This window comes from Hymenobacter qilianensis, assembly GCF_014489555.1.
GTDB lineage: Bacteria > Bacteroidota > Bacteroidia > Cytophagales > Hymenobacteraceae > Hymenobacter > Hymenobacter qilianensis.
Window position 1 is genome coordinate 2696340 of the sequence record NZ_CP060784.1, and the last position, 230686, is coordinate 2927025.

Below are 230686 nucleotides of genomic sequence, written 5' to 3' on the forward strand. Positions count from 1 at the left end.
CGTAGCCAATCAGCAGCAATTTCATTTTGTTGAGCGGGTAGTAGACTTCAAATTTAAACTAAGATTGATGCCGGCTGTGGGCTGCGCCGTGGGCATGTAGAGCATCGTGGGCTCCAAGCGCAGACTTAGATCGTCACTGACGTCGAAGTCGCGTAAGTGGGCATCCACGAGGGCATCAACCACGCCGATTGCGTAAGCCACGGCTGAAAAAGCAATCCACTTGTCGCGGTTACGACGGTAGATAATCAAACCGCGGTCGATGGTCGCATTGTCCTCGATCGTACTGGAAAGCGGGCCGGTATCAATGGTCAAAGGGTCGTTATCATTGCGGGCTGCTTTTGCTTCCCGAAACTCTTTAAAGCGACTTTGAAAGTGAAATTCCACCGTAAGAGCCGTACCTAACACGCCGTACACAATCGGTAGCTTCCAGTATTTGCGGTTGTAGATCTGGCCGGCACCGGGCACCAGCGCCGACAGCATGGCAGCCTTGCCTGGCCGCGTCAGGTGAAGCCCGAATAGCCTCTCGGTGCGCCGCGTGGTATCAGCTACCGCTGGGGTGCTGACCTGAGTCGAATCGGAACCTGCAGTAACTACCTGGGCTTGCGCCGACTGGGCCAGTGGGGCTCCCACTAAGCATAACAAAATCGCCGCTTTCCAATGCCCAGTCATCTGCCGTTGCTACCTACTAAGACGGTTGAAGAATATGAAGAATGCGCTGCATGTCTTCCACCGAGTCAAACGCAATTCTGATCTCGCCATTGCCCTGCGGATTTGGCTTCACCTGCACCCGGCTGCCGAAGCGGTCGGAGAGGTGACGCTCCGTGCGGCGCAACTCGGCTACGGGAACTGGCTGTGGGGCGTTTTCGGGAGCTTTCTGACCAGGCGTAGTGGCCGGAGCACTGGCCGCACCGCCACCACGTACAATCTGTTCTACACGACGCACCGACAGGTCTTCGGCCACAATGCGACGATATAGCATCAGCTGCTGCTCGGCATCCTCAATGTTGATGAGGGCGCGAGCATGACCCATCGAAATTTCGGCGTCGCGCAAGCCGATCTGGATGTCGGGGGGCAATTTCAGCAGCCGCAGGTAGTTAGTTACCGTTGAGCGGTTTTTGCCCACCCGGTCGCCGAGTTCTTCCTGCTTTAGGCTGCACTCGCTTACCAGTCGCTGGTAGCTCAGGGCAATTTCTATCGCGTTAAGATTCTCGCGCTGAATATTCTCAATCAGGGCCATTTCCAGCATTTGCTGGTCATCGGCCTTGCGGATATACGCCGGAATTGTGTCCAGGCCGGCCAGCTTGGAAGCCTGCAAACGCCGCTCGCCGCTGATGAGCTGATAAGAATTGGTGCCCAACTGGCGCACGGTTACGGGCTGAATAATGCCCTGAATCCGAATAGACTCAGCCAATTCCTGCAATGCCTGCTGGTCGAAGTGCGTACGCGGCTGGTACGGGTTAGCCTCGATATGATTCACCGAAATGAAGCCCACCGAATTAACCGGATGCGGCACCAGCCGTTCACCTTTTTTCTCGTAGCTGCCTTCAATAAGGGCATTTAGCCCGCGACCTAAGCCGCCAATTTTGCGCTTCGGAACTGATGCGGGAGTTTTTTCTTCGTTCTTCTCTGACATACCTACTAACAGCCTGAGCCCAGTACCGGGCCAAAGCGGGATTCAAAAATACACAAACGCCGGGGAAGGACCTGAAATTTTACCTCCCGCTGCTTTCATTGCCCTAAAACGAAAGCTGGCAGATGGAACACCACCTGCCAGCTTTCGTTTTTTCATCGGTTAATCAGACCTTAAGCTGCTTCATCCTCAGCTGCTTCCGGGTCGGCAGCTACCGAGTTCTTCTCCACAATCTCGCGGGCTAAGTTCAGGTAGCTAATTGAGCCTTTGCTGTCCGCATCGTGCAGAATGACCGGAATACCGAAGCTCGGCGACTCGCTCAGCTTTACGTTGCGCGGAATGATGGTATCGAAGACGAGTTGCTGAAAGTGGAGCTTTACTTCCTCTACCACTTGATTAGAGAGGCGCAGGCGCACATCGTACATCGTCAGCAGAATTCCCTCAATTTCCAGCTCCGGGTTAAGGCGGCTCTGAATGATTTTGATGGTATTCAGCAATTTGCCCAAGCCTTCCAACGCGAAGTACTCGCACTGCACCGGAATAATAACGGAGTGCGCCGCCGTAAGGGCGTTCACCGTTATTAAACCTAAGCTCGGCGAGCAGTCAATAATGATGAAGTCATACTGATCAGCCAGTGGCCGCAGCGCCTCTTTCATCTTCTCTTCCCGGTTAGGCAGATTGATCATCTCCACTTCCGCTCCCACCAAATCGATGTGGGAAGGCATAAGGTCGAGGTGAGGCAAGATGTTGGTTTGCAGAATGATATCCTGAGCATTGATGCCATCTACCATGCACTCATAGATGCTGTTCTGAATATCCTTGGGGTCGAAGCCAACACCGGAAGTAGCGTTGGCCTGTGGGTCGGCGTCAACGAGCAGAGTACGGTATTCCAAAGCCGCCAAGCTAGCTGCAAGGTTGATGGATGACGTGGTCTTTCCCACTCCACCCTTCTGATTGGCTACCGCGATAATTTTTCCCATGTGGGTTTATTCTTACTTGTTTAATAGCTGATATTCTAAATAGTAAAAGGCTGATTGCTGATGTTATAAATCAATCGTTCAGCCTTTTAACTAGTTGAATTACAACTCCATTGTCGACCCGATGGCCATCAACACTAATTCTTTTCCGGCTTGCGTGGCCTGTTCGCGGGCCGCGTCGTGGTCGATTTTAATAGGCGGGAAAGTATCGTAATGCATGCCGATAAATTGGCGGACCCCTACCCAGTTGGCCGCTTCGATTGCATCGTCAACGCCCATGGTGAAGTTATCACCAATGGGCAGAATAGCAAAATCCAGTTCATGCCGCTCATTAATGAGCTTCATGTCGTAGGTGAGGGCGGTATCGCCGGCGAAGTAAAAGTTTTTCTCGGTGGTTTCAATTACAAAGCCAGCCGCTAAGCCCCCGTAGGAGCCATCAGGCATAGAACTAGAGTGAGCAGCGGGCACTAGCTTCACAGTACCGAAGGGCAGCTTTATTTTGCCCCCAGGTTCATTTTGTAGTTGGCTTTCAAGCCTTTCGCTTCAAACCAGCTGAGCACTTCAAACATCCCCACCAACTCAGCACCCGTGCGCTTACCTATCTCTTCTGCATCGGCTACGTGGTCGCCGTGGCCGTGGCTGAGCAAGATAAAATCAGCCTCAATTTTCTCGACGTCAATGTTCTTCGCTAACTCATTAGGACGAATAAAGGGGTCGAAGAGCACTTTGGTGCCGCCAATCTCAGCCAGGAAGCAGGAGTGGCCGTAATAGGTCAATTTCATAAATAAAGCGAAGCGGAAAGGAGCGGTCAGACGCCAATTTAGCGTTACACTTGCACCGAACTTAGCACAAATATACACTGTTTCGCCTTTCTCATGTTTCCGTTTTTGCGTCGTTTTGCTGGTTTTGCCCTTCCGTTGCTCACGGCATTAGCTAGCTGCGGTGGCCCAAGTAGCCCTACCGACGAGCGCCGCGTTTTCCGTTATAACCAGCCAGAAGCCCTCAGTTCGCTTGACCCTGCTTTTGCCCGCAATCAGGCTAATACATGGGCCGTGACGCAGTTATATAATGGCTTGGTAGAGCTCGACGACCAACTAAAACCCGGCCCCGCTCTGGCCCGGCACTACGATATTTCGTCTGATGGCCGCCGCTATACATTCACGCTTAGGCCTAATGTATACTTCCACGACAGCGAGGTATTTCCGGGGGGCAAAGGTCGGCGCGTAACGGCTCAGGATTTTGTGTACAGTTTTCGTCGGCTGCTCGATCCTGTTACGGCCAGCACTGGCGGCTGGATTTTCAGGGGCAAAGTGCTGGAAAACGCCGCGGGCGAGCCTTCGGATACGGCCTTTGTGGCAGTGAACGATAGCACTGTGCGAATATATTTGCAGGAGCCGTTTATTCCCTTTCTGAGCATTCTGACGATGCCTTACGCCTACGTGGTGCCCCGCGAGGCAGTGCAGCGCTATGGCAAGGACTTCCGGGAGCACCCGGTAGGTACGGGGCCGTTTCAGTTTAAGGATTGGGACGAAGGCAATGCGATTGTTTACCACCGCAATCCACGCTACTGGCGCAAGGATGCGCAGGGTCAGCCGCTGCCGTACCTGGATGCCGTCCAAATATCCTTTATCCAGGATCGCAAAACCGAGTTTCTAACGTTTCAGCAGGGTAAGCTTGACTTTGTGAGCGGCATCAGGGCCGGCTCGCGCGACTTGATTTTGCACCCCGATGGCACTGTCCGCGAAGATTTTGAGGGCAAGTTCCGCTTTGAGAAAGTGCCATATCTGAACACGGAATATCTTGGAATTCAGCAGGATCCTACTAATCTGCGGGGGAGGCGGCGAATCCTGCGCTGCGCGATAAACGGGTGCGCCAGGCCTTAAGCTACGCGCTCAATAAGCCTGAATTGATTGCTTATTTCCTCAATAATGTGGGCCGGCCCGGCAACTCAGGGTTTGTGCCGGCTTCTTTGCCGTCGTTTAGCGAGAAGCTGGTTCCCGGCTACACCTATCAGCCCGAAAAGGCCCGCGAGCTACTGAAGGCCGCTGGCTATGGGGTTGGCAAAGCACTGCGCCTGCGCCTGGGTACGGTGGCTGAAACCAAGGAAATAACAGAGTATCTGCAGAAGAAATGGGCGGAAGTGGGCGTGCAGGTGACCATCGATGTGAGTCAGGGGGCGGCTCATCAGGAGAATGTGGATAACGGACGTGCGGCTTTTTTTACTAAGTCCTGGCTGGGCGATTATCCGGATGCGGAAAACTATCTGGCGCTGTTTTACAGCAAGAACTTTTCGCCCGCCGGCCCCAATAAAACGCACTTTAAAAATGCCGCTTATGACCGCCTCTATGAACTCGCCCAACTGGAGCAGGATACGGAGAAGCGCTACGATCTATACCGCCAGATGGACCGCATTATAGTGGAAGAAAGCCCCGTTATTCCGCTGTATTACGATGAGGTAGTGCGACTTACGCAAAACAACGTGCAGGGCCTGAAGCCAAACCCAATGAATCAGCTGGTACTGGAGCGGGTGCGGAAACTATAAAGCAACCGCTAGTTTGAGCCGCCCTTGGGATGTAGCGCGAAGCGGAAGCTTCGCGCTATATGTGCCTAAGCAATGACCCGGACGATTCGCCAAGCCAAACTACAAATCAGCCTTCACAAAAAAGCCCCCAGAACTATTCTGGGGGCTTTTTATATAATGCTATAGCTTACTTTACTTGTTCTTCGACTTTGCTGGACCCTGCTTGCGGGCTTCGGCTTCGCGCTCCTGAGCGGTTTTCATGGCTTCGGCGAGGCGGGCCTGGAAGCCGCCGGGCTTTTTGTCCTTGTTCTTCACCTTGTTGGCTTCAAGCTGAGCCCGCAGCTTGGTTTCGTCCACGAAGCGGCGGGTAAGGGCTTGCTGGCCAAAGGTGATGACGTTGGAAACGAAGTAGTACCAAGTGAGGCCGGCCGCGAAGCTGTTCAACACGAACAGGAAAATCAGCGGCATCAGGTAGCTATAGAACTTCATGGGGCCCTGCATGGCGGTGTTGAGCTGGTTGCTTTGCCAGGTCATCAGCAGGGTGGAAGCTGTCATCAATAGCGTAAACATACTGATGTGGCTGCCATAATAAGGAATGGCGAAGGGCAACGTCGCAAATACGTCATAGCTACTCAGGTCTTTGGCCCACAAAAACGCCTCTTGCCGCAGCTCAATTGAGTTTGGGAAGAAGTTGAACATGGCAAACAGAATGGGCAGCGTGAGCAGAGTGGGAATGCAGCCGCTGAGCGGGCTCACGCCCATAGACGTGTAGAGCTTCATGGTTTCGCTCTGCACTTTGGCCTGGTCGTCGCCGTACTTCTCCTTAATCTCGTCCAGCTCCGGCTTCAGCACCTTCATGCGCGCCTGCGACACGTAGGTTTTGTACGTCAATGGCCAGGTAACCAGCTTAATAAGCAGCACCAACAGCGCAATGATAATACCGTAGCTGCTGATAAACTGCTCCAGGAAATGGAACACTGGAATCACGATGAAGCGGTTCATCCAGCGGAAAATACCCCAGCCCAGGTACACGTTGCGGTCAAAGCCGGGCGCCACTTCCTTCAGAATCTGGAAGGAGTTAGGGCCAAAATAGTAGCGGAACTGACCTTTGCCCCCAGCACATCGGCGGCCGGAATCGTAAGCGTAGTGCTTAACGTTTTGATGAACTTGTTGGTCGAATCGGCAGCGGCGGGCACCGTCGAGTTGAATTTGCCGGTGCTGAACTGGTTTTCGGCAATCAGGCCCGCCACGAAGAAATCGTGCTTATGCGCGGCCCACTTCACGGGCTCGTTGATAACGATTTCCTCAGGGTCTTCGCTGGCCTCGGCCAGCGAGCCATCGTCGTCGTTAGCCAAGTAATGGTTGATGGTGGTGTGGTTGCGGTTCTGGGCGCGGTCTTGCTCCGTCTGGCGGACGCGGTCCAGGAAGGTGAGCGTGATCGGCTCCTGGGCAATGACGTTGCCCAGGCCCGTGAAGCGCATCTCGTAGGCCAGCTGATAGTTGTCGTTATACAGCGTGTATATCTGCTCAATTTGCCCCCAGCCACAGCGGCGGTGAAGGTTAGACGCTGGCCTGGGCGGTTGGCATCGGCAGTAGGCTGAGGTGCGCTTGGCTGAAAGTACAGGTCTGAAAAGCGTACTGTGCGGCCGTCGGTAATTCGAAAGCGGGTATCAATCTTAGCGCTTTCCTTATCCAGCAAATCGAAGGGCTGACCGAAGAAGGTCTTGTACTTGTTCAGGCGTACGGCTTGCACCTGCCCGCCTTTGGTCGAAAAAGTTACTGACAAGTCTTCGTTGCTCAACTGCACATCCTGGGCGGTGCCTTGTGCTGCGGTGGCGAAAGCGCCGAATGCCTGCGCCTGCGCGGCCGAGTCGAGGGGAGCAGGTGTAGCGGCGGCCGCTGTATCTGCCGACTGAGCCGGGGCGGTAGCAGCGGCAGTGGTGGGCTTAGCGGGGGCTTTTTCCGGCTCCGACTTCGGCGCGAAGAAAAACAGATAGATGAGGAGCAAGGCCGAAATCAAAAACAGGCCGGTTGCTGAGTTCTTGTCCATTGAAGGGGAAATAAATGCGAAGGTGTTCGGTACTAAGGAAATAGCCGGGAAAAATGCCCCCAGCGCGCGACGCTTGTGAGCAATAATTCGGCAACGCTGCTGCAAAGGTCGGTAGTGGCAGCTTATTTTATGCAGAAGTAGAAAAATCGGACGAGGTGACAGGGAAACTGCCCTGTTGTTACAAGCAAGGAGAGGAACCTGGCTGAGTAGTAACATGAACTCAACCAAATTCCTCTCCTTGTTCTTAATCAATTAGTTACAGCTCATTCTTGTGGTGCTGAATGGCAGCCCGCACGAAGCGCACAAATAAAGGATGCGGGTTCTCAACGGTGCTTTTCAGCTCGGGGTGAAATTGCCCGGCCACAAACCACGGGTGGCCGTTCAGCTCTATCACTTCCACCAAGCCAGTGCCGGGATTAACGCCGGAAGCCACCATGCCAGCAGCTTCAAATTGCTGTAGATACTCGTTGTTGAACTCGTAGCGGTGCCGGTGGCGCTCACTGATGTGGTTACGACCATAGGCTTTGGCTGCTTTGGAGCCGCGGCGCAGGTCGCAGTCGTAGGCGCCGAGGCGCATGGTACCGCCTTTCTGCGTGATATTCTTTTGCTCCTCCATCATGGCAATGACGGGAGTGGGCGTCAAGGGGTCCATTTCGGTAGAGTTGGCGTTGGGCAGGTTCAGCACGTGGCGCGCAAACTCTACCATGGCCACCTGCATACCCAGGCAGATACCGAAGAAAGGAATGTTGTTCTCGCGGACGTAGCGCACCGCGCACACTTTGCCCTCAAAGCCCCGCTCGCCGAAGCCTGGCGCTACCAGCACGCCATCGACGCCTTGCAAGAGCTGCCCAACGTTTTCGGGCGTAATATGCTCCGACTGAATGCTGCGCAGGGTCACTTTGCACTCGTTTTGAGCACCAGCGTGCACGAATGACTCGTTAATAGACTTGTAGGCGTCGGGCAACTCTACGTATTTGCCAACCAAGGCAATGGTCACTTCCTCGGTTGGGTTTTTTAGTCGGCCCAAAAAGTCCTTCCACACTTCCAAATCGGGCTGCTGGGCGCCGCCTGTAAGCTTTAGGCGTTTAATTACTCGCTCATCGAGTTGCTCCTTGCGCATGAGCAGGGGCACGGAGTAAATGCTATCGGCGTCTAGGCTTTCAATAACCGAGTTGATTTGGACATTACAGAAGAGCGCTATTTTGCGACGCATCTCCAGCGGAATCGGGTGCTCAGAGCGGCACACCAGAATATCAGGCTGCAAGCCGGCCTCGCGCAAATCGCGCACTGAGTGCTGCGTAGGCTTGGTTTTTAGCTCACCGGCCGCCTTCAGATAGGGCAGCAGCGTGAGGTGAATTACCAGCGAATCATTGGGGGGCAATTCCCAACGCAACTGGCGTACGGCCTCCACAAATGGCAGGCTTTCAATGTCACCAATGCAGCCCCCGATTTCGGTGATGATGACGTCAAATTCGTCGCCTTGGCCCAGCAGCAGCATGCGCCGCTTAATCTCGTCGGTGATGTGGGGCACCACCTGCACGGTTTTGCCCAGGTAAGCACCCTCGCGCTCCTTGCTGATTACATGGTTGTAGATGCGGCCCGTGGTCACGTTGTTGGCCTGCGACGTGGGCGTGTTCAGGAAGCGCTCGTAGTGACCCAGGTCGAGGTCGGTTTCGGCCCCATCATCCGTCACAAAGCATTCGCCGTGCTCATAAGGGTTGAGCGTGCCGGGGTCGATGTTGATGTAGGGGTCGAACTTCTGGATGGTGACGCGGAAGCCGCGGGCCTGCAGGAGCTTGGCGAGGGAGGCAGAAATGATGCCCTTGCCCAGGGAGGAGGTCACCCCGCCGGTGACAAAGATGTACTTGGCCGTTGCAGTCGGGGAGGAGGTATTTCGGTCTGGCATAACGGGAAACAAAGTTAGCGGGAATATCCGGGGCCACGAAGCTTTTTTGCGCTAAGCCCGTCAGATGCTCAGCAAATCGTTGTTTGTAGGGCCAAGCTTGGCTCTGCCGTCCTTGGGTTCGCGCTACACTCCTGCAACTCTTCAAGCCTGGAATAAAGTGCAGAATCATTGCGAAAAAGCCCCTAGCGCTTCATTTACGGCATTATTTTGTGCATATTGCGGTAATAACTCTCTAGCAATGCTGCCGTACTCCCGTTTGCTCGCCTTCTTGATTTTGCTGCTGCTGCCTCTAAGCGCCGCCGCGCCGCGCTACGGGGTTTCGAGCGACGATGAGGAGGCCGAGATGAGTTCTAACCGCGGCAAAGGGCCGCGCTGGCTGAATAAAATGATTGCCGAATCGGTGGTGCTGCGCCAGCATCAGGTGGGTATTTCGATTACCGAAGTCGCCTCGGGCGAAAAGCTGTACGAGCTGAATGCTGACCGCTATTTCACTCCGGCCAGCAACATGAAGCTCTTCAGCTTTTATGCTGGTCTGCACCTGTTGGGCGATTCTCTGCCCAGCCTGCGCTACGTTGTGCGCGGCGACTCCCTGCTGTTCTGGGGTACCGGCGACCCCACGCTACTGCACGGCGATGTGCCCTCGCGGAAAGCGTTTGACTTTCTGCAAAACCGGCCCGAGAAGCTTTTCTATCGGGAAATTCCGATGACCGAGGCCGCCTTTGGGCCCGGCTGGAGCTGGGACGATTACAACTACTACTACCAGCCCGAGCGCTCGGCATTTCCGGTATATGGCAATGTGATTCGCTTCTATGCTGGCCCAAACCGGCGGCCGTCCGTGCGGCCTCGTTTTTTCAATCCGGTAGTGAAAGAAGCCCCGGCCGGTTTTCCGCATCCCGCCGACGACCATGTGCGCCGTGAGCTAACCGACAACCGCTTCGTTTACTTCACTTCGCCCAAGAAATGGATAGACGAAACACCGTTTCGCCCAAGCTCGCAGCTGGTGCTTCAGCTGTTGCAGGACACCTTGCGCCGGCCCGTGCTAAATGCCTCCTGGCGACCTGTGCGCCCGCAGGAAGCCGTACGTACGCTAGCGGGCTTGCCCGTTGATTCGCTGTACCGGCGGATGCTGCAAGTCAGCGACAATCTTTTGGCGGAGCAGCTGCTGCTTATGTGCTCCGCGCGCCTGCGCGCCGATTCTTTGAGCACCCAAAGTGTTATCAAGGCTGTCAGCACACAGTATTTGCAAGATCTGCCCGACGCCCCACACTGGGTAGATGGCTCTGGCCTTTCCCGCAAAAACCTGATTACGCCCCGCACGCTATCAGCTTTGCTGCTCAAGCTGCACCAGGAAGTGCCGGAGCCCCGCTTAATGAGCCTGCTGGCGGCTGGTGGTGGCCACGGTACGCTGCGCCGCGTGTACCGCGACAAGGCCGGGCCGTGGTTTTGGGGCAAGACCGGCACGCTCAGCAACAACCACAACGTATGTGGCTACCTCAAAACGAGGAAAGGTAAGCTGTTGGCTGTCAGTTTTATGAACAATAACCACGTGGCAGAGACGACTGTGGTGCGCCATGAAATGGAGCGGGTATTGAAAGAAGTGCGCGAGCGGATGTAGGAGCGCGTTGCAACGCGCTCACCAGCCTGGCCGGGTGGTACCACTATCGTTGAACAAGACGGCTGGGGCGCTTTTTTACTGAAACCGCAGCCGCTATTTCAACTTCCGCTACGCAAGCAACGTCTGCAACGATAGTGGTGCCACGACAAAAAAGGTGTGGCCCCACGCCGTTCTACAGGTATTATATATTTTTACCTCTATGCAGCCCATTATCAAAACCCGCAGCAAGGCCGAGGCGGAGGAAGCCCAGCGCCGCTATTTCTGGTCGCTGACGCCATACGAGCGAGTGGCGCTGGCCGTAAAGCTGAACCGGCAGGCGCGGGCTATTTACGCGGCCAATCCGGCCAATTCGTCGCTTGATTTTGCCCCCCACCAACATGGAAGACGAGTACTTAAATCTACTACGCCTATTCCAAGAGATCGGCGTTGAGTACGTGGTAGTGGGGGGCTACGCCGTCATTGCCCACGGTTTTCCGCGCACCACCGGCGATCTGGACATATTGGTGCGGCCTTCAACTGCCAATGCCCGCCGGGTTGTTCAGGCCCTTGAGCGTTTTGGCTATACTGACGGCGAGTTTGAGGAAACGGATTTTACGACGGTTCCTAACTTCATTTCCTTTGCTTCCAATGGCGTGTGGATTGATCTGATGACACAACTGTTGGGAGTAAGTTTAGAGGATTGCCTTAATGGAAGCCTGGAATTAACTTTCGCTGGTGTGCCAGTACAGCATATCAGCCTAGCTGCTCTGCGGCAAACCAAGCGGGCCACCGGGCGCCCCCAGGATCTGCGAGACTTAGAGAATCTGCCTGAGTAGTAGCTGAAGTTGGCTATGTTACTTTAATACAGCACCCGAAACTTAATCGTGTGCTCCACCTTGCGCAAGGCTCCAATTACCTCCGGCGCATATTCCTTGTCAATATCAGTAATCACGTAGCCGATGTGCTCGTTGGTTTTGAGGTATTGACCGAGAATATTGACCTGATGATCCGCCAATAGATTGTTGATGCTGGCCAGTACGCCGGGCACGTTGGCGTGCAGGTGAATAAGACGATGCGCCTGTTGCACAGGCAGTTGTATATTAGGCAGATTCACGCTTTGTTGGGTGTTGCCAGTATTCACGTAGCCCATGATGCGCTCGGGCACAAACTCGGCGATGTTGCGCTGCGCTTCGGCCGTACTGCCGCCGATGTGGGGCGTGAGCAGCACGTTGGGCAAGCCGCGCAGCTCGCTTTCGAAGATTTCGTGGTTGGTTTTGGGCTCGTAAGGAAACACGTCGATGCTGGCGCCGCCCAGGTGGCCGCTGCGGACGGCGTCGGCCAGGGCCGGAATATCCACGATGTGGCCGCGGCTGAGGTTGAGAAAAATGGCCCCCGGCTTCATCAAAGCGAATTCCTCGGCGCCAATGAGGTTCTTGTTCTCGGCGCGGCCATCTACGTGCAGCGTCACAACGTCGGCTTGCTGCAAAAGCTCCTGCAAGGTGCGGCACTTGACGGCGTTTCCGAGCTGAAGCTTTTCGGCTATGTCATAATAAAGCACCTGCATGCCCACCGCTTCGGCCACCACCGAAAGCTGGCTGCCGATGTTGCCGTAGCCCACAATACCCAGCTTTTTGCCCCGAATCTCGAAGCTGCCGCGGGCCGATTTGTCCCACTCGCCCTGGTGCATCTTTGGGTTCTTGTCAGGAATACGGCGGGCCAGCACGATGATTTCGCCCAAAGCCAGCTCCACAACGGAGCGGGTGTTAGAGAAAGGGGCGTTGAACACAGCCACGCCCTTTTTCATGCAGCCTACTAAGTCAATTTGGTTGGTGCCGATGCAAAATGCCCCCACGGCAATCAGGCGGTTGGCGGCTTCCAGCACGCGGGGCGTAACCTGCGTTTTGGACCGGATTCCGAGGATGCTGACGCCGGCAATGCGCTCTACCAGTTCATCTTCGTCGAGGCCGCCGGGCACGCTTTCCACCTGGTAGCCTTCCTGGCGGAACAGCTCGGCGGCGCGGGCGTCGGGGTTTTCGAGCAGGAGTACGCTGATGCGGTTTTTGGGGTAGCTGAGCGTCATGGGAAGCTTATTTTGGTAGAGAAACTCGTCGAAGGACGGGATGACTTCGTCGGCCTGGGCTACTACGGCGGCGCGGGCCACGTTTTCGGTGAAAGCGTAGAATCGGTTGGCGAGGCCGGCTTCGCGCATCTGATAATCGGTGTAGCCGTCGCCGAGCACGTACACATCGCCGGCCAGATCGAGCTGCCGGAGCTGCTCGATTTTGCCCCCGTCGCGGCTGAGCACGTTATCGGGGTCGAAGCCTGTAATTTGCCCCCCAGCGTCGTAAGTGAAGGTATTGGCCAGCACGAATTCGGGCGCGATGTCGAAATCGGCTACTACGGGCTCAATAAACTCGCGAAAGCCGCTGCTCACAATGTATATGCGGCCCCGAAACCGCTCAAAAAAGCTGCGGTTGCGCACGATGCTGTCCGAAACTTTGGTTTTGAGCTGGGCCACCAGCAAGGGCAGATGCTCGCGCCGCGCCTCCAGCAGCGCCAGGCGCTGCTTTAGCGACTCCGAGAAGTTCAGTTCCCCACTCATCCCCCGATCCGTAAGGGCCCGAATCTGCCCCACGATTTTTTCGCGTTCGGGATGATGCTGGAGGGCAATATCCGCCAGCTCATCCAGCCCTTCGACCTGGGTAAAGGTGCTGTCGAAGTCGATGATAAGGTAGGGCAGAGGCTGGGTTACGCTGGACATATTGGGGGGCAAATTAGCGCTGTAGATGTAACTAAATGGCGCTTAAAGCCAAGTTGAGGACTGGCCACAGCAATCTATAATTTCTAAGAATAGACAAAGCCAATGACTACAGCAGCTTGACTGTGACGCCGCAATAATACCACATGAAGTAAAGGGAGCCGCAAAAACTTCTTATGCAATCCGGCGCGTGGCGCAAGCGGGCACCCAGGCGTCGTGCTGGCAGACGATACACTTGGTTGCTTCGCCACGGGCCAACTCCTGCACATGAGCACACTGGGCGCAGGCATGAAAACCGGCTTCTTGGGCCCGGCGGCGCGTGTCGGCTACTCGCTCGGGCCAGATGGGCAAGCCGGGCCGCACGTCTTGGTCTTCATAAAAGTAGAGGCTAATGTCGCCGGTGGCTTCAATGTAAGCGCGCCGAACCTGGCCCAGATGCTCGACCTGGAGTTGGCGCATTTCGCCGAAAAGCTCTTTCTGGGTTAGATTCTGCTTGTTGAAATTCTCTAAGCGAATTTCACCATTTTCCACCAAGAGCACAGGAGCGCCTTCCAGCCAGTCGCTAAAGCCAGGATACCGCTCGGTCAGACGGTTGAAGAACAGATAAAGGCCCGACACCACCAAGAATACCACGAGCACGTGCAGAATGGGCACATCTTCGTAGAACATGGCATCGCCGGCGGCCGAACCCAGCGCCAGAATAATGCTCAGCTCAAAGAGGGAAAGCTGCCGTACGCCGCGCCGACCCGTAACGCGCAGAGCGCCAATAATGAATAGGTAAGTAAGTACGCAGCGAAAGGCTATTTCTAGCAAAAAGAGAGGCGGCGCGTCCTCGGACAAAAAAATACGGTTCCAGTCGAAGGGCTCAACAGGGGCAGCAAGAAATAGCATAGAGGCAGATAAAGGCTTCTGCGCTAACGAAGTAGTGCAACTTATTGTTGAGCTACAGGTGCCGCCCACCTGACTTTTTCTCGCTTCTTTTAATGAAACGGGCGCTTTTTGACCATGCCACCTTCCGCATCATCTATATGGTGCTGAACAACAAAGGCTTGCGGGTCGAGGCGACGTATCTCGGCGCGGAGAGCAGGAAGCTCAAGGCGCGTGACCACGGTAAACAGGATATCCATTTCCAGGTCTGTACTCCCCGATTACCGAAGCCGCGCTTGCCCTGATAGATGGTTACGCCCCGCCCCAGATTGGTAGTAACGGCCTGCCGGATGGCTTCACTTTGGGCCGAAATAATGGTAACGCCTGTGTATTGCTCTATGCCATTGAGCACAAAATCAAGCGCCTTGGAAGCTGATACATAGGTTAGAATAGAGTACAGCGCCACCTGCACGCCCAGAATAAAAGCGGCAATGCCAAAAATTACGATGTTGAGCAGCAGAATAACGTCGCTGACCTTGAGCAGGGAGCTGCGCTTGCTGATGAGGAGCGCAGCCACCTCCGTGCCATCGAGCACCGCCCCGCCGCGCATGGCCAGGCCAATGCCCGCGCCAATAAACACTCCCCCAAATACCGAAGTCAGGAAGAAATCGGGGGTGACATCGGGGTAGGGCACCACGGCCAGGCACAACGCCAGTCCAGCAATAGCTATGGCGCTTTTAATCGCGAATGCTACCCCTATCTGGCGGTAGCCCAGCAGCAGAAACGGAATGTTTATGATGATGAGCAGCCAGGATAGCGGAATGCCCAAAGTGGATGAGAGCAGCATAGAAACCCCCGTGACGCCGCCATCGATGAAATGACTGGAAAGCAAAAAACCCTTTAGCCCAAAGCCGGCAGACAGAATACCAACCAGTACTAAGCCTGTATTTTTGATTCGGCGACTCATTGACAACGCTGGGATGTCGAGGGAGGCGGTGGAGGAAGCAGATCCAGACATAAAAGGGGATTGAAACAGGATAATGGCTGAGAAGCCCCCCAGAGGGCAAGCTCTACTGTAATGGTAGGGGCGTGGTCTGCCATACGGGAGCGTTTTGCAAACGCTATATAGCAAAGCTTACTCCCGTACCGCCGCCAGTATCCGCTTGATCAGCTCATCGGGTTTGCCATCGTGCCAGCGCCATACAACGACGATATCATGCTCAGGGTCAATCCAGATGGTGTTGGAGCCGGCCCCGAGAGCGGCGTAGCTAGTGGCTGGGGCGCTCGGCCAGGCTTTCTGCTCCGTATTCAGCCACCACAAATAGCCATAGTCGGGGCCGACGGGGCCGCGGGTAGTGGCCTGCTTTATCCAGCTGGCCGGCACGAGCTGTTTTGCCCCCCAGCGACCCTGGCGCAGCATGAGGTAGCCAAAGCGGGCCTCGTCGCGGGTGCTGATCCAGAGGCCGCCCCCCAGCGCGTGCCGCCGCTCACGGAAGGCATCACCTTACCATCAATTTCGACGATAGAATTGCGATAAGGAACCCATTTCCAGGTGTCGGATGCCCCGATAGGAGTCATGATTTCATCCCGAAATACGTCCGGCAGCGGCTTGCGCCAAAGCTGCAACAAGGACAGCGCCATGCGATTGATGCGCACATCGTTGTACTCGTAGTATGTGCCGGGCGGCTGGAGGGCGCGGGGCTTCCGTTCGCCTTGTCCAAAGGCTTCCTTGCCAATAAAATTGACGTTTTTGCCCCACAGCGCGCCGGCCCACTCGCTGGTCTGGCGCAGGTGATGCTCCCAGGTAATGGACCGGTTCTGCTCGGAGGCGTAGCTGCCGTCTTTGATGTAATTGGCCACCGGGTCGCGCACATCTTTGATAATGCCCTTCTCTACTGAAAGCCCCACAATAGTCGATAGCACGCTTTTGGCCACGCTGTAAGTGGGGTCAGCGGCTTTGGTATCGCCCCACTCCGCCACGATGTAGCCATGACGCAGAATAAGGCCATTGGTGGCGGCCCGGCTGGGGGGCAATGGGCCAAGAGGCTCGCCAAAAATCTCCTTTTGGGTGGAGAAGTCGGGCTTCATCTGGGTGGTTTCCTGCTGCTTGGCAAAGGCTACAGCCTGTTCCAGCAAGGCCGCATCCATGCCTGCCTGTGCGGCTTCTTTGCGCTGCCAGGCGTCGCCGGCGGCGGGGAAGTAGAGGTCGGTTTGGGTCTGGGTGGTTTGCTGCGCGGTTTGGGAAGGCGTTTTGGCGCAGCCCAAAAAGGTGAGAAGAACGAAGAGATAGTAGGGGGTGTGGCGCATGGGGGGCTTTTTCAGGACAGCCAAAGATGCTTAACTTTCCCCATGTAGTGTATGATTTGATATCGTAAAATATAGGTGAGTACAACTAATCAGTATGCCCATGCACACGATCCTACGACTATGGAAGCTGCTGCTCGCCTTTACGCTGGTGCTACCGATGGCTCCGGCCGCTCAGGCTCAGAAAGCTACTATTGAGCGGCTTGATGGTAGTCGTATATCCGTGCCGGAAATAGAGCGATTGGTGCTCGCACTCATGGATTCGGCTCAGGTGCCGGGCTTGGCATTGGCTGTTCTGGAAGATAATAAGGTGCAATACGTGAAAACGTTCGGCTATCGCAACGTGCAGAAGCGTTTGCCTTTGGAACCGCAGACGGCCATGTATGCCGCGTCTTTCAGTAAAGCTGTGTTTGCCTACCTGGTAATGCAACTGGTGCAGGAAGGTGCCCTGGATCTGGATAAGCCACTGTATCAATATCTTGGCAAGCTCCTGCCCGAAATAAAAGGTTATCAGGACCTCGCTACTGATGAGCGCTGGAAGCAAATTACCGCGCGTATGGCCCTCACCCACACCACCGGCTTCCCCAACTGGCGCTGGTTTGAACCCGATGAGAAGCTGCGGTTTAAGTTTGCGCCCGGCACCAAATACTGGTACTCCGGCGAAGGCATCCAACTACTGCAAGTGGTGGTGGAGAAAATTACTCGAAAGGGCCTGCTTCAGCTAAGCGAGGAGCGAGTGTTTAAGCCTCTTAAGATGACGCGCACCAGCTATATCTGGCAGCCGGCTTTCGAGCTGAGCCACGCCATTGGCTATATGGAGGATGGCAAGGCGGTGCCCAAGGAAAAGCGCGATGAAGCACAAGCGGCCGGCTCCATGGAAACAACCATCACCGACTACGCAACCTTTATGGCCGCCGTGATGCAAGGCAAAGACCTCACTCCCAAGGCGAAGCAGGAGATGGTGCGGGCGCAGGTAGCTATTCCGTTCAAGGCGCAGTTTGGCCCGCTAGCCACCGTAGCCACCGACGAGAACAAGGCGATTAAGCTGGCTTATGGGCTGGGCTGGGGCGTGTTTGAGTCGCCGTATGGTCCTGCTTATTTCAAGGAAGGCCACGACGACGGATGGGAAAACCACAGCGTAGCGTTTAGTGACCAGAAGAAGGGCCTGGTTATCATGAGCAACAGCTCCAACGCGGATAAGCTGTTCAAGGAGCTGCTGGAAAAGATACTCGGCGATACCGCCACGCCCTGGCGCTGGGAGAATTATGTGCCCTACAATTACTCAGGTAAGTAAAAGTTGCCTGCTCATAAAAAAGCCCCCCAGTACACCTTTATACAGGTTTCTGGGGGCTTTTTTTATCGATACATCCGAAGAGCAAGCCGGATTCTGCTGCTGGAGCTAGGCTGCTACGCTGGCATCTTGCAGCTGCTCCAGCGCCTCTGCATCAAGCTGTAGATCGGTGGCTTTCAGCAGCTCTTCTACTTGCGTTACGCTGGTGGCGCTGGCAATAGGCGCGGTGAGGCCGGGCTGGGCCATAATCCAGGCCAGGGCTACTTGGGCGGGCGTCGCGTGCAGGCGGGCGCTGGCCGCATCAAGAGCTGCCAGAATAGATAGGCCTTTCTCGTTCAGATACTTCTGGCCAACGCCACCACCGCGGGCGCTTTTCTTGAGGTCAGTTTCCGAGCGGTATTTGCCCGTCAGGAACCCTGAGGCAAGGCCGTAATACGGAATGACGCCTACGTTGTGCTCTCGGCACAACGGCAGCAGCTCCTGCTCAAACTCGGTGCGGTCGTAGAGGTTGTAAAGAGGCTGCAACGACTCGTAGCGGGGGAAGCCGTGCTGCTTGCTGGCCTGCAACGATTCGCGCAGCCGTGCCGCCGAAAAGTTGGAGGCACCAATCACGCGCACCTTGCCTTCCTTCACCAGTTGAGCATAGGCTTCCAGCGTTTCCTCTACCGGCACGGTCAGGTCGTCTTTGTGCGACTGATATAGGTCGATGTAATCAGTTTGGAGGCGTTTGAGCGAGCCTTCCACGGCCCGCAGAATATAGTTCTTGGCCAAGCCTTTGTTCTCCGCATTCACTTCCCAGCCTACTTTGGTGGCAATAACCACGTCGTCGCGGCGGCCGCGCTGCTTCAGCCATTTACCAATAATAGTTTCGGATTCGCCCCCCACATGGCCGGGCACCCACACGGAGTAGCCGTCGGCGGTGTCAATGGCATTGCCGCCCCCGCCACAAAGGCGTCGAGCACGGCGAAAGAAGTAGCCTCGTCAGCGGTCCAGCCGAATACGTTGCCGCCTAATACGAGAGGAGCTATAGAGAGCGAAGAGTTACCTAGTTGACGCTTGTTCATGATAATAGATGGTGTTTTGCTTAAATAAGCCAGGTTAGAAATGCTTTCGGTTTACGTTGGAAAGCGAGTAGGGTAGGAAAAGCAAGAAACCAGAAGGCTAAAAGTCAGTGAGGCAGTTGTCCCAGCACCAAGTGTTAGTCGGGGCGCACCAGCACCAAGCGCTGATGCTGACCTAGCATTTCGGCCGTATACACGCCGCTGGGCAGGGAACGACCGTTTTGGTCTTCAGCATTCCAGGGCAGCTCGTGAGGACCCATTTCGGTGGATGACTGGAAAGTGCGCACTACCTGGCCTTGGGCATCGCGGATGCGCAATGTGTGCTGGCCGGGCGTGTGCAGCGTATAGTGGAGGGTAGTGCGGCCGCCAAACACCCGGTCGCTGGGGGCCGTCAGCGTTAACGTTTCGGGAGCGGCGGCAGTAGAAGCACTGTTCAGGCGAAGGCCCTGAATAGCAACGGTAAGCGGCTGATTTTGAAAGCGAACACGCACATGCAAAGCTTGTTCGGTAGTATCGTAGCGCCAGGTATCGGCGGGGCGGGCTGTCCGGCTACGAGCACAGCGGTAGGGGCGGCAGCTACGCGCGGAATCAGAAGCTCGATAACGCGGCTGGGGGGCATTTTGGCGTAGCCCTGGCCACTGGCACTTACCTGAATCTCGGTTTGGTTGGCGGCCGTTGTGCCCGCAAAAGAAAGTAGCTGAAATTGCCCCCCATCCATTGCCTGCGCTGATTTTCCGTCATCTTCATAAAGCGTAAAGCTGGATTCAGGAACGCCGTAATCAGCATAAAAGCGCACGCGCAGGGTATCGGTGTGGTAGCGGGCCGTGGTGTTGACGTAGGGTGCCAGCGGCAGAAAAGCACCGGCCTTCACCAGAAGTGGCACCCGCTCCAACGGGGCACTACGCCCTGCTATTTTCCCCCCAGCCAGGGTTTCATGGGAGTGAAAATCAATCCAGTTGCCGACGGGCAGCAGCACGTTGCGGCGGCGCTGCCCTGGCTGCACTACGGGCGCCACCAACAGGTTTGGCCCAAGCAAATACTGGTCGTTCACGTTGCCCAGCTGCTCATTATCCAGCCCCGGAGCTGCCTCGTAGTTCATCGGGCGGGCGAGCGGCGCGCCGGTCTGGGCATTCTGCCAGGCCAGAGTGTAGAGATAGGGAAGCAGCTCGTAGCGCTGGCGGGCGGCATTGCGCACGATGCTTTTGTAGGGCTCCGGGTAATAGTAAGGCTCGGGCGGAACGCCTTCGCCGTGGGGGCGCATGATCGGGCAAAGCGAGGCCATTTGCAGCCAGCGGGTGTACAGTTCCGGGTCGATGGGCCCCACGCAGAAGCCGCCGGCATCGGAATGCATGTAGCCCACGCCGCCCATGCTCACGCCTAGCATAATGGGAATCTGGGCCTGGAAGCCCGACCACGACCGGTTGATATCGCCCGACCAGGGAAACACGCTATTGCGCTGCATGCCCGCCCACCCGGAGCGCGCCAGGTTGAATAATCGCTCCTGTGGATATTCCTGGGCGTATTTCTCGGCAAGAATGCTGGCCCACGCCTGCCCATAAGCATTATGCACCTGGCGCGTGGGGCCGGTGACGTGGTGCATCTCCACGGGGTGATTTTCGGGCTCGCCTAAGTCACTCCACCAGCCGCCCACGCCTTCGGTTTTGCGCTTTTTGTAGTACGACCACAGCCACTGGCGGGCGCTGGGCTTAAACATATCGAGCAACGACGCCGGCCCGGCCCAGAAGGAAGCCACCGTGAACGGACGCCCCACCGAGTCGGTGCCAACCAGGCCCTGGGTGCGCACAACGGAGTCGTTGCGGGAAGCGCGCATCACGTACGGCTCCGAAATCAGGATGGTCTTGACGCCCACCGAATCCAGATTGCGCATCATTGCGGCGGGCTTCGGGAATTTCGGGTAGTTCCAATCGAGGTTGCCCTGGTCTTTGGTAGTGCCAAACCAGTACAGGTCCAGCACCAACGCATCCAGCGGAAACCCTTCGCGGCGCATGCGTTGGGCCACGGCTTCGGTTTCGGCCTGGGAGCGGTAGCCAAAGCGACTCTGAATCAGGCCCAATGCCCAGCGCGGAGGCAGCGGCTGACGGCCGGTAAGCGCCGTGTAGCGGTCCAGAATAGTGGCGTATGAGTCGCCGGTTACGAGGAAGTAGCCCAGGTTGCGCAGGCCTTCGCCACCGTATTCCAGCACGCTCTTATTGGTTGCGCCCAGATCGAGGTAGCCAGCCGTGTGGTTGTCAATGAACACCGCATAGCCCCGGCTCGACACCACAACTGGCAGCGTTAAATTGAGGTTTTCGGTACCGTTCTGATAGGCGTAGCGGGCTTGGTTGTACAGCTCCAGGCGGCGGCCCCGGCGGTCAAGCGGCAAGGCCCGGGCACCGGTGCCATAAAGCTGCTCGCCGGGCCGCAGCCGGAAGCTCACGCCTGTTTCATTTGAGGATGAGGTAGTTGCGCCGCGCTGAAAAGCCCCCAGGCCTCCGTCGCCACCGTATCGGGGCCTCGCAGCAGGTGCACCCGCAGCGGACTCTTGCTGACTGCCACCCGCAGGTTTTCGGCTAACCCGACCTCCAGACTTCGGCTGGTTTCACGAACACCCGTTGCCAGACCAGCGCTTGGCTGCGTGACCACACTCACCGACGCATCGGGCTGCACGGGGCTGCCAGCAGGGAAGTACTCTATGCGCACCACACCCGTCGCCCACGGGCGCACCCGCAGCGTCGCCCCATCGGTAGCCCTGATGCTGAGCTGGCCGGCCGTGTACTGATGCGAGCGGTACGCCGCAATAGGGCGCGCCGGGGCGGCAGGCTTCTGGAATGGGTCCTGGGTAGGTGGCCCTTCACCTTCGCGCTGCCCGAAGCCCGGCAGGCTCAGCGTGGTTGAAAGAAAGAGCAGGAGAAGGCAATGGCTTAACAGCAGGGGCATAGCGTAGGGACTTTGCGGGGCAAGATACTGGATGTAGCCGCGGGCAAGCTCCTTCCCAAAGCAACGGTGTGAAATAGCCTCCGGCGTATCGTCATGGGCTATTAGCCGAAGCAAGAAAAAGAGTCGGCTACTCTAGGAAGAAGCAACCGACTCTTTTTACGGGTTCGAAGGATTTTAACGTCAGCTGATTGTTAGTTCCAAGCTATGGTCATTGAGCCGCATAATGTGCCCTGTGGTGCTTGTTTTTGCAACAGAAGGCTTGAAGCTTTAAGAGTATAGTAGAGTGGCCCTTAAGACTGCCTGGAATTCATAATACAGCAACTGAGGAAGAATTATTGCGGCTCGTTTCGGTGCTTAACAAGCAAGCTTAATATTAGTTTTAAGTATCTGATAATGAGTATTTTGGACATAATTTTGCACTATCTAAAACTCAACTGTACTAAACCTGTCTCGTAAGCCCATCTATCCACCTACCAAACCCCAATCGTTATGCAAGAAGAAAGCAAATTCACCGGTACTGCCCAACTCGACGCTACTATTCAAGCTCTGCAAGGCGGCAACCTTGCCGGATTAGCCCCCAGGCTAGCTCTAATATTCAAAACTGGATCAGCACGTTGCAGAACTCCAATAACGGCCAGCTCTCCGGTATTGCCTCCGAGTTGGAGCGTCTCAACGACGCGCTATCGGGCAGCTCGCCCGATACTTTGCAGGTACAGCAGTCATTAAAAACGTTGGGCGAACATACCATGCGGGCCGCCGAATCGGCCGATCCAGGCTCACAAGAAAAAGTGCGCCAGCTAGGTCAGGCACTGAGCTCGGCCGCCAGCCAGATTCATTAAGCGCTCATTTTGCCCCCCAGAAATCGGATTGTTGCTGTATGGCATGGTCCGATTTTCTTTATCCTTATTCTCTGCTCTTTTTCAAAGCCTTTCTCTGCTATGTCAACATCCCCAAATAACCTCGCCCACCTCGATTCGACCCTCAATTCGCTTAATGGAGGCCTGCACGAAGCTCGTCACGGTGCTACTCGTAGCATCAACAGCTGGATCGATACCCTAAAGGTGAGCGCCGATACTAAATTAAACGGTGTAGCCCACGAGCTGGAAAATCTCAAAGACCTGCTCGATTTACCCATGCCGGATACTTCCCAGCTTAGCCAGTCGCTCACTAAACTGGGCGAGCATACCATCAAAGCCGCCGCTGGTGCCGACGGCGCCACCGCCGATAAGCTACAGCAGTTAGGCCAAATGCTCAGCAGTGCGGCCGGCCAGTTAAAGTAATTCTCATTTAGAAGAACAAGAAGGGGGTTGATTAGATGCTGGTTTATAGCATGTAATCAACCTCCTGCTTTGGTTATAAATCAGCTTATGCTTGTAAGAACGTCATGCAGAGCGGAGCGAAGCATCTCGCGTGTTTGGTTGATTTACTATCACAACATCAGCACGCGAGATGCTTCGCTGCCGCTCTGCATGACGTTCTTTTAGTGTATGATCTACTAAGTATTAGTCGCCTTAATAACCCATCGCCTTATCGTCGCCCCTTGGATCGGCGCCGCCTTCCAGGTGGCCGTCGGGTAGCACACGGATGGCATCTACGCGGCCCCAGGCACTACGCGGATTGATTTTGTAACCACGCCGTTGCAACGTGTCGCGGGCGGCGGGGAGGAGGGCGTTTTCTTCCGCGTCAATCTGGTCGGGGAGCCATTGATGATGCAGGCGCGGTGCGGATACCGCTTGCTGCATAGTCATGCCATAATCGAGCACGTGGATGATGGTTTGAAGCACACTGGTGATAATAGTACTGCCGCCGGGCGTACCCACCACCATAAACAGTTTGCCGCCCTGCGTAACGATTGTCGGCGTCATAGACGAAAGCATGCGCTTACCGGGCTCAATAGCGTTGGCAGTGCCGCCGACCAGGCCATAATAGTTGGGCGCGCCAGCTTTCACCGAGAAGTCGTCCATTTCATTATTCAGCAAAAAGCCCGCGCCAGCCACTACCACTTTGCTGCCGTAGCTACCGTTGAGCGTAGTAGTGCACGATACCGCGTTGCCCATAGCATCCACGATGTTGTAGTGAGTGGTTTGGTCGCTTTCGTACACGGGCAGGCCCGCGCCAGCCTGCACCTCAGACGACGGCGTGGCCCGGCCGTTATTTTCCAGCGTACTCATCCTATTCTTAACATAAGTCGGATCGGTGAGTTGGGCTACGGGCACTTTACCGAAGTCCGGGTCGCCGAGGTAGGTGGCGCGGTCGGCATACACCCGGCGCTCAGCCTCCGTTATATAATGCACGGCCAGCGGCGAGTGCCAGCCGGCGGCGCGCAAATCGTAGGGCTCCAGCATTTGCAGCATTTGCAACAAAGCCACGCCACCGCTGCTTGGTGGGGGCATTGCAATCAAATCGTAGCCCCGGTAGCTACCGCGCAACGGAGCGCGCCACTTGGGTTGGTACCTCAGCAAATCCTGCTCGGTAATAATGCCGCCGCCCCGCTGCATCTCAGCCACGATGAGCTTGGCCGTTTGACCCTGATAAAAGCCCGCCCAGCCCTTGTCACGAATGCGTTCTAGGGTGCGCGCCAGGTCGGGGTAGCGAATGGTGTCGCTGGCCTGCCAGGGGCGCGTATCGCCATCGGGCCGCACGTAGGCGGGCGTATGCTTGGGGTTATACTTAATGAAATCCGGCCGGGTGCGGTTGAGGCCAGCGGCTTCTTTGCTCGTGAGCACCACGCCGCGGCGAGCCAGCTCTACGGCGGGCTGCACCAGCTCGGTCCAGGGGAGCTTGCCCAGCTTTTGGTGCACGGTTATCATGCCGGCTACTGTGCCCGGAACCCCCGACGCCAGGTGGCCCGCCGTGCTCAGATCCGTAATGACATTGCCTTGCTTGTCCAGGTACATATCGCGGCTGGCGGCGCTGGGGGCCATTTCCCGAAAATCCAGGGCGCCTATGCTGCCCTCATTCCCCCGATACAGAAAGAAGCCGCCGCCGCCAAGGTTGCCGGCCGTTGGTAAAGCCACTGCCAGCGCAAACTGTACCGCTACGGCTGCGTCATAAGCATTGCCGCCCTTTTGCAATACTTCCAGACCAATGCGCGACGCCTCCGGGTGAGCCGATACTACCATGGCCTGCGCCGTAATCAGGCTCGGCTCGGAATCTGGCAACGGCGCTGCCAGCGTGTTGGCGGGAGTAACAGAAGCGGTTGGCGTGCTGGTGGTGCACGCCAGCAGCGCCAACAGGACGAAGGAGTAAAAGCGGGACTTCATGCAAGTAAGATAAGGCTTACAGCCGTTACCAAGCTTTGTGCCCCTTTTAATAATATAGCCTTGGTAAAATATATTTTTTAAAACGACCCCAAATTTGCCCCCCAGCACGGCATGTTACGCTGAGAAGATAAAAATAAGGCAGCTTTGAGTAGCTTAAGAACCGAACTGCCTCACTAACACCGCCTCCGCAAGAAGAGCCGGTGATAATCCGACGGTAATGATAGTTTTGCCTAAACTCTAGTTGCGCTATGAAAACTCCTGACCTCACTGTTGCCCCCACCGCTAGCCTGCCCATCGTGCAGCAGGACCCCTGGCTCGAACCTTACGAACCTGTGCTGCTGGCGCGGCAAGAGCGCCTGCGACAGCGTTTGCAGGAAATTGAGCAGTCGCATGGCTCGCTGAGCAAATTTGCCACCGCTCATCAGCAATTGGGCCTTAACTATGACTCCCGCCGCCGCGGCTACTGGTTTCGGGAGTGGGCGCCGGCGGCCGAAGGGCTGTTTCTGGTGGGCGATTTTAATGGCTGGGACCGCGCCGCCACTCCTCTGAAAAAAGGTGAAAATGGCGTGTGGGAGGTGTTTCTGTCCGATAAAGACTACAAGGAAAGGCTCACGCACCACAGCCGCTATAAAGTGCATGTAGTCACCCAGAAGGGGGCAAAAGACCGCCTGCCGGCCACGCTGCGCCGGGCCGTACAGGACCCCGAGACCAAAGATTATACAGGTCAGGTGTGGCGCCCTGAAGCGCCCTTTATCTGGACTGACCAGAAGTTTCGCATCAATAATTATGTGCGCGAGCCCTTCATTTATGAGTGCCACGTAGGCATGGCTACGGAAGAAGGGAAGGTAGGCAGCTACCTAGAGTTTGCCGAAAAAGTGCTGCCCCGCGTGCAGGCTTTAGGCTATAACTGCTTGCAGCTTATGGCCGTGATGGAGCACCCATATTACGGCTCCTTTGGCTACCATGTGGCTAATTTCTTCGCGGTCTCGTCACGGTTTGGCACACCCGAAGAGCTGAAGCATCTGATAAACGAAGCTCATAACAGGGGCATCGCGGTGCTGCTGGATGTGGTGCATTCGCATGCGGTGAAAAATGAGGCTGAGGGACTAGCCGATTTTGATGGCTCTGGGGGCAATATTTCCACGCTGGGCCCCGTGGCAACCATCCCGGCTGGGACTCCAAGCTCTTCAACTACGGGCAGCCGGAGGTGCAGCAGTTTTTGCTGTCCAACCTGCGCTACTGGCTGGAAGAGTTTCACTTCGATGGCTTTCGCTTCGATGGGGTGACTTCCATGCTCTACCATCATCACGGCGAGGGCGTGGCGTTCAGTACCTATGCGCAGTATTTTGGCCCCGAGGCCGATGAAGATGCTATTTTGTATCTGCAACTGGCCTCCACGCTGGTGCAGGAACTAAAGCGCGGCGCCTTGCTTATTGCCGAGGATATGAGCGGCTTGCCGGGCTTGTGCCGGCCCATCAGCGAGGGCGGCGTCGGCTTCAACTACCGCCTGGGCATGGGCATTCCTGATTACTGGATTAAGTTGCTCAAGCACCGCCGCGACGAAGACTGGAATCTGGGCGAACTATGGTACACGCTCACCAACCGCCGCGTGGGCGAGAAAACCGTGGCCTACGCCGAGTCGCACGACCAGGCGCTAGTAGGGGATAAAACCCTGGCGCACTGGCTTATGGATGCGGCCATCTACTCGCACATGAGCAAAAATGACCCCGACCCGGTTGTAGCCCGTGGCATGGCGCTGCACAAGATGATTCGCCTTATCACGCTGGCATTGGGTGGAGAAGCCTATCTCACCTTCATCGGCAACGAGTTTGGGCATCCTGAGTGGGTCGATTTTCCGCGGCAGGGCAACGACTGGAGCTACCACTACGCCCGTCGGCAGTGGTCGTTGGCCGATAACCCCGACCTTAAATATCAGTACTTACTGGCCTTCGATAAGGCAATGATAGGCATGGCCAGATCGCGCCGCCTGCTGGCCGCCGGTCATGCGCAACTGCTCAACAATGACCCCGAAAACCAGGTCCTTATTTTCGAGCGTGGGGGGCTGATATTCGTGTTCAATTTCCATGTTGAGCGCAGTGTGCCAGACTACCGATTCTTCGTGCCCAATCCTGGTCGCTACCGTGTCATCCTTTCTTCCGATTCGCCTCAGTTCGATGGCTTCAACCGCGTAGATGACGCCCTGATTTATGAGACTTTCAGGGAAGATGATGTTGACAAATTGAGCCTGTACGTAACGAGCCGCACGGCGTTGGTGCTGGCGCGGGTGTAAGCTTTTATCAGGGCAAATGAGTCAAATTGTGAGAGGTAAACACGGCTGAAAAATATGTCGCAAATACCCCCTTACATTGTCGCATTCACACAGTTTCGCTCTTATGGGGGGCTAATATCTTTGTTGTGTACTCTTTAAAACAACAACGTTATGGCAACTCAGATTTTCGTAAACCTGCCCGTAAAAGACCTCTTCAGGTCGGTGGAGTTTTTTACAAAACTCGGCTACCGCTTCAATCAGCAATTCACGGATGAGAACGCCACGTGCATGATTGTAGGCGAGAACATATACGTTATGCTTTTGGTAGAGCCATTCTTTCAAACTCTCACCAAAAAAGAAATCGTGGATGCTACCAAAAGTACGGAGGCCATTATCTGTCTTTCGGCGGATAGCCGCGAGCAGGTAGATGAGATGATCAGCAAAGCGGTAAATGCTGGTGGTACCATAACCAGAGAGCCTGAGGACCACGGCTATATGTACGGGCATGGGTATCAGGATTTAGATGGCCATCTGTGGGAAGTCATGTACATGGACCCATCCACCGTCATGCCAGAGCAGCCCGTAGCTGAAGCTAGCATCCGATAACAAGACAACACAGCCAGAAAAACGGCTGGCAACTACAAGCGAAACCGCCCTACCAAGCTGTAATAGCTTGGTAGGGCGGTTTCGCTTGTAGGCTGATTTCTTACCGAAAGCGGCGGCCAATTTTAATCCGCTCAATTGCTTCCGCTACCCGCTCGGCGCGCTTCTCGTATTTCTTGGCGCGGGTTATCCACTGCGCGTACTCTTTGCGCTGAGCGTAGGAAAGCTGCTCAAACTTGGCGAGCAGATCGTTTTGAGCCAGCGCATTCGTCAGCTCCGCTGGAATTTCCAGAACGCTTTCTTCAGTGTCGGGGGTCAGCACAACATGCACCGTTTCGCCCCATGTCTTATCAATCGTGTTGCGAATCTGCTTGTGCACGGTCAATATGTGCTCGCCCTCGGGGGTGGGCGTCAGGGGCAAACGAAACGGGAAGCCATCGATGGTGCCGCGCACGTGTAAGGTGCCGCGCTGTCCGTACACTTCGTCCACATTGAAAGGAATGGTCAGGAATACGCCGCCATCGGAGCGGTGTAGCTCAAGCTGGGCGTCGAAGGTTTGCTCAGAGGCGGTAGGGGAGGGAGTCGTCATCAGTCAATTTTTTGACAAAGAAACAACGCTGCCAACTACTACTAGTTCCGGTTGATGGATTGCAGCGCTACTGTTAAGGCTTCCTCGTCGTGAGCCGCAACCACTTTAATACGGTCGGCGGCCACAGAATAAGCGCTTTGCAGGCGCTCCGCCAAGATTTCAGACGCGGCCAGAACCAATGTAGCCCGACGAAGCGCCAACCGCTCCAGCTCCAGAATCCAGCCCCGGTCGTTAAGCGAATCGCGGTCCAGCGCCAGCGAATGCACGTGTAACACCAACGGCCGGCCGGTAAGCTGCCGGATTTCGAGGCCCGCCAACCACACATGCCACTCGGGCGCGTAGATCACGCCGAACTGTTCGCGCAAAGCCAAGCGCGTAGCGAAGCGCGTGTACTGAATTATCTGAAAATTAAGGTCGCCGGGAGATTCTGGCAATGCCGTTAACAGATTGCGTAGCGTAGCCCGCTCAGCCGTAAACTCGATGGGGGGCAAATATTCTGGCTGAACAGTCACGGCTGGCTTGTCCAGGGTCAGATTATCGCCGGGGTGGTCCAGGTCGTGGGCCTCATCTGCTCCGGGCTCCGACGCTTCCACTGCCTGCTCATCGGTCAGGAGAAGGTCTGGGGGCTATTTTGTGTTAGATAATCCTTCTCATCGGGCGCCGTTTGGCTGAGGCCTGCACTCTCTGCCTTATCCTGCGTTGCGCCTATATACGGCGCGGCCGGCGCTTGCCAGGAGCTAATATCACGCACTGGCTGCAGCTCGTCCAGGTCCGCTAGGGTTAGCGTGTCGAGGCTTGTAATGCGCGCGTTAGAAAGTTGGCCCGTAGGCAGATGCGGCAAAATAGCCGTCAGGGCAGTGCGAGAAGCTAAGGCTTGCAACAGCGGCAGCGAGTCGGGCTGATCCGAGTCGTTGACCTGCGTTGTCTCATCCCAGCCTAACAACAATACCTTGAGATTGGGATTTTCCATGGGAACGGGACGATGACAGGAAAAAAATGGGCAACAAAAAAGCCCTGTAGAAGCTCTACAGTCGTGTTTAACGGATTCTGCTCCTAAGGTTAGGCAATTTTCGCGGTAATCAGTTTTACCTTGCAGACTTATGTGAAAAAACTTTCCGGCGCTGCCGGTATTTTTTTGCCCATCTCAACTGCTGCTTACGCTCATGGCTGATATCATTCAGGAAAATAATTACATGGTGAACGACCTGGCTACCAAGGGGAAGCAAGAGCTTTCGCCCGGCCAGATTGTATCATGCCAGCAAATAGATAACGACTTTCTGTTCACCTGCGACAACGGCGTACAGCTGTGCTTGCAGGTAATCACGGATAAAATACTCCGTTTTCGCTACGCTACGGAAGTTGGCTTCGCGCCCGACTTCAGCTATGCCGTACCCGCCGATCTGCCTCGCGCCGCCCTGGATTTTTTGGAGTTTCGGGAAAAGACTGATCACTACCGTATCACTACCGACCGGCTTATCTGCACCATTGCCAAGGAAAACCTGACCACCCGCGTGCTTGACCGCTCCGGTACGGTGCTTTCGGCCGATGAAAAAGGCTTTCACTGGGAGCACGACGATGACACTGGCAACGACATCGTGAAGATGAGCAAGCACGTGCAGAGCGGCGTGCACTACTATGGCCTCGGCGACAAGCCCGACAATATGAACCTGCGCGGCAAGCGCTTTACCAACTGGGGCACCGACACCTACGGCTACGTAAAAGGCTCTGACCCGCTGTACAAGAACATCCCGTTTTATCTGGAGCTGCACCAGAAAATTGCCCACGGCATTTTCTTCGACAACACGTTCAAAGCCAGCTTCGACTTTGCCGCCGAGCGTGCTGACGTAACCAGCTTCTGGGCCCAAGGTGGCGAGATGAACTATTACTTCCTCTACGGCCCCACGCTTACCGAAGTCACGCAGGAGTACACCCGCCTCACTTGCCCGCCCGAAATGCCCCCCATGTGGGCCCTGGGCTACCATCAGTGCAAGTGGAGCTATTACCCCGAAAGTACATTCAAGGCGATTGGCGCGGGTTTTAGGGAGCGGCAAATTCCCTGCGATGCCCTGTATCTGGACATCGACTACATGGATGGCTACCGGTGCTTTACCTGGAGCCCCACACACTTTCCCGACCCCAAAATCATGGTGCGGGAACTGGCCGCCGATGGCTTCAAAACCATTGTCATCATCGACCCCGGCATCAAGATCGACCCCGAATATTCGGTTTACACCGAAGGCCTAGCCAATGACTACTTCTGCCGTCGCGCCGATGGGCCACTCATGCGCGGCTCGGTGTGGCCGGGCCTGTGCAACTTCCCCGATTTCACCCGCCCCGATGTGCGCGAGTGGTGGGCGGGGCTGTTTAAAGGTCTGATTCAGGAAGATGGCGTGCGCGGCGTATGGAATGACATGAACGAGCCCGCCGTGTTCGAGAAAGGTACCTTCCCCGATGATGTGCGCTTCAACTATGACGGCAACCCCGCCTCGCACAAAAAAGCGCACAACATCTACGGAATGCAGATGGCGCGGGCCACGGCTGCGGGCGTAAAGCAGTTCACGTATCCCAATCGGCCGTTCACCATCACGCGCAGCACTTACGCTGGCGGTCAGCGCTACTCCTCGGCCTGGACCGGCGACAATATTGCCTCCTGGGATCACCTGTGGCTGGCTAATATTCAGTGCCAGCGTCTGAGTATCAGCGGCTTCTCTTTCGTGGGTAGTGATGTGGGGGGCTTTGTGGAAACGCCCGACGGCGAGCTGTATGCCCGCTGGATTGCGCTGGCGGCTTTCCATCCGTTCTTCCGCACCCACTCCAGCGGCGACCACGGCGACCAGGAGCCCTGGTCTTTTGGCGAAGAAGTAACCGATCTGGCGCGCAAGTTTATCAGCCTGCGCTACCAACTGCTGCCTTACGTGTACACTACGTTTTGGCAGTATGTGCAGCAGGGTACACCCATGCTGCGCCCCCTGGCTTTCCTTGACCAGACCGACACGGACACGTATCTGCGCATGGCTGAGTTCAGCCTCGGCGACCACCTGCTCGTGTGCCCCATCACCACCGCCGGCGCCGATGGCCGCTGGATGTATCTGCCCAAAGGCCAGTGGTACTACTGGTGGACGGATGAGGAACGTACTGGTGGCGCCGAAGTGTGGGCAAGTGCCAACCTTGACCGTATACCGCTCTTTGTGAAAGCTGGCGCTGTTATTCCGCTTTATCCGATCTTGCAGTACGTGGGCGAGAAGGTAGTGGAAGAAGTAACCCTGCATGTGTACTACAAAAACGGCACGGAGTACAGCGTCCTTTACGATGATGGGGGCGAAGGCTACGGCTACCAGGAAGGGCACGCCACCACGCGCCGCTTCACGGTAATCGGCACCGACACCAGTCTCACGCTCCGTCAGGAAATTGAAGGCGACTATCAGCCTAGCTTCACCACGTATCGGGTAGTGTTTCACGGTCTGCCTTTCGCGCCGCTGAAGGCTACTACCGACAGCAAATCATCTGCATTGGCGGAAACTACGACTGAGACAGATGCAGTGCTGCCCGAAGTTATCGTGCATGCAGGTTTTGCGGAGGTTGTAATTAAATAACAGCACTTGCTTAGTAAGAATTACTTATGAAAAAGCCCCCAGAATGTTTCTGGGGGCTTTTTTGCGCGGAGAAGCCAGTTACACATGTGCCCGCAGATACTGATACACCTCGGGGTTGCTGAGCAGCCCGATATGGCTTTGCTGAGCAAATACGCTGGTAGTCACTATGGTGCCGGCTGGTAGCGCCGGGTCGCCGAAGGTGCGGCCGATGGCGCTGCCGCCACCCACTAGGCCGTCGCCGAAGTAATGGTCGAGGGCTGAGCCCATCGTTTTGAGCAAGGAGCCAACCAGCACATGATAATGCACGCCGGGCAGGGGCGGAACCACGGTGCGGGGGGCAAAAATGTCGTTGGCGCGCGGGTTTTGCCAGTCCTCATCCACCAGCCAGGCATGCCGCAGGTCCTTGATGCCGTTGCTGCGCTGATCCATGGCTTTGCTGAGAAAGCGCGTGGGGGCCACATTTATCTTGCGCAGCAGCACCGACGTTAAGTGGCTGTTTTGCTCCAGAAAAGAGCCGTCGTTGGGTACGCCCAGCATGAATACGGACTTCAGGTGCTTCACCCACGGCGCTTGCTCCTGACCTTTACGAGTACCATAATAGCCTGCACTGCGAATGACTAAGCCGCCCATGGAATGGCCCACCAGCACCAGTTCGCCGATAGCAGCGGCGTGAATCTTGAATAATTTGGTCAGTAACGTGTTGAGCAGCTGGCCATTCTCCGAAATATGCAGGCCGCTATTGTAGCGCACATACAGCGACCGCACACCGGCCTCCTTTTGCAGCAGCGGTCCGTAGCGCGGTGTATCGGCCGCACCCGATTGCCAGATCATCTCATCGCCCATCAGGCCATGCAAAAACACAACGGTTTTTTGCGGCTCACTGCTCAGGCGTAAATCAGCGACGTCGACATCAGCGCCGTGTTGGCGAAAGCTCATCTGAATGGCCCGGCGGTCCTGGCGCTCGGCTAGCTGGTCGCCGATGGCGCCGTTGAGCACCGGTAGGGTAAAATGACGGTACGCCTGACCCGTGCGATACAGAAAATCAAGGCCCGTGACGGGCAAAGCGGCTGCCCGGCGCATAGCCGCTCTGGCCCGCTGCCACCGCGACGACGGCTCTTGGTCTGGCGGTGGGCTATCAGCGTCGGGGTTGGGTACAGAGCTCTCGGGGGGTAATTTTTCGGTCACTGAATCAATAGTTTGCGCGTCAGCGTGCCTTCCGGCGTGCTCAGGCGCAGTAAATAAACGCCCGCAGGTTGGCCCCGCAGACTGATAAGCCGGCCATTGGCGGCGCTGATGGGCGCCGCGCCCTGTCGCTGTACTATCCGGCCAGCGGCATCCGAGATGGTGAAAGGAGCAGTGGCTACACCGGGTTTTTGTAAAGAAGCCAGCGAGAAGTCACCATTGGAGCTGGGATTGGGATAAACAACTAAAGCAGCGTCCAGTTGTGGGTTTCGGTTGGCAGTGACCGTGAGGGCAGGGTCACGTCATCCACAAACAAAGCGGCAGTAGGAGAAGGTGTTGCACCGGTGCCGGCCACAAAGAAAATGCGCAGCGTATCGGGTGCTGTGGTAGCGGTGTAGGTGATAGGGAGATTGATTTGCCGATAATCGGGTACGCCACCCGTAAGCTGAATCGAGGTTTGTCCGATGATTTGGCCGCTTTTCGACAATACCAAGCCTACTTGGCCCGTCTCGGTTGAGGCTCCGGTGTATTTAAACCAAAACTGCATAGAAGTCGGGCGGGCCGTAAACGGAATGCCGCCGGGCCGCAGCCGCAGGATATCCTCCTGCGTGCGAGGAAGATTATTGGGGTTGATGAGCGGCGTTTCGGTACCGAGTAGCAGTACTGCCGGCACCGGAATAGTACCTACCAGCGGGATGCTTAAGCTCTTAAACATCAGGCGGGCGGCAAACTGTCCGGCATGCGCTTCCGTCGATTTCGATACCCCGTTTATGGCTAAGGGCAAGATTGCCGCTCCAATCTCGTCGGAGGTAATCCATTGTGTGGGCGCTTCTACGTTGCTTGCCGTGACCCAGGCTTCAAAAGTGCCATTCGCTAACGTGCTTTGGGCCGCGGCCGTGCCCGACCACCATAAACCACTGAGTACTAAAAGAGAAAGTAAGGAAGCCTTCATGCAGGTGTCAGATTGAGGTAGGATAAAAGAAGAGCAAAGCAGCGGCCCGCTCAGCTGTAAGATACGGGTACACTACGTTGCTGATTAGCTATTTGGTTGTTTGTTCGAAGCTAATTCGAGCAACAAAAAGAACGCCGCTGCGCTTTTGTAAGAAAATGCAAAAAATCAGGAGGTTCCAGTAGTGCCCGGTAGCCGCGTCCGGCCGAGTATTGCCCCAACCAGTAAGCCGGTAAATAAGCCCCCCAGATGCGCCGCGTGGTCAATATTGCCCCCCAGCCCGCCTACCAGTCCGTTGAGCATAAAATAGAAAACAAACCACAGCATGGTTCGGCGCTGAGAGCGGCCGAAGGGCACTGCACGCGTCAGAAGCAAAGCGAGCAAAAGCCCATACAACCCAAAAATGGCCCCCGAGGCACCCACCGAGTTTACGCCCGCGGTATTCCACCACAAGCTGGCCAAGCTACCCCCGATGCCGCACACCAAAAAGCCCCCCAGCAAGCGCCAACGGCCCAGCAGCGGCTCCAACAACGATCCTAAAAACAACAATCCCAGCCCGTTGAGTAGCAAATGCGCCACGCCGCCGTGCAGAAAACAGCTGGTAAGCAGGCGCCAGGGCTGACCATGCAGGGTGAGAGGCGAAAAATTAGACCCCCACATTACCAGCTCCTCGCCGCCCGGCGCGAGCGGATCGGCGGCCGTTAGCGCTAGGAGCGCATAAATAAGCAAGTTCAGGTCGAGCAGCAGGGGCGTGACGAAGAACGACCCGGCCGGCCACAGCATCGCCCGCAAGCTCCGCAGCAACAGGCGGCCGGTGCTTTCGTCGGGGAGCGGTGGGGGCGGAGGAGGGGGCGGCGCGGGGCCTCGGCTGGCACAAGGCCGCGCCGCTGCAACTCGCGTACGGCCGCTTGGACCACCGCGGGCGGAAAGCGCTGCGCCTGCCGAGCTAGAAAGAAAAGCTCAGCATCGGTTTTCTGGGCGAATAGATCGAGGGGTTCGTCGGGGTCCATAAGGACAGTAGCCTGATTCTCAGCGCGCCACCGTCAGATCGATGTGATGGGTGGGCTGCTTACCGCCGCGCAGCTCATACAGCATATCCTCCACCGGTGCCAGGGTCTTGAGTACTTCGCTATTCATTGGTGGGCGACCCAGAGAATAGTTTTCGCGCATTTGCTGCAACGACTGCATGCGCCGGTTGGCTACGTCATGCATCATGTTTATGCGCTGCTGCATTACCGGCCGTAGATTATGGTTATACACCAATACGCGCGTTAGCTCGCGCCATTGATCATACACCAGGGAGGCTTTGCCCGGAAACGTCGAGTCTATTTTGGCTATGGCTACCTGGTCGGCCAGAAATTCAGCTTGCTTTTCAGCCTTCCAGAAACGACCCGCCAAGATCAGGTATTTGCCCAAGGGCTTTTTGTCGGTGCGCTCTTTAGCTGGTAAAAGACTCGGCTCCGTTTTTACCTGGGCGGCGGTTTCAACTTCAAAGGTCGGTAGCACATTCAGCTCCACTGACTGTAGCTCTGTGGGAGCTTTCGGCACGACACCTAATGCAGGCGAGGGCTTATGGAACTGGCTATACAGCACGCATCCAACTGCCAGCAGGGCCGCGCCAATAGCGGGCGCCAGCCAGCGCCGCTCAACGGGCTCATTATCATAGTCGTCAGTTGCAAAGTCTTCAGATTCAATAAGGTGAGGGCGGGTCGCTGCTTCGCGCCGATGCAGCTCCTGCTGTGCTGCTGCTACCACATCAGCGTGATACAGGTCTGGATTCTCAAGGTAATAATGAAGCTCGGTATCGGTTTTCTGGGTAAATAAATCAAGTGGAGTAGTTGAGTCTGATGACATGCGTAAGCCGGATAGAAAGTGAGAGATAGGGAGGATAATAAACTCCCCAAGTTGGCAAAAAAGCACGGCAATGCCACCCCTTTTAAGCTGAACCCGCGTATAGTTTAGCAAGTACTTTTTCGCACTAACTACTTCTGCTATGGCAAACGATCAAAACCAACCCGAACAAGAACCCACCGATGGCCGCGCTATCCAGCAGGGCACCGTTTCTCAATCGGATCAGCGCCAGCCCGAAGGCCGCCAGGCGTCCGGTGCCGGCAGAGATTCGTTGCGCGGCCTCAACGCCGATGACAACTCCGGCAGCGGCGGCACCGAAGGCGGCCAGGAAATAAAAGGCAAAAACGTAAGCACCAGCACTACCTACGACACACCCGGCAACGCCGCCGAAGGCGACGTAGGCGGCAGCACAACCAGCAGTGGCACGGGCGTATCGGGTGGTGAAACAGGCCGGGTAAATCTTTAGGCCCCCACCGTACTAGTTTCTTATATCCTTCTTAACCCACCCTAGCTATGGCAAATGACAAAGCAAATCAGGCAACGGCCAACGATGGCTCGAACACGCCGCGCCCCGAAAACCAGCGCGGCGTAGCAGCACAGCAGCAAGGTCAGAAACAGCAAACCGGCCCGGCTGACACCAACGACGGCGACCATGGCGGCAACCGGGGCGGTAATCAGCAAAGCAGCCCCGACGCCAAAGGCAGCAGCAACCGCGGCGACCAGCCCGGCGCTGCTCAGCGCAACCAAGGCGGCGGCTCTGATAAAGAGAAGTCCAACCAAACCAAGAATACCACGGCCGATAAATCGGACTACGGCACCGGCAACGCTGCCAGCAGTGCCGCCAACGACGGTGGTACCATCGACGACGAAAACAACAGTTAATTCAATTTACCCACCCAAACCTACTCTTTAATATCATGGCAAATCATCCCCAAAATACCGACACAACTTCCGAAGACAGCGGCTCAGGCCGCGTAAGCACCACCAATAGCGGTCAGGACGGCACCTCCATTAATAAAGCCTTCTCGGCAGCCAAGAAAGCTGACCAAAAGGAAGAGCAGCAAAGCGGTCAAAACCCCAAAACCACCAGCACTCAGGGCAACATGGGCGATGGCGCCGGCATCCGCGGCGACTACGGCGACAGCGACCAGACCAACGGCATGGAAGGCGAAGATGGCGCCGATATGCGCCGCTCTGCTGAGGCAGGTGGCGAAAGCGAAAACTCCGGCAAATAACGAATAAGCGCCTTTCAGGCGTGAGTATGCAACGGTCCAACGGCTTCGAAGCTGTCGGACCGTTGTCGTTTTAGGGCCACTGATCCGTAAGAGTAAAAGACAGCCGAAATTTGCCCCCCAGCCGCTTTTATTTTGATTTGAGCAAATGCCTGCGGCATGAAGCAACCGCTCCGCTGTATCTTTTCCGCTATGAAAATCTGCAAACGGTGGCGGCCCAACTCGTGGGGGCTTTTTATGGCTTGGTGGTCGGGCTTAGTCAGCTTAGCAGCACCAACACTGAGGCGCAATCTGGCAATCCTTTGCCGCGCCTTTTGCATGCTGATACGGCCCGTTTTGGCCGAGTGCTGCGCGCCCCGGAGCAGTATCGCGTCCAGATTATCTATACCCAGATAAACCGCGACGCGCAGAACCGGCCGCACTTTCGCTCCTACACCTATGGGGGGCAAAATTTGCGGCGCTACTTCTATCCGGCCAGTACCGTGAAACTGCCGGCCGCCGTGCTGGCGCTCGAAAAGTTGCAAAACCTGCGCGTCCAATATCCGGGGCTAACCCGCGAGTCACCCCTGCGGATCGACTCGGCTTTTGCCGGCCAAACCCGCGTCGACTGGGATTCTACCAATGCCACGCTCCGGCCCAGCATTGGCAATTACATTCGGAAAGTGCTGCTGGTGAGCGATAACGACGCCTACAACCGGCTATATGAGTTTATGGGGCCCGGCCCGCTGAACGCGGCCTTGCAGGCGCGCGGCTACCGGCGGGTGCGCCTGATGCATCGCCTTTCGGTGGGCGACCAAGAACCCGGCTCTCGCCATACCAACCCCATGGTATTTTTTGCCGATTCGTCGTTGCAAATGCCAGTGTATCAGCAGAGAGCTGGACTTTTTGCTGGTGCTTGGCCCCAACTTAAGCTCCAGGGCGAAAAGATCGGTCGGGGCTATATGCAAGGCGATGAGCTAATACAAGAGCCCCTCGACTTCAGCACCAAGAACTACATTTCCCTGGCCGATTTGCAAGGTGTGCTCCGAGCCATCATGTTTCCCGAAAGCCTGCCAGCAAAACGACGCTTTCAGCTCGCCGCTGCTGATTATCAGTTTCTGCAGCGCTACCTGTCCATGCTGCCCCGGCAGAGCCGCGCCCCGCGCTACGACTCGCTGGAATACCCCGACAACTACGCCAAGTTTTTGCTGGCGGGCGGACCGGCCGGTCCTTTGCCCCCCGGCGTGCGCATCTTCAACAAAATAGGGCAGGCCTACGGCTTTCTGATCGATAACGCCTACATCATGGATGAGGCGCGAGGCGTGGAGTTTCTACTATCGGCCGTGATCTATACCAATGCCGATGGCATTCTCAACGACGACCAATATGAGTATGATGCAATTGGCTTTCCATTCATGCGCGATTTAGGCCAGGCCGTGTATCAGTATGAACTAAAGCGCCCCCGCCGCAACAGGCCCGATTTAAGTCAATTCAAAGAAGTGCAACTGAAGTAATTTAGTAAATCACGTAACCTTTTATGACTAAGTGAATCCACCGTAAAAGTCTGTTTTCAAGTATTTTAAATGAATAACTGGGTGTTAAAGCTCAACTGTTAAATATCTTTTGAAGCTGACCAGCAACTAATAGTTGAATGAAGAGTAAACACCAGTACTCGGAACTCAGCTATGTATTCGTCAGGCCTTTTTGGCGCTTGTCGGCTGCGTGAAAAGTGGCCGCTATATTGCATGAGTACCAAGCCTGCCTTCACCTATAGGCAAGCTACTGAGAACAAAAAATGCCCCCCAGCGAGCTAATTTCCCCCAATATGCATGGCCTACGGGTCGTCACAACGCCGGACTATTACCACCGGCAGGTGCGGGAAACCCCAGATAGTGAGCTGGTTAATCTCGCAGAATTTATTCCCAGCATCATACTGGACATCCGCTACGCCACTGCTGCCAATTTATTAGGCCGGCCTTTGTACCAAGCGCCCAAAGCCTTTCTGCGCCGCCCGGCTGCAGCCGCCCTGCGGGCTGTTCAGGAGGAGTTGGCTACTGTCGGAATTGGACTAAAGGTGTTTGACGCGTATCGGCCATATAGTGCTACTGTGGCCTTCTATGATCATGTGCGTGATGAAACCTACGCTGCTCCTCCGTGGCGAGGCTCGCGTCATAATCGGGGCTGCGCCGTGGATGTAACGCTGGTGAGCTTAAGTACGGGCGAGGAACTTGTCATGCCCACCGACTTCGATGACTTAACCCCTGCTGCCCACGCTGATTTTTCGGAAGTTCCGGCGCTGGCTCAGCTAAATAGGGCGGTTCTGCGGGCTGTTATGAGCCGCCACTGCTTTGAGCAATACCCTGGTGAGTGGTGGCATTTCGATCATAAGTGCTGGGAAAATCAAGACTTAATGGACCTGGAGTTCGCTGATTTACAGGCGTAGCCCAGATCGGGTACTGGCCCACAGGTTGGCCGATACCTCAGATAAATAGCGGTAAATGTGCGTTTTGTGTCGGCTACGAGCGTTGAGCTATGTAATTTGCAGGCGTCTTACCCGTTTATGTGCCGATGCCCCCATTGCTTTCCACTGATTTCCGTGCTTTCTTTTTCCTATTAACGTTGTGCGGGCTACTATGTGGCCCCGCTGCTCGTAGCCAAAATGCTCCCCCGAAACGGGAAATGCGTGGTGTTTGGATTGCCAGCGTCGAGAATATTGATTGGCCCAGCCGCCGTTCGCTCACGCCCGACCAGCAGCGCCGCGAGTATACCCAGATGCTCGACACGCAGAAAAAGAATGGCATTAATGCCGTATTTGTGCAGATTCGGCCCGCTGCCGATGCTTTCTATCAAAGCGACCTGGAGCCCTGGAGTAAGTGGCTGACCGGCCAGCAGGGCAAAGCCCCCAGCCCCGCCTACGACCCGCTTCCTTTCCTGATCGATGAAGCCCACGCCCGCGGCATGGAGTTTCATGCGTGGTTCAACCCGTATCGCGCTTCCCTCGATTCGGTGACGAGTAAGCTGGCCGCAAATCATCCGTATCGGCAGCATCCTGAGTGGTTTTTGCGCTATTCCGGCAAGCTGCTCTTCAATCCGGGCTTGCCCGAAGTGCGGAACTATATCAACAAAGTCATCCTGGACGTGGTGCGCCGCTACGATATTGATGGGGTGCATTTCGATGACTATTTCTATCCCTATCCCGAAGCCGGCCAGGTTATTCGCGACGAGGCAGCCTTCCAGCAGCACAACCCCGATCAGCTGAAACTGGCCGACTGGCGCCGTCAGAACGTGAACACGCTGGTGCGGGATCTGCACACCAATATTCAAAGTACCAAGCGCTGGGTGAAGTTCGGGATTTCGCCGTTTGGCGTCTGGATGAATCAAACCAGCAATCCGGAAGGCTCAAACTCGGCTGCATTCGAGGGCTACTCAGGCCTTTATGCCGATGCTCGCCTGTGGATGCAGCAGGGCTGGGTCGACTATATTTTGCCCCAGCTTTATTGGAGCACTACGTTCAAAGTGGCCTCTTACCCTGTGCTGCTGGACTGGTGGGCGCGCAACCGCTTCGACCGTCATTTGTATATCGGGCAGGGGGCGTATCGTATTTTCGAAACCAGCAAGCGTGACCCATCATGGCGCGACCCCACGGAGCTGCCCCGCCAGATTCGTCTCAACCGCTCGTATCCGACGCAGGTGGGCGGCAGCGTATTTTTCAGCTCCAAGTCATTGGTAGCCAACCCGCTGCACGTAGCCGATACCCTGCGCCAAAACTTATTCCGCTACCCGGCCTTGGTGCCCACCATGCCCTGGATGGATGCCGTGCCACCTCGTCCGGCTCAAAACCTGGTCCTGACGCGCACTGGTCGGGCCGTAACCTTATTTTGGCAACCCGGTCCTGCTGCCACCGACGGCGATGTGGCCCGCTACTTTGTGGTTTACCGCTTCGGTCCCGGCGAAACGCCCGCCCCCGACGACCCACGCCACATCGTGGCCCTCGTGCCGCGGCCCGCTAACAACCAGCCCGCTCTGGTAGATACCACCGCCCGCCCCGGCGTGGAGTATGCGTATTATATCACCGCCGTCGACCGCCTTCACAATGAAAGCCCGCCCGTGCGCGCCAGCACCGGAGCCGGCTCACCAGTGCTGGTGGCGCAGGCTCCGCCGGTAGTGCCCACGCCGGCACCCGCTGCTCCGCCTGTAGCCTCTACGCCGCCGGTCCGGTCCGGCCCACCCGTTGCGCCCCGCCCTACCATCAGCCGACCCGCACCGAACACCACCAGCAAAACTAAAGTGAAGATGAAAAAGCGCAAGCGTGGAGGTTTGCTGGAACGCGTATTCGGCCGGTAACTGGCATCAGTAATCTAAATAGTAAGCTTAACACCACAAAAAAGCCCCCAGATACACGTCTGGGGGCTTTTTTGTGGTGTTAAGTCGACAATAGCTCAATATATAATGCGTACAAGCTGCTACGCAGCCCTACCGACGCAGCTTTTGGTTCTTCACGGTAAGTATCTATGGCGTGCGTCTGTAGGGCTATTTACATTATCTATAATAGGTATAGTTTTATTTTAAATGGTATTTATACCATATATTGATAGCGTTGACACTACTCCTTTTTCACTTTAATTCTTCCTTTTATGCGTAACACTTACCCATTGAGGCTGGTCCTGCCATTAGGCTGGCTTCTCATGTGCGTGCTATTGACTACGCAGCTGGCGGCGCAGCCCGGTGGCACACGCCAGCCCTACACCTTGCAGGGGCGCGTCGTGGATGAGCGCGGGCAGGCGCTGCCTGGTGCTACGGTCTTGCTGGGGGGCACTACATTCGGCACGGCCACCAGCGCCGATGGCTCCTACAGCCTGCCGGTGCAGGTGACGCCCGGTGCTTATACACTTTCGGTTTCCATTATCGGCTTTCGGTCTCAGTTCAAACCTATCAATCTGGGCAGTACCCCAACCGTAACTACCGACGTCACGCTCACAGAAGCGGTCCAGACCTTGGATGATGTGGTAGTGACAGGCTCCACGATAAGTGTGAACAAGCGGGAGCTAGGCAACGCTATCAACACGGTGACGGCCCGCGACCTGGAGCAGACCGGCACGGGCGGGGCGCTCAATGCTTTGCAGGGCAAATTGCCCGGCGCGCAAATCGTGCAGAACTCCGGCGACCCTTCGGGCTCTATGTCGGTGCGACTACGGGGCATTCACTCGCTGCGGGGCTCTTCCGATCCTTTGTATGTAATTGATGGCGTAATTGTGAGTAATAACAGCGCGAACGTGTCGCAGCTGGCGGCGGGACCGGACATTGGAACTGCGAATGCCGGCCAGAACCGCCTCGCCGACCTCAACCCCAATGACATTGCCAGTATCAACGTCATCAACGGTGCGGCAGCGGCGGCGCAGTATGGCTCGCGGGCCTCAAATGGGGTAGTACTTATTACCACCAAACGCGGCAAGACAGGTGCGGCGCGGGTATCCGCTTACGCTAGCTTTAATATAAATGAGCTGCGCAAATCAGTGCCCGTGAACACCTTTGGTCAGCAGTTTGGCTTCGAGGGTCTACGCCTGTACACGATTGGTGCTCCCACACCTGCGCAGATAGCTGCCAACCCCGGCGTCACAACCATCGGCATCACACGGGCCGGAGCTACCACCCAATTGGCCACCAACCTGGTAGAAACACCGCGCTACGACTATTTCAACGATATTTTCCGGACGGGCTATGGTACTGATAATGGTGTTTCCATCTCAGGCGGGGCCGAGCGGACGCAGTATCTGGTTTCGGTTGGCTATCTGAAAAATCAGGGTATCATTGATGGGACCGAATTTACGCGCTACAACGTGCGGGCCCGCGTTGACCAGCGCCTGGCCAGCTGGATTCGGGCTTCGGCCGGGGTAGCTTATAACAATAGCTTTTCGGATGAAAAGGCCAACGGCAACGTGTTCTATAGCCCTATCAACTCAATAAACATCACCAACAACATCTACGACATAAACCGGCGCGACCCCAATGGCAATCTGCTGGCCGTAGAGCCTACCCGCGTTAACCCCCTGTCCACCATCGAGGACATGAAGTTTACGCAGCGTATCAACCGCACCATCACCGACCTACAGGTGAATCTGACGCCGTTTAGAGGATTTTCGGTGGATTATATTCTGGGGTAGACACGTACGCGCAAGTGGGCGAGAACTACATTCGACCCTACCCATATCAGGCCGCGGCCGGCCTGCCATTACAGCGCTATCCATCGGGTTTCGCAGCCAATGCCAATAATAACGTGCTTCAGCTCAACTCCGATGTGAACGTGGGCTACGACCGGCAGCTCACCGAAGATTTCAAGGTTACGCTGCTGGCCGGTTATAGCTACCAGTACCTGCGCGGAGAGTTGGTGCGCACGCAGGGGCAAAACCTGGCGCCGTTTATCACCACCGTTAGTGGGGCGGCCAGCAACACCGTAGCTTCCAACGCTGATCTGGACCAATTCGATTTGAGTGGCATTTTCGGGCAGGCCACTTTTGGATTTCGCAACCTGGCTTTCCTCACGGGCGCTATTCGCCGCGACCGGTCGTCGAAATTCTCATCCTCCGAAACCAACCAATACTACCCTAAGGTGAGCGGCTCGCTGGTGCTCTCCGATCTGGGCTTCTGGAAGGATGCGGCGTACGCCAAGACCTTCAATTCGCTGAAGCTGCGCGCCAGCTACGGTGAGGCCGGCAACCTGAACGGCATTGGCTCCTACGACCGGTTTTACCAGTTTACTCCCATTGGCTTTCAAGGCCGCAATACTTTCCTACCCAACGCGCGGCTAGCAAACCCCCGGGTGCGGCCAGAGCGCGTGGCGGAGATGGAAGTAGGAGCCGACCTGGGCTTTTTCAACGACCGCCTGGGCTTGGGCGTAACAGTGTACAATCAGAAAACCACGGATCTGGTGGTAGACCGGCCACTGGCGCCGTCGCGGGGCGGCTCATCCATCGTTGAGAACGTGGCCCGGCTTAATAACAAAGGCGTGGAAGTGCAGCTGAGCGCTGTGCCGGTGCGAACTGCCGATTTCAGCTGGGACTTCACGGCCATCTTCAGCCGCAACCGCAATAAGATTGTGGATCTGGTGGGTTCGTCGGCTATACTCGTCGATAACGTAGCTGGCGCGCCGGTATATCTTATTAATGGACAGCCAGCGGGCGTGTTTTATGGCTCGGCTTATGCCCGCAACCCCGATGGTTCGCTGCTGCTGACTCCGCAGGGCTTTCCGCAGGACGAGCGCACCACGGGCCAAGGCGTTGGCTCGATTGATTTTACGCCTGCCCGTAACGGCGAAGGTCAGCCCAGCTATGCACCGGGCACTACCATTGCCAACGTAGTTATCGGCAACCCCAACCCGGACTGGACCGGGTCGTTCAGCACCAGCTTCACTTACAAGAAACTCTCCTTGCGGGTGCTGCTCGATGCCGTGCAGGGCGTGGACGTATTTAATGCCGACTACCGTACCCGCCAGGGCGTGGGCCTGGGCGACTTGGCCGAGCAGGAACTGCGGGGTGAGCTGCCGCGCGGCTACATCTTCGCCGTGTATAACACCCAGGAATTCCGCATTGACGATGGCTCGTTTGTGAAGCTCCGCGAGGCGGCTCTGACGTACACCCTGCCTGCCATCAGTAAGTTTATCAGCGACCTTAATGTGTCGCTCATTGGTCGCAACCTGTACTCGTGGGATGACTACAAGGGCTTCGACCCCGAAACCAGCGCGGGTGGCGCTTCCGACTTGTTTCGGGCAGTGGACTTTGGCAATGTGCCCATTCCGCGCACTTACCAGCTCCGGTTGTCGGCCACATTCTAATGAGGTCTCCTGTTCTCCAAACTCGCCATTTCATGAAAAAGATACTGATACTGCTGGCTGTGCTGTCGATGGCGACGAGCAGCTGCGACAAAGAATACCTGAACCCCAGCACCGCCAGCGACGTGCAGGTGCTGACCAACGCCGACGGCCTGATTACGGTGTGCAACGGCTTGCAGGCGCGCTTCACGACGGGCGGGGCGCTGAGCCCGCTGTATAATACCGTGGCCGCTGGTGGCCTGAGCACCCGTGAGTTGAGGATTATAAACGTCGGCAACATCGAGGAGTTTAACGTCAGCCTCGGGGCCGGCAACGTGACGAATCTCAACGGCGTAGTGCGCAACCTCTGGACGCAGTCGCAACTGGTGCGCGCCAATGCCGACCTCGTGCTCGCCAATGCCAACAACGCTGCTGACCCAGGCACCCGAAGCGGCATTGTGGCGTACGCCAGTGTCTTCCGGGCCCTGGCAATTGGTACTCTGGCGCAGAATTTCGAGCAGATCTCTATTGTAACCCAAGCCAACGCTCCCTTCGTGAGCCGCGTGCAGGCGCTACAATCGGCCGTGGAGCAGCTAGAGGCCGCCGCTGCGCAACTGAATACCGCGCCTGTATCAGCGGATTTCAACAGTAAAATTATTGGGGCATTAACCTGCCCAACACCGTGCAGGCCCTCATTGCCCGCTACAGCCTGATGGCCGGGGACTACGACAAAGCCATAGCAGCCGCGGGGCGGGTAGATCTGGCAAGCCGTTCGGTATTCAGTTTCGACGAGCTGGCCCGCAATCCAATATTCGAGGTTGCTTTCGGCAACCGCAACGTGTTTGAGCCCACTGACGCGAATCTGGGCCTGACAGGAGCGCTAGCGCCCGAAGCCGGCGACCGGCGAATCCCGTTTTATACCCGCGCCAACGCCACCTCCACACAAAATCTGGGCACCGGCTTTTATAGCGCCAGCGCGGCACCTGTTCCGGTGTATGTGCCCGGCGAGATGCTGCTTATCCGGGCCGAAGCCTACGCCCGCAAAAACGATCTGGCCAACGCCGTTCTGGAGCTGAACCGGGTGCGCACCAGCACCGCTGCTGCCACTACGACGGGTGCTTTTCCTACGGCGCCTCCCGGTGCCGGTCTGGCACCGTACGCCGGTCCGCTTACGCAGCAGGCGCTACTGTTGGATATTCTGCGCAACCGCTTTGTGGAGCTTGCTTTCCAGGGTTTCCGGCTGGAGGACAGCCGGCGCTTCAACCGCCCCGGTCCGGGCGCGGCGGGCTCCGAGCGCAACCGTAACTTCTATCCATACCCGCGCACGGAGCGCGAGAACAACCCCGTCACCCCCGATGACCCTGCGGCGTAGTGTCAACTAAAAATTAAACGCACAAAAAAGCCCCCAGAAGTTCTGGGGGCTTTTTTGATGAATGCAAAAATGCTGGGCTACAGCGCCTTCACATCCAAGATCAAACTCGCGCCAGTAGCTGTCCGGTTCAGGCCAGTTACCGTGAAGATTACATACTGGTCGCCGCCCCGCACGCGGGCCACATACACGTCGCCTACCAGTACGTTGGCTACGCTGGCTACCTGATTAGCAGCGGTGGCCGTGAGATAAGTCTGACGGATGCTGTTCAACGTAGCAGCATTGTATACTGCGGCCGTCGTTTTAACCAAGCGGGTAGTGTTCAGGGCATCCAGCTTTACTTGGTTGGTGGCAATGCTGGTGATGGCAATATCCTTCACCGTAGCCGCGTCGGCAGCCGTGGCCGCACTGAAGGTGGCGAAGTTGAACGCTGCCTGGTCGCCGCCGGTGGTGCCGGTGTAGCTGAGCGTGATGGGGCGCACCGCCGCCAGTGCCGTAGCTGCCGCAGGCGTGATTGGAGCCGAAGAAACCGAAGCCGTACGAGCCGGCGTGCGCACTTTCGCCTCAAAGCGGAAGGTAACAGCCTGCCCGGCCGAGTTGGCTGGCACCGGGGCGTCAACGTTCAGGGTAGTAGCGGCGCCGGTTTGGGCCCCAACAGCGGGCAAGCGCTGGCGCAGCAGGCGCCGCTCGGCAGTTGTGCCTACGCGCACGTAGGTAATCAGGCTGTCGAGGTCTTTGTAGAGAATGCTGGTGGCCGGCGTGGTAGCCGTGGCCGACGTCACGCCGTTCACGTTCAGCGTCAGGTTGTAACGTACCACGTCGCCGGACACTACGGGGCCAGCGGTGGGCGCGGTTACGTTCGAGACACTGTTGATGCGAATAGTTGGCGTGGGCTCAGCCACCCGGAAAGCAGCCGAGCGGGTTTTGGATTGACCATTTTGGCTAACCACGCGCACATCTACCCGAATGATTGCTTTATTGGCCGCCTGGGGCACCACGTAGCGCACTACCAATGTATCGGCCCGCTTGATACGCGAATAAGCCGGCTGATACGGAATGGTTTGTACTACCACGGAGTCGCGGCTGGGCTCTACTTTTTGCAGCACCAACACTTCCCGGATTGGCTCGCCCTGAGAGGCGAAGTTTATCTCCAATGGTACTGTTTCCCCCACGGCATACTTGGTGTCGGGGGTAAAGCTGGTGTTGGCCAGAACCGTCGGGAGTTGCGGCCCGACCTCGGTGTAGTTTTCGTCCAGCTCATCATCGCAGCTGGTGATGAGGCCCGAAAGCGTCAGCAGCAGGAGGGGAGCGTAGCGTTTTAAAATATGCTTCATATGCAGCGTTGCGGAAGAAAGTCAGAGAAAAGTAGGCTGGGGGCAAATCGGGCCTTACGGCTGATCCCACCATACCGGCATAGCTATATAATCGGGGGCGTTGGCTCCCATGCGCGCAATCTCGTTCGGGTTGTAGAGCACTTCCGTGGCACCGGGCAGCAGGCGGCGAGGGAAACGGATGCTCGCCGGAGTGGTTGGCGTTGCGGCCGTTACCAAAGCCGTGTTTACTCCGCTTGGCACCCGAAAATTCACGTAGATGGCCGGGCTGAAATCAAAGCGGCGTAGGTCAGACCACGATTCCGGGTTCAGGAACATGGCGATGTACTTCTGCTCCATAATGCTCTTCAGCGTCAGATCGGCGGCGCTTTGGGGCACGGCCGAGCTAGCCAGATAAGCCGTAATCTGAGCCTCGGTGATGGTCGGATAAGTCAAAGGCGGCGTGCTGGTGCTTGTGCCGCCTACCCCAATTTTGCGCATGTGCGCCCGAATACCTTCCTGAAAAGCCGTGAATGCCCGCGCCCGGTTGTTACCCCGGAAAGCAGCTTCAGCCTCGATGAATTTCAGCTCGTGGTAGGTAATCAATTCAAAGTAACCCAGCTCGCGGGCGTACCAGCTGGCGTAAAAATCCGTCTGAACCGTAGTAGGCTGCGGGCCGCCACCCAGGCCAGGATCGGCGCCGGTGCTGGTGGCCGTAGCCATAATGGGCAAGCGCGGATCGACAACGCCAAACGTGCGTCCGTCCAAGTACTTGATAAAGTTGGCCGAGAAAGTAGACGTCGCGAAGTTATTGCGGGTCGTGCCGAAGATATTGGTGGTGCTTACCAAAGGCGCCACAGCTACCTGAAACTGAAGCTGGGCATCATCCGCAGTAGCCTTGAAGCCCTGATCAACCAGCGCCAGAATAGCATTGGGGTCGTAGGAGGCTTTCTTGGTGAGGTGATGGTTCTGCCGGGCCTTCAGCGAGTAAGCCAGCTTAATCCACTTCGTCACGTCGCCGCGGTATAGAATATCGCCGCTGATGCTGGGCGAGGTCACGTAGAGCGGGCGGAAGTTGGCCGAAGCCGGCTTGCTCATTTCCACGATGCCCTCATCCAGCAACCGATTAATCGTGGCATAAATCTCTTCCTGCGAATCGTACTTGGGCGTGTAGTTCCGAGCGCCCAGGAAAGCTTCTGAGTAAGGAATATCGCCGAATATATCGGTGGCGTGGCTCAGAATCAGGGCCATCATGATTTTGCCCGCGCCCACGTAATACACTGAGCCTTCTGCCTCGGCAGCGGCAATCATCGGCGGAATATTGCCCCCGAGTAGAAGTAGGTGTAGTTGAAGGAGTTGGTGCTCTGTGCGTTGGTGTAGAAGTAGTTATCTACTGTATTGCCGCCGGTGCGGGCCACCAGGTACTGGGTAATAAAGGGCGTACGCAGGGCCGTGAACATCTGCGTCTGTGCGCCGTTGGAAATGATGTTCGGGAGCAGGAAGTTAGGCGTGGCCGTGGTAGGGTTGTTCGGATCGGTGTTCACGTCGAGGAAATCGTCGCAGGAAGTGAACATACCGCCGCCCAGCACCAGGCCCAGCAGGAGAATGAGTTTTTTCATATAGAAAGCTGAATTGTCAAATGGTTGGAGGCTAAATGGCTGAATGGTCAAATGGTTAATTGTTCCTCTGTTTTATTGAACGACAAGCCATTTAACCCAAGGCCATTCGGCCATTTAAAAAGTAACGCGCACGCCCATATCCACGCCGCGCGTAGCCGGAACGCTGCCGTAGTCGAAGCCATTAGAGCCGCCGCCGCGTACGCCGGCACCAGCCGCCGAAGTTTCTGGGTCAGCGCCGGTATAGTTGGTGAGCAGCAGCAGGTTGCGGCCCGTTACGCTCAGCTCAACGCCTTTAATGAATGACTGCCCAAACGCGGTAGAGGGAATATTGTAGCTCAGCGTAGCATAGCGCAGGCGGGCCCACGATACATCCTCGATAAAGGCAGAACCTACCGTGCCCAGGGTGTTCTGGTAGTAGCCTTGGGTCAGCTCTACGGGACGGGTGTTTTGAGTGTAGGTAGTCGAGCCATCGGTATTTGGCGTGGCAATTACTCCGTCAAACACCACCTCTTTATACCTGTCTAGGGTCCGCTCGCTCAGGCCGCTGGTGCGGGTAGCATACCAGTCGTTGCCGTTCACCACTTTGCCCCCTTGCGGAAATCGAACAGGAAAGTGAACTGCAAGCCTTTGTATGTAAGCGTATTGGTAAGCTGAGTGGTGAAGTCGGGAGCCCGGTCGCCCTGGTAAGTGAAGTTGGCATTTACCAAGGGATAACCCGTAGTGGGGCTGATCAGCACGCGACCATCGGGGCACGCAGCCAGTCGCTGGCGCCAATACCCGTAATTGGCTTGCCGGGATAAGCACCACCCTGGGCAAAGTCGATAATGAACGCGTCCGACTGGTTTACTACCGTGAGTACGCTAGGCAGCTCCACCGTGCGGTTTTCGTTGCGGTAGAAGTTGGCCAGCACATCCCAGGTGAAATTGTTGGTTTTCACCGGCGAGCCATTCAGGGAGATTTCGATGCCCTTGTTCTCTACAGTGCCACCGTTGATGTATTGCAGAATAAAGCCCGTTGCCTGACTTACGCGGGGGGCAATTAGCTGGTCGGTGGTGCGGGTGCGGTACACGTTGGCGTCCAAGCCGAGGCGGTTTTGCAGAAAGCGCAACTCCACGCCCAACTCATACGAGCGGCTGCGCTCAGGGATAAGCAGGCTGTTGGAGCCGAAGAAACCATTGCGGAAGCCCCCACCGATGTAGGTGTTGGCGGCCAGCGGCGACTCCACGCGGTAAGGACCCGTGTCTTTGCCCACCTCGGCAATAGAGCCCCGAATCTTGCCGTAGTTCAGAACAGGATTCTGCTCCAGGCCCAGCGTGCGGGTAAACTCATAGCCTGCCCCGATGGAGCCATAGCCGAAGCCTTTACCATAGATCTTGTTCTTGTCGGGGCGGGGCAGTGTAGACGAGATGTCGTAGCGTCCGCTCAGCTCCAGGAACAGCTGGTCCCAGAACACCATGCTCAACTGCGCAAAATTGCCCACCAGGCGGCGCTTTACGTTGCTGGTCAGCGCGTTGCGGTTTACGGTGTTATTGATGCTGATGAAGTTTGGATTCTGGAAAATCAGGCCGATAACGTTCGTTGTCTCGTTCTGATTCTGCTCCACCGTGTTGCCCAGCGTCAGCGTACCGCTGAAGTTCTCGCTGAACTGATGGTTCAGCGTGGCCAGGAAGTTCGAGTTCAGAATGCGGTTGGCATTGGTAGTTTCGGCAATGCCGCCGTCCTGGTTGTTCACCAAGGAAGTACCCACGGCCCGTACCGAGCGCACGCGCTCCTGGTAAAAGTCGGTGCCCAGGGTGTAGCTGAAGTTCAACCACTTATAGGCCGCAAAATTCAAGGTTGCGTTGCCGATAAAGCGGTTGGTGCGGTCGGTTTGCGGGTTGCGGTTTACGGTGAAGTACGGGTTGTCGGCATCGTTGGCGCTGGTAGAGGCACCGGTGAGGCGGCGGCGGCTGCCGTCGGGGTTGAGGTAGTTGCGCGCATCATCGTTGCGAGGCCAGTTTAGCAAGCTGATCAAATAGCCCCCGAGCCGCCAAACAAACCAGGGCCTTGCACGGGCCGCTCACCACCTGAGTTCAGGTAGTTGGCCGAGGCGTTGGCGCTGAACTTGGGCGAAATCTGCACCGTGCCCGCCAGGCGTACAGAGGCTTTGTCGTACTTGCTTTCGGGCGTAATGCCTTTCGAGTCGAGGTGCTGAACGGAGAGCAGGAAGCTGGCTTTTTCGGTGCCGCCCGTCATGTTCAGGTAGTTCTGGAAAGAAGTGCCTTTCTGATAAAAGTCCTCGAGGTTGTTGTATATGGTCTCGCCGGGCGCAAAGCGTGGCCCCAAGATTGGCGGGTGCCCGGATCGAAAATGCCTAACGAGCCCTGCTTGTACTGATCCTGTAGCTTGGGCAGGCGGTTTACCTGATCCACGGAAAACTGGGTGCGATAATTCAGCGTAACCCGACCTGCGGTGCCGCTCTTGGTCTTGATAATTACGGCGCCGTTGGCCGCGCGCAGACCGTAGAGTACGGCCGCCGCGGGGCCTTTCAGCACCGTCATGCTCTCAATGTCTTCGGGGTTAATGTCGGAGGCGCGGTTGGTGGTGCCCACCGAGCGACCCAGAATACCATTGAAGGCTGAGCCACCGCCCGGTGCCGTCGATTCGGCGAAAGAGGAGTTGTCCATAATCACGCCGTCGATAACGAACAGCGGCTGGTTGTCGCCATCAAGCGAAGTACCACCCCGGATTACGATGGCAGCGCCTTCGCCAGGACCACCACCCGAGCTGGTGATGTTTACACCCGCGATTTTACCCTGCAAGGCATTCACGATGTTGGGCTGGCGCGAGTTGACTAACTCGGTGCCCTGCACTGACTGCACGCTGGTTACAATACTGCGGCCTTCTTTTTCGATACCAAACGCGGTCGTTACTAATACCTCTCCCAGATTAGTGGTGCTGGAAGCCAGAGCAGCATCAACAGTAGCACCTGTAGCGGGGCGCTCTTGAGCGGTGTAGCCAATAAAGCTGAAAACGAGCATGCCGCCCTCGGCAACATTGTTGAGAGTATAGCGGCCTTCAGCGTCGGTTTGAACGCCATTGGTGGTGCCTTTGACAATCACGTTCACACCCGGCAGGGGCGAGCGGTCATCGGCGGCCGTCACAACGCCGGTTACGGTTCGGGTGGTTTGGGCAAGGGCCGGAGGGGCTAGCAGCCACCCCAGCGCCAGGAAAAACCATAGAAGTTTTTTCATTGAAAGGAGAGAATGGTGAAAGGGAAGGAAAGGAGCATGAAAAGAAAAGACCGGAACCCGAGTGCTCAAAGCAGTTGGATTCCGGTCGACAAAGCGTCCGAACTTATTGGGGGACAATACACAAACAGGTACAGGTGCCCATAGGGGAGTAGCTAAACTGAACTGCAAAGTATAAACTACTCAGCAGCTATTCATCGATTCAGCGCACAGAAACGCGGAAAAAAGGATTTAAAGCTAAAGCTGAAGATTAAGCTGCACAACTATATATGGAATTTTATTAGTGGCGCTTGAACTCTGAAAAGGCAAGTGACAACCTACCAGCGTTTCCTGAAACGTATTTTTTACCTTAGAGCGCCTCAACCTACTTCCTATGCAATCTACTACCCAGGCCGCCATTGAAACTACGCACACCGTGCCACTTGCGGAAGCCAGCGGACCGGGCCGGCTGGTGTCGCTCGACGTATTTCGGGGTATCACCGTCATGGCGATGATACTGGTGAACAACCCCGGCAGCTGGGGTCACATCTACGGGCCGCTGGAGCACGCCAAGTGGCACGGCTGCACGCCCACCGACCTTATATTTCCGTTTTTCCTGTTCATTGTGGGCGTCAGCATTGTGTATGCGCTCGACTCGGCTAAGCAGGACTCTAGCCGCCATTCGCAGCTGCTGCTCCGCATTGTGAAGCGCTCGGCTATCCTGTTTGGGCTGGGACTGTTTTCGGCGCTGTTTCCCAGCTTTGTGTTCGAAACGGTGCGAATTCCGGGCGTATTGGCGCGCATTGCTGTCGTGTTCTTGGTGTGCGGAACGGTATTCGTCAAAACCGGCTGGCGCACGCAGGCGTGGCTGCTGGGGGCATTTTGGTGCTGTATAATATCCTGATGCAAGTGGTGCCGGTGCCCGGCTTCGGCCCAGCTAATCTGGAGCCCGCCACCAACCTCGGCGCCTGGCTCGACCGGCTTATACTGGGTGAAAATCACCTCTGGAAATCCAGCAAAACCTGGGACCCGGAAGGTTTGCTGAGCACTTTGCCGGCCATCGGTACGGGCCTCGCCGGTATGCTGGCGGGCCAGTGGCTGCGCTGCCGTACGCTGGAGCCGGCTACGAAAGTGGCGTGGCTGTTTGTGGCTGGCGGAGCGGCTATTGTGCTGGGAATGATCTGGAATGGTTGGTTTCCCATCAATAAAAGCCTCTGGACCAGCTCCTATGTGCTGTACACTGCCGGTATTGCGTTAGCCATGTTAGCGGCCCTCTATTGGCTCTGCGACGTGCACGGCTACCGCGCCTGGACCAAGCCTTTTCTGGTATATGGCGTCAACGCCATCACCGTGTTTTTCCTGTCGGGACTGGTGCCGCGCCTGCTGCAAATGATTAAAGTGGCTGGGGCAAATGGCGAACCTGTGGGCCTGCGCACCTGGCTTTACGACACGTTTTTCGTGCCTTATTTCACCCCCATCAATGCCTCGCTGGCGGGCGCTATCGTGTGCGTTCTTATTTGGCTGGGCATTTTGTGGGTGATGTACAATCGGCGTATTATTATTAAGGTCTGATGAGCTGAAGTGAACAGGTTTTGAGCCTATTCATTCTTTAGGGCGTCATGCAGAGCGCAGCGAAGCATCTCGCGTGTCGTCATTGAGTTACCATTGCAACATCAGCACGCGAGATGCTTCGCTGCGCTCTGCATGACGGGGTAGAGTTTTATTTCAGAAAGTGTAATCAGCGAAATCCTGACGCAGCTTGGTTTTGAGCAGCTTGCCGGTAGCCGTGTGCGGCAGTTGGTCCACAAACTCCACGGCCTCAGGCGTCCACCAGCGAGCAATTTTGCCCTCGAAGAATTGCAGCAGCTCTTCTTTGGTGACTTCAGCGCCGGGTTTGAGCACTATCACCAGCAATGGGCGCTCGCTCCACTTTGGGTGAGGCACGCCGATAACGGCCGCCTCAGCTACGGCTGGGTGCGCAATGGCGTGGTTTTCCAGATCGATGGACGAAATCCACTCACCGCCCGACTTGATAACGTCCTTGGAGCGGTCGGTGATTTGCATGAAGCCATCGGGGTCGATGGTGGCTACGTCGCCGGTTTTAAACCAGCCGCTTTGCGTTAGCTGGCCCGGCTCGCCGGCCCGGAAATAGTCGCCCACGATGAAAGGGCCACGTACGAGCAGGTCGCCGAAGGCGACGCCGTCGTGGGGTAGTTCCTGGCCGGCATCGTCCACGATTTTCATGTCTACCCCGAAGATGGCCCGGCCTTGCTTGGTTTGAATGGCGAATTGCTCATCGGGGGAGAGCAGCAGGTGTTTGGCTTTGGGCGTGCAGGCGGTGCCGAGCGGGCTGGTTTCGGTCATACCCCAGGCGTGCCGGATTTCAATGTTCAGCTCTTCGTCAAAGGCTTTCAGCAACGCCGGCGGGCAGGACGATCCGCCGACAATCATGCGCTTGAGAGTAGTGAATTGCAGCTTTTTTTCGCGCATAAACGTCAACAGGCCAAACCAAATAGTGGGCACGCCAGCCGTAAACGTGACTTTTTCCTGCTCATACAGTTCGTACAAGCTGGCCGCATCGAGGCCGGGGCCGGGCATCACTAGCTTGCAGCCGTTCATGGGCGCCACGTACGGAATGCCCCAGGCGTTGACGTGAAACATAGGCACTACGGGCAACACCGTGTCGCGGGCGGAGCAGTTGAAGCAGTCGGGGAGGGAAGCGGCGTAGCTGTGCAGCAGGGTGGAGCGGTGGGAGTAGAGCACGCCCTTGGGCTCGTCGGTGGTGCCGGACGTGTAGCAGAGGGAAGAAGCGGTATTTTCGTCGAAAACGGGCCACTCAAAGTCGGCGGTTTGTGCGGCCAACAGTTCTTCGTAGCACAGCAACTCGCCGGGCAGAGAGGAGTCGGCGGGCATGTGGGCACGGTCGGTGAGCAGGACCCAGCCGGCTACTTTTTGGCATTGGGGGGCTAATTTCTCAGCCAGCGGCAGAAAGGTGAGGTCCAGAAAAATATAGCTGTCCTCGGCGTGATTGATAATGAAAATCAGCTGCTCGGCAAACAGACGCGGGTTGATGGTGTGGCAAATCGCCCCAAGTCCCGACACGCCATAATACAGCTCGAAGTGGCGGTGGTTATTCCAGGCCAGCGTCCCGATTCGATCGCCCATGCCGATACCCAAGCTCTTGAGCGCGTTGGCTAGCTGCTTGCTGCGCTGGTGGGCATCGTGGTAGGTGTAGCGGTGGATGCCGCCTTCCGTTAGGCGCGACACAATTTCGGTGTCGGCATGCCATTTGGCCGCGTGTTCGAGAAGCCCCGCGATGCGCAGGGGCTGGTTCATCATCAAGCCGAGCATAGAAAAACAGGTTGGGTGGGAAACGGACGATACCGTTTTCTAAGCTAAGAAAAAACAACGAGGGTCTCACTTCTGGGCCACGAATGGCCTCACCCCCCGACCCCCGGTCTGCTTTATGCGCAGAGCCTAGGGGAGAGGGGGAGCCAGCCGACTGTTTCTACGCGGCTACGTCGGCTGCCGCCTCCGCAACCGCTACCGGGGCCTTTGTAGAAAGCAAAAAAGCCCCCAGATATTTTCCGGGGGCTTTTTTACAACTCTTTACTTCCTAGCGAAAGCAGTAGCCGTACTGTAGGCGCGAGCCGAAAGTGCGGCGTAGAACGATTAGCGTCAGGCTCCCCCTCTCCCTTTGGAGAGGGGGCCGGGGGGTGAGGCCCTCGTTGAAGCCTCTTAATTCTCCTTCAGCACCGGCGATTCCGTAGGAGTGCTTTTGCCTTGCTGCACGGCTTCGATGGCAACCTGCAATAAGTGACTGCGCACACTCAGGTCGCTGATCTTATTGTTGTTGCGGGTGGGGTTTACGCGGTTAGAGAGGAAGATTACCATGAGGTCGTACTGCGGGTCGACCCAGAAATAGGTGCCGGTGTAGCCGGTGTGGCCGTAGCTGCTTTGGCTGGCGTTTTTGGCCGAGTTTACTGAAGGATTGGCGGCGGGGCGGTCGAAGCCCAGGGCGCGGCGGTTGTCGGGGCAGAACTGGCAGCGCGTGTACTCAGCTATGGTTTCGGGCTTGATGAGCTGCTGCCCGCCGTATTTGCCATTCCAGGCATACATCTGCACTACTTTCGCCAGGTCATTGGCATTGCCGAACAGGCCCGCGTGGCCAGAAACGCCCCCAGCAGGGCTGCGCCTTCATCGTGTACGGTGCCGTGCAATTGGCCGTGGCGAAACAGGGAATCGTACTCGGTGGGCGCAATGCGGCTGAGTGGGAAGCGGCGGGTGGGATTGTAGCCCATTGTCGTAGCACCCAACGGCTTATAAATCTCATCGACCACAAACTGATTGAGTGGCTTGCCCGCGGCTGAGCGCACAAACTGCGGGTACATAATAAACGACAAATCGGAGTACACGTAGCCGGGCTTCTCATTCAGCGGCGACTCGGCAATGGCTTCGCGAATACGCTCAGGGAAATCTTTGCGGGCCCACAGGTTGGTAGCAGCCTGGTACGGAAAACGAGCCGATGAATCGGCGCGGAAGAAGCGACGGTTTAGCTCCGATGGTTTGGTAGCTGATACGTCGGCTGCATCGGGACTTTTGCCAAACAGCTTATTGAAAATGCCGCGGGGCTTGGTGTAATCTTTCCAGAATGGGATCCAGGCCTTGAGGCGGGCTTGGTGGGTGAGCACATCGCGCAGCTTCAGGTCCTGTTTGTTGGTGCCCACAAACTCAGGGTACAACTGCCCCATGGTCATGTCAGGGTTGAACTTTCCTTGATCCTGAAGGCGCATGAGTGCCGGCAGCGCCGCCGATACTTTCGTGACCGAAGCCAAGTCGTAGATGTCGGTGTTCTGCACTGGGCGCGGCTTTTTGCCCCCAGGCGTGGATTGTCGGCGTAGTCGTGGGTGCCGTAGCTTTTGCGCAACACCACCGTGCCTTTTCGGGCAATCAGCACCTCACCACCGGGAAATGCTTTGGCCGCTAGAGCTTGCTGCATCATGGAATCCACGCGGGCTTCGAGGTTATTATTCATGCCCACCGCTTCGGGGTAGCTGTAGCTCAGGCGCATGCCGCCTTGCGTGCTAAGGCCAAAGCCGCGCTGGTACTGATCGGAGATAGTAACGGGGAGTTTGCCCTGAGCACCGATGCCGCCAAAAATCATTTGGGCAGTTAAGTCCTGGATATTTTTGCTTTCCTGGTAAGCCAGCACCACGGCGTCGGCGCGGGCCAGGTCGCGGACTTTGGCCACGGCGTAGGCATTGCCAAACATGGTGACCACAATGCGCTGTTTGGCCGTAGCCAGCTCCCGCAGAAGCACGTTGGTTTCGGGCGTCACGCCAAAGTTGGTAGCTGGCAAGCGACCCAGGTTATTAAGACCAACGAGCAGCGTATTATATCCTTTGAGCGCTTCCCGAATCTTGACCAACTCATCCAGCGTAGGCGTGGCCGACAACCAAAAATGGTCAGCGGGGGCGTAGTCCGTCACCATGCGCTGAAAGTCGGTGGTGTCTTTGGTACCGATGGTCACGGTAGCAATGCGCAGGGTATCAAGGCGCTGTAAAGGCAGGATGCTTTTCTCGTTGCGCAGTAAAGTCAAAGAAAGCTCACTCAAGCGCTGGCTCAGATAATTAGCGTGCGGGGTGTTGAGGTCTTGGTACAGGTTTTTGAGGTCAATGGGCTGATACTTATTCAGCCCCGACCACTCCTTCAGCGCTAGCACCTTGCGGCAGCGGCGGTCAATTTCTTCCTGCGTGATTTCACCCCGGTTAATGGCCTCTCGAACCATCGTCAGGGCCAGCGGAATGTTCTTGGAGAACTCTAGAATGTCGTTGCCGGCCAGCAGAGCGCGCACGTCGCCTTCGCCGGGGGGAACATGTTGGTGAGGCCCTTCATGTTCATGGCATCCGTGAAAATGATGCCTTCAAAACCCATTTTCTCCTTCACCATACCCGTCACGATGGGCTTGGAAAGGGTAGAGGGGATACCAGTGCTGTCGAGGGCCGGAATGTTGAGGTGGGCAATCATAATGCCCCCCAGGCCACGCCGCATCAGGTCGCGGAAGGGAAACAGCTCCAGCGTATCAATGCGGCGCTTGTCTACCCGAATGAGGGGCAGGGCGAGGTGAGAATCGGTGTCGGTGTCCCCGTGGCCGGGGAAGTGCTTGGCTACGGCCAGAATGCCGTTGTCCTGCATGCCACGCATGTACTGGTAGCTTTTGGCGGTTACGTCCTCGCGGCTGTCGCCCCAAGAGCGAAAGCCGATAACGGGGTTCGCGGCGTTGTTATTCACATCGACTACCGGCGCAAAATTGACATGCATGCCAGTGCGCTTGAACTGGCGGGCAATCTCGGCGCCCATCTCGTACAGCAAGGCGGTATCCTGCACGCCACCCATACTCATTTGATACGGAAAACGCGTGGTGCTATCCAGGCGCATACCGATGCCCCACTCTGCATCCATGGCCACGAGCAACGGCACTTTTGCCTGTGCTTGGTAGCGGTTGAGCAATTTGCTTTGGCGCACGGGTCCGCCCTGGAAGAAAATAAGCCCCCCAACGCCGTACTGCTGCACCAACTGCGACACGGAGTCTTCATCAATGCGCTTGCGGTTGGAATAAGCCGCCACCATAAAGAGCTGCGCTACCCGCTGGTCGGGCGTGAGCGTGGCCATCACCGAGTCAACCCAGCGCGACTCCGCCATCTGGGGGCAAAAGGCACCGGCGCGTTCATGGAGCGCGGCTTGATGGTGGCAACCGCAGTTTTAGGTTTAGCGGGTTTCTTCCGTCGCTGCTGGGCCGAAGTGGCGAACGGCAGGAACAACAGAAGCAGGATGAAGAGCGAGAAATTCCGGGGCGTGAGCAAGGGCGCAGGGTTCGGGTGGAAGTCAGCCGTAAAAATACGGCAACCCACGAAGTTATGCGACAATAGCTGAGAAGTGGATTGCAAATAGCAGAGCAAGGAGCTGCAGTTGTACTATATAATTTCTATTAGACCGTCATACAGAGCGCAGCGAAGCATCTCGCGTGTTTAGTAAGTGTGTAATACAATTCAGAAGAACGTCATGCTGAGCTTGCCGAAGCATCTCTACACGAGTAGGAATCTCAACGAAGCGGGAGAGATGCTTCGGCAAGCTCAGCATGACAGTTAGCGTGGCAACGACTGCACGCGAGATGCTTCGCTGCCGCTCTGCATGACGTTCTATGTAGATGTTGTCAGGTTCTTTGAATCGTAGATTACTGTCGCACAAAAAAGAGCTGGAGATATCTCCAGCTCTTTTTTGTGCGCTAAGGAAAGTTTCAACTACTGAATGACCGTTTTCTCTGTGTGAAAAACCTCTCCATTTTCACCCTTCAACTCCATCGTTGCCTGTAGCTTTTTGCCTTTTTGGCGAAGGCGGAACAGGGCATAATGCTTCTCATTTACCAGCGGGCCAACGCGGTATTTATTTGGTTCACCGGTATTGTTGGTAGCAGGGTGCGTGAGGCCGCTTGATGTGACTTCATACACTGGATACTGTACGCCAGATATGGTCATTTTGGCCATTTCGCCAATGTGGCGGTCACCACTCATGAGTAGTACGCCTTTTGCTTTCGTGCTGGCCAATAAGGCTAAAAAGCGCTGGCGGGCAACCGGGAAATTGGCCCACTTCTCATACCGATGCTCTTCGGCCAGAAACTGAATGCCGGAGCCGATAATATGGGCATCGGCGTCGCTGTTGGTGAGTTGTTCCTCCAGCCATTTCCACTGTTCTTCGCCCAGAATGTCGCCCGTAGGATTGGGCTGATACACCTTGTTAGCATCCCGAAAGAGTGTATCCTGGTGGTAGCGGTCATCGAGCAGAATTACCTTCACTCGCTTCCTGCCAACATTGTAATTATAGGCAGCATAAATACCTTCCTGCTGCCGGCGCGGACTGCTGGCGGGCTCTTGTAAAAAGTCGAGGGCCAACTGCTGACTTTCTTTTTTCGGCCCAAACGATTTGTCGCCGTCGTTGCGTCCGTAGTCGTGGTCGTCCCAGGTGCCGATGACGGGGACCTGCGTACGGAAGGCTTTGTAGTCGGCCTGATTGAACTGCTGGTCGTACTTAGCTTTGAGCACGGCCATGTCGTCGGAGTCGCCGTAGATGTTGTCGCCGAGCCAGATCCAGAGGTCGGGTTTATCCTTCGAAATTGCCCCCAGATGGTCTGGGGAAGGTCTTGGCGGTCGCAGGAGCCGAAAGCAATGGTCATCGCTTTTTTGTGCTGAGCCACGGCCGCCGGGCTGCCCAGATACAATAGCAAACTCAAGAGCAGGAGAAGGTTCTTCATGCTGCAAATATGAAAAATAGAGCAGAAGGAGCGACGCGCTTTGTGTGAAGTAACTGTTACAAAAAGCCCCCCAGCCGTCAAGAGCATCTGCCGACGGTCTAATTTTTGTGAGTCGGGCACACGCCACGCCGCCGCTGCGCGTTATTTGTGCTACTTCCCTTGAAAACTAAACGACTTTTGCCCTTGAATACGCTCCTGATTCTTATTGCTTTTCTTCGTTCACGCCTAGCTGCCGGTAAGCTGGCTGCCCGCCTGGGTGTCGTGTTTCTGTTGGTTGGCGGCCTAAGTCACGGTGCCTATGCTCAGTACCCGGTGCGGGGCATTGTTCGGGATAAAGAAACCAAGGAACCGCTGCCCTTCGTGGGCATTGGCGTGAAAGGCACGACCATGGGCACGGCCAGCAACGAGAACGGCGAGTTTACCCTAAGCTTGCCTTCCGTGCCGCAAACGCTGATTTTCTCGGAGCTGGCCCACATCAAGGATACGGTGCAGGTTACGCAGGCGGGCCAAGCGTTGGAGATAGAGCTGGCGCCGGCCACGGTGGTGCTGTCGGAGGTGAAAGTGGCCAGCTACGCCTACCAGCTGGTGGACCGCGCGTATCAGCAGTTAAAGAAAAACTACAGCCGCAAATTCTACGGCAAAGCCTACTACCGCCAGATCACGCGCATCGACAACGACCCCACGGAGCTGCTGGAAATGGTGTGGAATGCCAAGTCCAACATCGCCCGCATTGAGGGCACGAGCATAGCACAGGGGCGCTATGCTGCCAAGCAAGCCCTGATCAGTGACAAGAACTTTTCGCTGTACACCAAATCGTTCGGCCTCTACGATGATAAAGCCGACACGACCAAAGCGCTGGGCCTGTTCAGCCCCAACGTGGTGGCAAACTATCTGCTGGAAATTAAAGGTGTGCTGGAGAAAGGAGAGACCGGCGGTGTGGCCGAAATTGCTTTCGAGACGCGCCCCGAGCAAACCAAGTACCGCTCGAAAGGCACCGTCTGGATTGATGTGGATACCTACCAGGTAATTCGCTACAAAATGACCACGCCCCAGCTTACCCGCAAAGCCAATAACCCGACGTTCTCCTTCAAAAACACGGAGCTAGAGCTGGATATGGTGTTTCAAAACGATACGACTGCCGTGAATCCGCTGGAGCACATCAAAGCAGACATGACCTATGATTTGGTACGGCCTGGTTTGCCACCAGCCAAAATGAAAGTGTCGGCTTTCACCTTCTTCTACGACACCAGTCGCAAGCCTACTAGCCTGACGTACAACAAAGTAACCAGCAACGAGCGCGACCTGGAAACCATTAGAAAGGTGAAATACGACCCCGAGTTTTGGGCCAATAATCCGGTGGTAAAACGTACTCCGCTGGAAGATGAAGTAGCTAAGTCGTTTGAGCAGAAAGGTGCCTTCGGAACGATGGTAAAAAAGCCCGAGCCTAAGGCCGATGTGCGCATTCGCAATGGCCGGATAGAATAGCACGCTGGGGGGCTTTTCGCTAGTCCAACACAATACCTTTTCAACACCACGCCCCAACTTCTACACGGAGTTGGGGCGTGGTGTTTTTGGTGAAGGTGGCGCTTACTTGTGCTGCTCCCACTCAGCCAGTTTGAGTCGGTGCTCTTGATAAATTCGGTTAAGAATAGCCGTGTCGGGATTGGTGCCGAGCGCAATGGTAGTGCCTTGTTCGCGGGCGTAACTGTTCTCAATTTTGCCCCGACGCTGGTAGCTGGAAAAATGCCCCCCAAAGTCCTCAGAGTCATCTGTGACCAGAAGTATGTGCCGGTACGGCTGGGCCGGGCGCGTTGGAAACCAATACAAATAGCTGCCATTGAAACTATGCGCCGCTGGCATATCTCGCCCCCGATTATAGTAATTCAAAGCTCCGGCCTGACCGTAATTATCGCACAGCACGAGGGTGCGGCTGCGCGAAGAATCGGGCAGACTTTGGTAGGCTTGCCAGGCTTTGTCGGCTAGTTCCTGCCAGCCCAGCATATCGGCGAAATCCTGGGGTAAGAGATGAATTTTACCGTCTTCCCAGCGGTTGGCACCAGTGCTGCGGTAGGCTTCGCCAATCTTCTGCATTTGGGCCGGCGGATACAGGGCGTAAGCATAGGGAAACAGCGGAACGGCCAGCACCAGCAACAGGGCCGGCAGTATGGGTCGCGCTAGCTTGCTCAGTCGCGGAAAGCTCACCAACCGATGTTCCAGCCACGACGCACCCGCCGCGAAAAGAATAGGGTAGTAGCCCAAGGCATAATAGCTCTTTCCGTGCAGTACAGTCAGCAATAAAAGCCCCCCAACGAAGAGTAAGCCCACGCTGCGGTACGGCCGAAACGGTTGGTAGAACAAGAGGGCCAGCAGCCCCGTCACCCACACCCACAAAGCCGGAAAACACATGAGCAGTTGGTCTTGCCAAAAGTCCGCGGCCGACACATTCACTAGCTGCGACTCGTGCAGCAAAGCCATATGGTGAAAAAATGGAATGCCGTGCCTTAGCTGCCAGATCAGGTTGGGTAAAAACAGCGCCAAGGCAATGCCGGCCGCAATCCACCCGGCTTTGGTAATCAGAATACGGCGTTGCTCAGTCAGGAGTAAGGCGGTAATCAGGGCCCCGATGAAAAAGAAAGTGGTGTACTTATTCAGCAGGCTCAGGCCCAGCACCACGCCAATGCCATACAGATAGCGCGGCTTTGGCTGCTGGATGTAAGCAATTAGCCAGTAGCAGCTCAGCGTAAAGGCAAAGACTTCGAACGAGTTGGGTTGAAACAGAAAGTTGAGGCGGGAATAAGCACAGACGATATAGCTCAAACACGCCAGCACTTGTGCCCACCTGCTGCCCCCAAGCCGCTGGGCCGCTCGACCTACCACGTACACGGTGCCCGCGCCCCACAGCAAGGGCCAGAATTTTACCCAAAAATACCCCCACCCAGGGCCAGCGTGAGCCAGCTTTGCACGGCCATCAGGGGCGGCACTTCCAGGTAGCCCCAGGCCAAATGCTGGCCATAGTTGAGGTACAGATATTCGTCGCGATGCAGTTCATACACCCGACTGGCCAGCACAAAGCCAAGCACAAACTTAAGACCGGCAAAGATCAGCGGAATATGACGTTTCATGTCGGAATATATTTGATTCCTAATAAATGCCACGTCCACATTATTTCTGGCTGAGCGGTGCAGCCTTTTTAGACTAGAACGATCTTATGCACGGGAGTAAAACACTGCGCTAGTTGGTCGGAATGCTACCCCAATCTTGCTTCCGCCTGCAACTTTAGCCTTACTGTGTAACTGACTAGCTATATTGCTCCCCACTCAAACCCTCCTCATCTCTCACCCCTTTCCTCATGAAAAAACTAGCCCTTACCGGGTTGCTGGTTGGCTCGCTGCTAACCGCTTGTAATCAGCAAAAAAACACGGCCGATGGCGGCAGCGACACTGCAGCTACCGGCACCGCCGAAGTGAAAGACCTATCGACGCTGTTTGCAAACTATTGGGAAGAAAACCTCAAGCTGTTCCCGCTCGACGCCACCACCCAGGGCGATAAGCGCTACAATGACCGGCTGCCCAATGACCAGACCCAGGCCTTCCGCGACACGCTCCAGACGACGTACCAAAACTACCTCAGCCAACTACAGAAGTTTGACCGCGAAAAGCTGTCGGACAATGACAAAATCAGCTACGATATTTTTAAGTACGACCTAGAGAATAAGCTGGCTGGTCTGAAGCTAAACACTTGGATGATACCGTTTCAGCAGTTCTGGGGCCTGCCCATTACGCTGGGTCAGTTTGGCTCGGGCTCGGGCATTCAGCCCTTCAAAACGGTGAAGGACTACGACGACTGGATAGGCCGCGCCAAAGGCTTTGCCGCCTGGGGCGACTCGGCCATTGGCAACTTCCGCAAGGGCATGGCCGCCGGCGTGGTATTGCCGCGTCCGCTGGTAGAGAAGATGATTCCGCAGATGCAGGATTTGGTCGTCACTGACCCAACGAAAAGCTTATTCTATGGCCCGGTAGCGAAGTTTCCGGATGGCTTTTCGGACGCAGATAAGCAGCGCCTCACCGCCGCCTACAAAGATGTTATTCTGCAGGACCTAGTGCCAACGTACAAGAAGCTGGGGGCCTTTTTGAAGAACGAATACCTGCCCAAAGCCCGCACCACGACTGGCATTTCGGCCATTCCTGGCGGTCCGGAAATCTACCGCTACTATGTTAAGAGCTGGACCACCACTGACAAGTCGCCCGAAGAGATTTACCAGACCGGTCAGGCCGAGGTAAAACGTATTCGCTCGGAAATGGAGCGCGTGAAAAACGAAGTTGGCTTTAAAGGCGACCTGCCCGCTTTCTTCACCTATCTGAAAACGGACAAGAAATTCACGCCTTACCAGACGCCGGAAGATGTGTTGGGAGCATTCCGCGCCATTCAGGCTAAGATTGATCCGAACCTGAAAAAGATGTTTGGTCGCACGCCCAAAACGCCATTTGAGATTCGGCAGACTGAGGCGTTCCGCGCCGCTTCGGCCTCAGCCGAGTACAACCAGGGCAACCCCGACGGCTCGCGGCCGGGCGTTTTCTACATCCCGATTCTGAATGCCAAGGAATTCAACACCACTTCAGGTATGGAGTCGTTGTTTTTGCACGAAGCCATTCCGGGCCATCACTACCAGATTTCGTTGCAGCAGGAAAATGAAAACCTGCCCAAATTCCGCCGCTTTGCCTGGTACGGCGCCATGGGCGAAGGCTGGGCCCTCTACACGGAGAGCCTCGGCAGGGAGCTAGGCCTCTACACCGATCCGTACCAATACATGGGTGCGCTGGGCGACGAAATTCACCGCGCGATTCGCCTGGTGGTGGACGTGGGCATGCACACCAAAAACATGACCCGCGAGCAAGCCATCAAGTACATGATGGACAACGAGGCCATCAGCGAGCAGGGCGCCACCGCCGAGATTGAGCGCTACATGGCCATTCCGGGTCAGGCGCTGAGCTATAAAATCGGGGCGCTCAAGATTCGCGAGCTGCGCCAGAAGTACGAGAAGCAGCTGGGGGGCAAATTCAAGCTCAGCGCCTTCCACGACGAGCTGTTGAAAGACGGCGTGATGCCATTGGCCGTATTGGAGCGCAAAATGGATGCCTGGGCCGCCACGCATAAGTAAGCCCAACGCGTGCCGTTCATCAACTAAAAAGGGCAGCCACTTGGCTGCCTTTTTTTATGCTCGGCTGGTGGCTGCTACCAGCGGCTTCCCGTTTAAGGTACTATCCTTTATTCTATTAACGATCAATTCGATGTCTAAGCAACTTCAACAAACGCTCGCCCTCGGCGCGATAGCTGGTATGCGCAGCATGTCGGCGCCCGCCACCATCAGTCACGTCCTCAGCAACCATAAATCGAAGGCTATCGGCCGGTCGCCGCTGCGATTTTTGCAGTCGCCCACCACGGCCAAGGTCCTGAAAGGGATAGCCGTGTCTGAAATGGCGGCCGACAAGCTGCCCGGCATGCCCAACCGCACCGCGCCACCAGTACTGCTGGGTCGTATTCTGGCGGGCGGACTAGCGGGCGCGGCAGCCTATAAAGCGCAGAAAGACAGTGTGGTAAAGGGCGCGCTTATTGGCGGCGCCGTAGCGGTGGCCGCCAGCTACGGGGCCCTGTATCTGCGCAAAGCGCTGGGTTCAAGCACCGGTTTGCCTGATAAGGTGTGGGCGATAGCGGAAGATAGCTTGGTGCTTAAAAGCGCCCTTGCCGTGGCGCACGATGCCCGCCGCAGCACCAATAATAAGCTGTATTAGCTTCGTGTTTGCATAAAAAAAAGCCCCCCAGATAGATTCTGGGGGCTTTTTTTTATGCAAACACGAATAACAGCTTGCTAGCGGATTCAGCTGGCTGTTATTGCTGGGTGGTTTGGCCACCGCCACTACCTGACGTTGTGCCGCCTGCGGTAGTACCGCCATTGCCACTCTGGTCAGTGCCTGACGCTTTGGATGGAGCCTGCTTCGCGTTCTGGCTGTTGCCATCCTGCGCTTTATCTTGCTGAGGAGCTGGCTGGCCCGAAGCCGTTTGCGGCGAAGTAGCTGTGTTGCCGCTAGGAGCCGAGTTCATCGCCTTGTCAACAGACTGCTGCTGATCAGCGGCCGAGCCTTCGCCTAGCGGGGGCTGGACGTTCTGTACACGGTTTACGCTGTCGCGGGCAACCTCATTGCTGGTAGGCTCTTTGGCTGCTTCCGTGTTGAAATTTTTATCGAATTGGGTGTCTTTGCCGGGGCCCTTTTCGTAATCGCAGGAGGCTAGCGGGGCCGTAGCGACCAGCAGAATAGCCAGCGCGTAACGCTGTTGGAGTTTCATAAAAAGTGTTTTGAGTTGAAAGACTAGATTGGAAGCCCTGTATACGACAAGCGGGCGTCAATAGCCGAAGCAAAATCAGCAAGAAGGTTTAGTGCGACCAATTTTGCCAAATCGCCCGTTTGCCCGCTGCCCGATACCTTTGCCGGATGCCCATTTCAGCCCTTATGAACTGGAGTGGGGGCAAAGACTCAGCCCTCGCCCTTCACCACGCCCTGCTTGACCCCAGCTACCAGGTGACCCACCTGCTCACCAGCATCAACGCCCGCTACCAGCGCGTATCCATGCACGGCGTGCGGGTGGCGCTGCTCGAAGCGCAGGCCCAGCGCATCGGGCTGCCGCTGGTGCAGCTGGCCCTGCCCGAGTCGCCCGGCATGGAGGAGTATGAGCAGCTTATGCACAAGGCGTTAGCTCCATTGCAGGCTCAGGGTGTGAGTCAGGCAATTTTCGGGGATATCTATCTGGAAGATCTTCGGGCCTACCGCGAGCAGCAGCTGGCGCGGGTGGGGCTGGGGGCATTTTTCCGCTTTGGAAGCGCCCCGCAGCCGATTTGCTGCGCGAGTTTCTCGATCTGGGCTTTCAGGCCGTAGTAGTGTGCGTAAATGAGCAGCACCTCGACGCCAGCTTCTGCGGCCGCCTTCTCAACGCCGATTTTCTACGCGATTTGCCCCCCGGCGTAGACCCCTGCGGCGAAAATGGCGAGTACCACAGCTTCGTGTTCGACGCCCCGTTTTTCAGCAGCCCGATTCCTTTTGTGCGCGGCGAGCTGGTGCGCCGCACCTATCCGGCTCCCGTGCCCGGCGCGCCCGAAGCCGGCTTTTGGTATTGCGATTTGATCTGAACCACGGATTAGCGCGGATTTTTCGGATTCCACGGATTTCATTCCGTAGACGACGCGTCATCGGCCTATGTTGATTATGGGAGTGCGCGGGACCAGCCCTGATGTGGCTATACTTGAAAAAAATTTGTTGAATTTTAATCATCCACGAAATCCGAAAAATCCGCGCTAATCCGTGGTTCAGACAACTATGAGCCAGCCCTATATCATCCCCGCAACTACCCGCATCGGGCACGTGCACCTGAAAGTGGCCGACCTAGACCGCGCCATCAGCTTTTACTGCGGCCTGCTGGGCTTTGAAATAACGCAGCGCTACGGCTCGCAGGCTGTATTTATCTCGGCGGGTGGCTACCATCATCATATTGGCCTGAACACGTGGCATAGCCTGGGCGGGCCGCCCGCGCCGCGCAACACGGCCGGCCTCTATCATATAGCCATTCTGTACGCCACGCGCCCGGAGCTGGCTGTAGCCCTGAAGCGGCTGCTGGATGCCAACTACCCCGTCACCGGCGCCGCCGATCATGGCGTGTCGGAAGCTATTTACCTGAATGACCCCGACGGCAACGGCGTAGAGCTGTACTACGACCGGCCGCAGGAAGAGTGGCCCCGCTCTGCCGCCGGCGAAATCAACATGGTCACGGATCCGCTGGATATTCCGGCACTACTGGCGCTGGCTAAATAAGTATAAGAACAAAAAAAGCCCCCCGGAAATGCATCTGGGGGCTTTTTTGATTATAGGCAATGCTCATTGGCCTGAGCTCCTTCGCGCAGAATCCAATTGCCGGGCCGGTTAAGCCAGTGCAGCTTTTCATCGGGCGCTACGCCGCGCGCAAAGTTGAGCGAGCATACATCAATGGTCTCGGTCTCGACGCGATTCACCGACAAGTGCTCCACGTATTGAAGTACCAGCTTTTGCTCATCAATGCAGCGCGGATGCAACGCCAGGTTGTGCGAAGGGCTGGGCATGGCCGCCGACGGGTACAGGAGGCCGTCGAACTGCTCGCCTAGCCCTAGCGCCTCCGTGAGGGCAATGGATAAGCGGTAGCGGTGTTCCTCGCCGGGCCCGATGGGCTGCGTAAAGCAATCTATCATAAACTCAGTCAGGTGCTGCTCCGTTTCCGGTAGCTGCTTCAGGGACTCCTGTAATGCCTTTTCACGGTCGGAGTGTGGGTCGTCGGCGCACAGATCGGCGTAGCCAAAGCCCGCGATGCGCAGGGGCTCCCGCGCCTGCCAGCGGCTGATGATGATCTGTTCGCCTTTTTTTACACCGGCCTCAAAAAATGGTGGGTGCCAGGTAGCACTGCAATAAAACATGGGTATGCCCGCCCGATTGGCGCGCTGATCGTTTTTTACCCGCTCAGCCGGCGCATACGATACATCGGCGAAGCGGTGCGGAAGCTTTTCGCAGGGCGTACCCCGAAACAGCAGCAGACCGGCATCGAAATCGAGGCAGCGTAGCGCGTGGCCCGTTAGCAGCTCGCGCATCAGCGGCACCAGATCATCAACGGATTGCTCGCGAAGGTCGAGCTTATGAATAGCGGCTATTTTCTCTTTGATTTCCTTCGCAGCCGATTTATGGGTGTTGGGTTGGGAGGAACGCATGGGTGGGAGAGAGGGATGGTAAACACAGATGAGCTTGGATGGTATATTACCTAATGAGACCTCACCCCAGCCCTTTTAAAAAGGGGCGGAGTGAGGTCTCACGGGGGAAACGAGAGTAGTTTACGGCAAAAACTAGCGTCGGTAACGCTTTTTGCCCTTTTTGTTATTCACTAATACTAAAGCGACAGTTGCGGCCAGGCCCAGGCCCAGCGCCCATTTAGAAAAAGCAGTACTCACAGCTGGCGGCACCGAGGTTACGCCGGTTTCGTCGGCAGTAGCTGGCTGGGGTACGTAGCGGCCGTGCTTCGGGATGGCTACCTCATCGAAGTGCTCCACAAGCGCCTGGAGCTGCTGTAGAAGCTGCGTGCCGTGCATCGGAATGCCATGGCCGGTAGCAGCAATTTGGGGCTTCAAATCGGCCAGCAGCGCCACCGATTGACGGGCTTGGGGCCAGTTAGGCGTAAAATAAGCGGGTGGGCCGTGCACTTCCTGGCGTTGCTCCCACACCGCCGAGCCCGATTCCTGCTTCACGGTCACGAAGGCGTCGCCGGCAAGTAATACGCGGTCATGCTCGCGGAAAAACGCCACGTGGCCGGGTGTGTGGCCGGGCGTATGGTACCAGCGCCAGCCGGGCAAGTGCGGCACCGAGCCATCGGTGGGCAGCGCTTGCACCCGGCTGCCTAGGTCGATGGGCTTCTTTGGGTAGAGAAAAGACATGGCCGCCATGGCGCCACCGCCTACCGTTGGGTCTGGTGGTGGGTAAGACGAGCGGCCCGTGAGGTATGGCAGCTCCAGAGGGTGCGCGTACACGGGCACATCCCATTCGTTGGCTAGGGTAACTAGCGCCCCCACATGGTCGAAGTGGCCGTGGGTGAGGATAATGGCGGCCGGCCGCGCCTCCGAACCGAAGATTTCGGCCGCGTGGCGACGAATAGTGCCAGCTGAGCCCGGCAGGCCCGCATCCACTAAGACCCAGTCAGAGGTTGGCGCTTCCGGCTCACGCACATAGTATAGGTTGGTAAATACATTACGCAGACCCCAGATACCCGGCGCAACGGCCTGGAGTTGAGGTGTACTAGCTCGATTAGCCATACAGAAGTGTTTTGGTTAGAGATAGTGAAGTAGGTAGCAAGTGATACGCCGGGGGGCTTTTTCTGGTTGGAATCAACCAAAAAAAGCCCCCCGGCAAAACCAGCGACACCATATTGGCCACCGGAGTAGCTCTAGAATCAAAGAGGCCGCTTACTTAGCGGGCAGCGCGGTTTCGCAGCTACAGAGCACTTCTCGGGTAGGCTTAACCACCCGGTAGTTGGGCTGCGAAACTTCCTTCATATAAATGACGTCGAGACGCTGCACGGGGGCATTGCCGGCGTCTTCATTCCATACGCGCAACAGGTAGTTGCAGTAGTACGGGCGCAGATAAGCGTTGGAAACGAACAGGTAATTCTCGGAGTACTTACGCCAACGGTCGTTTTTAAATAACGATACCACCGACTTCGGCTTGGCCAACGTGACAGGTTTTCCTTGCCGGTTCAGGTCAATGTGCTGGCCCTTGCGCGTGGTAGCGTCCAGGATATACCAGCCGTCATCTTTGAAAACAGCCGGCGCAAACATGCCCCAGTGCTGATCGATGCGAAACAGATACCCAAACCAGCGCAGGGGCTCCGACATGGTGAGCGAAGGCTTGGCAATGGAATCGAGGTTCCACCAACATATATACGCGAGTAGTAAGGTAACCACAGCGTTGCGCAGGCCGTGCAGTAGTCGAATGGTCTTGGGGGGCAAATTCAGGCTCGATTCCACGTTTACCCGCACCGGGCTGCGCCAGCTATTCAGACGAGCCAAATGGGGCTGCAAGCGCTGCGTGCGCGTCCGCACGTGCCGATCTATCCAGTCCATGGCCGGTGTCGGCAGCAAGCCCAGCACGGAGGCCATGTTGATCAGGAAGAATAAGCCCACAAACAAAGTCAGGCTGATGCCGAGATGGAAGCCATACATCACCACCACAAACAGCACCCGCCAGAACGGCACGCCCACCGGAATAAACAGCACAAACGGCAGCAGCAGCTCGGTGTAATAAACCGCGAACGTGAGAAAGCGCATCACCTCCGGAAACTGATACAGAATCCGGCCGCCCGGCATGAGCACCTGGTCGAGGCTGAGGGCGTAGTAGATGGCGGTGCCTTCGGTGGTCCATTCGGGGGCATTTTTGAGCAAGGCCGTACACCAGTATACCAAGGCCAGCTGCACCACATATGCCACCGTGGCCGCGCTGAAGTACGAATACGAGGCTGGCTTGGGCTCAGTGCGGCCCGCATCGGCGGAATACATACGGCCCCAGGGTAGAAAAATCCCCCAGAAGAGGAGCATTCGCAGCAAATCGTCGCCGCCCTGCCCGATGATGGGATTCCTGTTCTGCAACGACACCAGCAGCAGCCACGATACTACCGTCGCTAAGCGGGTTTTGTAGCCCAGCAGCAGCATGATGGCAAACCCGGCTGCTATCAGAAACAGGAGCGCCTGTATTTGCCACAAACCACTGATGTTGTGCAGACTAACCTGGTAAGCGTTCCAGTTGCGCTCGTACAGCACATGCAGCGGCAGCACGCCCATGTTGGCATAATGCGCCTCCAAATCGGTGCTGCGGATGGCAAGGTCGGTCAGAACAACGGCTGCCGTGGCCATGCGCAGTAAGGCTAACGCGCGCAGATCGAGAATGAAAGGACGGCGCAGAAAATCGAGGACACGGGTCATAGGAGCCGCGCTGGGGGGCAAAATGGAAGATAAAAAGAAAGCGAAAAGGTACGCCACCTAGTTGGATGGTTAACCTTTTCGCTTTCAAAAAGAGCGACCGACCTGAAGGCCGGAGTCAGAAATTAGTTGGTAGTGGTACCTGTAGTGGTGCTACCGCCGGTAGTGCCGGTTGTAGTGCTACCGCTGGTAGTGCGCGTAGTAGTACTTCCCGACGTGGTGCCAGTGGTAGTACGGCCCGAAGTAGTACCGGTTGTAGCGCCAGTAGTAGTACGACCTGACTTGGTGCCTGACGTAGTACCTGTAGTGGTACGGCTAGTAGTAGTGCTACCCGATGTGGTACGCGTGTTCGCGCGGCCCGAAGTAGTACCAGTAGTAGCGGTGCGGGTAGACTGAGTAGCCGTAGTGCGGCCACTGGTGGTACCAGCAGTAGTACCAGCTGTTGAGCCAGCGGTGCTGCCGGCTGTTGTACCCGCCGTTGAGCCAGCGGTGATAGTACCAGCTGTTGTGCTGCCGGCCGTCATTGTGCCCGTGGTAGATCCGGTGGTCATGGTGCCGGCGGTGCTGCCTGTTGTCATGGTGCCGGCGGTAGTTCCTGCAGTAGTACCAGTTGTGGTAGAACCTGCGGTTACGCTCCCGGTAGTGGCACCGGCAGTGGTGCCATAGGTTGTGCCTGTGGTAGCACTAGTAGTGGAGCCAGCGGTAGTGCTGCCGGTGCCACTACCGGTAGTAGAGCCTGCGGTCGTTTGGGCGGTAGCACCAGCCGAAACAAATACTGCTGCCAAAAGAGCAGCAAACGATACAAAAGATGACTTTTTCATAGCTTTTTGAAAACAAGTGATATGGAAATGAACAGTAGCATAACAGAAACCATAGGCGGTAACTTGTAAGCTGGTGAGCAACGTAAGAGTAGCCCCGCGCTCAGAGACTGACCGCAGAAGCCAGCTTCTAAAAAAAACAAGAGGGATAATTACTCAGCAGTAAGTATCCCTCTTGTTTTAAATTAAGTGTTCAAATGAATGAACGTAACCCTAGCGGGTGGTTGTGCCCGTAGTGGTGCTGCCGCTGGTGGTACCAGTGGTAGTGCTGCCAGTAGTAGTACCCGTAGTGGTGCTGCCGCTGGTGCTACCTGACGTGCTGCCCATGGTAGTGGTACCGGTAGTGCCGGTGGTGGTTGAACCAGTTGTGGTTCCGGTGGTAGTAGAGCCAGTAGTGGTACCGCTGGTGCTGCCCATATCGGAAGTGGTGCTGCCGCTGGTGCTGCCCGAAGTGGTGGCAGTAGTGCTACCCGAAGTAGAGCCGCTAGTGCTGCCGCCAGTCATTGAGTCGCTGGTGGTTCCGGTAGTGCTACCGCTAGTGGTAGTACCATCCGTGCCAGTAGAAGCGCAAGATGACATGAGTGAGGCTGATACAAACATACCAGCGAAGGCGAGGGTCGATACGAAAATCCGTGACTTTTTCATTGGAAGGATTAGTTGGTGAATGGGTTAAACCAGAGCGGGATATAATTCAAGGAGCCCCTTCTACGTGCAAACCGAAAGAAATAGTTACTGATAGGTTGATTTATTTTTGTTGGCTTATCCAAATAATAGACAATAAATCAATGATTTATTTATAAGAATGTCCTCGTAGCTATCAATTTGAACGATACTGAGGTCATAATTATGATTCTATAATAACCTGTGTTGATGCTTAAATAGCTAGATAAAATAGACGCAGGAGCCGCTTTTTACTAATAATTAGCGAGTCGTTGAGCCGCTACCTGTTCCCGTTCCCGTTGCTGCACCAGTGCCACCGCCTGTAGTGCCCGTGCCACCAGCCGTTGAGCCAGCTCCGGCGGTAGAGCCACCAGCGGTAGAGCCACCAGCGGTTGAACCCATGCCACCAGCTGTGCTACCAGCCGTCGAACCACTGGTACTGGTGGTTGTCGAGCCTTCCATCGTGCCTCCAGCCGAATCAGTAGACATCATATCAGTATCTGACGATGTGCCTGTGCTGCTTTCTGTGGAAGTGCCGCCTGTGCCTTCCGTACCACCTTTGTTGCCGCTTTCGCAAGCGCCCAAGGAAAGAGTTGCAGTAATAAATAGGGCAGTTAAAATGTTGATTCGTAGCTTTTTCATAATGAAAGAAAGAAAGGATGTTGGTTGTGGATCAGAAACAGAAATTAAAATTGTATTCAGCAGCTATACGGGTACAACAGACCGTGCAGCTATAAAGTAGACCTTGAAGAAATACCTGTTTTTTGGGAGACAAACCACAGGCAGCAAATACGTATTCAAAATTCCGTTCCGTATTTATTACCTGTCAAACAGCTGGTTGCGCATATTCTGGTTAGCCCTGTAACACAGTATCTTATGCCACTGGGCAAACTGGTTTGGCAGGGCTTCGTATGGCTGATAAAAGATACTTTCCCGCTTAGCTGGTTATAGCTGGAAATACAGCTACTACCTATGGTACCTCAGCCCGCCGTTATCTTGTTTGATGGAGTTTGTAACCTCTGCAACGGTTTCGTGCAGTTCGTTATTAATCACGACTCTGGGGGGCATTTTCGGTTTACTTCGCTGCAATCGGAGGCGGGTCAGAAGCTGCTGGCTCAATACGGCACCACCGTAGCCGCCACTCCCGAAACGGTAATACTAATTGAGCAGGGCCAATTATTTACCCACTCCACGGCCGTATTGCGCATTCTGCGTGGGTTAGGTGGAGCCTGGCAAGTGCTGTATGTAGCCATGATTCTGCCGCGCGCGCTGCGCGACTCGTTGTATCGATTTGTGGCGCGGCACCGCTACCAGTGGTTTGGCCAGCAGGAATCATGTATGCTGCCCACGCCTGAGCTGGCGCAGCGCTTTCTGTAAACTGAGCCGCCTTTGCAGCAAGCGGGTTTGCTGCGTTAAGTCAGAAGACCTGATGTCACAAACCTGCCTATATAGGAGACACCTCGGTGATGGCGGGCAACAGGGTTTTTAGCTGCTTAAGCACGGCGGCATCAGCACCCAGAGAAGCAAAAAAACGATTCTCAAATTCCTCTACGGCCCACGCGGCCTGTACAGCCGTCCGCACGCCCACTGGAGTAAGGCTTATGGCTTTGGCGCGGGTATCGGTGGCATGTTCGGCGCGCAGCAATAGCCCTTTAGCTTCCAGCGTGCGCAATAGCTTGCTGGTCATCATCTTATCGATGCGGGCATGGGCTGCTAAGTCCGTCTGTGTAATGTTGCCCTGCTGCCCCAGCCAGTAGGCCGCCGCCAGCACCACAAACTGTGCATGCGTAAGCCCAAATTGCTCCAGGGCCTTCTTTATCTCACGCTGCCAATGATTGCTCACCTGCCAAAGCAAAAAGCCAGGGCTGTCATCCGGACTTTCAAAGGAAAAAAGCGATTGGGCAACCATCAATTATGAGTAGTGAAAACGAGGTGAACTGAATCTGTTGCCTCATCATACGGACAGGGGAATATTGGCGCTAAAAAAGCCCCCCAGCAATTTTATAAGCGCTGTTTGAACTCTCAACAGAAGTAGTACTTTCGGACTGTCGTCTTGCGCGAGCCGCCAGATTGTAGCGCCCAGCCAGCACAGCGTGGCTAACTACGGCGCCTTTGCTCAACTATGAAGTAGGCCGCATACAAGCCAATCAGAGCATATTTCGGGGGTATTGCGGGTAGTAATTATGGTTATAGTAAATACGATTACTATAACCATGTATGCGTTTTTTGCTTTCTAGCCGTACTAAAGGATATTCTTTCACTTACCATATCTCCATGCAGGTTTTACAACTCGATGGTATTAACCAACCGCTTGTTCTTCAGGAAGTACCTACCCCTATGCCCGCGGCTGGCGAAGTGCTGGTAGAGATTCGGGCCGCTGCCTTTAACCACCGCGACGTCTGGATTCAGAAGGGTCAATATGGCGGCTTAAAATTCCCGTGTATTCTGGGCTCTGATGGCTCCGGCGTAGTAGTCGCGGTGGGAGAGGGTGTCGATGAGTCATTGCTGGAAAAAGCCGTCGTTATTAATCCGGGCCATAACTGGGGCGACAACCCGAAGGCGCAGGCCAAAAACTTCAAGATTCTGGGCTTGCCGGATCAAGGTACGTTTGGCGAGTTTTTGAGTGTGCCCGCTCAGTACGTGCGGGCCATGCCAGCTCATTTGAGCTTCGAGCAAGCGGCTGCGCTGCCGCTTGGCGGGCTTACTGCTTACCGTGCTGCCTTCACACGGGCGGGTTTGCAGGCCGGCGAGCGGGTGCTCATCACGGGTATTGGTGGAGGCGTAGCAGTGTTGGCCTTGCAAATGGCGGTAGCCCGCGGCGCGGAGGTGTGGGTTACCTCCAGTTCGGTCGAAAAGCTGGCTCGCGCTCAGGAGCTGGGCGCTAAAGGAGGAGCCAACTATAACGATGAAAACTGGGTTGCCGACCTTACAAAGGAGGCTGGGGGGCTTTTTGACGTGATTATAGACAGTGCTGCCGGTCCCAGCTTCAATGCGCTGCTCGATGCGGCCACGCCTGGTGGTCGTATCGTATTCTTTGGCGGCACGCTGGGCGCTATTCCGCAGGTGCCGCCGGCAAAGGTTTTCTGGAAGCAGCTCACCATCCTGGGCTCCACGATGGGGACGGAGCAGGATTTTGCCGATATGGTGAGCCTGATAGAGGAAAAACAGATTGTTCCCGTTGTCGATCAGGTTTTCCCCTTCGCCGACGGAGAAGCCGCCATTCGTCGTCTGGCCGACGGCGCACAGTTCGGTAAAGTTGTCCTCAAGATAAAGGAGTAAGGCCAGTATTTTGGGGCTTTAAACAAGCCTGAGATAGAGAAGATTAGGTAAAAAATGCAGCTTGTATTTTACGGAAAAATACAAGCTGATAATAGGCGGATCAGGGAATGAAAACTGCGCTAAGGCTGTTGTATTTTCGACTGCTTTTCTGACGTATATCTTACTGCTCTAGCTATGAAATCACCTGCTGAATACCTCACTGGCCCAGTTTTCCAACTGACTTATCCTACGGGCGAAGTCGCCGAATCGGTACCGGTTGTCACCTACGACGATGCGTTGCTGGCGCTGGAAGAAGCGTTAGCCGACGCGGAAGAGTACAAGTACCTGTTACTGCGCGCTATTCGTCGCAATGCCCCCGAAACAGTTGCTCCTGAAGCCACTACCATCACCGCTGAAACTGCCGTAGTTCCTATGTATGCCGAAGCTGCTTAGGCTGATAATAAAGACAAAAAAGGGCGCCACTAGTGGCGCCCTTTTTTGTTGCTGACTGGTTTGGCCAGCGTTTGTTTATAGCTGGCTAAGAATATGCTGAGCCAGCGCCGCCGCCTGCTCCCGTAGTTCCGGCACCGCCGTCGACTCGAAATACGCCGGGCGGCGGCTGGGGCCTAGGGTGAAAAACAGCGAAGAGGCCAGGCCATCAGCATTCAAGAGCGCACCGTGTTCGTCGGTCTGAATGCCTAAGCGCAAAGGGTCGGGGAGGAGGTAACGCGCTTCCCGGAGGCTTTTTACCAGCGGGTCTTGTACGCGGCTGTAGTCGAGTAGAGGGCCGGTACAGGCAATAACATGACGAGCGGCAAGGTGCGTTCGATGGCTGCCGTGGGTTACCTCAACACCTAAATCAGCACCCTGGGGGGCAATTTGGCGCACACGGCCCAGGTGGGTTTGGAGTTGCCCGCGGCTCCGCAGCTGCTCTAGCACGGCCACATTCTGCTCCGGACTACGGTGCCGCACCACTGACCACATAGACGCTACATGCCGCAGAAAACGCTCTTGCTCCAGCAAAGGCCAGCCAGACCATATCCGACCCAAATCAGGACGAAGCGAATCCAGTACATCGCGCCAGTCGTAGCCCGCAGCTTGGGCGGCGCGGATGTGCTGGCGCACCACGCGCACTACATCTCCTACATTCGTGAGGTGAGCTAAATCGGAAGCGTAAAAGCTGGGGTATTGCGCGTGTTGCGCTGGTCCGTGCACCGTTGGCCACCAGCCATGCCGCGAAACGGCCATAATTGGTCCCTGGTGCCCATCAGCGTGCAGCGCCATCAGTACATCAACGGAGGTCAGGCCAGTGCCAATAAGCAGAACTGAATCGTGGGGGGCAATTCCGGCCAGTGCGCCAGGCGTCCACGGATTGGGATGATAGTTTGGCGGAAAATTGCCCCCCAGCCCGGCGCCAGCAAGCCCCAATGGCGGAAAATTGCCCAGCGCCAACACTACGCGGTCACTGCGCAACACGTGGCCATCTGTAAGCTCTACCAGCGCTGTATTATCTGTCTTATGGATGGTGGCGGCTACGGCGGCCTGCGAATGCCATTGAATCTGCATCCCATTTTCGGCATGACCCAGGATCTGACCTACGCACTCCTGAATGTACTGCCCGTACGTCTGGCGTGGGCAAAATTCAGCCTCGTCGGCAGGCAAGCCTTTCTCGCGCAGCCATTCCACAAAATGCCGGGGCTTATCAGGAAAGGCGCTGATGCGACCGGCGCGCACATTCAGCAGGTATTCTAGTCGCGGTGCCGAATAAGCTAAACCTTGCCCGGGAGCGGGGCGAGGGTCTACCAGATGTACATCGTAGGGGTAGTTGCCGCTGGCATGGGCAAGCTGCACAGCCAACATAGAACCCGAAAACCCCGCGCCTATTATCGTAATGGTACGTCGTTGGGGCATGCAGGTGGGGAAGAACGGGTGGAAGGTAGGCCTTAAAACGGACAGCCTGACCAAGGGTTTACCAAGGTCAGGCTGTTTTTGTTTAACCAGAGAAATGAGGCTGCTTTATAAATAAGCGCCGCTCACCAAGTAGTTCTGCACATAGTCCTGAATGCCGTCTTCCAGACGAGTGAAGGGCCGATCGTAGCCAATGCTGCGCAGCTTCTGCATTTCGGCCTGCGTGAAGTATTGGTAGGTGTCGCGAATGTCTTCGGGTGTGTCTTTAAACCGAATATCCGCCGTCTGGTTGAGGGCCGCGAACGTGTTGAGCGCCAAATCCAGGAAGGTGCGCGCCTCGCCGCTGCCCAGGTTATAAATGCCCGAATTTTTGCGGTGGTGCATCAAAAAATAGCACACCTCACACACGTCCTTCACATACACAAAGTCACGCTTCTGCTCGCCATCGGCATACTCAGGGTTGTGGGAGCGAAACAGCTCCATGGAGCCCGTACGCCGAATTTGCTCGTAGGCGTGAAAAATCACCGAAGCCATACGGCCCTTGTGGTATTCGTTGGGTCCGTACACGTTGAAAAACTTAAGTCCGGCCCAGAAAAACGGCTTTTCCTCCTGCGCCACGGCCCAGTTGTCGAAGTCATTTTTTGATTCTCCATACGGGTTGAGCGGGCGCAGCAACGGCAGCAGCGCATCTTCATCGGCGTAGCCCAGCGTGCCCGAGCCATACGTGGCCGCCGACGAGGCATACACCAACGGCAACTGGTACTGACAGCAAGCATGCCACACCTTTTTGGAGTACTCCAGATTCAGCAAATCCAGAATTTCGCGACTTTTCTCCGTCGTGTCGGTGCGGGCACCGAGGTGAAAGATAAATTCCACCTGCTCGTGGTTTTTGTCGAGCCATTCAAAAAAGTCGTTGCGGTCCACGTATTCGCGCAGGCGCTTGCCTTTCAGGTTGGCGAGCTTGCGCTCCACGGTGAAGTTATCGACCACCACAATATCATTGAAGTTGGCGGCATTCAGGCGGGTGACAAGGCAGCTGGCGATAAAGCCGGCGGCCCCAGTGACAACGATCATAGGGCTAATTTTGCCTTAAAAGTAGGCAAAAGCCGTGGAGTAGACTCTAGCTTGTGTTTCCATACTAACTCGTCATGCAGAGCGGCAGCGACGCATCTCGCTCGCGGTCTTTGGAGTTACCGCTGCAACATCAGCACGCGAGATGCGTCGCTGCGCTCTGCATGACGGAGTGGTGTTGCATGACGTTGGCTCAAACTGGTGTTGCATGACGTTTTCTCAAATAGCTATGAGGCAAGCTAAATCACCATCTTTGCAGCATGCTTCGTTTTTCGCGTCTACTTCTGACTTGCATTTCGCTCAGCGCTTCAGTGGCAGCATGTAATTCCGATCAAAAAGCCCCTCAGACATCGACACCGGCAGAAAATGCCCCCAGCAGTTGCGCGACGACTTAGGGCGCTCCGTCACAATACCGGCTCACCCGCGGCGCATTATGTCCCTGGCCGCATCCATGACCGAAATGCTTTACGCCGTGGCTGATACTGCTACCATTATCGGCCGTACCCAGGTGTGCGACTACCCGAAAGCAGTGCTGAGCAAGCCCGTTGTGAATAGCTACCCGCTGGATATGGAGCGCTTGGTGGCCTTGCAGCCCGATATCGTGTTTACCGTGGAAGGCATCACCTCCCTCGACGACGCCACGCGCCTGCAACAGCTCGGCGTGCAGGTGTATTACCAGCGTTATACCACGGTGCCCGACGTGCTGCGCGGCTTGCGCGATATTGGTCGTATTCTGCACCGTGAACCCCAAGCCCGCCGCCTCACCGATTCGTTGGCCGCGGAGCTGAAGCAACTGGAACAGCAAACGCCAACCGGCTCACGTCCCAAGGTGCTGGCCATTACCTGGCAAGACCCCATTTACGTGTACGGTCAGAATACCCTGTTTACCGACAAAATCCGGCGGGCTGGGGGGCAAAATGCTGTGATAGAGAAGTTTTCGCAGCCTTATCCGGCCCTTACGCGCGAGTACATTCTGCAGCTGAATCCGGATGTGCTGCTGGGGGGCAGTTTTGGAAAGCTCGACAGCACCTTCTTCAAAAGTTATCCGGAACTGCGCCGCATTCGGGCTTACCAAACGCGCCGGATTTACGCTATCAATGGCAACCTGATGGAGCGACCCGGCCCGCGCGTAGTGGAGTCGGTGCGGGAACTACAGCAGTTGCTGCGCCAAAGCCCGGCCCAGCTATGAGCCGCCGCGTCGGGCCCTGGCTGCTGGCCAGCCTGTTTGTTACGTTTTTACTCTTGGTCGCGGGGCTCCGAGTGGGCAGCTTCGACACAGATTATGCCACCATCTGGCGTGCCTTAAGTCATTATGACTCCACCGATCCGGTGCAGCTGGTGCTGGTACAATTGCGTCTGCCGCGCCTTTTGTTGGCCCTGCTGGCCGGTGCGGGACTGGCGTTTAGTGGTTATCTGATGCAGGCAATGGTCAATAATGCCCTGGCCGATCCATACTTGCTTGGTACGGCCTCGGGCGCGTCGCTGGGGGCCATTTTGTGCTTTGCTTTTCTGGATACCTTGGTGCTGGGGGGCTTTTATCTGCCGCCTTTGGCTGCCCTGGCCGGTGCCCTGTTCACCACCATCGTTGTAGTGGCGCTCGGGACTCAGCAGGGCCAACTCCGGCCCGCCCAACTATTGCTGGCCGGCGTAGCCGTGGGTGCGCTTACGGCCGCAGTTGGCAGTCTGGTTACTTTTCTGGCCGCCACCGACGCCAAGCTGAGTACCGTTATTTTCTGGGCTATGGGCAGTTTCGAGCGGGCCGGCTGGAATCTGCTGCCGTATCCGGCCGTGGCGGTCGGTGGGGCTTTATTGCTGTTTACTTTTCTGCAAAAAGACTTGAACGTGCTGCTGCTAGGGGAGGAGCGCGCCCAAGCGTTGGGCCTGAATGTGACCCGCCTGCGCTGGATACTTATCCTCACCGCTTCCGGCCTGACGGGCTGTGTTGTAGCGCTTTGTGGCCCCATCGGGTTTGTCGGGCTCATGATTCCTCACCTCACGCGCTGGCTGCTGGGCGTTACGGGTAGGGCTAATTTATTGTTCTGCGCCCTGCTGGGGGCAATTTTATGCTTGCCTGCGACTTGCTGGCCCGTCTGCTTTATCCGCCGGCAGGCCTTCCCGTGGGCTTGGTCACCGCCCTTTTCGGCGTACCGTTCTTTGTATATTTGCTGCGGAAAAAGCGCGTCGCGCTTTAATGGGCTGCTAAGTTGATGCGCTATTGTGCTGATTGGTTGAAAGGCTGATTCGTCGCGCTGTTAGTCATTTCATCAAGCACTGCCCCATCTCATTCCATACCGAATATTATCTTACTAGCACCGCAACAAATGATTTACGTCAGCCGCCAGGAGCATTTCAATGCCGCGCACAAGCTGCACAACCCCAACTGGTCCGACGAGCGCAACCGCGAAGTATTTGGCCCCTGCGCCAATACCAACTGGCACGGCCACAATTACGACCTTATCGTAACCGTAAAAGGTCAGCCCGACCCGGACACCGGCTTCGTAATCGACCTCAAACAGCTCAGCAACCTCATTCGCGAGCACATTACCGATCAGGTAGACCACAAAAATCTTAACCTCGATGTGCCTTTCATGCAGGGCAAAATGGCCAGCACTGAGAATTTGGTAGTGGCCTTCTGGGAAATCCTGACGCGTGAGTTAGGCTCCATTTCCTCCGCTCAGCTGCACTGCATCAAACTCTACGAAACGCCCCGGAATTTCGTGGAATATTATGGGGAATAAATAGCTAAATGGCTGAAGGTTAAATGGTTGTTTGCTTAGTAAGGCACAGAAACAATCAGTCGTTTAACCTTCATACATTCATTCATTTAACCCTCACCCATTTAGCCGTTTATTCTCTTGAAATATTACTTGATTGCCGGCGAGCGTTCCGGAGATTTTCATGCCGCCAACCTGATGCGTGCCCTACGCACAGAAGACGCTGCGGCCGAGTTCCGGGGCTGGGGCGGTGATATGATGGAGGCCGCGGGGGGAAAATTGGTGCATCATTACCAGGAGATGGCCATTATGGGTTTCCTGGAAGCGGCCACCAGTATCCTGAAATTTCGTGGTTTCCTGAAGGAGTGTCAGCGCGATCTGCTGGCGTATAAGCCGGACGTTTTGATTCTGGTCGATTACGCGGGCTTCAATCTACGGGTCGCCAAGTTTGCCAAGCAGCACGGCATCAAGGTGTTTTACTACATATCGCCCAAAATCTGGGCCTGGAACCAGGGCCGCGTGCACACCGTGAAAGCCGTGGTTGACAAGATGTTTGTCATCCTGCCTTTCGAGCGGGAGTTCTACCAGCGTTTCGGCTACGATGTAGACTACATCGGCAACCCTACCGTAGACGCCGTAGCTGAGCACGAAGCATCCACTGACTTCCGCGAACGAAACCGGATTCCGGCCAACAAGCCGATTATTGCCGTGCTGCCCGGCTCGCGCAAACAGGAAATCGAGAGCATGCTCTACGTCATGCTTTCCGTGTTGCCGCCGTTTCTGAATTATCAGTTCGTCATTGCTGCCGTTTCCAACCTTGACCGCAACTATTACCAGAATTTTCAGCGCAGCGAAAACATCACCATCGTCTCCGATCAAACCTACGACTTGCTTCGCCACGCCGACGGCGCCATGGTCACGTCCGGCACCGCCACCCTCGAAACCGCCCTCTTCGACGTGCCGCAAGTAGTTTGCTACAGCACTAGCGCTATTTCCTACACCATTGCCAAGGCATTGATAAAAGTGCCTTATATCTCCCTGGTGAATTTGGTGGCGGGAAAAGAAGTGGTGAAAGAATTAATTCAGGGCGAATTCAACTCTCGCAACCTCGTGCAGGAGTTGAAAAATATTCTGGAGAATCCAGAGTATATCGCTCGCCAAAAATCGGATTACGCCGAGCTACGGGAGAAGCTTGGTCGTAGCAATGCTGCCCAGAAGGCGGCTAAGCTGATGATTGGGTATTTACAGTAATGGGTATTTACAGTAATAGACTTAGAGCGTATATAATGGAATGTGCTTAACATTGTTACTTACAAAAGGAAAGGCCAGCAGAGATATCTCCGCTGGCCTTTCCTTTTGTAAGTAACAATGTTAAGCAGCCCGCAACTGCTTCAATGGTGACTTCTCAAACTTGCTTTGAGCATAATCCAAGTCAATAACGAGTTCCTGAACGTCAGTCTCAGAAGGCATATCGAACATCGCATCTGTCATGATGCTTTCGCAGATTGAGCGCAGACCGCGAGCGCCAAGACGATATTCGTCGGCTTTTATAACAATGTACTCCATGGCTGCCTCAGAGAAGGAAAGCTTGATGTTTTCCATCTCAAATAAGCGCTGATACTGCTTCACGATAGAGTTCTTAGGCTCCGTCAGAATCTTGCGCAGCGTAGCGTGGTCGAGCGGGTTGAGGTGCGTAAGTACGGGCAAACGGCCGATCAACTCGGGAATAAGCCCAAACTGTTTCAAATCTACGGCCGTCACGTAGCGCAGGAAGTTTTGGGTATCTACCTTTTCCTCCAGCATCGTTTTGGAGAAGCCCATGGGCTTGGTGTTCAGGCGGCTCTTAATGATGCGCTCGATGCCAACAAAAGCCCCCCGCAGATGAACAAGATGTTTTCGGTGTTCACCGTAATCATCTTCTGCTCAGGGTGCTTGCGGCCACCATGGGGCGGCACGTTTACTGTAGTGCCTTCCAGCAATTTCAGCATTGCCTGCTGTACCCCCTCGCCGCTCACGTCGCGCGTGATGCTGGGGTTGTCGCTCTTGCGGGCAATCTTATCTATTTCGTCAATATAAACGATGCCGCGCTCGGCTGCTTCCACGTTGTAGTCAGCGGATTGCAACAAGCGAGTCAGGATGCTTTCCACATCTTCGCCCACGTAGCCGGCCTCAGTAAGCACAGTGGCGTCGGCAATACAGAAAGGCACTTGCAGAATGTTGGCCAGCATACGAGCCAAGAAGGTTTTGCCCGTTCCGGTTTCACCCACCATGATGATGTTGGATTTCTCAATCACCACATCATCCTTAGTGCTAGGCTTCTGCATAAGGCGCTTGTAGTGGTTGTACACTGCCACCGACATTACCTTTTTTGCTTCATCCTGGCCTACTACGTACTGATCCAGGTACTCCTTCATCTCGCGCGGCTTCACGAGGTTAAACTTTGGCGTCTTGCTGTTTGAGCGAATCTTGTTCTCTTCGTTCAAAATCTGCTGGGCCTGACCTACGCACCGCTCGCAAATGTGCGCGTTGATGCCGGAAATCATTACCGAGACGTCTTTTTTGCTCTTGCCGCAGAAGGAGCACGTAATATCTGCCATTGCCTGGATTATCAGAATAGGATAGGTAATCTCCGCTCACGCCGGAGCGGCATCAAAGGTACAAAAGGCTAACGCCCTGCGTACAAAAAAAAGTTGCCCCATCGTAGGGCTTCTATTTAAAAGTAAAAATCCCATTTCCGGTTTTCAATCCAGAAATGGGATTTCAATTTGTGTTAGATCGTCATGCAGACCGACCAATAAAGGTAGCTTAAGCTACTTTACGCTCAAGCACCTCATCAATCAGACCATATTCTTTGGCCTCGTCAGCACGCATCCAGTAGTCACGGTCAGAGTTGTCATGAATTTCCTGATATGTCTTGCCAGTGTGCTGCGCCAGAATGTCGTACAGCTCTTTTTTGAGCTTTAGAATCTCACGAGCCGTGATTTCAATGTCAGAAGACTGACCTTGAGCACCGCCGGAAGGCTGGTGAATCATCACGCGAGCGTGGGGGAGAGCCGAACGCTTGTCTTTGGCACCACCAGCCAGCAATACGGCACCCATGGAAGCCGCCAGACCTGTGCAGATAGTAGCTACATCAGGACCTACATACTGCATGGTGTCATATATGCCTAAGCCTGCATACACGGAGCCGCCGGGCGAGTTGATGTAAAGCAAAATATCCTTCTTGGCATCGGCCGACTCCAAGAACAGCAGTTGAGCGGTGATGATGTTGGCAATATAATCGTCAACGGCTGTGCCTAGGAACACGATGCGGTCCATGATTAGGCGCGAGAACACGTCAATCTCAGCAAAGCGCGTGGGGCGCTCCTCAATCACGGAGCGGGTCATGCCCGTAACGGAATGGCGCATCTGGCCTTCCATGTGGTGCAGGTATTGATCGACACCCAAGCCGCTCAGACCTTGGCCTTTAACAGCAAACTTGCGGAATTCTTGTTTATTCAGCATGGCAAATAATAATGGGAGAAGAAGTGTAAAAGCGAAGCCGTCGGGCAACAAAAAAGCCCTAACGGCAAGTAAGGGCTTTTTTGTGGGTTAGAAAACCGGCAGACTAGCGTTGGCTAGCTGCCTGATTCCGGAAGTCCTCAGCCGAAATCGGCTTATCAGTAACAACAACTTTGCCGCGCAGGTTTTCAAGTACTTTCTCTGCCAGAATGGCCTCATACTCGTCTACGTAGTTTTTGCCGTTCTCCTGCTTCAGGTAATTGTCAGCGAAGCTACGGATGGACTCTTGCAACTCTGGCGTCATTTCCATGTTGAATTGACCCAGAATCTTCTGCATGGTGCGCTCCACGATTTCGTCGTTCGATACCTTCAGACCCTGCTCTTCTACTACCTTATTGCGAATCATCGACCACTTCAATTCGCGCTCGTAGTCGTCGTAGTGCTCTTCTACCTGCTCCTCGGTAAGTTTGCCTTTGTTGGCGCGCACCAACCATTTCTTGAAGAACTCTTTGGGTACTTCGATGGTCGTGTTATTTACCATCTGGTCCACGATTTGGCGGTTGAGCAATCCATCAGACTCACGGTCGTAGTTCTCCTGTACCGTAGTACGCACTTTCTCATCAAATTCTTCGCGAGAAGTAATGATGTCTTTGCCGAATACTTTGTCAAACAACTCCTGATCTAGCTCAGGCTTGGTCGTGCGGTTGATTTTCTCAACATTCAGTACATACTCGCCGCTCGCGTTGGCCGCCTCATCTTTCGAAAGACCGGAGAAGTTGGCAATGGCAGAAGCGTCGCCATCGAAAGCATCCTTCAGATCGAACGTTACCGAATCGTTGGCCTTTACACCGATAAATTTATCGACGTTGTTCTTTACCTTATTAATAGGCAGCAATACCGTGCGGCCTTCGCCTTCCTCATCCGCTTTCTTGAGCTTACCATAGAGGTAGTCAGAAGCTTCCGAAGCCTCAGGGTTGGTGCTCTCACCATACTGGCGAGAAATCTGGTCGTAGGTTTCCTGTAGCGTAGCCTCGTCAACACCTATCTGGTGGCGCTCCACATTCAGTGTTTGGTCGGCAGGTAACTCAAAATCAGGTAGTAAGCCTAGCTCAAACTTAAAATCGAAATCCTTCTGGGTGTCAAAGTCAATGTCGCTGGCCACGGGCAGGGGCTCGCCCAGAATGCGCACGTTGTTCTCCTTAATGTAGTTATCAACCGCTTTGCCTAGCAAGCCATTGATTTCTTCCACCAGAATGCTCTTCCCGTACATCTTACGAACCAAGCCCACGGGTACTTTGCCCGGCCGGAACCCTTTGATTTGCGCTCTCTTGCTGTAGTCCTTGAGCTTGTTATCAACCGTGGCAGCATAATCGGCCTCAGTCAGGTGTACTGTCAGGATGGCACTAAGCTGGTCGTCGTTTTTATCGAGGGTAATATCCAAAACAGGTGGTCGGTTAAAGGGTAATGGAAAAGAAATGGGCCGGCAGCCGGTGAAAAAGAAACCCCCAACGGTTGGGTTGAGGGTTTGGGCATTCTTTAAACTACTAAGTGCGGATGGAGGGACTCGAACCCACACGCCTTGCGGCACCAGATCCTAAGTCTGGCACGTCTACCAATTTCGCCACATCCGCCGCAAGGCCAACTGCCTCGGGGCCGCAAAGCTACACAACGAGTCGGGAAATTCAAACCAACTCCGCAATGAGTAGAGAATGATTATAGTAATCCTGCGAAAATTTGCCCCCCAAGCACTTTATTTGATGAAATTCAGCACGGCCAGGTTTCCTTTTGAAGACCACTACGTTCCTTCAAAACCTGATTTTGCCCCCCAGCTATTGAGTCGCACCTTTTTAAGCTGCAGTATTGTTGTAAACACGACTCGTCCGCTAATCATACGCTGAGTTCGTACTTTCGCAGATAACCACGGGGCTTTGGCTCCGCCCGCGTACATGGCTACCCTTATTGATCCTGAAGTAGAGCGCAACGAAATTCTGCGGCATTATCGCCGCTTACTTCGTACTGCTAAGCCTTATTTGCACGGCAACGACGCTAAGCTTATTAAAAAAGCCTTCAATACTTCCTTGGAGGCTCATAAGAATATGCGTCGCAAATCCGGGGAGCCATACATCCTGCATCCGTTGGCGGTAGCGCAGATTGCGGTGGAGGAAATTGGGTTGGGTACCACGAGTATTGTTTCGGCCCTGCTGCACGACGTGGTAGAGGATACGCCGATGGAAATATCGGATGTCGAACGTGAGTTTGGGCCCAAAGTGGCGCGCATCATTGATGGGCTGACCAAGATTTCGGGCGTATTCGACTATGGTACCAGCGAGCAGGCCGAGAACTTCCGCAAGATGCTGCTTACGCTTTCCGAGGATGTACGCGTCATTCTGATCAAGCTTGCCGACCGCTTGCATAATATGCGGACGCTGGAGTCGATGCCCCGGCATAAGCAGCTCAAAATAGCCTCCGAAACTATTTACTTATACGCTCCGCTGGCGCATAGATTGGGATTATACGCCATCAAAACCGAGCTGGAGGACCTTTACTTAAAGTACACCGACACCGAAGTATATAACGACTTGGTGACGAAAGTGCGCCAGAGCCGTAGCGCACGTAATCGCTTTATTAAGGAGTTCGTCACGCCTATCGACGAGGAATTGAAGGCCCAAGGCTTTGATTTTGAGATAAAAGGCCGCCCCAAATCAATTTACTCCATCCTGCGCAAAATGCGCAAGCAGAACGTGACCTTCGATGAGGTGTATGATTTGTTTGCCATTCGCGTTATTCTGGACGTGCCGCCGGAGCAGGAAAAAGCCGCCTGCTGGCAGGTATACTCCATCGTCACTGACTTTTACCAGCCCAATCCCGATCGTCTGCGCGATTGGGTAAGTACACCCAAAGCCAATGGCTACGAGAGTCTGCATACCACCGTTATGTCGCGCACAGGGCAGTGGGTGGAGGTCCAGATTCGCTCCAAGCGCATGGACGATATTGCCGAAAAAGGCTACGCAGCCCACTGGAAATACAAAGATACCGGCACCGTACAGCCTGAATCGACGCTGGAATCGTGGATTGCAAAGGTGCGGGAGATGCTTGAGACCAATAATTCCAGCGCGCTGGAGTTTATGGATGAGTTTCGGCAGAACCTCTTCGTCAAGGAAGTGTATGCTTTTACGCCCAAAGGCAAGCTGGTTATTCTGCCAGACAAGGCAACGGCGCTGGATTTTGCCTTCGACATTCACTCTCAAATTGGCTTGCAGTGCCTGGGGGCCAAAGTCAATCAGAAGCTGCAGCCCTTGAGCTACCAGCTCCGCAACGGTGATCAGGTCGAAATCCTGACCTCTCATAAGCAACGACCTACGGAGGAATGGCTACAGTACGTAATTACATCAAAAGCCCGCTCAAAGATCAAAGAGTATTTGCGGGATGATAAGCGCTCCAAAGCGGAGGATGGGCGCTATCTGGTAGAGAAGCGATTAGAACTACTTGGTGTTGAGAATAATCAGGAAAATCTGAACCGCTTGCTTGCTCATTTCAACCTTTACAACGCGCAGGATTTCTTTTATCGCTTGGCAATCGGCCAGCTCGATGGGCGGGAGATTAAGGTGGAATTGTTCGATCCAACGATTGAGTCGCCTCAATTACCTTCTTCCTTAGACCCTAGATCCTTCGATCAGGAGGTGCAGAAGATTCGGGGGGTGAATGCTAATATGCTCGTCATTGGTGAGCATACCGACAAGTTCGACTATCATATTGCCCCCTGCTGCAATCCGATTCCGGGTGACGATGTGTTTGGTTTTGAAACCGAAACCGAAGGAATTATAATTCACCGCACGTCGTGTCCGCAGGCGGTTAAGCTTATGTCGAACTACGGTAGCCGCATTGTGCGCGCCAAGTGGACCGATCAGCTGGAACTTGCTTTCCTTGCCGGCATTCGCATCAAGGGCTCCGACCGGGTTGGGTTGGTGAACGACGTGACTCGTATTATCTCCAACAGCCTGAAAGTCAATATGCGCTCCATCACCATCGATTCCAATGATGGGATGTTTGAGGGTCAGATAATGGTCTTTGTCAACGATACGGACCACTTACACAAGATGATTCAGCGCCTGAGCAAAGTAAATGGCGTACTGTTGGTGGAACGATTCGCTACTTAAGTTCTTAATAGTCTTAGTGAGCCCTAGTTAGTATAAAAGAATAGGCTGGAGGCTTTTTGTCGGTCTGCAATTGGGTCAACAGTTATTCTATCGAGCAAAAAAGCCCCCAGCGCTGGATAAAAATTTGGTGATTTAAGCTATCGTCTGAAAGTTGAGCCCGCTAACTCACTTTGCCCGCTTACCTTTGTTACTCCTTATATATAAGGTTGCAGAATGCTTGATAGAGATAAATTTGAGGAAGTGAAGAAAATTTTCACTGCCTATTTAGAGAATAAAGGATTGCGCAAGACCTCTGAGCGCTACGCTATCTTGGAGGAAATATACTCTCGTACTGGCCATTTTGATGTTGAGGAGCTGTATACCGGCATGAAAGCGCAAGGCTTACAAGTGAGCCGAGCCACTGTATACAATACGCTTGACTTGCTAGTAGAGCACGGATTGGTAAGCAAGCATCAATTCGGGCGTAATTTGGCTCAGTATGAGAAGTCCTATGGCTATCGTCAGCACGACCACGTCATCTGTACGGAGTGCCACAAAGTGGTCGAATTCTGCGACCCTCGTATTCACGGCATCCAGACCATGGTCGGGGAACTTTTGAATTTCCATATCTTGCACCACTCTTTGAATCTGTACGGCGTTTGTGGTGATTGTCGCGCCAAAGCCGCCCGCTTACTTTCTGAATGAAAACTGAATCCGCCGTTCAAGACGGTATCCTCTTCGTTCGCCTCTCTGGCGACCTCATCGGCAGCCCCGATTCCCAACCTCTGCTCCAACTTGTCAACGACCACCTTGGTGAGGGGTTAAGTTATTGTGCGATTGACTTGTCTAACGTGCGCTTTATTAATAGCACGGGCATTGGGGTACTAGTCTCTATTCTGACAAAATTCCGCAATCAGGGCGGCGAGCTAGTGCTTATCAATCCTTCTGACCTTGTCCGTAAGCTTTTGGTCATTACCAAGCTCGACGCCATCTTTAATATTGCGGCTGATGATGCATCAGCTGCCGAACAATTGAAAGCTACAACCTAATGCCAGTTGACGTACTTGTTGGATTACAGTGGGGAGATGAAGGGAAAGGTAAAATTGTAGACGTGTTAGCCCCCACGTACGATGTGGTAGCCCGTTTTCAGGGTGGCCCCAACGCTGGCCACACGCTTACCTTCGATGGTTTGAAACATGTACTACACCAAGTACCATCCGGTATTTTTCACCCGCATATTATTAATGTAGTTGGTAATGGCGTCGTACTCGACCCCGTAGTATTCCGGGGAGAGCTACAAAAGCTAACTGACCGAGGAGTAAGCTGGGGGGCAAATCTCTACATCTCCAAAAAGGCGCAACTCATCCTGCCATCTCATCGTGCTCTCGATCGTATTTCGGAAGAGATACGTGGGGGGGGCAAAATTGGCTCAACACTTAAAGGCATAGGGCCCACTTACCAGGACAAGATTGGTCGTACTGGGCTGCGAGTAGGTGATGTACTACTTCCAACCTTTCAAGCCCGTTATGCTGAGGCAGTAGCCCGACACGCGCAGTTTGCTTCCTTTCACGGTCGGGATCTTGAAATTGAAGCGTTAGAAGAGGATTTTTTCTCAGCTGTCGAATTCCTGCGTACCCTTCAGCTTACCGATACAGAGTATTTGCTTAATGATTTGTTGCGCCAAGGAAAGCGTATTCTTGCTGAAGGAGCTCAAGGCTCTTTGCTCGACATTGACTTTGGTACTTATCCTTTTGTTACCTCATCTAATACCGTCGTTGCAGGGGCTTGCACTGGCCTAGGTATTGCTCCTCGTCACATTGATCAGGTATATGGTATCACCAAAGCTTACTGTACTCGTGTAGGTAGCGGCCCTTTCCCCACTGAGCTACATGATGAGGTAGGGGAGAGGATTCGGCAGGCTGGACGTGAATTCGGCTCTACTACTGGTCGGCCACGTCGTTGTGGTTGGATTGACTTGCCATCTCTGCGCTACAGTATCATGCTTAATGGGGTAACAGAACTCCACCTGATGAAGGCCGATGTACTGGATGAGTTCACCGAAATACAGGTATGCACTCATTACAAGACGTCCGATGGTAACGATACAGACCTCTTACCGGATTATGAAGCATTACAGGCATTAACTCCTGTTTATACCACATTACCCGGGTGGCGCACCGATTTGCAAAATATTTCAACAGCTAATGATCTACCTGTCGAGCTTCAATCGTATCTGCAATTCCTTGAGCGTCATTTAGAAGTACCTATCCGTATTGTTAGTGTTGGCCCAGACCGAGTAAGTACTCTTCACCTAAACTAGGTAAAAAGGTACGGTGGGCCTTGACTTATTCAATACTCGCCGTACCTTTGTCATCCTGTTCAAGCAATCGGCTTACAGTACTATTTATTTGAGAATTTCAGCTGTTTCTCTTGGAATAAAGGCTAAAAGCATATTATCTTTGTAGCCCTTTCGCTCAAACGGAGCTTTGTCTAGGATGTTCTGCTTTTCAATACTTACTATATTGAAAATGGAAAGGATTTGAACTTAAAATAATGGTAAGAAGTCAATAGGTCATTATGATCGTTAGCTAATATAGCTTGGTCATATTGGAGCGAAAATAAATCTTGTTCTGTCCTTGACAATTGGTTTTGAATTATAGTATCTTTGCAGCCCGCTTCAATAGGAAGGGGCTTAGTAAGTTGAAAAGTAAAGAAGATTTAATTTCTCTCTCTTTAACTTGCAAATAGAAAAAAGTATTTTACCTTTGCATCCCCTAACGAAAAGACGTTTAGGATTGCAGTAAGGAGAGAGCTACGGGAGTAGCGGCAAGGTTAGCTCAACAGGAGCTAGCGCACGTTCTTTGAATGATTGGAAAAGACAAATTGGTAAGGCTGCCGGCGGTAGGCAACTACCCACGGTAGCAAGCGTAACAAACGAGTTCAACACAAAGAGTTGGATCAAGCACTCGACAGCAGCTTAGGTTCGCCTAAGTGAAGAGAATTTATACAATGGAGAGTTTGATCCTGGCTCAGGATGAACGCTAGCGGCAGGCCTAATACATGCAAGTCGAACGGTGGTAGCAATACCATAGTGGCGCACGGGTGCGTAACGCGTAACCAACCTACCTGGATCTGGGGGATAGCCCGCCGAAAGGCGGATTAATACCGCATAAGACTACAGTGTGGCATCACAGAGTAGTTAAAGATTTATTGGATTCAGATGGGGTTGCGTAGCATTAGCTAGATGGCGGGGTAACGGCCCACCATGGCGACGATGCTTAGGGGACCTGAGAGGGTGATCCCCCACACTGGCACTGAGATACGGGCCAGACTCCTACGGGAGGCAGCAGTAGGGAATATTGGGCAATGGGCGAGAGCCTGACCCAGCCATGCCGCGTGCCGGATGAAGGCCTTCTGGGTTGTAAACGGCTTTTCTCAGGGAAGAAAAAGAGGATGCGTCCTAAACTGACGGTACCTGAGGAATAAGCACCGGCTAACTCCGTGCCAGCAGCCGCGGTAATACGGAGGGTGCAAGCGTTGTCCGGATTTATTGGGTTTAAAGGGTGCGTAGGTGGCCCGTTAAGTCCGGGGTGAAAGCCCACAGCTCAACTGTGGAACTGCCCTGGATACTGGCGGGCTTGAGAGTCGTCGAGGGTGGCGGAATGGACGGTGTAGCGGTGAAATGCATAGATACCGTCCAGAACCCCAATTGCGTAGGCAGCTGCCTAGGCGACATCTGACACTGAGGCACGAAAGCGTGGGGAGCGAACAGGATTAGATACCCTGGTAGTCCACGCCGTAAACGATGGATACTCGTTGCCAGCGATAGACTGTTGGTGACTTAGCGAAAGCGTTAAGTATCCCACCTGGGGAGTACGCTCGCAAGAGTGAAACTCAAAGGAATTGACGGGGGCCCGCACAAGTGGTGGAGCATGTGGTTTAATTCGATGATACGCGAGGAACCTTACCTAGGCTAGAATGCGCGTGACCGCTTGAGAGATCAAGCTTTCCTTCGGGACACAAAGCAAGGTGCTGCATGGCCGTCGTCAGCTCGTGCCGTGAGGTGTTGGGTTAAGTCCCGCAACGAGCGCAACCCCTACTTTTAGTTGCCAGCATGTAATGATGGGGACTCTAGAAGGACTGCCTGCGCAAGCAGTGAGGAAGGCGGGGACGACGTCAGGTCATCATGGCCCTTACGCCTAGGGCTACACACGTGCTACAATGGCCGGTACAGAGGGTCGCTACTGCGCGAGCAGACGCCAATCTCACAAAACCGGTCTCAGTTCGGATCGGAGTCTGCAACTCGACTCCGTGAAGCTGGAATCACTAGTAATCGCGTATCAGCAATGACGCGGTGAATACGTTCCCGGGCCTTGTACACACCGCCCGTCAAGCCATGGAAGTCTGGTAGACCTGAAGCTGGTGCTCGTCACAGAAGCCAGTTAGGGTAGAACAGGTAACTGGGGCTAAGTCGTAACAAGGTAGCCGTACCGGAAGGTGCGGCTGGATCACCTCCTTTCTGGAGCTGATCCACCTCTAGAACTCTAGTCGTTACACGACAACCCTACCAATACGTCTTTTCCTCTCATTCAAATAATTTTTCGGATTCGATTCTAAATCGAAACCCGGGCTAGTAGCTCAGGTGGTTAGAGCGCGACACTGATAATGTCGAGGTCCGTGGTTCGAGTCCACGCTGGCCCACAGGGGAAGGCGGAGAAGGCAGAACACACGGGGGATTAGCTCAGCTGGCTAGAGCACCTGCCTTGCACGCAGGGGGTCAACGGTTCGAATCCGTTATTCTCCACGCAGAATTACTCACAAATGGTGAGTGAACTCGGAGAGTACAGAGTATATACTAATAAGCGAGGCAACTCCTTATTAGTCCACTGTCTTCAACAGGAAGACACACGTTCTTTGACGTAGGATAACGAGTAAGAAGAAAAAGAAAGAAGCGAGGATTACTTCAATGTAGTTTCTTGTTACGAGCCCCCTGCCTTCGGGCGGGGACAGGTAAGTAAGCAAGGGCACACGGGGGATGCCTAGGCTCTCAGAGGCGAGGAAGGACGTGATAAGCTGCGAAAAGCCGCGGGGATTGGCACATACGAGGTGATCCGCGGGTATCCGAATGGGGCAACCCACCTGTGTGAAGCACAGGGGCCACTACTTTTAGTAGTAGTGGGGCAAACCCGGGGAACTGAAACATCTAAGTACCCGGAGGAACAGAAAATAACAATGATTCCCTAAGTAGTGGCGAGCGAACGGGGACGAGCCCAAACCGCGCTGGTTACGGCCAGCACGGGGTTGTAGGACCTCAACATCTGATTGTTTGATTTTAGCTGAACGACGTGGGAAAGTCGACCAGAGACGGTGAGAGTCCGGTAAGCGAGCAAGTCAAGCACGGTAGAGGATTCCTGAGTAGGGGGGGACCGGAGAAATCCCCTCTGAATCCAGCGGCACCATCCGCTAAGGCTACATACTCCTGAGAGACCGATAGTGAACCAGTACCGTGAGGGAAAGGTGAAAAGAACCTCGAATAGAGGAGTGAAAAGAACCTGAAACCGTGTGCTTACAAGCGGTCGGAGCCTTCTAGTGGGGTGACGGCGTGCCTTTTGCATAATGAGCCTACGAGTTACTCCTCCCTGGCAAGGTTAAATGACTCAAGTCATGGAGCCGCAGCGAAAGCGAGTCTGAATAGGGCGCAGAGTCAGGGGGGGTAGACGCGAAACTTTGTGATCTACCCATGACCAGGGTGAAGGTTGGGTAAAACCAACTGGAGGCCCGAACCAGTTTCCGTTGAAAAGGATTTGGATGAGTTGTGGGTAGGGGTGAAAGGCCAATCAAACTGAGAAATAGCTCGTACTCCCCGAAATGTATTTAGGTACAGCGTCGGCGTTGAGTTACGTGGAGGTAGAGCTACCGATTGGACTAGGGGGTGTCAAAGCCTACCGAATCCAGACGAACTCCGAATGCCACGTAATATAGCCGGCAGTGAGGCGTGGGGTGCTAAGGTCCCATGCCGAGAGGGAAAGAACCCAGACCATCCGCTAAGGTCCCTAAATTCGGACTAAGTTGAACAAAGGAGGTCCACTTGCCTTGACAGCCAGGATGTTGGCTTGGAAGCAGCCATTCATTTAAAGAGTGCGTAACAGCTCACTGGTCGAGCGAGAGGGCATCGATAATACGCGGGCATCAAGTCCGGTACCGAAGCGATGGATTTGCATTATATGCAAGTGGTAGGGGAGCATTCTAGCAGCGGTGAAGGTATCCTGTCAGGGGTGCTGGAGCGGCTAGAAAAGCAAATGTAGGCATGAGTAACGATAAGGCGGGTGAGAAACCCGCCCCCGATAGACTAAGGTTTCCTGCTCAACGCTAATCGGAGCAGGGTTAGTCGGGACCTAAGGCTACGCCGAGAGGCTACGTCGATGGACAGCTGGTTGATATTCCAGCACTTACAATGAGAAGTGATGCAGTGACGCAGAAGTGAAAGCAACGCGGGCGGACGGAAGTGCCCGTTGAAGCGCGTAGGTATAGAGACAGTAGGTAAATCCGCTGACTTTGCTGAAACGTGATAGTACCCTACGGCCTCGGCCACGGGGATAGTTTGCCTAATCAGACTGCCAAGAAAACCTGCTAAGCGTTTTAATCTTGTTGTAACCCGTACCGCAAACCGACACAGGTAGTCAAGGAGAGTATCCTGAGGGGCTCGAGTGAATCACGGCCAAGGAACTCGGCAAAATGGACCTGTAACTTCGGGAGAAGGGTCGCTTCCTCTGCGCAAGCAGAGAAGCCGCAGTGAAAAGGCCCAGGCGACTGTTTAACAAAAACACATGACTTTGCGAACGCGTAAGCGGAAGTATAAGGTCTGACACCTGCCCGGTGCCGGAAGGTTAAGAGGGGAACTTAGTCGCAAGGCGAAGGTTTGAATCGAAGCCCCGGTAAACGGCGGCCGTAACTATAACGGTCCTAAGGTAGCGAAATTCCTTGTCGGGTAAGTTCCGACCTGCACGAATGGTGTAACGATCTGGGCGCTGTCTCAGCCGTGAGCTCGGTGAAATTGTAGTCTCGGTGAAGATGCCGAGTACCCGCCACGGGACGGAAAGACCCCGTGCACCTTTACTATAGCTTGACATTGACGCTGGGTAACACATGTGTAGGATAGGTGGGAGGCTATGAGCCGGGGGCGCCAGCTCTCGGGGAGCCAACGTTGAAATACCACCCTTGTGTTACTCGGTGCCTAATCTCCGAGACGGGGAAACAGTGTCTGGTGGGTAGTTTGACTGGGGTGGTCGCCTCCAAAAGAGTATCGGAGGCTTTCAAAGGTCCGCTCAGTACGCTTGGTAACCGTACGCAGAGCGCAATAGCAGAAGCGGGCTTGACTGTGAGGCCTACAAGCCGAGCAGGGTCGAAAGACGGATATAGTGATCCGGTGGTTCCGCATGGAAGGGCCATCGCTCAAAGGATAAAAGGTACGCCGGGGATAACAGGCTGATCTCCCCCAAGAGCTCATATCGACGGGGAGGTTTGGCACCTCGATGTCGGCTCGTCACGTCCTGGGGCTGGAGAAGGTCCCAAGGGTTCGGCTGTTCGCCGATTAAAGTGGCACGCGAGCTGGGTTCAGAACGTCGTGAGACAGTTCGGTCCCTATCTGTGGTGGGCGTTAGAGATTTGCGAGGACCTGTCCTTAGTACGAGAGGACCGGGATGGACCAGCCGCTAGTGCACCGGTTGTGGCGCCAGCTGCAGCGCCGGGTAGCTACGCTGGGATGAGATAAGCGCTGAAAGCATCTAAGTGCGAAACTCACCTCAAGATGAGATCTCTTATATAGGAAGAGTCGTGGGAGACGACCACGTGGATAGGCTATAGGTGGAAGGTCCGAAATGGCCGAGCCGAGTAGTACTAATGACTCGAACACTTACCCAATACAGCTCTTTTTCTCCTTTCTTCTTACCCGTTACCTGCGTCAACGTTATTTGTTGTGTCCGCGAACAGGACACGACCGCCAGTAATGGTGGCTTTAGCCCGGGTGTTCACCTCTTCCCATTCCGAACAGAGCAGTTAAGCCCCGGAGCGCCTATGGTACTACCTTCACCGGTGGGAGAGTCGGTCGCCGCCAACCTTACTTTGCCGCAGCCCCCCAGCGTCCCCATACCGGATGCGGGGGGCTGCCCTCGTTTATAGCCCCCCACACCTCGAGATGCTAGCACCTGAGTGCTAGCTAGATTTAACCCTATTATAATAATATAAGTAACATATTAGAATACGGATTTGATGATTGATGATCTTTTGTAAAATGCATTTTTGACAATGGCGCTACTATTTCCGTGGTTTTTATTGGGCCTATTTGCTGTATCAATTCCTATCGCTATTCACTTTTTTGAGTTACGTAAACCGCAACTCGTTCACTTTACTAATGTCGGATTCATTAGAGAAGTGAAGTTGGTTACGGCGCGCCAAAGGAAGTTAAAGCATTTACTTGTTTTGTTAGCACGGATTGGGTTCGTTCTATTTCTAGTATTAATGTTTTGTCAACCGTTTATACCTGCTGCAAAGAATGATGTAAAACAAGGTGAGTTCGTCTCAATGATTATTGACACATCACCAAGTATGCAAGCTCAAGGTAATGATCAATCTTTGTTAGATAAAGCTGTAGAAGAGGCTAACGGTCTCGTGAATATATATCCAGCAACAACGCAGTTTAAGCTTTCTCCAGCAGCTAATTCCTTAAATAAATCCGCTTTCCAAGCTGCTACAGAACAGCTTACCGTATCAGGACAAGCTGCAGGGTTAAGCGCATTGATAGCTAAAGGAAAGGGGCAAATCAGCAGAGATGAGAATGGACAAACTTTCATTTTTTCTGATTTTCAAAAGAATGATTTTTCTCCGAAGTCTTTAGCTCAGATTGACTCTGCGGAAAGTGTATTTTTGGTGCCCATAACTCAGAATGTAGCCACTCAAAATGTCTATGTTGATAGTGTATTGCTAGATGATGCCTTCGTGCGGCGTGGAACTGATATCCTACTGCGGATTCGATTGCGCAATGGTGGACAAGAATCAGTGGATAACTGTCAGGTAAAATTATTTATTGGCGATAAACAGGCGGCAGTATACCGTGCGTCCATTGGAACGGGAAGTTCGACAACAACTTCAGTAAGAGTTCGCATTGATAACAATGAGCTGCAACGCTGTAGGGTGGAAATTGAGGATTTCCCCGTAACCTTTGATAATACTTATTATTTTACGCTGCAGCCTTCACCTCAAATACGCATTGTTGATTTGGCTGCAGGCGAACCAGCTACGCAGCGTTTGTATGCAAACGAGTCCCTATTCTCCTATAGCAAAAGCACTCCAAAGGCTATAAGCTATTCCAAAATAGAAGGTGCTAACCTTGTTTTGGTGCAGCAACCACGTGTGGATGCCGGCTTGCGCGAAAGTATAAAGAGGTTGGTTGATAAGGGCGGGTCGGTAGTTATTGTGCCACCCGCAATTACCGCAGGTCGTACGTCTTACACTCAGTTATTTAAGGATTTGGGAATAGGCTCAGTACAGTGGGAGCCAGCGCCTAATGGCGCGCCAAACTTAAGGGATGTAGCTACTCCAAGCCCACAAAACCCTTTCTTCAAAGACGTATTCGCAGCCCGTAATCGGCAGGCAGTGATGCCAAAAGTCTCGCCCGTATTACGATGGTCAAGATCGGAGACAGACATTTTGCGTCTACAAGATGGCGATGGCTACTTAGCCAGCTTCAACAGCGGACGTGGTACTGTGTTTTTATTCTCTGCGCCTTTCGAGACTGAGTATTCAGACTTTACTAATCATGCTCTATTTGTGCCGGTTATGTATCGTTTGGCAATGGAAAGCTTCCGCAATGATCAAGATCCAGCTTATCGCTTGAATCAAAAGACGGTAGTAGTGGCAGTGCCAGAGGCGACGGACAATACTGAACAGGTATTTAAGCTGACAAAAGACAGCTTGACCTTCATTCCGGTGCAGCGACTACAGGCTGGAGAGCTACGTTTTGATGTTCCGCCCGGAATGCAGATTCCTGGCTTTTATCAACTCATTCGTAATGGTCGTACTGTTAAAACTTTAGCATTCAACGTTGACAAGAAAGAATCAAATTTGGCGCGTTACTCAGCGGAAGAACTACGTACCTTGATTGGCAAAGATTATCCGAATATTCAGGTTTACGATGCGTCTGGGGGCAAACTGTGGCAGCGCAATATAGTGCCGAGCGTATAGGCACACCGCTATGGCAGTATTGCCTATGGGCTGCTCTGGCCTGTTTATTAGCTGAAGTATTGTTGCTTCGTTTTATGACGAGGCGTAAAACAGTGGAACCAATGGCTGTGGCTGCCTAAGAGCCATCTTAGGCGCCCGTCTATTATCTTGCTGCATCACCTTTCAAATCCCGTGAACCCAGCCACAGAATCTAAGCGACTTATTGTACGTCATGCTCTCCGCTACGGAGTTGGGGCTGGAATCATCTGTATTATTTGGGTAATTGTTCTCTACCTGACCGATAATAACCCCTATGGACCAAAGCGACTGCTGAGTGTTTTTGTCCCGCCATTAGCTGCCTTATTATGTCAATGGGTAGTCCGGCGCTCCTTTTTACCTGACGGGCCGGGCTTCCGACGTGTATTGATGGCCGGGATTCTGACGACAGTGTTGGCTGCTGTCACATCGGCGACTGGCGTATATGGATTCGCTCGAGCTACCGGACAAGCACCAATTGATCGGCATTTATCAGAGATGAAAGCTCTTCTGGAGGCTAGTAAGGACGAATTTATAAAGCAGGCAGGAGGCCAAGAACAATACGAGCGTGCCCAGCAAAGCCTCGCTCATACGCCGCAGGCGTTGGCATCTGATGATTTTGAGAAGAAATTACTGTTTGGATTGATCTTAAGCTTTCCTGGAGCCGTTTTTTTTAGAAAATAACTACGTTCTTGTTGCTAGTTGTTCTTCTTACTCTCATTCTTCTAACTCCATGGAAAATACTTCTACTCCGGTTTCCACAACCTCTGTTGGCTTGCGCTACGGGCTGCTGACGGGTATTGTATCCATTATTTATTCCTTTATTCTGCTGGCAGCTAATCTGGAGCAGAACACTGCGCTTTCCCTTTTAGGGATTGTCATCTTGATTGGTGGTATTTTCTTAGCGCACAAAAATTATAAGGAGAATAATGGCGGCTTTATGTCTTATGGCCAGGGCCTTGGAATTGGAGTCATATTGAGCTTGGTCTCTGGTCTTCTGGGGGCATTTTTCGCTATGTTTACATGGAGTTTATTGATCCGTCAGCAGCCCAGCGCGCGATTGAGCAAACGCGTGCCAAGATGGAAGAAGCGGGTAATATGAGCGACGCTCAGATTGATCAGGCTATCCAGATGTCGCAGCGTTTCGCTACTGGCCCAATTGGCATTGCAGTGGCCATCCTTGGATCAGCTTTAATAGGCTTTCTGCTTACACTTATTATAGCTGCTATCACGAAACATAATCGTCCTGAATTTGAGTAAGCGTTTGCCGCAGCATTTTCCTGTTGAAATATCAGTCGTAATCCCGCTGCTCAACGAAGCAGAATCATTACCAGAGCTAACACGTTGGATTCATCGGGTATTGGCTCAGCATGGGCTCACGTATGAAGTCATTTTGATAGATGACGGCAGCACAGATGACTCGTGGGAGGTAATTGAGGAGTTGGCGCAAGCTGATACCCATTTGCGCGGCATCCGCTTCAATCGTAATTATGGTAAGTCGGCGGCTCTCAACGTAGGCTTTCGGGCGGCGGTTGGCCGCGTGGTGTGCACCATGGATGCCGACTTGCAGGATTCGCCGGAGGAGCTGCCCGAGCTCTACCGCATGATTACGGAAGATCACTATGACCTGGTGAGCGGCTGGAAGAAGAAGCGTTTCGACCCACTGAGTAAGACCATTCCAACCAAGCTTTTTAACGGCGTTACGCGCTGGATATCAGGCATTCAACTGCACGATTTCAACTGCGGACTCAAAGCCTATGACCAGCGCGTGGTGAAAGGCATTGAGGTGTACGGGGAGATGCATCGGTACATCCCGGTTATTGCCAAGTGGAACGGCTTTGCCCGCATTGGGGAGAAGCCGGTACAGCATCAGGAGCGCAAGTACGGCGTTACGAAGTTTGGCCTGGAGCGCTTCGTCTACGGCTTTCTGGACTTGCTAAGCATCACCTTCGTGAGTCGGTTTCGGCGTCGGCCCATGCACTTCTTTGGTACGATGGGCACCTTATCATTTCTGCTCGGAATGATCATCACTTTATGGCTTGGGGGCAAAAAGTGTATTTGGCGCTGAACAACTTAAAAGCCCGCGACGTAACAGCCCAGCCGTTGTTCTTTCTGGCCTTGGTAGCGGTAATAGTAGGAGTTCAGTTGTTTTTAGCGGGTTTTTTAGCCGAGATGATTTCTTTGAGCGGAGCCCGCCGAAACGACTACTTAGTACGCGAGAAACTGAATATTAAATAGCGCAGTAGCCCGTGGTTGGTAAGCGTCAGAACTTGCTGAGCACGGGCTACTTTTTTATCTATTCACGGCTAAGTTGAATCTATGCGCGTCGTCATTATCGGGCCTGCGTATCCGTTACGGGGTGGATTGGCTACCTACAACGAGCGACTGGCCCGGGCTTTCCGCGACGCTGGCGATGAGGTAAGGCTGGTGACGTTTAGCTTACAATATCCTAGCTTCCTGTTTCCGGGGCAGACTCAGTTTAGCACCGAAAAAGCCCCCCAGGACTTGCAGATTGAGGTTAGTATTAATTCAGTGAGTCCGGTATCGTGGTGGCGCGTGGGTAATCGGTTGCGCCGCGAGAAGCCAGATCTGGTTGTTTTTCGTTTCTGGTTGCCGTTTATGGGGCCGGCGCTGGGCACCATTGCCCGCCTTATTTCCCGCAACCGGCACACGCGGCTAGTTGCCATCACCGACAATGTGATTCCGCACGAAAAACGCCCCGGTGATCGGCCCCTGACGCGCTATTTCCTGTCGGCTTGCCACGGGTTTGTGACGATGTCGCGCTCCGTGCTGGCCGATCTGCGCCGCTTGCATTTCAACCAGCCCGCCCGTTATCAGCCGCATCCGCTTTACGATAATTTCGGCCCTTTAAAGCCAAAAGCGGAGGCACTGAAGGCTTTAAATCTGAGCGCGGATTTTCAGTACATTCTTTTTTTTGGCTTTATCCGAGCCTACAAAGGCCTTGATTTGTTGCTCGAAGCCTTTGCTGATGCGCGCCTTGCTGCCTTACCAGTTAAGCTTATTATAGCCGGCGAATTTTACGAGCCCGCCGTACCGTACGAGGCTCTTATTCAGCAATATAAATTAGCGGAACGCTTGGTGCGGGCCACCGACTTTATCCCCAATGAGCGCGTGGCCGACTACTTCTGCGCCGCCGACTTGGTGGTTCAGCCGTACAAAAACGCGACTCAGAGTGGCGTGTCACAGATTGCCTACCATTTTGAGCGCCCAATGCTGGTGACTGATGTAGGCGGCTTATCAGAACTGATACCCGACGGCGAGGTGGGCTACGTGACCAAAGCGCAGCCCAAAGCCATTGCCGACGCCTTGGTTGATTTTTACCAAAACCAGCGGGAGCAGCAGTTTACGGCAGGCGTGCAGGAGCAAAAAAAGCAATTCTCCTGGGGAGAGATGATTACAGCGCTGAAAGCCGTGGCAAACTAGAAGTCGGTAATGATGCCTGCACGGCCGCAAAAACCTTGCTGGGGGCAAATCTTCCATGCAACTCGTGCCTAGCTTGCAAGTGCCACGGTAAAAGCAGACGCACTCCCGGTCGGGCTGCACGATCTGGCCGCGGCCGTACAGGTCGAATTCGTGGGGATTGAAGATGTTATTCATCAGCACCGTTGGCTTGCCCAGCGCAATGCTAATATGCATGGCCATCGTAACCTGGGTCACGACTAAGTCCATCTGCTGCATCAGGTTGATAAACTGCTCCAACGGAAACGTGCCCAGATATGCGGCCCCAGTAGCTAGGTGCAGGCGCTGGTTTCGCTCGTCCTCAGCGGCTCCTCCGAGCAGAACAGGCGTGTAGCCGGCTTGCTGAAGTTCGGTAATCAATGCAATCCAGTGCGAGTCAGACCATAAGCGCGTGGTCCAGCGGTCGCCGCAACCCGTATTGAGGCCGATGCGCGGACGACTCGTCGGCAAGTTGTCCCAGCGATACCCTTTATCGTCGTGATTTTCGAAAACGTACTCCTCGCCCCGAAATTCGTAGCCACACAGCTCAAAAATCTCCTGCACATACGGCTTCTGATTTTGTAAGCTCAGCTCATCGAATACACCCGTTAGAAACTTGTGATTGGCCAGCGAATTACCAGGCCAAGGCACACCGTTGGGGAGCAGCGTATAGCCGAACTTTTGAACTGCCCGAATGGTGTCGTGCAGGGCGCAGGCCTCTTTGTCTTTATCCAGATTGATCACAATCTCAAACTCGCGGGCTTGTAGATGCAACACAGCAGTCATGTCCAGCTTCAGAATCTCATCGACGGCGCTGGGGGGCAAAATAGCGGGCGTATGCGTGAGCCACGTGATTTTAGCAGCCGGGTATTCCTCGCGAAGCCGGCGCAGGAGCGGCGTCGTCCGAATTACGTCGCCGATAGCACCCAGCTTGATAATGAGAATCCTTTCCTGGGTAGGCGCATACACAGGGCAGCCAGCGCACTGGTAGCCCTGTTCTTTATTAGGCCGACAAGGCACATCGCCGCGGAAATGGCGGCAGTCAGGATGAACGAGGATGCCGTTGAGTTCGGGCATTGAAGACTGAAATTATCTTTTGTTGTTCTGCAATCTGGCGAATGGAGCTGTTACTCCAAGCATATTCATCACCAATCAACGACTATTAGATACCCACATAATTCATGGGCGAGATAGCACGCAATTCGACTTTCACTTCGTCGCTTACCGTCAATGTCTCGATGAACTCCCGAATTGTTTGCTCAGTAATGGGGCCGTGGGTGCGGGTGAGCGCCTTGAGCGCATTGTAAGGATCGGGGTAGTTTTCGCGGCGCAAAATGGTTTGGATGGCCTCCGCTACTACGGGCCAGTTGGCGTCAAGGTCGCGGCGCAGAGCTTCTTCATCGAGGGCCAGCTTGCTTAAGCCGCGTTGTAAGGAGTTCAGCGCCAACAGTGTGTGGCCAAGTGGCACGCCCAGGTTACGGAGTACCGTGGAGTCGGTGAGGTCGCGCTGGAGGCGGGAAATAGGCAGCTTGGCCGCTAAGTGCTCCAGCAAAGCATTCGCCACTCCCAGATTGCCCTCAGCATTTTCAAAGTCAATAGGATTGACCTTGTGTGGCATGGCTGAAGAGCCTACTTCTCCGGCCTTGATGGTCTGCCGGAAATATCCCAAAGAGATGTATTGCCACACGTCGCGGGCAAAGTCGATAAGAATGGTGTTCAGCCGCTTTAAGCCGTCGCAGGTAGCCGCTAAGTGGTCGTAATGCTCAATCTGGGTAGTTGGATGGCTACGATGCAAGCCTAAAGTGTTATTCACGAACTGGTTAGCGAACTGCTTCCAGTCTACTGTGGGGTAAGCCACATGATGCGCATTGAAGTTGCCAGTAGCTCCTCCAAACTTAGCACCGAATGGAACCTGGGCCAGTAGCGCCAACTGTGCTGTTAGCCGGGCGGCAAACACTTCGATTTCTTTGCCCAGCCGGGTGGGCGAAGCAGGCTGACCGTGGGTGCGCGCCAGCATCGGAATTGCCCCCCAGGTTTGGGAAAGTGTTTGCAAATGTTGTTGCAGGCCAGTGTATTGCGGCAAAATTACTTCCATCAGCGCCTCGCGCAAGCTGAGAGGAATAGCGGTATTGTTGATGTCCTGGGAGGTAAGGCCAAAGTGAATAAACTCCAGATAATCGCCTAACCCTAGTGAGGAGAACTGGTCGCGCAGGAAATATTCAACTGCTTTTACGTCGTGGTTCGTCACGCGCTCGTGAGCTTTTACGGCCTCGGCTTCCGTTACAGAAAACGTTTCATAAATGGCACGTAAAGGCTTAACAAGGGCAGAATCAACGCCGGATAATTGGGGCAATGGCAACTCGCAAAGCGCAATAAAGTACTCTACTTCCACCCGAACCCGGTATCTAATCAGCGCCAGCTCGGAGAAATAAGGTGCTAACGGAGCCGTCTGGCGGTGGTAGCGGCCATCGAGGGGGGAGAGAGCCGTGAGCGGTGAAAGGGTAGTATCAGGTGCAGACATGAGGCGCAGAAAAAGTCAGAAGGACCAAAGGTAGCGAATGCGCTCGCGCTACCATAAACGCCACATGCGGCTTTTCGCTACCTTTGTGGCTCGTGCGGCCGTGGGTTCGGCGCGAATTTCGCAGAGCCTGGTCGCGATATCCTCTCCCTGATTATTCGCGTGACTCCTGCTACTAAGAAAAAAATCGCCCTAGGCTTCGGCGTTCTCGTGCTGCTGTTGGCCGGCGCCGTTGGCATGTTCTTCCTGAAGCGCCAGCAACTTCTGGACTATGCTCTCGCCCAAGTCAAAACGCGGGTAGAGCGGAAGTATCCCGCGCAGCTTACCCTCGGGCCGGCGAAGTTTACCGACTTCAACACAGTGCGTATTGAGGGCGTTTCTTTCGTGCCTACGGGCAGAGACACGTTGTTGCGGGCCCATAGCATTAATGCTTCACTCAGCGCCCGCTCCTTATTCGCGGGTCGGCCGGTGTTTAGTAATCTGCAGATTGATAATGCTCGACTGACGGCACTCAAAACGGCTACTACCGATAATTTTTCTTTCCTCTACAAAACAAAAAAACGCAAGACCACCGTGGCCCGAGATACCACGCAAGGCACCAATTATGGTCTGCTGCTGAACCAGCTAATCGAGGCCGGGTTCGATAATATCCCCGCTGAGGCTGATTTTAAGAACTTTCTTGTTACGTATCGTAGCCCTGGGCATGCGGCAACTATTGCTATGCCCAGCCTCACCATTGAGGATGGCAATATCGCGGGCCAACTGACGGCGACTTTCGATTCCGTCGAGAATAAAGTAGGTATTCAGGGGCGCGTAGAACCCCGCGACTATGCGGTGCAGGCCAAGGTATACGGCTTGAATAAGCGGCCCGTAGTATTCCCTTATTTACAGCAGCGCTATAAGGCGCGCGTACAGTTTGATACGTTGCGCTTTAGCCTGACCGATAAGGAATTAGATGACAATGAGCTGACGCTGCGTGGTACAGCCGCTGCCAATAACTTCGCTGTTTATCAGGCCAAGCTTTCTGATCGGGATATTGTGGTGCGCAACGGAGGCATGGATTTCGTGGCTACGCTGGGCCAGGGGGCTTTTTCGCTGGATGAGGGCACAAAGGTTACGCTGAATAAGATGGTGTTTTACCCCGCCATCAGTTTGCGCAAGCTGCCCGTTCAGCAGCGTCGTATTGGTAAAAAGCTGAACGGACTGACCTCCCGCAAAGACTTGCTGGCCGGATTGCAGTTCAGCGCCGATATAAAGTCAACTGAGACGACGGCCAACGACTTTTTCGCTTCGCTGCCAGAAGGCATGTTTGAAACCCTGGAGGGTACGAAGGGGGAAGGCACGCTCACATACAGCCTCAAGGCAGCGCTGGACATGAATAAGCTCGATAGCCTGGAGTTTAATTCAACCCTGAAGAGCAAAAACTTTCGGATTACCCGCTGGGGTAATGAAGACCTAAGCAAGCTCAACCGCGCTTTTGCCTACACGGCATACAATGATAAAGGCGACTCCATTCGCACTTTCCCCGTGGGGCCGCCCAATCGGGATTTCACGCCCTTCAACCGAATTTCAAACCATCTTAAGAACGCCATTCTGACGGCCGAAGACCCGCGTTTTTTTACGCATAAAGGGTTTATGGAAAAGGCTTTTGTGAAGTCGGCTATCCAAAACATCAAGGAGAAACGCTTTGCACGGGGTGGTAGCACTATTTCGATGCAGCTGGTCAAGAACGTGTTTCTGACGCGCAAAAAGACGGTAGCTCGAAAAGCGGAAGAAACCCTCATTGTGTGGATTATTGAAAATACGCGGCTGGCATCGAAGGAACGCATGTTTGAGGTTTACCTCAACATCATTGAGTGGGGGCCAAAAGTGTACGGCGTGACGGATGCGGCGCGTTTTTACTTCGATAAATCACCCAGTGAGCTGAATCTATCCGAGAGCTTGTACTTAGCCAGCATTGTGCCCAAGCCTAAGTTCTACCGCTACTCCTTCGACAGCTACGGCAACCTGCGGGGTAGTGCGCGCTATTTTTACCGGCTGATTGCGGGTATTATGGCCAAACGGGGCATGATCTCCCAAAGCGCTTATGATGATTTATCGCTAGGAGTGGCGCTCAATGGTCCGGCCCGCAAGTACATCGTTACGGCCGTAGATACGGTACGAGCCTTCGCGCCCGCCGACTCCGCGCAGTTTGAGCCTCTGAATCTGATTGACTTGCTTGGCGGCAATACAACGCCCGATGAGGGCGTAAATACCACCCCGCCGGATCAGGATAATAACCCTGCTCCAACCCCAAAACAGCCATAAGCTGCTTGTTCTCTCTAGTCTAAGCGAGGGGAACAGTGTATCTGTCCGCTATTCAGTTAGCTAAAGGTGAGTGTTAAAAGCTGCGTTCCTGATAAAGGAACATACGCCCACAAAAAAGCCCCCAGAAATAGTCTGGGGGGCTTTTTTGTGGGTATTCTATTACTTATGCAATGGCAGCGTATCCTCCTTTTCCTTCTTGGGCAACATCAGAGATAGAATAACCGATATCACCAGAATAAAGCCTACCACTCCCAAAGAAATGGCCATAGGAATGTGGAAGTAATCGGTAATTAAAAGCTTGAAACCGATGAATATCAGAATCAGGGATAAGCCGTAGTGCAGGTAGTGGAAAAGCCGCATCAGGCCTTCCAAAGCAAAATACAAAGCCCGCAAGCCAAGTAGTGCAAACACATTAGAAGTGTACACGATAAACGTGTCGCGGGAGACGGCGAGGATAGCGGGAATGGAATCAGCAGCAAACACCACGTCGGTGGTTTCGACCATCACCAACACTACAAACAGGGGAGTGGCGAAGAGCAGGTTTTCCTTGCGCACGAAAAAGCGCCCATCCTCTATCTTGCTGGTAATGGGCATGTAGCGGCTCAAGAACTTGACCACTGGATTGTTATCCGGATCTATTTCGGGCTCACTACCACTGGTGGCCATCTTTATGCCGGTATAAATCAGGAAGGCGCCCAGCACGTAGAGCAGGAAGTGAAATTTAGCCAGCAAGGCTGCTCCCACCAGAATAAATATTGCCCGCAGCACCAAGGCCCCGATAATACCCCAAAACAGAATCTTATGCTGATACTGCTGCGGAACCTTGAAGTAGCTGAAAATGAGCAGGAACACGAATAAATTGTCCACGCTCAGGGACTTCTCGATCAGGTAGCCGGTAAGGAACTCTAGTCCGGCCTGCTGCCCCATCGTGCGGTACACGAGGTAATTGAAACAAAGAGAAAGTGCAATCCAGAAGGCGCTCCATCCCAGGGCTTCGCGCATCTTTACCACGTGGGCCTTGCGGTTGAACACCAGCAAATCCAGCATTAGCATTGCCAATACAAAGATGTTGAAGCCAACCCAAAAGGCGGGGGTATTTTCCATTCGTTGTTAGTAGGTAGATACTGGACCGCTGCCCGGCAGCAACTCCGCCGTAGGTGCCTTACCTCGTTTAGCGGGCCGGGGTTGCGGTCGTAACGGAAATAGCGTCGGAACTGGCAACTGAAGTCCGATCGAAGCGACGAAACCAGCTGGCTACTTTCATCTGCACGACGCCAAAAAAAGCTTCTTTAAAAATACCCTTCGACATTTTGGAGGTGCCGCGGGTACGATCAGTAAAGATGATCGGGACTTCTTTTATGCGAAAGCCATACTTGTAAGCCAGCCATTTCATCTCAATCTGGAAGGCGTAGCCCACAAAACGGATTCGGTCGAGCTCAATAGTACGCAATACTTCTGCCGAATAGCATTTGAAGCCCGCCGTAGCATCGGCAATAGGCATACCCGTAATGAAGCGAACATAAGCCGAGGCGAACCATGACATCAAAACCCGGCCCATAGGCCAGTTGACCACATTCACGCCCTGGCAGTAGCGGCTACCGATGGCCATGTCGTAGCCTTCTACTGCGCAGGCTTCATAAAGGCGAGAGAGGTCGTCGGGGTTATGCGAGAAATCGGCGTCCATCTCAAAAATATAGCTGTAGCCGTGCTTCAGAGCCCAGCCAAAACCATGAATATAGGCCGTGCCTAGGCCCAGCTTGCCGCGCCGCTCTTCCAGAAACAGGCGGCCAGGAAACTCGTTTTGCAGCTCCCGCACAACCTGAGCGGTACCGTCAGGCGAGCCATCGTCGATGATGAGCACGTCGAAGGCTTTAGGCAACGAGAATACCTTGCGAATAATCAACTCTGCGTTTTCGCGCTCGTTGTACGTCGGAATTAGGACCAGCCCATCATTCATTGGATCAAAGATAGAAATATAGGCACTCAAGCTGCACTCTTAGCGATTTTTTCTGCCATCTGACGAGCGTAGCGCACACAGTCGGGCACGCCAACACCAGCCCGCCAATTGGCCACAGACTCTATTCCCTGCGTTGCCAGTTCATCGGCTGCGGCATGAGCCGCTACGATATTTGCATCAAATTGCGGAATAGCCTTGGCCCAGTAGTATTGGTGCTGCCACAGCGGGGCGCTCTTAATTCCGTAGAAGCGGCTTAACTCCGTGTGTACGGCCGCCTTTTGCGCATCGGCCGGCTGCCCGGCATGAGCCCTGTATTGGCTGCCACCCACAAAGGTGGTAAACAGCACCTGATCGGCAGGGGCTCGGTCAGGAAAGATAGAACTGGTCCAGATGCTGCCAGCCGCATAGGGCTGCTCTACCTTCGGGTGAAGGGCGCCAAAGCCATCAAGCGCGTGGGTTACATCGGTGCGGCGGTAGGCGGTGAATACGGCCGCCATAGGCGGGTAATTCACGGAGGCCAGGGCCGAAGCTGCTTCCGGAAAAAGCGGTTTGAGCAGCGGCGCGGCGGCGTAGGCGGGCAGGGCCAAAGCAACTACATCGTAGGAGGTATCCGAAAAAGCCCCCCGAGCCGTCTGAACCAGATATTTACCTGCCGCATCACGCGTCAGGCCCGTAACGGGCTGGCTGGTGTGGCGGTTGGTGAGGTGATGGGTAAGGGCTATGGCCAGCGTTTGGAGGCCGCCGCGCAGCGAAAAAATCTTGCGCCGTCCGCCGGCACCGCCCGATTTGGCCAAGCCGCGCAGCACCGATCCGTGCGTTTGCTCCAGGGCCGCGAGTTTCGGGAAAGTTTTGTGCAGCAGCAGCTGTTCCGGGTCGCCGGCGTAAATACCGGAGATGAATGGATTGAGGGCATAATCCACGACTTCAGACCCAAAGCGCCGCCGAAAAAAGCCCCCAGCGTCTCCTGCGTATTGATTGGGGCAGCCGGACGTACGAATTCGCGCAGCAGATTCAGCTTGGCTTTGAAGCCGAAAAAGCCACTGGTGAGCAAAGCCGGCGGCGAGGCCGGCAAGCGATGGTAGCGCCCATCGCGGAGTATATAGCGGTTGGCGCTGACGGCGGCCGTTTCCTGAATTTCGGTAGTAAGGTTCAGATCGGTGAGCAAGTCGCGCAGCTCGTCGCTGAGCTGCAGGGAGTTGGGGCCGGTTTCGAGCAGGTAGCTACCGCGGCGCTCGGTACGCAAATTGCCCCCCAGCACCTCATCAGCCTCAAATAAATCGTACGCAATGCCCGCTTTTTGCAAGTAAAAAGCAAGCGTAAGCCCCGAAATTCCTCCCCCAGAATAGCGACTTTCATAGTCAGCGAAAAATAAATGCCGCTAAGTTGTGCGAGCTGAACAGTGACCCACGAGCGACACTTTCATCAACACAACCTGCCGCTAATAAATGCCCTTGATCAGCAGTGGCGTCAAAGGTAAGGCCGCTAATTTGCCCCCCAGCCAGAATCAGTAGCTTTATGCCAATGAATAACCCGCAAACTGCTACTTCCTCCCGCGCCAAAGCCATATTTCTGGACCGCGATGGGGTTTTGAATAAAGAAATCGGCGAATACGTCTGGCGCTTGGAGGACTTTGAGATACTGGAAGGCGTGCCCGACAGCCTGGCCCGCCTCAAAGCGGCTGGCTATCATCTGATTGTGGTGACCAACCAAGCTGGCATTGCCAAGGGCTTGTACACGGCTGCCGAGGTAAAGGCCTGCTATGCCAAGCTACAAGCAGCCTGCAATGATGTGCTGGATGCGCTTTACTTCGCGCCGGGGCATCCTTCGGTAAGCGAGTCGCTGCTGCGCAAACCGGATTCGCTGATGGTGGAGAAAGGCCTGGCCCGCTTTCATCTCGATCCGGCTCAGTGCTGGATAATCGGCGACCGGCTCCGCGACCTGGAAGCGGGTGCCCGCGCCGGCGTGCGCGGCATCTTGGTAGGCGACACTACGACTCATTCCAACCTCGTGCAAGCCAATGATTTAGTAGAAGCCACCGACTTCATACTCAGAAATAGCTAACCCGTTGCTGGCCTCTCTACACGCATCAAAGCCGGCCTCCCAGTGAAGGAAAGCCGGCTTTGATGCGTGTAGCAAAACCTTGGCAACTTACTGCCGCGCGGCCGAAGTTTGTTCTGCGCTAGCCGTAATGGAAGACGAAACCTGGGTAGCAGGCTTGGTAGTGGAGTAAGCCGGGCACTTGGTGCGGCATGAGCCCAGGCCGGCCAGTCCGACAACGGCTACTAGAAGCAGTTTTTTCATGATAAAATACAAGTTGAGAGGAAATTCGGACGCTGATAATGCATTCCTCAAATGTTATGCCCGATAACGGTCAGGCGCAATTTAAATTGTCTGTGAGGCTAGGAATTAGGTGGAGCCTACGCAAAATCAGTGCGTCAGCGTACATCCTGTCCTCTAATATACTTCAGTCTTGTCCAATGTTCAATTGTAGGTAGTGTTAAGAACACTTTCCTGCGCGGAAAAACATCTGCGGATTGCTGCTGCCAGCTATTTATATTCTACAGTACTAAAAAAGCCCCCAAAGCGAACGTGGGGGCTTTTTTAGTACTGTAATGGCTTTGTAGCCTCAGGTTTGTCTATAAACAAAGACTCTACTGCTGATAGCCCAGAATACGCATCATGCTGTCACTGTCCTGCTCATCGGCAAATACCCAATTGCGCAGCGTGCCGTCGGCGTCGCGGTCGAGGATGACGTGCTTGGGCGCCGGGATAAGGCAGTGCTTGAGGCCGCCGTAGCCCGAAAGGCTTTCCTGATAAGCGCCGGTATGGAAAAATCCAACGTAGAGCGGCTTGGCATCGGTGGGCTTGCGCTCGGGCAGGAACACCTGATAAATGTGCTTCTCGGCGTTGTAGTAGTCCTGCGAGTCGCAGGTGAGGCCGCCCAGCTGAATCTTCTTGTAAGACTTCTCCCAGCCATTCAGCGCCAGCATAATAAAGCGCTGATTCAGGGCCCAGGTATCAGGCAGGTTGGTGATGAAAGAGCCGTCGATCATATACCACAACTCCTTGTCATTCTGAAGCTTCTCATCCAGAATAGAGTAGATAGTAGCGCCGCTTTCGCCCACTGTGAAAATGCCGAACTCCGTGAAAATATGCGGCTCCGGCACACCTTCCTCCTTACAGATACGCTTGATGGTGCGCAGAATTTCTTCTACCATGTACTGATAGTCATATTCGGGCTGAATGCTGGTTTGAATGGGCAAGCCGCCGCCGATATCAATAGTGGTAAGGGTAGGGCACACGCGGCGCAGCTCGCAGTATTTATGCACAAAGCGTGACAGTTCCGACCAATAGTAGCTGGTATCCTTTATGCCCGTATTGATGAAGTAATGCAGCATGGTGAGCTGAAAGCGCGGGTCTTCCTTGATTTTCTGCTCGTATAGCGGCACTGCATCGGCGTAACGAATGCCGAGGCGAGAAGTATAAAACTGGAAACGAGGCTCCTCGTCGGAAGCCAGGCGCATACCTATGTTGCACTTCTCGGTTACGTGATCGTGGTAATAATCTATCTCGGCGAGGTTGTCCAGAATAGGCATGCAGTTCACGAAACCCTCATTTATCAGCTCCGTGAGGTGCCGCCGATACCGCTCGCGCTTGAAGCCGTTGGCAATGATATAGCTCTGCTTATTGAGCTTACCGCGCCGATACAGCTCGCGCACAATGTGAATATCGAAGCCCGAAGAAGTCTCGATATGAATGTCGTTTTTGAGCGCTTCCTCTAGCACAAAGCTGAAGTGCGACGACTTGGTGCAGTAGCAGTACGTGTAGGTGCCTTGGTAATCGGTTTTCTCGATAGCGTCCGCAAACCATTTTTTAGCCCGCTGAATCTGGGAGCTTATTTTAGGTAGATACGTGAGCCGCAGCGGGGTGCCATGCTCTTTCACGATATCCATGAGCGGAATATCGTGGAAGCGAAGCTCGTTGTCCTGAACGGTGAAGTCGACAGTTGGGAAATCGAAGGTTTGGGAAATCAGGTCGTGGTAGGTATCCATTAGGGGAAGTAAGGAACTGAATGGGTAGAATTAGGGGACGAAGTGGTCAGGTGATAAATCACTAACTGCCTTTTCCGCCAGTTAACAACAGATTGGCCTTTTGCGGGCTTTTCCGCACCTTTGTGGGCCGGCAAAGATAGGCGGTAGGTGGGTACTCCGATATGGGGCGCCCAGGGCGAGAGCGGTGAGACGTGGTCCTGCTCTCTGGTATTCGGCCAAGGCCCTTAGCCGTCCGTTCCTGTCGGCGCATCGTTCTTTTATGAAACGTATTAAGCTCATCGAAGTCCGCTCCGAGCTAGGAGCCGGGACTCGCGGGGCCAGTCTGGGCGTAGATGCGCTACGGATTGCCTGTTTAAACAAAGGTTCTGATTATTTCCGCCGGTTCAATTCCGTGGCTGTGCCGGATCTGAATCATGTGCTGTTCGATAAAAACCACTTCCCTTACGCCAAGCACATCGACTCAGTTTATACGGTTCAGAAAAACATTGCCAATACGGTTGAACAAACATTACGCCTCGGCGAATTCCCACTAGTGCTAGCCGGCGACCATTCTAACGCCGCCGCAACCCTAGCGGGCATTAAAACAGCTTATCCGCACAAAACGTTGGGCGTAGTATGGATAGACGCTCACGCCGATATTCACTCTCCTTACACCACGCCTTCGGGTAATATTCATGGCATGCCCATCGCCATGGCGCTGAACGAGGATAACCTGGAGTGTCAGCGGAATGTGCCGGAGCCGGAAACCGAATTCTTCTGGCATCGCCTCAAAAACCTGGGCGAGCCGGGTCCCAAGCTCAAGCCCGAACACCTAGTGTATGTAGTGGTGCGCGATACGGAGCACGAGGAAAATGAAGTAATCAGGCGCTACAACATCAAGAATTTCGGCTTGGCCGAATTCAAAGAAAAGGGTCCGAAGCAGGTAGCCCGTGAGATTTATGAGCGCCTCCGCTACTGCGACTTGGTGTACGTGTCGTTCGACGTTGACTCTCTGGACTCGCGCTTCAGCAAAGGCACGGGCACACCCGTAAAAGAAGGCCTGAATGTAGAAGAAGCCATTGCTTTGTGCCAGGCGCTACTGGATAACGACCGGATAGTCTGCTTCGAGATGGTAGAAATAAACCCGACGCTCGACTCGGAAAACACGATGGCCAGAAACGCTTTCGACATTCTGGAAGCGGCCACCGATACCATCCAGAATCATTTGCAGCACGCCGATGCTACCTCGCGCCAAAGCCGCGCCACTACGTAGTCTGCTAAGTTTAACGAGAACACAAGCAATACAGGATGCTGGGGGCTTTTTTCGCGGCCTGTGGTGCCTGATTCCGATTATCACTGCTAAAGCTGCGGTGGCTTCCTTATATTCAATTCAAGTTCAGACTAAAACTCCAGTCCTATGAAGCTCAGTAACGCGCGGTTGGGAATAATGGCTTTGGCGCTAAGTGCCTGCTCTGTATCGCCCCAAAAGCGCGGCCCTGAGGGCGATGTGCCCGGCCAGACCGTAAGCGCCGCCGTTACGGGCACCGTAAGCTACCGCGAGCGAATTGCACTGCCGCCCACGGCCATAGTGAAGCTGCAGCTTCTGGACGTAAGCTTCGCCGATGTGGCCGCCACCGTGCTCGACTCCCTGACCCTGCGCCCTCGGAGGGCAAGCAGGTGCCCTACGAGTTTTTGCTGCGCTACGATCCGGCCCAAATCAACGCGCAGAGTACCTACGCCGTGCAGGCCCGCATTCTGGCAGATGGCAAATTGCTATTCACTACTACCCAAGCCTACCCCGTTATCACCCACGGCAACCCCTCGACGTGAACATTGTGCTTCAGCAAGTGAATGCTAAATAAGCGCTTGGGGGGCTTTTTCGTAACCTAAGCCGTAGCTTGCACTACTTTTGTGCCGCTTAACTTCCTAATTCTCCGCACCCCGTGCAACAACTCGAACAAGACATCAAAGCTGCGCTAAGCGCAGCTATTCAGCAGGTATTTGGCGCTACGGTTACAACGGAGCAGCTTGTTATTCAGCCCACCCGCAAGGAATTCGCCGGCACGTTTACGCTCGTAACGTTTTCGCTGACGAAAAGTCTGGGCAAAGGTCCGGAGCAGATAGGCCAGGCGCTGGGCGAATGGCTGGCCGCCAATGAGCCCCGCGTGAGTGGGTTCAACGTAGTGAAAGGCTTTCTGAACCTGGAAATAGGTGACAGTGAGTGGCTGCGCCAATTTGCTGAGATGCTGGCCCGGCCCGATAACGCTCCGGTGCCTTCAAATGGCCCCCAGCGGGTAGTAGTGGAGTATTCATCGCCCAATACCAACAAGCCGCTGCATCTGGGCCACCTGCGCAATATTTTTCTGGGCTACTCCGTGGCCGAGATTGTAAAAGCCACTGGCGCCACCGTTACCAAGGCCAACCTCATCAACGACCGCGGCATCCACATCTGCAAGTCGATGCTGGCCTACCAGCGCTTCGGGCACGGCGAAACACCCCAAAGCTCCGGTATCAAAGGCGACCACCTGATCGGGAAATACTACGTGCTGTTTGAGCGCCATTACAAGGAAGAAATCCGGCAGCTGGAAGCGGAGGGCGTCCTGCCGGATGTGGCCAAGCGCCAGGCTCCCCTGATGACCGAAGCCCAATACATGCTACAGCAGTGGGAGCAGGGCGACGAGGAAGTGCTTGCTCTGTGGAAGCAGATGAATGGCTGGGTGTACGAAGGCTTCGACGAAACCTACCGCACCATCGGCGTCGATTTCGATAAGTATTACTACGAGTCCGAAACCTACCTGCTGGGCAAAGAGCGCGTGGAAGAAGGCCTCCAAAAAGGCGTCTTCTTCCGCAAAGACGACGGCTCCGTGTGGGTTGATCTGAAGGAAGAAGGCCTCGACGAAAAGCTCTTGCTCCGCGCCGACGGTACGAGCGTCTACATCACCCAGGACCTGGGCACGGCCGAGCTCAAATACCAGGATTTCAACTACGATTCGTCGGTCTACGTGATTGCCGACGAGCAGAACTACCACATGCAGGTGCTACAGGCGGTGTTGCACAAGCTGGGCAAGCCCTACGCCGAAGCCATTCATCACCTCAGCTACGGCATGGTCGATTTGCCTTCGGGCCGCATGAAATCCCGCGAGGGAACGGTAGTCGACGCCGACGAGCTGGTGCAGGAAATGATAGACACGGCCCGCCGCACTACCCAGGAGCTGGGCAAAATTGAAGGACTCAGCACCGAGGAAGCCGAGCAGCTCTACCACACGCTGGCTTTGGGCGCGCTCAAGTATTTTCTGCTGAAGGTTGACCCTAAAAAGCGCATGCTCTTCAACCCCGAGGAAAGCATCAACTTCCAGGGCAATACCGGTCCGTTTGTGCAGTATACGCACGCCCGCATTGCGGCCATTATGCGCAAAGCCACCGAGCTGGGCCTGACTGGGGGGCAAATTGACGCTCCCGAAAGCCTGCACGAAACCGAGCGCGACGCCGTACAGTTGCTGGCCGGCTACCCTGGGGTAGTGGCGGAGGCTGCTCGTCTTATGGCGCCTTCCATCCTGGTGCAGTACGTGTACGAAGTGGCGAAAGCATACAATCGCTTTTACACGGAAGTACCTGTGTTTGGCGAGCCCGACGAAACGAAGCGTCGCTTCCGCGTGGCTCTTTCGGCCCAAACCGGCCGTACCATCAAAGCCGGTATGCGCCTGCTAGGTATCACCGTGCCCGAGCGAATGTAAAAGTTAAGCTGCCTTCACTTAAATAATAAGGCAGGCAGTTTTCTAAGTAGTCAAAGCCGAAATACGCTCCTATGTGTTTCGACGAATACCTTCCTGTATGAAAAGTGTAGCAGTATACTGCGGTGCCAATGCCGGCCTCAATGATATCTACCGCCAGCAGGCGGAAGTAATGGGGCAAACCCTGGCCGAGCGTAATATGATGCTGGTTTATGGTGGTGGTCGGGTAGGCCTCATGGGTGCTGTGGCCGACAGCGTGCTACGCCATGGTGGCCGGGCCATTGGTGTCATCCCCGATTTTCTGGTGGAGAAGGAAGTAGAGCACCGCGGTTTGACCGAGTTGCACATCGTGAAGTCAATGCACGAGCGAAAGCTGCTGATGGCTGATTTGGCGGAAGGCTTTGTGGCTATGCCCGGGGGCTACGGCACATTGGAAGAGCTATTTGAAGTGCTGACCTGGGCGCAATTGGGACTGCACCGCAAGCCGGTGGCTGTGCTCAACGTAGGCGGCTACTATGATCAGCTGCTGGCCCTGCTCGATACGATGGCACGGGAGGGGCTGCTGCGCCAGGAGAACCGTGCGCAGCTCTTGCAGCACGAATCGCCATCAGTGCTGCTGGATAAGATGCTGCATTTTGAGCCGATTGAGGTAGAAAAATGGCTGACACCACCCACTACTTAAGTCGACAACCGGCTGATTGAGGAGATAGAAGTAAGCACGACTTTGTTTCTATCCTCTGACATATCAAGTCCGAAACATTGTGTCAGTACCAGCGGTTTGGGCGATGCTACCCGTATTGGTTTTTATACTTAGCCCTTGAAAAAGCCCCCCATGCAAGCATCAGTCATTCTTCTAACGGTCGCGCTTGCGTCCTGCGGAATTTCCTCTTCCTCTCAGCCTACAACCGATTCTAATTCTAATACCATGACTACCACTGCTCCCGAAACCGCCGCTGCTGGCACCGTGTACGATTACACTGTCAAAACCATTGATGGTAAAGATTTGAAGCTAAGCCAGTTTGCTGGCAAAAAGCTGCTCATCGTAAACGTGGCCTCGGAGTGCGGCTATACGCCACAATACAAGGAGTTGGAAGAGTTGCACAAAAATCACGGCGACAAAGTGACGGTGCTGGGCTTTCCAGCCAATAATTTTGGTGGTCAGGAGCCCGGTACCAACGAGGAGATTGCCACTTTCTGCGAGAAGAACTTTGGTGTAACCTTTCCTCTGTTTGAGAAAGTATCGGTGAAAGGCGACGACACGGCGCCCCTGTTTCAGTTCTTGGCCGACAAAACCAAGAACGGCGCTATCAGCGACGCGCCTACCTGGAATTTCTGCAAATACCTGGTGGATGAGCAAGGCCACGTAATCGGCTTTTATCCTTCCAAAGTGAAGCCCATGAGCGATGAACTGGTGAGTGCTATTCTGAAATAAAAGGTTTATAGCTTTTGTTTGCTTTGCAAAACGTCATGCTTCGAGATCCTTAGCATGACGTTTTGATTTTCGCTTCTGGCGTATGACTTCCTCTTCGGCTTCTTCTACACCTCCCCACCCAAGCCCCGTCAGCGCTTGGGTTTCGGCTTTTCGGCCGCGCACGTTGCCTTTGGCCTTAGCCAGCATTCTCACGGGGGGCTTTTTAGCTGCCGCTGGGGGCAATTTAATGGCGCAGTCGTTGGGCTGGCGGCGCTCACTACCATCTTACTCCAGATTCTGAGTAACCTCGCCAACGACTACGGCGATTCCCAAAACGGCGCCGACAGTGTGCACCGCGAAGGCCCGTTGCGGGCGGTGCAGGCCGGCTATATCACACCGGCCCGTATGAAGCAGGCTATGGGTGTGTTTGGCGTGGCTGCATTTGTATCTGGGCTGGCGCTGCTGTGGGTAGCGCTAGGCGCGGCTGGCATGTGGGTTCTGCTCACGTTCCTGCTGCTGGGCTTGGCCGCTATTTGGGCCGCTATTAACTATACGGCAGGCAGTAATCCGTATGGTTACGCCGGTTTGGGCGATGTGTCGGTGTTCATCTTTTTTGGGCTCGTGGGCGTGGGCGGCACTTACTTTCTGCAAACCCAGACGCTACCGCTGGCTGTATGGCTGCCCGCTGCTAGTCTGGGCTGCTTTGCTACGGCCGTGCTCAATGTGAACAATATCCGCGACCTGCGCTCCGACGAGTTGGCCGGTAAAATCACGATTCCCGTGCGGCTGGGGGGCAAATCGGCGCGGCGCTACCACTGGCTACTGCTGATATTCGGCCTGGGCAGCGCCACTGTATACGTGGCGCTTACCTATCACTCGCCTTGGCAGTGGCTGTTTTTGCTTTCTGTACCACTGTTTTGGTTTAATGGCCGTCAGGTTTGGGCGCGACAAGACTCCAAAAAACTCGACCCATTGCTGAAGCAAATGGCCATGAGTACACTGGTATTTGTGCTGTTGTTTGGAATAGGGCAGCTTCTGTAGACCCGGCTCTTGCGCATTTGTAGCAATTTCTGGGGGCAAATGTGTACATTAGCCAGCACTATGCGTGCCCTAAGCCTATCCTTGTTATTCTCTACTCGGTTTATATTAGTGTGGAGCTGCTTGTTCAGCTTTTTTGCCACTACTTCGGCGCGGGCCGCCACGGAAGACACGCTGGTAATGCGACCTTCCGGAGCCGATTTTTTCATCGATGGCTCCTACTATAGTGTGCTGGAAGACTCCTCGAGCCAGTTAACAATTCATGACGTGCGCCGCCCGGCCAAGGCCAGCCAGTTTGCCCCCTACACCGGCGCACCGAACATGAGTAATACGAATTCGGCGTATTGGCTGCGCTTTACCGTGCGCAACGAAGACCCATCTGGCACGCATTGGTTCCTCGATTTATTCGACTCCCACATCAATGATGTGCGATTTTTTCAGCCTACCGCTACCGGCTACAAGCAGTTTCATACCGGTGCCGATCTGCCTTTCGCCACGCGCCCCCATCCTTACAAAGACTTTCTGTTTGACCTTCCCTTATCGCTGGGTGAGACTCAAACGTACTACCTGCGCTTAGCGTCCGATTCCAAGACGAGCTTTCGCGCCATGATGCGCAATGAGCCGGTGCTGCTCACCCATTTCCAGACCCAATACGGATTGCTGGGGGGCTTTTATGGAGTGCTCTTCATCATGGTAGTGTATAATCTGTGCATCTACCTTTTTATCGGGGAAGAAACCTACCTGCGCTACGTGCTGTACGTGCTGAGCTGTAGCCTATTGTTCTTATCCGAGGACGGGCTGGGGTTTGAGTATGTGTGGTCAGATTTGCCGTGGCTTAATCGCCTGATCAATGCTGGCGCACCCGTAGTGCTGCTCTTTACCTTTATGCACTACGCGCGCGGCTTCCTCGATACATCCCTACGCGTGCCCCGCCTCGATTGGTGGATTCGGCTGATTGGCGCCCTGAGCGTGGCCCTGCTGCTGGCCGATATACTGGTAGTGCAATCGGGCTTCAGCTTCTGGCTGTATCTACTGCCTTACTGTCTTATTTATTATGCCGCTGTGCTGGTGTATCAGCAGGGGCTGCGGGCGGCGCGCTATTTTTTGCTGGCGCACGCGCTGGTAGCTGTCAGTTTGGTTTTCCTCATTACCCGCAAGCTTGGCATCGAATTCTTAAATAATCACTTCACCGTGTATAGCATGAACGTGGCGTTTGTGGTGGAAGTGACTATCTTATCCTATGCGCTGGGCGAAAAGATTAAGGGAATTAAAGATGCCCGGCTGGCCGTGCAGGCTCGCCTGGTGAAGCAGCTCCGCAAAAAGCATTTGGCCCAAGACCGCCTGGTGGAGCAGCTCCAGCAAAATCAGCAGCTCAAGGATCAACTCAACTCAGAGCTGGAAGCGCAGGTAGCCCGACGCACCCAGGAACTGCGTCAGCAAAGCGAAACCATAGCTGCCCAAAACCGCGAACTGCTGCAAGCCAACGGATTATTAGCCCTGCAATCGGCCGCTATTGAAAAGCTAAATGCCAACCTTCAGCACGATTTGCAGCAGGCCCAGACCGCCCGTGTCTTAGCCAAAGAGGTAGATTTTGGCGAGTTCAGCCAGATCTATCCCGACAAAGATGCCTGTCTGAGCTACTTAGCGGACCTGAAATGGGCAAACGGCTACCAGTGCCGCAAGTGTGGCTACGAGAAGTATTGCACCGGCCGCGAGCCCCACGCGCGGCGCTGTACCCGCTGCCGCTACGTGGAGTCGGCCACGGCCTACACTATGTTGCAGAAGTGTAAGTTCTCGATAGTCAAGGCTTTGTATGCAGTGTTCCTGATCAATGCCCACCAAGGCAATTACTCCTCCCAGGAGATGTCCCGCCTTCTGGACCTGCGCCAAGCCACGTGCTGGAGCTTTAGTCAGAAAGTAATGGATGCCATGCGCCGCCGCCGCCTGTCACCTGATTATGAGGTAAACGAAAGCTGGACACATATCCTGCTTGACGCGACCAGCGAAGCAGATGAAACTTCTGAATCAGAATTTTCCGCTTCACTTTCTCAAAAGGCCTGAAGCCTCCCACCAGCAGCAAACTAAACTTATGTCTGCCGCCCAGACGCGAAGTAGGCTTTGCAGGTAACGCTGGGCAGAGTAGCTGGTATACGGTGTCTCAGAGGAAAACCATTTAAAAGACGACTAGCTGAGTGTTTTATTGAAAAAAAATCTGTCTGACTTCGCTTTTTTTCATTGTTTCTTAGCCGTTGTCTGCTTTCTCGGGCTTAAGTCAGCTATAGCGCAGCAGCCCGTAATTAGCTGGGTTTTACGTGTGCAGTAAGTGTATAAATTAGATTTAGTATACCTATAAAAAGTTCGTTTTGAGGCTGTGGGGGGCTTTTTTGCTTTGCATTTTCAAAACAAGGACGGATATATTTGGGAAAACTTCCCTGTCCTTATGAGATTACCTACTTCCTTTTTACGGGTATCTTTTCCTTTCACAAATACGGGAGCAGCAGCGCCGAGCCATCTTGGCAAGCTTGCTCTGCAAGGGCTCACGCTTGGGGTGTTGCTCAGTGCTAGTCAGGGTTGCCAGCGGGCAAGCACTTCTGCCGCCACAGTTCCAGCAACTACTGTCGCTGGTTCGGCTCAGCCCGCCACCAGCTTTAAGCCTGCGCCTGTGAGCGAGCGGGTGCGCGCCCTGCTCGCGCAAATGACGCTGGAGGAGAAAATCGGGCAGATGACTCAGCTCGCCAACACAACCATAAATAATACTGGGCAGCAGAAGGACATCACCTTAGACTCCGCCAAGCTGATACCGCTCATCAAGCAATTCCACGTCGGCTCCTTTCTAAATGGTGAGGCTGTAGAGCCAGCGCAATGGGCTAAGTATTCGGCTGCTTTACAGCGAATTGCGATGCGCGAATCGCGTCTGCATATTCCCATCATCTATGGCATCGACCATATGCACGGGGCCAGCTATGTTTCCGGGGCGGCCATTTTTCCTCACAACTTAAACCTGGGGGCCACTTTTAATCCTGAGTTTTCCCGTCAGGCTGCGCGCGCTACCGTGCTTGAGTCGGCTGATCTGGGCCATCACTGGGTGTTCGCTCCCGTCATAGACTTAGGGGTAAATGCGCAGTGGCCCCGCTTTTACGAAACCTATGGCGAAGATCCATTGGTAGCGTCGGTGATGGGCGCTGCTTTTGTGCGGGAGATGCAGGAAAACAAGGAAATTGCCCCCTATAAGGTGGCCGCTTGCGGTAAGCATTTCCTCGGCTATTCCGATCCGCGTACCGGATGGGACCGCACGGTAGCCGAAATCTCCGATCAGCGTATCGAGGAGTTTTTTCGTCCTTCTTTTCAGGCCGCAATCGATTCAGGACTGAAGAGCATCATGATCAATAGCGGGCAGATCAACGGTGAGCCGGTGCACGCTTCGCGCCGCATTCTCACCGATCTGCTCCGCACCAAAATGGGCTTTCAGGGCGTGGCCGTCACCGATTGGGAAGACATCATACGCTTAGTGCGCATTCAGAAAGTAGCCGCCAACGAGAAGGAAGCCACGTTTATGGCCATTGATGCGGGCGTAGATATGGCCATGACGCCCTACACGACGACCTTTTGCACCTTGGTAAAGGAGCTAGTGCAGGAAGGTCGCCTGACTGAAGAACGCATCAACTTGTCGGCAGGCCGCATACTGCAATTAAAGGATGACTTGGGCTTGTTCGAAAACCCCATGCCCCGCACCGACCGCCTCAGCCGGATTGGCGACCCCGCCCTGAAACAACAAACCGTAGAGGCTGCTCGCGAGTCTATCGTGCTGCTCAAAAACACGAATAACTTACTGCCCCTTGCAGCGTCTAAAGTAAAGCGCCTGTTGGTGGTTGGTCCTTCAGCTGACTCGCGCGCAAACCTGGCCGGCGGCTGGACACTGGCGTGGCAGGGCCGGGCAGAAGAGGCTTATCCTAAGGAAGTTCTGACTATTTACGCAGCCTTAAAGAAGGAGTACCCGAATGCCCAGGTTGAAACCGTGGCCTACCGTGATGCCGCGGGGGCGTTGGCGCTGCCGCGCGTAACGGCTGCCGCGCGCCGCGCCGATGCTATTGTTATGGCTCTTGGCGAACGGCCTTACACGGAAGGATTAGGTAATACCAGCGACCTGACGCTGCCCGAAGATCAACTGCAATTGGCTCGGGCAGTGCAGGCCGTAGGCAAGCCCTCTGTACTGGTGGTGATAGGAGGGAGGCCCAGCATCATTCGGGCCGTAGCCGATGGTTCGGGGGGCATTTTGTGGGGCGGGCTGCCCGGCTTTGGCGGTGGCCAGGCTATTGCCGAGATTATCAGCGGCAAGGTGAACCCCAGTGGCAAGCTACCTTTCACTTATCCGCAGTTTGCCGGGCACTTCTCGCCCTATCACCACGATAATAATGAGAACAGCCTGGAGCTTAGCGACTTTGGTGCTGGCTTTGAGAACCGGGGGGCAAAATACAAGCCTTCTATGCTCACCGAGTTTGGGCAGGGCCTGAGCTACACCACCTTCCGCTACAGCGACTTAACCCTCACCGACTCAGTGCTCAGCGGCAACGCTACGCTGCGTGCTACCGTGCGCGTGACCAATGCTGGCTCCCGCGCCGGTAAAGAGGCTGCGCTCTGGTTTCTGACCGATGAAGTAGGCCGCATCACCCGCCCCGTGCGCTTGCTCAAGCACTTCGAAAAAGCCGAATACAAGGCTGGTGAAAGTCGTGAGCTGGTTTTTGAGATTCAGCCCCAACGCGATTTAACTTATCCAGACGCTGATGGCCGCCGGCAACTAGAAGATGGCTATTTCACGCTTCGTATTGGCGATCAACTAAAACGTTTTCGCTACGCGGGTGCTTCTGCTCAGGCAGGAGGAGCGGGCCGCGCCGCAAAAGATTCCAAACCTTAATTTCTCACCTGTAGCGCCGACGAATAGTCGGTGCTGATCGGTTTTTTCACGCTTGCTTTCAGCTTACTTATTCCTACCCACATGACCCTAAATTCTTACTCATCCTTCTTGCGAAGAGCCATTCTGCTGACGGCCTGTGGGTTGCCAGCGGTTGTGGCTCCCGCTTTGGCCGGGCGAAATTTGCCCCCCAGCCCCGCTGCCGCTTCTCTGGCAACGGCTGATGTGCCCGTATCGGGGCGCGTAACTCAGTCCAATGGCGAAGCCCTGCCGGGCGTAACGGTGCTCGTAAAGGGCACATCCATAGGTGCTTCTACCAGCAGCGACGGTACTTTCTCGCTCAACGTGCCCGAGGGCAGCACGCTGGTGTTCAGTTCCATTGGCTTTACCAGCCGCGAGTTCCCCGTAACAGGAGCAACTACCAGTCTTAATGTGACACTGGAGAGCGATACGAAGTCGCTGAGCGAAGTAGTCGTGGTAGGTTACGGCACCCAGGAGCGGGGCAGCGTAACCGGCGCTATTTCATCGGTGGCCAGTGAAGAGATTGTGCGCCAGCCGGTAGCTGATGTTACCCAGGCTATTCAAGGCAAGGTTTCCGGTGTTACCATTATCTCCAACGGCGGCGCTCCTGGCGGCGCTGCTGGTACTTCGGTACGTATTCGCGGCATAACTTCAGCGGGTAATAACAGCCCGCTGTACGTTGTAGATGGTTTTCCGCTGCCTTCCAGCGACCAGGAAAATCAGCTGAACGCCATCAGCCCCAATGATATCGAAACCATTGATATTCTGAAGGATGCATCGGCGACGGCTATCTACGGGGTGCGTGCTGCCAACGGAGTTGTAATCATTACAACCAAGCGCGGCAAGGCCGGCAAGACGAACGTCAATTTGGATGTGTACCGCGGTATCCAGAGCGTGGCCCGCAAGCTGGACTTGCTGAACGCCCAGGAATATGCCCTCATCAACAACGAAAACCGCATCGCGGCGGGTCTGCCCATTGTGGTGGACCAGTTGCGCAACCCGGCCGCGTTGGGCGAAGGCACCGACTGGCAGGACCTCGTATTCCGTCAGGCTCAGATTCAGAACTATTCCCTCTCGGCTACGGGCGGCAGCGAAAGCGCACGCTACGCATTGTCGGGTACCTATTTCCAGCAGGACGGTACAATTGTCGGCACCAACTTCGAGCGCTTTACTCTGCGGGCCAATGGCGACGTGCAGTTAGGCAGAATGCTGAAGATAGGCAACAGCATTCAGCTCACGCACTTAGAGGACCGTCAGGTGACGACCAACAGCGGAGAATATGGCGTGGTGCAGCACTTACTGCGTATCCCGGCTACCGTGCAGCCTTACCGCCCCGATGGTTACTGGTATGAGCCAAGCGGCAGCGTCGATAACTTTATTGAGGAGAACCCCCTCGCCAGCGCCCAGCGAACCAACCAGAAGTTTACTCGCAACCGGGCATTGATCAGCTTATACGCTGAACTTGAGCCAGTTAAAGGCCTGCGCTTGCGCACCAACGTAGGTGGCGACTTTATCTTCGACAACTTCAATGCGTTTGCTCCTTCTGCGCCGACACTGGCAGGCTACAGCTCACGCTATACGGTGGCAGGTGCCACGGCTACTTCCGCCTACGCGCCTACCTATCTGATCGAGAACACGGCCACTTACGATCATCTCTTCGCCGACAAGCACCAGGTTACAGTTCTGTTAGGCCAGTCGGCTCAGGAGTTTAACCGCAGCAACGTAGAGGCTTATCGCACGGGCTATCTTCGCAACGACTTGCAGGTAATCAATGCTGGTCCGCTCAATACGCAGTTGGCTAATGCGGGCACCATAAATGCCCCCCAGCGCCTGGCCAGCTACTTTGGTCGCCTCAACTACGAGTTTGATGGTAAGTACCTACTCTCAGCCGTAGCCCGCTACGACGGTTCCTCCGTGTTCCCTCCCGGCGATAAGTTTGGCTTCTTCCCTGGTGTATCCGCCGGCTGGCGCATCTCTGAAGAGGAGTTCTTGAAAGACAACACCACCGTCAGCAACCTGAAGCTGCGGGCCGGCTACGGCAAAGTGGGTAACCCACTGAACGCCGGGCGTTTTGCTTACCTCTACTCGGTCAATTTCGGTATCACGTATCCGTTCGGTCCGGATGGCACGATCAATACGGGCGGCGCACCCACGCGCCTAGCTAACCCTGAGCTGCGCTGGGAAACCAACAACCAGGCAAACATTGGTCTGGACATGGGCTTCCTGGAAAATCGCTTCGAGGCCAGCATCGACCTCTACAACCGTAGCTCGCCCAACCTGATTGCTCCCGTGCCGCCGCTCATCGCTTCGGGCACCTACGAGCCAGTAAATCGTAACGCGGCCTCCGCTTACAACCGTGGTGTCGACTTTAGCTTTACTTCCCGCAATGTGCAGGGCTCAGGGCAAGGCTTCAACTGGACCACGACGCTGAACCTGTCGGCTTTCAAAACGGAGCTGGAGTCATTGGGTGAAGGCCTGCCTTACAACGGATTGGGCTCGCTGAGCGGCACCATTGTGCGCTACGACGAGGGTTATGCCTTTGGCTCGTTCTTCGGCTACACGGCCGATGGCCTGTTCCAGACGCAGGATGAAGTAGCCGCGCACGCCACCCAGCAAACCGGCACCGCACCCGGTGATATCCGCTTCCGCGATCTGAATGGGGATAATGTCATCAACGCCGATGATCGGACCTTTATCGGTAATCCTAACCCCGACTTCACGTACGGTATTACCAACAATCTGACCTTCAAGGGTTTCGATCTGAGCTTCTTTATTCAAGGCTCGCAGGGCAACGACGTGTACAACCTGAACCGCTACATCACGGAAGGCGCCCTGTATGGTACTACCAATGGCACTACCCGCGTACTGAACCGCTGGACCGGCCCCGGCACCAGCAACGACGTGCCTCGCGCCGTTAGTGGCGACCCGAACACCAACCTGCGTGTGTCTACTTACTTTATCGAAGATGGCTCTTATGCCCGCATCAAAAACCTGACTTTGGGCTATACGCTGCCAACAGGCCTGATGAGCCGGATTTCGGCCACCCAGCTGCGCGTGTACGTCACGGCTCAGAACCTGGCCACGCTGACTAAGTACAGCGGTTTCGATCCTGAGGTGAGCGCCAGCGGCGTCGACCTGGGTATCTATCCCCAGTCGCGCGTATTCATGGCCGGTTTAAACATCGGGTTTTAATCCTTTCTAAAATTTCCACAGAACAATGACTATCTCAAAATATACGTGCGGCGCTTTTCTGCTCACGCTGGGCTTACTGACCGGCTGCGGCGAGAAATTCCTGGAGGAGGCCCCCACCGACCAGATAACGGACGCCAACTTTTACAAAACCCAGACCGACGCCATTCAGGCCGTTACGGCCGCTTATAGCGAGCTGACGAAGGAAGGGCAGTACAACGCGGCTTTGTGGGCCATGGATATTATGGCGGACGTCTCGACTACGGGCGGCGGCGGCGGCGGCGATGGTATTGAATACCAGCAGCTCGACAACTACAATATTCCCACTACCAATATCATTGCTAACCGCCTCTGGGGCGGGTCCTTTATTGGTATTCAGCGGGCTAATATTGTGCTGCAGAAGGTGCCCCTGATTACGAATATTGATCCGAATATTCAAAAGCGCTGCTTGGGCGAAGCACAGTTTCTGCGGGCCAAGTATTACTTTGACTTAGTGCGGGCCTACGGTGATGTGCCTTTGTATACTGTGCCGCCCGTCACGGCGGCTGAGGTAAATATCCCACGTACGCCCGCCGTGCAGGTATATGCGCAGATCGAAAAGGACTTGATTGAGGCTATCGGTAATTTGCCCGCTTCGTATAGCGGCGAAGATATCGGCCGGGCTACGAAGTGGGCAGCTACGGGGCTGCTGGCCAAGGTATATCTCACCCAGGATAAAAAGACCGAAGCCGCGCAGCGGGCCCGCGAGGTCATTGCTGGCTCCGGCAAAACCCTGTACGCCAACTACGCCGATATCTTTAAAGTAGAAAACGACAACGGCCAGGAGTCGCTGTTTGAGGTGCAGTTCGTGAACGGCCGCAACCAGTACGACCGCAACAATGTAGGCTCGGCGGCCAACCAGTTTTTTGCCCCCCGCGGTGGTGGACTCACGCCCGTAGGCGATGGCTACGGCTTCAACATTCCGGAGCCCGACTTCGTGAATGGCTACGAGGCCGGCGATACGCGCAAAGCCGTCAGCATCTTCGCACCTGGCGACGCGTGGCCCGGTGGCGGAACGAATCCTGGTAGCCTGCCGGGTTCTCCCTTCGGCTACAGCTCCAAGAAATGGTTTATCGGTAAAGTAAACACCAACATCTGGGATTCGCCCCTGAATATGAAGGTGATGCGCCTGGCTGAGGTGTATTTGATTCTGGCGGAGGCCGTAGGACCAACAGCTGAGGGCGTAGAAGCCATCAACAAAGTGCGCCGCCGTGCGTTCGGGCTGCCTATTAATACGCCTTCTGCCGCCCGCGACCTGACCACGACGACCCCCAACTTTACGGATGCCGTGCTGCGCGAGCGCCTCTACGAGCTGGCCTTTGAGATGGACCGTTGGTTTGACCTGAAGCGGACGGGCAAGTTCATTACGCGCATGACTGAGCACTCCGCTTTCCTGCGGACGCTTGGTGTGCAGCGCGGCGTACCAACGGCTACCAATCTGGTGCTGCCCATTCCGCAGTCGGAGATTGATGCCAACCCTGCTCTCATTCAGAATCCTGGCTACTAAGCCACTTCCCACCGACGATTTACTTTGATTTGTATGAAAAATATCTGGAATAAAGCGGGTCTGGCGCTACTGAGCGGCTCGTTGCTGCTGGCCTCCTGCGATAAAGAAGACACGGGGGAGATAGAAGGCGTAGTGCCAACGGCCGATTTTACGGCTGAGGTCAATACCACTGAGTTTCCTACCGTTGTCACGTTCACAAATACCAGCCAGAATAGCTTTCTCTACCAGTGGGACTTTGGCGACAACTCTACTGGCAGCGGCGAAACCGTGACACACACCTATCCCCGGGGGGCACCTATAAGGTTCGCCTTACCGCCGCGGGTCGGGGTGGTACCGGCACTTCGCCCGAGAAGGACGTAGTAGTTCCTTCGCCTTGCGCCAATGCATCCTTCGCGGGCCTTACCGACTGTAACGGGGGAGGTGTCACGGTCTGGACGTACTCACGCGCCGCCGGCGCGATAGAAGTGCTGGCGGCCGATGACCGCACGGTGGTGTCGAGCTCGGCTGCCAATAGCCTGCCTGCCTGTCAGGCCGACGATCAGTTCAGCTTCAGCAGCGGCTACCAGTATATCTACAAGAGCGGGGGGCAAACTTCAGTGAACGGCGCTTGCGCTACCGCAGCTGATGCCAATTCTGCCTTCCGGTTTCGTCCCAATGGCGGCGGCCCGGCCCAAATTGTTCTCCAGGCTGATAATGCCTTCATTGGCACTTCCAGCCCCGCCGCGGCCCGCACCTACGACATCGTGGAGGCCACTGCCCAGCGTCTGCGTCTGAAAAGCACGAATGCCAATGGCACCAAAACCGTAGTAACACTTGTGCCCTTCAACGCTACTGATCCTGTTCGTCAGCTGCTTACGGGTGGTTCGTCTAAGACCTGGATGCTCGACAACGCTACCGATGCGCCTATTATAGTAGGTACGGAAGGTAATCCGTTACAGTACTTCGCAGGCGTAAAGGCAGGCGAGTTGCCCACTTGCCAGTCCGATGACGAGTACACGTTCTCCACGACGAATACGCTGACTTATAATGCGAAGGCTGAAACGTTCTCGGCTGCCGCCGGCTTTACCTGTCAGCCAGCGCAGTCTGGTACTTCAGCTTTCACCTTTGGCCCAGCAAGTGGCACTGGCTTAGCGCAGTTTGTTCTGGCGCGGAACAATGCTTTTATCGGCACTACCGATGCCTCACCCACCGAGCGCGTGTACCGCATTATCTCCATCGATGATAAGAAGATGACGTTGCGGGCGGGTAGTGGTGCAAACGGAGGTACCGTATTTACCATGAAATTCGTGGCCAAGTAAAGTTGTGCTGAGAGCTCTGTATGCTGTTGATTAACTGTTTGTTGCATGAAAAATGATTTGAAGTATTATCGGAGCTTGGGGGCATTTTTGTTGGTGCTGTACTGTGTTGCTTAACAGCAACGGCCTGCACAGAGGAAAAAGAAGCTTCTGTGCCGGCCCCAACGCCCACGCCACCCGCCGCCACCGAAGTAAACGCCGACCCCCGCGACTATAATCAGTACACAGAGCTGGTGTGGAGCGACGAGTTTGAGGGCAGCGCACTGAACCAGACAAAGTGGACCTATGAAGTGAGCGACAACTGGTTCAATAATGAGCTGCAAGCCACTACCAACAGCAGCGAAAACCTCTTTCTCACTGGCGGCAACCTGACCATTCAGGCGAAGCAGGAGCAGCTGCGCAACCGGCAGTATACCTCCGCCCGCATCATTACGAAGGGCAAGCAGGACTTTGCTTACGGTCGCATCGATGTACGTGCGAAGCTACCCAAGGGCAAAGGCATCTGGCCGGCCATCTGGATGCTGGGCAGCAACGACAGCCAGGCACCCTGGCCAGCCTGCGGCGAAATCGACATTATGGAGCTACGCGGCAGTCAGCCAGCGGTGAATATCAGTACCGTGCACTTTGGTAATACGGTGGCCGAGCGCAAGTTCAAAGGCACAGAGATCCGCTTGCCCAGCGGCGATTTTTCCGACGATTATCACATCTTCAGCTTGGTGCGCAGCAAGGGCCAGCTGCGGTGGTTTCTGGATGGGCAGCAGTATTTCACCATTACGCCCAACGACGCTTCCCCATATCCCTTCGACAATAAGTTCTACATGATCCTGAACGTAGCCGTGGGGGGCGATTTTGATGGCAACCCCGATGCCAGCACCACATTTCCCAAGCAGATGCAGGTTGATTACGTGCGGTATTATCAGTACAAATAAAGCTGCTGCAAAAGCGTCTTAGCTGACCTCTGGGGGCTTTTTTCTAAGTAACCCTTAGCCTTTGCAACAGTTAATCAATCCTTGCTCCAGACTGAGCAATTCAGTTTGGTAGCAAGTGTCAGAGCCGGTTCGTCGCGTTTGAGGTGCGAGCCGGCTCTTTGACTTTATTGGAATACGTCGGTTCAAAATTCTTGCTCTTCTTAAGCGAGTAAGAAATAATCGATGCAGTAGAATAGCATCAAAAAAGGCTCATTTTATCTGTGAAGCAACAGATAAAATGAGCCTTTTTTGATTCGAGTTTTTTCTAATAACAGACCATATTTTTAAATGAAATGAGCCGTGAAAACTACTGTGTTAGCCATTTTTATTTTCGGTTAAATGGCTTCTAAAAGAGAAATTACAAAAGTGAAGCTGTTTAAAAAGTTAATTGTCTACAGAGCGTAATCGTCTAAGTGATAGTTAGATAATAAAAACCGTATCTACATATGATATGATTTAAGAAACAATGTTTTCTAACTCAAACGTTTACAATTTCATAATTCAAAGATCCAGTTGTTCAGTTAAAATAAAGCCCATTTCTTGTCGGCATCAGTTAAATTTTTTTAACGCTTAAAAACCGACACATGAGAAAAACATTACTACTGTGCATGCTTACAGTATTTGCCCTCCTCGTCCACCAAGTCGAGGCGCAGGTACGCACCATTTCTGGGCAGGTGGCAGCAGCAGATGGAAGTACGCTTCCAGGCGTTACTGTGGTGGTAAAAGGAACCACGCAGGGCGCCTCTACTGATGCCAATGGCGCTTACACCTTGGCCGCGGTGCCAACCACAGCTACTATCCTTGTGTATTCGTTTATCGGCTACGATACAAAAGAGGTAGCAATAGGAGACAAGACGACCATCGATGTGAGCTTGGTGCCTAATACTACCGGCCTCAACGAAGTAGTTGTGATTGGCTACGGTACCCAGCTTCGCCGCGAGCTGACGGGCTCAGTAGCGACCATCAGCGGAACGGATATAGCTCAGAAGCCAGTGCAGAGCTTTGAGCAGTCGTTGCAGGGCCGCGCCCCCGGCGTAAACGTCACGACTCCTAATGGCGTGCTGAATACGCCGCCCGTCGTCCGGATTCGGGGGGTGAACTCCATCAACCTCAGCTCGGCTCCGTTGTATGTAATCGACGGCATTCCGGCGTTCAGCGGCAACAACTCGGCGCTTTCCAGCGTGCCAAACAACCCGCTCAGCAACGTTAACCCCAACGATATTGAAAGCATTGAAGTGCTGAAGGATGCCGCTGCGGCTGCTATCTACGGCTCCCGGGCTGCGGGGGGCGTTATTCTGGTAACAACCAAGAGTGGCAAAAAAGGGCAGAGTCGCATATCGCTCGACTCATGGGTAGGCTGGAGCAAACCCGTCCGCCTGTACGAAGTGCTGGGTGCCGAAGACTACATGCTGATCAAAAACGAGGCTGTTCGCAATCTGAATGCAAACCGCGCCTCTGTAGGGGCCGTTGCCAACAACCGGGAAGGGTTTCTGCCTTCTTTTGATGCTGATGGAAATGTCGTTGATACCCGTTGGTATGATTACATCTACCGCACCGGCTTTTCGCATTCCAACGCTCTGAACTTCTCGGGCGGTACCGAAAAGACGACCTATTATGCCTCGGTTGGCTACACGGGCCAGAATGGCATGTTGAAGAATAACGAATTTCAGCGTCTGTCGGGCCGGATAAACATCGACCACAAAGTCTACAAGAACTTCACCGTAGGCGCTCGAATCGGCTATTCTAATAACTACAATTCTTCGCCCAACTCTGGCTCTATTGGTGATGCCGCTTTCAGCATAGCCGGCTTAGGTCGGGCTCCGCTGGTATTGCCTCCAAACGTAGCCGCTCGCAATCCCGACGGCACTCCAAATATCAATACGGCGGGCAATGGCGTTGGGCCGGGAGCCAATACCAACCCCGCGCCGAATTACGCTCCTTTGGTCACGGGCTACTACAACCCACTGGTTGACCTGGAGAACAACTACTTCACCTCCGAAGGCAACGAGATTCAGGGTAGCTTGTATGCGAACTGGGAGATACTGAAAGGCCTGAACGTACGGACCACCTATGGTTTGAACAATAGCTCCTTTGAAGATCAATTGTTCTATACCGCCCTATCCGGCGACGGCTATGCCACCGGGGGCCAAGCCGCCAATTACTTCCGCACTAACAAGCGCTGGAACTGGCAGAACACTGCTCAGTACGACCGCAGCTTCGGCAACCATAATGCTTCCATCCTGCTAGGCGGCGAGCAACAGCGCACGCAGGTGGACCGCTGGGGAGCCAGTCGTACGCAGGTAGCTGATGACTTCTTTAACACGTACCAAGGCAACTACACCAACATTGCCGTATCGGGCAACTCTCAGGGAGAAAACTACTTAGTTTCTTACTTCGGCCGTTTGACCTACGATTTTGCCAAAAAATATCTGGCCTCTATCAATGTGCGTCGTGACGGCTACTCAGCTTGGGGCAACGAAAAATGGGGCAATTTCTACGGGGCATCTCTGGGCTACATTGTATCGGAAGAGCAGTTCTGGAAGGATGCCGCCTTTTCTAATGTCTTCAACTTCCTGAAGTTTACGGGTAGCTACGGTGAGGTAGGCAACAGCCAGGGCATCAACGACTTCGCTTCATTGTCGACGTATGGTTCGGGTCTGTATGGCTCCAGTGCAACGCTGGGCTACTCTACGGCTGGCAACCCGGATTTGACGTGGGAAACCAGCAAAAAGACCGATGTTGGTTTTTCCTTCGGCGTATTCCAGGATCGGGTACAGGGTGACTTCTCTTACTATCACAACCTCGTTGATGGGTTGATTCTGGATGTGCCCCAGGCGCCTTCCAGAGGTGTTCCGAATAACACTATTGCAGCCAACGTAGGCTCCATGCACAACACTGGTGTTGAGTTAAACCTTAACCTGCGGGCTATCCAGGGCAAGGATTTCAGCTGGACAGTTAACGGCAACTTTACAACCCTGAAAAACCGCGTATTGACGCTTGTTACTGAAGGCCAGCGCATTGCTACGGCTACTTCCGGTCTTGAGATTGTCAACTTCACGGAAGTGGGCCGGTCGGTGGGCGAAATCCTGGCTGTTCCCTCCATGGGCGTGAATCCAGCCAACGGTCAGCGTATGGTGCGCAAAATTGACGGCACAGTCGTTCAGTACAATCACTTAGGTACGTCCGGCCCCGGCTCTACCGGCTGGACAACGCTTGACGGCGTGAACACCACGGCTCCTACGCAGCTGGCCGACGGTATTTACTTTGGCCCAACGCTGCCAAAGTGGTACGGCGGCTTCGATAACACGTTCCGCTACAAGAATTTCGACTTGGGTGTATTCATTCAGTACTCGGGGGGCAATTATATCTATAATGGCACCAAGTCGGGTTTGCATGATCAGCGCTTCTGGAACAACGAGAAGGATATCCTGAACCGTTGGACTTCAGAAAACACGAATGCTGAATGGCCCCGCGTGGTGTACGGCGACAACGTGTCGAACGGCTCTGCGCTGGTAATATCGAGCAATGTAGAAAAGGGTGATTTCGCTCGTCTGCGCAATGTGTCGCTGGGCTATTCGGTGCCTTCAACCTTGGCTACCAAGTTGGGACTTGCCACCGCTCGCGTGTATGTGCAGGTTCAGAATGCTGCCTTGCTCACGAACTACTCAGGTATTGACCCCGAAATCTCGACAAACGGAAATACCAACACTGGCGCCGGTGTCGACCGCAACTCCATCGGTCAGGCCCGCACATTCACGGCTGGCTTCAACATTGGTTTCTAATTCTAGCTCTCTCTGACACTGATGAATACAATATTAAAGAACAAGGCGAAGGTGGCTATCTGCACTGCCTTACTAAGCATGGGAACCTTCTCCTGCCAGACTGATTTGCTGGAGCCGGTTCCAGAAACGGTATTCTCCGATTTGGTGGTGTTTGACACTCCCACGCGGGTTGCGCTACAGGTTAATTCCCTTTACACCTATGTGAAGGCAGGCGCCTTTTATGGCGGCCGCTATCAGGTGTATGGCGATATTCGGGCCGACGATTTTATCGTGCAAACGAGTAATAACGTGACGGGCTATAGTGTATGGAATCATACGCTTACCGAGTCGTCGCAAAATGACGTTACCAACCTCTGGAACGCCGCGTATGCTGCTATTAACCAGGTTAATGTGTTTCTGGCTGGCATTGATGCCAACACGGCAAAGTTTGTGGCTCCGGCTTTTCCCGCCGACTTCGCAACTACTACAGCCAATACTTACCGGGGTGAGGCACGGCTGCTCCGGGCGCTGAGCTACCACGCGCTTTTGCAACTCTATGCCCGGCCCTATGCCGATGGTCAGGGGAGCAGGCCCGGTTTGCCCTTGCGCATCATGGCAGAAACCGGCTCCACCAACAACGACTTGGCACGCAGCACAGTAGCTGAAGTGTATGATCAGATTTTAGCTGATCTGATCTTTGCCGAGCAAAATTTGCCCCTGACGTATAGTGGTGCTGCCCTAAACACAACCAGAGCACATCGCAATACCGCTATTGCCCTAAAAACGCGTGTACTCTTGGCAATGGGACGCTACGCAGAGGTTATTACGGAGGCCAATAAGATTGTGTCTGCCGCCGCGCCTTTTACCGCGACTAGTGGCGTGGCTCATGCTCTCAATCCTTCGATAGCCGCCGTATTTACCTTTCCAGAGGAAACCTCAGAGAGCATCTTGAGCTTCCCATTTACTGCTCAGAACGCTCCTGGCACCCAAAATCAGCTGGGATTTTACTTCCTGCCAGGCTCACGCGGTGGCAACGGTGAGTACGCGCTGAACTCCGATGGCATTCTGGGCAATGCGGCCTGGTCGGCTACGGATGCGCGCAGGACGAATTTCGTATTCCGGGTCGGAACGACTCCTTTTCTGACGAAGTATTCCAACGGCTCTACTTCCACAAACCCGTTCCTGGATAAAGCGCCGGTTATTCGGTACGCTGAGGTGCTCCTGAATTTGGCTGAGGCGCGTGCTCGAGTAAACGGGCCCACCGATGCTCAGGCTTTGGACCTGCTCAATGCTGTGCGTACGCGCTCTGCAGGCACCCCTTATACGCAGGCTACGGTCAGTAATATTCTGCTTGAGCGCCGTATCGAGTTTTTGGGCGAGGGAATTCGCAACATGGACATCATGCGATTGAATGCCACGATTCCAGAGAAAAGCTCTGTCAGCGCCGTTGCCCCATCAGATCCGCTGTATGTGTGGCCAATTCCGGCTGGCGAGTTGCAGGCAAATGCGCTGATGACCCGCAACTAGACATACGCATCAAATCTAAAAAAGCCCCCAACAATATGCTGGGGGCTTTTTTAGATTTGATGCGTATGCCACGCTCATTTTCACTGATGAAAAATCTGTGGCCTGAGAATGAGAGAAATAAACTCTCATTCTCAGGCTCACCATCAGCTCTAGTTTCAATAAAAAGCCCCAGCTACGTAAACAGTAGCCGGGGCTTTTTATTGAAACTGCACGGCCAGATTAGTGGGCGTGAATGCGCTTGCGCTTTTGGATACGACGCTGTTGGGCCTGCTTAACCCGGCGATATAGCGCCTCCAGAGGCGTTTCTGCTTGGCGCGTGGTGGTAGCTGCGTCTTTCAGCTCTTCAACCTGTTTTGATTTGGTAGGCTTCATAAGGGAAGTATTTAGGTGCTTATCAACGGTAGATATTCCGAGAAGGATACATTCACTCATTGAATTGCCAAATGTAAGGCCTTTTTATTCAGGCATCTATTTGCTGATTTTTTACCTTCCCTTGCTTAGCACCTTCATTTGCCTATTCAGGGTAGGTGTAATGGGAGGTTGAATAAGCAGATGGGCTGTAGAGCGAATTGCCGCTTTTCCGTTACCCAGCAATATTGTCTAGACCCAAAAAAGCCCCCCATACCAACACTAGGGGCTTTTTGTTCTTAAAAAGATGCATCCTGACGACTAACCTTAAAGCCGGCAATTCATTCGTAACATTAAGGTCACACTTAGGTAACATAGGGGTAACATATAATGCCGCACTTTGTGCCAGCATTATCCTTTCATGAAGAAATTGTTACTCAGCTTGCTGGTTTTACTAGCCAGTCAAGCTTACGGTCAAATGGCCGACTCGCTGCCTCCAACCACGCCGGCTGCTAAAAAATGGTACCAGAACATTGCTATCCGGGGCTACGCGCAGGCACGCTACAACCGTTTGCTTGAGACCAACCCCGACCTGACCTGTGAGCAGTGCGACAGGTCGTGGGGCAGAAATGGTGGATTTTTCCTGCGGCGGGTGCGGGTAATTTTCTTCGGGCAGCTGCACGAGCGCGTCTATTTTTATTTGCAGCCTGACTTTGCCAGCGTTCCAAGTGGGAGCAGCTCCCAGAACTTTGGGCAATTGCGCGATGCCTACATCGATCTGGGCCTGGATAAGGCTAGCCGGTTTCGGCTGCGGATAGGGCAGAGCAAAGTGCCTTATGGCTTCGAGAATATGCAATCGAGCCAGAACCGTCTGGCCCTCGACCGCAATGACGGCCTGAATAGCGCTGTGGCTAATGAGCGGGATCTAGGGGTCATGTTCTACTGGGCGCCTACGGCCGTGCGGGAGCGCTTGGCAAAGCTCGTCAAGGATGGACTCAAAGGCTCCGGCGACTACGGCATGCTGGGCGTGGGCGCTTACAATGGCCAGACCGCCAACCGCCCGGAACTTAACAACCAGCGCCACATAGTAGCGCGCTTCACGTACCCGCTGGTCGTGGGTCAGCAGATCATAGAGCCGGGACTACAGGCCTATACTGGCGAGTACGTGGTAGCCAAGGATCAACTGTCGGCCCGCGTGAAGTATCGACCCGACCTGCGCTACCCCGATCAGCGCGTGGCGGCCACTTTCGTGCTTTATCCCCAGCCGTTCGGGGTGCAGGCCGAATACAATGTGGGCCGAGGCCCCGAGTTTAACCCCCGCACCGATAGCATTGAAACCCAGAACCTGCACGGCGGCTACATGCTGCTGAACTACCGGCTGCGCTATAAGCAGCAGCAGCTTTATCCGTTTCTGCGCATTCAGTACTACGATGGCGGCAAAAAGCACGAGCGTGACGCCCGCAGCTACACCGTGCGCGAGGCCGAAATCGGGGCGGAGTGGCAGCCGTTCAGCAGCTTCGAACTGGTGGCCATGTACACGCTTTCCTCGCGACGCTTCGAGGATTCTCAGCGACCCAGCAACCAGCAGCGCGGTGGGTTGTTGCGCCTGCAGGCTCAAGTCAACTTTTAAGTAGTTAATTACCTTGCCCGACTCCCAACAGGACGCGAGATCGGTGACCCACTTGCCTAAGCTAGTTCCGCCAGCAACTTTAGGAATTTGGCAGCTTGGCTTCTTATAAAAAAAGCCCGCCAGATAGTTATCTGGGGGCTTTTACTTGAGTTCTAGTCTTTGTCAGCTACTGAAGGCGCCGCTTGCGCGGTCTCGGTGCTGCCGCCTTCAGGCCGTGGGCCACGACTATTGCGGTTACGGCCTCCGCGCTTGCGACGTTTCTGAACTTCACCAGCGTCTCCTTCAGCTCGAGGCTCGCGTGGTGGGCGTGGTTGGCTGCTGCCAGTTGTTGGTTCGCCTTCAGCTTTGGGTGCACGCGGCTCCCGCACTTCGCCTTCCGGACGCGGGGCGCGGGGCGGGCGCTGGTAGGGCTGAGCTGGCGCACCACCGGCGTCGAGAGCAGCCAGGGCCGCGTTAGCCTTGGCAATACGCTCTTTCTGCCCAGGATCGTTGGCATCTGCATCGCGGCGGGGCGGGCGGCTACCATCCCGAGGGCCTTCACGGCGGGGGCCACGGCCTCCATCACGTGAGCTTCCGCCGCCAGAATGGCCATTGCGAGCCGGGCGACCACCAATTTTGCCCCCCAGACCGCTAAAGCGCTTGGGGTCAAACTCCGGTGCAGGGCCCAAGCCCAATTCCTCGGTGATATTCTTCTTTTCCAGCTCCCGCTCAATGAGCTTCTCAATCTTAAGAACGCGGTCCTGGTCTTGGTCGGCAATGAAGGTGATGGCCGTGCCGGTAGTGGCGGCGCGGGCCGTGCGGCCGATGCGATGAACATAATCTTCCGCAGCCCGCGGAATATCGTAATTCACTACGTGCGAAAGGCTATCTATATCAATGCCACGGCTGAGCACGTCGGTAGCTACCAGAATGGGGAACTGCTTGTTCTTGAAGTCGCGCATGATTTGCTCGCGCTCTTCCTGGGTACGGTCGGAGCTGATGCCCTGGGCCACGTAACCTAGCTTGTTAATAGACCGCACGATGCTGCCCACGGCCGCTTTCTGTGAGGTAAACAGCACCATGCTCTGCACATTCTGGGTTTTGAGAATGTGCTCCAGAATATAGATTTTCTGGCGGTCGAAAGCCATGTACAACTGCTGGTCGATGCCGGCGGCGGGCTTGGATACGGCCAGCCGGATTTCTTCGGGCTCGTTGAGAATCTGCTTCGAGAAGTCGCGGATTTTATTGGGCATGGTAGCCGAAAAAAGCAGCGTCTGGCGCTTCTTCGGCAACTGACTCACGATGTTGAGGATGTCATCGGAGAAGCCCATGTCCATCATCTTATCGGCCTCATCCAGCACCAGATATTTGATCTGGTCGAACTTCACGTAGCCCATTTGCAAGTGAGCAATCAGGCGGCCGGGCGTGGCAATGATGATGTCGGCGCCACTGGTGAGGGCGCGTTTTTGCTGCTCCCAACCTTCGCTTTTGCCGCCGCCATAAATGGCTATGCTGCTGGCTTCCACAAAGTAGCCGAAGCCGGTTACCTGCTCGTCAATCTGCGTGGCCAGCTCGCGGGTGGGCACCAGAATGAGGGTGGAGGTGTGGCCGTGCTTGGCGTGCGAAATGCGGTCGAGGAGAGGAAGCAGATAAGCCGCCGTTTTGCCGGTACCCGTCTGGGCGCAGGCAATCAGGTCTTTACCTTCAATAATTTTTGGAATTGCCTGCTCCTGTATGGGAGTGGCATTCAGATAATTCATGGCATCCACACCGGCCAGAAGGTCGTCGTGCAGATTAAACTCGCTAAATTTCAAGGTACAGCTAAGTGAAGTGAAGAAATAGCTGACCTTGTTTTTCTGGTCAGCGAACCGCTTGATTTAGTGCAAATATACGCCATTTTGAAGCGCTGCCGTTGGGGCTGCATTTGCCTATGTCACGGATAAGTGCGGCGTATATGGAATAAGACAAACGTCTTCGTGCTGGGGTTCAAAAGCAGACGGAGCCGACAGCTTGAAAATGTGCCGCTCATCGGATTTATCTTGCCGAACTTCTGCTGGCCAAAAATGGATCTGACTACCTTGCCTTCCGCTGCCCCTGTCGTTGAAAAAGCCCCCAGCCCTTCGCTGGCCTGTTTGTTCTTGAATTAGCCTCCGTATTAGCGGGGCCGCAGGTCGGTCAGTTCTTCGCAGAACTTGGGGCGACAGTTATAAAAGTGGAAGCCCCCAGCGGCGACGTAACTCGCACCTGGAAGACCGCCTCTGAAAATTCTGAAACTGATATTTCCGCCTATTTCGCTGCTTCAAATTGGGGTAAAAAGTCTATCGTTCTGGACCTCACCACGGCTGATGGCAAAGCAGCTATCCAGGCTCTCGCTGCTCGCGCCGACATCGTGTTGGCTAGCTATAAACCAGGCGATGCTGAAAAGCTGGGCGCCGATTATATTACCCTTTCGGCCGCCAATCCGCGTCTCATCTACGGTCATCTCACTGGCTACGGCCCTGCCACCAAACGCGCGGGTTACGATGCAGTGCTACAGGCCGAAGCGGGTTTTATGTATCTGAATGGCCCACCCGGGAGTGAGCCGCTGAAAATGCCCGTGGCCCTGATTGATCTTTTGGCCGCGCATCAGCTGAAAGAAGGCTTGCTGACCGCCCTTTACCAGCGTACGCACACCGGCCGCGGCACCTATGTGCAGACGTCTTTGCTCGACAGTGCATTGGCTTCGTTGGCTAATCAGGCCGCGACCTGGCTCGTTACCGGCCACGACCCCAAGCCTTTAGGATCCGGGCATCCGGGCATTGTGCCCTACGGTACCGTGTATTGCGCCGCCGATGGCCGACATCTGGTGCTGGCCGTGGGCAGCGACCGGCAATTTGGTCTGCTGTGTGCGGCTCTAGCCCGGCCGGATTGGACGACACATCCGCGCTTTCAAACGAATGCCCTGCGAGTAGCTAATCGAACAGCGCTGGAAGAGCTGCTGCGCCAGCGCATAGGGGAAGTAAATGGCGATGAGCTGCTGCAAACGCTGGAAAAGCAGGCCGTACCAGCGGGCGCCGTGCGCACGGTAGGGGAGGCGATAAGGCACGAGTCGGCGGAGCGGATGATTTTGCCCCCTACAGCCGATTTTCCGCATTCGGGTCTGCGAACGGTTGCTTTTCAGAGCAATACTTGGGAATCCGCAGCCGCACTCACAAGCCCGCCGCATCTGGCTCAGCATCAGGCAGAAAATGGATTGCTGACCCCTGAATCGTAGCAAACCGATTTGGCAAAATCCGGCTTGGCACAGCTTTGGTCCATTAACTTAACAAGCTCAACCGCGTAACTTCCTACTACTGCTCACGGCTTTCCGGCCCGGCGGCCACCTTTACCACCCTTTGCAATTATGGCCAAAAGAACCCCCAAAAAACCAGTTGCTGCTCCTCTAAAGGATGCTGAAACTACGCATAAACATGAGGAGGCGATGGCTGCCGCTGAAGAAATTACGGCTGAGGTAGCTATTGAGCGTCTGGCACTTATTTCGGAAGGACTAAAGCAAAAAGCCACGGCTAAGCAAGCCATCTTCCGTAATACCAGCGCCGCCTTTGAGTTGCTGCGTCAGGTATCGATGGAGCTGACGCTGGAGCTAAGTCGGCGCATCACGGCCATCGATTCTACAGTGGTAATTGAGTACCGGCCCATCAACGAGATGGAGTTTCACATTCGTTTCTCCGGCGACCTACTCATGTTCGTGATGCACTCCAATATTGTCACTTTTCCCGATGACTACGGCCCCATGCCGAGCAAGTACGTAGGAGAGGATTTTCGGCGCCGCTTTTTCGGCCATATTATGGCCTATAATTTCATGGCCGATAGCATCAAATACCAGCGCCTCAATGACCCTGGTTATTTAGTGGGCCGACTGCTCATTAATATCGAAAATCACTACTTCATCGAGGGTGTAAAAGAGCTCGAACTGCCTGATATAAATATGGCTGATAACATGCTCACCCACGACGCCCTGAAACTGTTCGTGGAGAGCGCTATGATTGCCGCCGTAAACAACGATTTGATTGCGCCGCCGCTCCAGGAAATCCAGAAAATTACGGTAAAGCAAAAAATTGAAAATCAACAGGTAAGCCGCGGTAGTAAATTAGGTTTTAGCTTCTATAGTGGCCAGCATCACCTGGAATGATTGACCCGCTGACGTATTAGGTTATAGGTTTGTAAGGATATTTTAGTTCAACAAAAAAGCCCCCAGAAGTAGTTCTGGGGGGCTTTTTTGTTAGAAAATCTGCTTCAATTATGCTGTTCTATTTGTCAGGCTCAAGTAGTTCGTTTTTAGACAGAATACCCAATTTTTTCGCGTACCCGATTTAAAACCTCACGGCCGTACGCCTGCGCTTTGCGGGCTCCTTCGGCCAAGCGCGCATCTAGCTCGGGCAGGTGTTCCATGTAGAAAGAAAACTGCTCGCGCTCGGTAGCAAAACGCTGCATAATCAGGTCGAATAACGCCTGTTTGGCGTGGCCGTAGCCGTAGCCGCCAGCCAGATATTTCGCGCGCATTACTTCCGTATCGGCGGGCGTAGCGAGCAGCGAATACAGCTTGAAAATAGTGTCGTTTTCCGGGTCTTTCGGGTCGTCAAGTCCGCGGCTGTCCGTCACGATAGTTTTGATGGTTTTGAGCAGGTCTTTTTCGGGGGCAAATATGTCGATGATATTACCGTAGCTCTTGCTCATTTTCTGCCCATCGGTGCCCGGAATCGTCATCAATTGCTCATCAACACGAGCCTTAGGCAGCACAAACGTTTCGCCGTAGCGACTGTTGAATGTAGCAGCAATGTCACGCGTTATTTCCAGGTGCTGAATCTGGTCTTTGCCCACAGGCACAATGTCGGCGTCGTAGAGCAGAATATCCGCCGCCATCAGCACCGGATACGTGAACAAGCCCGCGTTTACGTCTGCTAGCCTATCCGATTTATCCTTAAAGGAGTGCGCATTTGCCAGCATCGGATACGGCGTGAAGCAGCTCAGATACCAGGTCAGCTCCGTTACCTGAGGCACATCAGACTGGCGGTAAAACAGATTTTTCTCGGTATCAAATCCGCAGGCCAGCCACGCTGCGGCCACGGCGTAGGTGTTTTGCCGCAGCAGTTGCGCGTCGCGCACCGTGGTAAGCGAGTGCAGATCAGCAATGAAATACAGCGAGTCGTTCTGGGCGCTTTTCGACAGCTCGATGGCAGGCAAAATGGCCCCCAGCAAGTTGCCGAGGTGTGGGCGGCCGGTGCTTTGGATACCGGTGAGAATTCGGGACATATTTAGTTGTTCGTAGTTCGTGTTTGCTTTAGGAAACCTACTGCATAGGATAATTTAAAAATGGTTCGCCTCTATTAAATGCCTGAATAAAGGTTTGTAGATTATTTATATTAACTCTTTTGTCTTTTAGTGCTTTTAATAAATCAGGACGCGTGCTAACAAATAAAGAAACATATTCACGGAATCTCTTTCCGCCCTCATCAAATACGGTATATGGAATAGCAGATGCGTAAGTTTCGCCTGCTCTTTGTAATAAATAAATATTTGGTGGTGGCATATAGCCTGCTATAGGTTGATATTCATACCGCATAAGAGATACTGCTCCACTATCAAGTAATTCAACAAATATGTTATTAGCAGTTTCGTCCGTGAATCCTGATTGAGATCTCACCGGAAAGCCACTTGCTTTGATATAACGACGCAGACCAATTCGATACGAGTGAATATCCTTCCAGAGATATTTTACCGTTCTGTCTTTATCAATTTTTGATGTTAAATATTTCCCGCTTTCCTTGATGGCGCTATAATGACGAACATATATGTCATTTTCTAGCACGTAAGAACCGGGTTTAAAATCGAACTGTGCTTTTGTTAGAATTGGTAGAAAAAGAATACATATAAACAGAAGAAAGGAACGCATATAAAGTTTTCAGGAATTGATAAAGAGGCATTAGACTCAAACACTTACATCAGCCGCTGCTTCCTGCTGCAATTCCACAGTCTCTTCGTGGCCGAGGTAGCGGTCAATCAGAAAATGAGCCAAATAAATAACCGGCGTAAGCAGAATTGCCGCCCCGAATTTATACCAGTAGTTCGTGTTGGCTACGCTCAGTACTTGGTCGAACGACCAATTGCCGAATAAGTAAAACGCCACATACAGCACCACGAAGCTATCCACGAGCTGCGAGATAAGCGTGGAGCCAGTAGCGCGCAGCCACACGTAGCGCCCACCCGTCAGGCGCCGTATAGCCTGAAATACCGTCGCGTCGAGCACCTGTCCAATCAGAAAGGCCGTGATGGAGCCGGCAATAATTCCCAGACCTTGGCGGAAAATGCTTTGGTAAGCAAAGTCAATATTGAATGGACGGCCAGCCGCGTCCGTCTTGTTTACATCGAGCCAGAAGGCGGCGGGGGGCAAATGTGTGGTGGCCAAAATAACCACGAAGGCATACAGAATCAGGCCGACGGTGAGGTAGCTGATGCGCAGCACGCCCGCTCGCCCAAAGTATTCGTTGATGATATCGGTGGTGACAAATACGACCGGCCAGATCAGCACACCGGCCGTCAGGTTACCGGGCAGTCCCATTAGGGCATCCACCGAAAATATCTTGACTCCAATGATTTCTGCCAGCAATGCATTCACCACAAAAATCCCGCTGAGTACGAGATAAAGCTGCTGTTTTTTGCGTGCAAAAGGCGTCATAAGGTGGCTAGTAGGCGGTATTTAGTAATCGTTGATCACAAGAACGTCATGCAGAGCAGAGCGAAGCATGACGTTCTTGTGAAGGCAAAATCGTGTTCTTACAAACTCACAATTTTGCCTTCAGTGGCCAGCTCTACCCACTCAAACACTGCCTTTGCCTCATTCAATAAAGGCTCCAGCTCGCGGTAGCGGGAGGAGAAGTGACCAATGAGCAGGCGGTGGGCATTGGCCCGACGCGCCAGGTGTGCCGCTTGCCGTGCCGTAGAATGATGAGTAAGCGTGGCCCGCTCGCGCATATCATCCATAAACGTAGCCTCGTGATACAGCAGGTCCACATCGCGCACCAGGTCGGCTAGGGCAGGCGTGTAGAGCGTATCGGCGCAGTAGGCGTAGCTGCGCGAAGGCGAAGGATCGGTGGTGACATCGGCGTTGGCCACCACCAGATTGCCGGCTTCGTCGAAGATATCTTCGCCCTGAGCCAAGCGGCCCAGCTGAGCTGGCGTGAGGTCGGCGGGAAGGCGGGTTTTATCGAGGTGGCGGCGCTTGGGGTGCTCCCGAAACAGGTAGCCACAGCACGGAATCCGGTGCCGCATGGGCAGGCTATGCACCGTCAGGTACTTGTCCTCATACACCAGCGCGTGCTGCGTAGTATCGACGGGGGTAAAGTTCAGCTCGAATGAAAGCTGGGTATGGGAGTAGCGAAACTGTGTGCTGAGAATATCGTCGAGGCCGGCCGGGCCGAAGAGCAGCAGCGGCTCGGTGCGGCCGTGCAGGTGCATGGTAGAAAGCAGCCCAAACAGTCCAAAAAAGTGGTCGCCGTGGAGGTGAGAGATAAAAATGGCCCCCAGTCGCTGATGGCGCACTTTGTATTCCATCAGGCGTCGTTGAGTGCCTTCGCCACAGTCAATGAGGTAAGAGTTCGCGTCGACGGAGAGCACCTGGGCTGTGTGGTGCCGGTTGAGAAAAGGCGTGGCCGAAGCGCTACCCAGGATTTTTAGCTCAAACTCCATGTAAAGGTAAAATGGCTAAATGGCTGTAGGGTAAATGGCTGGTCGTTCTATTGTTACCAAATGCACAGTCAGGACGACCAGCCATTTACCCTACAGCCATTTAGCCATAAAAAAAGTTGGTCGTCTACTATCAGCTTCGATAAACTGACAACAGACAACCAACAGCAGATAACTAAAAAACCTATTCCTTGCTGGTCAAGTCGCGCTCGATAGCGTGCAGAAATACGCGGTCAATACCTTCTTCAACGGTGGGCAGAATATGCAGTACTGATTCAAGCTTGCTGATTGTGATAAGCTTCATCACGTGGTCTTGCAGGCCCGTTAGTACCAGCAAGCCACCAGTAGAGTTGCACAAGCGGTTGGCAATCAGGATAGAGCTAAGCCCGGAGGAATCGGTGTACTTCACGTTGCCCAGATCCAGGATAAGGTTGTTGATGCCTTCCGCGTTCAGCTTGACAAACTCCGATTTTAGGTCCGGGGCCACCGTGGTGTCCAGCTTCTTCTCATCAATAGTGATGATGGTGTAAGTTTCCTTTTTATCGATGGAGTACTTCATACGGACGTGAGGGACGGGTTAAAGGGAATTGCGAAGGTAACAAAAATTCAGTTGGCGTGAAATGAGCGAGTCCCGGATAAGGAATACTCGGACGCAGACAAAAGTAAGTGTACAGAATGGTTTAATCAGGCGTAGAAAAGCGGAATAAGTACTCTGTTTTATTGTTCTGCTTATTCAAAACATACACTAAGCTACGAGAAATACTGATCAAATTTAAGTACTAATCCCAAGAGTATTAAAGGCGCTTCTGGGGGCAAATCCAAAAGTGAGCGTGGCCCAGGTGCTTTGCCAATCGGCTGTTTTCCGGTCGGTGGTGGGCACCATATGCACAGCGCTAAGCATATAGCTGCCCGGCGCCGACAAGTGAAACAGTACTCGACCACTTTGGTTGGTGTATAATTTGGTTCGGCGGGTAATTGTTTGATCGGGTGCGCCTCGTTGCCACACCTGCACCAGCGCCCGGCGTAGCGGCTTGCCTTCATACAATACCCGCACCGTGAGAGCGGCGCCGGTTTTCAGCGCATAAGGATTTTGCTCCGGAATCAATTCCAGTGCCTGCCCGCTGGCTCGGGCAAACGTGCTGTCGTAAGTGGTAATTGGTCCGGCCACAAGAAGCGTTTTGGCGCAGCGCCGGTATAGTTCGCGGCCGGGCTTGGTGGTTTCGCCACGTTGGCGGCGCAGGGCTATGGTATTATCGAGGCCAGCCTCTTGCAAGTAAGCAGTGAATTTATCGTCTGCCAGCTCCACAAATGAATTAGTGGTGGTAAGCGCTAGCAGGTGCATACCTGGCGTTGGGAAAGTAATGGCCGTTTGCAGCGTGTCGGCGCTGGTAGCGGCTGCGGTCAAATCAACGGAGTCGGTGGCGGTGTAATGATACAGACTGGCGAGGCGGGCGCTTTTACCAGCCCACCGCTCACCTACAAAATTATCACCTTTAAAAAGGTGCAGATTCTGCTGGCTGCCAGCTAGTACAAAGAAGCGCGGTGGCAGCAGCCAGAACTCACCAGCCAAGCCCGCCACTGACCATGCTAGTAGGGGCAGGAGCATCAGTAATTTTTGAGGAAAGCGCACCAAATAAGTAAGATAAATTGTGGATGTGGTTGATTATTAGGGTTTAATGAAAAATTAATATAAACAATTTTTCCATTCGTCAGTAGTAGTTTCACAATGCTTGTTTAACTTTTTACTAAAAACCTTTAACAGATGAGAGCGAACACTTTATTTCATTCACTTCCCTCATGGCGGGCATTGCGGTTACTCGCCGTTGGTGTACTAGTTGGGCTGGGTGCTACCGGCTGCGACGACGATGAAGTAGATGTGCCGCCGGTTACCCAGCAAAATATCGTGCAGGTGGCCCAAGGCAATGCCGACTTCAGTGTTCTGGTAGCTGCCGTCACCAAGGCTGATCTGGCCACGACGCTAAGCGGGACCGGACCCTTTACTGTGTTTGCTCCCAACAATGCAGCTTTTGCCAAATTAGCCGGCGGTCCCCTTGACGCCTTTAGCTCGGCAGCCAAAATTAATGCCGTAACGGATGCAAACCAGATTGCTGCCCTGCGTGGCGTATTGCTCTATCACGTACTAGGGGCCAACGTAACGGCCGGCGATATTGCTGCCGGAGCTAGCACCAGTACCACGGCGCGGCCGGCGAGTGCTCCGGGCGTCAATGACAACTCCATCTACCTGACCAAAGCTGGCAACAACGTCTTTATAAATGGCGGCACCAGAGTAGTAACAGCCGATATAGATGCCAGCAACGGCACTATCCACGCTATTGATAACGTACTGCTGCCCCCCAGCCAGACAATTGCCGGCATCGTGCAAAGCAGCGCAACTGCTAGCCCAGCCCAGTTTACGTTGTTGTTACAGGCCCTATCGCGGCCCGCAGCCCAGGCCCTGCTAACGACCGCCGCCGCCAACACTTCCAATATCACCGTATTTGCACCCACCGACGCTGCTTTTCAAGCAGCCTTGACAGCGCTGAACCTGCAAAATGTAAATCAGATACCTGATGCCACGCTGGTAGGTATTTTGCAAAAGCATATTATCGGTACGGGCCGGGTATTCTCGTCCGATCTGGCACCGGGCAACGTGCCTACGCTTAATGGTAATGTGACTATTGCTGCGGCTGGCAACGGCTTTACCGTGCGCGGAGGCTCCGGCACTGCTGCCAACATTACTGCCGCTAATATTCTGGCTACCAATGGCGTAGTGCACGTCATCGATCAGGTGCTGCTGCCCTAACGCTAAACCAGTAGCCCACGCAGCCAAAAAAGCCCCCAGATATGTGTCTGGGGGGCTTTTTTGGCTGCGTGGGCTACTGGTTTCTACCTTCTTTCCAGCGCCAGAGAGTAGGCGCGGTCGTAGTGTTCACGCAGGTTTTTCCAGTCGAACAATTCGGAGGAGCTTTCTACCTTATTGCGCTGCATAATTCGCTCGCGCCGATTCAAAAGCACAAAGTTCCAGAGCATGTTGGTGAGCTCTTCGGCCGCTTCGTCGAAGGTTTTTTCCTGGCGCTGCACCACATAAATACCTTTGTCTTCGTGGTCGGGCACGTTTTGCATCACGTAGTCGCCAAAGCCGGATAAGTCGCTGGTAATGGCTGGTACGCCACGGGCTACGCACTCCAGCGGCGTATAGCCCCAGGGCTCGTAGTAGGAGGGGAAAATACCCAGGTGGCAGCCGCGCACAAACTGCCCGTATTCCATGCCAAACAAAGGCGACGTAGGCGAAACAAAATCGGGGTGGTACACAATTTTTACGCGGTCGTGCTGATTGTTAACCAGGTTGGAGCGCCGCAGGAAATTTAAAATGTCATCCTTCGCGTCGTCTACCAGGTTGTGGGTGATAACGGAAGGCAGCTGCGTGGTTTTCCAGCTTTGCAGCGTGCGGCGGTAGCGCAGACGCCAGTAGTCGTCCACCATATCCGACAGATTGGGCAAGCGATGATCGGTGCTGGCGGCGGCGGCATACACAAGACGCTCGCCTACCTGCCGCTCAATGGCCGCGCAGGTTTCGCGCACTTCATCCAGCACCGCCCGGCTTTGCAGCACCAGTGGGTTGATGCTGGTGAAGGGCCGCTTCGTGATGAAGAACATCACCACCTGGCCTTCCATGCCGCTTTGCTGCAAGCGGTAGTTCAGACGCGCCAGCGCTTCCAGCGTTATATCGAAGCCTTTGTTGTGATACTCGTAGCGGCCCGAGGTAAACATGTACAGCGTATTATCCAGATCGAAGGCGTAGCTCTGGAAAAAGTGCGCCATTACAAAGTCATGGATTTTGGCCTTGTACTGCTGGTGCAGATTCTGGAATTCGTGCAGGGCCACGAAGCGCTCGATATTGAGGCCGTTGGGCAATACCGCGTCCGGAATTCTATCCAGTAAATAAATGCACTCGCGCACCGTCAGCTCGCTCACGGTGGTAAATACATGGGAGCCGTGGGCGGCCGCGCGTTCTATCCGTACGGCCGTTTCAATATTAAAATGGCGCGATTCGGCATCCCAATCGACCTGCATGAGGTGGTCGTAGAAGTTGGGGTCGTTCATGGCCAGATAGCGGCCCAGCAGCGTGGCGTGCGTGGTAAACACAAGGTGAACAGGTACTTGCTCACGGCGCAACACCGGAATAGCTACGCCCGTCATCCACTCATGAAAATGAGCCACCACGCGCTGGGGCGGTACCACTTCGGAAGTCAGAATTTGCAGAAAAATGGTAGCCAGATGCCCAAAGGCTTCTACCTGGTGCAGCAGATCGTCGTGGTCGGGGGTGGGAATGCCGTGGTGCTGCCAGAGGTCGGCTTTGATGCTGCCGAGGCGGTCGTACACCTGAAAAGGATTGATGAGAACCACCCGCGGCCGGCCCGTTACCAGCCAGGTGCCGTACTGCACATCGTAGCCCATGAGGCGCATCTGGCGCACGGCCCCGGCAAAAGGATCCGTCAGCAAGGTTAGCTCATGATCTTCGATGGGCTCAAACTCGCCCTGCGCCTGCTGCGGAAAATAAGGTCCTAACAAGCAGTAACGGTCGCCCCAGCCCTGTACGGTGGCGGGCACTTTGGAGCGAATAACGGTATAAATGCCCCCACCTGATTGCAGACTTCCCACGCGACTTCAACGAGCAGTGCATCGGGGCAATGATTTCGGGGGCTGAGGCGGGTGGCTGCATACGGAAAGGGTTTTTAGGAGGTCGTAGGGCTGGCAAGATAGACGGGCTGACGGATTTTCCGGCAGACGGGCACATGTAAACACGCAAAAGAGCGCAGAACAGGTAACTGGCTCTGCGCTCTTCTGTAAGATTCGATTTACGACTTTTATTGCGAGATAATCAAGACTGAATACGGTGCCAGCCCAAAACAGGCGTGAAAAGGCATCGCGTCATACTCGCCTTCCGTAGCCTCGGCGCCGAAGCTTTCGAAGTTGCCAAACTCGTGGTCGTAGCCTTCCCAGTCGCTATTAAAGCGCACATGCCACTGGCCAGCAGCAGGCAGCCCAATGCAGTACGCCTCGTGGGTGGTGTCGGCGAAGTTGGCCAAAATGATGGTTTCATCGCCGGGGCCGCCTTGGTCCCAGCGGCGGAAGGCAATGAGCTTGGCTTCGTTGTTCAGATGAAAAACCTCTGTATGCTGACCTGAAAGGCCGCGCGTAATGCCAGAGAAATTGCGGCGCAGGCTGATCAGGTCGCGGTAGAGGTGAATCAAGCCGCTATGTTTTTCGGCGTGATTCCAGTTAAGGGGCTGATCGTCGGAGAAAAAGCCGTCGGCCAGCATTGCCTGCCCTTGAAACAGCATCGGAATACCGGGGGAGGTGAGCACGAGCGCGGCGCCTAGCGTAGCGCGTTTTTTGGGATACCAATGATGGGCCGCGCCGGGCATAATTTCCTCCGGCACCCGCGACTTGCCGTTGGCCACTTCGTCGTGCGACTCGGTGTAGATAACCCGCTGAAAGGCATCGCCATTATAGGTTTGCATGATGGCGGCGGCTACGGCCGGCATGTCGCGGTCGGCGTCGTGCTGAGTTGTCAGGGCTTCGCGAACGGGATACACGAAGGCGGCATCCCACTGGGTAGAAAAGCCCTGGCCCTCCTGATCGGTGGGGCGGGTGATGTACTCATTACCTAATAGATCTTCCGCAATCGTGATTTTCCAGGGCATACACGCCCGAATCTCCTCATTGATCCAGCGCATCAGGTCCCAGCCTTCGGGTAAGTCGGTGGAGGGGTCGGTGCTGCCGTGCACGTTGCGAATGTGGGAGATAGAGTCGGCCCGCAGGCCATCGACCCGAAACTCTTCCAGCCACATCAGGGCATTGTCGCGGATGTACTGGCGCACTTGTGGGCGGCCGTAGTCGGGGCGGTTATGGCCCCAGGGCGTTTCGGCCCGCCAGTCGTTGTAGAAATAAATGCCGCCGCCGTCGTTTTCCTGCCAGCCGTCGAACTGCCACAGGTCGAGGTCGCCGGGGCCGAAGTGATTATAAACGACGTCCAGAATAACAGCTATTCCGTGCCGGTGAGCCTCTTTTATAAGTTGCTTGAACGCGTTGGCCCCACCATAGTCGGTTTCGATGGCGAAGGGATGCGACGGATTGTAGCCCCAGCTCCGGCTGCCCGGAAACTCCGTGGGGGGCATTATTTCGATGGCATTGATGCCCAGCTCCCGCAGATAATCCAGCTTCTCGATAACGTTGTAGAAGGTGCCGGGCTTATCCGGATCGGGGGCGTTGAAGGTGCCCACATGAATCTCGTAGATAACGAGCGTGTTCCAGGGGGCATTTCAAAGTGGTCATCTTCCCAGTCGAAGTCGTGGTTGGGCACCACGGAGTTGCCGGCCGAGTGCGTGACCTCGCGGGCGTAGGGGTCGTTTTTGCTTAGCTCCTGCCCGTTGTTGCAGAGCAGAAACCGGTACTCATCGCCGGGCTTCGCGCCGGCAACATCGGTAGCCCAATAGCCGTCGGCCTCGGGTTGAAGCGGGTGGCTTTTGCTGGACCAGTCGTTGAAGGTGCCAATTACGTTAACTTCCTCGGCATGAGGTGCCCATACGCGAAAGGTGGTGCCAGTGGAGTGTGGAATAGCGCCCATACCCAGCTGTAAGGTAGGGCGGTGGGGGTAGGGTGAGTTGGCATTTAGGGGTAGTAAAACACGGAGCCGTCGCTACGAAAACCGGACGGTAGATCGTGTTAAACTGACGAGGTTAGTATTTGGTTGTCTGAGGCGCAGCCGGCCCCCGTCAGAGCACTACAATAGCCGTGAAATTTGCCGTGCTTAGTGGCTATAAATCCTGCTTTCCCGCCTACCACGACCGGCCTCTGGCCCATGCCACAGAGAAAGGCAGGAAATAGTGTGCCGTGGCAGCCCAAGAGAAAAGTGGCGACAGCACGGGAAGTAGTGGGCATTGCGGAATAAATTGCCGGCGTTTCGTGTTCTCAAATTTGCCCCCCAGCCATGCCCAACCTATCGGCGGGCGGCTGGTTGTTGAATTTTTGTATCTATCTCGCTTTCATGGCTCGACCTAAACCTGTTCGTTACGGCTTATACCCCTGGACTCCCGATTATGGCCTGCGCTACATCCATCCGGCCAACCGCCGCACCTTCGAGTGGCTGGAGCCAATGGGTAAGTTATTTGAGAAAATTGATGAAACTGACGACTGGATTTTGATTCGCTACGACGAGCAGCAGTTCAAAGTCAGTGGCGAACTGTTCACGGAGCTAAGCGAAAAACCCGTGTTCAGCTTCGGCGACTTAGTAGAAGAAATAAACCCCGAGCCGGGCCGGGCGCCGCACCGTGGCCTCATCTCCGATGTGTATTGGGACGAAAGCAGCGACCGGCCCCGATTTCAAATTGTGGAGAAAAAGCGCAAAATAAAGCGGGTGTTTGAGCCCGAGGAATTGCGCAGCGTGTAGCGTTATTTGAAGTCAGTTTCACGAAAAAAGCCCCCCAGACGACTATCTGGGGGCTTTTTTCGTGAAAGAATTATTGTAAACCGATTATAATACCGGTGACCACAGCCAGTGCGCCCAGCACTAGTAGCCCTAGGTATAAGGGCAGCACAAACTTCCACCACGCATCAAACCGCACGCCGCAGGCCGCCACAATAGCCATGAGGGCGCCATTGGTGGGAGTGATCAGTTCGCAGAGGCCAGCGCCGTATTGATACGCCAGCACCGTAACCTGGCGCGACAAACCGAGCAAATCGGAGAGGGGCGTGAGAATGGGCATAGTGAGCACCGCTTGGCCGCTCACACTGGGCACGGGCAAATGCAGGGCCGTATGAACCGCCATCATACCCAGGGCCGACAGTGTAACCGGCAGCCCCGCCAGTGGTGCCGACATCGCCTGCACAATTGTATCCACTATCTGGCCCTGCTCTAGCACCACAAAAATGGCGCGCGCAAAACCAATCAGCAGGGCCGAAAAAGCCAAGTCGCGGAAGCCGGCAATAAAGCTTTCAGCTGTGCCCGTTAGGCCCAGGCCACCAACTAAGCCGGCCGTTACGCCCAGCACGAAAAACAACGCGCCCATCTGCTCGAACTCCCAGCCCAGATTCAGGACGCCGTAGGTAAATGCGGCAAACGTGAGCAGGAGCAACAGCAGCACCAGCCCATGGCGGCCCACGCCGCCCGTAGCTTCGGTTTCGGCTTCTGCAAGTTCAGGGGCTATGCGGTGGCGGGTAGCGTAGCGCATGGTGCCGCCAATCCAGAGAGCCAAGGCGGCGGCCAGAAAAATCAGCCGGAAGCCCGCCCCGGATAGTAGGGGCAGCTGCGCCAACTTTTGAGCAATGCCTACTTGAAAAGGATTAATCGGGCTAAAGGCTGCGCCCACGGCTGCCGCCCCCAGGCTCACCGCCGCAGCCGTAAGCACCGGATAACCCAGGCGCCGCATAAGTACCAGTAGCACGGGCACCAGCGGAATGATTTCCTCCTGCATATTCTCCAGCGCGCCCATCGTGGCGAAAAGCAAGGAGATAAGCGGAATAACAAGCGCCTCACGCCCTCGAAAGCGCACCAACAGCCAGTCGACACCCCGCCGCAGCGCGCCCGTATGGTCGACTACGGTGAAAGCGCCGCCCGTCAGAAAAACGAAAAAGATAACGCTGGCCGCTTCCTGCATACCTCGCGGAATACTAACCACGGCCTCCAGCAGACTGACCGGCGACGGTGCCACCCGGTGATAGGAGCCAGGAATGACTACTTCGCGGCCAGTGGCTGCATCGGCGCGGCGCTCAAATACGCCGGCGGGCAGCACGTAGCTGAGCAGTGTGGCCAGCACAATAAACCCAACTAGAAGAACCAGCGGGTGCGGGAAGCGAAAGGTGTTCATGATGTGGAATAAGGAATGCTGTACTGTCAGCAAACATCCACGAAAAAACGCATTCCCCACTAATCAGCCTTAAAACTAAGTGGCCGCAGACTGTGGCAGCCAGAGCAAACCAGAGGCGTAAATACGTGTCGGGTCAACCCGATAAATCAGGCGGAGATACTGGCGTAGTGCTCATCGATGGACTTGTCCATGGCTTCGCGAAAAGTCACTAGCAGCTTATTGCGCTCGGTATCGGGCATACTCTGCAAGGCTTGCTCAAAAGTAGTACGGTAGACGTGCACCATAAATTCGGCGCCGTGACTAGAGAGGAATCCATCATGTATACTCTTGAATACCACTTTCTCAGCGGAAGAAATAGTAAGCGAAAGAGCCAGCCATTCCTTCGCATTGTTGGCTAGGCTGAGGCGTAAGTCTTCATTCATAAGCGTATTGATAAAAAAGGAAAACGGAAGTGATACTGTTTGAAGACTGCAGAAAAGCTAAAGTCTAGACCTGCCTAGTGGCCCCTGGTACCTAACAAGAACCAGGCTCGGGAGGCTCCGCTGACCAGTTTACCTGCCGCAGCAACACGCGGAATTCTGCTTCGGACGCTACGCGGCCCTGAAAGCTATAGAGCATCTGGCCATCGACTACTTCCAGCAAAGTGATTTCATCGTCTTCGTAGAGCACAACGGTTTCTTGTCCGCAGGCGCTGGGGCGGCTATACCGCATTTGGCGGGGCGGCGAGCGGAATTGCACGAAGCCCAATGCTTGCAGTAACTCCGCAGATGGTTGATAAAAAACAGACATGTGAAATGGCCCCCGATGAAAGCGCCAAGCAACTACGCTGAGCGGTAAGCTGTAACGCATAATAAGATAAAAGGCAAAATACCAAACAGTTGCCTTTAATTAAGAACGGGAATGGATTGCAGCTACTTGGCAGGCCAAGGCTTTTTCGCCTGTTCTAAAAACAGAAGTCTAAGCACGCCACCTGTTCAATCCTTTCTTGTGCTTAGAATATGACAACACAAAGAATGGTCCAGCTTAGCCGAACTTCTAACAGCGTCAGTAGCTATTCTAGTCTTTAAAGCGAATAGCTTGTAAAAAGCTGTCTGCCAAGTGATTATTTATAACAAATAAATAATTGCATAAGCTATATAGCGCGTCACCAAGAAGTGAACAAATTGGCGCAGCAAATATTGCTTTGCCCAGCGACTTAAGGCTCAACTTGCTCCCAGATTTGCCCCCCAGCGAGGTAATCGTGGGTAATCAGGGCTTGCCCCCGGCAGCTGGTGCAGGCTCGGCGGGCAGCATAGAAGCGGCATCGAGGGGGCGGTGGGAGCCAAAGAAAAGCCGGTAGAAGCCCAGCATCTTGCGTTTTTCAAGTACAAAAAAGAGCAGCGTACAGAAAACGGTCGTGAAAATAATTACGGCAAAGGTGATGGTTTGAATAGTGGGGCCGCTGGGCAAACCCCGCTGGGCAGGCAGCGTGGCCAGTACGGCCGCCCCCAAACCCTTGGGAATCATGATGCTCATGAAGGACATGTCGAACAGCGGGGTTTTGGTGTCGGCGGAAGCCAGCACGACCGGGATGCGCACCAGAAAAAGCAGCAGCGTAATAGCGGCCCCCAGCCCAATCAGGTAGGCGTTGTCGAGTACAATGGACATGCCCACATACACGAAGAAAAACGTGCGCAGCAGAAATACCATCTCGGAGAAAAAGTCTTTCTCAACTGCGGTCAGCTCGATGTGGCGACTGGGCAGATAGGGATAGAGCAGGCGCGGGCGCAGCAGCGTAACGTTGCCCAAGGTGATGCTGAAAAACAGTACCGCAATTGGGCCGCTGAAATCAAGCTGCTCCACCAATCCGTACACGATAAAGACGAAAGCTGGCGTGGAAAAGCGCGTTTTGAGAAGCGTGGGTACTTTATTCAGTAGTATTGACCACAGGTAGCCGGAGGCCACGCCCGCCACTACAGCCAGCACCAGCGAGGTGAAAATGTGCCCAAACATGGAGCCCAGACTAAACGAAGCACCGGTGTAAAGGCTGATCAGCGAGATAGGAATGGCCAGCGTGTACACGTCGCTGAAGGCCGACTCCATGACCAGGGTGGTAGAAGTTTGGTCCTGAATATCCACCTTACGGGCTAGGGTGGTTACCACCGCCGAGGAAGTGCCCCCCAGAATGCTGCCCAGAATAACGGAGCTGAGAAAGTCGAGGCCCGCGAACATCTGGGCCATGGCCGCCACCAGCATGGTGGTCACAATGAAGTTGAGGGTGGTGAGGGTAACGGTACCCCGCAACGCCGATTTCAGCTGCTCAAAACGTACCTCCAGCCCACTCTCAAACAGAATAAATACTAGTACGATGTTGGTAAAAACCCTGCCCGCCTGCCCGAACGAAGCCGGATCGATGAGGTGAAATACGGGGCCTATTAGTATTCCCACCAGTAGCAAGCCCACCACATCAGGAATACGGGTCCGGTCGAACATCTCGGCCAAGTAATGGCCGAGGAAGATCAGGAAACCGATAAAAATAATGAGGATGGGAGTTGTCATGCTAAAGTTAGTTACCCCCAAATCAGCTCAGATGCACTAGTGCAGCCCGAGCGAAGTATCCGGTTTGGGCAGTACGTGTGAAGTAAGACTGGTAGTTGTCTTTGGCAACGTACTAATTTTGGGGCCTGGGGGGCAAATTTAGCGACGCAACGCTTAAAGCAGCCCGCTGAAGTACTCTCCTGGAACCCCCGCTGCGGCATCGTCCGTTGAGGCATTACACTTTATGCAACTTACCGCCTTCAAACTGCTACCCATGGGCCATCAGGCCGTCTTGCTGCGGCAAGGGGGGCATTTCCTGGCCGAGCGTCAGCAAGATAGCTTTAGCCTGCAACTTTATGCGTTCGGCGATTTTTACGCCGAAGTGTGGCGCGTGCAGGACGAAGAGCGCATCCTGTTCATTCATCTATTTCAGCACCCGGCAGGGCTGGCTGCTTATTTGGAAAGAATTCGACTGCCCGAAGTATAAAAAAGCCCCCCAGCGGCCACCATACAAAAAAGCGCAGCCACTGGCTGCGCTTTTTGCATTAAAAAAGATGGTTCGTGTCCGGGCTATTGAATCACCAGCTTCTGGGAAGAGGACCGGCCTGCTACCTCAAACTTGGTGATATACATGCCCTTGGGTAGTGCACCCAGGTTCTGGGTCAGCGACAGACGTTGCGTGCCTTTGGTGCGGAATACTTCGCGGCCGCTCAAATCAGATACCACCACGCTGATGGGCTGATTTTCCTCCGCTAATACGTTGAAGGTCACCTGGCCTGTGGATGGGTTAGGATATACGCTGGCTTCGGTGCCAGCGGGCAGACCAGCGCGCGTGCTGCCCACCTTCGCATCGGCGGCGGCTACTGCGGTCAGCGATTCGCTTCTCACGCGGTTTCCCAGCTCTTCGAATGCTACATCAGCCTGCACGAAGCCGTAGCCGGTTTTGAGGTCGAAGCCAGTATCGAAAACGCCAGGAGTCAGCGGGTTATCCATATCAAGCGCCGAGTCAATCAGACGCTTTTTGATTTGGATGGGGGGCAAATTGCCGACTACGCCGCCCAGCATAAGCGCACCCACCGCCGCTACGTGCGGCGCGGCGGCCGATGTACCAAAGAAGTTGGGGAAAACATCTGCATCAATCGGAGTGTCAGCGCCGAAGAACGTGGTGTTGGCGCCGTCGGGGCCGGTTACTTCAGGCTTCTCATACACCTGTGGCTTTTTCAGCTCTACACCATCCTCAAAATAAATCGGCGTGCCACCCAAAGACGAAAAACCATTGATGATCGGACGCGGTGTATTGGGGTTAAACTGCGGTGTGTTGAAATAAGCCGAAGCGCCCACAGCAATAACCTTTTCCGCGTTGGCGTGGCCGGCTATTGTAGAGCTCTGCGTGTCGTACTCCACAAAACGGGGAGTGCTGCCATAGTTGATGTACTTCAGCAGCTTGGGATCGGGACCAGCATATTTTACAATAACCAACTCCACAGTGAGCGGCTGGGTAGAATTGCTGGTAACGCCAATAATCTCAACTGGGTCGCCATTGGCAATGTTATCGGCGGCCGACGACCTGACGAGGGTTCCGTTGAGAAAGAGGTACATGTCCATATCGGTCTTGGCACCCGCTACGCCGTTAGCCGAGAAAAATGGATCAGTCCATTGCAGCGATATGGTCAGCGAGCCGCGGGGCGGAATAGTGATGCTCTGACGTACATCATTAGGACCAAAAGCATGGGCTGCACCTTCAATGCCCGGCACTGTGAGGCCCGAATTGGCGTAGGGAGCCTGATAAGATTGCTGGCCCTGATTGCCGGCAGATGAGAAGTATGAGGAGCCCCGATCTACCACTTCCTCGGCGGCCTGCGCGATAACACCATCCTCGAAGAACGGCTCAGCGAAGTAGACAACATCGTCTACAATCATGCGGCAGCCGGCTTCTTCAAGGCGTATGATGCCTTGGGCGAAGCTGGCCTGACCCAGAAAAGCGGTGTTAAAGGCGAGGTTGGCGCCGGGCGCTACATCGTGCACCAGCTCAGCCATACCGCGGCCTTCGTCGCTGCCGCCGCTGGGCAAATCTTCGAGTACCTGTACATTGGCTGGCAAGTCGCCACTGGCCACTCCGGCTGCGGCCCCATTCCGATTATTGTAGCTATCGGAAAGGATACCCACTTTCACACCCACCCCTGATACATTGTACTTCGCCCGTACCAAGTCCGACTTCAGTGATACGTCGCCCTGGCTGGTTACGGCACCTATGTTGCGGGCCGGCGTGTAAGCCGGGCGCACAAACCGCAGCGAGCTAACCGCTTCTAGGCCTTCCAGCTTAGCAATTGGGAATAGGCCCGAAACCATAACCCCATAGGAGGCACCGTTTTTCAGGCCCTGAGCTTGTAGTTCCTGTAATAGTCCACTTGCGTTGCCTTCAACTGAGGTAGCTTCTATAACAACATACCCATCAAAGATCTGAACATCGGGCGTTACAGAAATTCCTTCTACCTGGCTGATCACGGGAGCCGAGCGCTGCGCCCTTGCTGCCTGGTCTTCGGCCACCTTCACTAGATCGGTAGAAACCTTGGATTTCTTGTTTTTGGCTACGCCTAGGCCTCTTTCTGGGCTTTTGCCTTGAGCCAGTATTTGGGTCTCGCTAACTAATGCAAGGGCTAAGGAGCCGAGCAAAAGCTGCTTCAGGTAATGTTTTTTCATGCTGGAATAGTTAGGTAAGTGGATTAGAAAATAAGCGATGCCTTAAGGAGGAGCTTATATAATTATTGAAATGAAAAAATGTTATATATCATTTTTTAGTCTATAGGAGGTTTTTGCACAAATAAGTCGAGGCTCAACCTCAACCATTAGTTACTGCGCATGAAAGGCACTTTAGCCGCATATGGCTAGTGTGTCGAGTAGTAAAATTCCTGAGATTAATTTATTGCTGCACGTGTTGGGCTAGGCCTTGATGGCCTCTAAAAAGCCCCCACACCTACCTTCAGCTACCGCAGTAACTGACCATGCCACGGGAAGGCCCGAGGTCCAACGTCATAGTTATGGAGCCTGTGACTCAATAACTTTGCCCCCTGACCGCCGTACTCTGGAGTGCCCGGTAAGACCGACGTGCCTAGGGAGCCGGGGAGGCGTAAGTGCCGGAGTATTTGACGAAGCCAAAGTGTATGTGGATTGTATTTTCGTTGTTAGCGGCCGTGTCGGCGGCTGTGGTAGTTACCCTTTCCAAGGCCGGCATCAAGAATGTTGATTCCAGCCTGGCCTTCGCTATACAGTCGGTGCTGATTTTGCTGGTGGCTTGGAGCGTGGTTGCGTATCAGGGCAATCTGCCGGATGTATCGCGCATCGACCGACGCAGCATGACCTTTCTGGTAATAGCCGGCATCGTGACGTGCGTGTCGTCGCTGCTGTCGTTTCAGGCCCTTAAGCTTGGCGATGCCTCGCGCGCCTCGCCCCTCGACAAAGTGTCGCTGGTATTTTCTATAATTCTGGCCGTCGTTTTCCTGAAAGAAAAGATTAACTGGCAGGTAATTGTAGGGGCATTACTGATGGCTGCGGGCGCGCTCTTTATCGCGCTGGCCAAGCCCTCATCCAACTAAATTATGCGGCGGAATCAGGCCCGACTAAGACCGGCGCATGGGAATGTGCGGAATGCCGTCTTCCAGGTACATATCGCCGCACTGCACAAAGCCAAAACTGCTGTAAAATCTCTCTAAATACTGCTGCGCGCCAATCTTAATGGGCTGGGGGGCAAAATACTGCTCGCAGTGCGCAATTGCCTGCCGCATCAATTCCTGCCCGAGCCCAAAGCGCCGAAATTTAGGCGCGACAATTACCCGCCCAATACTGACTTCCTCGTAAGCTATGCCCGCGTCGAAAAGCCGGGCGTAGGCTGCTAATTTTCCGTCCGGCGTGTGCCCCAACAGGTGATACGCCGCCATATCCTGGCCATCGATATCCTGAAACGCACAGGCTTGCTCCACTACAAATACCTCGCTGCGGAGTTGCAGCAATTCGTACAGTTCGGTTAAGGATAAGTCGTTAAACTTCTTGCAGGTCCAGGATAATGTCATGTGTAGTATTGCTGCTTTTTGGGCCGGTTGGTGCTTATTTACGCTTGATTTTCTTTACTGATTCAGACAGGTCCTGGGCCGAATAAACCTTGCCGCGGGAGACAACCGCGTCTAGTTTTTTGATGTTGTTGATGTCAGCCAGCGGGTTCTGAGCCAGCAGTAGTAAGTCAGCATATTTCCCCGCCCCGATACTGCCCGACTGATCGGCTACGCCCATAAACGTAGCGCCGTTGATAGTGGCCGTGCGCAGGGCCTGCGCGGGAGTAAGTCCGGCCCGCACCAGCAGCTCCAGCTCACCCTGCAACGACGCGCCCGGATACACAAACGAGTTAAAAGGCCCGCTGTCGGAGCCGGCCAGAATGGTGACGCCAGCGGCCTGCATCTCCGGTATCATCGACATGAACTTGGCCGAGAGTTTTTTGCCAAATGCAACGGTTTCCTTGGGCTGCCGCTTCGCGTTGTTGTAGCGGCCCATGTAAGTAGCCTGAATCCTGGGGTCGATGTAGGCGAGCATGGTGTCGCGGGCGTGGTCCTGCTCGGTTATTTCGGCCAGCGTTTTCTGAATGAATAAGGTCGGCACCACTGCCGTTTTTCGCTCCGCCAAGGTTTTGAACATGGCGGCTGCCACCGTCGGGTCGTAGGTTTTGTAGATAGTGGGCAGCACCGCAAACAAGCCGAGCGGCTTGGGCGTCAGCAGGCTCTGCTTGACGGCGGCCGTTAGGCTGTCTTCGCGCGACGAACACCCTTTGAACACATAATACAGGTGCTCACTGGCATCGAGGCCACGCTCTGATGCCTCGCGCAGCGTGACGGTGTAAGGCATGTGGCCCGTGGTTTTGAGCCCGCGTTTTTCGGCTTCGGTAATAACGTTCAGGAAAGCTTCACCCGAGATTTTGCTTTCATAAATCTTGACGTAATCTACCCGCAGCTTCTGCAAGGAATCCAGCGCGACGGTTACCTGGGCGGGCGTTTCTACTGCCAGAGAGCCCGGCCATGTGCCGCCCGGACCATCAATCTTAGGACCCGAAGTGAAGATTCGGGGCCAGCCAGCTTGCCAGCGTTAATCTGCTCGCGCCAGGCATAAACGGCCGGTGTCAGGTCGCCGCCCGCGTCGCGTACGGTGGTGATTCCGTGCGCCATATACAGCGGCAGCAGGTTCTTGTTTGCTTCCGTCAGCGTGTCGCCGCCCCGAAAATGCACGTGCATATCCCACAAGCCAGGCATAAGGTATTTGCCGGTGCCATCCAGGCGTTGGGTAGCACGCTGGGGGCTTTTTCAGCGCTTTCTATCCGCTGAATCAGGCCGTTTGATACGACCACATTCTGATCGGGCTGCACGGTGCCGGTTATCACATCAATCACATTGACGTGGGTAATAACCAAATCAGCTTTATCTGACTTTACTGCGGCACATTGCGTCAGAAAAAAGGCAAGCGAAACGGCGGCGGTGCGGATAGATATTTTCATAAAATCAGAGACGCAGCGAGAAGTAGGAGGCTGAGATATTTCAGCCATAATTGGCTCCGCTAAAGTAGCGGAATTTGCCCCCAGTGCTTCCCGTCACCTCAATCTATTGCCTCTCACCCGAACGTCATGCAGAACGAAGTGAAGCATCTCGCGGGCTGATGTTGCCACACTAACTGTCCTGCTTGCTGTGGCATCCGCTGGTCAAAGCATCTCTACAATTTGCTATCAACCAACCAAACCCGCTCGTCATGCAGAGCACCGCGAAGCATCTCGCGTGTTTAGCTGGAGTAGTAACCCAGTGTCAGCACGCGAGATGCTTCGCGGTGCTCTGCATGACCGCCTTTTTGGGTAAGATTAGCCTTGGCAACGGCAGCACGCGGGATGCCTCGCGATGGGCTGCATGACCGTCTGGGGGGCATTTATTGGCTTTTTACTCCCGGGCTACCGGCTATTGGTGCGGTCAATAATATTCTGCACGTCCTTGGTCGATACTTTCTGTCCGGTTTCGGCGGCGCGGTAAATTGCGGCCATGAGCTGCACATCGCGCAGGCCCATTTCGCCGGGCACGCGGGTGGGTTTGTTGTTAAGAATACAATCGGCAAAGTTGTCCATTTGCAGAGCCTGCTGATTCACGTTCTGTATGTTCATCGGGCCCTTGCTGGTAGTGCCTTTGATGCCGCCGTAGCCAAAAGCCGGTGAGAGCTCAAACTTGCCTTTGGCCGCTTCGGCTTGTAGGCGGTTGGGTAGGCTTTCGGCGTAGCTGGTGCGGCAATCGGCCACGGAGCCATCGGCAAACTGGAACTGCCAGTTTACGCCCGCTTCCACTTCCTTAAACAAGCCATTATTGGGCTTAGGCGTAAATTTCGCCGTAACGGAGGCCGGAATCTGCCCTTTGGTGTACACCACGCCTTGCACGCAGTAAATACCTAAATCGACCAGCGGACCGCCGCCCGCTAGCTCCTTGTCCACACGCCAGGGCGTATCGTTGTTGAACACGTAGCCATTGTCGGCCACCAAGCGCTTGATCGGGCCGTAGATTTCCTTTTGACCCAAGCGCATCATTTCCATATTGTGGGGCTCGAAGTGCAGGCGGTAGCCGATGCTGAATTTCTTGCCCGCTTTTTTGGCGGCATCTATCATCTGCCGGCACTCGGTGGGCGTCATGGCCATCGGCTTTTCGCAGATCACGTGCTTGCCCGCCTGCAAGGCCCGGATCGTGTATTCGGCGTGCATAGCAATGGGCAGCACCACGTACACGATATCAATATCGGGGTTGTCAATGATGCGGTCGAACGACTTGTAGTCGTAGACGTTTTTGTCGGGGATATTATACTTGGCTTTCCACACCGGCACTTTCTCCGGCGAGCCCGTCACGATGCCGGCCAGGCGGCACAGCTTGGTTTCCTGCAAGGCCGGCGCCAGCTGCCCGGTGCTGTATTTGCCCAGTCCTACCAGTGCCACATTCAGCTGCTTGCCCGCCTGCCACGCCTCCAGGCTGGCCGGACCAAAGCTGCTTGCTTCCAGGCCGGTAAGTGAGCCAGCCAGCCCCGAAGTACCCAGCAAAATGCCCCCCAGACCCAGGGAGGCGTGGCGCAGAAAGTCGCGGCGCGAGGCGGAAGCGCTGGCAGAAGAAGAGGAGATATCGTCGTAGGTTTTCATAGCAGAGAGTTGGGGTATGGTAGCATTACCTCGCCAGCCAGCGCCGGGTTGCGCTAACAGGCTGGTAACAACGATGATCTTGTAAACAGAAAATTAAACTTGTAGGTAAGAAAGAAGTAACAAAAAGGGGCAGCTGACTGCGCAGCTGCCCCTCTGTGATGGATAGCAAATGATTGTTAGCGCAGGCGCTCGTTGTCGTCAAGTGGCCGGTCGATGATGCGGCTGCGCAAGGTGGTATTCGTCGCGACAGGCTGAGCTGCCGGAACCGTAGGATCTGGGTGAGGAAATGGGGCAGGGCCATGGGCCGACAGCGGAACGCCGCCGTGCTGCGCCACGTAGCGCCGGGCGTATTCAGAGGCATTTACCGCCCCGTGCTGATCGAGGAGCGCCTGCACCTGCTCGGCATCATGGCGGGTGCGCACATGAATGGTGAGCGTGGTGCCCCGGCGAGCGGCTTCCGAGTGGTCGCGCACATCGTGCTCGTGGCCCGTAAACACAGCCCGGAAGAAGTTGTGAAAAGCGTCGTTTTCAGGAAATTCGCCCGTGGGATTATCCTGGTTGACATCGGCCGCGGTCACGTCGATATACTCGCGGCCAATGCCATGACCGACAAGCGCGTGGAGAGCTTTATTCGCAACGTCGGCGTTTTCAAACACGCCAATTACAGTGTATGCCATGGCAGATCGGGGTTAGGGAGTGAGAATGGAGTAGGAAGATCGGGAATATTTGCTCCCATGGAAAGGAGTTTTTTCAACGGCGAATCCCTGCTATAGGTTGGGTTCGGGCAGGCGTCCGGCTCCGCGCTGCCGGGCTGCCGCACGCTTCATCCGGCTTATCCGACACTTCGGCAACCTTTCTTTTCATCGGGCTTAGCAGCCGACGACTTTTGGTCATCACTTCGCTGCTACCCTCATGAAACGCATCTTGCTTCTGCTGCTTCTGTTCCTGATTACGGCTGGCCACCTCGCGGCCCAAACGGCCCCCACCACGCTCAGCGGTACCGTCCGCGACCCAGGCGGACGGGGCTGCCCGGCGTCAACGTATTCCTGAAAACGACCTTCGATGGCGCCAGCACCGACTCCTTGGGGCACTTTCGCTTCCATACTCGGCAGGCTGGTACGCTGCCGCTGGTGGTTACGCTGCTCGGCTATCAGCCTCAGGAGCAGATGGTGAAACTCGACGGCAAACCTCAGCGTTTCATCTTCACGCTGAAAGAAGCCCGCAATCAGCTCGGGGCCGTAACCATTACTTCCGGCACGTTTGAAGCTGGCGGCGACAAGCGCAACACGGTCTTTTCATCCCGCGACGTGGTAACGACGGCCGGTGCCTCCGCCGACGTGGCGGGCGCGCTGAACACGATGCCTGGCACCACCCGCAACGGGGAAGAAGGCCGCCTTTTTGTGCGCGGCGGCGCGGCCGGCGAAACACGGCAATATCTGGATGGCGTGCCTTTGCAAAGCCCCTATAATGCCAGCGTATCCGGCGTGCCGGCCAGGGGGCGTTTTTCGCCGATGCTGTTCAAGGGCATGGCCTTTAGCACGGGCGGCTACTCGGCCGAGTATGGGCAGGCGCTGTCGGCAATTGTAGCCTTGCAGTCCGAAGATTTGGCCCCCGAAACCCAGACGGGTATTTCGCTGCTCTCGCTTGGGGCGCTGAGTTTGTCGCACCAGCAGCGCTACGAGCGCTCATCGGTGGCCGTGACGGGCGATTATATGAACATGCGACCCTACTTTGGAGTGGTGCCTCAGCGGCTACTCACGGCGTTTCAATCGTCGGGCGGTTCGGTGGCCTTGCGTCAGCGTACGGGGGCGGCGGGCATGGTGAAAGTTTATGGCGCGCTGAATCAGCAGCGCATGGGGGTGCGGCAGCCGGAGGCCGAATGGGAGGGAGGCCGGCCCGTGAACCTGGAGGCGAACAATGTGTACTTAAATACCACCTTTCGCAGTCCGTTGCGGCGGGGCTGGTCGGTGCAGACGGGCGCGGCGGCCACGCGCGATGTGCAAACGGCCCGCATTGCCGTCCGCGACACGCAAACCCACCAAGTAAGCGACCAGGCCCGCCGCGAGCTGGAGCAGTCGATAGTAGGCCGCATGGTGCTCACCAACGACTCGGCCAGCTCCTACTGGAATCTGAAGCTTGGGGTGGAAGGCTTGGTGCAACGCAACCAGCAGGGCTACGAATTTGCCCCCAGGATACTATGTTTCGCTTTTCGGAGCGGCGCTTGGCCACGTTTGCTGAGTCTGACGTTGCTTTCAGCAACAAGCTTGTGGGCCGGGTGGGCGGCCGCGCCGAATACTCCGGCGTGCTGCAGCGCTGGAATGCTGCCCCGCGCCTGGCGCTGGCGTATCAGGTAAATGAAAAAACGCAGCTTTCGGGGGCTTGGGGCTATTTCTACCAAACTCCCGCCAGCGACCTACTGATCAGGGCAGAGAATCGGGAGCGGCTGCGCTTCGAGCGGGCCCAGCACTTTCAGCTTACGTATCTGCGCAGCCACGATGACCGCACGCTGCGGGTAGAAGCCTACGCCAAAACCTACGCCCAGCTCGTGCGCTTCCGTGAAAATGCCCCCCAGAACCCGCTTACGCCCTTCGACCCAACTTCGTACCGCAGCACGGGCCGCGGCTACGCCAACGGAGTAGATATACTGTGGCGCGACCGTAAAACCCTCAAGAATGCCGACTACTGGGTGAGCTACGGCTTCCTAGATACGCGCCGGCAGCAGCGCCTCGACCCCGTGCTGGCCGTGCCCACCTTTGCCGCGCGGCACAACCTATCGGTAGTGGGCAAATATTGGCTGGCGAAGCTGCACACGCAGGTAGGCGCCACTTACACCTACAATAGCCCCCGCACCTTTCACAATCCGAATGAGGCTGGCGGCTACAACCAGGGCCGCTTGCCCAGCTTCCAAGATTTCAGCCTGAATGCCAGCTACCTCACCACGCTCTGGAAAAACCTGACGATCGTGCACGTGTCGTGCACCAATGTGCTGGGGCGGGAGAATGTATTTGGCTACCGCTACGCCGCTGCCCCCGATGCGAATGGCCTGTATTCCGGCACGGCCCTGCGACCATCGGCGCCGCGCATGGTGTTCGTGGCCTTGCTTATCTCCATCAACAAAAAGCGCCCGGCCGATATCGATACAGCGCCGGAGTAGCTAGCCTCATCCGCCCACTTCTGCACTTCATCCGGCTCAACCGACGCTTCAGTAACACAAAATTTTTCTCCTCTCGGCGCGGGTCCACCTTTGACCCAAGCTCTCCACTACACAGTTTTTTCACTTCATTTTTCCTCTGCAAACCATGAAAACGTTCATTTTCCTGCTGGCCTTCGTGGCTGCTTCCTTCTCCGCTACCGCCCAACAAACCGCCGCCCCCGCCGGCTACACCGACATGATGGCAGCCACCATTATGGAGCTAAACAGCACCGGCGACCCTGCTCAACTCAGGCAGCTTGTAAGCAAATTTGAGCGAGCGGCCACCGCCGCACCCACTGATTGGCTGCCCGCCTATTATCAGGCGTACGGCCTGTTGATTACCGCTTTTCAAAGCAAAGAAGACGGCGACACCAAAGACGAGTACCTCGACCAGGCCGAGGCTGCGCTAGCCCAGGCCCGCAAGCTGCGCGGCGACGAATCGGAGCTGCTGGTGTTGCAAGGCTACATCTACCAGGCACGGCTAGGTATTTCACCCATGGACCGCTCGGGCAAATACTCGCGCATGGTGAGTGAGGTACTTGGGCAGGCTAAAGGCATAAACCCCGCTAACCCACGCATCTATCTGGTGCTCGGCAACAACGTCTACTTTACACCCAAGATGTTTGGGGCGGCCCTGAGGCTGCTAAGCCACTTTTTGAGGAAGCGAAAGCCCGGTTTGCTGCTTTTCAGCCCAGCAGCCCGTTAGCACCCAGCTGGGGCGAACGGCAGTTAACAAGCCGGTTGAAGGCATATGAACAAGCCGCTAGCGCGCAGGCTGCTAAGCAATAACTCTAAGTACACCTGGCGCGGCTGAGAGCGGCGCCGGGTGTACTCAGTTTCTCTCCGTAACTTCTGCCATCATGGACCTGCTGCATCAGTTCAACATTGGCTTACACATCGTTTGCGGCACGCTGGCTATGTTGCTTGGCCTCGTGCCGATGGCGGGGCGCAAGGGTGGAGCAAGTCACCGCCGCTTCGGCCGCTGGTTTTTGGCGGCAACCGCAGGTGTGTTGCTCACAGCAGTGCTTGGCCTAGCGGTGTTCGATTTTCGCGGCTACCTGGTCGGAATTGTGCTGCTGAGCGTGTATCAGGCGTGGTCGGGGTATCGGGCGGTGCGCACCCGCGCGACTGGCCCTACCCGCCTCGATGGGTGGGTGGCCGCCGGAGCTTTAGTGAGTAGTGTAGTGCTGGTGTTTTGCCTTAAAGCCATTGAGCTGGTCTGGACGCCGGGCATTATTTACTCGACCCTAGGTGCCTTAGTAGTCATGACGTTGTATGATTTGGCGCGTTTCCGCTTTGTGCCACTATGGCGTCGCACCTTGTGGCGCTACGACCATCTTTGGAAGATGATAAGCGCCTATTTTGCCTTGGTATCAGCCTTCACAGGCACAGTGCTACCACAATACAAGCCATATAGCCAGTTTGGGCCATCGGTGGTGGGGATGACACTAGTGCTGGGCTTTGGGCTCTACTATGCGTTGCGTCCAGACGCTTCTAAGCCCGATTTAATCACCATTAACCGCTCCTTCTAGCCCTTGTCTACCAGCCCGTATCTTGCCAGCGCTACCACGCTTGTTGAGCCTGGTTTCCCCGCCTGCTCTATGTCCGCACACAATCCCACAATGCCCCCCAGACAAGCCACCCGGGCCTGGCTGCGCATTCTTCTGACGCTGCTGTTGCTTTCCGTGACTATCAGCTTTCTTACCTGTCTGAAATGCTTGGACAATCCGCGGGAGCTGACCATAAACTTCGTGCTGACGGCCATTTACACCACGGGTCTGTGGCTGGCCAATGGCTACTCCGTGGATTGGCTAGACCGGTACGTGAGATGGAAGCAGGCCCCAGCCAAGCGGCTGGCGCTTACGCTGCTAGTGTCGCTGGGGGCTCTTTGGTGGTTATCGTGCTCGTGCGGCTGGGCTATATCCTGTACAGGGGGCAAAATCCGGCCTTGCTGGTCTCGCCTCAATATATAGACGGCTACCTGTTTCCGCTGGTCATCACGGCGTTGATTTCCATGTTTATGCACAGCCGGTCGTTCCTGCTGGGCTGGCGCGAGGCCGTGGTGCAGACCGAGCGTTTGCAAAAGGAAATGGCGCAGGCCGAGGCCGAAACCCTGCGTCAGCAGCTCGATCCGCACTTCATGTTCAATGCCCTGAACGCGCTTACTTCGCTGGTAGAGGAAGAGCCGCAGCTGGCCGTGCGCTTCATTCGGCAATTGTCGCAGGTGTACCGCTACGTACTCGATGCCCGTGGCCGGGAAGTGGTGCCGCTCGCCGATGAGATGGAGTTTGCCAAAGCGTATCTTTTTTTGCAGCGCATTCGCTACGGTGAGGCCTTGCAGGCTGAGCTGCCCGACCCCGACAGCGTGCCGCCGAACCTGATGGTGCCGCCGTTGAGCTTGCAGCTGTTGCTGGAAAACGCACTGAAACACAACGTGGCGCTTCAGCAGCAACCCCTGCATATCGGCTTCGAGCTGAACTTGCCCGCCCGACAGCTCACCCTACGCAACACGCTACGGCCGCGCCGCCTCAGCCCCGAAGAAACTAGCGGCCTGGGCCTGCGCAACCTGCAAGCCCGCTACGCTTTTCTAACCAGGCAGCCCCTACTCATTCAGCCCACCGCCACGGAGTTTGTCGTGACGCTGCCGTTGTTAGAAATAGGCTAATTCAGGGTGTAGAGACGCAATATCTTGTGTCCTATCGTTGAACTTAGCCAGCAGCCAACTCATGCTGATTAGTAGGTAGATTTAAGCTGACCAACGACCGCGACCATTAGACGCAAGATATTGCGTCTCTACCCAGCACGAAAAAAGCCCCCCAGAGCACCCAAAAACACCGATTAACTCATGTCAACTTCCCCTGCGCTTCGTGCCCTCCTCATCGAAGATGAACCCCTGGCCGCCCGGCGTCTCACGGAGCTGCTGCGGCGGCAGCAGCCGGCGGTGGAGGTAGTGGCCACGGCCGAATCGGTGGCGGCGGCCAAGGTGCTGCTCGCTACATTGCAGTCTGCGCCCGACGTGCTGTTTCTGGATATTCATTTGGCCGACGGATTGAGTTTCGAGCTGTTTGAGCAGACTACGGTGCCCTGTCCGGTTATCTTCACCACCGCCTACGACCAATATGCTATCCGGGCTTTCAAGGTGAACAGCGTGGATTATCTGCTCAAACCCATTGATGCCGGAGAGCTGGAAGCGGCCGTGCAAAAGCTGCGCGAGCGGCGCGCCAGCACTCATGCGGCCGCGCCCACGGCCTTCGATCCGGCCTTGCTGGTGCAAGTATTACAGCAGATGCAAACCCCCCGGCCCACCTACAAGGAGCAATTCGTGGTGCGAGTAGGGGAGCATCTCAAAACCATCGCCACGGAGCAGATAGCGTACTTTTTCAGCCTCGAAAAAGCCACGCTGCTTCAAACCCGCGAGAACCGCCGGTTTGTGGTGGACTACACGCTGGAGCAGCTGGAAAGCCTGCTCGACCCGCGCCAGTTCTTCCGCCTCAACCGCACGTATCTTGCCCAGGCCAGCGCCATTCAGGACATTATTCACTACACCAACTACCGCCTGCAAACCGTGCTTCAGCATTGCCCCGAGGGCCCTGTGCTGGTAAGTCGTGAGCGGGTGCCGGCTTTCAAAGCGTGGCTGGACAGGTAGCAAATTTGCCCCCCAGCCCAAGTTCGGACCCGCTGCATCAGCCTTCCAGCCAGTGTTTAAATACGCTGGCTTTCTCCCGGCTCACCACCACTTCATCAGTGGGGCTGGGGGCCAAATCCAGCTTCAGCTTGCCGTTGAAATGAGGGTGCAGGCGCTGCACCGCCTGCAAATGCGCCACAAACTGCCGATTAAGCCGGAAAAACTGCCTAGGGTCGAGCAGACCTTCCAACTGCTCCAGCGTGTAGTCCACCACAAACCGGCGGCCATCCAGCGCCACGAGCGTCGTGACTTCATTGCGACTCTGAAACCAGGCGATTTGCCCGACGAGTAGCGGCAGCTGCTGCTCCCCGCTGCGCACCAGAAAGCGCGATTTGTAGGGCTGATTGGGGAGGGGCAGGCTGTCGAGCAGGCGCTCCAGGCGCTGGGCCGCGTCGGGTGGGGTCGGCGCAGTAGGCGTCCGCCATTGCTCCAGCTTCCGGAGGGCGGCCTCCAGCTCAGCCAGCTTGATGGGCTTCAGCAAATAGTCGATGCTATTGGTCTTGAAAGCCCGGATGGCGTAGGCGTCGTAGGCGGTGGTAAAGATGACAGGGCTCCGTACAACGGTGCGCTCAAACAGCTCGAAACTCAATCCATCGGCCAGGTGAATATCGGCCAGAATAAGGTCGGGGGGCAAATTTGACTTCAGCCACGCCAGGGCGGCCGTCACGCTATCCAGCACCGCCACCACCTTGGCCTCCGGCGCCGCCTGGTGGAGTAGCCGCTGGAGGCGCTCCGCCGCCGGGTATTCATCTTCGAGCACCAGAACGGTCATGGATAGCTTGAGGGGCATCTGGATTAATGAATTAGATAATTGAGGGGATAGGGGATAAAATAGGCCTCCTGGAGAAATGCAGCGAGCTATAAAGGCAGAGCTAAGGCAAAATACCACGTCCAGGCAATAAAGAACAGCTGGAGCGGAATGCGGAACCAGAGGTAGCGAGGCCCTGGCCCATCCAAGGTGCCGGTCTGGTAGTTCAGATGGCGTTGAGCCGCAATGATATTGCCGGGCAAAATCAGGACGAAAAAGGCCATGAGTAACCAGCCCGTATGCCAGCGAAACGCTGGGAGTAGCAGCCCCACTGCCGCCAGTAGCTCCAGCACGCCGGTTGCCAATATCCATGCTTTTTTGGCGGGCAGAAAGTCCGGCAGCATTTGCATCATCCCTTTGGTAAAGGCAAAGTGCGCCACTCCTGTAAACAGCAGCATGGCAGCCATGGCTCCGTTTCCGGCGAAGACATAATTTGGGCTGCCATGCAGGATATACGTGCCGCCAGCCAACAGACCGAACATGGCGAGCAACACAAATAATGGTTTCATACCGATAGCTGTAAAAGAAAAAAGCCCTGCCTCAGCGAGGCCCCAGCAGCGGCAGCCGCACCCGAAACCGCTGATTCTCAGTGCTGATTTCTACTGGCTGAGAGGCATGCAGCAGCTCGTAGCGGTGCTGCACATTGCGCAAGCCAGTGCCGGTGCAGCGCACGAGCCCCGCCAGCCTTGGTCGCAGAATATTCTCCACTGTAAAATACCCGGTGGCCGGATCGGCGGTGAGGCGGAGCTCCAGCGGGTTTTCGCGCGAGGCGACGTTGTGCTTGAGCGCATTTTCCACCAGTAACTGCACGCTCAGGGGAGCCACGTGCCAAGTGAGCGCCACCGGTGGAATCTCCTGCTCAACCCGCAGGTTATCGCGAAAGCGGACTTTTTGCAGAGCCACATACGTGTCTACGAAAGCCAGCTCCTCCGCCAGCGGCACCGTTACTTTTTCGCGGCTGAGCAGCACGTAGCGGTACACATCGGCTAGCTGCTCTACAAACTCCTGGGCCGCCGCATTGCCAGGCTCAATGAGGGCCGAAAGCGTATTGAGCGAGTTAAACAAAAAATGCGGATCGAGCTGGTTTTGCAGGGCTTCGAGCTGGCTTTGTACCCCGGCTTGGGTAAGCTGCTCGGCATGGCGCACATTCTGCTCCCACTTCTGAAAAAAATGGTGGCTTTCGTACACAAGCAGCACTACCGAAGTAGGCACCAGATTCAGCAGTACTTGCACGAAAATTCGCTCGGCACTTAGCACCCCAAATAGTTCGGTGGGCAGCAAAAGTGTGAGCCCGACGGTGATGGAAACGGTGGCCAAACTAGCGTAGAGCAGGCAAGCAGCGGCCAGCCACCAGATGCGCACCGATGTTTGACCCACATCAGGAAACCGGCGAATAAGCCCTTGCCAGATAGCGCGCGTTCCCAGCCAAATGGTAAGCGTGTAAACAAGCGAAATCGGCCAGCTGACCAGGAACACCGGAACAGACCGAAAAGCGTAGTCGGCCTCGGGAAGCAGCATGAGCAGACTTACAATCGGAATTCCAAACAGCAGCAACTGACGGTCTTGCATGGTGGGTGGCGTGGGTTTTGGCCCCCGTGGGCCTGGCGGCAACTTACGCACTTTCCCTTACTGCGAAAGCAGCGGCAGACCGCTCAGCGCCCGCCAGTATAGCAGGGCCACCCCACCGGCGTAGAGCGCCGCGAAAGCAAAAATCCCCGCTGTTTGGGCACCAGTCTTCCAACTAGGCATCGCGCGGGCCAGCAGCCAACCGGCCAACGGAAGCGCCTGCAAAGCGTGCAAACCCAGAAAGTGGGCGGCGCGCAAATCGCCGGCGCGGGTGCTCCAGCCCAGCACGGGCAGGCCGGCGCCACCATCGGGAGCGCCTACGGTGTGCGCGTTTTGCCCAATCATGGCTCCACCAATGGCGCTGCCCAGCAAAAACAGCAGCAGCCCCAGCCGCATGCCCCACACGTACCCAGCCGAACCAAAAGGCCGGTGGCGCAGCATCAGATACAAGGCCCACACCAGCAAGAGGGTATTGATGGCGATAAACAGGCCCATGGCGGCAAATACCAGCGCATCGAAGACGGAGCTATTGTTGAAGTGCGAAGTAGTGCCACGGGCTGCCTGTAGGAAAATAGCCGCAATTTCGACCGTCATGCTGATGGCTACCCCCCAGCTGATAAGGCGCACGGCCCGCTGTGCAGGCGCCGGCAAATCGGCCAGCAGCCAGCCCAGCGTCCACAAATAGATAAGGTTGGAAAGCGAGAACTTGAGGGGCTTGAACCAAACGTTGAGGCCCGTTACCACGCGCTCATCAAACGGCACCAGCGCCAGGGCAAGCAGGGCCAATCCCGCACTCAGCCACCCCGCCCACGACAATACAGGATTGCAGCGGTGCAGAATGACCAGCCACTCGCGCAGATCCTGGCCCGAACTCAGGAGCAGCGGACGGCGGGGGACAAATGAAGCGGAGTTGCCAGAAGCGAAGAGGAGCGTTTTCATACCTATGACGAATAAGATGAACGAACAGAATCCAGGGCTGGGGCGGGGCTGGGGGGCAAATTCAGCGGGTAAAAGCGGCGCACGATGGCGTACAGCAGTAGCCCTACTGGCCCAAGCAAAAAGGTGAATAGCAGACACGGAATCAGCAGCAGGTGCGGCACTCCGCGGCGGTGCGCATCGCGCGCCGACCACGCGCCCACGGCCAGATCGAAGCAGAGATAATGCACCCAGCCCGCCAGCAGCGCCCACGGATCCTGGAAAAGCAGCGCAACTTCAGCCAGCGAAGAAAAGCCCCCCACACTGCCCTGCGGCCCCGCATAATGCACCCCAATGACTACGGCATAAACCACAGCCAACCCCAGCGACAATACCCCGCTGAGCACCAGGCGGCGCGTAACCATCCAGCGCGGCGCAATCAGCAGCAAGGCCCATCCCAGCATGGCTACGGTGTTGGCAACGGAGAACAAGGTAGTGGGCGTAAGCATAGCAGAGAGCTTTATTTCTACTAAACTACCCCTGATTTCTACCCCAGGAAATCCCTAACCAAGCGAAGCCGACCCCACGCCGGGTGAACCGGCAATATTCTGTGGTGAACCGTTGCTGTGGGCTGGGGCAAATGTGGGAAACCCAGCTGGGGGGCTTTTTTTATTGGCTTTCCATCGACCGATAACCCACAGATGATACCTGCGTTGAATTAAAGTACTCCGGGGCAAGTGGGCTGGCCATCCTTCCACTCACGTATTTCTGCCTGGTGGACGCGTACTTTTAGCCTGTGAATAAGCTCGTACTCCTGCTGCTCCTGCTGCTGAAACCGGCACTTGCCACGCACGCGGCCAGCGCAACGCACGCGGCCGTGGTGCCCGACAGTGCGTTCGTGCGGCAAACCCACCGCCGCCCGGTGTTTCAGTTCGACCAGCGCTTCTCGCTGCTTAATGGCAAGGTGGTCGGTATCAATGGGTTGAAAGGCGGAATCGAATTTAATGGGCGTCTGCGGGCCGGCCTGGGCGTGTACCTGCTCAGCGGCGGCGTGCCCACCGATGCTCCACTGCCCCCCGATTTGCCCCCTAACACCCGCGATGAGCTGCGTTTTCGCTACCTGGTAGGCTACGGCGAATATGTGCTCATCGGTAACCCGCGCTGGGAGCTGAGCACGCCCGTACAGATTGGATTGGGTAAGTTTTACTCCCGCTATGAACTCCCCAACGGCCAAGTGCGCCGCTCCGACAAAGACCAGATTTATATTCTGGAGCCTTCCATCGTCAGCCATTATCGGGTGTTTAAGTGGCTGGGTCTGGGCGGGGGCGCTGGCTACCGCCAGATGCTATTTATCAACGACAAGCTGGAAGATGAGCTGAGCGGCGTCATCTTCTACGGTCGGGTAAAGCTGTTTCTGGGTGATTTGTACAAGATAATGAGAGGCCGGCAGAGGCTCCTTTCCCAAGATGGGCTGCGCGCCGAAGACTGGCAAAAGTAGAATATAGCTTCTGGCTGCCTCAACCCCTATCCCCTTCTCCCCTAGGAGAGAGGGAGTCAGACGCTCAGCCTACGCGGCTACGTCGGCTGCCGCCTCCGTAACCGCTACCGTGTTCCTTTCTTGGTTTTATAAAGTAAAAAAGCCCCCGAATTGTCCTCGGGGGCTTTTTTGGGCGCCGCCAGCTACTCCATGCAGACTTCTGTAGCGGCCAGGCCGCCTGTTTGCCCACGGGTACTAGCGGCCGGCGGCTCGCCGCGCAGTTATTCCCGGATTCGTATTCTGCGTAAAGGTGTCCGGCTGCGTAACTAGGGCTTTTCTTCGCTCCGCCGCGCTAGCCTGGTCCCGCCGCACCCTTGCCCCATGAATAATGCGACTCGTCAAATACAGTATTTCTTATTCAGCCAGGATTTCTCGGATGGCGTGCGCATCACCCTGGCGGTGCTGCTGCCGCCGTTGGTGCTGGGCCAGCTTGGGCAGCTCGAAACGGGCATTTCCCTTTCCATTGGGGCGCTGTGCATTAGCCTGATCGACTCGCCGGGGCCGGTAAAGCACAAGCGCAATGGCATGCTCTACGGCAATCTGGCTATATTCCTGGTGGCGCTGCTTACTGGCTTTGCCCGGCTCAGCCCCTGGACGATGGGGCTGGAGGTGTTGGTGCTCAGCTTCCTGTTTACCATGTTCAACGTCTATGGCAACCGGGCGGCGGCGCTCGGCTCGGCGGCGCTGCTGATCATGATTTTGAACATGGATCGGCCGCTTACGCCCCCGCAAGTGCTCACGCACAGCCTGCTGACCCTGCTGGGGGGCATTTGGTACATGGCGCTGGGGCTGCTGATTTTTCGCGTGTGGCCCTACCGGCCGGCCCAGCAGGCCATCGGCGAATGCGTGCACGCTATTGCTCAGTTTCTTCGAATAAAGGCAAACTTTTACCACGCCCATACCGACCTAGACAGGAGCTACCGCCAGTTGGTGGCCCAACAGGTAGTGGTAAGTGAAAAGCAGGAAGCGGTGCGCGAGTTGCTGTTCAAAACCCGGCAGATCGTGCGCGAATCCACGCCCGAGAGTCGCCGGCTCCTGCTCACCTTCATAGACGTGGTCGACCTGTACGAGCACATTACCACCACGTATTACGACTATGCGGCCCTGCGGACGCAGTTTCAAACCACGGGCGTGCTGGCGGAAGTAGGCCGCATGATTGAGCAGCTGGCCGAGGAGCTGGACACGATTAGCCTGGCCATGCAGTCCAACCGCGCGTTTCATGCGCGCGCCAACCACAGTCAGCAGCTGGAGCACTTGCAGGCTCACATAGAGGCCGTGGGCCAGCAGCACCCGGAGGTTCGTACGCTGGTGCTCAAAAAGCTGCTCGTTAATCTGCGCAACCTCGTTCAGCGCCTGGAAGATGTGCTGGGCTACTTCAATGCCCCGGCGCCCGCGCCCACCCGCCGCACCACGGAGGTGGAGTACGGCCGCTTCGTATCGCATCAGGACTACGGGTTAGGCGTTTTGCGCAGCAACCTGACGTTTAAATCGGCCGTTTTTCGCCACGCCGTGCGCGTGCTGCTGGCCAGCGGGGTGGCATTCCTTGTTGCCAAGCTGGTGTTTGCTGGCAGCCACAGCTACTGGATTGTGATGACGGCGGTATACATGCTCAAGCCCGCCTTCAGCCTGACCAAGAAGCGCAACTACGAGCGCATCATCGGGACGCTGCTGGGGGGCTTTTTGGGGGTGCTACTGCTGGTCAGCATCACCAGCCAGCCTCTGCAGTTTGCCTTTCTTCTGCTTCTGATGGTGCTGTCGTTCAGCTTTCAGCGCCGCCACTACCTTACCTACGTCACGTTCATCACGTCCTTCGTGGTTGTCATGCTTAGCTTTCTGGGCGGGAGTTACCTGGCCGTGGCCCAGGAGCGCTTGCTGGATACGGTGGTCGGCTGCGTCATTGCCCTGACGGCGGGCTACCTGCTGTTTCCCAACTGGGAGTCGGAGCAGCTGCGCGACTATATGGGCCGGGTGCTGTCCGCCAACCGGCGCTACCTGCAGCAGCTGGCGGAAAGCCTCGCCGGCCGGCCCCCCGATTTTATTCCTTACCGACTGGCGCGCAAGGAAGTGTACGTGAGTTCGGCCAACTTGGCGGCGGCCTTTCAGCGCATGCTGTCCGAGCCCAAAAGCAAGCAGCAGCGCAGCGAGGATGTGCATCAGTTTGTGGTGCTCAACCATATTCTGTCCTCCAATATCGCCACCCTGAGTGCCGCCGTGCGGGCCCAGCCGTCCCTAGCGCCTTCCGTGGAAGTACAGCGCGCCCTGCGCCGGGCCTTGGCCGCCCTCACCACCAGCCTGCAAAAGCTGACTCCCGCCGCGCCCCCTGAATCAGCGCCCGCGCTACCTGCCGCCCCGGCGGAGCGCGCAGAAAAGCCCCCACCGCCGACGACCGGCAGGTGCTGGAGCAGCTGGAGTTTATTCAGAAAGTCAGCGGCGATATCAGCCGGGTAACGGAGGCGGTGTTGGCGTAGCCACTCACTGATTACCGCGGCCCGCGCCGCCGGCTGCCAGCGCTGCTTTCAGCGTTGCCCGCCGGTCCAGCTTGCCGGATGCCGTAGTTTCAAACTGCGGGACAAACACCAGCTCGCGGGGCCGCTCATACCGACCCAGACGCTCGGTGAGCAGCGCCAGGAGCTGCTCGCTCTGCATCGACGATAGCGGGGCGCCTTCCAGAAAAGCCGTTACCTGCTCACCCAAGCGCTCATCGGGCCGGGCGGTCACGAAGGTGCGTCTGGGGGGCAAATTGAGTTCCGCCAGCGCTACTTCCAGCACCTGCTCCACCTTTTCGGCCTGCACCTTCACGCCCCCGGAGTTAATGACAAAGTCGGCGCGGCCCAGCCACTCAAACGCGTGCTCTTCGGGCAGCAGGCGCACCTGGTCATTGGTTACAATAAGCTGATCATTGGTAACGTCGGCGCGCACCGCAAGGCAGCCGCGCTCGTCCTGCTCCACATGAATGCCGGGAAGCACTTTGTAGGTCAGCGAAGCATCGGGGCCATTGAGGCGGCGCAGCGCAATGTGGGAGGCGGTTTCGGTCATGCCGTAGGTATGATACACGGGCACCGTGAGGGCCTGGGCGGCCCGCGCCAACCCGCTCTCCACGGCCGCGCCGCCTACCAGAACAGCCTTCATTTTATTGAGCCGCGCCGCGTGCCCATTCTCCAGCACCGTGCGCAGCTGCAACGGCACGAAAGAAGCAAAGTCGAACGCCGCCCCAGGCGGCACCAGGGCCAGCGGGTCGGCGTGAGGCTCCACGATGGTCAGGTGCAGATTCAGCTCCAGGCCGCGCACCAGCATCATCAGCCCACCCACATATTCGCAGTTCAAACACACCAGCATCCGGTCACCGGGCCCCAGGTCGAAGTAGTCGCCGGTGCGGTGGGCACTAGCCGCGAGCTGCTGCCGCCGCAGCTGTATCCGCTGGGGCTCGCCGGTAGAGCCGGAGGTCTGGAGGCCAAATTCCAGCGTGCCATTCAGCCACTGCCGGCAGAAGTCCAGCACCTTGGCCTCGTAGCCATTCAGATCTACGGGACTATCGGCGGGGTATTGCTTGATGTCGGCGTAGCGAAACTCGCGGCCGTTGAGGAGAAGGGAATCGGGAAGGAGGGAAGTATCAGGCATGGGCAAAGCAGAGGAGCGCGGCAAACGTTTGTAAAGAGCCATAACTGCATACGGATAATGCCTGGAGCTGCCTAAAGTGGCCGAGTAACTGTGGCATAAATCGTTCTTAACTCTTCTTCTTTTTGATCTTCCCCTGCTGCTCCTGAATAAACCGATCCGTCATCTTCTCGAGAATGGATAGCGTAACCGTGCCGTTGGAAAGCACCATGTCGTGAAAAGCGCGAATGTCAAAGTCGTCTTTCAACGCTACCTCAGCCTTTTGGCGCATTTCCTTGATCTTTAGTTCGCCCATCTTATAGGCCAGCGCCTGCCCAGGCCACAAAATGTAGCGGTTGACTTCGGTGTTCACTTCGTGCAGCGAAAGCGCTGTATTGTCTGCCAGATAAGCCACGGCCTGCTCCCTTGTCCAACCTTTGGAGTGAATACCTACATCAATCACCAGGCGGCAGGCCCGCCACATTTCATAAGTCAGTCGGCCAAATAAGCTGTACGGGTCCTTATAAAAACCCATTTCGTGCCCCAGGTATTCACTATATAATCCCCAGCCTTCGCCAAAGGCGTTGATGTAGCTATTTCTGCGGAACTCGGGCAAACCGGTTAATTCCTGGGTTAAGGAAATCTGCAAATGATGACCTGGCACGGCTTCGTGCAGCGTTAATGACTCAAGCGTGTACAGCGTACGGTTCGGCAGATTGGACGTGTTTACCCAGTACTCACCGGCCCGCGTGCTGCTGATAGGCGCCCGCGAATACCGCCCCGCAGTATAATTGGGGGCCAAATATTCCGGGACGGGCACTACTGTGAATGGCTGCCGGGGCAGCTTACCAAATAGCGAAGGCAATTTGCCCTCCACGGTTTTGGCAATGTAGGCCGCATCCTTCAGTAGGGCATCCGCTGTTTTTGGCTGAAACTGCGGATCAGTGCGCAAAAAGGCGATGAATTCTTTGAAGTTGCCTTTAAATTTTACGTCGCGGATAACATTATCCATTTCACCCCTTATCCGCGCTACCTCCTTTAAGCCAAGCTGATACACCTGTTCCGAAGTAAGATTGGTGGTGGTAAAGTGCCGCACCCGATCCTCATAATAAGCCCGACCATCAGGAAACCCCGAGGCGCCCAGCGTAGGGCGAGCTTTGGGCAAATACTCCTGATCAAAAAACGTCTTTATTTTTCGGTAGCTGCTCGTTACATCCTTGTTGATAACGGCTTTTGCAGTGGTTTGCAGTGCTGCCCAGTCGGCCTCGGAAATTGAGGCTGGCTTTGTCGCAAACGGCTTCCAGAACACCGATTGCTCAGCCGTTTCCACTATGTGCTGGGTGTAGCTGGTTTCATAGCCATTGAGCACTTCTCGCGGCTGGGTAATGCCGGCGGCAATACCCAGCCGCATTAATTGCAGGTTCTCATCAACGAAACGCGGAATGTCTTTTAATAAAATAAGGTACTGCTCAGCGTCCTTTTTAGAATGGATAATGGTGTTTCCTCTTGAGGCCAGTGTAGCGTGAAAACCAGCATCGGTTTGGATGGGATTTAAGTAGGATTTGAATTGATATTCGGCCAATTCATCCAGCACATCGTGGCTTAATAATTCCAGGTTAATCTGGTCATCGAAAGACAATGATTTCTGATTAATCGCCTTTAGTTGGGCGTTAATTTTTTGGTAGAAACGGCCTTTGGCTGCAAAGCTGCTTTCTGTCCGGGAGCGCAATACCTGGTTGCTGCTGCTGTCGCGCTTCCACGATTGCTTCTCAAAATCCTTGATTGCCGCCAGGGCAGCCGCTATCTCTTTCTGGACTGGCTGCTGTTGGGCTCGAAGCCCGCCCGTGACGAGCAGGAGGGAGAAAGTGAAGAGTACCGGAACTCTCATAAATAATCTGTTAGGGGGTGAGCCTTGTGGTAGGTAAGCAGAGACCGTAAATGTAGAGCTACCTAATCAGCCACCGCTGATACGTCTTGGCTGAGGGTGCCATTACCACGCAGAGCGCCAGCAGCAAACACCCAAAGAAAACCAAATCAAGAGGGCTTCTGGTGATGGTGAAAGTAACTAACGGCGGCAGGCCCGTCAGCCCTAGTAAGCTGTTGCGCAGAAAGACGCGGCTTTTGTACAGGCGGATGTTCTCGGCCGCCGGCCGCCGCAGGTTCGGCTTGATCTGAGCGGAAACCAGGTAAACGAGCACGCCTACCACCACCAATAAGCCCCCAGCAGCAACAGCGCGGGCCACGTCGCAATCTGCGGATTTACGGCGCCCGAGCTGGCGGTGCGGCGGCTGGCGGCCAATACTAAAGCAGCCATTACGGCCGCCTGTGTGGGGTAGTGCAGCCAGTGCATGCGCCGAATGCGCCGCATAGCTTCGTCGTATGTGGGGTCTGCCATGCCTTCGGCCGCGTAGCGCGCTACAACCAGAATATGCTCTTGACCGCGTCGGATCCGGGTCGCTATTTAGCTGCCGTGGGCTCCGGCAGCAGCTTGAAGTAGCTGGCCTTGAAGCGGTTGTTGACTATTTCGCCCTGCACTTCCGCCTTGCGGATAGCGCTACAGAATCCGTCTTTAGCGTGGGCATCGCCGTGCGAGTCGATGTCTGATCCATCAACGAAATACGCTTTGCCGTCTATCCGCACCGCCAGATCACATTCCTTGCCCGGCAGCCCCAGCTTGCACTGCCCACACGAAGCGTCCACTACCATCACTTTCTTGGCCTTGTCAGGGGCGGCAGCTACACCTGAAGTGGCTTTGGTAGTTTGGGCATTCGCAGTAGATACTGCGCAAAAGCCGAGGGCAAGTAGCATTAATAAAGACTTCATAGGGCTGCTGGTTGCTGGAGTAAGCGGCAATAAAGTTGCCAGTGTAAATAACGAAAATAACCACCTCCTCTCGTACAAACAGGCAGGTAAGTAGCAGGAAAAATCTGCGGCGGGCCCAGATTATCATGTAAGTTATTCCAACGGTATCCAGCCGGCGCTCTGCAAGACTTGAATCAACTGCGGATCATCGGCAGACATAGGCCGAAGCCAGATGCCAATCCGTTCGCGATTCCACCAAAGCCCTTGGTCGTTGTCGGGCTTGGCAAATGTATATCGGTACTGTACGGCCCGAATGTAGCGCGGTGGCTGTTTAGAAAAAGGGTTGCTCGCAAACAAACTTACCGCCCCCGAGTCGTTGTGCAGGAGTTTCCAGATCAAATTCACCGTCCAAGGATACTCGGCGGGAGAGGACATAGAGGCAAACCACATTTGCCAGTCTAGTCGCAGCTGGTAGGGGGCAATTTGCGGCGGACGATGATCCAGAGCCACGGGCAGGCCTTTGTAGATGTAGGGTTTCCAGTTGGCCTGGTCGCTGGGGTTTTGGTCCATGGTTCCTTCAAACACCACATTTAGCCGCTCCCGGCCCACCGTTCCAAACGCTCCGTAGGTGTTGACGAGGTCCAGCGGGTCGAAAGAGGTGTTCATGATTTGCCCGGGCGACACGATGTTCAGTGCTGGCTGAATACTTAGAATAGCAACGAGAGCCGTTACAACCCAGGCCGTCGTGAGCATTGGTTTGGATACTTCGGCGCGGGCCGCAGCAGCTTCCGCTTTCTGCACGAGCACGCGGGGAAGTAGTTTCGCCCAGAAGCCATCATCCAAACAAGCCAGCGCCGGCACAATTGTCAGCCAGTTGAGAAACGAAAGGTTGCCGCTGAGAATGATGTTAAGCTGAAACACGATAATCACGACCCCCGCGATGTGGCGTGCTACCCGAGGCCAGAACACGAAAAAAGGAGATACAATCTCGGCCAGCCAGTTGAGCCAGACACCAAGTTGCAGCACAGGTTGTGGCAGAAAATGAAACCACCGGCTCAGCGGGCCGGGAATAGGCTGGGTTTCGAAATGATAGTAAAGAGCAGTGCTGTTACGCCATATCTCATCCCCGCGAAGTTTTATCAAGCCAGCCCCAAGCATAATGCGAAACGCCAGCCACCGGAATAAAATGATGACGGGCATGGGGGGCGCATACCGAGGGAAGGGCCGTAGATCTAGCAGCGAGCAAAGGAAGATGGCGAGGAAGCCAGTCTCGGTAAGCTGAATTTCCCAGCCGTACCCATACCACTCTTGCCCAACATGCACGAAGGACATGTAGAGAAACCAAAGCACCGCCAGCAGCAAGGCATTGGCGTAGCCAGCCACCACCACGCAGGAAAGCACAAAACCGACCCAGGCCGCCGTAAGCAGAGCCGCGTCCGAATGCCCAAGCCAGAACAACGACGGCAGCCGAAGGAAGCCTGCTGTATCTGACCCAAGCGCCTCACCCACCCGCTCCAAGTACAGCCCGACCGGGAGCAGCCCGTTAGAGCCAATCAGCGGAATAATCTGGTTGATTGCTACGAGAAAGGCCACGGCATACAGCGCTCCTAGCAGGCGCAGCAGAACAAAGCGAGTGAGCCAGTAAGAGGGAGGAGTACCTAGGGCACGCGTAGCACTTTGAGATTCGCTAGCCATGTCGTTTCGCTTCCGTTCGTTTGATACCGATGGAGGCTTAATACGGCTGCTGCTTTGCGTTTGGTGGCTAGTGACGGGTTATAAACGCTTATAAATTGCCCCCCGTGTTGGTAACAGGTCTACAAATCTGAGCTGGGTTGAACTAACTCCCCATAATAACTTTTTCACCTGCATTTTACTGCTATGCAAGCACATAGCCATCTACAGTACTATTTATGCCCTTCAGGGTAAGGGCCTTCTTTTGCGCATCGGGAAATTGCTCTTTTACCTGACTGAATACCTCTTCCGTGACCATAATCTCACCTACACCAGCAGCTCCCTGCAACCTGGACGTTAAGTTTACTACCGGGCCAATGGCCGTAAAATCCTTATAAGTGGTTCCTACTTCTCCCACGTAAGATTCTCCCGTATGAATTCCTATGCCCACACCAAGGGTTTGAAAATCACTTAAGCCAATCTCCTCTTTCATGTGCTTACAGTCTTTTTGCAGTTGCACAGCGGCGCTGACTGCATTTTGTACATGGTCTTTCCTGATCAGTGGGAAATTGAAAATGGCAAGCACCGCATCGCCGATGAACTTGTTGACAATTCCATCTTTTTCCCATACTGCTGCTGAGCATCGGTCGTAAAACTGGTGTAGCAATTCGTTCAGTTTTTCGGGCTCTATTTGCTGCGACAAATCCGTGTACCCTCGAATATCAGCGAAGAGAATAGTGGTGGAAACAGGGACCTGTTTATGCTTCATGATCTTGGCAAAATTGCTCTCGCAGAAGGTGCACATATTTGGGTGCATCTTGCTTCTCTTGATGCCAAATGTTCTAAAGAATGCAGAGAATGGGCCGCGTATGGCAGTCGGCATATGCATATGCTCCCAGCAGCCCTGGCAAATTTGTGTCTCTTTCATGTCGCCCTTGAAGTCCTTTGTAAGCTTCAAGTTTAATATAGTATTATATCAGCTAATATTTACAGTTTTCTCATAATGATCTGCTTGAACATTAGTAGCTTAAGCTTATCGTTTAGTCCTGCTTTTTATACTTAAACAGACGGAAGAAAGAACTACTGGAATATGCGCTTTTCATTAAAAAAAGCCCGTACCATGTGGCACGGGCTTTTTTTACAATGACTGTTCAGCAGTTACGGGAACTTCGGATACTTGTCGAAGTCGGGCTTGCGCTTCTCCACGAAAGCGTTGCGACCTTCCTTGGCTTCTTCACTCAGGTAGTAGAGCAGTGTGGCGTTGCCGGCTAATTCCTGAATACCAGCCTGGCCGTCGAGCTCGGCGTTGAAGCTTGATTTGAGCATCCGCAGCGCCAGGGGGCTTTTTTCGAGGATTTTGCGGCACCAGGCCACGGTAGTTTCCTCGAGCTTTTCCAGAGGCACCACCTTGTTTACGAGGCCCATGTCGAGGGCTTCTTGAGCATCGTACTGGTCGCAGAGAAACCAGATTTCGCGGGCCTTTTTCTGACCTACTACGCGGGCTAAATAGCTCGCGCCAAAGCCACCATCGAAGGAGCCTACTTTGGGGCCGGTCTGGCCAAAGCGGGCATTTTCAGCAGCAATACTCAGGTCGCAGACGACGTGCAGCACGTGGCCACCACCAATGGCCCAGCCGGCTACCATGGCAATAACGGGCTTGGGAATGGAGCGAATCTGCTTCTGCAAATCGAGCACGTTGAGGCGGGGCACGGTGTCTTCGCCCACGTAGCCGCCGTGGCCGCGCACGCTCTGGTCGCCGCCCGAGCAGAAGGCTTTGCCGCCTTCGCCGGTAAGAATAACTACGCCAATGTCGGTGCGGTTGCGGCAGATGTCCATAGCCTCAATCATCTCCTGCACCGTGAGCGGCGTGAAGGCATTGTGCACCTGCGGGCGGTTGATGCTGATTTTGGCGATGCCCTCGTGAAATGTGAAGAGAATCTCGCGGAATTCCTTGATGGGAGTCCAGGTAATGGCCATAGGGAAGGTGAGTTATTCTAAGAGAAAGAGGTTCTGACAGAAGTACGGTAGTGCTCAAAAAAGGCCGCGTTGGTGGCGCTGTCGGTGGTGATTTCCAGCAGGGCCGCGCCGCCTTCGGGTGCAAAGAAAACCGGTAAAGCCGATTCTAGTTCGGCGAAGGTGGAAACGGGGAAGTAGCGTAACCCGAAATCGCGCGACGTGTTCTCGGCTGAGAGGGCTTGGTGGGTTTCAAAAAGCTCCTCCAGCTCCGGCTGCTGGCGCGGCCCGTCGATCAGCCGAAAAATGCCCCCCGCGTGATTATTGAACAGCACAATGCGCAGATTGGGTAGCGGATAATTGTGCCAGAGCGCGTTGCGGTCGTAGAAAAAAGCAACGTCGCCGGTGAGCAGCACTACCGGCCGTGTAGGCTGCGCTAAGGCCGCGCCCACGGCCGTGGAGGTGCAGCCGTCAATACCGCTGGTGCCACGGTTGGCAAATACCTCCGCAGTTCGGTTGGCTAAGCCCAGAATATTGGCGTAGCGCACGGCCATGCTATTGGCAAGGTGCAGAGCGGTGCCTTCGGGAAGCAGCTGTAGGGTACGATAAAACACCGTAAACTCGTTGAAAGGCTGGTTGGGGGCAGCAAAAAAACCAGCCAAAAAGCCATTCGCCCACTGCTCAGCCCGCTGCCAACGCGATGCGTAAGAAGCATCGGCTGCACCCGCATCTTCGCCTTCCGACGTGTTGGCTTGCATCGGAATCCCTAATGGCACGGGAGGGGGAGCAACTCGGGTAGCATCTGCCACGGACGTAAGGCTGTTTGCTTTGGCTGCTGTTAATTCTGAAGTGATAAATGGCTGTTTATCAAGCGGAAGCAGCTGATCGAAAAAAGCGGTTGGCTCCATCCGGATAATGCGCGTCAGGGATTTAAAGGTGTCAGCGACTGGGCCGGTGGCCTGCACGTGCCAGTGCTGCCGGGGGGCAAATTCGCGCAGGTACAGCTTCAGCGCTTTGGAGATAAGCGACTGGCCAAACGTAATCAGCACCTCAGGTCGGAGGTCAGCTTTGAGCTCAGCATCTGGCACGGCCAAAAACACATCCTGATGCCCCAGCGACGTGGCGCCCGAAACCTCAGGTTTGCCCCCAGCGGCTGATGCAGATTCGCTATCACATCGCCCACTACCGGCACCTGATAAGCCGCCGCAAACGCCCGAAGACTTCGCACCAGCTGCTCATCAAAAACATGTTGCCCGGCTACCACGAGCACCCGCGCAGTTCGGCGCAGGGTCTGGGCTAAATCGGTCAGCTCGCTGGGGGGCAAAGTTGGTGTGCCTGCCTGCTCTCGGATTATTTTGACTTCCTCAAAGCGCAGCTCCTGACCGGCTTTCGGATAAAAAGGCTCGCGCAAAGGAATATTTACCTGCACCGGCCCGGCCGGAAACTGCTGCGCCGTATTAATTGCCTCATTCACTATGCGTTCCGAGTGCCACTTAGCATCGGCGTGGCTGGTGTCGGCGGGAAAGGTGAACGAGCCTTTGGCGTGGGCGCCGTAGAGGTCGGTTTGGCGAATGGTCTGGCCGTCGAGCTGGTCGATCCACTCCGGCGGACGGTCGGCGGTGAAGATGACGAGCGGAATCTGCTGAAAAGAAGCTTCGGCCACGGCCGGCGCGTAGTTCAGGCCCGCCGTGCCGGACGTGCACACCAGCGCCACCGCGCGCCGCTGACTTTGCGCCAAGCCCAGCCCGATAAAGGCCGCCGCCCGCTCATCCGGCACCGTGCGCACCCGAATCTCCGGGTGGCGGGCAAAGGCAATCGTCAGAGGCGCACACCGCGAGCCCGGCGACAGCACCACATCCGTAATGCCGTGGCAAGCACAAATTTCCGCGATGTTATAAACTGCCTGCATTTTCAATTAACATTTAATAGTTGTTGTGCGGTAGGCGCGACTGGTTGAGGCTGATAGAGGACGAAAAAAAGGGATGAAAACGAAACTGTTAACTGATGAATGTTAATTGTTAAATGTCGCCAGCACGGCTCCGGCGGTCTGGAGTTTCAACTCGGTTTCCTCCCATTCGCGTTCCGGGTCGGAGTCGATGGTGAGGCCGGTGCCAGCGTACAGAATTGCTTCGGTGGGGCGGAGCTGCATGCAGCGCAAATTCACAAATAAGCGCGCCACACCCGCCTGCGGCAGATTAACCGGGCCCAGAAACCCGCTGTAATACGCCCGGTCGTAGCCTTCATACTGCTGCAAAAAGTCGAGGGCCGCCTGCCGGGGCATGCCGCCCACCGCCGACGTTGGATGGAGCAGCCGTAGCATATCGGTGCCCAATGAGGGGAAAGGCACCTGCCGCAGATGCACCGCAAAATCGGTACGCAGGTGCAAAAGCTCGCCCGCAACCACGGTGCGGGGGCCAATTTCGTCGTACTCGCGGAGGCGCAACTGCTTGAAGCAGCTCACGATGTAGCGGGCCACCAACGCCTGCTCCTCTATTTCCTTCTGCCGCCAAATGGCCTTTTGGGCCGTCAGGCCGGGCGTGAGCGGCTGAGTGCCGGCCAGCGCCATGGTCCGAAACGTGCCCTCCGGCGTAACCTCAGCCAATACCTCAGGCGTGGCGCCCAGCCAGGTGCCCGCGCCCGGCGCGCTCACCAGCGACACAAACGCCTGCGGGTACCTAGCTTGCAAATCCTCAAAAGCCTGCAGCGCATCAAAGCTAGGGGGCAAAAGTTGGCGCGTTGCCCGCGACGACACCACTTTCTGGACTTCGCCCTGCTCGATAGCCGCCACGCCACGCCGTACCAGGGCAGTATACTCTTCAAGGGAAGCCGTGGCAGGCGCGGGTTGCGGACTCTGGTGCCAACGCAACGAAGCGGTATCCGGGGAGGCTTGCAGAAACTGCCGCAGCTCAGACAGGCGAAAGTCGGCCGCGCCGGTTTTATTTACCCAAAATAGTGCTGGTTGTCCGCTGTCGAAGAATACATTAGCGGGCAGAAATAACGCCGGATTGTGGTCTGAATCGCGGAAGGGGAAAAAGGCGAAGCCCGACGGGGCGCTTGCTTCAAGGTTAGGAGGCAAACCAGTCAGCGCTTCTTCCCACGAAAAGCTTAAGCAAAGCTGCGCGTGTGCTGCGTTTGGAAGACGCCACAAGGCTACCGGTAAATCTGCCTGGAGGGCAAACGCCACCAGCTGCCGCAGCTGCTCCGTGGGCGCTAGCTGCTCACCGCCGGGGTACGGCACCAGCGTTGGCCGGGGGCGCTGACTCATGCCGTTTCGCCCGCTCTGGGAGGCAAATCAATGACGGCCATCGTGATGCGACTAACGCAAACCAACGCCTCCGTTTCCTCATGTGTAATGCGAATTTCCCATACCTGCGTAGTGCGACCCACATGCAGGGCTACCGCCCGGCCAACCACATATCCCGAGCGAACTCCTTTCAGATGATTGGCGTTGATTTCTAGCCCTACACAAGCTTTCTTGGTTCTGTCGACCTGCAGGGCGGCGCCTATGCTGCCTAAGGTTTCGGCCAGCGCCACAGAAGCGCCACCGTGCAACAGGCCCATGGGCTGGTGCGTACGGTGATCAACGGGCATGCGACCAACCAGCAGTTTATCACCGATTTCGGTCAGCTCCATGCCGAGGTGTTCGCCCATTGTATTGCGGCACCAAGCATTGAGCTGCGCGAGGGTAGGGGCGGGTGGTATCATAGAGGAAAATGAAAAAATCGGGGTCAGCGGCCTGAAAAACCAGTACTTTCGGACCCGTCACAACAAAGCTAGGGGTAAAGTGAGCGTCAAAAAAATATACCTCATTCGGCACGGGCAAACCGATTTTAACGTGCAGGGTATCGTGCAGGGCAGTGGCGTCGACTCTTCCCTGAACGCGGCCGGCCACGAACAGGCCAGCCGTTTCTTCGCTGCTTATAAACATCTGGCGTTCGATAAAGTCTATACCTCCACGTTGCAGCGCACCCAGCAGTCGGTGCAGGGCTTCTTGGATTTGGGCCTGCCGCACGAGGCGCATCCAGGCCTGAACGAAATTAGTTGGGGCCTGCGTGAGGGCACCCGCATCACACCTCAGGAAGATGCTGAATACCAGGGTGTACTGAACCAGTGGGCCAAGGGCGAAACGCACGCCCGCCTTATGGGCGGCGAAAGCCCCGACGAGGTAGCCGCCCGCCAGCGTACTTTTATCGACCTGATAATCAGCCGCCCCGAGGAAGAAACCATACTGGTATGCATGCACGGCCGGGCCATGCGGGTGCTGTTGTGCCAGCTGCTCAACTACAACTTAAGCTGCATGGATGCCTTTGAGCACCGCAACCTGTGTTTGTACCGGCTGCACTACACGGGCTCTATGTTCTCGGTGCGAAGTTTTTTAGATACGGCGCATTTAACGTAACACCCAAAGCGGTTTGCTGCGTTAACACAACTACCCTTTCTGGTACTGAAAGCTACTTTTGCTCTTTAGCCTACGCCCATCCTGCGTTTAGCATTTGCCAGCGCAGATTTTCAGGCTAATTTTGACCCTTCACAACCCAAGCCCAAAAAGCAGATGGCCGAAATCATAAAAATGCCCAAAATGAGCGACACGATGACCGAGGGGGTTATCGCGGCTTGGCTCAAAAAGGTAGGCGATAAAGTGAAGTCCGGGGATATCCTGGCCGAAGTGGAAACCGACAAAGCCACGATGGAGCTGGAAAACTATGAGGACGGCACCCTGCTCTACATTGGCCCCAAAGAAAAAGATTCTGTTCCCGTAGACGGGGTATTAGCTATTGTAGGCAAAGAGGGCGAAGATATCTCAGCCCTGCTGGCCGGCATAAGCGGAGGTAGCTCCGCCGCTGCACCTGCTCCCGAAGCGCCCAAGGCTGCAGCACCCGCGCCTGTTGCGGAAGCGCCCAAAGCGGCTCCTGCACCTACTCCAGCACCTGCTGCTCAGGCCGCCGCGCCGCAAGCTGCTGCGCCAGCCGCCGCTGGCAACGGTAAAAAAGCCACCGTTGTGCGCATGCCCAAAATGAGCGACACAATGACGGAAGGCGTTATTGCCGGCTGGCTCAAGAAAGTAGGCGATAAAGTGAAATCAGGTGATGTACTAGCCGAAGTGGAAACCGATAAGGCAACCATGGAGCTGGAAAATTACGAGGACGGTACCCTACTGTATATCGGCCCGAAGGATGGTGAATCGGTAGCTGTTGATGGCGTACTGGCCATCATCGGGGAAGAAGGCGCCGACATCGAAGCCCTACTGGGGGGCAAATCTGGTGGCGCTGCTGCGCCAGCCGCAGCACCTGCTGCCGCTCCCGCCGCTGAAGCTGCTGCACCGGCATCAGCAACTACTTCAGCTCCGGCCGAGGCTGCCGCTTCAAGTGGTGGCCGCGTGCTGGCCTCGCCGCTGGCCAAGCGCATCGCACAGGAAAAAGGCATCGATATCAATCAGGTAAAAGGCTCCGGCGACAACGGCCGCATTGTGCAGCGCGACGTGGAGAACTTCCAGCCCGGCGCTGCCACGGCTGCTCCAGCCGCGAAGCCAGCCGCCGCACCGCTTCCTGAATACATCGCGCCAGCTGAAGCGCCAAAAGCCGCACCCGCCGCACAGCCAAGCGCTCCTGCTGCCGCGCCAACCAGCGCTCAGCCCGAAGGTACTTACACTGATACCCCCGTTTCGCAGATGCGCCGCGTTATTGCGCGCCGCCTCGCGGAAAGCAAGTTCTCGGCGCCGCATTTCTATCTGACGATGGAAATCACCATGGACCGCGCCATGGAAGTTCGCACGCAGCTTAACGCGCTGTCGCCGGTGAAGCTGTCGTTCAACGACCTAGTAATCAAGGCCGCTGCTGTGGCGCTAAAGCAGCACCCAACCATCAACTCTTCGTGGCTGGGCGACAAGATTCGTCAGAACCATATGGTCAACATAGGTGTGGCTGTAGCTGTGGACGAAGGTCTGCTGGTGCCCGTGGTGCGCAATGCCGACGGCAAAGGGCTGTCTACGATAGCTACTGAGGTGAAGGAACTTGCCGGTAAAGCCAAGAGCAAGAAGTTGCAGCCAGCCGAGTGGGAGGGTAGCACCTTCACCATCTCGAACCTGGGCATGTTTGGCATCGACGAATTCACGGCCATTATCAATCCTCCAGATGCCTGCATTCTGGCTGTGGGGGCATTAAGCAGACTGCCGTGGTAAAAGACGGTCAACTGGCAGTAGGTAACATCATGAAAGTAACCCTGAGCTGCGACCACCGCGTAGTAGACGGTGCTTCCGGCGCCGCTTTCCTTCAAACGCTGAAAGCTCTGCTGGAAGACCCGATGCGCATGCTGATTTGATTTTTTAAGTGACAGTTAATGGTTGTCAGTTGTTAGATCGTTTCGATCTGGCAACTGACAATCGTTTTTACTGACTACCAGAAATTAACAAGGAATAATCAATGACTAAGATAAGATCAACCACCGTTCTCGGAGTGCGCCACAACGGGCAGATTGCCGTGGGCGCCGATGGACAAGCCACCATGGATAAGCACGTGGCTAAGAGCAATGTGCGTAAAATTCGTAAGCTGCATGACGGAAAAGTGGTGACTGGCTTTGCCGGCTCTACAGCCGACGCCTTTATGCTGCTCGACAAGTTTGAGGAGAAGCTGGGCAGCTACAACGGACAGCTGCGCCGCGCCGCCATTGAACTCGCCAAAGAGTGGCGCAAAGACCAATATTTGCGCAAGCTGGAAGCAATGATGGTGGTAGCTGATAAAGACGAGCTGCTTATCGTGGCTGGCACCGGCGACGTACTGGAGCCTGATTTCGACGTAGCTGCCATTGGCTCAGGTGCCATGTTTGCTCAGGCTGCCGCGCTGGCTCTGAAGAAGCACGCCCCCCACCTCACGGCCCGCCAAATGGTGGAAGATGCCCTGCACATTGCGGCTGATATCTGCATCTACACCAACCATAACCTTATGATTGAGGAGCCTAGCTAAACGGTCTCAAGATCATGACTGAAAACCTGATCTACTACAATTCCCGCTGGCATTATGCGCTGCTTACCATAGGTGGGCTGGCGTTTGTAGCAATGGGGGTTTGGTTAATTCTGACTGCGGGCAAGTGGGGAATAGGCTTAGTAAGCATTATCTTTTTCGGAGCTTGCGCCGCCGTTGGAACTTGGCAATTTTTTGATACTCGACCCCGGCTGCAAATCACAGATCAGGGTATCCTAGACCGCACCCTAGGTGTAGGCTTAATTCCTTGGGCCGATATAATGGGTGCTTACGTACGGTCTATTAACCAGAATAATTTTATATGCCTGCACCTGTACAATGAACAGGAGTATATAAGCCGCCTGTCGCCCCTGAAGCGTAAGTTAGCGAGCGCCAATGAAGCGCTTGGCTTCACATGTCTGTCAGTAAACTTGAGTGGCGTTAATCTTAACCCAGAGCAATTGCTAGAGTATATTCTGAAGCAGAGCGCTGTGGCGCAACTCAAGCCCCCTGACTTACCTCTTAACTAATCACAATAGCAGCCTAACTGAACTGCTATTGTGAGCAACCTAGTCTCAATTGTATGCTATTCAGAATATTCGATATAGCACACATTTTTTGAACGATTCGGAGTTGCTAATTGATTGTACACCACGACCCACCACTACTACATAGAACAACGATTCGATGAACGTAACGAACTTCCTCAAGCACCACTATCGCCACTTTAACGCCGCTGCTTTGATTGATGCCGCTGAAGGCTACAATAAGCACCTCGCGGAAGGTGGTAAAATGATGATTACGCTGGCTGGTGCCATGAGCACAGCCGAAATGGGCATTCAACTGGCCGAGCTTATTCGCCAGGACAAGGTGCAAATCATCAGCTGCACGGGTGCCAACCTGGAAGAGGATATCTTCAACCTGGTAGCCCACGACTTCTATGAGCGGGTGCCTAACTACCGCGACCTGACGGCGGCCGACGAGCAAGCCCTGCTGGAGCGCCACATGAACCGCGTAACTGATACTTGCATTCCGGAAGAGGAAGCTATGCGCCGCCTCGAACACTCAGTATTGAAGTTCTGGGAGCAGGCTGATAAGGCCGGCGAGCGGTACTTTCCTCACGAGTTCTTCTACCAAATCCTGAAGTCAGGCGAGCTGGAGCAGTACTACCAAATTGACCCCAAAGACTCCTGGATGCTGGCTGCTGCTGAGAAAAACCTGCCGATTATCTGCCCAGGTTGGGAAGATTCTACGTTGGGTAACATCTTCGCGGGCCACGTTATTTCGGGTGATATCCAGAACGTACACACCGTGCGTACCGGCATCGAGTACATGATTTATCTGGCTGAGTGGTATACCAAGCAAGCCACCGACGAGAGCAAAGTAGGCTTCTTCCAGATTGGTGGCGGTATTGCCGGTGACTTCCCAATCTGCGTGGTGCCGATGCTGCACCAAGATTTGGGCCGCACCAGTGTTCCATTATGGGGCTATTTCTGCCAGATTTCGGACTCTACTACTTCGTATGGTTCGTATTCCGGCGCTGTGCCCAACGAGAAAATTACCTGGGGCAAGCTGGGCCAGGACACGCCTAAGTTTATCATCGAGTCGGATGCCACGATTGTAGCGCCGCTGGTGTTTGCTATGGTGTTAGGGCAATAATTGCTTCTAAAGTCAACCATGAAAAGCCCCCCAGAAGTTTTCTGGGGGGCTTTCTCTTTGACCTTAAATCCAGATTACTTTTTGGTGACGCGCACATCTACCCGGCGGTTCTGGGCGCGGCCTGCAGGGGTGTCGTTCGTGGCGATGGGGTGCTCCTGACCGTAGCCTTCAGCGGTTACGCGGCCGGCGTCGATGCCATTATCCATCAGGGCTTTGCGGGCGGCGTTGGCACGGTCGGCGCTGAGAGTCAGGTTCATATCAGCCTTGCCTTTGTTATCGGTGTAGCCACCTAGCTTAATAGCTGCATTGGGAAAAGCCTTCAGAATAGCCGCTGTATTTTTCAGCTGCGCCTGCGATTCGGCTGTGAGTGCGGATTTGCCGGTGGTGAAGTACACGCGATCCAGGCTCATCCAGCCCTGGGTTTTATCATCGCTCACGGTTTGATTTGGGTCGTTCAGGAAATTAAACAGCCGGGCCTCAAACGAATTTCCCCCCACGTTCAGCACTGTGCCATCGGGTAGCTTAATATCAGTGTTGGCACCCGTATCGTAGATGTAGTTGCCGCTGGCCTCGTCGTAGCGACCGGTAGGGGCCGCAAGGGGAGCCGCGGCAACGGTGGTCGTATCAGCTACCATATCGGTGGTGGCTGGCGCGGCGGCTTCGGGCTCTCTATCACAGCCGCGCACGAAGAAGAACGCTGCGGCAAGAGCCAGAAGGCCTAACAATATCCATGGCCACCGATTCGGGGAATCGGTGTCGGTTTCCACGTCGCGGGCCGTGTTGCGGGCAGCGTCGCCGGTGCGGTGGGCAGCGGCCGAAACGGTATTGCCAAGGTTGTGGGTAGCAGAGCTGGCTGCGCTGCCCACGCTGGCCGCTGCCCCACCCAGACCCAAGCCGGCAAGCATGCTGCCTATGTTGCCAGGCAGGCTGCCCAGAGCACCCATAATACTGCTGCGCTGGCTGCTCAAATAATTACCAAAACCGGTGGAATCCAGGTTATTGTCGGCTGCGTGCTTGCCCAGCAGGCCAAGTATCACCGGTGTAGCCATGCCCATCAGGCTGCTGGTGGTGGAGTTGCGCACGCCTGCCTGCTGACTCATGCCATCTACGGCGGAAGTGTAATTGCTGCCAAATACGGAGCGCAGCATTTCGGCCCCCTTGTTTAGCAGGCCGCCATCGGAGGCGGGCGCGGTAGTACTTGAGCTACCCATTCCGCCCACCAGGGTACCCGGATTATTCAGAATACCACTGCTGTGCGTCTGACGGGATAAGTCGAATAACTCGGCATTGCCGCCGGGCTGTTGAGAGCGGGCAAATAAGCCACCTAATACCAAGGGCACAACACTGCGTAAGGCTTTGCCAACGCTACTCTCGTTTTCGCCCAGGGCAGTGCTGGTCTGGCGTACCGTGTCGCCGCTGAAGTAGCTCTGAACAAGCTCTAATAAGTTCTGGCTCATACGAATAGGGAGTTAAATGGGAGAATATAGTCCCATACGCATTCTTACAATTGAAGTCTAAAAAAATGGTTATATTTTAATTTAAAATATAATTTTTAATAGTTTATGTTAAAAGTTGAGACGACAATTGGTAGAAAGTGTAGAGTTGAGTTATAGCACGAAAAAAGCCCCCCAATCGGATGATTGGGGGCTTTTTTAATTATACAAATAGAAATCTAGAGCCGAAACAGCGGCCGCTCGGGGTTCCAGATACCCCACGGAATCATTAGTAGTACCAGCACCAGCGCCACAGTAAACCAGATAAACGCTTTTTTGTGCTTGGATACTGGATTAATAGCCTTCTTGGAGATGGAGCGACCCACCTGAGCAAAAATGACGGCCAAAACCATCGTGACAATGTGCTCCACTCCCCAGAAGCGCAGCTCGGGGTTTTTCATAGCGGCGCCCATGCTTTGGGTGGCAGCCTTCGCTACCGGGCTCAGGCCGAAATACAGAATCAGGCCTAGCAGTAGCTGTAGGTGCATGGAGCCCACAAAGGCCGCGGCCATACCATTATCAGCGCCGAGATAAGGGCGACGATTTTGCCAGCCCACGAAGGCCCGGTACACAGCAATCAGCCCAAAAATAATCACCAGCCAGCGCGACCAAGAGTGCAGCGCAAGTACGATATCATACATAGGAGAAAGGAAAAGTGAGGCGGTAAAGGTCGGCAGTGGGAACGAAAATGCCACGCTGGGGGCAAAATGTTGGCTATGGCCCTTTTTAGGCAGCGACTAAAAGGCAAAAAGCTAAAAAAGCAGAGGTGCTTTCTCATTTTTATGCCCTTCAAAGCTGAAGACTTTTTCCTGCACAAACTGCTCGCCTTCCTGCCGCAGAATAGTGATGTTGTTGATGTTTAGCCGCAGATTAAACGTTTGTTCATTAAGGTGTTGCAATACTGGGCCGAGTAGATCCGGTGAGGTATCGTGCAGGGCCAGGGAAATGTGCGGCATCCAGCAATCGGGGCCACTGAACTTGTCGGTGCGCAGGCAAAGCGGCGCGGTGGCATTCACGATGCGCATGTGCAGCTGATTGAGCGCATCGGAGCGAAGCACCGGAATATAGATAACCGGATTCGGGCCCGGAAACACCCCCAGGCCCGTAGTAAAGGCCGGAAATGGCTTGGTAGTGCGGGCTACATCGCGTAGTACAGCCTTGAGCAACGACAGCTTGCGCACCCCCGCCAGCTGGTAGGTGATGTGCGGATCGGCGGTAGCCTGCACGTCGTCGAGGCCAAATTCCGTTTCCAGCTCCTTTATGATGCGGTTGATGCGTGCCGCGTTGGGCGGACTGAGCAGGGTAGTAATTGCGAGCATAGCCCTCAAACTATAGAACTGGGTTTAGGGTTGGCCCTTTGCTGCACTTGTTGGGTAAAGTTTTCGCTTTGGCCCCGTGGTACACTCAAATTTTGCCAGTCAGCGCCCCGAAGCAGTTTGCCCAGTTGCACGAGTTGGCCCACGTGGTAGCTGTAGTGAGCTACCTGTCGCTCCAGAGCCGCAAGCGCGGTGTGCGCTTCACCCCGAATCGTAACTGTGCTCAGCAAGTCATCGGGCTGCAACGTGTTTAGTAAGTCAAACAGAATGCGCCAGGCCGCTTCCCATTGCTCCCGCAAAGCCGGCACATATGTCTCGGCGGGTGCATTGGGTTCCTCAAACTCTTGGTCGCGGCGACGGTCGGGCTTTTCGCCGTCGGTGGTCAGGAAGTCGGTGAAGCGGGAGCGGAGGTTGCCGACCATGTGCTGCACAATAACGGCCGCACTATTAGCACCCGGCGCAGGGTTATACAGCCATTCGGCGGGCTGAATCTGCGCCAACGCTCGATCAGCCAAGGTTTTATACTGAACAAAGGTGTGGCGCAGATTGGCCAATACAGCTTGGCCCAGTGCATCATTCGGCGGCAGTGACATAGCGCTAGCAACAAGGGTTTAACAAGTGCTAGATTACAAAAATGGCTGCCCAAATGCACGGGCAGCCTTTTTGTTTTTTGCTGGTAGCGCAACTATTCTTGCCCCCACAGCCCTCGGGTGCGCAAGCCCACCACCAACTATTCAGCCGCCAATAGTGTTACTTCAACACACGTTACACTCGTTTTATGCTGCCGGCTAAGCTCACCAAAGGCAACCTGCCCACAAAGATTTGCGCCACCTGCGGCCGTCCTTTTGAGTATCGTAAGAAGTGGCGCAACTGCTGGGACGAAGTAAAGTATTGCGGCGAGAAGTGCCAGCGTTCCAAGCTCAAAAACCAAGTGTAAAAAGCCCCCCAGCACTCTTATTTGTGCTTGTGACCGGGCTCATAAATCAGGCGCACGAAAGAGCTGAGCCGTTGCTCCTCCCGCCGCACCGGAATGCCCCCCACAATGCCTACAAGCAGATTGTCGGCTATACCTACGCGCATTTGGGGCCGGATGGTCATGTCAAAGTCGCCGTGCCGCCAGCCTTTATTGAACTCGACGCCCAGAAAGTTGCGGGTGCCTGGTATCATATAATGTAAGCTGGAGTTGAGCTGATATGACCACTCGACGTGGCCCGTGTCAAAGTGCTGGTCGGCAATGGGACCGGTATAAATAAGGGAGTGGTAATTATCGCCCCAGCGCTTGGCGCCTACAAAGAAGGGGCTGTACACGTTGCCCGTGATAAACTTGCGGTTAAGCTCCCGAAACTCATTCATGGTCAGCTCATTGATATAGCCAACTGCCATGGACGTCTTCAGCTTCTCTGACACGAAAAAGGAGTACTGAAACGCGGTTTTCAGCCCATTTAGCTGGTTGCGGGGCTGCCGCACATCCTCTCCGCGGGCGCCGGAGTAGAAAGTCAAGGGCACTTCTATTTCCAACCCCAGGCGGTTGAGAGGCGCCCACTCATATTCTACCAACAATTCGTAGCTGTCGTAGCGCAGGTTATCGGTCAGGCCCGCGCCTACATTCCACTCACGTTCCCCTTTTCTAGCGCCTAGGTCGCGAATAAGGTCAACGAACAGAGGCTCAGCGTGCAGCACCTTGTCTGGCTCCTGCGCATCTTCTATTTCTTGTACATAGAGGCTGTCGAGTGAGTTGTTGGTAAGTTCGGCGGGCTCAATTTGCTGGGCCAAAGCCGAAGCTGCTGTCAGGAAGAAAACCGACAAAAACAGAAACAGGAATTTCATAAGATAGTGAATTAGCGAAGCCGCCGGCGCACAAAAACGTTGCCGCTGACCTACCAGACCCCTATTTTTAACTGCCTTTTAATAAGTGCCTGCCACAACCGCTTCTACTTTCATGCAAGCTGACAGCGAAAGTGGCGTGCGCACAAGTGGCTAATGAGTTAAGATCGATACTATACCAGCAGCGTTAGCTGTTCCCATTCTTATTCCTTTGAAAAATAACCGCCGCGCCGTGGCGCTTTTGTTTACGGCCAACGCTATTTCCGGCTTCGCCCAAGGCATCACTATGCTGGCTGTCCCTTGGTTTTTTGCCCGCCAGAATGCTTCCAGCACCTTTAACCTATTGTATGGACTGGTCACGTTTGCCTCCTTATTTTGGGGAATGTATGCTGGTGCCCTAGTCGACCGGTTCGACCGCAAACGAGTATTTCTGGCGTCGAATGTGGTGGAAGGGGCGGTGCTACTGGGAGTGGCCAGCTATGGCTTTGCCACGGGTGGCGTGCCGCTGGGGGGCATTTTGCTGGCTTTCACCACCACCGTGTTTGGCTACGGCATTCATTACCCCAACCTCTACGCTTTTGCTCAGGAAATCAGTCTGCCCAAAGACTACCCGCGCATCACTTCCGCTATTGAAATAGTGGGACAAGCTACGTCGGTGGTGAGCGGCGCGCTGGCAGCGCTGTTGCTGGAAGGCTTGCCCGTGGGCCAGACGTATAACTTGTTTGGAGCACAGCTGCAATTGCCTTTCTCGCTGGAAGCCTGGCCTTTGCACCAGATATTTCTGCTCGATGGCATTACCTACGCCGTGGCCGTGGGGCTCATTGCGTTTATCCGCCACCAGCCTATCATTCAGACCCAAGTTGAGTTGGGCTCACTCTGGAAGCGCCTGCGCACGGGCGTCACCTATCTGCAGGAGCACCGCGCCGTGTGGGTGTTCGGGCTGTTCTCCTTCTCGGTGTTTGTGGGCTTGCTGGTGAGCCTGAATGCGCTGATGCCCTTGTATGTACATAACCATTTGAAGGCCGGGGCGGCGGTGTTTGGCGCGGCCGAAGTGGCTTACGCCGTCGGTGCTCTAAGTGCGGGCCTGTTTGTGCGACGGGTATTTCTGCGCCACCCCACGCTGCGCTCCGTCATCGTGCTGATGATGATTGCCGGGGTGAGCTTTGGGGTGGCCGCGGCTACGCGGTCGGTGGGGCTGTTTCTGGCGTTTTCGCTGGTTCTGGGCTTCACCAATGCCGGCACGCGCATTCTGCGGGTGAGCTACTTGTTTGTGCACGTGCCGAATGAGGTGATTGGGCGGGTAAACAGCATTTTTAACGTCGTAAACGTGCTGCTGCGTACGGGTTTTATTTTGCTGTTCTCGCTTCGCTTTTTCACGCTTGGCTCCAATATAGCTTGGGGCTATGCCTTGCTGGGGGGCTTTATTGTGGCCTCGGCGGCCGTGCTGCTGGTGCGCTACCGCGAGCTGAGCGCTACGCCGGTGCCCGCCTAGCTTTTGGCCCACGTGGGGGGCTTTTCTGGAGGTCAGCAGCAAAAGGCGCATAAAATTGTTAAGGCACCATTGGTCGCCCCATCCGACCTTTGTGTTTCCTTTTTGCCTGCCTTATGCCGCTTACCCAGGGTGCCCGCTACATGCTGCTCTCCACGCTTTTTTTTGCGCTCATGAATGTGTGTGTGAAGCTGCTGGCCCATTTGCCCGCCCTCGAGATTATTCTGTTTCGGTCGGTTATCTCCATTGTTATTAGCTACATAACGCTTCGGGTGCTAGATATCCGTCCTTGGGGTTCCAACCATTTCTTTCTCATTGCGCGGGGCGTTACTGGCGCGCTTTCCCTTATTCTCTACTTCTTTACTCTTCAGAATATGCCGTTGGCCACGGCTGTTACGCTGCAGTATTTGGCTCCCATATTCACTACAGTACTAGGCATTTTCATTGTAAAAGAGAAAGTGAAAGCGTGGCAGTGGGCATTTTTCTTGCTGTCCTTCACCGGGGTTTTAGTAGTTGAGGGGGTTGATACGCGCGTGAATCCGCTGTACTTTATGCTTGGTATTGCTTCGGCCGTTTTCTCGGGGTTTTCTTATAACTCTATTCGCCGTCTGAAGGGCCGGGAGCATCCCTTGGTTGTGGTGTTTTACTTCCCAATGGTGGCTTTGCCAATTGCCGCTATCTATTGCATGTTCCATTGGGTAAAACCGCATGGCCTCGACTGGCTGTGGGTAATCCTCGCAGGGATATTCGCACAAGGCGCCCAAGTGTGCATGACCAAAGCCTACCAAGCCGAAAAGCTCTCCAACGTAGCCAACCTAAACTATATAGGCATTCTGTATGCGCTGGGCTTAGGGTTTGTCTTTTTTGGCGAAGCGTTCCGTCCCGAGGTATACTTAGGTATTAGCCTGGTGCTACTGGGTGTAGTGCTGAATACCTGGTATGTGCGGCGCCATCGTGCCGTGCCGCAGGCTCCAGTAGCCCAACCCGTAGTCTAAAGCCTGCTGGGGGGCTTTTTTTTAGATATTCAACCTGAAAGCTCAGGTAAGTACGCCAACAAGTTTCAGCATTTCCAGGCCCGACACCCGCCATTTAGGCAGCGTGCCGGCCTTGCGGATTAAACCGCTCCACCCACTCTCCATACCGAGTGTTGTGGAAGCATTGTGCGGGTAGCTTGGTGGCCTCAGTTTCATACTCAACACTAGCTTTTCTACCAACGCTAAGGTCGAGCTATGAATAGCACAATTATCTGATATTATGGTTGTTGTAAAGTGTTAAACAACATTAAATATGGATGACTTTTTCCTGTATAAAGTGCAATCTCACTAGAAATAATATAGTAAAATAACGCAATAAATACTTATTTAAATGATATAAATACGGGTTGTTGGATTTTGTGAAATATAACTAGTACCTTAATTACGTATGGAGATAATCAATAATTTTCACCACTTAATACAAATAATTATGTCGCATATTTCTCACAAAAGCTCTGAGGCAGAAAATGCTCAGGGGGAAGTAATGGTGCCCTTGCAACGCCGGGCGTTTCTGCGCTACTCTGGGGCTGGTGTAGCCCTGAGCGGACTGGTATTAGCTGGCTGTACCGACGACCGTTTGAATGACATATTCAAGCAGGTTGACCGGAACAGTGGCATAGTGAACGTAGGCAGTGGTGATGTTGGTATTTTGAACTATGCATATGCGCTGGAGCAGCTTGAAGCCGCATTCTACGCTAAGGTGATGCAGGAGATGTTCTATCAGAATGCCACCCGCGCTGAAAGAATTATTCTGAAGGATCTGGCAGATCACGAAAAAATTCATGCTGAATTCCTGTACGCAGCAATTAAAGCGGCAGGAGCTATTCCTATCAAGAAGCTGACTCCTGATTTCTCATCCGTCAACTTTGCCAGTCGGGCTAGTGTGCTGGGTACCGCTAAAGCTTTTGAAGATTTGGGTGTAGCAGCCTATAACGGCGCTGGAAAGCTGATCAGCAATCCGGCGTATTTGACGATTGCCGGTAAAATTGTGTCGGTAGAAGCCCGCCACGCGGCCCTTATCCGCGACTTGTTGCAGAATGGCACCTTCGTAGGACCCGACGTGGTAGATCTAAACACAGGTTTGGAAAAATCGAAGTCGCCTGCCGAGGTAGCTGCCATTGCCAATACCTTCCTGGCTCAAGGCTCTAAAATTGACGTCAGCAGCCTGCCTAAGGACTAAGCTGCGTCTGCCATATCCATTCCTTCTATCGCCAAAAAATCTTACCCATGAATATTCTCAAAATCATTACTGAAATCGAGAAAGTAGATCCAGAAGTCTACGAGCGTCTCGACCAGCGCCGCCAGATGTTCAAGCATTTCGCTGGTTTCGGCAAAAAACTCGCTGTGGCTGCTGTGCCGCTGGCTATGGGCTCCATGTTCCAGAAGGCGTACGGCCAGTCTAGCGGACTCAGCGCTCAAATTCGGGAGGTTCTGAATTTTGCCCTGCGTCTGGAGTATCTGGAAACCTACTTCTATCAGTTGGGACTGGCTGCGCCCGGTTTGCTCACGGGCCAGAATCGCTCCGACATCAACCTGATTTATATTGATGAGCAGAATCACGTTAAGTTTCTGCGTTCTGTATTGGGCGCCGATGCTATTCCGGATCCTACTCCTAATGCTTTCGACTATACCGGGGCCAAAGGTGGTGCTCGTGCAGCGCTGCTCCCGAACGTATTCACCAACCTTGGTACTTTTTTAGCGCTGGCTCAATCGTTTGAGGACACTGGTGTACGCGCCTACAAAGGTGGTGCGCCCCTGCTGATCAGCAATAACACCGTACTGGAAGCTGCCCTGAATATTCACTCCGTAGAAGCCCGCCATGCTTCGCACCTGCGCACCATGCGCCGCGGCGGACCGCAGGGCGAGCCTCTCGACCCAAGCAGCACTCCCCAAAGCTGGCCATCGGGCAATGATAATGGCGGTCCGGCACCAGCCATTACAGCTGCCATTTATGGAGCCGGTAATCCAGCTAGTTTATACCCCAGCGAAGCCAACGTGATTCAGGGTGGCCTCAATGTGCAGAACATCAGTCAGGTGTCGCCATCAGAAGCTTCTGAGGCCTTTGACGAGCCCCTGGATATGGGAACTGTGCTTGCCATTGCCAATAACTTTATCAAGTAAGCGTAAATTCATTTCGCTTAATCTTTCAAAGGACAGCCCCGTGGGCTGTCCTTTTTTGTTTTAAAAATTACGGTTTCCAGTGCGTCCAGGCAGTATTCCGGTTGCCAGTAAAGCGCCTAAGCAACCTTATTGCCCTAGTTTCTATCTACCTTGACGAAGTTTGAACTATCCGCCCGATGCGCTCCTATCTACTTTTTGCTTTAGTCTTCTGCAAGGCTATCCTGTTCACTACAATTAGCGGGTATGCCGGTATCATTCGGGGCCGGGTGACGGATGCGCAGGGAACGGCGCTGGCCTATGCTAACGTAGCGGTGCGCACCACTGCCACCAGCACTGCCGCCAATGAGCAGGGTGATTATCAGCTAAAATTGCCCCCCGGTCGCTACGAACTGGTGTTTCAGTACGTGGGCTACAAACCACGCATCGAGGCGGTGAAAGTAGCCGGCGGCGACACGGTCACGGTGCTCAACGTGAGTCTGCAAACCGAAACCTACAACGTGGGCGAAGTGCTGGTGCGCTCCACCGACCGCGACCCAGCCTATGCCATGGTGCAGCACGCCATTCAGTGGCGGCGCTACCACCGCTCGGAAATAGCCGCGTTTTCGGCTCGTACGTACATCAAGGCCATCATCCGGCTTACGGATGTGCCGGGCAGGATTCTGGGCATTATCAAGACTGATCCTAGCCTGAAGCCGGGTGTAGTGTATTTGTCAGAATCAGTGTCGGAGCTGTCGTTTCGCCAGCCGGGCCAGATTCGGGAACGCATGATTTCCTCGCGGGTAAGCGGCAGCAGCAAAGGATTCAGCTTTAACCGGGCCTCGGGGCGCAGCTTCAATTTCTACGACAACCTCATTCAGTCGGGCTTTTCGGAGCGGGGCTTCGTGTCGCCCATTGCCCAGAATGCCATGCTGTTCTACCGCTACGAGCTGGTAGGCACCAGCACCCAGGACGGCCGACAAATCCACAAAATCCGCGTCACGCCGCGCCGCCGCAACGATCCGGCATTCACCGGCTTTATTTATCTGGTCGATGGCATCTGGCGCCTGCATAGCCTAGAGCTGAGCCTGAACCAGAACTCGGGTATCGAGTACGTGGAAAGCATTCGCATTGCCCAGCAGTTTGCGCCCGCGCCGGGACCGTCGGATGTGTGGGTGATGCAGTCGCAGAAGGTAAACCTGGTAGGGGAGGGCCTGGGGTTCAAAGGCAACGGCTCCTTCAACGCCATCCTGTCCAACTACCGTGTCACGTCCACTTACCCCAACCGTCCCGACGAAAAAGTAGTAGCCGCCGCGCCGGTTGCCCCCGAAGCAGCGCCCGCACCCGTGGGCCGCGAAACCGTAGCCGATGTTAAAAAGCAGCGCCCCGATCTGGGGGGCATTTCTCGCCAGGTGCGCAAGCAAACCAAGCTGGCCGACAAGCAACTGGAGCAACAAGCGCGCGAAGCGGGCATCGAGCCCCTGGCCAAAGGCGAAGTAATGCGCGTGGAGGAAGGCGCCAACGAGCGCGACTCCGCCTATTGGGCCCAGATCCGGCCCATTCCGCTCACCGACGAAGAAGCCCGCGACTACCAGGTGAAGGACAGCACGGAGGTTATTAAAAGGTCGCGGCCCTACCAGGATTCGCTGGACCGCAAGCGTAATGAGATAGAGCCGGCAGAAATACTCCTAACCGGCTATGAGTATTCTAACTCGTTTCGGCGGCGTACCGTGCGGCTGGAGCCCATCTTCAACACCTTGCAATACAGCACGGTAGAGGGAGTTATTGTGAATGCGCAAGCCACCTACACCCAGCGCTTCGAGGACCGCCGCAACTACTCCTTCACGCCCACGCTGCGCTATGGATTCGCGGCTAAGCTGTTCAGCCCCAGCTTGTCGGGCGGCTACACGTACAAGCCGCTGTCGTTTAGCCGCGTAGGTTTTATTGTGGGTCGCACCATCGAAAACTTCGACCCGGCCAGCCAGCTTACGCCTTTTATTAACACGCAGTACACGCTGCTGCGCAACACCAACTACGCCAAATACTACCAGCGCGACGGCGGCGAACTTAACTTCCGCACCGAGCTAGTCAACGGCCTGACGCTGCGTACTGCCCTCGGCTACGCCGACCGGCGCGAGCTGGAAAACGCCACTATAAAAACTATCGTGGACGTGCCCAGCCGCGCTTTCACGCCCAATGACCCGATAAACGAAGAATTGCCCAACGGCACCAGCTTCGGCCGAAACCAGTCGCTGACGGCTTATGCGGAGCTGCTCTGGCAGCCGGGGCAGCAGTACATCATCCGACCCACGGGCAAGTTTAACCTAGGCTCTAAGTACCCAACTTTTCGGCTGGGCTTGCGCCAGGGCTTCGGGGGCGTACTCGGCTCCGATGTGCGCTACTCACGTCTGGAGGGCGGCCTGCGCAAAACGCTGGAGCTGGGCCTCTTCGGCGAAAGCAACTTCGACGTGACCGTGGGGGGCTTTTTGGGCCGGCCCCAGCTTTCGTTTATGGACTACCGCCACTTTGCCGGCAACCAAACCATTTTCGCCGCCGACTTCAGCCAGTTCCAGCTCCTCGACTACTACAACTTCAGCACGCGCCGCAGCTACATTGAAGGCCACTACAATCATCATTTCAACGGCTTCTTCCTGAATAAGATACCGTTGCTGCGCCGCCTGAAGTGGCAGGAGGTAGCCTCGCTGAATTACCTGCGCACGCCCAATGTAGGCCATTACGTGGAGCTGGGCGCGGGCATCGAGCACATCTTCAAAATCTTCCGGGTAGATGTGTATACCGCTCTGCGCTCGGGGCAGAAGCTGGATACCGGTATTCGGATCGGGGCGGGTTTTTAGAGCCTTCATGTTAAAATAGCCAGTCATGCAGAGCGGCAGTGCGTGAGGTGGTCGTTGCAGTCCTATTTGTCATCCTGACCAAGGAAGGACCTTCTCACAGCAGCAAGAGTAGTTGCTCCACTGGTTGTTCATCGGTGAGAAGGTCCTTCCTTGGTCAGGATGACAGACGATTGTAGATAAATACCGTGTGTAATAACTGTAGCAACATCAGCACGCGAGATGCTTCGCTCCGCTCTGCATGACGTTCTGAAATTTGTAGCATGATCTATTCCCATTTTTCCTCTCGTGCTTAACTAGCTACACACGCCAACTCATCTTATCTTGACAAGAAAAAAGAGAAGATGAACCGAAGAGTATTTCTGCGTAATAGCAGCTTAGCTGGCGTCGCCCTTTCCACTCTCTCCCTCGACGCCTGCACTACCGATACTAAAACCGTCAAGACTGCCGCTGCCACCGCTGCTGATACCGACGACACCTTCGCCCTCAACGAAATCACGGTGACGGAGCTGCAGGAGAAAATGAAGGCGGGTCAGTATACCTCCCGCAGCATTACGGAGCTGTACCTGCGCCGCATTGCGGGCATGGACAAAAAAGGCCCCCAGCTGCGCTCCATCATTGAGCTAAACCCCGATGCGCTCAGCATTGCGGAAGAGATGGATAAAGAGCGCCGAGCCGGCAAAGTGCGCGGCCCCCTGCACGGTATTCCAGTGCTCATCAAGGACAATATCAACTCCGCCGACCAGATGCAAACCACCGCCGGCTCGTTGGCGCTGGCCGGCAACAAAGCCTCGCAGGACGCCTTTATTGTCAAGAAGCTGCGCGACGCTGGCGCAGTGCTGCTCGGCAAAACCAATCTGAGCGAGTGGGCCAACTTCCGCTCCACGCGCTCTACCAGCGGTTGGAGTAGTCGTGGGGGCAAACTAAGAACGCCTACATCCTCGACCGCACGCCCAGCGGGTCCAGTTCCGGCTCGGGCACGGCCGTGGCTGCCAACTTTTGCGCCATGGCCATCGGTACCGAAACGGATGGCTCTATTGTGTCGCCAGCTTCGTGCAATGGGCTGGTCGGCTTCAAACCGACGGTAGGCTTGGTGAGCCGCACCGGCATCATTCCCATCTCCGCCACCCAGGACACCGCCGGACCTATGACCCGCACCGTTCGCGACGCGGCCATCCTGCTCTCCGCCCTCGCCGGCCCCGATGATGCAGACCCGGTTACCCAAGGAAGTGCCGGAAAAACATCACCTGACTACACCAAATTCCTGTTTCCACAGGCGCTGGGGGGCAAAATTATCGGCGTGGAGAAGTCGCACCTGGAAGGTAACTCCGATGCTATTCCGCTGTTCAAAAAAGCCATTGAAGTGCTTAAATCACAGGGTGCTACCATTGTAGAAGTGGACGTGCTCAAACAGATCAATCCACTGGGCGAAGCTGAGTACGATGTGCTGCTCTATGAGTTCAAGGACGGCGTAAACAAGTATCTGGCTACGGCCAATGCCAAGGTGAAAACTCTGGCCGACGTTATTGCCTTCAACAAGCAAAACGAGCCGAAAGCCATGCCCTTTTTCAAGCAGGAAATTTTAGAAGCCTCCGAGAAGCTCGGCGACCTGAGCACTCCCAAATACCTGGAAGCCCGCCGCAAATCGTACGCCGGCGCCCGCCAGATTCTCAGCTCTACGCTGCGCAACAATAGGCTGGCCGCCATCATCGGCATCACCAACAGTCCGGCCCCCGCCATCGACCTGATCAACGGCGACTCCTGGCCCGGCCCCGGTTTCTCCTCACCCGCCGCTATGGCTGGCTATCCGCACATTACGGTGCCCATGGGCCAGGCGCACGGCCTGCCGGTGGGCTTGTCCTTCGTCGGGCCGGCGTACGGGGAGGCGGGGTTATTGAGCCTGGCCTATGCCTACGAGCAAGCCTCGAAGCAGCGCAAGGCACCGGAGTTTCGGGGCCTTTTGTGGGGTAGATTCACTGATAGACTAGGTCCTAGCAGATTAAGACTGGTGCAATTATAGCTTGACCTACTTGTATTCTTCTGTCGGTTTGCACAGGCATGTAAGTAGGTCAAGTCAATTAATGTGCGTGTTTTAATATGTGCTTTTTAACAAATTAATGAAGCTATGAAACGGTCATATAGGCTATTAATACTTTGTGTCTTTTTATTGTACGGCTGTACCAAGGCTGATCCTGAGCCAGAATTTACATTACCACCTATTTCAGCAGTTGGTGCCAATACACTTGGTTTTGAAGTGGATGGTCGCGTATGGGTGAATTATGGACAGCGCTGCTTTCTTTTATCGGGGTGTTTTGATAATAAAATACAAGTGGATTACGGAAGCTGTAATGGAGTGCGTTGCTTATATATATGGACTGGATATACTGTTAGGGGGACACGGGATGAAGGATTTAGCTTGCGCATTGATACGGTACGTGGGCCTGGTATATATACAGCTGGTACGCGACCTGTTAATTTGCCTCCCAGCACCATTATTTATACACCCAATGGCTTAACTTTTAGTGATGAGTTAAATTCCATTGAATACGTTAGTCTAACTCAAAATTCCACACGTATTGTCTTAACTAAATTGGATACTGTTAATCATATTATATCAGGCACTTTCGAGGGACGTTTGAGTAATAGCCTTAAACCCAATAACTATGTTACCATTACCAATGGGCGATTCAATGTCACTTATACTGACTAGACTATAAGTGACAAGGGCCTCAGATTACACTTTCTCCTTCACCAACAACTTGATACATCGTACCTTTGCAGCTTCATAGCAAAGTAGGATGATTTCCATTAACGACTTAGACTTCCATTTTGGCTCGCGTACGCTCTACGACAAGGCCAGTCTCCACATAAAGCCCAAAGACAAAATCGGCCTGATTGGGCTGAATGGTACGGGCAAATCCACGCTGCTGCGCATTCTGGTGGGCGAGTACAAGCCCGACGGTGGTAGCATTCAGATGGGTAAAGAAGTGTCGTTGGGCTTCCTGAATCAGGATTTGCTCAGCTACGATACCCACGAGAGCATCCTCAACGTGGCCATGCAGGCCTTTGAGGAAGCCCTGAACGTGCAGAAGAAGATTGACCAGATTCTGGTTGAGTTTGAGAATAACTACCACGACGACCTCGTGCAGAAGCTCGCCGATTTGCAGGAGCGCTTCGAGGCCCTCGGCGGCTACACCATGCAGGCAGAGGCCGAAGAGATTCTGGAAGGTCTGGGCTTCACGACGGAGGAGCTACAGCGTCCGCTCAAAACCTTCAGCGGCGGCTGGCGGATGCGGGTAATGCTGGCCAAAATTCTGCTCCAGAAACCCTCGCTGCTCCTGCTCGACGAGCCAACGAACCACTTGGACCTTCCCAGTATCAAGTGGATCGAGAACTACCTGGCCGACTACGAGGGCGCCGTTATTATCGTATCGCACGACCGCGAGTTCCTTGACCGCACCAGCAACACGACGGTGGAAGTGACGGGGGGCAAATTGGTGCAATACGCCGGTAACTACTCTTATTACTTAGAGGAAAAGGAAGAGCGTAACGCCATTCAGAAAGGCGCATTTGAGAACCAGCAGGCCCAAATCAGGCAGGCAGAGAAGTTTATTGAGCGCTTTAAAGCCAAAGCCTCCAAGGCCAAGCAGGCGCAAAGCCGCGTGAAGATGCTCGACAAGCTGGAACGCATCGACGACGTAGCCAACGACGCGGCCCGCGTGAACATCAAGTTCAACTTCACGGTGCAGCCCGGCCGCCACATTCTGCGCATGGAGCACGTGGGCAAGAAGTACGGCGACAAACTCATCTTCCGCGACACCAACCTGCACATCGAGCGCGGCGACAAAATCGCGCTCGTCGGGGCTAATGGTAAGGGCAAATCTACGCTGATGCGCCTGGTAGCGGGGCAGGAGGCGCCTTCTAACGGCAACCACCAGCTCGGCCACAACGTGATTATGTCGTTCTACGCCCAGCATCAGCTGGAAAGCCTGAACGTGAACAACGAGATTTTGCAAGAGATGAACGAGGCCGGCTCCAAGCGCAACGAGATGGAATTGCGCTCCGTGCTGGGTTCCTTCCTTTTCACCGGCGAGCAGGTATACAAGAAGATCAAGGTGCTATCGGGGGCGAAAAAAGCCGCGTGGCCCTGGCCAAAACGCTTATCTCGGAAGCCAACTTCCTCCTGCTTGACGAGCCGACCAACCACCTGGACATGCAGTCAGTGAACATCCTGATTCAGGCCCTGGAGCAGTACGAAGGCACCTACATCGTCATCAGCCACGACCGCTTCTTCGTGGAGAATGTGGCCAACAAGATCTGGTTTATCGAGGATTACCAGCTCAAGGAATACCCCGGCACCTACTCCGAGTTTGAGCAGTGGCAGGAAGACCGCGACAAAGCCGCCAAGAAAGCTGCCCTAATTGCCCCCGCGCCCTCCGCTAAAGCAACCTCCAACCAAAAGTCAGCACCTGCTAAAGCCGAGCCGGCCAAACCAACCAGCAACGGCAGCGCCAAAAGTAGCCGGGAACTACAGGAAGTAGAAAGCCGCATTACCACCCTTGAAAAGGAGCTGGCTCAGTACGAAGCCCAGCTCGCTGACCCCGACATTTACAGCAACGCCGCCCAACTAAAAGACGCCACGCTGAAATTTGAGCAAGTGCAGAAAGAACTGACCGCCCAAACTAAGCGCTGGGAAGAACTAGTGTGAGGAAATATAAAGTAGCCTCTTGGATATGCAAAAAGCCCCCAGAAATATTTCTGGGGGGCTTTTTCTTTCGGCTACACCGGATTGCAATTCAGAATTTTCGAAGAAGAAAAATTTAATGCTAATACTAATTGAGTCATAAATCCTCCATTATTTTAAATGCCACCAACTTCCCGTTTAATTGACAAAATACGTCTGATGTCAACGAATGTCAAGATGAATAGCAAACTATTGCTGAATGTCATTGTAAACCAAATTATTTGTATCTCTTTGCCTGTGAAGCCGTATCCAAATAGGGTTATTATTAAAACATAAAATCCAAATAGTGAAAAGGATTCTATCAATGTATTAATTGAAAGACCCAAGTATAATTTCTTGCAAAGTTTTGGGTTCGTGTGTCGTATTATATTGAACATCAGAAGAATGGCAAATGTAAAAAGGAAAGCACTTTCAACTCTAAATTCTTCTACGTGGTAATAGTCAACAACTAAGTTAATAATCGTGAGAGCTGACACCAGGATTGAAAGTATCTCGAACTTCCTCAAGTTTGAATATTTATAGTTCGTTTTTGATGTCAGCACATTACCGCTAACATTTGAATTTCGCAAGTAATGGCAAACCAAGGTTGATTTGATTTTTACTTAGTTCTCGATTGCCTCAATCCCAAGTTGCTTCAGTCGCTCCAAGTTCTGCTGCATGGCGTTGAGTTGCTCGGGGGAGTGCCTTGCCAAGCCGGCACCTCACCTGCGACCCAAAGCGGATGCCGAGAGCGGTAGGATCTTCTTGGTTTTATTGATATCAATCGAGATGAAGCGTGTTGTAGTCATTAATATGTATTTTTTCAACAGCTATATTTTTTGTTTTTGCATTCGCTTGGAAATCATCTATCAGTTCAAGTACATCATGGGCAACAGCCTTTGATTTTCCAAAATCAATAATCACTTTTGAATTTTCAGGTATTGCATTCAATGTTTTTAGAACATTCGCTTTATTGAAAAAAGATACTTCCTCAGCCAGTACAAGATGATGCACTTCGCGTCCGTCTTCCGTTGTTGCCACATCCTTCATGTGGTGGGAGTTACGATAGCTATGCCTAAGGGTATAGAAGAGGCCGAATAAAAGACCTATAGTGATACCTTTCAGCAGATCTGTAAGTAGGATAGCTACTACCGTAGCGGTAAACGGTACAAACTGCTCCCAACCGAATTTGTACATCTGTTTGAAGAGAGCCGGTTTGGCCAGTTTATAGCCTACCATTAATAAAATGGCGGCTAAACTTGCGAGCGGTATCATGTTCATTATTTCTGCAATTGTTATAGCAGAAATCAGGATGAATACCCCATGCAGTATGGCTGACATTTTTGTTTTCGCTCCGAAGTTAATATTGGCAGAGCTGCGCACGATCACTTGAGTAATCGGCAGTCCCCCAATTAAGCCAGATACCATATTTCCGAGCCCCTGGGCTTTTAATTCCCTGTTGGTTGGTGTAACCCTCTTATAAGGGTCAAGTTTATCGGTTGCCTCTGCGCAAAGCAGAGTTTCGAGGCTGGCCACAATAGCTAATACAATTGCTACTTTATAAACTTCCAGATTTGTTATCTGCGAAAAATCAGGAAAAGTAAACTGGCTAAAAAACTCATTTAAATTACCTGCCACAGGTAGTTGTACTAGTTGATCCTTTTCAAGGGAAAAATTAAGAGTTCCTGACTGGTACAAGTAATTCATTGCAATGCCTATAATAACCACTACTATAGGCCCTTGTATCAGTTGGAATATTTTATGTTTCTTGCTGAGCACCGAATCCCATAATATAAGTATCGCTAACGATATTGCCGAAATCAATACGGCGCCGGGTGTAACATGCTGCAAAGCGTTGGTCAGGGCAGAAAATGAGTTTTCTCCTCCCGTAGTAGACATAAATGCTAAATCGCCTTCTGCATCTTTGTCATACCCTAAGGCGTGGGGTATTTGCTTGATAATTATCAGCAATCCGATGCCTGTGAGCATGCCCTTAATAACAGAGGATGGAAAGTAGTAGGCTATAAAGCCGGCTCTGGCAAACCCCATTATTAGCTGAAAAACGCCGGAAATGACAACAGCTAATAAAAACGTGTTCCACGACCCTAGTGAAGCAATAGCGTTCAAAACTACAACCGCAAGCCCGGCAGCAGGGCCGCTAACACCGAGAGCTGAACCACTTGCCACCCCCACAACAATACCACCGACGATGCCGGCAATGATACCTGCAAATAAAGGTGCGCCGGAGGCAAGCGCAATGCCGAGACATAACGGAACGGCTACAAAGAAAACCACAATACTGGCGGGCAGGTCGCTCTTTAATTCTTTGAACATGCTTTTTGATTCCATTTTTTTGCTGTTTTTCGTTTTTTAATACTTCAACTAGTGTTACGTGTTGTCGGTCCGCAATAATTATTTCGTGCTCATAAAATTGATGATAACAGTGCATCAAATGATATACTGCGACCCCAATATTAATTGGATGTTTTAGCTATGTGAAGCGACAAATTAATTATCACCTTTCTACTCAATCCTCAATTGCCTCAATCCCAAGTTGCTTCAGTTGCTCCAGGTTCTCACGCATGGCGTCAAGCTGCTCGGGGGAGTGCCCCTGCCACTCCAGCACCTCACCCACGACCCGAAGCGGATGCCGAGAGCGGTAGGACTTGGTTGGATTGCCAGGAAACTTCTTGTCCGTCAAATTAGGGTCATCTTCAATCGGGCCGGTTGGCTCTACTATATAAATTCGGCCGCGTCCTTCGCCCACGGCAAGTTCCGCGCCCCAAATAGCCGCATCCAAGGTGGCGGTCAGGTAGACATAGGCTGCCTGCTTCCGCTTACCGTAGTTTGAATTAAAGCCGGCTTCGATCAGGTCTCCCGGCTTCAGATTGGCCTTCGTGCCATGATAAAACGGCTGTGAACTCAGGTTGTGGGTAGACTCCATCAGCTTCCTATTTAGTACACACTATCTTAATTCGTACTCTACTTCTTGGCCGTCTAAATTGGCAACTTTTATAAAGTTAATTTTTTCGAGAAGCTTAATTGCTCCCAGATTATGTTGACTTGTGCTCGCCCAAATACGCTTTAGTCCGATTGTATGTAGGCCAAATTGAATGGCTAATACCATGGCCGAAGTCATGTAGCCTTGTCCACGATAGTGAGGCAACAAAACACAGCCAAGCTCGCCCTCACCTTTATCAAACCCCCGATAGTAACCACAAGTCCCTACAATTTTATTAGTTGTTTTATGCGCAATACCCCAATGAATTGAATTGCCGTCAACATAATCCTTGTCGATTTTAGCTTGCATTTCTGTCGCCTCTTGCACCGTTATGGCCTGAACAGAGTCATAAAATGAAATCTCAACAAGGTCTTTAATATCCGCTGGCATAATTTCCCTTAGCGAAATATTATCGCCCGCAATAGTTGGAAAAACGGTGTATGGAGGGAGGTTCATTTCAATTAAGCGACCGATAGAACGAGGGTAGCGCGAACCGAAGGACAGCAGAGCCAATCTTCTGCTTCGCGTATCGTTGAACAATGACATCTGGGGGGCTTTTATTATCGTTATTTAGCTAAATTCTTTAACTAAGCAACGGCACGCGAAGCGGAAGCTTAATACTACATTCGCTTATGCGTCGATACCTCTCTCTTCTTATCCTTGCCACTGCTTGCGTGCCGCTGGGTACGCCTATCACCGACCCCAACGCCGCTCGCTCGCCCGGTCAGCAGCGGCCCCCGGAGTACTACGCCGACAAAACCCTGCGCTATCAGGACTTCATCTATAATCCCGATGTAAAGTCGGTGCAGTGCTACGTGGCCACGGGACAGCCCACGGAGGTGTTTCAGCCGCCCGTAGCGCCTTTGCAAGGGCAGGCTTTCACCCTAGAGTTTGACTTGCTGGGCAGTAAGTCGGAGCGGCTGACGGCCAAGCTCGTGCACTGCGATGTGGACTGGAAGCCCTCCGTGCTGACGGATATGCAGTTTTTGAACGAGATAAACGAGTTTCTCTTCACCGATTACCGTACCGGCGTAGGTACCAAAGTGCCTTACTACCATTACCGTTTGCGCGTGCCGCCGGTCAAAATTAGCGGCAATTACCTGCTGGTGGTGCAAAGCGCCGGCCGGGTTCCGCTGCTCACCCGGCGGCTAATGGTGTACCAGAACGACGTGGAAGTAGATCTGCGCCAGGGCATTCCGGTGGCAGGGGAGGAGCGCTACACCTTGCAGCAGGTAGACTTCGCCATTCGCTATGGGGCCATGAATCTGGTGAATCCGGCGCAGGAGGTAAAGGTGATTCTGCGGCAGAATTTTCGCTGGGATAACGCCAAAATCAACCTGCGGCCCACCTTCGTGCGCGATGCGGAGCGCCTGCTTCAGTACCAGTATTTCAACTTCGAAAATGCCTTCCCTGGCCTCAGTGAGTTTCGCTTTTTTGATACCCGCTCCTTGCGCGTGCTGGGCCAGGGCATGGCCAAACTGGACCCCGAAGCAAACCCGCGCGCCGTGCTGCTTACCCTGGAAGGAACCCGAAACGGCCAGGGCTACACGCAGTACGAGGACATCAACGGCCAGCGAGTGTTCGAAAACCGCGAGTTCGGCAACGGCGATTCCAACGCCGACTACGCCAACGTTACGTTCGAGCTAAAGGCAGAGCAACCCGCCGCGGGACCCGTTTATATCATTGGCGCCCTCACCGACTGGCAGTTCAAGGACGAGTTCAAGCTTACGTACGACGCTGAAAACCAGATTTACAGCACCACCGCTTTGTTGAAGCAAGGCTACTACAACTATTACTACGCCACCCAAACGCCCCAGGGCCCGAACAGCGTAGTATGGGAAGGCAGCCACCAGGAAACCGAAAACCAGTATGATCTGCTGGTTTACTACCGCCCGCCCGGCACCCGCGCCGATTTGCTAATCGGCTACCAGACGATAACCGCAAACGGCCGGCGACCCTAAGCAAGGCACTTGAGTTGTCAGAGTAGCGGCAAAAAAGCCCCCAGCGCTCCAGCATATGCTTTCCAATCGTCAGGAGAACATACGGCGGCGCTGGGGGCTTTTTTGCTGTCGATAAGCTCGATTCAGATGATGCTGCGCTTGTCTGAGTATGAAATACGCGTGCATTCCGGCGGCCCTAATATCTATAATTAGAAGATACATAGGAATATATAGCTGCTATAGTGTATTCCTGAGGGTGAACAGTGCAACCATTCAGCTACGTTGTCGTTGCAGGAACACTTCCCAGTGCCCTGCTTCTTCCACGCCTCCAGACTAGCGCTGGGGGGCTTTTTGCCACCCACTCCTATGAAAAGACCCTTTCTCTTCGCCTGCAACGCAGCGTTTCTGTTGCTGCTGGCGGCCTGCACGACGAACCCCGTCACGGGCAAAAAGCAAGTCAGCCTGATGTCGGAAAGCCAGGAAGTAGCACTGGGCCAACAGTCCGACCCCCAGGTGCTTGCTCAGTTTGGCTTGGTCGAAAATCCTGCTTTGCAACGCTTTATTCAGGATAAAGGTCAGAAGATGGCCGCAGTCTCGCACCGCCCTGAACTGAAATACGAGTTTAAAGTAGTCGATTCGCCAGTCATTAATGCTTTCGCCGTACCCGGCGGCTACGTGTACTTTACGCGGGGCATCATGGCTCATTTTAATAATGAGGCGCAGTTTGCCGGCGTATTGGGCCACGAAATCGGCCACATCACAGCCCGCCACTCGGCTCAGCAGCAAACCAAAGCCACCTTCGGACAATTGCTGCTTATCGGCGGCATGATTGCCTCGCCCCAGCTGGCCCAGTATGGCGAGCAGGCTATGCAGGGCTTGCAGGTGCTATTCCTCAAATTCGGCCGCGACGACGAGCGCGAATCCGACCGCCTGGGCGTGGAGTATTCCACCAAAATCGGCTATGATGCCAAGGAGATGGCCGATTTCTTCCTCACGCTTCAGCGTGAACAAGAGAAAGCTAGTGCTGGCGCCGAGCCCATTCCCAGTTTCCTCTCTTCCCACCCCAACCCCGAAGACCGCTACAATACGGTAAAGCAGCTCGCCGCCGAAACGCAGCAGCAGGTTGGGGCGACCAACCTGGCAGTAGGCCGCGATTCGTATCTGCGTATGATTGAGGGGCTTGTGTATGGCGATGATCCCAAGCAAGGCTTCGTGGAGAATAGTACCTTTTATCATCCTGAGCTGAAATTTCAATTCTCGGTTCCGACTGGCTGGAAGCACCAAAACTCCCCCAGCAGTTTCAGATGGCCGCCCCTGATGGCAAAGCCATGATGTTGCTGACTCTGGCCCCGGCGAGTCATTGGAGGCAGCGGCCCAGCAGATGGTGCAGCAGTTTAAGTTGCAGCCCGTCGAGTCGAAGCAGGTGACGGTGAACAGCTTCCCGGCCATTGCTATCGTGGCAGATCAGGTGGCCGACCAACAGCAGCAACAGCCTCAGCAACAGCAACAACAGGCGCCGGCCGTGCGCACGCTGATCTACCTTATTCAGGATGGCAAAACCATCTATGCGATGATCGGAGCCAGCAGCGGCCCGGATTTTGCCACGTACTTCCCGACGTTTAGCAGCTCGATGCAAAACTTCCGCCGACTCACCGACGCCGACAAGCTTAACCGCCAGCCTGAACGCATCCGGATAAAATCGGTAACCAGTGCCACTACCTTGTCACAGGCCATGACCCGCTTCCAGGTACCCAATGACCGCCTCGAAGAAATGGCTATTCTGAATGGCATGCAGCTCACCGACCGCCTGACGGCCGGCACGCTGATTAAGGTGGTAGCAAAATAAAATCCAGCAGCCCTGCCGTTTAGAGCGAGGACAACCTGCTGGTTTTATGAGTCTTACCTTCGCCCGGCGGCCACCTCACTCACACCTCATTCCTATGCAATCCACCCAATTTCGTCGTTTGAGTGCCGCAGCTTTGCTGACAGCACTTCTGCCCCTGTCCAGTGCTGTCAGCCTGAACTCAGACCCTACTAAAGCCGCTGCCCCCGTGCAAGGCGCGCAGCCCGATCCACAGATTGTGGCGCAGTTTGGTCTGCTTGATAATGCCAAGCTACAGAGCTACATCGATAGCAAAGGCATGGAGATGGGCCGAATCTCCGACCGGCCCGCCGATGTCAAAGGCTTTACCGTCGTCGATTCGCCGGTTATTAATGCTTTCGCCACACCCGATGGCCATGTGTATTTCACGCGGGGCATCATGGCTCATTTTAATAATGAGGCGCAGTTTGCCGGCGTATTGGGCCACGAAATCGGCCACATTACGGCCCGCCACGGCCAGAAGCAGCAAACGCGCTCCACTGTAGCCACGGGGGCCATTTTGCTGGGCTCTATCTTTTCCAAACGCATTGCCTCTATTGCGCAGCCAGCCTCGCAGGTAGTTGGGCTGGGCCTGCTCAAATACGGCCGCGACGACGAAAACGAATCGGACCAGTTGGGCGTGAAATATTCCAGCAAAATCGGCTACGACCCGGCCTCTATGGCCGACTTCTTCCTGACTTTGCAGCGCACCGAGCAAAGTAACGGCGCGTCTCCTATTCCTACCTTTCTCTCGTCGCACCCCAACTCCGCCGACCGCTACCAGAACGTAAAGAAGCTGGCCCAGCAGGCCGAGCAGCAAGCTGGTCGTCAGCTGGCCGTTAACCGCGAGCAGTATCTGCGCCTGATTGAAGGCTTGCCCTACGGCGAGGACCCGCGCCAGGGCTATGTAGAAGCCGGCACCTTTTACCACCCCGATCTGAAGTTCCGCTTTCCTATTCCGTCGGGCTGGAAGTCGCAGAATTCGCCTTCCCAGTTTCAGATGGCCGAGCCTAATGGCAAAGCCATCCTGGTGCTTTTACCTGCTCCCGGCAACTCTCTGGACGCTGCCGCTGAAGCATTAGTGAAGCAGCTGAGCTTGCAGTCGGCTCAGGCGCAACGCACTACCATCAACAGCTTCCCCGCCATTGCCATCCAGGCCGACCAGGTACAGCAGGCCCAAAATGGTCAGCAGGGGGTAAGCGCCCGCACGCTTTCCTACCTCATCCAGGATGGCCAGACCATCTACGCCCTGGTAGGCCTTACGTCGCCCAACGATTTCAACACATATGCCCCCAGTTTCAGCGCAGCGCCCAAGGTTTCGCCCGCCTTACGGACGCCAGCAAGCTAAACCGCCAGTCGGAGAAAATCCGCATTAAAACGGCCGCCAAAGCTACTACGCTGGCCCAGGCGCTGGCCGCTAACGGTATTCCCGCCGCCCGCCGCGAAGAGCTAGCTGTGCTGAATGGTATGAAGCTCACAGATCCGCTAAGCGCGGGGAGCTTATATAAGGTGGTTGGGAAATAGTCCAGACTGAGATTAATGAAACAAGAGAGAATATCACATTAGTGCATATTCTCTCTTGTTTCATCTTCGCTGTAATTTGGCAAAATGAATTTCTTTACTCTTACTATTCGATAATATTTATTGTGAAACTTGTCAATATTTAGTATTCCTGCTAAACGTACAGTATCCACACGTTTTACTATATCATTTTCTTCTTTAAAATATTTACTCTCTTCAAGCGTCAGTTGAACCGCTGTTATATATCGAAGCGGCGCATTAGTGGTCTTATTAAAGATATAAAAAGAATCAATAGTTGAAATCCAGGATACATCAAGAATGTCAAATTCATAAATGCTAGGATTGACACGTCTTGCTATAGGGAATTTGATATTATTAAGATTTTTCCATAGATTGATAGTGTCATTAATATTGCACGGAATAAAATAATCAAAGCTGCCATGATTTCGAGCACTGTCTAATACCAATATGCCGTTCTCATGAATATATTTCTTACGCTGGCTGCAACTCGAAACCCAGATAATCAGGGACAAAAGAAAAATAAGGAGCTTCATATTGGGCTTTGTTTGAATAACAACTTAAACGCCCCGACCAAATACTGGCCGGGGCGTTTAAGTTACTGATTGCCGCTAAAGAAACTGCAGTTTTTTCGTCCGTCATGCAGAGCGCAGCGAAGCATCTCGCGTGCTGATGTATAATTACTAATCTCACTACCGCGAGCGAGATGCTTCGCTCCGCTCTGCATGACGTGCCGGGGGATTAAGCCTTCTTCACAAATTCAGTTTTTAGCACCATGGTGCTGCCACCGGCGCGGCCTTCGATTTCCTTATCGCTGTTGGTGAGACGGATATTCTTCACCATCGTGCCGCGCTTCAGCGTGAGCGACGAGCCTTTTACCTTCAAGTCTTTGATGAGCGTAACGGAGTCGCCTTCGTTGAGCAGCGTGCCGTTGCTGTCTTTTACTTCCATGTGGCTAGCTGAAAAGCGACGGAGTTAGACGTTGAAGCGGAAGTGCATGATGTCGCCATCCTGCACCACGTACTCTTTGCCTTCCACGGCCATTTTGCCGGCTTCCTTGATCTTGGCTTCCGTTTTATAGTTCTGATAATCAGGCAGCTTGATTACCTCAGCGCGGATAAAGCCTTTTTCGAAGTCGGAGTGGATGACGCCGGCGGCCTGGGGGGCTTTATCGCCGCGGTGAATGGTCCACGCGCGCACTTCTTTTACGCCGGCCGTGAAGTAGGTAATCAGGTTGAGCAGCTCATAGCTGGCACGAATCAGGCGGCTCAGGCCCGACTCCTTCAGACCGTACTCACCCAGGAACATCTCCTTTTCCTCAGGGTCTTCCATCTCAGCAATCTGCGACTCAATAGCGGCCGAAATTGGCACTACTTCGGCATTTTCGCTTTTCACGTACTCGCGTAGCGCTTCCAGGTGGTTATTGGTGGAGCGGATGGTGGCTTCGTCTACGTTGGCCACGTAGATAACGGGCTTAATAGTAAGCAATTGCAGGTCTTCTACGGCTTCCAGCTCATCGGCATCAACTTGGAGTGAACGGGCATTCTGACCAGCTTCCAAGTGGGCTTTGAAGCGTTGCAGAGCCGCTACTTCCTTCTTGGCCTTCGCATCGCCGGCCTTCGCCGAGCGCTCTGACTTAATCAGCTTCTTATCAATGCCTTCTAAGTCTTTGAGCTGCAACTCGGTGTCGATAACTTCCTTGTCAAATACAGGGTCAACGGAGCCGGCTACGTGAACGATGTTGGGGTCATCGAAGCAGCGTACCACGTGAATGATAGCGTCAACCTCGCGGATGTTGGCCAGGAATTTATTACCCAAACCTTCGCCTTTGCTGGCACCTTTTACGAGGCCGGCAATATCTACGAACTCAATAACCGTAGGCAGCACGCGCTCGGGGTTTACCAGCGCTTCGAGTATCTGGAGGCGCTCATCGGGCACGGTGATGATGCCCACATTGGGCTCGATGGTGCAAAAAGGATAGTTGGCCGATTCGGCCTTGGCATTCGAGAGGGCGTTGAATAGCGTGGACTTACCCACGTTCGGCAAACCGACGATTCCGCAGCGGAGACCCATTCTTTTGAAGTTTTGAGGGATGAATAGTAAGGGATGAACTAGCCCTGGGGGGCAAATTCGAGGGGCAAAGGTACGGGTTGTTCACCGGGAAAGCACGGTGGGCCAACGATATGCCTATGACGCCGCTTGCTAACAACAAAACGGCGCGCTTTGGCCGAAGCCAAAGCGCGCCGCGCGATAAATCGGAGTAAAAGCTTGTTTCGCTAGGCTTGCTTAGTAAGTCGTGTCGGTGGTGTTGCCGTTGTAGGGCTCGTCGTTGTAGGCGGGGCGGGGGCGGTCTAGCTCGGCCACTTCTTCCTCTGTCAACAACTCTTCACGTACATAATCCACGGCGTCCTGCAGGGCATCTACGAACTTGGCAAAGTCTTCCTTGTAGAGGAAAATCTTGTGCTTCTCGTAGGAGAAGGTGTCGTCGTCGCGGAGCTTACGCTTACTCTCGGTGATGGTGAGGTAATAGTCTTGGCCGCGCGTGGCTTTCACGTCGAAGAAGTACGTGCGTTTACCGGCTTTAATGCGCTGCGAATAAATTTCTTCCTGATCGTGACGGTCTTCCACGGTTCCTACGGTAAAGTTTTCTTGTTAAATAGTTGAATGGCCGACCAAAGTACTCTTCTCGAATGGGATATAAAAATTTTAATCTCAGGTTTTTGAATAGAAAAGCCCCCAGAATAGGAGTAGCTCGGCTGCGCGTATTAGCGGCAGTTACTATCATCAGGGGCAATTTGCTACGTATCTTTACTCTTGTACTTATAATTTGTGCGAGAATTAACCACCTATAAAGGAATGTCATGCTTCGCTATTGCTCTGCATGCCTGCCTGTTTCTTTAGGCTGTTTCTCAGCGTATCATATCCCTGTTTTATATGGCCCAACCGCTTGATTTAGCTGCCGTTAGTTCGTTTGAGAACCTGGAGTTTCTGGCCCGTCAGCTGGTCGAGGGCTTTATTACAGGCTTACACCAGTCGCCGTATCACGGGTTTTCGGTGGAGTTTTCGGAGCACCGCCTCTACAACCCCGGCGAAAGTACCCGCCACCTCGACTGGAAAGTGTTTGCCCGCACCGATAAGCTGTTTGTAAAACGCTACGAGGAGGAAACCAACCTGCGCTGCCACCTACTGCTCGACGTGAGCCCGAGTATGTACTATCCGGCGCCGGGCAACGACAAACTGCGCTTCTCCATCCTCTGCGCCGCTGCCCTTATCACCTTGCTCCAAAAGCAGCGCGACGCTGTAGGTCTGGTAACTTTTGCCGACCAAGTAGAGCTGCAAACGCCGGTTCGTTCCACCAGCACCCACCGCCATACATTGCTGCTCACACTGCAACAACTGCTGGAAAGGCCCCCACGCGCCGCGTTACCGATGTAGCGCATGTTATCCATCAGATTGCCCAGCAAATTCCCAAGCGCTCGTTGGTGGTGCTCTTTAGTGATATGCTGGGTCGGGCTCCTGAGGAGCAAACTACCATGTTGGCGGCTTTGCAACATCTGCGTCACCAGCATCACGAGGTGTTACTGTTTCACATCATGGACCGCGCCACAGAGTCGGAGTTTGCTTTTGCCGACCGCCCGTATCTGTTTGAGGACATAGAAACCGGGGAGCAAATCAAGCTTCAGCCCAACCAAGTACGCGACCAATACCGCGCCGCCATGCAGCGCTACGAGCAGGAACTAGCTTTGCGCTGTGGGCAGTATAAGATTGATTTCGTGCCGGTAGATATCCGGGAGCCGTTTGATAAGGCGCTCTATGCGTATCTGGTGAAGCGGGGAAAAGTGCGGTAAAAAGCCCCCACCAGGCAGAATACGGCTACTCTTCTGGTTTTGGGGTAGTTGGCAACGACTGCCATAGGTACTTACAGGCCAGCGTTCGGTAAGGGCGCCAGTCTTCCGCTATTTGCGTGATGCGGCGCAGCAGCGGCCGGCCGGTTTCTTCCAGCTGATACATGCGGCGCATGGCGTTTTGCACGCCCAGGTCACCCTCAGGAAACACGTCAGGCTGGTCCAGAGCGAACATCTGAATCATCTGCGCCGTCCAGCGTCCTACCCCTCGAATGACCGTAAGATGATTCGTGAGTTCTTCCTCATTCAAGCCTGCAATGAAGGTGTATTCGAGCTTGTCTTGCAGAGAGAATTCGGCGATGGCACGGAGGTAGCCTGCTTTTTGTCGCGACAGGCCAGCAGCGCGCAACTCATCATCGCTCATCAGCACCAGCATACTGGGCTCGGGGTAACCATCGGGCATAAACAAGGCTTCTACCTTTTTCCAAACGGCGGCAGCAGCCTTGGTCGAAATTTGCTGACTGACGATGGCTTTGAGCAGGGCCAGATAGATATCCTCGTGGGGGCGGGGCTGAACGGGGCGGCAGCTATCAATAACGGCGGCCAGGGCAGGGTCGCGGCGCAGGTGCGCTAAGGCTTCTTCTTGGGAAAAGTCAGTAAGCATAGGAGCAAAAGCTGGCTTAACGAAAACTGATATCAGTGCGGTGCGTGTCTACGGCAATATATTCGAGAACCTCGCCGTCAGCAGTCAGCTTTACGCCGGTCAGGCAGTTACCCATATAGGCGCCCGTATCGAGGTATAGGGCCTGATGCGCCGCATCGAAAGCCGGCCGACAATCCTGAGTAGGCGTGTGGCCAACTATCTGCAAGCGGCCAATATTACGCAAGGGCCCCCGACGCCACAGCACGCCATCTTGGTCATCCTCATCCAGCGGGTTGGGCGTATTGGCCAGGCCCGCGTGACTCACAAACACGGCTTCGTTTTCCCAGTACAAGGGCCGCTGAGCTAGCCAGATAAGGTGGGGCAACTGCAAATGAGGCTGTACATTATACTGCTCCATGGTTTCGCGCCCGCCCCACTCCAGCCAGTTCGGATACGGGCCTTGGGGCCATAATACTTCAGCATACCAGCTTCGTGGTTGCCTTTCAAAAATACAGTCTGCTTAGGGTGCTTCAGGTTGAGAGAAATGGCGGCGGCTACCGTTTCGGGCGAGAAGTTACCCCGATCTACGAGGTCGCCCACCTGAATGAGCATTTCCCGGGCTGGGTTCCAGTGCTGCAACAGCTCCAGAAAGGTGAAATAACAGCCATGCACATCACCAACTATAAACAGGTTCATACGAAAGCAATCAAGCTAAAAGCCGGAGGACAAAAACAGACCTCCGTGGTGGCCGCCCACATACGCGCTGACGAACCACAGGGGAGCTTTGCGGAATGGTTGAGCAAAAGTAGCACAAACCCTAGTTGTTGTCTTCTTCTTTTGCCGGCACTTCCGAGATACTTAAGCCCAGGCGTTTTACCAATGGCCCGATGGTGAGGCCCTGCACGATGATAGAAAAAATAACCACCACATAAGTGATACCCACAATAAGGTCGCGGGCGGGCTAGGAGGCAATGAAAGCGCCAAGGCTACAGAAATGCCCCCCGCAACCCGCCCCAGGTCAGTATCTTGACGGAATGCTGGGTGAAGCTGCGGCGGAGGCGCAGAACGCTTAGGGGCAGAGATACGGCCACGAAACGGGCCAGCAATACCACCACAATAGCTACCGCGCCCACTAGCAAATCAGTGGTGCCGATATCCACAACCAATATCTCAAGGCCAATGAGCACAAAAAGCACGGCGTTGAGAATCTCATCAATGATTTCCCAGAATTTATCCACGTACTCGCGGGTCATATCCGACATGCCCAGCGAGCGGCCTTGCTGCCCAATAATAAGACCCGCCACCACAATAGCCAGCGGCCCGGAAGTGTGCAGTGCCGCTGCTAAGGCCGTGCCGCCTGTTACCAGCGCCAGGGTAATCAGCACCTCGACTTTGTAGTTGTCGATGGATCGGAGCAGGTGGTAGCCGCCATAGCCGAGTAGTGCGCCCAGCAAAATGCCCCCCACAGCCTCCTGCAGAAACAAAAGGGCTACGCCGCTCGGCCCTAGCTCTTCCCAACCCACCTGAGCAATCTGAAATAAGCTTACAAAAACAACCACGGCAACACCGTCGTTGAATAAGGACTCGCCCACGACCTTAACTTCCAGACTCTTGGGAATACGGGCCTGCTTCAGGATACCGAGCACTGCGATGGGGTCGGTGGGGGCAATGAGGGCGCCAAATAGTAGGCAGTAAATAAAATTGATGGTCAGCCCGAACAGCGGCAGCAGCAGGTACATAGTGCCGCCTACCAGTAGGGCGGAGATGAGCATGCCCACAGTAGCTAGGGCAAATATCGGTACCCGCTCCTCGCCCAAACTCTGTGCGTCCACGTGAATGGCACCCGCAAAAAGCAGAAAGCTGAGCATCACCTGCATGAGTATGGTGTTGAAATCGACGCTGCGAACCAACTCCACTATGGTAAGCACGCTGCTCACTCCCAGGCGCCCCAGCACAACAACCAGCAACGACGAAACCAGGGCCAATATCATCAGGCCGATGGTTGATGGCAGCCGCAAAAACCGGTGATTGAGGTAGGCAAAAGAGGCGGCCACCACCATTAAAACGGCGAATACATTATAGAGCTTCATGCGCAGCGATAAACGAAAATAGATGGCGGGCACCCGGCCCGAACGTGCCTAAGGTCGCCTATTTTTTAGTTATCGTTGGTAAGAGCCGTAAATTTGCCCCCCATCCGTACTATTCTTTTGCCTGCGCCTTACCACTGCCCCTAATGTCTATATCGTTTCGAATAATTATCAGTCCCATCCGCGAGTTATCAGATAGTGGAAAGCTCTCGGGCCTGCTTCTGCTGCTAGCTACGATATTTTCGCTGGCAATCAGTAATTCGGCCTGGGGTGAAAGCTATCTGCGCCTGTGGGAAATGCATGTAGGTGTTGCTCCGCTTGAGAAAACCGTGTCCCATTGGATAAATGATGGGTTAATGGTCATCTTTTTCTTTTTGGTAGGGCTGGAGATCAAGCGCGAAGTACTCTACGGTGAGCTAACTAACCTGCGGGCGGCACTATTGCCAGTAGTGGCGGCTGTGGGTGGAGTCACGGCGCCGGCCCTGATTTACTTGCTATTTACAGCGGGCACCGACCTGACGCACGGATGGGCTGTGCCCACCGCTACCGACATTGCTTTTTCGCTAGGTATTCTGTCGTTGCTCGGAGATAGAGTGCCATTCAGCCTGCGTATTTTCCTGACGGCGCTGGCTATTATCGATGATTTAATGGCGGTCGTGATTATCGCCATCTTCTACACTGCCGATCTGAACATAACCTATTTGCTCGGTAGTGCGGGCTTGTTGGCAGTTTTGATCACACTCAACCGGCTGAGAATAGGGTGGCTGCCGCTGTACTTTTTACTTGGTCTGGGTTTGTGGTACTGCGTGCTAAAATCGGGGGTACACGCTACCATAGCGGGAGTATTACTGGCGCTCACTATCCCCACCGACGCTATCGAGCGAGTAGAGCATGCCCTGCAAAAGCCTGTCAGCTATATCATTCTGCCCTTATTTGCCTTGGCTAATACGGCCATCATCCTCTCTGTTGATACGCTGCGGGAGTTAAGCACACCGCTGAGCTTAGGTATTGTATTGGGGCTGCTACTGGGCAAGCCCATCGGGATTTTTGGCGCCTGCTGGCTGATGATTAAAGCCGGAATGGCTTCGTTACCGGCCAACGTGAACTGGCGGCGCTTGCTGGGGCTGGGCTTCACGGCTGGCATCGGCTTCACGATGGCAATATTTATTGCCAACCTTTCCTTCTCCGATGCCAGCCGCATTGACTTAGCCAAATTAGCCGTCATTTTAGGCTCCGTCCTTTCTGCCCTGGTGGGTATTTTCCTGCTGCGTCCACGCCCAAATATGGTTGCCGCAACGTCCGAAAAACCCGAGTTGGTTAAGGAAGTCTAAGCGCTTACCGCAGCTACTGGCACCGACGCCAGCGCCGCTTCTACGCGGGTCAGCATAGCGTCATCAATATCGAGGTGGGTGACGAAGCGAATCATCTGAGGGCCAAATGATGACGCCCGAATACCTTGTTCTTCCAAGTGCTCTAGGAAAGCTTTGGGGGGCATTTCGTTGGCTAAGCGGAAGATTACTAGGTTAGTTTCAACGGGCAGTACCTCAGCTACATAGGGCTGGTTTTGGAGCACGGTGCTTAGTTGCTGCGCCCGACGGTGGTCGTCGGCCAGGCGCGCTACGTTATTTTGCAGCGCATACAAACCAGCTGCTGCTATATAACCCGCCTGCCGCATACCGCCGCCCATCACCTTCCGAATGCGCTTCGATTTTTGAATCAGCGCCTTGCTGCCTAGCAACACAGAGCCAACCGGTGCGCCCAAGCCTTTCGACAAGCATACCGAGATAGAATCAAAGTACTCG

Annotated in this window: 209 protein-coding genes, 3 tRNA genes, 3 rRNA genes and 15 pseudogenes (2 of these 230 only partly in view); 105 read left to right on the top strand and 125 right to left on the bottom strand. The window is 54.7% G+C overall.

Annotation, left to right across the window (positions count from 1 at the left end):
* The 6 genes from dapB to H9L05_RS26160 all read right to left on the bottom strand — a co-directional run.
* Positions 1–25, bottom strand: partial view of a 4-hydroxy-tetrahydrodipicolinate reductase gene (gene dapB, locus H9L05_RS12460; RefSeq protein WP_187731260.1) — the beginning only. 695 nt of this gene lie to the left of the window's left edge; the window shows 25 of its 720 coding nt (coding positions 1–25); it begins with the start codon at positions 23–25; its stop codon lies off the left edge, out of view.
* Positions 22–630 (bottom strand): DUF5683 domain-containing protein, encoded by a 609-nt coding sequence (locus H9L05_RS12465; protein WP_187731261.1) that lies wholly within the window; start codon positions 628–630, stop codon positions 22–24. The genes dapB and H9L05_RS12465 overlap by 4 nt, the downstream gene beginning before the upstream one ends.
* A 55-nt stretch (positions 631–685) precedes the next feature.
* Positions 686–1633, bottom strand: a complete 948-nt coding sequence (locus H9L05_RS12470) for a ParB/RepB/Spo0J family partition protein (RefSeq protein WP_187731262.1) — start codon at positions 1631–1633, stop codon at positions 686–688.
* Positions 1634–1803: 170 nt separating this feature from the next.
* Complete coding sequence (locus H9L05_RS12475) at positions 1804–2610, bottom strand: ParA family protein (protein ID WP_133272017.1); 807 nt, start codon at positions 2608–2610, stop codon at positions 1804–1806.
* A gap of 99 nt (positions 2611–2709) precedes the next feature.
* A complete protein-coding gene (locus tag H9L05_RS26155) occupies positions 2710–3084 on the bottom strand; it encodes an MBL fold metallo-hydrolase (RefSeq protein WP_317174948.1) in 375 nt (124 codons plus the stop codon).
* Between the two features lie 17 nt (positions 3085–3101).
* Positions 3102–3389, bottom strand: a complete 288-nt coding sequence (locus H9L05_RS26160; RefSeq protein WP_317174949.1) for an MBL fold metallo-hydrolase — start codon at positions 3387–3389, stop codon at positions 3102–3104.
* Between the two features lie 93 nt (positions 3390–3482).
* Here H9L05_RS26160 and H9L05_RS25060 point away from each other — a divergent pair, with 93 nt between their 5' ends.
* A complete protein-coding gene (locus tag H9L05_RS25060) occupies positions 3483–4490 on the top strand; it encodes an ABC transporter substrate-binding protein (RefSeq protein WP_262892521.1) in 1008 nt (335 codons plus the stop codon).
* Complete coding sequence (locus H9L05_RS25065; protein WP_262892522.1) at positions 4475–5149, top strand: ABC transporter substrate-binding protein; 675 nt, start codon at positions 4475–4477, stop codon at positions 5147–5149. Before H9L05_RS25060 ends, H9L05_RS25065 begins: the two co-directional genes overlap by 16 nt.
* A 171-nt stretch (positions 5150–5320) precedes the next feature.
* On the opposite strand, the gene yidC is transcribed toward H9L05_RS25065, so the two are convergent.
* The 4 genes and pseudogenes from yidC to H9L05_RS12495 all read right to left on the bottom strand — a co-directional run bounded on the left by yidC (position 5321) and on the right by H9L05_RS12495 (position 9084).
* Positions 5321–6196 carry a membrane protein insertase YidC gene (yidC, locus tag H9L05_RS23635; protein ID WP_223284948.1) on the bottom strand — a complete coding sequence of 292 codons (876 nt, stop codon included), beginning with the start codon at positions 6194–6196 and terminating at the stop codon, positions 5321–5323.
* Positions 6190–6609, bottom strand: coding sequence for a hypothetical protein (locus H9L05_RS23640; RefSeq protein WP_223285002.1), 420 nt, complete (start codon positions 6607–6609; stop codon positions 6190–6192). The genes yidC and H9L05_RS23640 overlap by 7 nt, the downstream gene beginning before the upstream one ends.
* 113 nt (positions 6610–6722) lie before the next feature.
* Positions 6723–7394, bottom strand: a pseudogene (locus H9L05_RS23645) (hypothetical protein); the annotation flags it as partial.
* A gap of 40 nt (positions 7395–7434) precedes the next feature.
* Positions 7435–9084 carry a CTP synthase gene (locus tag H9L05_RS12495; RefSeq protein WP_187731263.1) on the bottom strand — a complete coding sequence of 550 codons (1650 nt, stop codon included), beginning with the start codon at positions 9082–9084 and terminating at the stop codon, positions 7435–7437.
* Between the two features lie 238 nt (positions 9085–9322).
* On the opposite strand from H9L05_RS12495, the gene H9L05_RS12500 reads away from it, so the two are divergent.
* From H9L05_RS12500 to H9L05_RS12510, 3 genes are all read left to right on the top strand, one after another.
* Entirely contained in the window at positions 9323–10699 is a 1377-nt protein-coding gene (locus H9L05_RS12500; protein ID WP_187731264.1) for a D-alanyl-D-alanine carboxypeptidase/D-alanyl-D-alanine-endopeptidase, read from the top strand.
* Positions 10700–10898: 199 nt separating this feature from the next.
* The gene (locus tag H9L05_RS12505) at positions 10899–11129 is read left to right on the top strand and encodes a hypothetical protein (RefSeq protein ID WP_187731265.1); all 231 of its coding nucleotides are present in this window, start codon (positions 10899–10901) and stop codon (positions 11127–11129) included.
* Complete coding sequence (locus tag H9L05_RS12510) at positions 11077–11514, top strand: nucleotidyltransferase (RefSeq protein ID WP_187731266.1); 438 nt, start codon at positions 11077–11079, stop codon at positions 11512–11514. The genes H9L05_RS12505 and H9L05_RS12510 overlap by 53 nt, the downstream gene beginning before the upstream one ends.
* A gap of 23 nt (positions 11515–11537) precedes the next feature.
* Here H9L05_RS12510 and serA read toward each other — a convergent pair whose 3' ends face one another.
* The 6 genes and pseudogenes from serA to H9L05_RS12530 form a co-directional block, all read right to left on the bottom strand.
* The gene (gene serA / locus H9L05_RS12515) at positions 11538–13439 is read right to left on the bottom strand and encodes a phosphoglycerate dehydrogenase (protein ID WP_187731267.1); all 1902 of its coding nucleotides are present in this window, start codon (positions 13437–13439) and stop codon (positions 11538–11540) included.
* A 171-nt stretch (positions 13440–13610) separates the two neighbouring features.
* Complete coding sequence (locus H9L05_RS12520; protein ID WP_187731268.1) at positions 13611–14327, bottom strand: DUF421 domain-containing protein; 717 nt, start codon at positions 14325–14327, stop codon at positions 13611–13613.
* An 89-nt stretch (positions 14328–14416) separates the two neighbouring features.
* The gene (locus H9L05_RS26880) at positions 14417–14563 is read right to left on the bottom strand and encodes a DUF2179 domain-containing protein (protein ID WP_394368427.1); all 147 of its coding nucleotides are present in this window, start codon (positions 14561–14563) and stop codon (positions 14417–14419) included.
* Between the two features lie 137 nt (positions 14564–14700).
* Positions 14701–15321: pseudogene (locus H9L05_RS12525) on the bottom strand (YitT family protein); the annotation flags it as partial.
* 117 nt (positions 15322–15438) lie between these two features.
* Positions 15439–15723 carry a serine hydrolase domain-containing protein gene (locus H9L05_RS23650; RefSeq protein WP_223284397.1) on the bottom strand — a complete coding sequence of 95 codons (285 nt, stop codon included), beginning with the start codon at positions 15721–15723 and terminating at the stop codon, positions 15439–15441.
* Positions 15669–16610 (bottom strand): serine hydrolase domain-containing protein, encoded by a 942-nt coding sequence (locus H9L05_RS12530; RefSeq protein WP_223284398.1) that lies wholly within the window; start codon positions 16608–16610, stop codon positions 15669–15671. Before H9L05_RS12530 ends, H9L05_RS23650 begins: the two co-directional genes overlap by 55 nt.
* Before the next feature lie 100 nt (positions 16611–16710).
* Here H9L05_RS12530 and H9L05_RS12535 point away from each other — a divergent pair, with 100 nt between their 5' ends.
* Positions 16711–17901 (top strand): serine hydrolase domain-containing protein, encoded by a 1191-nt coding sequence (locus tag H9L05_RS12535; RefSeq protein ID WP_223284399.1) that lies wholly within the window; start codon positions 16711–16713, stop codon positions 17899–17901.
* Between the two features lie 105 nt (positions 17902–18006).
* Here the strand turns inward: H9L05_RS12535 and H9L05_RS12540 are convergent, their stop codons facing one another.
* The 5 genes from H9L05_RS12540 to H9L05_RS12555 form a co-directional block, all read right to left on the bottom strand.
* The gene (locus H9L05_RS12540; protein ID WP_262892523.1) at positions 18007–18795 is read right to left on the bottom strand and encodes an aldo/keto reductase; all 789 of its coding nucleotides are present in this window, start codon (positions 18793–18795) and stop codon (positions 18007–18009) included.
* The gene (locus tag H9L05_RS23655; protein WP_223284400.1) at positions 18744–18962 is read right to left on the bottom strand and encodes a hypothetical protein; all 219 of its coding nucleotides are present in this window, start codon (positions 18960–18962) and stop codon (positions 18744–18746) included. Before H9L05_RS23655 ends, H9L05_RS12540 begins: the two co-directional genes overlap by 52 nt.
* 134 nt (positions 18963–19096) lie before the next feature.
* Complete coding sequence (locus tag H9L05_RS12545) at positions 19097–19450, bottom strand: FlgD immunoglobulin-like domain containing protein (RefSeq protein ID WP_187731269.1); 354 nt, start codon at positions 19448–19450, stop codon at positions 19097–19099.
* Complete coding sequence (locus tag H9L05_RS12550; protein WP_187731270.1) at positions 19393–21396, bottom strand: TIM-barrel domain-containing protein; 2004 nt, start codon at positions 21394–21396, stop codon at positions 19393–19395. The genes H9L05_RS12545 and H9L05_RS12550 overlap by 58 nt, the downstream gene beginning before the upstream one ends.
* A complete protein-coding gene (locus H9L05_RS12555) occupies positions 21393–21896 on the bottom strand; it encodes a hypothetical protein (protein WP_187731271.1) in 504 nt (167 codons plus the stop codon). The genes H9L05_RS12550 and H9L05_RS12555 overlap by 4 nt, the downstream gene beginning before the upstream one ends.
* Positions 21897–22510: 614 nt before the next feature.
* Here H9L05_RS12555 and H9L05_RS12560 point away from each other — a divergent pair.
* Together H9L05_RS12560 and H9L05_RS12565 are read left to right on the top strand one after the other, a co-directional pair.
* Positions 22511–22735: a hypothetical protein gene (locus H9L05_RS12560; RefSeq protein WP_187731272.1), complete on the top strand. Its 225-nt coding sequence runs from the start codon at positions 22511–22513 to the stop codon at positions 22733–22735.
* Between the two features lie 99 nt (positions 22736–22834).
* A complete protein-coding gene (locus H9L05_RS12565; protein WP_187731273.1) occupies positions 22835–23176 on the top strand; it encodes a hypothetical protein in 342 nt (113 codons plus the stop codon).
* Between the two features lie 231 nt (positions 23177–23407).
* Here H9L05_RS12565 and ggt read toward each other — a convergent pair whose 3' ends face one another.
* Positions 23408–25159, bottom strand: a complete 1752-nt coding sequence (ggt, locus tag H9L05_RS12570; RefSeq protein WP_187731274.1) for a gamma-glutamyltransferase — start codon at positions 25157–25159, stop codon at positions 23408–23410.
* A 248-nt stretch (positions 25160–25407) separates the two neighbouring features.
* On the opposite strand from ggt, the gene H9L05_RS26165 reads away from it, so the two are divergent.
* From H9L05_RS26165 to H9L05_RS12580, 3 genes are all read left to right on the top strand, one after another.
* Positions 25408–26445, top strand: a complete 1038-nt coding sequence (locus H9L05_RS26165) for an alpha-amylase family glycosyl hydrolase (protein ID WP_317174951.1) — start codon at positions 25408–25410, stop codon at positions 26443–26445.
* Positions 26367–27449, top strand: a complete 1083-nt coding sequence (locus tag H9L05_RS26170; protein WP_317174952.1) for an alpha amylase C-terminal domain-containing protein — start codon at positions 26367–26369, stop codon at positions 27447–27449. Before H9L05_RS26165 ends, H9L05_RS26170 begins: the two co-directional genes overlap by 79 nt.
* 150 nt (positions 27450–27599) lie before the next feature.
* On the top strand, positions 27600–28034 hold the full coding sequence (locus H9L05_RS12580) for a VOC family protein (RefSeq protein WP_187731275.1): 435 nt from the start codon (positions 27600–27602) through the stop codon (positions 28032–28034).
* Between the two features lie 100 nt (positions 28035–28134).
* Here H9L05_RS12580 and H9L05_RS12585 read toward each other — a convergent pair whose 3' ends face one another.
* From H9L05_RS12585 to H9L05_RS12595, 3 genes are read right to left on the bottom strand one after another with little or no spacing between them, the layout of a single operon-like run.
* Positions 28135–28620 (bottom strand): DUF1905 domain-containing protein, encoded by a 486-nt coding sequence (locus H9L05_RS12585; protein WP_187731276.1) that lies wholly within the window; start codon positions 28618–28620, stop codon positions 28135–28137.
* Positions 28621–28661: 41 nt separating this feature from the next.
* Positions 28662–29213, bottom strand: coding sequence for a glycosyltransferase (locus tag H9L05_RS12590; protein ID WP_187731277.1), 552 nt, complete (start codon positions 29211–29213; stop codon positions 28662–28664).
* Positions 29214–29227: 14 nt separating this feature from the next.
* The gene (locus H9L05_RS12595; protein WP_187731278.1) at positions 29228–29590 is read right to left on the bottom strand and encodes a hypothetical protein; all 363 of its coding nucleotides are present in this window, start codon (positions 29588–29590) and stop codon (positions 29228–29230) included.
* Between the two features lie 193 nt (positions 29591–29783).
* Here H9L05_RS12595 and H9L05_RS12600 point away from each other — a divergent pair, with 193 nt between their 5' ends.
* Positions 29784–32213, top strand: a complete 2430-nt coding sequence (locus tag H9L05_RS12600; RefSeq protein WP_223284401.1) for a glycoside hydrolase family 31 protein — start codon at positions 29784–29786, stop codon at positions 32211–32213.
* 78 nt (positions 32214–32291) lie between these two features.
* On the opposite strand, the gene H9L05_RS12605 is transcribed toward H9L05_RS12600, so the two are convergent.
* The 6 genes from H9L05_RS12605 to H9L05_RS12630 form a co-directional block, all read right to left on the bottom strand.
* Positions 32292–33398 carry an esterase/lipase family protein gene (locus tag H9L05_RS12605; protein WP_187731279.1) on the bottom strand — a complete coding sequence of 369 codons (1107 nt, stop codon included), beginning with the start codon at positions 33396–33398 and terminating at the stop codon, positions 32292–32294.
* Positions 33395–33655, bottom strand: a complete 261-nt coding sequence (locus H9L05_RS26885) for a T9SS type A sorting domain-containing protein (protein WP_187734260.1) — start codon at positions 33653–33655, stop codon at positions 33395–33397. Before H9L05_RS26885 ends, H9L05_RS12605 begins: the two co-directional genes overlap by 4 nt.
* On the bottom strand, positions 33640–34347 hold the full coding sequence (locus H9L05_RS12615) for a hypothetical protein (RefSeq protein WP_187731280.1): 708 nt from the start codon (positions 34345–34347) through the stop codon (positions 33640–33642). The genes H9L05_RS26885 and H9L05_RS12615 overlap by 16 nt, the downstream gene beginning before the upstream one ends.
* Before the next feature lie 165 nt (positions 34348–34512).
* Entirely contained in the window at positions 34513–35127 is a 615-nt protein-coding gene (locus tag H9L05_RS12620; RefSeq protein WP_187731281.1) for a rhomboid family intramembrane serine protease, read from the bottom strand.
* Positions 35076–35354 (bottom strand): hypothetical protein, encoded by a 279-nt coding sequence (locus tag H9L05_RS12625; RefSeq protein ID WP_187731282.1) that lies wholly within the window; start codon positions 35352–35354, stop codon positions 35076–35078. Before H9L05_RS12625 ends, H9L05_RS12620 begins: the two co-directional genes overlap by 52 nt.
* Positions 35355–35373: 19 nt before the next feature.
* Positions 35374–36198, bottom strand: a complete 825-nt coding sequence (locus tag H9L05_RS12630; RefSeq protein ID WP_187731283.1) for a hypothetical protein — start codon at positions 36196–36198, stop codon at positions 35374–35376.
* 139 nt (positions 36199–36337) lie between these two features.
* Between H9L05_RS12630 and H9L05_RS12635 the strand changes: the two genes are divergently transcribed.
* The 10 genes from H9L05_RS12635 to H9L05_RS26190 all read left to right on the top strand — a co-directional run bounded on the left by H9L05_RS12635 (position 36338) and on the right by H9L05_RS26190 (position 46582).
* Positions 36338–36661, top strand: coding sequence for a hypothetical protein (locus H9L05_RS12635; protein ID WP_187731284.1), 324 nt, complete (start codon positions 36338–36340; stop codon positions 36659–36661).
* A 47-nt stretch (positions 36662–36708) separates the two neighbouring features.
* The gene (locus H9L05_RS12640; protein ID WP_187731285.1) at positions 36709–37077 is read left to right on the top strand and encodes a hypothetical protein; all 369 of its coding nucleotides are present in this window, start codon (positions 36709–36711) and stop codon (positions 37075–37077) included.
* Positions 37078–37112: 35 nt separating this feature from the next.
* The gene (locus tag H9L05_RS12645; RefSeq protein WP_187731286.1) at positions 37113–37430 is read left to right on the top strand and encodes a hypothetical protein; all 318 of its coding nucleotides are present in this window, start codon (positions 37113–37115) and stop codon (positions 37428–37430) included.
* Between the two features lie 110 nt (positions 37431–37540).
* Positions 37541–38920: a serine hydrolase gene (locus H9L05_RS12650; protein WP_223284402.1), complete on the top strand. Its 1380-nt coding sequence runs from the start codon at positions 37541–37543 to the stop codon at positions 38918–38920.
* A gap of 311 nt (positions 38921–39231) precedes the next feature.
* Positions 39232–39849, top strand: a complete 618-nt coding sequence (locus H9L05_RS12655; RefSeq protein ID WP_187731287.1) for a M15 family metallopeptidase — start codon at positions 39232–39234, stop codon at positions 39847–39849.
* A 236-nt stretch (positions 39850–40085) separates the two neighbouring features.
* Entirely contained in the window at positions 40086–41750 is a 1665-nt protein-coding gene (locus H9L05_RS12660; protein ID WP_223284403.1) for a glycoside hydrolase family 10 protein, read from the top strand.
* A 290-nt stretch (positions 41751–42040) separates the two neighbouring features.
* Complete coding sequence (locus tag H9L05_RS26175) at positions 42041–43567, top strand: carboxypeptidase-like regulatory domain-containing protein (protein WP_317174953.1); 1527 nt, start codon at positions 42041–42043, stop codon at positions 43565–43567.
* Positions 43568–43581: 14 nt separating this feature from the next.
* Entirely contained in the window at positions 43582–45234 is a 1653-nt protein-coding gene (locus tag H9L05_RS26180; RefSeq protein ID WP_317174954.1) for a SusC/RagA family TonB-linked outer membrane protein, read from the top strand.
* Positions 45235–45266: 32 nt separating this feature from the next.
* Positions 45267–45923 carry a RagB/SusD family nutrient uptake outer membrane protein gene (locus H9L05_RS26185; protein ID WP_317174955.1) on the top strand — a complete coding sequence of 219 codons (657 nt, stop codon included), beginning with the start codon at positions 45267–45269 and terminating at the stop codon, positions 45921–45923.
* A complete protein-coding gene (locus H9L05_RS26190) occupies positions 45893–46582 on the top strand; it encodes a RagB/SusD family nutrient uptake outer membrane protein (RefSeq protein WP_317174956.1) in 690 nt (229 codons plus the stop codon). Before H9L05_RS26185 ends, H9L05_RS26190 begins: the two co-directional genes overlap by 31 nt.
* A 77-nt stretch (positions 46583–46659) precedes the next feature.
* Here H9L05_RS26190 and H9L05_RS12675 read toward each other — a convergent pair whose 3' ends face one another.
* The 8 genes from H9L05_RS12675 to H9L05_RS23680 all read right to left on the bottom strand — a co-directional run bounded on the left by H9L05_RS12675 (position 46660) and on the right by H9L05_RS23680 (position 52741).
* Complete coding sequence (locus H9L05_RS12675; protein WP_187731289.1) at positions 46660–47913, bottom strand: hypothetical protein; 1254 nt, start codon at positions 47911–47913, stop codon at positions 46660–46662.
* 54 nt (positions 47914–47967) lie between these two features.
* Complete coding sequence (locus H9L05_RS12680) at positions 47968–49200, bottom strand: SusD/RagB family nutrient-binding outer membrane lipoprotein (protein WP_187731290.1); 1233 nt, start codon at positions 49198–49200, stop codon at positions 47968–47970.
* Complete coding sequence (locus H9L05_RS12685) at positions 49197–49508, bottom strand: hypothetical protein (RefSeq protein WP_187731291.1); 312 nt, start codon at positions 49506–49508, stop codon at positions 49197–49199. The genes H9L05_RS12680 and H9L05_RS12685 overlap by 4 nt, the downstream gene beginning before the upstream one ends.
* Positions 49509–49622: 114 nt before the next feature.
* Positions 49623–50087, bottom strand: a complete 465-nt coding sequence (locus tag H9L05_RS23660) for a hypothetical protein (RefSeq protein ID WP_223284404.1) — start codon at positions 50085–50087, stop codon at positions 49623–49625.
* Positions 50084–50245: a hypothetical protein gene (locus H9L05_RS23665; RefSeq protein ID WP_223284405.1), complete on the bottom strand. Its 162-nt coding sequence runs from the start codon at positions 50243–50245 to the stop codon at positions 50084–50086. Before H9L05_RS23665 ends, H9L05_RS23660 begins: the two co-directional genes overlap by 4 nt.
* Positions 50239–51513: a TonB-dependent receptor domain-containing protein gene (locus H9L05_RS23670; RefSeq protein ID WP_223284406.1), complete on the bottom strand. Its 1275-nt coding sequence runs from the start codon at positions 51511–51513 to the stop codon at positions 50239–50241. The genes H9L05_RS23665 and H9L05_RS23670 overlap by 7 nt, the downstream gene beginning before the upstream one ends.
* Positions 51514–51518: 5 nt before the next feature.
* Positions 51519–51833 carry a hypothetical protein gene (locus H9L05_RS23675; RefSeq protein ID WP_223285003.1) on the bottom strand — a complete coding sequence of 105 codons (315 nt, stop codon included), beginning with the start codon at positions 51831–51833 and terminating at the stop codon, positions 51519–51521.
* On the bottom strand, positions 51746–52741 hold the full coding sequence (locus tag H9L05_RS23680; protein WP_223284407.1) for a carboxypeptidase-like regulatory domain-containing protein: 996 nt from the start codon (positions 52739–52741) through the stop codon (positions 51746–51748). Before H9L05_RS23680 ends, H9L05_RS23675 begins: the two co-directional genes overlap by 88 nt.
* Before the next feature lie 370 nt (positions 52742–53111).
* On the opposite strand from H9L05_RS23680, the gene H9L05_RS26195 reads away from it, so the two are divergent.
* Together H9L05_RS26195 and H9L05_RS23690 are read left to right on the top strand one after the other, a co-directional pair.
* Positions 53112–53621 carry a heparan-alpha-glucosaminide N-acetyltransferase domain-containing protein gene (locus H9L05_RS26195; RefSeq protein ID WP_223284408.1) on the top strand — a complete coding sequence of 170 codons (510 nt, stop codon included), beginning with the start codon at positions 53112–53114 and terminating at the stop codon, positions 53619–53621.
* Positions 53582–54289: an acyltransferase family protein gene (locus tag H9L05_RS23690; protein ID WP_223284409.1), complete on the top strand. Its 708-nt coding sequence runs from the start codon at positions 53582–53584 to the stop codon at positions 54287–54289. The genes H9L05_RS26195 and H9L05_RS23690 overlap by 40 nt, the downstream gene beginning before the upstream one ends.
* Before the next feature lie 153 nt (positions 54290–54442).
* On the opposite strand, the gene H9L05_RS12700 is transcribed toward H9L05_RS23690, so the two are convergent.
* The 6 genes from H9L05_RS12700 to H9L05_RS12710 all read right to left on the bottom strand — a co-directional run bounded on the left by H9L05_RS12700 (position 54443) and on the right by H9L05_RS12710 (position 61032).
* A complete protein-coding gene (locus H9L05_RS12700) occupies positions 54443–56068 on the bottom strand; it encodes a 3-(methylthio)propionyl-CoA ligase (RefSeq protein ID WP_187731292.1) in 1626 nt (541 codons plus the stop codon).
* A gap of 387 nt (positions 56069–56455) precedes the next feature.
* Positions 56456–56842 (bottom strand): serine hydrolase, encoded by a 387-nt coding sequence (locus tag H9L05_RS23695; protein ID WP_317174957.1) that lies wholly within the window; start codon positions 56840–56842, stop codon positions 56456–56458.
* Positions 56842–57576, bottom strand: coding sequence for a serine hydrolase domain-containing protein (locus H9L05_RS23700; RefSeq protein ID WP_223284411.1), 735 nt, complete (start codon positions 57574–57576; stop codon positions 56842–56844). The genes H9L05_RS23695 and H9L05_RS23700 overlap by 1 nt, the downstream gene beginning before the upstream one ends.
* Positions 57471–58571 carry a glycoside hydrolase family 3 C-terminal domain-containing protein gene (locus H9L05_RS23705; RefSeq protein WP_223284412.1) on the bottom strand — a complete coding sequence of 367 codons (1101 nt, stop codon included), beginning with the start codon at positions 58569–58571 and terminating at the stop codon, positions 57471–57473. Before H9L05_RS23705 ends, H9L05_RS23700 begins: the two co-directional genes overlap by 106 nt.
* A complete protein-coding gene (locus tag H9L05_RS23710; RefSeq protein WP_223284413.1) occupies positions 58538–59419 on the bottom strand; it encodes a glycoside hydrolase family 3 protein in 882 nt (293 codons plus the stop codon). Before H9L05_RS23710 ends, H9L05_RS23705 begins: the two co-directional genes overlap by 34 nt.
* 599 nt (positions 59420–60018) lie before the next feature.
* Positions 60019–61032, bottom strand: a complete 1014-nt coding sequence (locus tag H9L05_RS12710) for an alkaline phosphatase D family protein (protein WP_187731293.1) — start codon at positions 61030–61032, stop codon at positions 60019–60021.
* A 152-nt stretch (positions 61033–61184) separates the two neighbouring features.
* Here H9L05_RS12710 and H9L05_RS12715 point away from each other — a divergent pair, with 152 nt between their 5' ends.
* Positions 61185–62510: a carboxypeptidase-like regulatory domain-containing protein gene (locus H9L05_RS12715; protein WP_187731294.1), complete on the top strand. Its 1326-nt coding sequence runs from the start codon at positions 61185–61187 to the stop codon at positions 62508–62510.
* 102 nt (positions 62511–62612) lie between these two features.
* Here the strand turns inward: H9L05_RS12715 and H9L05_RS12720 are convergent, their stop codons facing one another.
* Complete coding sequence (locus tag H9L05_RS12720; RefSeq protein WP_187731295.1) at positions 62613–63929, bottom strand: glycosyltransferase family 39 protein; 1317 nt, start codon at positions 63927–63929, stop codon at positions 62613–62615.
* A gap of 11 nt (positions 63930–63940) precedes the next feature.
* A complete protein-coding gene (locus H9L05_RS12725) occupies positions 63941–64147 on the bottom strand; it encodes a hypothetical protein (protein ID WP_187731296.1) in 207 nt (68 codons plus the stop codon).
* A 227-nt stretch (positions 64148–64374) separates the two neighbouring features.
* Between H9L05_RS12725 and H9L05_RS12730 the strand changes: the two genes are divergently transcribed.
* Entirely contained in the window at positions 64375–66183 is a 1809-nt protein-coding gene (locus tag H9L05_RS12730) for a DUF885 domain-containing protein (protein WP_187731297.1), read from the top strand.
* 130 nt (positions 66184–66313) lie between these two features.
* Positions 66314–66814, top strand: coding sequence for a DUF4126 family protein (locus tag H9L05_RS12735; RefSeq protein ID WP_187731298.1), 501 nt, complete (start codon positions 66314–66316; stop codon positions 66812–66814).
* Positions 66815–66911: 97 nt separating this feature from the next.
* Here H9L05_RS12735 and H9L05_RS12740 read toward each other — a convergent pair whose 3' ends face one another.
* Positions 66912–67367, bottom strand: a complete 456-nt coding sequence (locus tag H9L05_RS12740) for a hypothetical protein (protein ID WP_187731299.1) — start codon at positions 67365–67367, stop codon at positions 66912–66914.
* Positions 67368–67531: 164 nt separating this feature from the next.
* On the opposite strand from H9L05_RS12740, the pseudogene H9L05_RS12745 reads away from it, so the two are divergent.
* Both H9L05_RS12745 and H9L05_RS12750 read left to right on the top strand, forming a co-directional pair.
* Positions 67532–68205: pseudogene (locus H9L05_RS12745) on the top strand (Dph6-related ATP pyrophosphatase).
* 187 nt (positions 68206–68392) lie between these two features.
* Positions 68393–68884, top strand: a complete 492-nt coding sequence (locus H9L05_RS12750; RefSeq protein ID WP_187731300.1) for a VOC family protein — start codon at positions 68393–68395, stop codon at positions 68882–68884.
* 50 nt (positions 68885–68934) lie between these two features.
* Here the strand turns inward: H9L05_RS12750 and H9L05_RS12755 are convergent, their stop codons facing one another.
* The 6 genes from H9L05_RS12755 to H9L05_RS12780 all read right to left on the bottom strand — a co-directional run bounded on the left by H9L05_RS12755 (position 68935) and on the right by H9L05_RS12780 (position 74675).
* On the bottom strand, positions 68935–69804 hold the full coding sequence (locus tag H9L05_RS12755) for an RES domain-containing protein (protein WP_187731301.1): 870 nt from the start codon (positions 69802–69804) through the stop codon (positions 68935–68937).
* Between the two features lie 132 nt (positions 69805–69936).
* Positions 69937–70896 carry an MBL fold metallo-hydrolase gene (locus H9L05_RS12760; protein ID WP_187731302.1) on the bottom strand — a complete coding sequence of 320 codons (960 nt, stop codon included), beginning with the start codon at positions 70894–70896 and terminating at the stop codon, positions 69937–69939.
* 150 nt (positions 70897–71046) lie between these two features.
* Positions 71047–72558: an HTTM domain-containing protein gene (locus H9L05_RS12765; protein WP_187731303.1), complete on the bottom strand. Its 1512-nt coding sequence runs from the start codon at positions 72556–72558 to the stop codon at positions 71047–71049.
* A gap of 122 nt (positions 72559–72680) precedes the next feature.
* On the bottom strand, positions 72681–73376 hold the full coding sequence (locus H9L05_RS12770) for a hypothetical protein (RefSeq protein ID WP_187731304.1): 696 nt from the start codon (positions 73374–73376) through the stop codon (positions 72681–72683).
* A 210-nt stretch (positions 73377–73586) separates the two neighbouring features.
* A complete protein-coding gene (locus H9L05_RS12775) occupies positions 73587–73952 on the bottom strand; it encodes a hypothetical protein (protein WP_187731305.1) in 366 nt (121 codons plus the stop codon).
* Between the two features lie 342 nt (positions 73953–74294).
* A complete protein-coding gene (locus tag H9L05_RS12780; protein WP_187731306.1) occupies positions 74295–74675 on the bottom strand; it encodes a hypothetical protein in 381 nt (126 codons plus the stop codon).
* A 330-nt stretch (positions 74676–75005) separates the two neighbouring features.
* Here H9L05_RS12780 and H9L05_RS12785 point away from each other — a divergent pair, with 330 nt between their 5' ends.
* Positions 75006–75410 (top strand): thiol-disulfide oxidoreductase DCC family protein, encoded by a 405-nt coding sequence (locus H9L05_RS12785; protein WP_187731307.1) that lies wholly within the window; start codon positions 75006–75008, stop codon positions 75408–75410.
* A gap of 67 nt (positions 75411–75477) precedes the next feature.
* Here the strand turns inward: H9L05_RS12785 and H9L05_RS12790 are convergent, their stop codons facing one another.
* Positions 75478–75876, bottom strand: a complete 399-nt coding sequence (locus H9L05_RS12790; RefSeq protein WP_223284414.1) for a MarR family winged helix-turn-helix transcriptional regulator — start codon at positions 75874–75876, stop codon at positions 75478–75480.
* A gap of 431 nt (positions 75877–76307) precedes the next feature.
* Here H9L05_RS12790 and H9L05_RS12795 point away from each other — a divergent pair, with 431 nt between their 5' ends.
* Together H9L05_RS12795 and H9L05_RS12800 are read left to right on the top strand one after the other, a co-directional pair.
* The gene (locus H9L05_RS12795; protein WP_187731309.1) at positions 76308–77312 is read left to right on the top strand and encodes a zinc-binding dehydrogenase; all 1005 of its coding nucleotides are present in this window, start codon (positions 76308–76310) and stop codon (positions 77310–77312) included.
* Positions 77313–77486: 174 nt separating this feature from the next.
* Entirely contained in the window at positions 77487–77744 is a 258-nt protein-coding gene (locus tag H9L05_RS12800; RefSeq protein WP_187731310.1) for a hypothetical protein, read from the top strand.
* Between the two features lie 75 nt (positions 77745–77819).
* On the opposite strand, the gene H9L05_RS12805 is transcribed toward H9L05_RS12800, so the two are convergent.
* Positions 77820–79202, bottom strand: a complete 1383-nt coding sequence (locus H9L05_RS12805) for an FAD/NAD(P)-binding protein (RefSeq protein WP_187731311.1) — start codon at positions 79200–79202, stop codon at positions 77820–77822.
* Between the two features lie 105 nt (positions 79203–79307).
* Positions 79308–80273, bottom strand: coding sequence for an ADP-glyceromanno-heptose 6-epimerase (gene rfaD, locus H9L05_RS12810; RefSeq protein ID WP_187731312.1), 966 nt, complete (start codon positions 80271–80273; stop codon positions 79308–79310).
* A gap of 376 nt (positions 80274–80649) precedes the next feature.
* Here rfaD and H9L05_RS12815 point away from each other — a divergent pair, with 376 nt between their 5' ends.
* The 4 genes from H9L05_RS12815 to lpxB all read left to right on the top strand — a co-directional run bounded on the left by H9L05_RS12815 (position 80650) and on the right by lpxB (position 84235).
* Positions 80650–81459 carry an ABC transporter substrate-binding protein gene (locus tag H9L05_RS12815; protein ID WP_223284415.1) on the top strand — a complete coding sequence of 270 codons (810 nt, stop codon included), beginning with the start codon at positions 80650–80652 and terminating at the stop codon, positions 81457–81459.
* Positions 81456–82478 (top strand): FecCD family ABC transporter permease, encoded by a 1023-nt coding sequence (locus H9L05_RS12820; protein WP_455429301.1) that lies wholly within the window; start codon positions 81456–81458, stop codon positions 82476–82478. Before H9L05_RS12815 ends, H9L05_RS12820 begins: the two co-directional genes overlap by 4 nt.
* A 113-nt stretch (positions 82479–82591) precedes the next feature.
* Positions 82592–83008, top strand: a complete 417-nt coding sequence (locus tag H9L05_RS12825; protein ID WP_187731313.1) for a 6-pyruvoyl trahydropterin synthase family protein — start codon at positions 82592–82594, stop codon at positions 83006–83008.
* Between the two features lie 117 nt (positions 83009–83125).
* Positions 83126–84235 (top strand): lipid-A-disaccharide synthase, encoded by a 1110-nt coding sequence (gene lpxB, locus H9L05_RS12830; RefSeq protein WP_187731314.1) that lies wholly within the window; start codon positions 83126–83128, stop codon positions 84233–84235.
* 120 nt (positions 84236–84355) lie between these two features.
* Here lpxB and clpX read toward each other — a convergent pair.
* The 4 genes and pseudogenes from clpX to H9L05_RS12850 form a co-directional block, all read right to left on the bottom strand.
* Positions 84356–85581: pseudogene (gene clpX / locus H9L05_RS12835) on the bottom strand (ATP-dependent Clp protease ATP-binding subunit ClpX).
* Between the two features lie 208 nt (positions 85582–85789).
* Entirely contained in the window at positions 85790–86488 is a 699-nt protein-coding gene (locus H9L05_RS12840) for a ClpP family protease (RefSeq protein ID WP_133272071.1), read from the bottom strand.
* 103 nt (positions 86489–86591) lie between these two features.
* Positions 86592–87926, bottom strand: coding sequence for a trigger factor (tig, locus tag H9L05_RS12845; RefSeq protein WP_187731315.1), 1335 nt, complete (start codon positions 87924–87926; stop codon positions 86592–86594).
* A gap of 108 nt (positions 87927–88034) precedes the next feature.
* A tRNA-Leu gene (locus tag H9L05_RS12850) sits at positions 88035–88116 on the bottom strand.
* Positions 88117–88431: 315 nt separating this feature from the next.
* On the opposite strand from H9L05_RS12850, the gene H9L05_RS12855 reads away from it, so the two are divergent.
* The 14 genes and pseudogenes from H9L05_RS12855 (at position 88432) to H9L05_RS12925 (ending at position 104319) form a co-directional block, all read left to right on the top strand.
* The gene (locus tag H9L05_RS12855) at positions 88432–90642 is read left to right on the top strand and encodes a RelA/SpoT family protein (protein ID WP_187731316.1); all 2211 of its coding nucleotides are present in this window, start codon (positions 88432–88434) and stop codon (positions 90640–90642) included.
* A 213-nt stretch (positions 90643–90855) separates the two neighbouring features.
* Entirely contained in the window at positions 90856–91326 is a 471-nt protein-coding gene (locus H9L05_RS12860; protein WP_187310274.1) for a Fur family transcriptional regulator, read from the top strand.
* A complete protein-coding gene (locus H9L05_RS12865; RefSeq protein ID WP_187731317.1) occupies positions 91323–91670 on the top strand; it encodes an STAS domain-containing protein in 348 nt (115 codons plus the stop codon). Before H9L05_RS12860 ends, H9L05_RS12865 begins: the two co-directional genes overlap by 4 nt.
* Positions 91670–92941 carry an adenylosuccinate synthase gene (locus H9L05_RS12870; RefSeq protein ID WP_187731318.1) on the top strand — a complete coding sequence of 424 codons (1272 nt, stop codon included), beginning with the start codon at positions 91670–91672 and terminating at the stop codon, positions 92939–92941. Before H9L05_RS12865 ends, H9L05_RS12870 begins: the two co-directional genes overlap by 1 nt.
* Before the next feature lie 686 nt (positions 92942–93627).
* A 16S ribosomal RNA gene (locus H9L05_RS12875) occupies positions 93628–95140 on the top strand.
* A gap of 108 nt (positions 95141–95248) precedes the next feature.
* A tRNA-Ile gene (locus H9L05_RS12880) sits at positions 95249–95322 on the top strand.
* A 29-nt stretch (positions 95323–95351) separates the two neighbouring features.
* Positions 95352–95425, top strand: a tRNA-Ala gene (locus H9L05_RS12885).
* A gap of 204 nt (positions 95426–95629) precedes the next feature.
* Positions 95630–98541 (top strand): 23S ribosomal RNA (locus H9L05_RS12890).
* Positions 98542–98625: 84 nt separating this feature from the next.
* Positions 98626–98737: ribosomal RNA gene (gene rrf, locus H9L05_RS12895) — 5S ribosomal RNA — on the top strand.
* The 16S, 23S and 5S rRNA genes sit together here with 2 tRNA genes alongside, the layout of an rRNA operon.
* A 188-nt stretch (positions 98738–98925) precedes the next feature.
* Positions 98926–100860 (top strand): BatA domain-containing protein, encoded by a 1935-nt coding sequence (locus tag H9L05_RS12900; protein ID WP_187731319.1) that lies wholly within the window; start codon positions 98926–98928, stop codon positions 100858–100860.
* Positions 100861–101007: 147 nt separating this feature from the next.
* A complete protein-coding gene (locus tag H9L05_RS12905; protein ID WP_187731320.1) occupies positions 101008–101559 on the top strand; it encodes a DUF4199 domain-containing protein in 552 nt (183 codons plus the stop codon).
* Positions 101560–101608: 49 nt separating this feature from the next.
* A pseudogene (locus H9L05_RS12910) lies at positions 101609–102135 on the top strand (DUF4199 domain-containing protein).
* A pseudogene (locus H9L05_RS12920) lies at positions 102128–103113 on the top strand (glycosyltransferase family 2 protein). The pseudogenes H9L05_RS12910 and H9L05_RS12920 overlap by 8 nt, the downstream one beginning before the upstream one ends.
* Before the next feature lie 81 nt (positions 103114–103194).
* Complete coding sequence (locus H9L05_RS12925) at positions 103195–104319, top strand: glycosyltransferase (protein ID WP_187731323.1); 1125 nt, start codon at positions 103195–103197, stop codon at positions 104317–104319.
* Positions 104320–104466: 147 nt separating this feature from the next.
* On the opposite strand, the pseudogene H9L05_RS23715 reads toward H9L05_RS12925, so the two are convergent.
* Positions 104467–105411: pseudogene (locus tag H9L05_RS23715) on the bottom strand (glycosyltransferase family 9 protein); the annotation flags it as partial.
* Between the two features lie 85 nt (positions 105412–105496).
* The gene (purB, locus tag H9L05_RS12930; protein ID WP_187731324.1) at positions 105497–106855 is read right to left on the bottom strand and encodes an adenylosuccinate lyase; all 1359 of its coding nucleotides are present in this window, start codon (positions 106853–106855) and stop codon (positions 105497–105499) included.
* Between the two features lie 159 nt (positions 106856–107014).
* On the opposite strand from purB, the gene H9L05_RS12935 reads away from it, so the two are divergent.
* Positions 107015–109159, top strand: coding sequence for a transglycosylase domain-containing protein (locus tag H9L05_RS12935; RefSeq protein WP_187731325.1), 2145 nt, complete (start codon positions 107015–107017; stop codon positions 109157–109159).
* A gap of 159 nt (positions 109160–109318) precedes the next feature.
* On the opposite strand, the gene H9L05_RS12940 is transcribed toward H9L05_RS12935, so the two are convergent.
* The 4 genes and pseudogenes from H9L05_RS12940 to H9L05_RS25075 all read right to left on the bottom strand — a co-directional run.
* The gene (locus tag H9L05_RS12940; RefSeq protein WP_187731326.1) at positions 109319–110263 is read right to left on the bottom strand and encodes a TerC family protein; all 945 of its coding nucleotides are present in this window, start codon (positions 110261–110263) and stop codon (positions 109319–109321) included.
* A gap of 67 nt (positions 110264–110330) precedes the next feature.
* The gene (locus H9L05_RS12945) at positions 110331–111116 is read right to left on the bottom strand and encodes a polyprenol monophosphomannose synthase (RefSeq protein ID WP_187731327.1); all 786 of its coding nucleotides are present in this window, start codon (positions 111114–111116) and stop codon (positions 110331–110333) included.
* Positions 111117–111142: 26 nt separating this feature from the next.
* The gene (hemG, locus tag H9L05_RS23720; protein WP_262892525.1) at positions 111143–112036 is read right to left on the bottom strand and encodes a protoporphyrinogen oxidase; all 894 of its coding nucleotides are present in this window, start codon (positions 112034–112036) and stop codon (positions 111143–111145) included.
* Positions 112037–112128: 92 nt separating this feature from the next.
* Positions 112129–112446: pseudogene (locus H9L05_RS25075) on the bottom strand (FAD-dependent oxidoreductase); the annotation flags it as partial.
* 191 nt (positions 112447–112637) lie between these two features.
* Between H9L05_RS25075 and H9L05_RS12960 the strand changes: the two are divergent.
* Entirely contained in the window at positions 112638–113177 is a 540-nt protein-coding gene (locus tag H9L05_RS12960) for a D-glycero-alpha-D-manno-heptose-1,7-bisphosphate 7-phosphatase (RefSeq protein WP_187731330.1), read from the top strand.
* Between the two features lie 87 nt (positions 113178–113264).
* On the opposite strand, the gene H9L05_RS12965 is transcribed toward H9L05_RS12960, so the two are convergent.
* Positions 113265–113417 (bottom strand): hypothetical protein, encoded by a 153-nt coding sequence (locus H9L05_RS12965; RefSeq protein WP_165963497.1) that lies wholly within the window; start codon positions 113415–113417, stop codon positions 113265–113267.
* A 350-nt stretch (positions 113418–113767) separates the two neighbouring features.
* Entirely contained in the window at positions 113768–115168 is a 1401-nt protein-coding gene (locus tag H9L05_RS12970; protein WP_187308801.1) for a type III PLP-dependent enzyme domain-containing protein, read from the bottom strand.
* Between the two features lie 259 nt (positions 115169–115427).
* Between H9L05_RS12970 and rocF the strand changes: the two genes are divergently transcribed.
* From rocF to H9L05_RS13045, 15 genes and pseudogenes are all read left to right on the top strand, one after another.
* On the top strand, positions 115428–116420 hold the full coding sequence (gene rocF / locus H9L05_RS12975; protein WP_187731331.1) for an arginase: 993 nt from the start codon (positions 115428–115430) through the stop codon (positions 116418–116420).
* Between the two features lie 174 nt (positions 116421–116594).
* Positions 116595–116977: pseudogene (locus H9L05_RS12980) on the top strand (YbaY family lipoprotein).
* Positions 116978–117090: 113 nt separating this feature from the next.
* Positions 117091–118881, top strand: a complete 1791-nt coding sequence (gene argS / locus H9L05_RS12985; protein WP_187731333.1) for an arginine--tRNA ligase — start codon at positions 117091–117093, stop codon at positions 118879–118881.
* A gap of 97 nt (positions 118882–118978) precedes the next feature.
* Positions 118979–119560 carry an LOG family protein gene (locus H9L05_RS12990; protein WP_187731334.1) on the top strand — a complete coding sequence of 194 codons (582 nt, stop codon included), beginning with the start codon at positions 118979–118981 and terminating at the stop codon, positions 119558–119560.
* A gap of 243 nt (positions 119561–119803) precedes the next feature.
* Entirely contained in the window at positions 119804–120310 is a 507-nt protein-coding gene (locus H9L05_RS12995; protein WP_223284416.1) for a glutathione peroxidase, read from the top strand.
* An 82-nt stretch (positions 120311–120392) separates the two neighbouring features.
* Positions 120393–121330 (top strand): annotated as a pseudogene (locus H9L05_RS13000) (1,4-dihydroxy-2-naphthoate polyprenyltransferase).
* Positions 121331–121390: 60 nt separating this feature from the next.
* Positions 121391–123388 carry a 7TM diverse intracellular signaling domain-containing protein gene (locus H9L05_RS13005; RefSeq protein WP_187731335.1) on the top strand — a complete coding sequence of 666 codons (1998 nt, stop codon included), beginning with the start codon at positions 121391–121393 and terminating at the stop codon, positions 123386–123388.
* A gap of 490 nt (positions 123389–123878) precedes the next feature.
* Positions 123879–126239, top strand: a complete 2361-nt coding sequence (locus tag H9L05_RS13010) for a beta-glucosidase (protein ID WP_187731336.1) — start codon at positions 123879–123881, stop codon at positions 126237–126239.
* A gap of 81 nt (positions 126240–126320) precedes the next feature.
* Positions 126321–129449 (top strand): SusC/RagA family TonB-linked outer membrane protein, encoded by a 3129-nt coding sequence (locus tag H9L05_RS13015; protein ID WP_187731337.1) that lies wholly within the window; start codon positions 126321–126323, stop codon positions 129447–129449.
* A gap of 25 nt (positions 129450–129474) precedes the next feature.
* On the top strand, positions 129475–130992 hold the full coding sequence (locus H9L05_RS13020) for a RagB/SusD family nutrient uptake outer membrane protein (protein WP_187731338.1): 1518 nt from the start codon (positions 129475–129477) through the stop codon (positions 130990–130992).
* Positions 130993–131025: 33 nt separating this feature from the next.
* Positions 131026–131352 (top strand): PKD domain-containing protein, encoded by a 327-nt coding sequence (locus H9L05_RS13025; protein ID WP_187731339.1) that lies wholly within the window; start codon positions 131026–131028, stop codon positions 131350–131352.
* A gap of 104 nt (positions 131353–131456) precedes the next feature.
* On the top strand, positions 131457–132290 hold the full coding sequence (locus H9L05_RS13030) for a hypothetical protein (protein ID WP_187731340.1): 834 nt from the start codon (positions 131457–131459) through the stop codon (positions 132288–132290).
* 149 nt (positions 132291–132439) lie between these two features.
* Positions 132440–133216 (top strand): glycoside hydrolase family 16 protein, encoded by a 777-nt coding sequence (locus H9L05_RS13035; protein ID WP_187731341.1) that lies wholly within the window; start codon positions 132440–132442, stop codon positions 133214–133216.
* A 623-nt stretch (positions 133217–133839) separates the two neighbouring features.
* Positions 133840–137037 (top strand): SusC/RagA family TonB-linked outer membrane protein, encoded by a 3198-nt coding sequence (locus H9L05_RS13040; RefSeq protein WP_187731342.1) that lies wholly within the window; start codon positions 133840–133842, stop codon positions 137035–137037.
* 21 nt (positions 137038–137058) lie between these two features.
* Positions 137059–138543, top strand: a complete 1485-nt coding sequence (locus H9L05_RS13045; protein ID WP_187731343.1) for a RagB/SusD family nutrient uptake outer membrane protein — start codon at positions 137059–137061, stop codon at positions 138541–138543.
* 219 nt (positions 138544–138762) lie between these two features.
* Here the strand turns inward: H9L05_RS13045 and H9L05_RS13050 are convergent, their stop codons facing one another.
* Positions 138763–138915 carry a hypothetical protein gene (locus H9L05_RS13050; RefSeq protein ID WP_187731344.1) on the bottom strand — a complete coding sequence of 51 codons (153 nt, stop codon included), beginning with the start codon at positions 138913–138915 and terminating at the stop codon, positions 138763–138765.
* A gap of 397 nt (positions 138916–139312) precedes the next feature.
* On the opposite strand from H9L05_RS13050, the gene H9L05_RS13055 reads away from it, so the two are divergent.
* The gene (locus H9L05_RS13055) at positions 139313–140521 is read left to right on the top strand and encodes a porin (protein WP_187731345.1); all 1209 of its coding nucleotides are present in this window, start codon (positions 139313–139315) and stop codon (positions 140519–140521) included.
* Positions 140522–140673: 152 nt separating this feature from the next.
* On the opposite strand, the gene H9L05_RS13060 is transcribed toward H9L05_RS13055, so the two are convergent.
* On the bottom strand, positions 140674–142260 hold the full coding sequence (locus H9L05_RS13060) for a DEAD/DEAH box helicase (protein ID WP_187734264.1): 1587 nt from the start codon (positions 142258–142260) through the stop codon (positions 140674–140676).
* Positions 142261–142628: 368 nt separating this feature from the next.
* Here H9L05_RS13060 and H9L05_RS13065 point away from each other — a divergent pair, with 368 nt between their 5' ends.
* Together H9L05_RS13065 and H9L05_RS13070 are read left to right on the top strand one after the other, a co-directional pair.
* Positions 142629–143753, top strand: coding sequence for a CaiB/BaiF CoA transferase family protein (locus H9L05_RS13065; protein ID WP_187734265.1), 1125 nt, complete (start codon positions 142629–142631; stop codon positions 143751–143753).
* A 129-nt stretch (positions 143754–143882) separates the two neighbouring features.
* Positions 143883–144671, top strand: a complete 789-nt coding sequence (locus tag H9L05_RS13070) for a hypothetical protein (RefSeq protein ID WP_223284417.1) — start codon at positions 143883–143885, stop codon at positions 144669–144671.
* Positions 144672–144817: 146 nt separating this feature from the next.
* Here the strand turns inward: H9L05_RS13070 and trpS are convergent, their stop codons facing one another.
* From trpS to H9L05_RS13100, 6 genes are all read right to left on the bottom strand, one after another.
* The gene (trpS, locus tag H9L05_RS13075; protein ID WP_187731346.1) at positions 144818–145792 is read right to left on the bottom strand and encodes a tryptophan--tRNA ligase; all 975 of its coding nucleotides are present in this window, start codon (positions 145790–145792) and stop codon (positions 144818–144820) included.
* 37 nt (positions 145793–145829) lie between these two features.
* The gene (locus H9L05_RS13080; protein ID WP_187731347.1) at positions 145830–146432 is read right to left on the bottom strand and encodes a hypothetical protein; all 603 of its coding nucleotides are present in this window, start codon (positions 146430–146432) and stop codon (positions 145830–145832) included.
* A 36-nt stretch (positions 146433–146468) separates the two neighbouring features.
* Positions 146469–147215 (bottom strand): queuosine precursor transporter, encoded by a 747-nt coding sequence (locus H9L05_RS13085; protein ID WP_187731348.1) that lies wholly within the window; start codon positions 147213–147215, stop codon positions 146469–146471.
* Between the two features lie 98 nt (positions 147216–147313).
* Entirely contained in the window at positions 147314–148225 is a 912-nt protein-coding gene (locus H9L05_RS13090; RefSeq protein WP_187731349.1) for a ribonuclease Z, read from the bottom strand.
* Positions 148226–148406: 181 nt separating this feature from the next.
* Positions 148407–148781, bottom strand: coding sequence for an STAS domain-containing protein (locus H9L05_RS13095; protein WP_084446661.1), 375 nt, complete (start codon positions 148779–148781; stop codon positions 148407–148409).
* A 213-nt stretch (positions 148782–148994) separates the two neighbouring features.
* Positions 148995–149828 carry a DUF4198 domain-containing protein gene (locus H9L05_RS13100; RefSeq protein WP_187731350.1) on the bottom strand — a complete coding sequence of 278 codons (834 nt, stop codon included), beginning with the start codon at positions 149826–149828 and terminating at the stop codon, positions 148995–148997.
* Positions 149829–150029: 201 nt separating this feature from the next.
* On the opposite strand from H9L05_RS13100, the gene H9L05_RS13105 reads away from it, so the two are divergent.
* A complete protein-coding gene (locus tag H9L05_RS13105) occupies positions 150030–151025 on the top strand; it encodes a fasciclin domain-containing protein (protein ID WP_187731351.1) in 996 nt (331 codons plus the stop codon).
* A gap of 83 nt (positions 151026–151108) precedes the next feature.
* Here H9L05_RS13105 and H9L05_RS13110 read toward each other — a convergent pair whose 3' ends face one another.
* The 3 genes from H9L05_RS13110 to H9L05_RS23725 form a co-directional block, all read right to left on the bottom strand.
* Entirely contained in the window at positions 151109–152884 is a 1776-nt protein-coding gene (locus H9L05_RS13110; protein WP_317174958.1) for a glycosyltransferase, read from the bottom strand.
* Positions 152885–153090: 206 nt separating this feature from the next.
* Positions 153091–154509, bottom strand: a complete 1419-nt coding sequence (locus H9L05_RS13115) for an alpha-amylase family glycosyl hydrolase (protein WP_223284418.1) — start codon at positions 154507–154509, stop codon at positions 153091–153093.
* On the bottom strand, positions 154404–154853 hold the full coding sequence (locus tag H9L05_RS23725; RefSeq protein ID WP_223284419.1) for a hypothetical protein: 450 nt from the start codon (positions 154851–154853) through the stop codon (positions 154404–154406). Before H9L05_RS23725 ends, H9L05_RS13115 begins: the two co-directional genes overlap by 106 nt.
* A 420-nt stretch (positions 154854–155273) precedes the next feature.
* Here H9L05_RS23725 and H9L05_RS13120 point away from each other — a divergent pair, with 420 nt between their 5' ends.
* Entirely contained in the window at positions 155274–155675 is a 402-nt protein-coding gene (locus tag H9L05_RS13120) for a DUF6960 family protein (protein WP_187731352.1), read from the top strand.
* Positions 155676–155745: 70 nt separating this feature from the next.
* Here H9L05_RS13120 and H9L05_RS13125 read toward each other — a convergent pair whose 3' ends face one another.
* The 4 genes from H9L05_RS13125 to H9L05_RS13140 all read right to left on the bottom strand — a co-directional run bounded on the left by H9L05_RS13125 (position 155746) and on the right by H9L05_RS13140 (position 159630).
* Positions 155746–157092, bottom strand: a complete 1347-nt coding sequence (locus H9L05_RS13125) for a YfcC family protein (RefSeq protein WP_187731353.1) — start codon at positions 157090–157092, stop codon at positions 155746–155748.
* 146 nt (positions 157093–157238) lie between these two features.
* Complete coding sequence (locus H9L05_RS13130; RefSeq protein WP_187308827.1) at positions 157239–157514, bottom strand: hypothetical protein; 276 nt, start codon at positions 157512–157514, stop codon at positions 157239–157241.
* Positions 157515–157605: 91 nt separating this feature from the next.
* A complete protein-coding gene (locus H9L05_RS13135; protein WP_187731354.1) occupies positions 157606–157881 on the bottom strand; it encodes a hypothetical protein in 276 nt (91 codons plus the stop codon).
* 459 nt (positions 157882–158340) lie between these two features.
* Entirely contained in the window at positions 158341–159630 is a 1290-nt protein-coding gene (locus H9L05_RS13140; RefSeq protein ID WP_187731355.1) for a cation:proton antiporter, read from the bottom strand.
* A gap of 223 nt (positions 159631–159853) precedes the next feature.
* Here H9L05_RS13140 and H9L05_RS13145 point away from each other — a divergent pair, with 223 nt between their 5' ends.
* On the top strand, positions 159854–160096 hold the full coding sequence (locus H9L05_RS13145) for a hypothetical protein (protein WP_187308830.1): 243 nt from the start codon (positions 159854–159856) through the stop codon (positions 160094–160096).
* Positions 160097–160179: 83 nt separating this feature from the next.
* Here H9L05_RS13145 and H9L05_RS13150 read toward each other — a convergent pair whose 3' ends face one another.
* Complete coding sequence (locus H9L05_RS13150) at positions 160180–162309, bottom strand: T9SS type A sorting domain-containing protein (protein WP_187731356.1); 2130 nt, start codon at positions 162307–162309, stop codon at positions 160180–160182.
* 461 nt (positions 162310–162770) lie between these two features.
* Here H9L05_RS13150 and H9L05_RS13155 point away from each other — a divergent pair, with 461 nt between their 5' ends.
* The gene (locus H9L05_RS13155) at positions 162771–163202 is read left to right on the top strand and encodes an EamA family transporter (RefSeq protein WP_187731357.1); all 432 of its coding nucleotides are present in this window, start codon (positions 162771–162773) and stop codon (positions 163200–163202) included.
* 24 nt (positions 163203–163226) lie between these two features.
* Here H9L05_RS13155 and H9L05_RS13160 read toward each other — a convergent pair whose 3' ends face one another.
* The 6 genes from H9L05_RS13160 to H9L05_RS13185 form a co-directional block, all read right to left on the bottom strand.
* Positions 163227–163676, bottom strand: coding sequence for a GNAT family N-acetyltransferase (locus H9L05_RS13160; protein WP_187731358.1), 450 nt, complete (start codon positions 163674–163676; stop codon positions 163227–163229).
* 34 nt (positions 163677–163710) lie between these two features.
* Positions 163711–164613, bottom strand: a complete 903-nt coding sequence (locus tag H9L05_RS13165) for an amidohydrolase family protein (protein ID WP_187731359.1) — start codon at positions 164611–164613, stop codon at positions 163711–163713.
* Positions 164614–164648: 35 nt separating this feature from the next.
* Positions 164649–164882, bottom strand: a complete 234-nt coding sequence (locus H9L05_RS13170) for a hypothetical protein (RefSeq protein WP_187731360.1) — start codon at positions 164880–164882, stop codon at positions 164649–164651.
* Positions 164849–165142 (bottom strand): hypothetical protein, encoded by a 294-nt coding sequence (locus tag H9L05_RS13175; protein WP_187731361.1) that lies wholly within the window; start codon positions 165140–165142, stop codon positions 164849–164851. The genes H9L05_RS13170 and H9L05_RS13175 overlap by 34 nt, the downstream gene beginning before the upstream one ends.
* A 441-nt stretch (positions 165143–165583) precedes the next feature.
* On the bottom strand, positions 165584–166801 hold the full coding sequence (locus H9L05_RS13180) for a Gfo/Idh/MocA family protein (protein WP_187731362.1): 1218 nt from the start codon (positions 166799–166801) through the stop codon (positions 165584–165586).
* A 176-nt stretch (positions 166802–166977) separates the two neighbouring features.
* Positions 166978–167478, bottom strand: coding sequence for a hypothetical protein (locus tag H9L05_RS13185; protein WP_187731363.1), 501 nt, complete (start codon positions 167476–167478; stop codon positions 166978–166980).
* Between the two features lie 235 nt (positions 167479–167713).
* Between H9L05_RS13185 and H9L05_RS23730 the strand changes: the two genes are divergently transcribed.
* From H9L05_RS23730 to H9L05_RS13220, 8 genes are all read left to right on the top strand, one after another.
* Positions 167714–167851: a hypothetical protein gene (locus H9L05_RS23730; RefSeq protein WP_223284420.1), complete on the top strand. Its 138-nt coding sequence runs from the start codon at positions 167714–167716 to the stop codon at positions 167849–167851.
* A complete protein-coding gene (locus H9L05_RS26890) occupies positions 167848–169155 on the top strand; it encodes a carboxypeptidase-like regulatory domain-containing protein (protein ID WP_394368493.1) in 1308 nt (435 codons plus the stop codon). The genes H9L05_RS23730 and H9L05_RS26890 overlap by 4 nt, the downstream gene beginning before the upstream one ends.
* Positions 169104–169955 carry a TonB-dependent receptor gene (locus H9L05_RS13195; protein ID WP_394368428.1) on the top strand — a complete coding sequence of 284 codons (852 nt, stop codon included), beginning with the start codon at positions 169104–169106 and terminating at the stop codon, positions 169953–169955. The genes H9L05_RS26890 and H9L05_RS13195 overlap by 52 nt, the downstream gene beginning before the upstream one ends.
* A 145-nt stretch (positions 169956–170100) precedes the next feature.
* On the top strand, positions 170101–170700 hold the full coding sequence (locus H9L05_RS13200) for a hypothetical protein (protein ID WP_187731365.1): 600 nt from the start codon (positions 170101–170103) through the stop codon (positions 170698–170700).
* A gap of 154 nt (positions 170701–170854) precedes the next feature.
* Positions 170855–171526 carry a DUF2306 domain-containing protein gene (locus H9L05_RS13205; protein ID WP_187731366.1) on the top strand — a complete coding sequence of 224 codons (672 nt, stop codon included), beginning with the start codon at positions 170855–170857 and terminating at the stop codon, positions 171524–171526.
* Between the two features lie 69 nt (positions 171527–171595).
* Positions 171596–171967 carry a hypothetical protein gene (locus tag H9L05_RS13210; RefSeq protein ID WP_187731367.1) on the top strand — a complete coding sequence of 124 codons (372 nt, stop codon included), beginning with the start codon at positions 171596–171598 and terminating at the stop codon, positions 171965–171967.
* Positions 171886–172659 (top strand): sensor histidine kinase, encoded by a 774-nt coding sequence (locus H9L05_RS13215; RefSeq protein WP_223284950.1) that lies wholly within the window; start codon positions 171886–171888, stop codon positions 172657–172659. Before H9L05_RS13210 ends, H9L05_RS13215 begins: the two co-directional genes overlap by 82 nt.
* A gap of 180 nt (positions 172660–172839) precedes the next feature.
* Complete coding sequence (locus tag H9L05_RS13220; protein ID WP_187731369.1) at positions 172840–173640, top strand: LytR/AlgR family response regulator transcription factor; 801 nt, start codon at positions 172840–172842, stop codon at positions 173638–173640.
* Positions 173641–173677: 37 nt separating this feature from the next.
* Here the strand turns inward: H9L05_RS13220 and H9L05_RS13225 are convergent, their stop codons facing one another.
* The 5 genes from H9L05_RS13225 to H9L05_RS13245 all read right to left on the bottom strand — a co-directional run bounded on the left by H9L05_RS13225 (position 173678) and on the right by H9L05_RS13245 (position 177477).
* Positions 173678–174469 (bottom strand): LytR/AlgR family response regulator transcription factor, encoded by a 792-nt coding sequence (locus tag H9L05_RS13225; RefSeq protein WP_223284422.1) that lies wholly within the window; start codon positions 174467–174469, stop codon positions 173678–173680.
* A gap of 68 nt (positions 174470–174537) precedes the next feature.
* Positions 174538–174996 carry a DoxX family protein gene (locus tag H9L05_RS13230; RefSeq protein ID WP_187731370.1) on the bottom strand — a complete coding sequence of 153 codons (459 nt, stop codon included), beginning with the start codon at positions 174994–174996 and terminating at the stop codon, positions 174538–174540.
* 31 nt (positions 174997–175027) lie between these two features.
* Positions 175028–176056 (bottom strand): sensor histidine kinase, encoded by a 1029-nt coding sequence (locus tag H9L05_RS13235; RefSeq protein WP_187731371.1) that lies wholly within the window; start codon positions 176054–176056, stop codon positions 175028–175030.
* 57 nt (positions 176057–176113) lie between these two features.
* Positions 176114–176992 (bottom strand): hypothetical protein, encoded by an 879-nt coding sequence (locus tag H9L05_RS13240; protein WP_187731372.1) that lies wholly within the window; start codon positions 176990–176992, stop codon positions 176114–176116.
* Between the two features lie 2 nt (positions 176993–176994).
* Complete coding sequence (locus tag H9L05_RS13245) at positions 176995–177477, bottom strand: ABA4-like family protein (RefSeq protein ID WP_187731373.1); 483 nt, start codon at positions 177475–177477, stop codon at positions 176995–176997.
* A 287-nt stretch (positions 177478–177764) separates the two neighbouring features.
* On the opposite strand from H9L05_RS13245, the gene H9L05_RS13250 reads away from it, so the two are divergent.
* Together H9L05_RS13250 and H9L05_RS13255 are read left to right on the top strand one after the other, a co-directional pair.
* On the top strand, positions 177765–178466 hold the full coding sequence (locus tag H9L05_RS13250) for a hypothetical protein (protein WP_187731374.1): 702 nt from the start codon (positions 177765–177767) through the stop codon (positions 178464–178466).
* A 360-nt stretch (positions 178467–178826) separates the two neighbouring features.
* A complete protein-coding gene (locus tag H9L05_RS13255) occupies positions 178827–180953 on the top strand; it encodes an FUSC family membrane protein (RefSeq protein ID WP_187731375.1) in 2127 nt (708 codons plus the stop codon).
* 24 nt (positions 180954–180977) lie between these two features.
* Here H9L05_RS13255 and H9L05_RS13260 read toward each other — a convergent pair whose 3' ends face one another.
* The 12 genes from H9L05_RS13260 to H9L05_RS13315 all read right to left on the bottom strand — a co-directional run bounded on the left by H9L05_RS13260 (position 180978) and on the right by H9L05_RS13315 (position 192230).
* Positions 180978–182123, bottom strand: coding sequence for an AMP-binding protein (locus tag H9L05_RS13260; protein WP_187731376.1), 1146 nt, complete (start codon positions 182121–182123; stop codon positions 180978–180980).
* 106 nt (positions 182124–182229) lie between these two features.
* Complete coding sequence (locus tag H9L05_RS13265; protein WP_187731377.1) at positions 182230–183987, bottom strand: DUF885 domain-containing protein; 1758 nt, start codon at positions 183985–183987, stop codon at positions 182230–182232.
* A 58-nt stretch (positions 183988–184045) separates the two neighbouring features.
* Complete coding sequence (locus H9L05_RS13270; protein ID WP_187731378.1) at positions 184046–184342, bottom strand: hypothetical protein; 297 nt, start codon at positions 184340–184342, stop codon at positions 184046–184048.
* Positions 184300–184494, bottom strand: a complete 195-nt coding sequence (locus tag H9L05_RS13275) for a hypothetical protein (protein ID WP_187731379.1) — start codon at positions 184492–184494, stop codon at positions 184300–184302. Before H9L05_RS13275 ends, H9L05_RS13270 begins: the two co-directional genes overlap by 43 nt.
* Positions 184495–184556: 62 nt before the next feature.
* Positions 184557–184922, bottom strand: coding sequence for a DUF6370 family protein (locus H9L05_RS13280; RefSeq protein ID WP_187731380.1), 366 nt, complete (start codon positions 184920–184922; stop codon positions 184557–184559).
* 132 nt (positions 184923–185054) lie between these two features.
* Positions 185055–186596, bottom strand: a complete 1542-nt coding sequence (locus H9L05_RS13285) for a lipase maturation factor family protein (protein WP_187731381.1) — start codon at positions 186594–186596, stop codon at positions 185055–185057.
* Between the two features lie 181 nt (positions 186597–186777).
* Positions 186778–187530 carry an adenylate/guanylate cyclase domain-containing protein gene (locus H9L05_RS13290; RefSeq protein ID WP_187731382.1) on the bottom strand — a complete coding sequence of 251 codons (753 nt, stop codon included), beginning with the start codon at positions 187528–187530 and terminating at the stop codon, positions 186778–186780.
* Between the two features lie 200 nt (positions 187531–187730).
* Entirely contained in the window at positions 187731–188549 is an 819-nt protein-coding gene (gene menB / locus H9L05_RS13295; RefSeq protein WP_187731383.1) for a 1,4-dihydroxy-2-naphthoyl-CoA synthase, read from the bottom strand.
* Between the two features lie 17 nt (positions 188550–188566).
* Positions 188567–189613, bottom strand: a complete 1047-nt coding sequence (locus H9L05_RS26200; RefSeq protein ID WP_317175187.1) for a thiamine pyrophosphate-dependent enzyme — start codon at positions 189611–189613, stop codon at positions 188567–188569.
* Positions 189568–190434: a 2-succinyl-5-enolpyruvyl-6-hydroxy-3-cyclohexene-1-carboxylic-acid synthase gene (gene menD / locus H9L05_RS13305; RefSeq protein WP_223284423.1), complete on the bottom strand. Its 867-nt coding sequence runs from the start codon at positions 190432–190434 to the stop codon at positions 189568–189570. Before menD ends, H9L05_RS26200 begins: the two co-directional genes overlap by 46 nt.
* Positions 190435–190536: 102 nt before the next feature.
* Positions 190537–191790 carry a chorismate-binding protein gene (locus H9L05_RS13310; RefSeq protein WP_187731385.1) on the bottom strand — a complete coding sequence of 418 codons (1254 nt, stop codon included), beginning with the start codon at positions 191788–191790 and terminating at the stop codon, positions 190537–190539.
* On the bottom strand, positions 191787–192230 hold the full coding sequence (locus H9L05_RS13315) for a hotdog fold thioesterase (RefSeq protein WP_187731386.1): 444 nt from the start codon (positions 192228–192230) through the stop codon (positions 191787–191789). The genes H9L05_RS13310 and H9L05_RS13315 overlap by 4 nt, the downstream gene beginning before the upstream one ends.
* Positions 192231–192309: 79 nt before the next feature.
* On the opposite strand from H9L05_RS13315, the gene H9L05_RS13320 reads away from it, so the two are divergent.
* From H9L05_RS13320 to H9L05_RS13340, 5 genes and pseudogenes are all read left to right on the top strand, one after another.
* Positions 192310–192924 (top strand): histidine phosphatase family protein, encoded by a 615-nt coding sequence (locus tag H9L05_RS13320; protein WP_187731387.1) that lies wholly within the window; start codon positions 192310–192312, stop codon positions 192922–192924.
* 153 nt (positions 192925–193077) lie between these two features.
* A pseudogene (locus tag H9L05_RS13325) lies at positions 193078–194843 on the top strand (pyruvate dehydrogenase complex dihydrolipoamide acetyltransferase).
* Positions 194844–194944: 101 nt separating this feature from the next.
* A complete protein-coding gene (gene hslV, locus H9L05_RS13330) occupies positions 194945–195484 on the top strand; it encodes an ATP-dependent protease subunit HslV (protein ID WP_187731388.1) in 540 nt (179 codons plus the stop codon).
* Positions 195485–195498: 14 nt separating this feature from the next.
* Positions 195499–196011 (top strand): STM3941 family protein, encoded by a 513-nt coding sequence (locus H9L05_RS13335; RefSeq protein WP_187731389.1) that lies wholly within the window; start codon positions 195499–195501, stop codon positions 196009–196011.
* Positions 196012–196168: 157 nt separating this feature from the next.
* Positions 196169–197140 carry a deoxyhypusine synthase family protein gene (locus H9L05_RS13340; RefSeq protein ID WP_187731390.1) on the top strand — a complete coding sequence of 324 codons (972 nt, stop codon included), beginning with the start codon at positions 196169–196171 and terminating at the stop codon, positions 197138–197140.
* A gap of 74 nt (positions 197141–197214) precedes the next feature.
* Here H9L05_RS13340 and H9L05_RS13345 read toward each other — a convergent pair whose 3' ends face one another.
* From H9L05_RS13345 to H9L05_RS13360, 4 genes are all read right to left on the bottom strand, one after another.
* On the bottom strand, positions 197215–198597 hold the full coding sequence (locus tag H9L05_RS13345; RefSeq protein ID WP_187731391.1) for an OmpA family protein: 1383 nt from the start codon (positions 198595–198597) through the stop codon (positions 197215–197217).
* A gap of 215 nt (positions 198598–198812) precedes the next feature.
* On the bottom strand, positions 198813–199274 hold the full coding sequence (locus H9L05_RS13350; RefSeq protein WP_187731392.1) for a hypothetical protein: 462 nt from the start codon (positions 199272–199274) through the stop codon (positions 198813–198815).
* Between the two features lie 111 nt (positions 199275–199385).
* Positions 199386–199952: a 2'-5' RNA ligase family protein gene (locus H9L05_RS13355; protein ID WP_187731393.1), complete on the bottom strand. Its 567-nt coding sequence runs from the start codon at positions 199950–199952 to the stop codon at positions 199386–199388.
* A gap of 5 nt (positions 199953–199957) precedes the next feature.
* Entirely contained in the window at positions 199958–200542 is a 585-nt protein-coding gene (locus tag H9L05_RS13360; protein WP_187731394.1) for a DUF1572 family protein, read from the bottom strand.
* Positions 200543–200727: 185 nt separating this feature from the next.
* Here H9L05_RS13360 and H9L05_RS13365 point away from each other — a divergent pair, with 185 nt between their 5' ends.
* Positions 200728–200886, top strand: a complete 159-nt coding sequence (locus H9L05_RS13365) for a DUF2256 domain-containing protein (protein ID WP_187731395.1) — start codon at positions 200728–200730, stop codon at positions 200884–200886.
* Positions 200887–200903: 17 nt separating this feature from the next.
* On the opposite strand, the gene H9L05_RS13370 is transcribed toward H9L05_RS13365, so the two are convergent.
* Positions 200904–201776 (bottom strand): HAEPLYID family protein, encoded by an 873-nt coding sequence (locus H9L05_RS13370; protein WP_187731396.1) that lies wholly within the window; start codon positions 201774–201776, stop codon positions 200904–200906.
* Between the two features lie 208 nt (positions 201777–201984).
* On the opposite strand from H9L05_RS13370, the gene H9L05_RS13375 reads away from it, so the two are divergent.
* The 9 genes and pseudogenes from H9L05_RS13375 to H9L05_RS13410 all read left to right on the top strand — a co-directional run bounded on the left by H9L05_RS13375 (position 201985) and on the right by H9L05_RS13410 (position 213953).
* A complete protein-coding gene (locus tag H9L05_RS13375) occupies positions 201985–203265 on the top strand; it encodes an MFS transporter (RefSeq protein WP_187731397.1) in 1281 nt (426 codons plus the stop codon).
* A gap of 113 nt (positions 203266–203378) precedes the next feature.
* Positions 203379–204257: a DMT family transporter gene (locus H9L05_RS13380; RefSeq protein ID WP_223284424.1), complete on the top strand. Its 879-nt coding sequence runs from the start codon at positions 203379–203381 to the stop codon at positions 204255–204257.
* A gap of 469 nt (positions 204258–204726) precedes the next feature.
* Positions 204727–205476, top strand: a complete 750-nt coding sequence (locus H9L05_RS13385; RefSeq protein WP_187731398.1) for a ferritin-like domain-containing protein — start codon at positions 204727–204729, stop codon at positions 205474–205476.
* Between the two features lie 47 nt (positions 205477–205523).
* Positions 205524–206417: a ferritin-like domain-containing protein gene (locus tag H9L05_RS13390; RefSeq protein WP_187731399.1), complete on the top strand. Its 894-nt coding sequence runs from the start codon at positions 205524–205526 to the stop codon at positions 206415–206417.
* 176 nt (positions 206418–206593) lie between these two features.
* Entirely contained in the window at positions 206594–209248 is a 2655-nt protein-coding gene (locus H9L05_RS13395) for a DUF5686 and carboxypeptidase regulatory-like domain-containing protein (protein WP_187731400.1), read from the top strand.
* Positions 209249–209829: 581 nt separating this feature from the next.
* Positions 209830–210081, top strand: a pseudogene (locus tag H9L05_RS26205) (amidase family protein); the annotation flags it as partial.
* 101 nt (positions 210082–210182) lie between these two features.
* Entirely contained in the window at positions 210183–211265 is a 1083-nt protein-coding gene (locus H9L05_RS26210) for an amidase family protein (RefSeq protein ID WP_317175188.1), read from the top strand.
* Between the two features lie 147 nt (positions 211266–211412).
* Positions 211413–211955 (top strand): hypothetical protein, encoded by a 543-nt coding sequence (locus tag H9L05_RS13405; protein WP_187731401.1) that lies wholly within the window; start codon positions 211413–211415, stop codon positions 211953–211955.
* 88 nt (positions 211956–212043) lie between these two features.
* Positions 212044–213953: pseudogene (locus H9L05_RS13410) on the top strand (ABC-F family ATP-binding cassette domain-containing protein).
* A 795-nt stretch (positions 213954–214748) separates the two neighbouring features.
* On the opposite strand, the gene H9L05_RS13415 reads toward H9L05_RS13410, so the two are convergent.
* The 3 genes from H9L05_RS13415 to H9L05_RS13425 all read right to left on the bottom strand — a co-directional run bounded on the left by H9L05_RS13415 (position 214749) and on the right by H9L05_RS13425 (position 217515).
* Positions 214749–216317 (bottom strand): SulP family inorganic anion transporter, encoded by a 1569-nt coding sequence (locus tag H9L05_RS13415; RefSeq protein ID WP_187731402.1) that lies wholly within the window; start codon positions 216315–216317, stop codon positions 214749–214751.
* A 178-nt stretch (positions 216318–216495) separates the two neighbouring features.
* Complete coding sequence (arr, locus tag H9L05_RS13420; RefSeq protein ID WP_187731403.1) at positions 216496–216912, bottom strand: NAD(+)--rifampin ADP-ribosyltransferase; 417 nt, start codon at positions 216910–216912, stop codon at positions 216496–216498.
* A 21-nt stretch (positions 216913–216933) separates the two neighbouring features.
* Positions 216934–217515 carry a GNAT family N-acetyltransferase gene (locus H9L05_RS13425; RefSeq protein ID WP_223284425.1) on the bottom strand — a complete coding sequence of 194 codons (582 nt, stop codon included), beginning with the start codon at positions 217513–217515 and terminating at the stop codon, positions 216934–216936.
* An 86-nt stretch (positions 217516–217601) separates the two neighbouring features.
* Between H9L05_RS13425 and H9L05_RS13430 the strand changes: the two genes are divergently transcribed.
* The 4 genes from H9L05_RS13430 (at position 217602) to H9L05_RS13440 (ending at position 222118) form a co-directional block, all read left to right on the top strand.
* Positions 217602–218930, top strand: coding sequence for a type IX secretion system plug protein (locus H9L05_RS13430; protein ID WP_187731404.1), 1329 nt, complete (start codon positions 217602–217604; stop codon positions 218928–218930).
* Between the two features lie 345 nt (positions 218931–219275).
* A complete protein-coding gene (locus H9L05_RS13435; protein ID WP_317174959.1) occupies positions 219276–220241 on the top strand; it encodes a M48 family metalloprotease in 966 nt (321 codons plus the stop codon).
* A 28-nt stretch (positions 220242–220269) separates the two neighbouring features.
* Entirely contained in the window at positions 220270–220755 is a 486-nt protein-coding gene (locus H9L05_RS26215) for a hypothetical protein (protein WP_317174960.1), read from the top strand.
* Between the two features lie 94 nt (positions 220756–220849).
* Entirely contained in the window at positions 220850–222118 is a 1269-nt protein-coding gene (locus H9L05_RS13440) for a M48 family metalloprotease (protein WP_223284426.1), read from the top strand.
* 214 nt (positions 222119–222332) lie between these two features.
* Here the strand turns inward: H9L05_RS13440 and H9L05_RS13445 are convergent, their stop codons facing one another.
* From H9L05_RS13445 to H9L05_RS13460, 4 genes are all read right to left on the bottom strand, one after another.
* The gene (locus tag H9L05_RS13445; RefSeq protein ID WP_187731405.1) at positions 222333–222845 is read right to left on the bottom strand and encodes a hypothetical protein; all 513 of its coding nucleotides are present in this window, start codon (positions 222843–222845) and stop codon (positions 222333–222335) included.
* Between the two features lie 205 nt (positions 222846–223050).
* On the bottom strand, positions 223051–223260 hold the full coding sequence (locus H9L05_RS13450) for a zinc ribbon domain-containing protein YjdM (protein WP_187731406.1): 210 nt from the start codon (positions 223258–223260) through the stop codon (positions 223051–223053).
* A gap of 24 nt (positions 223261–223284) precedes the next feature.
* Complete coding sequence (ychF, locus tag H9L05_RS13455) at positions 223285–224382, bottom strand: redox-regulated ATPase YchF (protein ID WP_187731407.1); 1098 nt, start codon at positions 224380–224382, stop codon at positions 223285–223287.
* 213 nt (positions 224383–224595) lie between these two features.
* Positions 224596–224937, bottom strand: a complete 342-nt coding sequence (locus H9L05_RS13460) for a DUF3276 family protein (RefSeq protein ID WP_133272170.1) — start codon at positions 224935–224937, stop codon at positions 224596–224598.
* A 306-nt stretch (positions 224938–225243) separates the two neighbouring features.
* Here H9L05_RS13460 and H9L05_RS13465 point away from each other — a divergent pair.
* Positions 225244–226157: pseudogene (locus H9L05_RS13465) on the top strand (DUF58 domain-containing protein).
* Between the two features lie 25 nt (positions 226158–226182).
* Here H9L05_RS13465 and H9L05_RS13470 read toward each other — a convergent pair.
* From H9L05_RS13470 to H9L05_RS13485, 4 genes are all read right to left on the bottom strand, one after another.
* On the bottom strand, positions 226183–226818 hold the full coding sequence (locus H9L05_RS13470) for a DNA-3-methyladenine glycosylase family protein (protein WP_187731408.1): 636 nt from the start codon (positions 226816–226818) through the stop codon (positions 226183–226185).
* Between the two features lie 16 nt (positions 226819–226834).
* Entirely contained in the window at positions 226835–227182 is a 348-nt protein-coding gene (locus H9L05_RS13475; protein ID WP_187731409.1) for a hypothetical protein, read from the bottom strand.
* Entirely contained in the window at positions 227161–227493 is a 333-nt protein-coding gene (locus tag H9L05_RS13480; RefSeq protein ID WP_187731410.1) for a metallophosphoesterase, read from the bottom strand. Before H9L05_RS13480 ends, H9L05_RS13475 begins: the two co-directional genes overlap by 22 nt.
* 290 nt (positions 227494–227783) lie before the next feature.
* Positions 227784–228887 carry a cation:proton antiporter gene (locus tag H9L05_RS13485; RefSeq protein WP_223284427.1) on the bottom strand — a complete coding sequence of 368 codons (1104 nt, stop codon included), beginning with the start codon at positions 228885–228887 and terminating at the stop codon, positions 227784–227786.
* 143 nt (positions 228888–229030) lie between these two features.
* Here H9L05_RS13485 and nhaA point away from each other — a divergent pair, with 143 nt between their 5' ends.
* Positions 229031–230215 carry a Na+/H+ antiporter NhaA gene (nhaA, locus tag H9L05_RS13490; protein ID WP_187731411.1) on the top strand — a complete coding sequence of 395 codons (1185 nt, stop codon included), beginning with the start codon at positions 229031–229033 and terminating at the stop codon, positions 230213–230215.
* Here the strand turns inward: nhaA and H9L05_RS13495 are convergent.
* Positions 230212–230686 (bottom strand): annotated as a pseudogene (locus tag H9L05_RS13495) (threonine aldolase family protein); it runs 574 nt beyond the window's last position. The gene nhaA and the pseudogene H9L05_RS13495 sit on opposite strands and share 4 nt — an antisense overlap.

Coding starts and splice junctions, on each gene's coding strand:
- H9L05_RS12860 (WP_187310274.1), top strand. CDS start 90,856: ATGCTTGATAGAGATAAATTTGAGGAAGTGAAGAAAATTTTCACTGCC.
- H9L05_RS12635 (WP_187731284.1), top strand. CDS start 36,338: ATGGCAAACGATCAAAACCAACCCGAACAAGAACCCACCGATGGCCGC.
- H9L05_RS13285 (WP_187731381.1), bottom strand. CDS start 186,596: ATGGCTAGCGAATCTCAAAGTGCTACGCGTGCCCTAGGTACTCCTCCC.
- H9L05_RS12535 (WP_223284399.1), top strand. CDS start 16,711: ATGCACACGATCCTACGACTATGGAAGCTGCTGCTCGCCTTTACGCTG.
- H9L05_RS13185 (WP_187731363.1), bottom strand. CDS start 167,478: ATGGCATACACTGTAATTGGCGTGTTTGAAAACGCCGACGTTGCGAAT.
- purB (WP_187731324.1), bottom strand. CDS start 106,855: ATGTCTGCACCTGATACTACCCTTTCACCGCTCACGGCTCTCTCCCCC.
- H9L05_RS13365 (WP_187731395.1), top strand. CDS start 200,728: ATGCTGCCGGCTAAGCTCACCAAAGGCAACCTGCCCACAAAGATTTGC.
- H9L05_RS13100 (WP_187731350.1), bottom strand. CDS start 149,828: ATGCTCCTGCCCCTACTAGCATGGTCAGTGGCGGGCTTGGCTGGTGAG.
- rfaD (WP_187731312.1), bottom strand. CDS start 80,273: ATGATCGTTGTCACTGGGGCCGCCGGCTTTATCGCCAGCTGCCTTGTC.
- H9L05_RS12555 (WP_187731271.1), bottom strand. CDS start 21,896: ATGCCCCTGCTGTTAAGCCATTGCCTTCTCCTGCTCTTTCTTTCAACC.
- H9L05_RS13415 (WP_187731402.1), bottom strand. CDS start 216,317: ATGGAATCAAAAAGCATGTTCAAAGAATTAAAGAGCGACCTGCCCGCC.
- H9L05_RS13380 (WP_223284424.1), top strand. CDS start 203,379: ATGCCGCTTACCCAGGGTGCCCGCTACATGCTGCTCTCCACGCTTTTT.
- H9L05_RS13230 (WP_187731370.1), bottom strand. CDS start 174,996: ATGAAACCATTATTTGTGTTGCTCGCCATGTTCGGTCTGTTGGCTGGC.
- H9L05_RS13435 (WP_317174959.1), top strand. CDS start 219,276: ATGAAAAGACCCTTTCTCTTCGCCTGCAACGCAGCGTTTCTGTTGCTG.
- H9L05_RS12770 (WP_187731304.1), bottom strand. CDS start 73,376: ATGAAAAAGTCATCTTTTGTATCGTTTGCTGCTCTTTTGGCAGCAGTA.
- H9L05_RS12620 (WP_187731281.1), bottom strand. CDS start 35,127: ATGCTGTGGCCGGCCGGGTCGTTCTTCGTCACGCCCCTGCTGCTCGAC.
- H9L05_RS23650 (WP_223284397.1), bottom strand. CDS start 15,723: ATGCTGCGCCAGGGTCGCTGGGGGGCAAAACAGCTCGTGCCGGCCAGC.
- H9L05_RS12500 (WP_187731264.1), top strand. CDS start 9,323: ATGCTGCCGTACTCCCGTTTGCTCGCCTTCTTGATTTTGCTGCTGCTG.
- H9L05_RS13355 (WP_187731393.1), bottom strand. CDS start 199,952: ATGCTCGCAATTACTACCCTGCTCAGTCCGCCCAACGCGGCACGCATC.
- H9L05_RS13070 (WP_223284417.1), top strand. CDS start 143,883: ATGGCCAAAAGAACCCCCAAAAAACCAGTTGCTGCTCCTCTAAAGGAT.
- H9L05_RS12660 (WP_223284403.1), top strand. CDS start 40,086: ATGCGTGGTGTTTGGATTGCCAGCGTCGAGAATATTGATTGGCCCAGC.
- H9L05_RS13160 (WP_187731358.1), bottom strand. CDS start 163,676: ATGACATTATCCTGGACCTGCAAGAAGTTTAACGACTTATCCTTAACC.
- H9L05_RS12730 (WP_187731297.1), top strand. CDS start 64,375: ATGAAAAAACTAGCCCTTACCGGGTTGCTGGTTGGCTCGCTGCTAACC.
- H9L05_RS13145 (WP_187308830.1), top strand. CDS start 159,854: ATGCAACTTACCGCCTTCAAACTGCTACCCATGGGCCATCAGGCCGTC.
- H9L05_RS12640 (WP_187731285.1), top strand. CDS start 36,709: ATGGCAAATGACAAAGCAAATCAGGCAACGGCCAACGATGGCTCGAAC.
- H9L05_RS12475 (WP_133272017.1), bottom strand. CDS start 2,610: ATGGGAAAAATTATCGCGGTAGCCAATCAGAAGGGTGGAGTGGGAAAG.
- H9L05_RS13125 (WP_187731353.1), bottom strand. CDS start 157,092: ATGAACACCTTTCGCTTCCCGCACCCGCTGGTTCTTCTAGTTGGGTTT.
- H9L05_RS12795 (WP_187731309.1), top strand. CDS start 76,308: ATGCAGGTTTTACAACTCGATGGTATTAACCAACCGCTTGTTCTTCAG.
- H9L05_RS12765 (WP_187731303.1), bottom strand. CDS start 72,558: ATGACCCGTGTCCTCGATTTTCTGCGCCGTCCTTTCATTCTCGATCTG.
- H9L05_RS12680 (WP_187731290.1), bottom strand. CDS start 49,200: ATGATTGCCGCTGCCGAGGCAGAAGGCTCAGTGTATTACGTGGGCGCG.
- H9L05_RS12805 (WP_187731311.1), bottom strand. CDS start 79,202: ATGCCCCAACGACGTACCATTACGATAATAGGCGCGGGGTTTTCGGGT.
- H9L05_RS12510 (WP_187731266.1), top strand. CDS start 11,077: ATGGAAGACGAGTACTTAAATCTACTACGCCTATTCCAAGAGATCGGC.
- H9L05_RS26175 (WP_317174953.1), top strand. CDS start 42,041: ATGCGTAACACTTACCCATTGAGGCTGGTCCTGCCATTAGGCTGGCTT.
- H9L05_RS12565 (WP_187731273.1), top strand. CDS start 22,835: ATGTCAACATCCCCAAATAACCTCGCCCACCTCGATTCGACCCTCAAT.
- H9L05_RS13440 (WP_223284426.1), top strand. CDS start 220,850: ATGCAATCCACCCAATTTCGTCGTTTGAGTGCCGCAGCTTTGCTGACA.
- H9L05_RS12760 (WP_187731302.1), bottom strand. CDS start 70,896: ATGGCTAATCGAGCTAGTACACCTCAACTCCAGGCCGTTGCGCCGGGT.
- H9L05_RS12470 (WP_187731262.1), bottom strand. CDS start 1,633: ATGTCAGAGAAGAACGAAGAAAAAACTCCCGCATCAGTTCCGAAGCGC.
- H9L05_RS12615 (WP_187731280.1), bottom strand. CDS start 34,347: ATGAAGGCTTCCTTACTTTCTCTTTTAGTACTCAGTGGTTTATGGTGG.
- H9L05_RS23655 (WP_223284400.1), bottom strand. CDS start 18,962: ATGAACAAGCGTCAACTAGGTAACTCTTCGCTCTCTATAGCTCCTCTC.
- H9L05_RS12855 (WP_187731316.1), top strand. CDS start 88,432: ATGGCTACCCTTATTGATCCTGAAGTAGAGCGCAACGAAATTCTGCGG.
- H9L05_RS12580 (WP_187731275.1), top strand. CDS start 27,600: ATGGCAACTCAGATTTTCGTAAACCTGCCCGTAAAAGACCTCTTCAGG.
- H9L05_RS25060 (WP_262892521.1), top strand. CDS start 3,483: ATGTTTCCGTTTTTGCGTCGTTTTGCTGGTTTTGCCCTTCCGTTGCTC.
- H9L05_RS12990 (WP_187731334.1), top strand. CDS start 118,979: ATGAAAAGTGTAGCAGTATACTGCGGTGCCAATGCCGGCCTCAATGAT.
- H9L05_RS12960 (WP_187731330.1), top strand. CDS start 112,638: ATGAATAACCCGCAAACTGCTACTTCCTCCCGCGCCAAAGCCATATTT.
- H9L05_RS13020 (WP_187731338.1), top strand. CDS start 129,475: ATGACTATCTCAAAATATACGTGCGGCGCTTTTCTGCTCACGCTGGGC.
- H9L05_RS13350 (WP_187731392.1), bottom strand. CDS start 199,274: ATGTATGATATCGTACTTGCGCTGCACTCTTGGTCGCGCTGGCTGGTG.
- H9L05_RS13265 (WP_187731377.1), bottom strand. CDS start 183,987: ATGAGAGTTCCGGTACTCTTCACTTTCTCCCTCCTGCTCGTCACGGGC.
- H9L05_RS12755 (WP_187731301.1), bottom strand. CDS start 69,804: ATGCGTTCCTCCCAACCCAACACCCATAAATCGGCTGCGAAGGAAATC.
- H9L05_RS13345 (WP_187731391.1), bottom strand. CDS start 198,597: ATGAGCCAGAACTTATTAGAGCTTGTTCAGAGCTACTTCAGCGGCGAC.
- H9L05_RS13130 (WP_187308827.1), bottom strand. CDS start 157,514: ATGAATGAAGACTTACGCCTCAGCCTAGCCAACAATGCGAAGGAATGG.
- serA (WP_187731267.1), bottom strand. CDS start 13,439: ATGTCCAGCGTAACCCAGCCTCTGCCCTACCTTATCATCGACTTCGAC.
- H9L05_RS12750 (WP_187731300.1), top strand. CDS start 68,393: ATGAGCCAGCCCTATATCATCCCCGCAACTACCCGCATCGGGCACGTG.
- H9L05_RS12740 (WP_187731299.1), bottom strand. CDS start 67,367: ATGAAACTCCAACAGCGTTACGCGCTGGCTATTCTGCTGGTCGCTACG.
- H9L05_RS12645 (WP_187731286.1), top strand. CDS start 37,113: ATGGCAAATCATCCCCAAAATACCGACACAACTTCCGAAGACAGCGGC.
- ychF (WP_187731407.1), bottom strand. CDS start 224,382: ATGGGTCTCCGCTGCGGAATCGTCGGTTTGCCGAACGTGGGTAAGTCC.
- H9L05_RS12655 (WP_187731287.1), top strand. CDS start 39,232: ATGCATGGCCTACGGGTCGTCACAACGCCGGACTATTACCACCGGCAG.
- H9L05_RS26195 (WP_223284408.1), top strand. CDS start 53,112: ATGCAATCTACTACCCAGGCCGCCATTGAAACTACGCACACCGTGCCA.
- H9L05_RS12630 (WP_187731283.1), bottom strand. CDS start 36,198: ATGTCATCAGACTCAACTACTCCACTTGATTTATTTACCCAGAAAACC.
- H9L05_RS23680 (WP_223284407.1), bottom strand. CDS start 52,741: ATGAAAAAACTTCTATGGTTTTTCCTGGCGCTGGGGTGGCTGCTAGCC.
- H9L05_RS13060 (WP_187734264.1), bottom strand. CDS start 142,260: ATGAATTATCTGAATGCCACTCCCATACAGGAGCAGGCAATTCCAAAA.
- H9L05_RS12530 (WP_223284398.1), bottom strand. CDS start 16,610: ATGCGCCACACCCCCTACTATCTCTTCGTTCTTCTCACCTTTTTGGGC.
- H9L05_RS12595 (WP_187731278.1), bottom strand. CDS start 29,590: ATGGAAAATCCCAATCTCAAGGTATTGTTGTTAGGCTGGGATGAGACA.
- H9L05_RS13280 (WP_187731380.1), bottom strand. CDS start 184,922: ATGAAGTCTTTATTAATGCTACTTGCCCTCGGCTTTTGCGCAGTATCT.
- H9L05_RS13430 (WP_187731404.1), top strand. CDS start 217,602: ATGCGTCGATACCTCTCTCTTCTTATCCTTGCCACTGCTTGCGTGCCG.
- H9L05_RS13340 (WP_187731390.1), top strand. CDS start 196,169: ATGAACGTAACGAACTTCCTCAAGCACCACTATCGCCACTTTAACGCC.
- H9L05_RS12925 (WP_187731323.1), top strand. CDS start 103,195: ATGCGCGTCGTCATTATCGGGCCTGCGTATCCGTTACGGGGTGGATTG.
- H9L05_RS13235 (WP_187731371.1), bottom strand. CDS start 176,056: ATGCAAGACCGTCAGTTGCTGCTGTTTGGAATTCCGATTGTAAGTCTG.
- H9L05_RS12820 (WP_455429301.1), top strand. CDS start 81,456: ATGAGCCGCCGCGTCGGGCCCTGGCTGCTGGCCAGCCTGTTTGTTACG.
- H9L05_RS12840 (WP_133272071.1), bottom strand. CDS start 86,488: ATGCTGAATAAACAAGAATTCCGCAAGTTTGCTGTTAAAGGCCAAGGT.
- H9L05_RS12970 (WP_187308801.1), bottom strand. CDS start 115,168: ATGGATACCTACCACGACCTGATTTCCCAAACCTTCGATTTCCCAACT.
- H9L05_RS12780 (WP_187731306.1), bottom strand. CDS start 74,675: ATGAAAAAGCTACGAATCAACATTTTAACTGCCCTATTTATTACTGCA.
- H9L05_RS12495 (WP_187731263.1), bottom strand. CDS start 9,084: ATGCCAGACCGAAATACCTCCTCCCCGACTGCAACGGCCAAGTACATC.
- H9L05_RS13275 (WP_187731379.1), bottom strand. CDS start 184,494: ATGGCAGACCCCACATACGACGAAGCTATGCGGCGCATTCGGCGCATG.
- H9L05_RS12520 (WP_187731268.1), bottom strand. CDS start 14,327: ATGCTATTTCTTGCTGCCCCTGTTGAGCCCTTCGACTGGAACCGTATT.
- H9L05_RS13240 (WP_187731372.1), bottom strand. CDS start 176,992: ATGAAAACGCTCCTCTTCGCTTCTGGCAACTCCGCTTCATTTGTCCCC.
- hslV (WP_187731388.1), top strand. CDS start 194,945: ATGACTAAGATAAGATCAACCACCGTTCTCGGAGTGCGCCACAACGGG.
- H9L05_RS13005 (WP_187731335.1), top strand. CDS start 121,391: ATGCGTGCCCTAAGCCTATCCTTGTTATTCTCTACTCGGTTTATATTA.
- H9L05_RS13090 (WP_187731349.1), bottom strand. CDS start 148,225: ATGGAGTTTGAGCTAAAAATCCTGGGTAGCGCTTCGGCCACGCCTTTT.
- H9L05_RS13220 (WP_187731369.1), top strand. CDS start 172,840: ATGTCAACTTCCCCTGCGCTTCGTGCCCTCCTCATCGAAGATGAACCC.
- H9L05_RS13205 (WP_187731366.1), top strand. CDS start 170,855: ATGGACCTGCTGCATCAGTTCAACATTGGCTTACACATCGTTTGCGGC.
- H9L05_RS12505 (WP_187731265.1), top strand. CDS start 10,899: ATGCAGCCCATTATCAAAACCCGCAGCAAGGCCGAGGCGGAGGAAGCC.
- H9L05_RS12825 (WP_187731313.1), top strand. CDS start 82,592: ATGATTTACGTCAGCCGCCAGGAGCATTTCAATGCCGCGCACAAGCTG.
- H9L05_RS13425 (WP_223284425.1), bottom strand. CDS start 217,515: ATGTCATTGTTCAACGATACGCGAAGCAGAAGATTGGCTCTGCTGTCC.
- H9L05_RS13170 (WP_187731360.1), bottom strand. CDS start 164,882: ATGCACGTGCATTTTCGGGGCGGCGACACGCTGACGGAAGCAAACAAG.
- H9L05_RS13450 (WP_187731406.1), bottom strand. CDS start 223,260: ATGGAAGTAAAAGACAGCAACGGCACGCTGCTCAACGAAGGCGACTCC.
- H9L05_RS13120 (WP_187731352.1), top strand. CDS start 155,274: ATGGCTCGACCTAAACCTGTTCGTTACGGCTTATACCCCTGGACTCCC.
- H9L05_RS12865 (WP_187731317.1), top strand. CDS start 91,323: ATGAAAACTGAATCCGCCGTTCAAGACGGTATCCTCTTCGTTCGCCTC.
- H9L05_RS13140 (WP_187731355.1), bottom strand. CDS start 159,630: ATGACAACTCCCATCCTCATTATTTTTATCGGTTTCCTGATCTTCCTC.
- rocF (WP_187731331.1), top strand. CDS start 115,428: ATGAAACGTATTAAGCTCATCGAAGTCCGCTCCGAGCTAGGAGCCGGG.
- H9L05_RS13055 (WP_187731345.1), top strand. CDS start 139,313: ATGAAGAAATTGTTACTCAGCTTGCTGGTTTTACTAGCCAGTCAAGCT.
- arr (WP_187731403.1), bottom strand. CDS start 216,912: ATGGAGTCTACCCACAACCTGAGTTCACAGCCGTTTTATCATGGCACG.
- H9L05_RS13260 (WP_187731376.1), bottom strand. CDS start 182,123: ATGCCTGATACTTCCCTCCTTCCCGATTCCCTTCTCCTCAACGGCCGC.
- H9L05_RS23640 (WP_223285002.1), bottom strand. CDS start 6,609: ATGCGCTTCACGGGCCTGGGCAACGTCATTGCCCAGGAGCCGATCACG.
- H9L05_RS13025 (WP_187731339.1), top strand. CDS start 131,026: ATGAAAAATATCTGGAATAAAGCGGGTCTGGCGCTACTGAGCGGCTCG.
- H9L05_RS23730 (WP_223284420.1), top strand. CDS start 167,714: ATGAAACGCATCTTGCTTCTGCTGCTTCTGTTCCTGATTACGGCTGGC.
- H9L05_RS26185 (WP_317174955.1), top strand. CDS start 45,267: ATGAAAAAGATACTGATACTGCTGGCTGTGCTGTCGATGGCGACGAGC.
- H9L05_RS13480 (WP_187731410.1), bottom strand. CDS start 227,493: ATGAACCTGTTTATAGTTGGTGATGTGCATGGCTGTTATTTCACCTTT.
- H9L05_RS12900 (WP_187731319.1), top strand. CDS start 98,926: ATGGCGCTACTATTTCCGTGGTTTTTATTGGGCCTATTTGCTGTATCA.
- H9L05_RS23710 (WP_223284413.1), bottom strand. CDS start 59,419: ATGGCGGAGTCGCGCTGGGTTGACTCGGTGATGGCCACGCTCACGCCC.
- H9L05_RS26165 (WP_317174951.1), top strand. CDS start 25,408: ATGAAAACTCCTGACCTCACTGTTGCCCCCACCGCTAGCCTGCCCATC.
- H9L05_RS12600 (WP_223284401.1), top strand. CDS start 29,784: ATGGCTGATATCATTCAGGAAAATAATTACATGGTGAACGACCTGGCT.
- H9L05_RS13360 (WP_187731394.1), bottom strand. CDS start 200,542: ATGTCACTGCCGCCGAATGATGCACTGGGCCAAGCTGTATTGGCCAAT.
- trpS (WP_187731346.1), bottom strand. CDS start 145,792: ATGTCCCGAATTCTCACCGGTATCCAAAGCACCGGCCGCCCACACCTC.
- ggt (WP_187731274.1), bottom strand. CDS start 25,159: ATGAAGTCCCGCTTTTACTCCTTCGTCCTGTTGGCGCTGCTGGCGTGC.
- H9L05_RS12940 (WP_187731326.1), bottom strand. CDS start 110,263: ATGGAAAATACCCCCGCCTTTTGGGTTGGCTTCAACATCTTTGTATTG.
- H9L05_RS13095 (WP_084446661.1), bottom strand. CDS start 148,781: ATGAAGTACTCCATCGATAAAAAGGAAACTTACACCATCATCACTATT.
- H9L05_RS13180 (WP_187731362.1), bottom strand. CDS start 166,801: ATGAAAACCTACGACGATATCTCCTCTTCTTCTGCCAGCGCTTCCGCC.
- H9L05_RS12700 (WP_187731292.1), bottom strand. CDS start 56,068: ATGCTCGGCTTGATGATGAACCAGCCCCTGCGCATCGCGGGGCTTCTC.
- H9L05_RS13200 (WP_187731365.1), top strand. CDS start 170,101: ATGAAAACGTTCATTTTCCTGCTGGCCTTCGTGGCTGCTTCCTTCTCC.
- H9L05_RS13255 (WP_187731375.1), top strand. CDS start 178,827: ATGAATAATGCGACTCGTCAAATACAGTATTTCTTATTCAGCCAGGAT.
- H9L05_RS13335 (WP_187731389.1), top strand. CDS start 195,499: ATGACTGAAAACCTGATCTACTACAATTCCCGCTGGCATTATGCGCTG.
- H9L05_RS13175 (WP_187731361.1), bottom strand. CDS start 165,142: ATGAAAATATCTATCCGCACCGCCGCCGTTTCGCTTGCCTTTTTTCTG.
- H9L05_RS13310 (WP_187731385.1), bottom strand. CDS start 191,790: ATGAGTCAGCGCCCCCGGCCAACGCTGGTGCCGTACCCCGGCGGTGAG.
- H9L05_RS13135 (WP_187731354.1), bottom strand. CDS start 157,881: ATGTCTGTTTTTTATCAACCATCTGCGGAGTTACTGCAAGCATTGGGC.
- H9L05_RS12685 (WP_187731291.1), bottom strand. CDS start 49,508: ATGAAAAAACTCATTCTCCTGCTGGGCCTGGTGCTGGGCGGCGGTATG.
- H9L05_RS12675 (WP_187731289.1), bottom strand. CDS start 47,913: ATGAAGCATATTTTAAAACGCTACGCTCCCCTCCTGCTGCTGACGCTT.
- H9L05_RS13040 (WP_187731342.1), top strand. CDS start 133,840: ATGAGAAAAACATTACTACTGTGCATGCTTACAGTATTTGCCCTCCTC.
- H9L05_RS13470 (WP_187731408.1), bottom strand. CDS start 226,818: ATGCTTACTGACTTTTCCCAAGAAGAAGCCTTAGCGCACCTGCGCCGC.
- H9L05_RS13245 (WP_187731373.1), bottom strand. CDS start 177,477: ATGCTTACGCCCACTACCTTGTTCTCCGTTGCCAACACCGTAGCCATG.
- H9L05_RS13370 (WP_187731396.1), bottom strand. CDS start 201,776: ATGAAATTCCTGTTTCTGTTTTTGTCGGTTTTCTTCCTGACAGCAGCT.
- H9L05_RS13445 (WP_187731405.1), bottom strand. CDS start 222,845: ATGAAGCTCCTTATTTTTCTTTTGTCCCTGATTATCTGGGTTTCGAGT.
- H9L05_RS13390 (WP_187731399.1), top strand. CDS start 205,524: ATGAATATTCTCAAAATCATTACTGAAATCGAGAAAGTAGATCCAGAA.
- H9L05_RS13155 (WP_187731357.1), top strand. CDS start 162,771: ATGTGGATTGTATTTTCGTTGTTAGCGGCCGTGTCGGCGGCTGTGGTA.
- H9L05_RS12625 (WP_187731282.1), bottom strand. CDS start 35,354: ATGGACCCCGACGAACCCCTCGATCTATTCGCCCAGAAAACCGATGCT.
- H9L05_RS26880 (WP_394368427.1), bottom strand. CDS start 14,563: ATGGATATCCTGTTTACCGTGGTCACGCGCCTTGAGCTTCCTGCTCTC.
- H9L05_RS13210 (WP_187731367.1), top strand. CDS start 171,596: ATGTCCGCACACAATCCCACAATGCCCCCCAGACAAGCCACCCGGGCC.
- menD (WP_223284423.1), bottom strand. CDS start 190,434: ATGCAGGCAGTTTATAACATCGCGGAAATTTGTGCTTGCCACGGCATT.
- H9L05_RS23725 (WP_223284419.1), bottom strand. CDS start 154,853: ATGGGCGCTATTCCACACTCCACTGGCACCACCTTTCGCGTATGGGCA.
- H9L05_RS12785 (WP_187731307.1), top strand. CDS start 75,006: ATGGTACCTCAGCCCGCCGTTATCTTGTTTGATGGAGTTTGTAACCTC.
- H9L05_RS13050 (WP_187731344.1), bottom strand. CDS start 138,915: ATGAAGCCTACCAAATCAAAACAGGTTGAAGAGCTGAAAGACGCAGCT.
- nhaA (WP_187731411.1), top strand. CDS start 229,031: ATGTCTATATCGTTTCGAATAATTATCAGTCCCATCCGCGAGTTATCA.
- H9L05_RS13485 (WP_223284427.1), bottom strand. CDS start 228,887: ATGAAGCTCTATAATGTATTCGCCGTTTTAATGGTGGTGGCCGCCTCT.
- H9L05_RS13385 (WP_187731398.1), top strand. CDS start 204,727: ATGTCGCATATTTCTCACAAAAGCTCTGAGGCAGAAAATGCTCAGGGG.
- H9L05_RS26160 (WP_317174949.1), bottom strand. CDS start 3,389: ATGAAATTGACCTATTACGGCCACTCCTGCTTCCTGGCTGAGATTGGC.
- H9L05_RS13015 (WP_187731337.1), top strand. CDS start 126,321: ATGACCCTAAATTCTTACTCATCCTTCTTGCGAAGAGCCATTCTGCTG.
- menB (WP_187731383.1), bottom strand. CDS start 188,549: ATGGCCATTACCTGGACTCCCATCAAGGAATTCCGCGAGATTCTCTTC.
- H9L05_RS12735 (WP_187731298.1), top strand. CDS start 66,314: ATGTCTAAGCAACTTCAACAAACGCTCGCCCTCGGCGCGATAGCTGGT.
- H9L05_RS13225 (WP_223284422.1), bottom strand. CDS start 174,469: ATGCCCCTCAAGCTATCCATGACCGTTCTGGTGCTCGAAGATGAATAC.
- H9L05_RS12775 (WP_187731305.1), bottom strand. CDS start 73,952: ATGTCATCTTGCGCTTCTACTGGCACGGATGGTACTACCACTAGCGGT.
- H9L05_RS12870 (WP_187731318.1), top strand. CDS start 91,670: ATGCCAGTTGACGTACTTGTTGGATTACAGTGGGGAGATGAAGGGAAA.
- H9L05_RS12585 (WP_187731276.1), bottom strand. CDS start 28,620: ATGACGACTCCCTCCCCTACCGCCTCTGAGCAAACCTTCGACGCCCAG.
- H9L05_RS13150 (WP_187731356.1), bottom strand. CDS start 162,309: ATGAAAAAACATTACCTGAAGCAGCTTTTGCTCGGCTCCTTAGCCCTT.
- H9L05_RS12725 (WP_187731296.1), bottom strand. CDS start 64,147: ATGAAACGTCATATTCCGCTGATCTTTGCCGGTCTTAAGTTTGTGCTT.
- H9L05_RS13315 (WP_187731386.1), bottom strand. CDS start 192,230: ATGATACCACCCGCCCCTACCCTCGCGCAGCTCAATGCTTGGTGCCGC.
- H9L05_RS13395 (WP_187731400.1), top strand. CDS start 206,594: ATGCGCTCCTATCTACTTTTTGCTTTAGTCTTCTGCAAGGCTATCCTG.
- H9L05_RS12800 (WP_187731310.1), top strand. CDS start 77,487: ATGAAATCACCTGCTGAATACCTCACTGGCCCAGTTTTCCAACTGACT.
- H9L05_RS12945 (WP_187731327.1), bottom strand. CDS start 111,116: ATGAATGATGGGCTGGTCCTAATTCCGACGTACAACGAGCGCGAAAAC.
- H9L05_RS12965 (WP_165963497.1), bottom strand. CDS start 113,417: ATGAAAAAACTGCTTCTAGTAGCCGTTGTCGGACTGGCCGGCCTGGGC.
- H9L05_RS13080 (WP_187731347.1), bottom strand. CDS start 146,432: ATGCGTTCCTTTCTTCTGTTTATATGTATTCTTTTTCTACCAATTCTA.
- H9L05_RS13085 (WP_187731348.1), bottom strand. CDS start 147,215: ATGACGCCTTTTGCACGCAAAAAACAGCAGCTTTATCTCGTACTCAGC.
- H9L05_RS12995 (WP_223284416.1), top strand. CDS start 119,804: ATGACTACCACTGCTCCCGAAACCGCCGCTGCTGGCACCGTGTACGAT.
- H9L05_RS13045 (WP_187731343.1), top strand. CDS start 137,059: ATGAATACAATATTAAAGAACAAGGCGAAGGTGGCTATCTGCACTGCC.